This window comes from Streptomyces sp. NPDC051987, from assembly GCF_040680735.1.
In the GTDB taxonomy this organism is placed as follows: Bacteria; Actinomycetota; Actinomycetes; order Streptomycetales; family Streptomycetaceae; genus Streptomyces.
Genome location: NZ_JBFAXI010000001.1, coordinates 1 through 163561 on the forward strand (window position 1 = coordinate 1; position 163561 = coordinate 163561).

Annotated in this window: 141 protein-coding genes, 2 tRNA genes and 1 riboswitch; of the genes, 49 read left to right on the forward strand and 94 right to left on the reverse strand. The window is 72.4% G+C overall.

Annotated elements, in window-relative coordinates; translation table 11 throughout:
* On the reverse strand, nucleotides 1-1155 hold a 1155-nt coding region (gene xylA, locus AB0M11_RS00005), incomplete at its 3' end, for a xylose isomerase (protein ID WP_365699553.1).
* A 226-nt stretch (nucleotides 1156-1381) separates the two neighbouring features.
* On the opposite strand from xylA, the gene xylB reads away from it, so the two are divergent.
* The 6 genes from xylB (at nucleotide 1382) to AB0M11_RS00035 (ending at nucleotide 11353) form a co-directional block, all read left to right on the forward strand.
* Nucleotides 1382-2827 carry a xylulokinase gene (gene xylB / locus AB0M11_RS00010; protein ID WP_365699555.1) on the forward strand — a complete coding sequence of 482 codons (1446 nt, stop codon included), beginning with the start codon at nucleotides 1382-1384 and terminating at the stop codon, nucleotides 2825-2827.
* A gap of 36 nt (nucleotides 2828-2863) precedes the next feature.
* On the forward strand, nucleotides 2864-4072 hold the full coding sequence (locus tag AB0M11_RS00015; protein ID WP_365699557.1) for an ROK family transcriptional regulator: 1209 nt from the start codon (nucleotides 2864-2866) through the stop codon (nucleotides 4070-4072).
* A 252-nt stretch (nucleotides 4073-4324) separates the two neighbouring features.
* Complete coding sequence (locus tag AB0M11_RS00020) at nucleotides 4325-4993, forward strand: peptidoglycan recognition family protein (protein ID WP_365699559.1); 669 nt, start codon at nucleotides 4325-4327, stop codon at nucleotides 4991-4993.
* A gap of 36 nt (nucleotides 4994-5029) precedes the next feature.
* On the forward strand, nucleotides 5030-6286 hold the full coding sequence (locus tag AB0M11_RS00025) for a GAF domain-containing protein (RefSeq protein WP_365699561.1): 1257 nt from the start codon (nucleotides 5030-5032) through the stop codon (nucleotides 6284-6286).
* A gap of 96 nt (nucleotides 6287-6382) precedes the next feature.
* Nucleotides 6383-7906 carry an aldehyde dehydrogenase family protein gene (locus tag AB0M11_RS00030; protein ID WP_365699563.1) on the forward strand — a complete coding sequence of 508 codons (1524 nt, stop codon included), beginning with the start codon at nucleotides 6383-6385 and terminating at the stop codon, nucleotides 7904-7906.
* A 348-nt stretch (nucleotides 7907-8254) separates the two neighbouring features.
* A complete protein-coding gene (locus AB0M11_RS00035; RefSeq protein WP_365699565.1) occupies nucleotides 8255-11353 on the forward strand; it encodes an AAA family ATPase in 3099 nt (1032 codons plus the stop codon).
* 298 nt (nucleotides 11354-11651) lie between these two features.
* Here the strand turns inward: AB0M11_RS00035 and AB0M11_RS00040 are convergent, their stop codons facing one another.
* Nucleotides 11652-12578, reverse strand: a complete 927-nt coding sequence (locus AB0M11_RS00040; protein ID WP_365699567.1) for a DUF3592 domain-containing protein — start codon at nucleotides 12576-12578, stop codon at nucleotides 11652-11654.
* A gap of 903 nt (nucleotides 12579-13481) precedes the next feature.
* Between AB0M11_RS00040 and AB0M11_RS00045 the strand changes: the two genes are divergently transcribed.
* The 3 genes from AB0M11_RS00045 to AB0M11_RS00055 all read left to right on the forward strand — a co-directional run bounded on the left by AB0M11_RS00045 (nucleotide 13482) and on the right by AB0M11_RS00055 (nucleotide 15524).
* Entirely contained in the window at nucleotides 13482-14078 is a 597-nt protein-coding gene (locus AB0M11_RS00045) for a helix-turn-helix domain-containing protein (protein ID WP_365699569.1), read from the forward strand.
* On the forward strand, nucleotides 14078-14275 hold the full coding sequence (locus AB0M11_RS00050) for a hypothetical protein (RefSeq protein ID WP_365699571.1): 198 nt from the start codon (nucleotides 14078-14080) through the stop codon (nucleotides 14273-14275). Before AB0M11_RS00045 ends, AB0M11_RS00050 begins: the two co-directional genes overlap by 1 nt.
* A 271-nt stretch (nucleotides 14276-14546) precedes the next feature.
* On the forward strand, nucleotides 14547-15524 hold the full coding sequence (locus AB0M11_RS00055; protein WP_365699573.1) for an L-threonylcarbamoyladenylate synthase: 978 nt from the start codon (nucleotides 14547-14549) through the stop codon (nucleotides 15522-15524).
* A 310-nt stretch (nucleotides 15525-15834) separates the two neighbouring features.
* Here AB0M11_RS00055 and AB0M11_RS00060 read toward each other — a convergent pair whose 3' ends face one another.
* The 4 genes from AB0M11_RS00060 to AB0M11_RS00075 form a co-directional block, all read right to left on the reverse strand.
* Nucleotides 15835-16476, reverse strand: coding sequence for a carbonic anhydrase (locus AB0M11_RS00060; protein WP_365699575.1), 642 nt, complete (start codon nucleotides 16474-16476; stop codon nucleotides 15835-15837).
* A 406-nt stretch (nucleotides 16477-16882) separates the two neighbouring features.
* On the reverse strand, nucleotides 16883-17824 hold the full coding sequence (locus AB0M11_RS00065) for a universal stress protein (protein ID WP_365699577.1): 942 nt from the start codon (nucleotides 17822-17824) through the stop codon (nucleotides 16883-16885).
* A 552-nt stretch (nucleotides 17825-18376) separates the two neighbouring features.
* Nucleotides 18377-19864, reverse strand: coding sequence for an APC family permease (locus AB0M11_RS00070; protein WP_365699579.1), 1488 nt, complete (start codon nucleotides 19862-19864; stop codon nucleotides 18377-18379).
* Between the two features lie 83 nt (nucleotides 19865-19947).
* Nucleotides 19948-20445, reverse strand: a complete 498-nt coding sequence (locus tag AB0M11_RS00075) for an amidohydrolase family protein (RefSeq protein ID WP_365699581.1) — start codon at nucleotides 20443-20445, stop codon at nucleotides 19948-19950.
* 186 nt (nucleotides 20446-20631) lie between these two features.
* Between AB0M11_RS00075 and AB0M11_RS00080 the strand changes: the two genes are divergently transcribed.
* On the forward strand, nucleotides 20632-21243 hold the full coding sequence (locus AB0M11_RS00080) for a TetR/AcrR family transcriptional regulator C-terminal domain-containing protein (RefSeq protein ID WP_365699583.1): 612 nt from the start codon (nucleotides 20632-20634) through the stop codon (nucleotides 21241-21243).
* Here the strand turns inward: AB0M11_RS00080 and AB0M11_RS00085 are convergent.
* Complete coding sequence (locus AB0M11_RS00085; protein WP_365699585.1) at nucleotides 21212-21682, reverse strand: RidA family protein; 471 nt, start codon at nucleotides 21680-21682, stop codon at nucleotides 21212-21214. The two genes, AB0M11_RS00080 and AB0M11_RS00085, sit on opposite strands and share 32 nt — an antisense overlap.
* Nucleotides 21683-21959: 277 nt before the next feature.
* Here AB0M11_RS00085 and AB0M11_RS00090 point away from each other — a divergent pair, with 277 nt between their 5' ends.
* The 7 genes from AB0M11_RS00090 to AB0M11_RS00120 all read left to right on the forward strand — a co-directional run bounded on the left by AB0M11_RS00090 (nucleotide 21960) and on the right by AB0M11_RS00120 (nucleotide 30904).
* On the forward strand, nucleotides 21960-22475 hold the full coding sequence (locus AB0M11_RS00090; RefSeq protein WP_365699587.1) for a cupin: 516 nt from the start codon (nucleotides 21960-21962) through the stop codon (nucleotides 22473-22475).
* A complete protein-coding gene (locus AB0M11_RS00095; RefSeq protein WP_365699589.1) occupies nucleotides 22475-23410 on the forward strand; it encodes an acyl-CoA thioesterase domain-containing protein in 936 nt (311 codons plus the stop codon). Before AB0M11_RS00090 ends, AB0M11_RS00095 begins: the two co-directional genes overlap by 1 nt.
* Nucleotides 23407-25056: an AMP-binding protein gene (locus tag AB0M11_RS00100; protein ID WP_365699591.1), complete on the forward strand. Its 1650-nt coding sequence runs from the start codon at nucleotides 23407-23409 to the stop codon at nucleotides 25054-25056. Before AB0M11_RS00095 ends, AB0M11_RS00100 begins: the two co-directional genes overlap by 4 nt.
* On the forward strand, nucleotides 25053-27428 hold the full coding sequence (locus tag AB0M11_RS00105) for a bifunctional salicylyl-CoA 5-hydroxylase/oxidoreductase (RefSeq protein ID WP_365699593.1): 2376 nt from the start codon (nucleotides 25053-25055) through the stop codon (nucleotides 27426-27428). Before AB0M11_RS00100 ends, AB0M11_RS00105 begins: the two co-directional genes overlap by 4 nt.
* 88 nt (nucleotides 27429-27516) lie before the next feature.
* On the forward strand, nucleotides 27517-28365 hold the full coding sequence (locus AB0M11_RS00110) for a PaaX family transcriptional regulator C-terminal domain-containing protein (protein ID WP_365699595.1): 849 nt from the start codon (nucleotides 27517-27519) through the stop codon (nucleotides 28363-28365).
* 163 nt (nucleotides 28366-28528) lie between these two features.
* Nucleotides 28529-29875 (forward strand): D-alanyl-D-alanine carboxypeptidase/D-alanyl-D-alanine-endopeptidase, encoded by a 1347-nt coding sequence (gene dacB, locus AB0M11_RS00115; protein WP_365699597.1) that lies wholly within the window; start codon nucleotides 28529-28531, stop codon nucleotides 29873-29875.
* A 369-nt stretch (nucleotides 29876-30244) separates the two neighbouring features.
* Nucleotides 30245-30904, forward strand: a complete 660-nt coding sequence (locus tag AB0M11_RS00120) for a phosphatase PAP2 family protein (protein WP_365699599.1) — start codon at nucleotides 30245-30247, stop codon at nucleotides 30902-30904.
* 36 nt (nucleotides 30905-30940) lie between these two features.
* On the opposite strand, the gene AB0M11_RS00125 is transcribed toward AB0M11_RS00120, so the two are convergent.
* From AB0M11_RS00125 to AB0M11_RS00225, 21 genes are all read right to left on the reverse strand, one after another.
* Complete coding sequence (locus AB0M11_RS00125) at nucleotides 30941-32275, reverse strand: glutamate-1-semialdehyde 2,1-aminomutase (protein ID WP_365699602.1); 1335 nt, start codon at nucleotides 32273-32275, stop codon at nucleotides 30941-30943.
* A gap of 7 nt (nucleotides 32276-32282) precedes the next feature.
* Nucleotides 32283-32834: a dTDP-4-dehydrorhamnose 3,5-epimerase gene (gene rfbC / locus AB0M11_RS00130; RefSeq protein ID WP_365699604.1), complete on the reverse strand. Its 552-nt coding sequence runs from the start codon at nucleotides 32832-32834 to the stop codon at nucleotides 32283-32285.
* Nucleotides 32831-34063, reverse strand: a complete 1233-nt coding sequence (locus tag AB0M11_RS00135; protein ID WP_365699606.1) for a polysaccharide pyruvyl transferase family protein — start codon at nucleotides 34061-34063, stop codon at nucleotides 32831-32833. The genes rfbC and AB0M11_RS00135 overlap by 4 nt, the downstream gene beginning before the upstream one ends.
* On the reverse strand, nucleotides 34060-35010 hold the full coding sequence (locus tag AB0M11_RS00140; protein ID WP_365699608.1) for a glycosyltransferase family 2 protein: 951 nt from the start codon (nucleotides 35008-35010) through the stop codon (nucleotides 34060-34062). The genes AB0M11_RS00135 and AB0M11_RS00140 overlap by 4 nt, the downstream gene beginning before the upstream one ends.
* On the reverse strand, nucleotides 35007-36305 hold the full coding sequence (locus AB0M11_RS00145; RefSeq protein WP_365699610.1) for a hypothetical protein: 1299 nt from the start codon (nucleotides 36303-36305) through the stop codon (nucleotides 35007-35009). The genes AB0M11_RS00140 and AB0M11_RS00145 overlap by 4 nt, the downstream gene beginning before the upstream one ends.
* Nucleotides 36302-37585, reverse strand: a complete 1284-nt coding sequence (locus AB0M11_RS00150) for a DUF4910 domain-containing protein (protein ID WP_365699613.1) — start codon at nucleotides 37583-37585, stop codon at nucleotides 36302-36304. Before AB0M11_RS00150 ends, AB0M11_RS00145 begins: the two co-directional genes overlap by 4 nt.
* Entirely contained in the window at nucleotides 37573-38598 is a 1026-nt protein-coding gene (locus AB0M11_RS00155) for an NAD-dependent epimerase/dehydratase family protein (protein ID WP_365699615.1), read from the reverse strand. Before AB0M11_RS00155 ends, AB0M11_RS00150 begins: the two co-directional genes overlap by 13 nt.
* Before the next feature lie 3 nt (nucleotides 38599-38601).
* A complete protein-coding gene (locus tag AB0M11_RS00160) occupies nucleotides 38602-39249 on the reverse strand; it encodes a PIG-L deacetylase family protein (RefSeq protein ID WP_365699617.1) in 648 nt (215 codons plus the stop codon).
* Complete coding sequence (locus AB0M11_RS00165) at nucleotides 39246-40058, reverse strand: sugar phosphate nucleotidyltransferase (protein WP_365699619.1); 813 nt, start codon at nucleotides 40056-40058, stop codon at nucleotides 39246-39248. Before AB0M11_RS00165 ends, AB0M11_RS00160 begins: the two co-directional genes overlap by 4 nt.
* Nucleotides 40055-41305 carry a class I SAM-dependent methyltransferase gene (locus AB0M11_RS00170; RefSeq protein WP_365699622.1) on the reverse strand — a complete coding sequence of 417 codons (1251 nt, stop codon included), beginning with the start codon at nucleotides 41303-41305 and terminating at the stop codon, nucleotides 40055-40057. The genes AB0M11_RS00165 and AB0M11_RS00170 overlap by 4 nt, the downstream gene beginning before the upstream one ends.
* Complete coding sequence (locus AB0M11_RS00175) at nucleotides 41302-42543, reverse strand: glycosyltransferase (protein WP_365699624.1); 1242 nt, start codon at nucleotides 42541-42543, stop codon at nucleotides 41302-41304. Before AB0M11_RS00175 ends, AB0M11_RS00170 begins: the two co-directional genes overlap by 4 nt.
* A 2-nt stretch (nucleotides 42544-42545) precedes the next feature.
* Entirely contained in the window at nucleotides 42546-43787 is a 1242-nt protein-coding gene (locus AB0M11_RS00180) for an O-antigen ligase domain-containing protein (protein ID WP_365699626.1), read from the reverse strand.
* A gap of 13 nt (nucleotides 43788-43800) precedes the next feature.
* Nucleotides 43801-45342: a right-handed parallel beta-helix repeat-containing protein gene (locus AB0M11_RS00185; protein WP_365699628.1), complete on the reverse strand. Its 1542-nt coding sequence runs from the start codon at nucleotides 45340-45342 to the stop codon at nucleotides 43801-43803.
* An 8-nt stretch (nucleotides 45343-45350) separates the two neighbouring features.
* Nucleotides 45351-47300 (reverse strand): alginate lyase family protein, encoded by a 1950-nt coding sequence (locus AB0M11_RS00190; RefSeq protein ID WP_365699630.1) that lies wholly within the window; start codon nucleotides 47298-47300, stop codon nucleotides 45351-45353.
* The gene (locus AB0M11_RS00195) at nucleotides 47297-49492 is read right to left on the reverse strand and encodes a bi-domain-containing oxidoreductase (protein WP_365699632.1); all 2196 of its coding nucleotides are present in this window, start codon (nucleotides 49490-49492) and stop codon (nucleotides 47297-47299) included. Before AB0M11_RS00195 ends, AB0M11_RS00190 begins: the two co-directional genes overlap by 4 nt.
* A 17-nt stretch (nucleotides 49493-49509) precedes the next feature.
* Entirely contained in the window at nucleotides 49510-51444 is a 1935-nt protein-coding gene (asnB, locus tag AB0M11_RS00200; RefSeq protein WP_365699634.1) for an asparagine synthase (glutamine-hydrolyzing), read from the reverse strand.
* Nucleotides 51445-51447: 3 nt separating this feature from the next.
* Nucleotides 51448-53004: a Wzz/FepE/Etk N-terminal domain-containing protein gene (locus tag AB0M11_RS00205; RefSeq protein ID WP_365699636.1), complete on the reverse strand. Its 1557-nt coding sequence runs from the start codon at nucleotides 53002-53004 to the stop codon at nucleotides 51448-51450.
* Nucleotides 53001-54371: a Wzz/FepE/Etk N-terminal domain-containing protein gene (locus tag AB0M11_RS00210; RefSeq protein ID WP_365699638.1), complete on the reverse strand. Its 1371-nt coding sequence runs from the start codon at nucleotides 54369-54371 to the stop codon at nucleotides 53001-53003. The genes AB0M11_RS00205 and AB0M11_RS00210 overlap by 4 nt, the downstream gene beginning before the upstream one ends.
* Nucleotides 54368-55633 (reverse strand): glycosyltransferase family 4 protein, encoded by a 1266-nt coding sequence (locus AB0M11_RS00215; RefSeq protein WP_365699641.1) that lies wholly within the window; start codon nucleotides 55631-55633, stop codon nucleotides 54368-54370. Before AB0M11_RS00215 ends, AB0M11_RS00210 begins: the two co-directional genes overlap by 4 nt.
* Complete coding sequence (locus AB0M11_RS00220; protein WP_365699643.1) at nucleotides 55623-56939, reverse strand: nucleotide sugar dehydrogenase; 1317 nt, start codon at nucleotides 56937-56939, stop codon at nucleotides 55623-55625. Before AB0M11_RS00220 ends, AB0M11_RS00215 begins: the two co-directional genes overlap by 11 nt.
* 73 nt (nucleotides 56940-57012) lie before the next feature.
* The gene (locus AB0M11_RS00225) at nucleotides 57013-58491 is read right to left on the reverse strand and encodes a sugar transferase (protein ID WP_365699645.1); all 1479 of its coding nucleotides are present in this window, start codon (nucleotides 58489-58491) and stop codon (nucleotides 57013-57015) included.
* Nucleotides 58492-59407: 916 nt separating this feature from the next.
* On the opposite strand from AB0M11_RS00225, the gene AB0M11_RS00230 reads away from it, so the two are divergent.
* Complete coding sequence (locus AB0M11_RS00230) at nucleotides 59408-60157, forward strand: IclR family transcriptional regulator C-terminal domain-containing protein (RefSeq protein WP_365699647.1); 750 nt, start codon at nucleotides 59408-59410, stop codon at nucleotides 60155-60157.
* 190 nt (nucleotides 60158-60347) lie between these two features.
* Here AB0M11_RS00230 and AB0M11_RS00235 read toward each other — a convergent pair whose 3' ends face one another.
* Entirely contained in the window at nucleotides 60348-61118 is a 771-nt protein-coding gene (locus tag AB0M11_RS00235) for an IclR family transcriptional regulator (protein ID WP_365699649.1), read from the reverse strand.
* Nucleotides 61119-61288: 170 nt separating this feature from the next.
* On the opposite strand from AB0M11_RS00235, the gene AB0M11_RS00240 reads away from it, so the two are divergent.
* From AB0M11_RS00240 to AB0M11_RS00260, 5 genes are all read left to right on the forward strand, one after another.
* Complete coding sequence (locus AB0M11_RS00240) at nucleotides 61289-62197, forward strand: ABC transporter substrate-binding protein (RefSeq protein WP_365699651.1); 909 nt, start codon at nucleotides 61289-61291, stop codon at nucleotides 62195-62197.
* Nucleotides 62194-63024, forward strand: coding sequence for an amino acid ABC transporter permease (locus tag AB0M11_RS00245; protein WP_365699653.1), 831 nt, complete (start codon nucleotides 62194-62196; stop codon nucleotides 63022-63024). Before AB0M11_RS00240 ends, AB0M11_RS00245 begins: the two co-directional genes overlap by 4 nt.
* A complete protein-coding gene (locus AB0M11_RS00250; protein ID WP_365699946.1) occupies nucleotides 63024-63773 on the forward strand; it encodes an amino acid ABC transporter ATP-binding protein in 750 nt (249 codons plus the stop codon). The genes AB0M11_RS00245 and AB0M11_RS00250 overlap by 1 nt, the downstream gene beginning before the upstream one ends.
* A complete protein-coding gene (gene mmuM, locus AB0M11_RS00255) occupies nucleotides 63770-64693 on the forward strand; it encodes a homocysteine S-methyltransferase (protein WP_365699655.1) in 924 nt (307 codons plus the stop codon). The genes AB0M11_RS00250 and mmuM overlap by 4 nt, the downstream gene beginning before the upstream one ends.
* Before the next feature lie 197 nt (nucleotides 64694-64890).
* Nucleotides 64891-65874 carry a 2-oxoglutarate and iron-dependent oxygenase domain-containing protein gene (locus AB0M11_RS00260; RefSeq protein WP_365699657.1) on the forward strand — a complete coding sequence of 328 codons (984 nt, stop codon included), beginning with the start codon at nucleotides 64891-64893 and terminating at the stop codon, nucleotides 65872-65874.
* A 55-nt stretch (nucleotides 65875-65929) separates the two neighbouring features.
* Here the strand turns inward: AB0M11_RS00260 and AB0M11_RS00265 are convergent, their stop codons facing one another.
* Nucleotides 65930-68113 (reverse strand): tetratricopeptide repeat protein, encoded by a 2184-nt coding sequence (locus AB0M11_RS00265; RefSeq protein ID WP_365699659.1) that lies wholly within the window; start codon nucleotides 68111-68113, stop codon nucleotides 65930-65932.
* 210 nt (nucleotides 68114-68323) lie between these two features.
* Nucleotides 68324-68836 carry a hypothetical protein gene (locus tag AB0M11_RS00270; protein WP_365699661.1) on the reverse strand — a complete coding sequence of 171 codons (513 nt, stop codon included), beginning with the start codon at nucleotides 68834-68836 and terminating at the stop codon, nucleotides 68324-68326.
* A gap of 129 nt (nucleotides 68837-68965) precedes the next feature.
* Between AB0M11_RS00270 and AB0M11_RS00275 the strand changes: the two genes are divergently transcribed.
* On the forward strand, nucleotides 68966-69313 hold the full coding sequence (locus tag AB0M11_RS00275) for a cupin domain-containing protein (protein ID WP_365699663.1): 348 nt from the start codon (nucleotides 68966-68968) through the stop codon (nucleotides 69311-69313).
* 54 nt (nucleotides 69314-69367) lie between these two features.
* Here AB0M11_RS00275 and AB0M11_RS00280 read toward each other — a convergent pair whose 3' ends face one another.
* Nucleotides 69368-70399: a LacI family DNA-binding transcriptional regulator gene (locus tag AB0M11_RS00280; RefSeq protein WP_365699665.1), complete on the reverse strand. Its 1032-nt coding sequence runs from the start codon at nucleotides 70397-70399 to the stop codon at nucleotides 69368-69370.
* 122 nt (nucleotides 70400-70521) lie between these two features.
* Here AB0M11_RS00280 and AB0M11_RS00285 point away from each other — a divergent pair, with 122 nt between their 5' ends.
* Both AB0M11_RS00285 and AB0M11_RS00290 read left to right on the forward strand, forming a co-directional pair.
* Nucleotides 70522-71688 (forward strand): phytanoyl-CoA dioxygenase family protein, encoded by a 1167-nt coding sequence (locus AB0M11_RS00285; protein ID WP_365699667.1) that lies wholly within the window; start codon nucleotides 70522-70524, stop codon nucleotides 71686-71688.
* Between the two features lie 126 nt (nucleotides 71689-71814).
* Nucleotides 71815-72819 (forward strand): Gfo/Idh/MocA family oxidoreductase, encoded by a 1005-nt coding sequence (locus AB0M11_RS00290; RefSeq protein WP_365699669.1) that lies wholly within the window; start codon nucleotides 71815-71817, stop codon nucleotides 72817-72819.
* A gap of 367 nt (nucleotides 72820-73186) precedes the next feature.
* Here AB0M11_RS00290 and AB0M11_RS00295 read toward each other — a convergent pair whose 3' ends face one another.
* The 5 genes from AB0M11_RS00295 to AB0M11_RS00315 form a co-directional block, all read right to left on the reverse strand.
* Nucleotides 73187-73357, reverse strand: a complete 171-nt coding sequence (locus AB0M11_RS00295; protein WP_365699671.1) for a hypothetical protein — start codon at nucleotides 73355-73357, stop codon at nucleotides 73187-73189.
* 135 nt (nucleotides 73358-73492) lie between these two features.
* Complete coding sequence (locus tag AB0M11_RS00300; RefSeq protein WP_365699673.1) at nucleotides 73493-74392, reverse strand: sugar phosphate isomerase/epimerase; 900 nt, start codon at nucleotides 74390-74392, stop codon at nucleotides 73493-73495.
* A gap of 5 nt (nucleotides 74393-74397) precedes the next feature.
* The gene (locus AB0M11_RS00305) at nucleotides 74398-75309 is read right to left on the reverse strand and encodes an ATP-binding cassette domain-containing protein (protein WP_365699675.1); all 912 of its coding nucleotides are present in this window, start codon (nucleotides 75307-75309) and stop codon (nucleotides 74398-74400) included.
* A 5-nt stretch (nucleotides 75310-75314) separates the two neighbouring features.
* Nucleotides 75315-76391 carry an ABC transporter permease gene (locus AB0M11_RS00310; protein ID WP_365699948.1) on the reverse strand — a complete coding sequence of 359 codons (1077 nt, stop codon included), beginning with the start codon at nucleotides 76389-76391 and terminating at the stop codon, nucleotides 75315-75317.
* Entirely contained in the window at nucleotides 76391-77410 is a 1020-nt protein-coding gene (locus tag AB0M11_RS00315) for a sugar ABC transporter substrate-binding protein (protein WP_365699677.1), read from the reverse strand. The genes AB0M11_RS00310 and AB0M11_RS00315 overlap by 1 nt, the downstream gene beginning before the upstream one ends.
* Before the next feature lie 359 nt (nucleotides 77411-77769).
* Between AB0M11_RS00315 and iolD the strand changes: the two genes are divergently transcribed.
* From iolD to AB0M11_RS00350, 7 genes are all read left to right on the forward strand, one after another.
* Nucleotides 77770-79641: a 3D-(3,5/4)-trihydroxycyclohexane-1,2-dione acylhydrolase (decyclizing) gene (gene iolD, locus AB0M11_RS00320; RefSeq protein WP_365699679.1), complete on the forward strand. Its 1872-nt coding sequence runs from the start codon at nucleotides 77770-77772 to the stop codon at nucleotides 79639-79641.
* A 30-nt stretch (nucleotides 79642-79671) separates the two neighbouring features.
* The gene (locus AB0M11_RS00325) at nucleotides 79672-80457 is read left to right on the forward strand and encodes a GntR family transcriptional regulator (RefSeq protein ID WP_365699681.1); all 786 of its coding nucleotides are present in this window, start codon (nucleotides 79672-79674) and stop codon (nucleotides 80455-80457) included.
* A gap of 318 nt (nucleotides 80458-80775) precedes the next feature.
* Nucleotides 80776-82089, forward strand: a complete 1314-nt coding sequence (locus AB0M11_RS00330; RefSeq protein WP_365699683.1) for a carbohydrate ABC transporter substrate-binding protein — start codon at nucleotides 80776-80778, stop codon at nucleotides 82087-82089.
* Between the two features lie 8 nt (nucleotides 82090-82097).
* Nucleotides 82098-83078 carry a sugar ABC transporter permease gene (locus AB0M11_RS00335; RefSeq protein ID WP_365699685.1) on the forward strand — a complete coding sequence of 327 codons (981 nt, stop codon included), beginning with the start codon at nucleotides 82098-82100 and terminating at the stop codon, nucleotides 83076-83078.
* Nucleotides 83075-83962 (forward strand): carbohydrate ABC transporter permease, encoded by an 888-nt coding sequence (locus AB0M11_RS00340; protein ID WP_365699687.1) that lies wholly within the window; start codon nucleotides 83075-83077, stop codon nucleotides 83960-83962. The genes AB0M11_RS00335 and AB0M11_RS00340 overlap by 4 nt, the downstream gene beginning before the upstream one ends.
* Nucleotides 83963-83988: 26 nt before the next feature.
* Complete coding sequence (locus AB0M11_RS00345) at nucleotides 83989-85311, forward strand: glycoside hydrolase family 36 protein (RefSeq protein ID WP_365699689.1); 1323 nt, start codon at nucleotides 83989-83991, stop codon at nucleotides 85309-85311.
* On the forward strand, nucleotides 85308-87317 hold the full coding sequence (locus tag AB0M11_RS00350; RefSeq protein ID WP_365699691.1) for a beta-galactosidase: 2010 nt from the start codon (nucleotides 85308-85310) through the stop codon (nucleotides 87315-87317). Before AB0M11_RS00345 ends, AB0M11_RS00350 begins: the two co-directional genes overlap by 4 nt.
* Before the next feature lie 163 nt (nucleotides 87318-87480).
* Here the strand turns inward: AB0M11_RS00350 and AB0M11_RS00355 are convergent, their stop codons facing one another.
* The 5 genes from AB0M11_RS00355 to AB0M11_RS00375 form a co-directional block, all read right to left on the reverse strand.
* Nucleotides 87481-88149: an NUDIX domain-containing protein gene (locus AB0M11_RS00355; RefSeq protein WP_365699693.1), complete on the reverse strand. Its 669-nt coding sequence runs from the start codon at nucleotides 88147-88149 to the stop codon at nucleotides 87481-87483.
* Between the two features lie 307 nt (nucleotides 88150-88456).
* Entirely contained in the window at nucleotides 88457-90274 is a 1818-nt protein-coding gene (locus tag AB0M11_RS00360) for an ABC transporter ATP-binding protein (protein WP_365699695.1), read from the reverse strand.
* A 234-nt stretch (nucleotides 90275-90508) separates the two neighbouring features.
* Entirely contained in the window at nucleotides 90509-91345 is an 837-nt protein-coding gene (locus AB0M11_RS00365; protein WP_365699697.1) for an alpha/beta hydrolase, read from the reverse strand.
* Nucleotides 91346-91874: 529 nt separating this feature from the next.
* Nucleotides 91875-92549 (reverse strand): hypothetical protein, encoded by a 675-nt coding sequence (locus AB0M11_RS00370; protein ID WP_365699699.1) that lies wholly within the window; start codon nucleotides 92547-92549, stop codon nucleotides 91875-91877.
* Between the two features lie 624 nt (nucleotides 92550-93173).
* A tRNA-Pro gene (locus tag AB0M11_RS00375) sits at nucleotides 93174-93247 on the reverse strand.
* Nucleotides 93248-93353: 106 nt separating this feature from the next.
* Between AB0M11_RS00375 and AB0M11_RS00380 the strand changes: the two genes are divergently transcribed.
* Together AB0M11_RS00380 and cobF are read left to right on the forward strand one after the other, a co-directional pair.
* On the forward strand, nucleotides 93354-93866 hold the full coding sequence (locus tag AB0M11_RS00380) for a DUF309 domain-containing protein (protein ID WP_365699701.1): 513 nt from the start codon (nucleotides 93354-93356) through the stop codon (nucleotides 93864-93866).
* Nucleotides 93867-93909: 43 nt separating this feature from the next.
* Nucleotides 93910-94692 carry a precorrin-6A synthase (deacetylating) gene (cobF, locus tag AB0M11_RS00385; protein WP_365699703.1) on the forward strand — a complete coding sequence of 261 codons (783 nt, stop codon included), beginning with the start codon at nucleotides 93910-93912 and terminating at the stop codon, nucleotides 94690-94692.
* 4 nt (nucleotides 94693-94696) lie between these two features.
* Here cobF and AB0M11_RS00390 read toward each other — a convergent pair whose 3' ends face one another.
* The 5 genes from AB0M11_RS00390 to AB0M11_RS00410 all read right to left on the reverse strand — a co-directional run bounded on the left by AB0M11_RS00390 (nucleotide 94697) and on the right by AB0M11_RS00410 (nucleotide 97047).
* On the reverse strand, nucleotides 94697-95443 hold the full coding sequence (locus tag AB0M11_RS00390; RefSeq protein WP_365699704.1) for a cobalt-precorrin-6A reductase: 747 nt from the start codon (nucleotides 95441-95443) through the stop codon (nucleotides 94697-94699).
* Between the two features lie 90 nt (nucleotides 95444-95533).
* Nucleotides 95534-95656 (reverse strand): type B 50S ribosomal protein L36, encoded by a 123-nt coding sequence (gene ykgO, locus AB0M11_RS00395; protein WP_046728129.1) that lies wholly within the window; start codon nucleotides 95654-95656, stop codon nucleotides 95534-95536.
* Between the two features lie 35 nt (nucleotides 95657-95691).
* Nucleotides 95692-95952, reverse strand: coding sequence for a type B 50S ribosomal protein L31 (locus AB0M11_RS00400; RefSeq protein ID WP_365699706.1), 261 nt, complete (start codon nucleotides 95950-95952; stop codon nucleotides 95692-95694).
* A gap of 41 nt (nucleotides 95953-95993) precedes the next feature.
* Nucleotides 95994-96158 (reverse strand): 50S ribosomal protein L33, encoded by a 165-nt coding sequence (gene rpmG / locus AB0M11_RS00405; protein WP_181808961.1) that lies wholly within the window; start codon nucleotides 96156-96158, stop codon nucleotides 95994-95996.
* Nucleotides 96159-96273: 115 nt separating this feature from the next.
* Nucleotides 96274-97047: a sulfite exporter TauE/SafE family protein gene (locus tag AB0M11_RS00410; protein ID WP_365699708.1), complete on the reverse strand. Its 774-nt coding sequence runs from the start codon at nucleotides 97045-97047 to the stop codon at nucleotides 96274-96276.
* A 226-nt stretch (nucleotides 97048-97273) separates the two neighbouring features.
* On the opposite strand from AB0M11_RS00410, the gene AB0M11_RS00415 reads away from it, so the two are divergent.
* The 4 genes from AB0M11_RS00415 to AB0M11_RS00430 all read left to right on the forward strand — a co-directional run bounded on the left by AB0M11_RS00415 (nucleotide 97274) and on the right by AB0M11_RS00430 (nucleotide 101391).
* Nucleotides 97274-97744, forward strand: a complete 471-nt coding sequence (locus AB0M11_RS00415) for a DNA starvation/stationary phase protection protein (protein WP_365699710.1) — start codon at nucleotides 97274-97276, stop codon at nucleotides 97742-97744.
* A gap of 501 nt (nucleotides 97745-98245) precedes the next feature.
* Complete coding sequence (locus tag AB0M11_RS00420) at nucleotides 98246-99649, forward strand: glutamine synthetase family protein (RefSeq protein WP_365699712.1); 1404 nt, start codon at nucleotides 98246-98248, stop codon at nucleotides 99647-99649.
* Nucleotides 99649-100821, forward strand: coding sequence for an amidohydrolase family protein (locus tag AB0M11_RS00425; RefSeq protein ID WP_365699714.1), 1173 nt, complete (start codon nucleotides 99649-99651; stop codon nucleotides 100819-100821). The genes AB0M11_RS00420 and AB0M11_RS00425 overlap by 1 nt, the downstream gene beginning before the upstream one ends.
* A 42-nt stretch (nucleotides 100822-100863) precedes the next feature.
* The gene (locus AB0M11_RS00430; RefSeq protein WP_181808617.1) at nucleotides 100864-101391 is read left to right on the forward strand and encodes an NUDIX hydrolase family protein; all 528 of its coding nucleotides are present in this window, start codon (nucleotides 100864-100866) and stop codon (nucleotides 101389-101391) included.
* Between the two features lie 51 nt (nucleotides 101392-101442).
* Here the strand turns inward: AB0M11_RS00430 and AB0M11_RS00435 are convergent, their stop codons facing one another.
* Nucleotides 101443-102351, reverse strand: a complete 909-nt coding sequence (locus AB0M11_RS00435; RefSeq protein ID WP_365699716.1) for a TIGR01777 family oxidoreductase — start codon at nucleotides 102349-102351, stop codon at nucleotides 101443-101445.
* A gap of 157 nt (nucleotides 102352-102508) precedes the next feature.
* On the opposite strand from AB0M11_RS00435, the gene AB0M11_RS00440 reads away from it, so the two are divergent.
* A complete protein-coding gene (locus AB0M11_RS00440; protein ID WP_365699718.1) occupies nucleotides 102509-105880 on the forward strand; it encodes an ABC transporter permease in 3372 nt (1123 codons plus the stop codon).
* Complete coding sequence (locus tag AB0M11_RS00445; protein WP_365699720.1) at nucleotides 105877-108780, forward strand: hypothetical protein; 2904 nt, start codon at nucleotides 105877-105879, stop codon at nucleotides 108778-108780. The genes AB0M11_RS00440 and AB0M11_RS00445 overlap by 4 nt, the downstream gene beginning before the upstream one ends.
* Nucleotides 108781-108823: 43 nt before the next feature.
* On the opposite strand, the gene AB0M11_RS00450 is transcribed toward AB0M11_RS00445, so the two are convergent.
* The 7 genes from AB0M11_RS00450 to AB0M11_RS00480 all read right to left on the reverse strand — a co-directional run bounded on the left by AB0M11_RS00450 (nucleotide 108824) and on the right by AB0M11_RS00480 (nucleotide 115783).
* Nucleotides 108824-109828, reverse strand: a complete 1005-nt coding sequence (locus tag AB0M11_RS00450) for an ABC transporter ATP-binding protein (RefSeq protein ID WP_365699950.1) — start codon at nucleotides 109826-109828, stop codon at nucleotides 108824-108826.
* Nucleotides 109829-109932: 104 nt separating this feature from the next.
* A complete protein-coding gene (locus tag AB0M11_RS00455) occupies nucleotides 109933-110604 on the reverse strand; it encodes an ABC transporter ATP-binding protein (RefSeq protein WP_365699952.1) in 672 nt (223 codons plus the stop codon).
* Between the two features lie 376 nt (nucleotides 110605-110980).
* Complete coding sequence (locus tag AB0M11_RS00460; RefSeq protein WP_365699722.1) at nucleotides 110981-112054, reverse strand: maleylacetate reductase; 1074 nt, start codon at nucleotides 112052-112054, stop codon at nucleotides 110981-110983.
* On the reverse strand, nucleotides 112054-112932 hold the full coding sequence (locus tag AB0M11_RS00465) for a dioxygenase (RefSeq protein ID WP_365699724.1): 879 nt from the start codon (nucleotides 112930-112932) through the stop codon (nucleotides 112054-112056). Before AB0M11_RS00465 ends, AB0M11_RS00460 begins: the two co-directional genes overlap by 1 nt.
* A gap of 312 nt (nucleotides 112933-113244) precedes the next feature.
* Nucleotides 113245-113889 carry a 3-oxoacid CoA-transferase subunit B gene (locus AB0M11_RS00470; protein WP_365699727.1) on the reverse strand — a complete coding sequence of 215 codons (645 nt, stop codon included), beginning with the start codon at nucleotides 113887-113889 and terminating at the stop codon, nucleotides 113245-113247.
* Nucleotides 113886-114581, reverse strand: coding sequence for a 3-oxoacid CoA-transferase subunit A (locus tag AB0M11_RS00475; protein ID WP_365699728.1), 696 nt, complete (start codon nucleotides 114579-114581; stop codon nucleotides 113886-113888). Before AB0M11_RS00475 ends, AB0M11_RS00470 begins: the two co-directional genes overlap by 4 nt.
* The gene (locus AB0M11_RS00480) at nucleotides 114578-115783 is read right to left on the reverse strand and encodes a thiolase family protein (RefSeq protein ID WP_365699730.1); all 1206 of its coding nucleotides are present in this window, start codon (nucleotides 115781-115783) and stop codon (nucleotides 114578-114580) included. Before AB0M11_RS00480 ends, AB0M11_RS00475 begins: the two co-directional genes overlap by 4 nt.
* A 71-nt stretch (nucleotides 115784-115854) precedes the next feature.
* On the opposite strand from AB0M11_RS00480, the gene AB0M11_RS00485 reads away from it, so the two are divergent.
* A complete protein-coding gene (locus AB0M11_RS00485; RefSeq protein ID WP_365699732.1) occupies nucleotides 115855-116736 on the forward strand; it encodes a LysR substrate-binding domain-containing protein in 882 nt (293 codons plus the stop codon).
* A gap of 81 nt (nucleotides 116737-116817) precedes the next feature.
* Here the strand turns inward: AB0M11_RS00485 and AB0M11_RS00490 are convergent.
* The 8 genes from AB0M11_RS00490 to AB0M11_RS00525 all read right to left on the reverse strand — a co-directional run bounded on the left by AB0M11_RS00490 (nucleotide 116818) and on the right by AB0M11_RS00525 (nucleotide 123205).
* A tRNA-Pro gene (locus AB0M11_RS00490) sits at nucleotides 116818-116891 on the reverse strand.
* A 131-nt stretch (nucleotides 116892-117022) separates the two neighbouring features.
* Entirely contained in the window at nucleotides 117023-117382 is a 360-nt protein-coding gene (locus tag AB0M11_RS00495; RefSeq protein WP_365699734.1) for an MmcQ/YjbR family DNA-binding protein, read from the reverse strand.
* Between the two features lie 149 nt (nucleotides 117383-117531).
* Nucleotides 117532-118434, reverse strand: a complete 903-nt coding sequence (locus tag AB0M11_RS00500; RefSeq protein ID WP_365699736.1) for a LysR family transcriptional regulator — start codon at nucleotides 118432-118434, stop codon at nucleotides 117532-117534.
* A 189-nt stretch (nucleotides 118435-118623) separates the two neighbouring features.
* Entirely contained in the window at nucleotides 118624-119817 is a 1194-nt protein-coding gene (locus tag AB0M11_RS00505) for a glycine C-acetyltransferase (protein WP_365699738.1), read from the reverse strand.
* 19 nt (nucleotides 119818-119836) lie between these two features.
* Nucleotides 119837-120865 carry an L-threonine 3-dehydrogenase gene (tdh, locus tag AB0M11_RS00510; protein ID WP_365699740.1) on the reverse strand — a complete coding sequence of 343 codons (1029 nt, stop codon included), beginning with the start codon at nucleotides 120863-120865 and terminating at the stop codon, nucleotides 119837-119839.
* Between the two features lie 178 nt (nucleotides 120866-121043).
* A complete protein-coding gene (locus tag AB0M11_RS00515) occupies nucleotides 121044-121415 on the reverse strand; it encodes a hypothetical protein (protein WP_365699742.1) in 372 nt (123 codons plus the stop codon).
* A gap of 11 nt (nucleotides 121416-121426) precedes the next feature.
* On the reverse strand, nucleotides 121427-122140 hold the full coding sequence (locus AB0M11_RS00520) for an SDR family oxidoreductase (protein ID WP_365699744.1): 714 nt from the start codon (nucleotides 122138-122140) through the stop codon (nucleotides 121427-121429).
* Between the two features lie 135 nt (nucleotides 122141-122275).
* Nucleotides 122276-123205: a LysR family transcriptional regulator gene (locus tag AB0M11_RS00525; protein WP_365699746.1), complete on the reverse strand. Its 930-nt coding sequence runs from the start codon at nucleotides 123203-123205 to the stop codon at nucleotides 122276-122278.
* A 107-nt stretch (nucleotides 123206-123312) separates the two neighbouring features.
* Here AB0M11_RS00525 and AB0M11_RS00530 point away from each other — a divergent pair, with 107 nt between their 5' ends.
* Nucleotides 123313-123615: a muconolactone Delta-isomerase family protein gene (locus AB0M11_RS00530; protein WP_365699748.1), complete on the forward strand. Its 303-nt coding sequence runs from the start codon at nucleotides 123313-123315 to the stop codon at nucleotides 123613-123615.
* 83 nt (nucleotides 123616-123698) lie between these two features.
* Here the strand turns inward: AB0M11_RS00530 and AB0M11_RS00535 are convergent, their stop codons facing one another.
* From AB0M11_RS00535 to AB0M11_RS00565, 7 genes are all read right to left on the reverse strand, one after another.
* A complete protein-coding gene (locus AB0M11_RS00535; RefSeq protein ID WP_365699750.1) occupies nucleotides 123699-124343 on the reverse strand; it encodes a TetR/AcrR family transcriptional regulator in 645 nt (214 codons plus the stop codon).
* 57 nt (nucleotides 124344-124400) lie between these two features.
* On the reverse strand, nucleotides 124401-124982 hold the full coding sequence (locus tag AB0M11_RS00540; RefSeq protein WP_365699752.1) for a GAF domain-containing protein: 582 nt from the start codon (nucleotides 124980-124982) through the stop codon (nucleotides 124401-124403).
* 61 nt (nucleotides 124983-125043) lie between these two features.
* Complete coding sequence (locus AB0M11_RS00545) at nucleotides 125044-125643, reverse strand: ATP/GTP-binding protein (protein WP_365699754.1); 600 nt, start codon at nucleotides 125641-125643, stop codon at nucleotides 125044-125046.
* Complete coding sequence (locus tag AB0M11_RS00550) at nucleotides 125621-125992, reverse strand: DUF742 domain-containing protein (protein WP_365699756.1); 372 nt, start codon at nucleotides 125990-125992, stop codon at nucleotides 125621-125623. The genes AB0M11_RS00545 and AB0M11_RS00550 overlap by 23 nt, the downstream gene beginning before the upstream one ends.
* A 2-nt stretch (nucleotides 125993-125994) precedes the next feature.
* The gene (locus tag AB0M11_RS00555; RefSeq protein ID WP_365699758.1) at nucleotides 125995-126429 is read right to left on the reverse strand and encodes a roadblock/LC7 domain-containing protein; all 435 of its coding nucleotides are present in this window, start codon (nucleotides 126427-126429) and stop codon (nucleotides 125995-125997) included.
* Between the two features lie 80 nt (nucleotides 126430-126509).
* Entirely contained in the window at nucleotides 126510-128981 is a 2472-nt protein-coding gene (locus AB0M11_RS00560) for an ATP-binding protein (RefSeq protein ID WP_365699760.1), read from the reverse strand.
* Between the two features lie 641 nt (nucleotides 128982-129622).
* Nucleotides 129623-130810: an MBL fold metallo-hydrolase gene (locus AB0M11_RS00565; RefSeq protein WP_365699762.1), complete on the reverse strand. Its 1188-nt coding sequence runs from the start codon at nucleotides 130808-130810 to the stop codon at nucleotides 129623-129625.
* Nucleotides 130811-130949: 139 nt separating this feature from the next.
* Here AB0M11_RS00565 and AB0M11_RS00570 point away from each other — a divergent pair, with 139 nt between their 5' ends.
* Nucleotides 130950-132128 (forward strand): Glu/Leu/Phe/Val dehydrogenase dimerization domain-containing protein, encoded by a 1179-nt coding sequence (locus AB0M11_RS00570; protein WP_365699764.1) that lies wholly within the window; start codon nucleotides 130950-130952, stop codon nucleotides 132126-132128.
* A 113-nt stretch (nucleotides 132129-132241) separates the two neighbouring features.
* The gene (locus tag AB0M11_RS00575; protein WP_365699766.1) at nucleotides 132242-132844 is read left to right on the forward strand and encodes a TetR family transcriptional regulator C-terminal domain-containing protein; all 603 of its coding nucleotides are present in this window, start codon (nucleotides 132242-132244) and stop codon (nucleotides 132842-132844) included.
* Nucleotides 132845-132920: 76 nt separating this feature from the next.
* On the opposite strand, the gene AB0M11_RS00580 is transcribed toward AB0M11_RS00575, so the two are convergent.
* The 3 genes from AB0M11_RS00580 to AB0M11_RS00590 form a co-directional block, all read right to left on the reverse strand.
* Nucleotides 132921-133706 carry an SGNH/GDSL hydrolase family protein gene (locus AB0M11_RS00580; protein ID WP_365699954.1) on the reverse strand — a complete coding sequence of 262 codons (786 nt, stop codon included), beginning with the start codon at nucleotides 133704-133706 and terminating at the stop codon, nucleotides 132921-132923.
* 198 nt (nucleotides 133707-133904) lie between these two features.
* On the reverse strand, nucleotides 133905-134906 hold the full coding sequence (locus tag AB0M11_RS00585; protein WP_365699768.1) for a LysM peptidoglycan-binding domain-containing M23 family metallopeptidase: 1002 nt from the start codon (nucleotides 134904-134906) through the stop codon (nucleotides 133905-133907).
* Between the two features lie 4 nt (nucleotides 134907-134910).
* A riboswitch (cyclic di-AMP (ydaO/yuaA leader) is annotated at nucleotides 134911-135071 on the reverse strand.
* A gap of 305 nt (nucleotides 135072-135376) precedes the next feature.
* Nucleotides 135377-137449 (reverse strand): alpha-galactosidase, encoded by a 2073-nt coding sequence (locus tag AB0M11_RS00590; protein WP_365699956.1) that lies wholly within the window; start codon nucleotides 137447-137449, stop codon nucleotides 135377-135379.
* Between the two features lie 220 nt (nucleotides 137450-137669).
* On the opposite strand from AB0M11_RS00590, the gene AB0M11_RS00595 reads away from it, so the two are divergent.
* Nucleotides 137670-138467 (forward strand): tyrosine-protein phosphatase, encoded by a 798-nt coding sequence (locus AB0M11_RS00595; protein ID WP_365699770.1) that lies wholly within the window; start codon nucleotides 137670-137672, stop codon nucleotides 138465-138467.
* Between the two features lie 22 nt (nucleotides 138468-138489).
* Here the strand turns inward: AB0M11_RS00595 and AB0M11_RS00600 are convergent, their stop codons facing one another.
* From AB0M11_RS00600 to AB0M11_RS00695, 20 genes are all read right to left on the reverse strand, one after another.
* Entirely contained in the window at nucleotides 138490-138612 is a 123-nt protein-coding gene (locus AB0M11_RS00600) for a DUF6126 family protein (RefSeq protein ID WP_365699772.1), read from the reverse strand.
* Entirely contained in the window at nucleotides 138609-139232 is a 624-nt protein-coding gene (locus AB0M11_RS00605; protein ID WP_365699774.1) for an XRE family transcriptional regulator, read from the reverse strand. The genes AB0M11_RS00600 and AB0M11_RS00605 overlap by 4 nt, the downstream gene beginning before the upstream one ends.
* Before the next feature lie 70 nt (nucleotides 139233-139302).
* Nucleotides 139303-140688, reverse strand: coding sequence for an aspartate aminotransferase family protein (locus AB0M11_RS00610; RefSeq protein ID WP_365699776.1), 1386 nt, complete (start codon nucleotides 140686-140688; stop codon nucleotides 139303-139305).
* Entirely contained in the window at nucleotides 140685-142682 is a 1998-nt protein-coding gene (gene dxs / locus AB0M11_RS00615; RefSeq protein WP_365699778.1) for a 1-deoxy-D-xylulose-5-phosphate synthase, read from the reverse strand. The genes AB0M11_RS00610 and dxs overlap by 4 nt, the downstream gene beginning before the upstream one ends.
* 27 nt (nucleotides 142683-142709) lie before the next feature.
* Entirely contained in the window at nucleotides 142710-143867 is a 1158-nt protein-coding gene (ispG, locus tag AB0M11_RS00620) for a flavodoxin-dependent (E)-4-hydroxy-3-methylbut-2-enyl-diphosphate synthase (RefSeq protein ID WP_365699780.1), read from the reverse strand.
* Nucleotides 143868-143871: 4 nt separating this feature from the next.
* Complete coding sequence (gene hpnH / locus AB0M11_RS00625; protein WP_365699782.1) at nucleotides 143872-144894, reverse strand: adenosyl-hopene transferase HpnH; 1023 nt, start codon at nucleotides 144892-144894, stop codon at nucleotides 143872-143874.
* Between the two features lie 5 nt (nucleotides 144895-144899).
* Nucleotides 144900-145541: a 1-hydroxy-2-methyl-2-butenyl 4-diphosphate reductase gene (locus AB0M11_RS00630; RefSeq protein WP_365699786.1), complete on the reverse strand. Its 642-nt coding sequence runs from the start codon at nucleotides 145539-145541 to the stop codon at nucleotides 144900-144902.
* Entirely contained in the window at nucleotides 145541-147532 is a 1992-nt protein-coding gene (gene shc / locus AB0M11_RS00635; RefSeq protein WP_365699788.1) for a squalene--hopene cyclase, read from the reverse strand. Before shc ends, AB0M11_RS00630 begins: the two co-directional genes overlap by 1 nt.
* A gap of 117 nt (nucleotides 147533-147649) precedes the next feature.
* Nucleotides 147650-148780, reverse strand: coding sequence for a polyprenyl synthetase family protein (locus AB0M11_RS00640; RefSeq protein WP_365699790.1), 1131 nt, complete (start codon nucleotides 148778-148780; stop codon nucleotides 147650-147652).
* The gene (gene hpnE, locus AB0M11_RS00645) at nucleotides 148777-150198 is read right to left on the reverse strand and encodes a hydroxysqualene dehydroxylase HpnE (protein WP_365699793.1); all 1422 of its coding nucleotides are present in this window, start codon (nucleotides 150196-150198) and stop codon (nucleotides 148777-148779) included. Before hpnE ends, AB0M11_RS00640 begins: the two co-directional genes overlap by 4 nt.
* Entirely contained in the window at nucleotides 150195-150335 is a 141-nt protein-coding gene (locus AB0M11_RS00650; RefSeq protein WP_365699795.1) for a DUF6380 family protein, read from the reverse strand. The genes hpnE and AB0M11_RS00650 overlap by 4 nt, the downstream gene beginning before the upstream one ends.
* Nucleotides 150335-151288: a presqualene diphosphate synthase HpnD gene (gene hpnD, locus AB0M11_RS00655; protein ID WP_365699797.1), complete on the reverse strand. Its 954-nt coding sequence runs from the start codon at nucleotides 151286-151288 to the stop codon at nucleotides 150335-150337. The genes AB0M11_RS00650 and hpnD overlap by 1 nt, the downstream gene beginning before the upstream one ends.
* Nucleotides 151285-152187, reverse strand: a complete 903-nt coding sequence (gene hpnC, locus AB0M11_RS00660; protein WP_365699799.1) for a squalene synthase HpnC — start codon at nucleotides 152185-152187, stop codon at nucleotides 151285-151287. The genes hpnD and hpnC overlap by 4 nt, the downstream gene beginning before the upstream one ends.
* Nucleotides 152188-152546: 359 nt before the next feature.
* Nucleotides 152547-153338: an ABC transporter ATP-binding protein gene (locus tag AB0M11_RS00665; RefSeq protein WP_365699801.1), complete on the reverse strand. Its 792-nt coding sequence runs from the start codon at nucleotides 153336-153338 to the stop codon at nucleotides 152547-152549.
* A complete protein-coding gene (locus tag AB0M11_RS00670; protein ID WP_365699803.1) occupies nucleotides 153331-154260 on the reverse strand; it encodes an ABC transporter permease in 930 nt (309 codons plus the stop codon). The genes AB0M11_RS00665 and AB0M11_RS00670 overlap by 8 nt, the downstream gene beginning before the upstream one ends.
* Nucleotides 154261-154469: 209 nt before the next feature.
* Nucleotides 154470-155354 (reverse strand): glycosyltransferase, encoded by an 885-nt coding sequence (locus tag AB0M11_RS00675; protein ID WP_365699805.1) that lies wholly within the window; start codon nucleotides 155352-155354, stop codon nucleotides 154470-154472.
* A complete protein-coding gene (locus AB0M11_RS00680; RefSeq protein WP_365699807.1) occupies nucleotides 155351-156094 on the reverse strand; it encodes a CDP-alcohol phosphatidyltransferase family protein in 744 nt (247 codons plus the stop codon). Before AB0M11_RS00680 ends, AB0M11_RS00675 begins: the two co-directional genes overlap by 4 nt.
* A 13-nt stretch (nucleotides 156095-156107) precedes the next feature.
* Entirely contained in the window at nucleotides 156108-157169 is a 1062-nt protein-coding gene (locus tag AB0M11_RS00685) for an iron-containing alcohol dehydrogenase family protein (protein WP_365699809.1), read from the reverse strand.
* Nucleotides 157157-157918 carry a phosphocholine cytidylyltransferase family protein gene (locus AB0M11_RS00690; RefSeq protein ID WP_365699811.1) on the reverse strand — a complete coding sequence of 254 codons (762 nt, stop codon included), beginning with the start codon at nucleotides 157916-157918 and terminating at the stop codon, nucleotides 157157-157159. Before AB0M11_RS00690 ends, AB0M11_RS00685 begins: the two co-directional genes overlap by 13 nt.
* Nucleotides 157915-159690, reverse strand: coding sequence for a DUF5941 domain-containing protein (locus AB0M11_RS00695; RefSeq protein ID WP_365699813.1), 1776 nt, complete (start codon nucleotides 159688-159690; stop codon nucleotides 157915-157917). Before AB0M11_RS00695 ends, AB0M11_RS00690 begins: the two co-directional genes overlap by 4 nt.
* Before the next feature lie 435 nt (nucleotides 159691-160125).
* Here AB0M11_RS00695 and AB0M11_RS00700 point away from each other — a divergent pair, with 435 nt between their 5' ends.
* Both AB0M11_RS00700 and idi read left to right on the forward strand, forming a co-directional pair.
* Entirely contained in the window at nucleotides 160126-161067 is a 942-nt protein-coding gene (locus AB0M11_RS00700; protein ID WP_365699815.1) for a cation diffusion facilitator family transporter, read from the forward strand.
* A gap of 183 nt (nucleotides 161068-161250) precedes the next feature.
* Nucleotides 161251-161844: an isopentenyl-diphosphate Delta-isomerase gene (gene idi / locus AB0M11_RS00705; protein ID WP_365699817.1), complete on the forward strand. Its 594-nt coding sequence runs from the start codon at nucleotides 161251-161253 to the stop codon at nucleotides 161842-161844.
* A 6-nt stretch (nucleotides 161845-161850) separates the two neighbouring features.
* Here the strand turns inward: idi and AB0M11_RS00710 are convergent, their stop codons facing one another.
* Nucleotides 161851-162345: an ATP-binding protein gene (locus tag AB0M11_RS00710; RefSeq protein ID WP_365699958.1), complete on the reverse strand. Its 495-nt coding sequence runs from the start codon at nucleotides 162343-162345 to the stop codon at nucleotides 161851-161853.
* 279 nt (nucleotides 162346-162624) lie between these two features.
* On the opposite strand from AB0M11_RS00710, the gene AB0M11_RS00715 reads away from it, so the two are divergent.
* Complete coding sequence (locus tag AB0M11_RS00715; RefSeq protein ID WP_365699819.1) at nucleotides 162625-163380, forward strand: enoyl-CoA hydratase-related protein; 756 nt, start codon at nucleotides 162625-162627, stop codon at nucleotides 163378-163380.
* Nucleotides 163381-163561: the final 181 nt, after the last annotated feature.

Below are 163561 nucleotides of genomic sequence, written 5' to 3' on the forward strand. Positions count from 1 at the left end.
GACCAGCTGGCGATGGACCACCTGCTGGTCGAGGCGCTCGAAGGCCATCCCGCGCGCGGCGGTCGCCTCCACGTCGAACTCCTCGAAGGCCGTACGGTCGGCCAGGAGCGCCTGGAGGCCGTCCGCTGCGGTCGGCTGGGCCAACTGGTCCAGGCGGGAGGCGCGCAGGGCCTCCTGGACCTCCGGGTCCGCGCGGAAGGCGGCCGCGCGCTCCTTGAGGATCAGGTAGTTGCGCATGCAGCCGGCGGCCGACGCCCACACGCCGTCGAGGTCCTCGGTCCGCGGCGGCTTGAAGTCGAAGTGCTTCGGCCCCGCGTAACCGGCGCTCTCCAGGAGGTCGACCAGCCAGAAGGCGGCGCGCAGGTCGCCGGCGCCGAAGCGCAGGTCCTGGTCGTACTTGATGCCGGACTGGCCGTTGAGGTCGATGTGGAAGAGCTTGCCCGCCCACAGGGCCTGCGCGATGCCGTGCGGGAAGTTCAGGCCGGCCATCTGCTCGTGGCCCACCTCGGGGTTGACGCCGTACAGCTCGGGGCGCTCCAGGCGCTCGATGAACGCGAGGGCGTGGCCGACGGTGGGGAGGAGGATGTCGCCGCGCGGCTCGTTCGGCTTGGGCTCGATGGCGAAGCGCAGGTCGTAGCCCTGGGAGGTGACGTACTCGCCGAGGAGGTCGAAGGCCTCCTTCATGCGGTCGAGGGCGACCCGGACGTCCTTGGCGGCGCCGGACTCGGCGCCCTCGCGGCCGCCCCAGGCGACGTACGTCTCGGCGCCCAGCTCGACGGCCAGGTCGATGTTGCGGATGGTCTTGCGCAGGGCGTACCGCCGCACCTCACGGTCGTTCGCGGTGAAGGCGCCGTCCTTGAAGACCGGGTGGGTGAAGAGGTTGGTGGTGGCCATCGGCACCTTCATGCCGGTGGCGTCCAGGGCCTGCCGGAAGCGCTTGATGTGCGACTCGCGTTCGGTGTCCGAGGACCCGAAGGGGATCAGGTCGTCGTCGTGGAACGTCACTCCGTGGGCGCCCAGTTCGGACAGGCGCTGGACCGTCTCGACGGGGTCGAGGGCGCGGCGGGTGGCGTCGCCGAACGGATCCCTTCCCTGCCAGCCGACGGTCCACAGGCCGAAGGTGAACCTGTCCTCGGGGGTGGGCTGGAAGCTCATGCCGCGGCTCCTTGCTCGGGGGCTGTACTCGATGACTGCGGTGGATGGCGGGCGGGCGACTGTCGTGCCGCCTATTTCGTCATCGCGGTTTACAAATTAGTATGCCAACGCGTCCCTGGGAAGGGTCACCCTGTCCCGGAAGGGCGAAAACCGGGTCGCGACACCCCGACGAACCGGAAAATCCGCAGGTCAGTCAGGCGCGAGCCGCGCAAAAAGGGAGAGCCCGATGTCAGCAGCCGAGGGTCCGCTCGTCGTCGGAGTGGACACGTCCACCCAGTCCACCAAGGCACTGGTCGTCGACGCCGCCACCGGCGAGGTCGTGGCGAGCGGCCAGGCACCGCACACCGTGACCACCGGGGCGGGCCGCGAGAGCGATCCCCGCCAGTGGTGGGACGCGCTGCGCGAGGCGCTGCGCCAGTGCGGGGACGCGGCGCACGAGGCGGCGGCCGTGTCGATCGGCGGCCAGCAGCACGGCCTGGTCACGCTGGACGAGCGCGGTGAGCCGGTGCGTCCGGCGCTGCTCTGGAACGACGTGCGGTCGGCGCCGCAGGCCCAGCGGCTGGTCGAGGAGCTGGGCGGGCCCAAGGCCTGGGCGGAGCGCACGGGCAGTGTGCCGGGCGCGTCGTTCACGGTCACCAAGTGGGCCTGGCTGGCGGAGCACGAGCCGGAGTCGGTCCGCGCCACCAGGGCCGTACGGCTCCCGCACGACTACCTCACCGAGCGCCTGACCGGGCAGGGCACCACCGACCGCGGCGACGCCTCCGGCACCGGCTGGTGGGCGTCGGCGACCGAGGCGTACGACGCGGAGACCCTCGCGCACGTGGGTCTCGACCCGGCGTTCCTGCCCCGGGTGGTCCGGCCCGGCGAGGTCGCCGGCACCGTGCGCGACAGCCACGACCTGCCGTTCTCCAAGGGCACCCTGGTGGCGCCGGGCACCGGCGACAACGCGGCGGCCGCGCTGGGACTCGGACTGCGCCCCGGCACCCCCGTGCTGAGCCTGGGCACCTCGGGCACGGTCTACGCCGTCTCCCGGCACCGCCCCGCCGACCCCACGGGCACGGTGGCGGGCTTCGCCGACGCGCACGGCGACTGGCTGCCGCTGGCCTGCACCCTGAACTGCACGCTCGCGGTCGACCGGGTCGCGGCCCTGCTCGGCCTGGACCGGGAGGCCGTCGAGCCCGGCGGCTCGGTCACCCTGCTGCCGTACCTGGACGGCGAGCGCACCCCGAACCTGCCGCACGCCTCGGGAGTGCTGCACGGCCTGCGCCACGACACCACGGCGGGCCAGCTCCTCCAGGCCGCCTACGACGGCGCCGTGCACGCCCTGCTGGGCGCCCTGGACCTGGTGCTCGACGAGGACGCGGACCGGACCACCCCGCTGCTGCTGATCGGCGGCGGCGCCCGCGGCCGGGCCTGGCAGGAGACGGTACGCCGGCTGTCGGGGCGACCGGTGCAGGTGCCCGAGGCGAAGGAGCTGGTCGCCCTCGGCGCCGCCGCGCAGGCGGCCGGGCTGCTGACCGGCGAGGACCCGGCCGCGGTGGCCAGGCGCTGGAACACCGCCGCGGGGCCCGTGCTGGACGCGGTGGAGCGGGACTCGGCGGCGCTGGCGAGGATCTCCGGGGTACTCTCCGACGCGGCCCCGTTGCTGGAGCGGGCGCCGGAGAACCGCTGATCAGCGCAGAGGACCGGCCAGAGGGTTGATGGAGGCATGACCGCACCGCTGCACGAGGCCCGCCCGACGGCGACCGGCCGTGCCCTGCCGGACACCCAGCAGGGCATGCGCCGGCGCAACCTCGCGCGCGTGATGCACGCGGTCAGCGCGGAGGGCTCGCTGTCCCGGGCCGCGGTCGCCTCCCGCATCGGTCTCACCAGAGCTGCCGTGTCGACCCTCGTCGACGAGCTGGTCCGCTGGGAACTGCTGGAGGAACTGGGGCCCGAGCGGCCCAGCCGGGTCGGGCGTCCCGGTTCCGCGCTCGCGGTGAGCGGGCACGGACCGGCCGGGGTGGGGGCGGAGGTCGGCGTCGACCACCTCGCCGTGTGCGTGGTGGACCTGCGCGGAGAGGTACGCGCGCGTGCCGTGCGGCACGGGCCGAACCGGGGCCGGGATCCGCGTCCGGTGCTGAGGGAGCTGACCGGGCTGGTGCGGCAGGTCGTGGCGGACGCGGAGCACGACGGCCTGTGGCCGGCCGGCCTCGCGGTCGCCGTCCCCGGCCTGGTGGCCCGCGACGCGCGCACGGTCGTCCACGCCCCCAACCTCGACTGGCGCGACACCGACCTGGGCGAGCTGCTGCCCGCAGACCTTGCGCTGACGGTCGACAACGAGGCCAACTTCGGCGCCCTGGCCGAACTGTGGCTCGGGGACTCCACACCGCGCGACTTCCTGCACGTGTCCGCGGAGATCGGCATCGGCGCCGCCGTCGTCGTGGACGGACAACTGCTGCGCGGCAAGCGCGGTTTCGCGGGCGAGCTGGGCCATGTGCCGGTCCGCCCCGACGGGCCGCGGTGCGCCTGCGGCGGCCGCGGCTGCCTGGAGCAGTACGCCGGTGAGGAGGCGGTGCTGCGCGCGGCCGGCCTCGCCTCCCGGCAGGACGCGGCGGGCCTGCTGGCGGAGCGGGCGGGCGCGGACGACGAGGGCGTACGACGCGCCCTGCACGACGCCGGGACCGCGCTGGGGATCGCCCTGACCGGCGCCGTCAACCTCCTCGACCCGGAGTCGGTGGTGCTGGGCGGTGCCCTGGCCGGGTTCGCCCCCTGGCTGCTGCCCGCACTTCAGGCCGAGCTGGCCGACCGCACCACGGGCCCCGCCTGCCCGGTCTCGGTCTCCCGCCTGGGCCCCGAGGGCCCCCTTCTGGGCGCGGCCCACTCGGTGATCCGGGCCGTCCTGGACGACCCGGCGACGGTGGCGGAGCGGGTCTGACGGAGGCGGCCCCCTCGGCACACGGGCACGTCGGCGCGTACCCGTACGCGTCCCGGGCGGTGAGGGCGCCGTCGGCCGACGGGTGCACACCGACGACACGAGTGCGGCCAGGCTCCGCACGGAGCGGCCGCTCGCGCGCGAGACTTGCCGCGCACTGCATGCGCGACCGCGCGCGACGGCGGCACCCCCGTGCCGCCGACCGCCCCTCGGCTCCCCCGTGCCGCGAGCACGCCGGCGAAAGGCACCCCTCCCATGGACCGGGCACGACCGCTCCCCAGCAGGCGACGGCTCCTGAAGAGCGCCGCCATCGCCGCGGTCCCGTACGCGCTGCTCCCCGCGGGCCGGGCCGACGCGCTCACCGGGGCCGTCGACTACCCGACGGCCGAGTGGCAGGCGGCGAGCGGCGACAACCGGACCGCGGCCCAGCGGCCCGACGAGTACCCGATCGACCGGGTGATCGTCCACGTCACGCAGCAGTCGTACGCCGGCACGCTGGCCACCTTCCAGAACCCGAGGGCGCGGGTGTCCGCGCACTACCTGGTGCGCTCGGCCGACGGGCATGTCGCGCAGTGCGTGCGGGAGACCGACATCGCCTGGCACGCGGGGAACTGGGACTTCAACACGCGGAGCATCGGCATCGAGCACGAGGGCTGGGTGGACAGGCCGGAGTACTTCACCGACGCCCTGTACACGGAGTCGGCGCGGCTGACGGCGTCGATCTGCGACCGCTACGGCATCCCGAAGGACCGGGACCACGTCATCGGCCACGTCGAGGTGCCGGGAACCGACCACACCGATCCGGGCAGGCACTGGGACTGGGTCCGCTACCTCAGACTGGTCGGTGCCTCCTCGCCGTGCGACGCACCGGTGGTTCGCGACGAGGCCGGTCGAAACGGTTGTCGGCGCGAACACCCCGCGTGACGATGTCCCCAGCCGCATCGCCGTCGGGAGGCCGAGTTGACCGATCCCTGGGTGGCCCTGGAGCCGGGGACCGACCCTGCCGAGCGCGTCCGGGCGCTGCGCCGGGCGCACGAGATGTTCACCACGGCGGGCACCGTGCCGCGCCCGGTGCGGTCCGTGGTGGCCGAGTCGTGGCGGCGTTCCGCGCGGGCCGGGGTGGGACCCGACTGCGCGGCACGCGTGGAGCTGACCGACGGCGACCTCGGGGCGTACCGGGCGGAGCATCCGCTGTCCCGGGTGATGCCGCTGTTCCGGGAGCTGATGGGCACGTTCGCGGCGGACGGCGAGCATCTGCTGGCGGTGTGCGACGCGGACGGCAGGCTGCTGTGGGTCGAGGGACATCCGGCGACCCGGCGCCGGGCGGACCGGATGAACTTCGTGCCGGGCGCGCGCTGGTCGGAGGCCGCGGTCGGGACCAACGCGCCGGGGACGGCGGTGGCCGTGGACCGGCCGGTGCAGGTGTTCGCCGCGGAGCACTTCGTCCGCCGGGTGCAGCCGTGGACGTGCGCGGCGGCGCCGGTGCACGACCCGCGCACCGGGCGGGTGCTGGGTGCTGTCGACATCACCGGCGGCGACCGGCTGGCGCATCCGCACAGCCTGGGCTTCGTGCAGGCGGTGGCGCGGGCCGCCGAGTCGCAGCTGGCGCTGCTCGATCCGCCGGTGCCCGCCGGCGAGGCGCCCACGCTGACGGCGCTCGGCCGGGACGAGGCCGAGCTGCGGCTGGCGGGCCGCCGGATCCGGCTGGGCCGCCGGCACAGCGAGCTGCTGGTGCTGCTGTCCCGCCACCCGGAGGGACTGACCGGCGACGAGCTGCTGTGCGCGCTGTACGAGGACGAGTCGGTGACGCCGGTGACGCTGCGGGCGGAACTGGTCCGGCTGCGCCGGCTGCTCGGGCCGGGACTGCTCGCCTCCCGGCCGTACCGGCTGACCGCGCCGGTCGAGTCGGACGTGACCGTGGTGGAGCGGCGGCTGGAGGCGGGGGCGGTCGCGGCGGCCGCGGGTGCGTACACCGGGCCCCTGCTGCCGGGCTCGCAGGCGCCCGCGGTGGTACGGCTCAGGCAGCGGCTGGCGGACGGGCTGCGGGCCGCGCTGATCGCGGGCCACGACCCGGACCTGCTGGCCCACTGGGCGCACGCGCCGTGGGGCGAGGACGACGTCGAGGTGTGGCGGGCGCTGGCGGCGGTGCGGCCGACCGCGATCGTACGGTCCCGGCTGGCGGCCCTGGAGGCGGAGTTCGCGATACCGGCGGGCTGAGCTGCGGCGCAACGTGGACGCAACGTCCGCCCGCCTAGCCTCCGCGCCGGGAGCTGCCCGACGGCGGGCAGCGCTTCTGCGAGGAGGCAGGCCACCATGACCCGTTACGCGGCGCCCGGCACCGAGGGCGCGATCGTCTCCTACCAGGCGCGCTACGACCACTTCATCGGGGGCGAGTACGTGCCGCCGGCCCGGGGGCAGTACTTCGAGAACCCGTCGCCGGTGAACGGGCTGCCGTTCACCGAGGTGGCGCGGGGCACCGCGGAGGACGTGGAGCGGGCGCTGGATGCGGCGCACGCGGCGGCGCCGGGCTGGGGGCGGACCTCGGTGACGGAGCGGTCCGACATCCTGCTGAAGATCGCCGATCGGATGGAGGCCTACCTCGAACCCCTCGCGGTCGCCGAGAGCTGGGAGAACGGCAAGCCGGTGCGCGAGACGCTGGCCGCCGACATCCCCCTGGCGATCGACCACTTCCGGTACTTCGCGGGGGCGATCCGCGCGCAGGAGGGGTCGCTGGGCGAGGTCGACGACGACACGGTGGCCTACCACTTCCACGAGCCGCTCGGTGTGGTCGCGCAGATCATCCCGTGGAACTTCCCCATCCTGATGGCCACCTGGAAGCTCGCCCCGGCCCTCGCCGCCGGCAACGCGGTGGTGATCAAGCCGGCCGAGCAGACCCCGGCCTCCATCCACTACTGGATGAGCCTGATCGCGGACCTGCTGCCGCCGGGTGTGGTGAACATCGTCAACGGGTTCGGGGTGGAGGCGGGCAAGCCGCTCGCGTCCAGCCCGCGGGTGGCGAAGGTGGCCTTCACCGGCGAGACCACCACGGGGCGGCTGATCATGCAGTACGCCTCGGAGAACATCAAGCCGGTCACGCTCGAACTGGGCGGCAAGTCCCCGAACATCTTCTTCGACGACGTCTGGGCGCATGACGACGACTTCCGTGACAAGGCCCTGGAGGGCTTCACGATGTTCGCGCTCAACCAGGGCGAGGTCTGCACCTGCCCGTCCCGGGCGCTCGTCCAGCGCGGCCAGTACGCGGAGTTCGTGGAGGCGGCGGTGGCCCGCACCCGTCTGATCAAGCCGGGTCACCCGCTCGACACCGACACGATGATCGGCGCCCAGGCCTCCAACGACCAGCTGGAGAAGATCCTCTCCTACCTGGACATCGGCCGGCAGGAGGGTGCGAAGATCCTCACCGGCGGCGAACGCATCGACTACGACGGGGAGTTGAAGGGCGGCTACTACGTCCAGCCGACCATCTTCGAGGGCGACAACCGGATGCGGATCTTCCAGGAGGAGATCTTCGGGCCGGTGGTCTCGGTGACGTCCTTCGACGACTTCGACGACGCGATCAAGATGGCCAACGACACCCTCTACGGTCTCGGCGCGGGTGTCTGGACCCGCGACATCAACACCGCGTACCGCGCGGGCCGGTCGATCCAGGCGGGCCGGGTGTGGACCAACTGCTACCACGCGTACCCGGCGCATGCCGCCTTCGGCGGCTACAAGCAGTCGGGAATCGGCCGCGAGACCCACAAGATGATGCTGGAGCACTACCAGCAGACGAAGAATCTCCTGGTGTCGTACTCGCCGAAGAGGCTGGGCTTCTTCTAGACACCTGCGAAAAGGCGCCTGACCCGCGTTTTCACCCGTCAGGCGCCTTGCGCGCCAACTCCCCGTTCCTCCCACGGCTGCACCCCTCCTGACCAGTGCTTCCGAACCAGTCACGGACCAAACCGCCGGTCTGGCCTGGCCTGGCCTGGCCTGCGAGAGCAACTGGCATACAGGGAGGGAAAGTTCACCGACCACCTCTAATGGATCCGGCACACCGGACGTCGTGCTCGCAGGCCTCGTGCTCCCCAGGTAGGGTTCTGCCCGGACGTTGATGATCTCATTGGCACGACGACATACCGTCACGTCTTCTCGGTGGTCGGCGTTCTGGGCTGGCTGTGGGGGCGTGTGATGACGTTCGGTGAGAAGTTGCGGGATCTGCGCCGGGCTTCAGGGCTGACACAGGAGGAGCTCGCCCAGGCCACCGGGCTGGCGGCCAGGTCGATCCGGGATCTGGAGCGGGGCCGCCGGAAGCGGCCGCAGCGCCGCACGCTGGAGCTGCTGGTGACGGCGCTGGGGCTGACCGACACCGACGCCGTCGCGCTGCTTGCCGCCGACCGTCCTGGTCGGCAGGGCGGTCCTCCGGCCGATGACGGCGCGACCGAATCAGGTCTGCTCGATCGTCGCCGTCAACTGGCGGTGCTTGACCGCGCGGCCGGTGAGGCCCGGGCCGGTCGGGGCGCGGTGGTGCTGGTACGGGCGGCCGCGGGGATGGGAAAGACATCCCTGGTGAACGCTTGGGCGGAGGCCGAGCAGCCGCGGGGGTTCAGGGTGGTGCGGGGCAGCGGGGCAGAGCTGGAACAGGACTTCGCCTTCGCGGTACTACGGCAGTTGGCCGAGCCGTTGCTGGCTCGAGCCGGTCGGGCCGGGCGGGAGCGGCTGCTCTCGGGTCCGGCGGAGTCGGCGTCGCACGCCCTGCGTGTGGCTGGACTCGGTGACGCCGGAGGCCTCTCGTCGGAGGCGTCTCAGGGCCTGCTGCACAGCCTGTACTGGCTGATGGTGCATGTCACGGACGACGGACCGATCGCTCTGGTGGTCGACGACGCGCACTGGGCGGACGGCCCGTCCGTACGGTGGCTGGAGTACCTGGCGCGACGTCTGCGCGGTCTGCCGTTGCTGTTGGTGCTGACGGCACGGCCGGACAGCGGGACCGGGGCCGAGCCGCTGCTGGAGCGGATCGCCGCCCAGCCGCACTGCATGCGGGTCGGGTTGCCGGCGCTGGGCGTCGACAGCGTGGCCTGGCTGGTGCGGGCGAGTCTGGGCCAGGACGCCGAACCTCGGTTCGTCGCTGCCTGCGCCGAGGCGACCCAGGGCAACCCCCTGCTGCTGCGCGAGCTGCTCCGCGCCCTTGCCGACAAGGGTGTCAGGCCTGTCGACGACCGAGCACGGCTGGTCGAGGAGTTCCGTGGCCGGATCCTGGCGGACACCGTGGTCAAGCGGCTGACCGGCGAGCCGGAGCCGACCCGGCGTCTGGCCGAGGCCCTGGTGGTGCTGGGAGACGGAACTGACTGGCATCTGGCAGCCGAACTGTCGGAGTTGGGCGAGGCACAGGCCCGTGAGCACGGGCGCCGGCTGCGGCGGATCGGTGTGCTGGCACCTGGTGAGCCGGCGCGGTTCGATCATCCCCTGGTCCGTGCTGCGATCGCCGAGACCGTCGGACCGGTGGAGCTGGCCACCGGACACGCGCGGGCGGCCGAACTGCTGCGGCGCGAGGGGGCGGCCGGTGATCTGGTGGCCGCCCACCTGCTGCTGGCTGAACCGAGCGGTGAGCCCTGGCGGGTCGACGTCCTGCGGCAGGCGGCACGGGCCACGCGTGGCCGAGGCGCCCCTGAGGTCACCGCGGCCTATCTGCGCCGTGCCCTGCGGGAGCCGATGTCCGGCAAAGAACGCGGCCCGCTGCTGCTGGAGTTGGGCGGCGACGAGTTGCAGCTCGATGTCGGTGCCGCGCGGCACCACCTGACGCAGGCGTCCGCGGTGTTGACGGACCCGTACTCCCGCGCTCAGGCGGCCTATCTGCTCGCCAACGCGCTGTTCCTCGGGCATGAGCACGCGGATGCCGTCGAGGTGCTCGCCCGCGCGGTGGAGGACCTGCGGCAGACCGACGACGGCACCGGGGCGGCCCGTGAGGTGTCATGGTTTCTGCAGGCCCAGATGCTCCTGATCGGCTATGACCAGCTGTCCACTCTCCCCGCGGCCCGGCAACTCGCAAGCCGGCTGCGGGGGCACAAGCTGGCCGGTGACACCCCGGGTGAGTGCGCGGTCCTGGCTGCGTTGGCCGCCTCGGCCGTCGCCGGGGACGCCAGCGCCGAGGTCGCCGACAGCCTTCTGGACCGGGCTCTGCGCGGCGGGTTGGCAGCCGTGGACCAGTCGCAGATGCTCGTGAGTCTGGCCGGGACGGTCTTCCTGACCACGGACCGCCTCGACGACGCGGCCGCCCGGTTCGAGCAGATCGCCGACGTCGGTGCACGGTGGGGCGTCTTCCTCATGGTGTCGACGGCGATGATATGGCAGCTCAGGGTCCACGCGCGCCGGGGCCGACAGCTGGGGCTCACGGCGGACTTCGGACATCCCGCCGTCACGGGCAGCGAGGGCCTGGAGCCGCGGGCACGGCTGGCGCTGATGGCCCAGGTGGGCGAATCGCTGATCGAGCGGGGCGACCTGGCCTCGGCCGCACGGCTGCTGGTGCCGGACGCCGACACCGACCGGGGCGGCTGGGTGTGGCAGGGACCGATGCTCCTCGCACGCAGCCGCGTGTACGCCGCGCGGGGCAATCGGGCCGCCGCCCTCACGGTCCTGCTGGAGTACGGTGCGCAGGAGAAGCGGACGCGGGTCACGAACCTGACCGGGGCGCCCTGGCGGTCGCGGGCGGCGCTGCTGCACCTGGCGCTGGGACAGCGGACCGACGCGCTTCAACTGGCCACCGAGGAACTGGAGCTGGCTCACCGCTGGGGCACCGAGCGGGTGATCGGCCTGGCGTCACGCTGCCTGGGAGTCGTCATGGGCGGCCCCGAAGGGGAGTCCCTCCTGCGCGATGCCGTCGCGGTACTGGAGCGGTCTCCGGCCCGCCTGGAACTGGCCCGGGCCCGGTACGAGCTGGGCGTCGCGCTGTCGCGCAGAGGAGAAACCCACCAGAGCGGCCAGGTTCTCACCCAGGCGATGGACCTCGCCGACGCCTGCGGCAGTCTCCTCCTGTCCGGCCGGATACGCCGGGCGCTGACCGAACTGGGCGTGCGCCCGAGAGCCGCACCGGCAGTCGCCCCGAGTCTGTCGCTGACCGAGCACCGGGTGCTGGAGCTGGTAGGCGCCGACTACAGCGATCGTCAGGTCGCCCAGGCCCTGCTGCTGACTCCGCAGGACGTCACCGGCCTGGTGGAGCGAGTGGGCCGCAAGCTGGGGGTGACCAGCCGGTCGGAACTGGTACGCCTGGCGGGAGCCGGCCACGCCCGGTAGGTACCGCGGGGCTCGAGAGCGGGCTTCCCGCCACACCCCCAGCCGGCGTGCCCAGGACCTGGATGTGACGGTCGCCGGGAAGCCTGGAACCGCATCCGCACGGCCGTGGACCGCATCCTGCTCGTGTACCGAGTGACCGATGCGTGAGCTGGACCAGATCAACCGTGACGGCGTCGACCATCCACGCCCGGGACCAGGACAGTTGAGATCGTCGGAGCCCAGGCCGGCTGCGCCGAGCCGGCATCCGGTGCACCAGACCTCCTTTCTCGCCCGGTGCCTCGGACTGCTGGACATACGTTCAATCCGAGTGATGTGGCAGCGGAACTCCCCTGACGGTGATCGAGCCGTTCAGTGACAGATCTTGGGAGAAGACATGGGACCACGCGACCATCAGGCTCCGCGCCGATGCCGGGACGGCCTGGTCCAGCGTCAGCGTGTTGGAGACGGTGCCGCCGGCCGGCACGTTGATCGGTGCGAGCGGGTGTGCCGTGTAGGAGTTGCCTTGACCATCGGTCGCGGTGAAGTTGGAAAAGATCGGCAGGGTCACCGATGCGGCGGCGCCGTCGTGCGCGCTGAACGTCAGACTGACGTTCCCGCCGGCGTTGACGACCTTGACGACGGTCACGGTCAGGGCGCCGTCGGCGGCGGACCACGCGCCGGTGGCCGTCGCGGCGGGGAGCGGTGTGGGGGCCGTCGTCCGGCTTCCGGTCCCGGAATCGGCCGGCTGGCCGAGCCCCTGGGCGATGGGCAGTGGTGTAGGCGGCTGGTCGTCGCTCTGCAACTCCCCGGCGATGCGCCCGCCCACGGAGGCGAAGCCGATCAGGAAGATGTTCAAGAAGACCAGGCCCGCCAGCATGGGCACGGTGCCCTGCTTGGCGCCGCGTTGGTCCACCACGCAGCGCATCGGGTTCCCCGCGCTGTAGCGGATCTTGACCGGATCGCCGGGGATCAGGAGTTTGTCGACCGCGCTGCGCATCGGTGAGGCGGTGATCAGCTCACCGGTCTGCGTGGTGAAGCGCACCACCGGGCGAATCGCGGTGGAGGTGGAGCTCAACCGCGTCGCCGTGTCGACGTGCTGGGTCACCGTGATGTTGATCCGCACGACCTCGCCGGTCGTGGGCACGCCGCTGTTCAGCAGCTGATTCCGGCGTGCCCACCACAAGAAGGCGCCGATATCGACGGCCAGCAGGCCGGCCAGCGGCAATAGCACGAATAGCAACCACATAACTAACTGCCCCTCAACGTCAATCCCTCGAATCGTCAGGAGTCTTACCCCGCGCCGAATCCCGGCGTCAAATTCGACCCTTCAGCCGTGGTCACCCATTGCTTTGCGCGTTCCGACCGAATTATGCACAAGGATCCGCAGTCTGATCGCGGTCGGTGGCGCGTGACCAGGAGCATGGGGTCCGCTCTCTCGGTTTGTTCCGGTAAAACTTCCGGTATTCCGTCCGGTTCTTCTTCCTGGTGTCCCTGGCCGGATCGATGTTTTGCTGTACGCGGTGACTCTGCTGCGTAATTCCGAGACTCCTCCGCCGCAAGGACCGCGACCTCGATGCCGAGGCGATCATTACGGTCTCCCCAGCCGGATTCTGCTGCACGGCCGATTTGAGTAGCAGAGTCGACGCCGGAGCCAAACCCCCTCACGCCCCCGCCGTAAACACCGATGGCCCCAGCCCGGATTGCCAAACGGGTCCCGAACCGCCGCCAAAGCGACACGCAGAACTTGACACTGAGGACGCCTGCGTCCAGTTCGACGCTTTCACCGCACAGCACCCGAATCAGAACCTGGCCACCCGGCCCGTCTGGGCCGGTACGCCGGCAGCTCCGGCGGTCACGGCCGACCGACCCGTCAGCCGTTCAAACGCCGATCATCGGCCCACACGAACGGGGCAACATGGCGCGGGATCGCCGGTTGGCCGGCGTCCGGGCTCAGCTTCGGGTTCTCGGGGATGTGACCCAGCCAGTGCTCCGACCCGACAAGTTCGCCGGTCCGGCGGGGTGTTGTGTCCGTGCCCGGATGTGACGTCGCTCCTCCGTCCTGATCTGAAGGCTGCAGTCCACTACATGCAAAGGGTTCGATGCAAAGAAATAGTTGCATCGCCTTCTTTGCAAGCCTATCTTTGTACGCATGGACGAGCCACAGGATCCGCAGGACCACAGCCTCGACGCGCGCTCGCTGCGCGGACTCGCACATCCACTCCGTATGCAGCTGCTGAGCGCCCTTCGGCGCGGCGGCCCTGCCACTGCCTCCCAACTGGCCGAAAAACTCGGCGAGTCCAGCGGCGCCACCAGTTACCACCTGCGTCAGCTCGCCGCGCACGGCTTCGTCGAGGACGTACCGGAGCAGGGCAAGGGGCGGGAGCGCTGGTGGAAGGCGGCCCACACGGGCGTGCGTTTCGACGAGGCACTGCTCAGGGACCGCAACCCCGAGGTGCGAGGGGCCGCGGACCTGTTCCTGCACGAGGTTGCGAACCAGCACACCAGGGATCTGGCGACCTGGCTCGGCACCCGAGAAGACTGGTCCGAGGCGTGGAACCGCTCGTCGGACATGAGCGACTGGACCCTGAGCCTGACGCCCGAGCTCGCCTTGGAACTGGTCGAAAAGATGCACGCCCTCGTGGAGAGCTACCGCGCAGTGGCCCCCGAAGCCGGCACCCCGGACACCGAGCAGGTGCGCATCCACACGCACGTCCTCCCTATCCGCACGGACCGAGAGGCCAACTGATGCACCCCGAGGCCCAGCTTGCCCTGCACCACGCCCGCGCCGCCGAACTCCGCGCCGAGGCTGACGCGTACCGTCTCGCTGCCGTGGCCCGGCACCACCGGGACCTTCGGGCCCGTTTGGGCTGGGTCCTCGTGGAGGTCGGCCTGCGGCTGACCGCCGCCACGAAGACGGCACCTGCTGTTCCCTCTATGCGGTGAAGCAGCGGACCCAGAGGTTTCAGGCGGCGGCGAAGGAGCGTCCACCCCAGCGGAGGCCCTGCTCACTGCGCCATCGGGCCGGAACGTCGGCTCAGCCTCACCGTGGCCGTCACGATGCCCGGCCCGCGCTCCGCACCCGACGCGGAGACGTTCGAGTCGGCGGTCCGTCCGGCCGGGCGGCATCATGAGGGCCGTAGGCCGTGGTCCGACCTCATGCGACGACGAGACCATGGAAGGTGAAGGGAAGCAGAACAGTGAGAGGGCGACGAGGGTGACGGCGACAACCAGCGACATCGACAAGGCGGCCGGGGTGCTGCGCGCCGGCGGCCTGGTGGCCCTGCCCACCGAGACCGTCTACGGTCTGGGCGCCAACGCCGAGGATCCCGCCGCCGTCTCGCGCATCTTCCAGGCCAAGGGGCGTCCGCCCTCCCACCCCCTGATCGTCCACATCGGCGGTGCGGAGCACCTGGACGACTGGGTCCAGGACGTCCCCGCGACGGCCCGCCTGCTGGCCGAGCACTTCTGGCCGGGGCCGCTCACGCTGGTCCTGCGGCGCGGTCCCCGGGTGCCCCTCGAAGCGACCGGTGGCCTTGAGACGGTGGCCGTGCGCGTGCCCGACCACCCGGTCGCACTCGCTCTGCTGGCAGCCTTCGGCGGCGGCGTCACGGCCCCGTCCGCCAACCGCTTCGGCTCGGTGAGCCCCACGACCGCGGACGACGTCCGTGCCGAGCTCGGTGACGCCGTCGACTTCGTGCTGGACGGCGGCCCCTGCGAGGTCGGCGTCGAGTCCACCATCGTCGACGCCACCAGCGACCTCCCGACCGTCCTGCGGCCCGGCGGTGTGACACGCGAGGACCTCGAAGCGGTGCTGGGGCACCCGCTCGCTGTCCCCGCGACCAGCACGGTCCGGGTGCCGGGCCAGCATCCGTCCCACTACGCGCCGCGCGCGCGGGTCGTCCTGGTCGAGCCCGAGAAGCTCGTCATCGAAGCGGAGGCGGCGCAGAAGCTGGGGCAGCAGGTCGGCGTCCTCCTTTCCCCGCCCTTCGCCGGCACCCCGGTGAAGGCGCACGCCGTGGTGGAGGTCCCCGCGTCCCTGGCCGGCTACGCGCGCGGGCTGTACGGGTTCCTGCGCGCACTCGACCAGCGGGGCTGCGACCTCATCGTGGCCTCCTTGCCGGTGGAGGAGGGGCTGGGACTGGCGATCGCCAACCGGCTGCGCCGCGCCGCGGGGCCCCGGTCCATCGTGTGACCAGCACCGACGGCGGACCTCCGCGTCACCGGACGTGATTGCTCCGCTCCTGTGGGCACAACGCCCTCGTGCGGCTGCTTCACATGCCCTGCCCCGCCCACCTCGTTCCGGACGCCACCGGCACGACGCCTACGCGAGCCCGATGTTCTTCATGACGCACGGCGTGCGGAGCGAAGACCGAGCCCGCGAAGCAGCGGCAGCGCTCCACGCCGTCCTGTACGGAGACCCGGGGCTCCTGACCTGTGCCGTGCCTGCCGTCTCTTGACCGCCGACCGCCGCAGGTCACGCCGAGGGGCCGCGACCGCGGCGGTCAGGACGCCCTGGGCACAGCCGCGTCCAGCCCGTGAGAGGCGACGAGTTGCGCACTGCCGTCGGCCAGGCGGTAGCGCAGGCCCACCACGGCGCTCTGGCCGGCGGCGACCTTGTCGGCGAGCACCCGGGAGCGGTCCAGCAGCAGGTCGGCGGTGTGCCTTATGTGCTCGGCGAGGATCTCCTCCGGCTCCACCCGCCCGGCGGCCCGGGCGGCCAGCACGCTGGGGGTCACCCGCTCGACGACGTCCCGGACGTACCCGGTCGGCCTCATGCCGTCCTCCAGCGCGGCGCACGCCGCGCCGACCGCGCCGCACGAGTCGTGCCCGAGGATCACGACCAACGGGCAGCCCAGCACCTCCACGCCGAACTCGATGCTGCCCAGCACTTCCGGGCCCACGACGTGGCCCGCGGTGCGCACCACGAACAGGTCGCCCAGACCCCGGTCGAAGATGATCTCGGCGGCCAGCCGGGAGTCGGAGCACCCGAACAGCACGGCGAAAGGCTGCTGGGACGGCGCGATCTCGGCGCGGCGAGTGGCGTCCTGGTTCGGGTGCTCGGGGATGCCGGCGACGAAGCGCTGGTTACCGGCCAGCAGCAGCTCGAAGGCGTCGCGGGGCGTCGGAGTCTCGATCTCGCTCATGGGCCGCAGCCTAGAACCCTGCAGCAGTCGTCGCACGGCCTGGTCCCGTCGGCGCTCACCGGATCGGGCCACTCCGACGGCTTGGGCAGTACCCCGAGGCGCCCGGCAAGGACGGTCTCGATGCGGAACCTCAGCCCGCGGCGCAGCTGCCCCGCCCCGTACGGCCACCGGTCCACAACACTCCGCTCGTCGTCCATACCAGCCCAACGAGCGGGGCGCTGCCCGCGCTGTCGGCCGAACGAGGGCGGACCGCCCGCGATCACTTGCCGTCCCCTGCGTTCCGGCCCTGCGCCGGCAGCTGGGTCACGACGTCCTTCGTCCCGTTCCTGGGTCTGGCTCAGCGAGCGCGTCGGCCGTCTCCTCGCTCGCGCGGTCGAGGGTGCCGGGGCCGGGCACCGGTACGCGCTCACCCCCGCGGGACGACAGCCACCGGGCAGTGCGCGTGCTGCAGAACGGCGTGCGTGACCGGGCCCAGGGAACGGCCAAGGTGGTGCCGGGGCCTGCGTGCGCCCAGTACGACGAGATCCGCGTTCAGGGACGCCTCGACCAGTGCACCGGCCGTCGAGGGGACTTTCACGACCTCTTCGGTCACCTCAAGGTCCGGGAACTCGGCCTGGACGGAGCCGAGCACGCGTGTGCTCGCCGCGGCCTTCGCCTCCACGTCACCCCGCACCGTGTCGGCCGTGGGCGCCTCGCTCCCGGCGTACCGGATGCGGGTCCACGCACTCAGCAGACGCAAGGACGCCTTCCGCCGCCTGGCCGTCTCCCCGGCGAAGCGCACCGCTCCGCGGTCCCCCTCGTCCCGTACTCCCACCACGACCGCTCCGCTCGACGGCCGTTCCGTGCCACGCACGACGACCACCGGGCATCTCGCCGGGCCGGCCCGCGTCAGCGCGACCGAGCCCAGCAGCATCGCGGAGAGACCACCCATTCCCTGTGAACCGACGACGATCGTCACTGCGGTATCCGTGTCATGCGGCACTGCCGATGCGGCCTGCAGCAGGCTGTCCACCACGGGTTCCCGGCCGACCTCCGTGGTGACCGTCAGGCCGGTCGCGCGCTCGGAGGCCGCGGCCTCCGCCTCGGCCAGCAGGGAGTGGGCCGCCTCGCGGACCCGCCGGGCGGTTTCGTCGGACAGGTGTTCCGCCAGATCGAGGTCGACGGCGCACAGGATGTGCAGGGGCTGATGCCGGAGAGCGGCCTCCTGTGCTGCCCACAGCACGGCACGTGCGGCTCCGGCCGAGCCGTCCGCCCCCACCACCACCGGTCCCTCAGCCAGACCCGGCCGGTCCTTCCCGGCACCGAGCAGCACCCGCAGCAGCCCCGGCCGGGCGAGCGGAGGCGTCACAGCGGCAGGCCCGGGTCGGTGTACCGCAGCAGCGCCCCTGTCCCGTTCTCCAGCCGCGACTCCTCCCGTGGCACGACCTCCCGCTTCCGCCGGGCCGCAGGACCACTCCGGTGTCGCCGCGTTTCCGGTGCGCCCCCACTGCTCGGCCACCTCTGCAGTTCCGCCAGGGCCAGATGGCCGTGGCTCGCGAAGACGGCCCTGATCGCCGCCTCCGGATCGCGGACGTCACGCGAGGTGTCCGGACAGGCGCAGGCACGGGGGCCTGGTCGTGCGTACACCGGATCGAGAAAGGTCAGTTCCACGGTCGCTCCTCGTCACGGTGACCGGCCGAGCCATCCCGAACCGCCGTCCTTGCCCAGCCCCCGCCACCACGTGGGTGACACCCGCACACCCGCCTCCGCTACTTCCAGTAGACCCCCCGGCCACCGGCTTCGCGCGCCGGACGGTGCACCGCCGACTCGCAGGTAGCAGAGCATGCGGAGCGCGGATCGAATGCGCAGGGCACTGCGCGGGGCAGCCGGCCCGGGATGCCGTGCGTCGTACCGGGACCGGTCAGTCGATATCGGTGGTGGCGAGCTTGGCGTAGACGTCAGGCCTGATGCGGCGGACGCGGAGGGCGTAGAGCGCACCGGCCAGGAACAGGACAGGGGTGAGCGCGGCGAGCGTCCAGTTCACGACCGGCCCGGCGCCGGTGAACAGGTCCAGACGCTTGCAGACCAGCCCCGTGGTCACGGTGAGGAGAACGCCCGCGGCGACGGGTGCGACCAGGGTGCGCAGGACTCCCTCGCCCCGTGTGGCCGGGTTACGGCGGAAGAAGGCAACCACGGCGAAGGCCGCGAGGGCCTGCAGGACCAGGATGCCGACCACGCCGGGGGTGTTCACCCAGAGGAAGAACTGGTTGTAGGGGTGGACGCCGATCCCGGCGAAGACAGCGACGACCACGACGGCCAGGGCACTCTGGACGATGCCGGCGATCCACGGCGAGCCGTGGCGCGGGTGGACCCGGCCCAGGGCGGCGGGGGCGACCCGTTCGACGGACAGCGCGTAGGCGTAGCGGGTGATGGCGTTGTGGAAGGAGAGCAGCGCGGCCAGCAGACTGGTGACGATCAGGACACGCTGGATGTCGGTGGCCCAGCCGCCGACGTAGCGGGTCATCGCCGTGAAGAACATCTCGGCCGGGTTCTGCGCCGCTGCCGCCACGACCTGGTCGCTGCCGAAGGCCTGGACGATCACCCAGGCGACGAAGGTGTAGAAGAGGCCGAGGAAGCCCACGGCCAGGTAGGTCGCGCGGGGCACGGTCCGGTCGGGGTCGCGCGCTTCCTCGCGGTAGATGGCGGTGGCCTCGAAACCGATGAAGGCGGCGACGGCCAGACCCAGCGGACCGCTCATCTTCGAGGTGAAGACGTTCGAGGGGGCGAAGGAGTCCACGGCCAGCCCGCTCGCCCCGCCCTTGATCAGGACGGCGCAGGCGAGCAGGAGCAGGATCGCGGTCTCGGCGATGAGGAGGGCGGCCAGGACCTTGGCGCCGAAGTTGATCGAGCGGAAGCCGAGGAACCACACGACCGCGATCCCCGCGAAGGCGTACACCGGCCAGGGCAGGTCGACGCCGAGGAGGTCGTTCATGGTGGCGGCGGAGAAGAACCCGAAGGCTCCGAACACGCCGATCTGCAGGGCGTTGTAGGAGAACAGAGCGACCAGCGCCGCGCCGAGCCCGGCCGGGCGGCCGAGGCCACGGGCGATGTACGAGTAGAACGCTCCCGCGTTGCGGATGTACGGCGTCATCGCGGTGAAACCGACCGCGAACAAGCACAGCAGCACGCCGACGCCCACATAGGCGGCCGGGGCGCCGATGCCGCCGAAGAGGATGGCGAGGGGGGCGACGCCCGCCATCACGGTGAGCGGGGCGGCCGCGGCGGCGACGAAGAAGACGATGTCGGCGACACCGAGGGTGCCCCGCTGGAGATGAGGGCTGTTCTCCGGCCCCGCGGGCTGCGGGGACGGGGGTTGCTCGGCTGCGGTGGGGACGGTGGGCTCGGTCATGGAGGTCTCCGCGTGATGCGTGTGATCGAGGGAGGGAGCGTGGTGTCCCGGACACGCGGGCCGGTCGTGGCGACGACGGACGTCTACCGTCTCCCGGCCGGAACGTGTGCGGAAGCGTCGGCTTCGTGGGTACGCCGACCGGCGAGCCAGGTGCCCGGGACGGGCAGGCCCGCGAGAGCAGCGGGTGCGGTCTCGACCGGGTCGGCGGCGAGATGCACCAGGTCGGCGCGCATGCCGGGGCGCAGGACGCCCCATTTCTTCTCCTCGAACGCCTGGTGGGCGCATCCCGCGGAGTAGGCGGTCAGAGCGTCGGCGACGTCCTCGACGTTTCCGCGGTCCCGGACCGGGACCCCGTGCAGCGCCGGTCCGCCCGTCACCGGACGGACATGGCTGTCACCGAACGCCGGGAGCAGTGCGCCGCCCGCCAGGTCGACAACGGTGGTGAGGGGACCGCGAGCGGCCAGGGCAGCCGTCCCCAGGGCACTGATCCGGCCGCCCGCGACAGCGAGGGCGTCGTGCACAGGAGCGCCGGTGAGCGCCGTCCGGACGGTCCCACCGGTGAAGAGGATGTCGGCATGCATGGAGGTGACGGTGCCCTTCTCGCATCCGGCCGCCTAACTGAAAGGCATTCGGTTTCGGGTAATATAGGCGCCGACCGGGCCGACCGGAAGAGTTTTACTGAATGCCATTCTGTTACGTCTCGGTTACGGCGCCGCGCTGAACACTCCTGCGGGCCCGGCGCCTCGACACCACGGCAAGGAGTCACATTGGGACGGCCACGCACCCCTCTGCTCGATCGTCGGCGCATCGGTGCCGCGGCACTGAGACTGGCCGACGAGCAGGGCACGCTGACCATCCCCGCGCTGGCCAGGTCGCTGGGCGTAGCACCCTCCGCGCTCTACCACCACGTGTCCGGCCGGGACGAGATCATCTCCCTCATGCGCGAGGAACTCGTGCTGGCGACCGGCGGCGACAAGGACTGGCAGCAGCCATGGGAGCAGGGCCTGGAGGACTGGGCCCGCACCTACCTGTCCGCCTTCGCCGCCCACCCCGGAGCGGTCCCCCTTCTCGCCACCGCGCCGCTCGGCGAACCCTTCATGCACACGATGTACGAGAAGGTCGCCGAACTCCTCGTCACAGGCGGCTTCGCCACGGACCAGGTCCTGCCGGTGATCACCGCCCTGGAGAGTTTCGTCCTGGGCTCAGCACTCGACCTGGTGGCGCCTTCCGTGATGCTCTCGGCCGTCGCCCGCGACAGCGCCCCCCACCTCAGCGCCGCCCTGGACCACACGCCCGCCGACACCAGCCGAGCTGCGCAGGCCTTCGACATCGGCCTGCGCGCCCTGCTCACCGGCTTCCGTGACCTTCTCGACCACTGATCCGCGTTCCGCGCCCTGCCCGGACGAGGCGTTCGTCGGGGATGACCGCTACTCCGAGGATCTCGATCAGGGCCTCGGGCTGCCACAGGCCCGTGGTGCCGATGCCGGCCATCGCGGGATAGACCGGCCCCGCGAGCTCGCGCCACACCTCCCCGATCTCCCGGCCGTGCGCCTGGTAGTCGGGGATGTCGGTCAGATAGAGCGTGATGCTCACCAGGTCATGCGGGACGCCACCGGCCTCCTTCAGCGTGGCGAGGACGTTGCCGAACGCCTGCCTGAACTGCTCGACGATGCCACCAGGGACGATCTTCATGTTCTTGTCGAGAGCGGTCTGGCCGCCGAGGTAGAGCGTGTTGCCGCTGAGCGTTCCGTGCGAGTAGCCGCTGGGCCGGGGAAGAGACGCTGGATTGACCGGTACGGGGGCCGAGTTGGGCGCCATGGAGAGCTCCTGCGGGGGCGTGGCCGGGGGCTGTGCCGGGGCTGTGCTGTCTGGCGCCACACCGTAGCATCCATTGACAGAGATCTGACGGTCGCAGGAATAATGAAATATACGAGGGGTGCGCGGCGCCGAGGAGAGGGAGGAAGCCATGCGTCTTTCGACCGTCGGCCACGCCGCCTGCGACCTCGTGGAGTCCGGGATCCCCGGTACCGGCACGCCGCGCGACACCGTGCGCCGTACCGGCTGACACCCCGCCCACCACCGACGAGGAGCCCTGATGAACCCCGATCCCAGTCAGTACGTGCCTGGTCGGCCGGTCCCCGGTCAGTACGTCCTCGACGGCGACAACTCGCGGTACGCCACGGAGAGCGGCCTGGTGGTCCCGGTCGTCACCCGTGCGGGTTCGGAGCCCGGTGACACGGGGCAGTCCGCCGGCGCCACCCGGATCTCGGGCGTGAGCATCCAGCACACCCCGGCCACCAGGATCTGGTTCGGCAAGGTCCACAACGACGGCGGCTACCGCTCGGTGCCCCACCACCACGGCGAGGCCGAGACCGGCGGCTACGTGCTCTCCGGCCGGGCGCGGATCTACTTCGGCGCGAGGTTCGAGGACTACGTCGACATGGCGGAGGGCGACTGGGTGTTCGTCCCGCCGTTCCTGCCCCACGTCGAGTGCAACCTCGACCGCAACCATCCGCTGACCTGGATGACGACCCGCACCCCGGAGAACATCGTGGTCAACCTCCCCCAGGTCGCCGACGCCGACCTGCGCGACTGGACGGACCGACCCTGATGGCCGACACCACCTCCGAGGTCTTCACCGCCGCAGTCACCCTCACCCCCGCCGAGGCCGAGCGCTTCGACCTCGCCTTCACGGCGGTCACCCAGCCCTGCCCCTGGCCCAAGGCGTACGGCGGCGACCTGGTCGCCCAGGCCGCCGCGGCGGCGATGAGGTCCGTCGACGACGGCAAGACGCTGCACTCCATGCACTCGTACTTCATGCGCCCCGCCGACATCGGCGCGGAGGTCCGCTACGAGGTGGAGCTGCTGCGCGACGGCCGGGGCTACGCGACCCGGCAGGTGCGCGGCTACCAGAACGGCAAGCCGCTCTACGTGTGCCTGGCCAACTTCGCCGCCGGCGAGCCCGGCGGGACCTACGCCGAGGGCCTGCCCGGGTGGCTGGCGGTCTCGGGTGTGCCCGATCCCGAGGAACTGCCCGGTGCCGCGGAGTGTCTCGCCGGGCGGACCGGCGGCACGATGACCGAGGTCTCCAAGGACTACTGGTGCGGCGGTCGCGGCTTCGACATGCGCCATGTGCCCGGCCCGGTCTACCTCGCCGTCGAGGGCGGCCATCAGCCCCACCAGGCGGTCTGGGTCCGGCCGTTCGACGCCCTGCGCCCGGTCGACGGGCTCACCGACGCGCAGCGGGACACCGCCGCCCTCGCCTACGTCTGCGACTACACGATCCTGGAGCCGGTGCTCCGCGTCCTGGACCTGCCCTGGGCACGGGACGGGCTGGTCACCGCGAGCCTCGACCACGCGATGTGGTTCCACCGGGCGCCGCAGGCGGGTGTGGTCGACGGCTGGCTGCTCTACGCCCAGGAGGCGGTCGCGGCCGACGACGGCAGGGGGCTCGCCGCGGGGCGTTTCTTCACCCGGGACGGCGCCCACCTGGCCACGGTCGTCCAGGAGGGCATGATCCGCGCCGGCGCCGGAGGTCACCGATGACCCTGTCGCCCTCCGGGCACACCGACACCTTCGCCCGCGACCACCTCCCGCCGGCCGGGCAGTGGCCGGTGCTGGAGTTCACCACCGAGGAGCTCCGCTACCCGGAACGCCTCAACGCCGCCGTCGAGCTGATCGACGCGCCGGTGGCGGCCTTCGGCCCCGACCGGCCCGCGCTGCGCACCCCCGCCGGCGAGGTCTGGTCCTACGGCGAGCTCCGGCGGCGGACCGACCAGATCGCCCAGGTGCTCACCGAGGACCTGGGTCTGGTGCCCGGCAACCGGGTGCTGCTGCGCTCCCCCAACACCCCCTGGACCGTGGCCGCGTGGCTGGGCGTGGTCAAGGCCGGCGGGATAGCCGTCACCACCATGGCCGTACTGCGGGCCGGCGAGCTGGCGCCCGTCGTGGCGAAGACCCGGCCCACCGTAGCCCTGGTCGACCACCGCTTCCTCGACGACGTGTTCGCGGTGCGGGAGTCGGTCGCGCCGGACCTGGTCGTCGTGCCGTGCGGCGGCGGCACCGCGGACGACCTGGGCAACCGGGCCGGGACGAAGGCGGGCCGGTTCACCGCGGCCGACACCGCCGCGGACGACGTCGCGCTGTTCGGGCCGACGTCGGGCACCACGGGCGTCCCGAAGATCACCACCCACTTCCACCGCGACATCCTGTCGATCGACAACACCTTCGGGAAGCACACGCTGAGGCTGCTCCCCGACGACCTGGTGGCGTGCACCGCCCCGCTCGCCTTCACCTTCGGCCTCGGGCTGCTGGTCGTCTTCGCCCTGCGGGCGGGCGCCTGCGCCTTCCTGACCGAGTCGGTGCCGCCGGCGGACCTCGCCGACCTCGTCGCCGAGCACGGGGTGACCGTCCTGGCCACCGCGCCGACCGCGTACCAGCAGATCCTCAGGTCCGGGAGGGCGGACCGACTCACCGGGCTGCGCCGCGCGGTCAGCGCGGGCGAGCACATCCCGCAGGGCCTGTGGGAGGAACTGCGCGACCGGACCGGCCTCAGGGTCATCGACGGCATCGGCGCCACCGAGATGCTGCACATCTTCATCTCGGCCGAGGGCGACGAGATCCGTCCCGGGGCGACCGGCAAGCCCGTGCCCGGGTACCGCGCCACGATCCTGGCACCGGACGGCACGGAACTCGGGCCCGGCACCGAGGGCCTGCTCGGCGTGATCGGCCCGGTCGGCTGCCGCTACCTCGACGACGAGCGGCAGGCCGCCTACGTCCTGGACGGCTGGAACGTCACCGGTGACACCTTCCTCCGCGACGAGGACGGCTACTTCTGGTACCGGGCGCGCAACGACGGCCTGATCGTGTCGTCCGGTTACAACATCGCCGGTCCCGAGGTGGAGGCCGCCGTCCTCACCCACCCGGACGTCGTGGAGACGGCCGTCGTCGCGGCGCCGGACGCCGAACGCGGCTCGGTCGTCTGCGCGTTCGTCGTGCTGCGCGAGGGCGTGGCCGGTGACGCGGCGACGGTCCGGAGCATCCAGGACCACGTCAAGGCGCGGATCGCGCCGTACAAGTACCCGCGCGACGTGCGCTTCACCGACGCGCTGCCGCGCAACCCCAGCGGCAAGCTCCAGCACTTCAAGCTCCGTCAGCTCCTGACGGAGCAGATCGTGGAAGGTCAGCCATGAGGATCGCCATCGCGGGCGGCGGCCCCGGCGGGCTGTACTTCGCCGCCCTGATGAAGCAGCTGGACCCGGCGCACGAGGTCACCGTGTGGGAGCGCAACGCCCCCGACGACACCTTCGGGTTCGGCGTCGTCTTCTCCGACGAGACCCTCGGCGGCATCGGCAACGCCGACGACGTCGTGCACGCGGCGATGGAGAGCCGGTTCGCGCGCTGGACGGACATCGACATCGAGGTCGACGGCGAGCGGTTCACCGTCGGCGGCCAGGGTTTCGCGGCGATGAGCCGCAAGGAGCTGCTGCAGATCCTCCAGCGGCGGGCCGCCGACCTCGGCGTCACCGTCCACTACCGCGCCGAGGCGCCCGGCGTGGACGAACTGCGCGCCACACACGACCTGGTGCTGGCCGCCGACGGCCTCAACTCCGCAGTCCGCACCACGTACGCGGACGTGTTCGGGCCGTCGCTGGACCGGCGGCACAACAAGTACATCTGGCTCGGCACCGACCTGGTCTTCGAGGCGTTCCAGTTCTACGTCAAGCGGACGCAGTGGGGCACCATGCAGATCCACGGCTACCCCTACTCGGACACCGGCTCGACCTTCATCGTCGAGATGCACGAGGACGTCTGGCGGCGGGCCGGGTTCGACCGCACCGAGGACAGGGTGTTCCCGCCGGGCGCCTCCGACGAGTACGCCGTGGCCCGGATCGCGGAGATCTTCGCCGACGAGCTGCAGGGCCACCGGATCCTCACCAACAACTCGAAGTGGCTGAACTTCACGACCGTCCGCAACGAGCGCTGGTCCGACGGCAACGTGGTGCTGCTCGGCGACGCCGCCCACACCGCCCACTTCTCGATCGGCTCGGGCACCAAGCTCGCCATGGAGGACGCCCTCGCCCTGGCGGCCTGCCTGCACGAGCAGCCGACGGTGGCCGAGGCGCTGGCCGCCTACGAGGCCGAGCGCAGGCCGGTCGTCGAGTCGACCCAGCGGGCCGCGCAGGCGTCGCTGGAGTGGTTCGAGAACATCGGCATGTACGCGGGCCAGGACCCGGCACAGTTCGTCTTCAACCTGCTCACCCGCTCGCGGCGCATCACCTTCGAGAACCTCAAGGAGCGCGACGCCGAGTTCGCCGGGCGGCTGGAGGCGGAGTTCGCCCGGCGCCAGCAGGCGTCCGAGGTGGCCCCGGCGATGTTCCAGCCGGTCCGGATCGGCCCGCTCGAACTGAGGAACCGCGTCGTCGTCTCCCCGATGGACATGTACTCCGCGGATGACGGTGTCCCCGGCGACTTCCACCTGGTGCACCTGGGCTCCAAGGCGCTGGGCGGCGCGGGCCTGGTGATGAGCGAGATGGTCTGCGTCTCACCCGAGGGCCGGATCACGCCGGGCTGCCCGGGGCTGTGGACCGACGAACAGCGCGACGCCTGGCGCCGGATCACGGACTTCGTCCACGACCGTACGACGGCGAAGATCGGCCTCCAGCTCGGCCACTCCGGCCGCAAGGGCTCGACCAGGCTCATGTGGGACGGCATGGACGAGCCGCTCGACGAGGGCAACTGGGAGGTCATCGCGCCCTCGGCGGTCCCGTACGGCGCCGGCTGCCACGTGCCCCGGGAGGCCACCCGCGCGGACCTGGACAAGGTGGTCGCCGACTTCACCGCCGCCGCCGAGCGCGCGGTGGCGGCCGGTTTCGACCTCGTCGAGGTGCACGCCGCCCACGGCTATCTGCTCTCCTCCTTCCTCTCCCCCGTCGCCAACCGGCGCACCGACGCGTACGGCGGCTGTCCGGAGAACCGGCTGCGGTTCCCGCTGGAGGTCTTCGACGCCGTACGCCAGGCCGTCCCGCCCGGCATCCCGGTCACCGTCCGCATCTCGGCGACCGACTGGATGCCGGGCGGCACCACCGCGGACGACGCCGTCGACGTCGCCCGCGCCTTCATCGAGCACGGGGCGGCCGCCATCGACGTCTCCTCCGGCCAGGTCGCCAAGGACGAGAAGCCCACGTTCGGCCGCTCCTACCAGACCCCCTTCGCCGACCGGATCCGCCACCGGGTGGCCGGGCCCGCGGGGGTGCCGGTGATCGCGGTCGGGGCCATCTCCTCGTACGACGACGTGAACTCGATCCTGCTCGCCGGGCGGGCCGACCTGTGCGCCCTGGGCCGCACCCACCTCTACGACCCGCAGTGGACCCTGCACGCCGCGGCGGAGCAGGAGTACCGCGGGGCAGGTGCCGAGTGGCCGGTGCAGTGGACGGCGGGCCGGCGCAGGCCGCCCACCTCCCGTACCGACAAGGTGCCGCCGCGGCTGTCGCTGCTGCGCGAGGGCGCCGGGGGCACCGTGCACCTGCGCTGGACCCCGGCCGCACGCACGGTGCCGGCATGACCGCCGCGCCCGCGTCTGCGCTGACCGGGCCCGTTCGGTCGACCGGACCGGTCCGATCATGTGAAGCCGGTCCGGCATACTCACTGGAATGAGCGAGACGAAGGGCGACCGGCCCACCACGGCGGCGCGTCGGTCCCGGACCGTACTCGTGAGTTTCCTCGGCGCGATCGTGCGCAAGATGGGCAACTGGATGCCCATCGCCGGGACGGTCGAGCTGCTGACCGCGTCGGGTCTGGACGCCGCCAGCGTCCGGACGGCGGTCTTCCGGCTCAAGAAGCGCGGCTGGCTGGAGTCGGAGAGCCGCGCGGGCATGCGCGGCTACGTGCTGACGCCGGCCGCGCTGGAGGCGCTGGCCGCCGGTGACGAGGTCATCTGGCACGCCCGGCAGCCGGCCGAACTCGGCGACGGCTGGTGCTTCGTGAACTTCTCCGTGCCCGAGTCGGCCCGCGCGCTGCGCCACCGGTTGACCGCCCACCTGACCTCGCTGGGCTTCGGCAACATCGGCTCCGCGGTGTGGATCGCGCCCGCCCGGATGCTCCCGGCCGCGCAGCGGGCCATCGCCGAACTCGACCTCACCGCGCAGTGCGCGGTCTTCGTCGGCGACTACGTCGCCGGGCAGCCGCTGGCGGCCATGGTGCGGGGCGGCTGGGACCTCGACGAGATCGACCTGCGCTACCGGGAGTTCATCAGCGCCTACGCGGGCGAGGCGGACCGGCTCGCCGAGGCCGCGGTCATCGACGGCCGGGACGCCTACGTCACCTATCTCGCCGTGATCGACCACTGGCGCAAGCTTCCGTTCCGCGACCCCGGGCTGCCCCGCGAGGTGCTGCCCGAGAACTGGTCCGGCCCCGCCGCCGTGCATCTCTTCGAACGCATGGTCACGATCCTGGAGGGCCGGGCGCTGGCCCATGCGGCCGCGTACTGGTCCACGTCCTGACCGCGCTGCGGCTTTCCGGCCCACTCCGGTCTTCCCGGATCCGTGGGGCCGGATGCAGGAAACCGGGCGGGGAGAACAGGACCACGCCTGTAGCTTTCCTCTTGGGAACCCAAGATCTTCCTCCCAACTCCCGTTGTCCCACGAGTACTTCGACGAGGCCTGCATGACCAACCCCCCATCCTCCGTCCGTACCACCGCTCGGCACCGCAAGGCGAGAACCGTCCACCCGGCCCTCCGCCGGGTCGCCGTCGTCGCCGTCACCGCCCCCATCGCGGGAACGATCCTCTTCGGCACGAGCGCCTTCGCCGCCGACAAGACCGCGGACAAGACCGGCGGCAAGCCCGCGGCCACGAAACTCGATCCCGCCGAGCAGAAGATCGCGGCCAATCTGAACACGCGCGTCCAGGACACCCGCCTCGGCTCCACGCTGAGCGGCGTCGTCATCGACGCCGCGTCCGACAAGGCCGTCTGGGGCCACGACGCGACCACCGCGCTGATGCCCGCGTCCAACACCAAACTCGGCACCGCCACCGCCGCGTTGACGGTGCTCGGCCCCGGCCACCGCTTCACCACCCGGGCCGTCTACGGCAACGGCACGCTCACTCTCGTGGGCGGCGGTGACCGCACCCTGACCAGCGCCGACCTCCAGGCGATGGCGAAGACCGCCGTCGCGGGACTCAAGGCCGCCGGTCTCACCTCGGTCAAGGTCCAGGTCGACGACAGCCTCTTCCCCGAGCCCACGCTCGCGACCGGCTGGAACGACGGCTACTACCCGGACTCCGTCGCACCGGTGCGGGCACTGGTGGTCGACGGCCACCAGGTCACGGACACGTCGCTGGACGCGGGCCAGGTCTTCGCCGGGTTCCTCGCCCAGCAGGGCGTCACGGTCACGGGCGACGTCACCCACGGCAAGGCCTCGACGGGCGACGTGCCGGTCGCCCGGCACCAGTCCGGCACACTGTCCGCCATCGTGGAGCACATGCTCAAGGTGAGCGACAACGACATCGCCGAGACCCTGCTGCGGATGACCGCGATCGGCGACGGCCGGCGGCCGACCTTCGAGGACGGCACGGCGGTCGTACGCGAGGTGCTCCGCGGGTACGGCGTCTCGCTGGTCAACTACCAGATCCACGACGGCAGCGGGCTGTCCCGCGCCAACCGCATCCCGGCCCGGAGCATCGCCGACATCCTCGACGTCGCCGACGACGTGCGCAACGCCAAGACCCTCAGGTACATCATCGACGGTCTGCCCGTCGCCGGAGAGGCCGGCTCCACCCTGGGTCCCGAATGGGGCCGCTTCGACACCGCGGACTCGCAGTGCGCCGTCGGCAAGGTGCAGGCGAAGACGGGCACGCTCACCGGTGCGATCGCGCTGAGCGGGCTGACCAAGGCCGCGGACGGGCGCTGGAAGATCTTCTCCTTCATCGAGAACAACTCCACCGCCGACCCCGCCGCCACCAAGGACGCCCTCGACGGCCTGGCGGCCACGGTCAACGGCTGCTGGGCATAGGCCACCCGGTCTGCGCCCCTCCGGAAGCCACCACGTGCCTGAGTGGAGGCCGCCCCCAGGGAGTGGGGGGACGGAGGCGCGCAGACTGCCCGGTCCCGGCGCCGCGTGGGTGCCGCCCGGTGCCGGACCGGCCCGGCCGGCGGCGCCCCGCCGGGTCCTCGGCGGCGCGCTCGGCCGGTCGGCACCTCATCCGCTTCCCGCCGCCACCCTGACGGGCCTGGACTGTGACGTCCGCCCCGTCCGGCCACCCGGCCGAGGCGGGGCGGCTATGGTCGCTGGAGGGGGAGCGGACACGACGGGGGGCTCACGTTGGATCGCCTGGCAGGAGCGGACGCGGAAGTCGGGCCGGCCCGCTCCGCGGGCCGAACGGTGTTGCCCGCGCCACTGCGCCGGTGGCTCGGGCCGCTCGCGGTGCTCGCCGCGCTGGTGGTCGTCGTCCTCGGGGTCCGGTACGCGGGACACAGTGAGCCCGGCCGGGTGGACCGGTGGATCGTCCGGCCGACGGCGGACAGTGTGCGGCCGCCGTGGCGGCACGTCGCCCTGGCGCTGGACTTCCTGGGAGAACCCACGGGATCGACGATGGTGATCGTGGTCTGCGTGGCCGGCTGCCTGCTGCTCCGGCGGCCTCGCGCGGCGGTGCTCGTCGCCGTCGGCAGCGGCCTGACCGTGGGGACGACCACGCTGCTCAAGCACCTGGTGGGACGCACCATCCACGGCCCGGGGAACCTGTCCTACCCGAGCGGGCACACCGCGTTCTTCACCGCTCTCGCTCTCATGGCCGCGCTGCTCGCGACCGGCCGGCTCGGCCTCGGCACGGCGGCCGGCACGTCCCTCGTGCTCGCCGCCTCGCTGGCCGCCGGCGCCGCCATGGGGTGGGCGGAGGTCCGCCTGGGCGCGCACTACCCGACCGATGCCCTCGGCGGCTGGTGCACCGCGCTGGCGGTGATACCGGCGACCGCGTGGCTGGTCGACCGCACGGCCGACCGCACGGCTGCCGCCCTGGCCGGCCGGCCGGGGGCGGACGGCTGACACCGGCCCGGGGGGCGCTGCTGACGTCACGTCAGGTCACACCAGGCGGCGGAACACGGGTTTCACCGCCCGGCCCTCCAGCCAGGGGGTGGGGTCGGCGGCGTCCAGTGCCTTCCGGTACACCGCGCACGCCTCGGCCACCACGTCGACGGTGCGGTCGATGTCCGCGTCGTCGAGTGCGCTGCTCACCACGAAGGACGGGGCGAGCACCCCGTCCGCGAGAAGCCGGCGCAGGAACAGGGTGCGGTAGGGCTGCGAGGGCCGCAGGTTCTCGTCGAGCGTGGCGAAGACCAGGTTGCTGGCCCGGCCCCGGACGACGACGTGCTCGCCGACGCCCGCGGCGGCCGCGGCGGCGCGGACACCGGCGGCCAGCCGCTCGCCGAGGGCGTGCAGCCGCGCGGTGACGCCCTCCTCGGCGTAGACCGTCTGCACGGCCATCGCCGCCGCCAGGGAGTGCGTCTCCGCGCCGTGCGTGGTGGACAGCAGGAACACCCGGTCACCGGAAGCGCGCAGTCCGCCCCGTTCCATCAGGTCGCGTCGCCCGGCCAGCGCGGAGACGGCGAACCCGTTGCCCAGCGCCTTGCCGAACGTGGAGAGGTCGGGGACGACGCCGTACAGGCCCTGGGCGCCCGCCTCGGACCAGCGGAAGCCGGTGATCATCTCGTCGAAGACCAGCACGCAGCCGTGCCGGTCGGCCAGGTCGCGCAGGCCGGCGAGGTAGCCGGGCGGCGGCTCGGAGTGGGTGGCGGGTTCCAGGATCAGACAGGCGATCTCGTCCTGGTACCGGGTGAGCAGCTCCTCCGTGGCGGCCAGGTCGCCGTAGGGGAAGGACACGGTGAGTTCGGTGGTCGCCGCCGGGATGCCGGCGCTCATCGGCGTGGTGCCGATGAACCAGTCGTCGACGGAGAAGAACGGGTGGTCGGCGCAGAGGGCCACCCGCGGGCGTCCCGTGACGGCGCGGGCGAGGCGGACCGCGGCGGTGGTGGCGTCGGAGCCGTTCTTGGCGAACTTCACCATGTCGGCGGTCGGCACCGTGGCCAGGAAGCGTTCGGCGGCCTCGACCTCGACGATGGACGGCCGGACGAAGTTGCTGCCGCGGTCGAGTTCCCGTCGTACCGCCTCGGTCACCCGGGGGTGGGCGTGGCCGAGGCTGACCGACCGCAGGCCGGAGCCGTACTCGATGTACCGGTTGCCGTCGACGTCCCACACGTGGGCGCCGCGGCCGTGGCTGATGACGGGGGCCAGGTTCTCGGGGTACTGGTCGTCCCCCTTGGCATAGGTGTGCGCGCCTCCGGGGATCAGAGCGTGCAGCCGCTCGTTGGCCTGCCGGGAGCGGGGCAGGAGGAACCCCTCGGTGTCTTGGGTGTGCACGCCGACCTCAACTTTCTCGGTGCTTCAGGACCTCGGCGAGGCTCGGCGCCGCCCGGTCCCGCTGGGACATCGACGTGACCGGCAGGGGCCAGGGAATGGCGAGTTCCGGGTCGTCGAAGGCGATCGTCACGTCCTCGGACGGATCATGCTGACGATCGATACGGTAAGAGGTGTCCGCGATTTCGGTAAGAGCCTGGAAGCCGTGCGCGCATCCCGCCGGGATGTACACGGTCTTCTGCGTCTCGCCGGACAGCTCGAAGAAGGCCCGGCCCAGGTACGTCGGAGAGTCCGGCCGCAGGTCCACCACGACGTCGAAGATCCGCCCGTACGAGCACCGCACCAGTTTGGCCTCGCCGGCGCCGGAGCGCAGGTGCAGGCCGCGCAGCACACCGCGGACCGAGCGGGACACGCTGTCCTGGACGAAGGCGGCCGGGTCGAGGCCCGCCGAGCGGACCACGTCGGCGTCGAAGGTGCGGCAGAAGAAGCCGCGTTCGTCGGTGTGGGGCGTCGGCTCGAAGAGGAACGCGCCCGCGATCTGGGGGACTTCTGTCGCTTTCATGCGGCCTTCCGTGGGGCGTGGGCGTGGTCGCCCGCCGGGAACAGGGTCGTGGTCAAGGCGGCGAACTGCCGGTCCAGTTGCCGTGCGGCGACCCGGTTGCGCTCGGCCAGGGTCCGCCGCAGCTCCGCCGCGTGCTTCTCCAGGTCCCGGAACTGTTCCAGGAGCCGGTCGGCGTCGACCTGGCGGGCCGGGTGGCAGTACGCGCCCAGGCCCATCCGGTCCATGAGCGCGTCGCTCTTCGCCGCGTAGCAGAGGGCGAGCACGGGCGTTCCGGTCTTCAGCGCGCAGATCAGGTTGTGGTAGCGGACGGCCACCACGGTGTCGGCGGCCGCCATCTCGTGCATCAGGTCGGCCAGGGAGGCCGGTTCGGCCGCGGTGACCAGCGGGGAGTCGACCGCGTCCAGGATGGCCGCGACCACCGCCAGGTCGCACTGGTCGCCGGTGAGGAGCCGCACGGGCCTGCCCTCCGCGACCAGCGTGCGGACGAACCTGATCGTCCCCTCCAGGTAGCGCCGGTGGATCTCCTCGGCCCGGTCGCGGTCGTCGTTGCCGCCGTGGAAGTCCATGACGCCGAGGCAGACGCGGCCCGGTGTGCCGGTGGCCGCGCCCGCCTGTGGTGTCGGGAGGGAGAACGCCAGGTCGGGGTAGACCTCGTCGCGTGCGGTGTCCACTCCCATGGCGCGCATCGCGTCCCGGGACTGGGTGTCCCGGTACGACCGGTACGCGGCCAGCCGCGCCGACCAGCGCACCAGGGCACGGGTGGGCCGGTTGCGGATCTCTGCGGCGCCGACGCTGACCAGCGCGACCCGGGTGCCGAGCAGCCGGCCGCTCGCGCAGAGCAGGAACAGCGCGTACGGGAAGCCCCACGGCCGCAGCGGCAGGGTGGCCTCCAGGACGCCCATGCCCGGCACGATCACCACGTCGTGCCGGCGCACCCAGGCCGCGGTGCGGAAGACGTCGACGAGTTTGCCGACCCCCTTGGCCGCGATCGCGCCCGCGCGTGAGGCGGTCCGGTACTCGGCGCGGTTCCAGTGCAGGCGCGTGGCGGGGATCCGGAACCGTGCCGTCACGGCCTCGGGACCGCCGCACAGCGCGTCCACGACCGCCTCCGGGTGCTCGGCGCGCAGGTAGCGGAGGACGGCTTCGAGCGATCCGTCGTTGCCGAAGTTGCCGGAGCCGAGCAGGCCGAACACGCCGACGCGCACCACAGTTCCGTCCGCGGACGTCATGCCTTGCCCCTCCCCTCGCGGCCGGCGACGAGGGCGTCGACGGAGACCGTGAGCTGGGTCGGGTCGACCGGGGCGCGGTCCTCGACCCGCTCGCCGGCGCCCGGCCGGACCCGGCTGGTCAGCCACGCGGCCAGGTGCCGGTAGCACGCGCGCCGGTCGGTCGCGGACAGGGGCGCCCGCCGGATCGCCGAGGCGAAGCCCCAGACGTACTCGGCGAGCAGCCGGGGCGTCGGGTGCAGCAGGCCGGCCCGGCGCGGGTCCAGGTTGACGCACCGGGAGCGCTTGGACGGGTTCGCCCGCTCGGCGCGGGTGGGGTGGTCACGGCGGAAGTACAGCAGCTCGGGCACCTGGTGGAAGGGCCCGTGCAGGGTGATCTCGGCGACGAAGGTGCGGTCCGCGTGGTGGTAGCTGTCCATCGGCTTCACCCGGCGCAGCACGTCCGCCCGCATCACCCCGTAGAAGTCGTCGCCGCCCGGCTCGAACAGCAGGCTGCGGAAGCGCTCCGGCGCGTGCGGCGAGTCGGTGGCGAGCGTGTACTCGTAGGGGACCGTCACCTGGCCGTCGCCGTCGATGACCGCCTGGCCGGTGTGCGCGAGGATCACGTCCGGCCGCTCGTCCAGCGCCTCCACGCAGCGCCGCAGCAGGTCGCGGCCGTAGAGGTCGTCGTGCGAGGCCCACTTGAACAGCTCGCCGCGGGACTCGGCGAACACGCGGTTGTGGTTGGGCGTGGCGCCGATGTTCCGGGACAGCCGGAGGTAGCGGATGCGGGAGTCCTGCGCGGCGTACTTGCGGCAGATGTCCTCGGTCCCGTCGGTCGAGGCGTTGTCGGAGACGACCAGTTCGAAGTCCTCGTAGGTCTGGCCGAGCAGGGCGTCGAACGACTCGGCCAGGTACTCCTCGCCGTTGTACACGGGCAGGCCGATGCTCAGCCTGGGTCGGTCGGTCATGCGGTCCTCACTTCGGGGATGGGATGGCGGTGGCGCTCGCGCAGGGCGGACCTCAGGTGCAGCCACCACACGGCCGAGCCGCTGAGGGTGGCGGCGGCGACGCCCCAGGCCGAGCCGGCCGTACCGGCGGCGGCCGCCCCACCGAGCCCGCCGCCGACGTAGCAGGCGGAGGCGAACAGCTGGCAGCGCAGGCTGCGCCGGGCCGCGCCGAGGGCGCGCAGTCCGGCCGCCGCGCCGGTGCCGAGGCCCGCTCCCGCCACGCTCAGGGTGATCTGCACAACGAGGTGCGAGGAGGAGTGCCAGACGTCGCCGAGCGCCAGGTCGCCGAGCCGGTCCGGCATCAGCAGCAGCGCCGAGCCCCAGAACAGCGCGCCGACGGCCTGTCCCCCGCCCAGCAGGAGGCAGAACCTGCCCAGTTGGTGCGGGGCCCGGCGCAGCACCCGGGCCGCCTCCGGGACGGTGACCAGCGAGAGTCCCATCAGGACCGCGAGGAACGGGCCCATCAGGAGCTCCGCGCCCCGGATGGCGCCCACGGCGCCGACTCCGACGATCACGCCGACCCCGTACGCCCGCACCTGGCTGGCGCCGCTGAGGCTGACGTTCTCCACCAGGTAGCGGTAGCCGAGGTCGCGCTGCTCACGCAGCCAGCCGCGGGCCTCGGCGACCCGGGGCCGGATGCCGGACTGGAAGCAGCCGTAGCCCGCCGCGACGGTGGCGGACGCGCCCCAGGCGAGCACGAACGCGGCCACGGTGTCCACGTGGGCCGCCACCACCATGGCCGGGACCAGCGCGACGCCCCACACGACGTCGTTGACGAACGCCTTCCGCCCGGTGCCGGCGGCGAAGAACGCGAACCGCCAGGCGTCCTGGAGCAGCAGCCCCGGCAGCGTGACGGCGAGGGCGACGAAGGCGGGCCCGACCCGGCCGCCGAGCCCGGCCCCGGCCGCCAGGCACAGCACGCCGATGGCCGTGCCGACTCCGAGTGCCGTACCCGTGGAGCGAGCCACCGCCCCGCGCCAGGACGCGTCCGGCACGCCGCTGAAGCGCACCACGAGCGGGTCGGTGGCCAGGCCGCGGGAGACGTTGAGCACCACGCCGTAGGTCACCCAGGCCAGGCTGAACACGCCGAAGGCGGTCACCCCGAGCGAGCGGGCCACGTAGATGCCCACGGCGAAGTTGCTGATGCTGGAGGCCGCCTGGTCGGCCAGTCCCCAGGACAGCCGGCCGACGAGGGCCCGTCTGGCGGACCCGGCCGGTGCGGTCGTCTTCTCCCCCCGGGTGGTCATGGGCGTCATTCCTTGACCAGGTCGGCGCCGCGCAGGGCGTCGGCCGCGGCGGCCACGGTGTCGAAGGGCAGCCCGGAGCGCTCGGCGACGTCCAGCAGACTGTGCTCGCCGTCGGACAGGTTGAGCACCCAGAGCATGGCCATCTGGGCCTGCTTGGTGTCGCTGCGGCCGCCGAGCGCGTCGTACAGCCCGCGCCGGCCCAGCTGCGGTTCGCCGTAGGGGCTGAGGTTGACGTACCGCCGGTTGCGGTCGAGGACGGCGAACGCCTCGCGGCAGACGGCGAGGGTGTCGGCCATCGCCGCCGGGGAGACGAAGTCCAGGTCGTCCGCGGAGGTGTGGTACTCGGGGTAGCCGGCGTACGGGGTCCGGGTGAGCGAGCCCACGCCCAGGTTGAAGCCGGGCGAGCAGAACTGCCGCTCGTCGTAGCCGTAGGGAGTGAATTCGGTGACGCGGTGCGGGCGGCCGGAGGCGGCCAGGACGTGCCGCAGCACCCGGTCGATCTCCGCGTCACCGCGCCTGCTCTGCTTGTACGTCAGGTGGCCGGGGTCCCCGGCGCAGGCCAGCACCAGGCCGTGCCTGACCCGGTCCACCCGCTCCGCGTTGCGGGCCAGCCAGGTGATCGCCCCGATGGTGCCGGGCGCGAACAGGAACCGGTAGGTGTAGTACGTCGGCTGCTCGGCGAGCGAGCGGGCCAGGTACGTCGCCACCGCGATGCCGGCCAGGTTGTCGTTGGCCAGCGACGGGTGGCAGACGTGGCAGGAGACGATCACCTCGTCGGCGACCTGCCCGGGGACCACGTACTCGGCGTAGGTGAGGTGGCCGTCGGCGAGCGTGGAGTCCACGCACACCTCGTAGTCGCCGTCCGGCAGCGCGTCCAGGGTCGCCTGGGCGAGGCAGAAGCCCCAGTCCGGCTTGTAGTAGCTGGTGCGGTACGGCACCCAGGACGGGTGGTCCGGCAGGGTGTGCAGGTGCGCGCGCAGTTCGGACAGGGGCATGGTCGCCGACACCGGCACGCTGTAGCCGAGCACGTGCAGGCTGGACGCGGCGAAGTCGACGACCCGCCGGCCCGTGCTGTCGGCGATGTACGCGTCGCGGATGTTCCACTCCTGCGGCACCGTCCAGTCGAGCACCTGCGTGCCGGTCGGCACCTCGTGCACCTGCAGCGGGATGTACTCCCCGACGATGTCCAGGGTGGCGCGCACGCCGTCGCCGGTGATGCTCCGGCAGAGCGGGTACATCCGCTCCACCAGCGCGTACATCTCCTCGCTCACGTCGGTCACCGGCGCCACCTGAGGGTGTCGTCGACGGTGCCGGCGCCGGAGGCCGCGCGCAGCACGGCGAGCCGGGTGTAGCGCTGCTCGAAGTCCTCCCGGGTGAGCCCGAAGTCGCGGTAGGCGTCGGCGAGTTCGAGCGCGCCCTGCTTGACCGTCCACGCGCAGTCGAAGCCGGGGATCGCGGTGCGGAACCGGGAGAAGTCGACCCGGTAGGACCGCGGGTCGGCGCCGGTCTCCCCGGTGATCACCACCTTGGAGCCGTCCACCGCCTCGGCGACCTGCGCGGCGATCTCGGCGACCGTGACGTTGTTGATCTCGCTGCCGATGTTGAACGCGCGGTCGTGCACCGCCTCGCGCGGCGCGGTCAGCGCGGCCGTGAAGGCCCGCGCGATGTCGGCGGCGTGCACCAGCGGGCGCCAGGGGGTGCCGTCGGAGAGCACCAGGACCTCGCCGGAGAGGAGGGCGTGGCCCACCAGGTTGTTCAGCACGATGTCGGCGCGCAGCCGGGGCGAGAAGCCGAAGGCGGTGGCGTTGCGCATGAACACCGGGGTGAAGTCGCCGTCGGCCAGCGCGTGCAGGTCGTCCTCCACCCGCACCTTGGACTCCGCGTACGGCGTCACCGGGCGCAGCGGGGCGTCCTCGGTCACCAGCTCGTCGCCGCCGGCGGCGCCGTAGACGGAGCAGGTCGACGCGTACAGGAAGCGCCGTACTCCGGCGTCGCGGGCCAGCCGGGCGAGGCGGACGGACGCGTGGTGGTTGATGTCGTAGGTGAGTTCCGGCGCCAGCGAGCCGAGCGGGTCGTTGGACAGGGCGGCCAGGTGGATCACGGCGTCCACCCCGGCCACGTGCTCGGCCGTGACGTCGCGCAGGTCCACCCGCTGCCCGGGCGGGTCCTCGGGCCGCGGGCCGAGGACGCAGTCGGCGAACAGGCCGGAGTCGAGGCCGACGACGTCGTGCCCGGCGGCCCCGAGGACCGGGGCCATCACGGTGCCCAGGTAGCCCTGGTGTCCGGTCAGTAGTACGCGCAAGGTTCAACCCCCCAGGTTGAGCGTGAGTTTGGTGACGGCGAACGCCTCGGCGTAGCGCGCGTGGCATTCGATGCCGCGGATCCGGGCGAGGCCGAGGAAGGCCTCCCGGTCGTACCAGGGCCGGTGCCGCTGCGAGGGGTAGTGCTCCTGCAGCAGCCGCACCTTCTCCTCGGCGGTCCCGGCGGACAGCGGCTGGTACGCCGCCATGCGGCCGAGGTCGCCGTCCCACTTGACGATCTCGTAGCCGAGCACGAGGTGGTCGCGGAACGCGGTGGTCATCAGCTGCGCCAGGCCGCGGTGGTCCTGGTGGGCGTCGTCGGTGCGCGGTGCCAGGACCAGGTCCGGGTCGGTCCGCTCGCGCAGTTCCTCGACGGCGGACTTGGCCTCCTCCCAGTGGGCGGGGAACCGCCCGTCCGGCAGCTTGTGCACGGTCAGCCGCAGGTCGGCGCCCGGGCAGAAGGCGGCGAGCGCGGCCTGCTCCTCCTGCTCGCGCTCGCTGCCGCCGCCGGTGAGCACCAGCGCGTCGACCCGGATGCCGGACCGCGCCCGGCACAGGGTCAGCAGGGTGCCGCCGGCGCCGATGGCGATGTCGTCGCAGTGCGCGCCCACGGCGACGATCCGGTGCAGGGGCCCGGTCCCGAGCCCGATCACGCTCCGGCTCCGGCTCCGGCTCCGGCTCCGGCGGTGGCCCGCTCCCACACGGCCCACGGGCGGTCGCCCCTCGTGTAGGCGGCGTCGAGTGCGGCCCGTTCCTTCACGGTGTCGGTCGGCTTCCAGAAGCCGCGGTGCTGGTGCGCCACCAGCCGTCCCCGCTTGGCCAGTTGGGCGCATCCGTCGGCGACCAGGTCGCCGTTCTCGGGGATGTGGTCGAAGACCTCCTGGCGGAGCACGAAGTAGCCGCCGTTCTCCCACAGCGGCAGTTCGCTGACCGCGGTGATGCCTCCCACCAGGCCGTCCTCGCCCAGTTCCACGCAGTGGAACGACGACTGCGGCGGCACCACCATCATCGACGCCCCGGCGTCGCGCCGGGCGAACCGGTCGATCATCTCCGGCAGCGGGGCGTCGGTGAGCACGTCGGCGTAGTTGGCGAGGAACATCTCGTCGCCGTCGAGGTGGTGCCGCACCCGGCGCAGCCGCTCCCCGATCGGTGACTCGATGCCGGTCTGCGCGAACGTGATCGTCCAGTCGGCGATGTCGGTGGAGAGCAGCTCGGTCTTTCCGCCGCGCAGGACGAAGTCGTTGGACGTCGTCTCCTCGTAGTTGAGGAAGAAGTCCTTGATGTGGTGGGCCCCGTAGCCGAGGCAGAGGATGAACTCCTTGTGCCCGAAGTAGGCGTAGTACCGCATGACGTGCCAGATCAGCGGCCGCGGGCCGACCATCGCCATCGGCTTGGGCACGTCGTCGGAGGTGCCGTTGCGCATCCGCATCCCGTAACCGCCGCAGAACAGGACGACCTTCATGCTGTGACCTCCTTCGACGCGCCCTCGACGACGCTCAGCTCCGGGATGGGAAAGACGAGCCGGCCGCCCCACTCGTGCACGAAGGCCAGCTGCTCGGCCAGTTCGGCCCGCAGGTTCCACGGGAGGACGAGGACGTAGTCCGGCTTGTCGGCGGCTATCCGCTCGGGCGGCAGGATCGGGACGCGGGTCCCCGGCGTGAACCTGCCGTGCTTGTAGGGGTTGCGGTCGACGGTGTACGGGAGCAGGTCGGGGCGGATGCCGCAGTGGTTGAGCAGGGTGTTGCCCTTGCCGGGCGCGCCGTAGCCGACGACCGTCTCACCGCGCTCGGCGGCCTCGATGAGGAACCGCAGCAGGTCGCGGCGCACCTTGGCCACCCGGGCGGAGAACTCGGTGTACCCGGACAGATCCTGCAGCCCGGCGGCCTTCTCCCGGGCCAGTACGTCGGCCACCCGCTGCGTCGGCTCGCCGCCCGCCTCGGCCGGCCGGGCCCACAGCCGGATGGAGCCGCCGTGGGTCGGCAGCAGCTCGACGTCCACGAGCGTGAGTCCGCCGCCGGCCAGCGCCCGCGCCGCGGACGCGACCGTGTAGTACTGGAAGTGCTCGTGGTAGATCGTGTCGTACTGGTTCTCCTCGATCAGGGTCAGCAGGTGCTGCACCTCGATGGAGACCCAGCCGTCGTCGGCGACCAGCGCGCGCAGCCCCTGGGTGAAGCCGACCACGTCGGGGATGTGCGCGTACACGTTGTTGGCGACGACCAGGTCCGCCGGGCCGTGCTCGGCGCGGACGGCCGCGCCGGTGTCCGGGCTCAGGAACTCCGTGAGCGTGGGCACACCCGCGTCCCGGGCCGCCGCGCCGACGTTCACCGACGGCTCGATGCCGAGGCAGCGGATCCCGCGGTCCACCACATGCCTCAGCAGATAGCCGTCGTTGCTCGCGACCTCCACCACGAAGGCGTCGGCGCCGAGACCGAGGCGCTCCACCGCGCCGGCGACGAACGTCCGCGCGTGCTCCACCCAGGACGTGGAGTAGGAGGAGAAGTACGCGTACTCCTTGAACGTCTCCTCCGGCGTGATCAGCGGCGGGAGCTGCGCGAGCCAGCACTCGGTGCACACCCGCAGGTGCAGCGGGTACGCCGGCTCCGGATCGTCCAGTTGGTCCGCGGCGAGAAAGCTCTCACACGGCGGCGTCGCCCCGAGGTCGACGACGCTCGCCATCGCTTCCGAGCCGCAGAGTCGGCATCGTGTCATCTGCTGTCCCCATCCCCCCTGCCCGCGCGGGTGTCCCCGTCGCGAGCCGGTACTGACCGACCCGCGATCGCGGTGCGGTACTCCTCTTCCAGGCGCGCCAGGCCTACGGCCGGGCTGAAGCCCTGCTCGTAGCGGCGGCGGGCCGCCCGGCCCAGCTCCCGGCCCAGCACCGGGTCGGCCGCGATCCGGCGGATGCCGGCGGCGAGCGAGGCGGACTCGCCCGGCCGGTGCAGCAGCCCGGTCGCCCCGTCCTCGACGAGTTCCACGAAGGCGCCGTGGCCGGCCGCGACGGTCGGCACCCCGGCCGCCATCGCCTCCACGACCACCAGGCCGAACGCCTCCAGCCAGGTCGAGGGGGCCACCACGGCGACCGACCGCGCGACGGCCTTCCGGCACTCCGCCGTGTCCAGCAGGCCGACGTACCGGACGTCGTCCCGGTCCGCCGCCCAGGCGGCCACCTGACGCTCCAGCGGCCCCGTGCCGGCGATCACCAGCGGGACGCCCACCCCGCCGCTCGCCGCGAGCTCGTCCCACGCGGCCATGAGCAGCGTGACACCCTTGGCCTCGGCGAGCCGGCCGAGGTAGAGCACGTGCTCGCCCGCGCCCTCCCGCCGAACGCCGAGGTCGGGCACGAAGTTGTGCTTCACCGCCAGCCGCTCGGCGGGCATCCCGGACCGCACCAGGACCTCGCGCTGGGCCGCGGAGATGCACAGGAACCGCTCCACGCCGGACCACCACCGCCGCCGGTTGGCGGCCAGGCTGACCGCGAGCGGCACCGTGGCGAGGCGGGAGCCCCGGTAGCAGCCGTGCCGGACGGCGGGCAGCGGGGTGGCGCCCACGCACTCGGTGCACGGCCGGCCGTCCCGTTGCAGCGTGCCGGGCGGGCAGACCTGGGTGTAGTTGTGCAGCGTGGCGACGGCGGGCACCCCCGCGTCGGCGCACGCGGCGAGGACCGCGGGCGACAGGAGCGGGAAGACGTTGTGGACGTGGACCACGTCCGGCCGTTCGGCGCGCAGCCGGGCGGCGAGTTCGGCACGGACCGCCGGGTTCCACGGCACCCGCAGGGGCACCGCGACCTTGGCGAGAAGGGACATGGCGCCGATGTCGTCGCTGCGCCGCTCGAACACCCCGACCCGGTGGCCTGCCGCGCGCAGCAGTTCCGCCTCCTGGTCGACGACCTTGTTCTCCCCGCTCGGCTGCGCGGAGCCGTAGCGGTTGTGCACCACGAGCACGTGCATGGTCAGCTCACCTCCGGCCCCGGGGTCTTCGGCCGGGGGAGTTCGGGCGCCGCCAGCAGCGAGGCGGCCAGGGCCAGGTGCAGCAGGTACGGCGAGGCGTCGCCGAGCCCGGCCTCGGTGTACGAGGCGATCGCGCAGTAGCTGATCAGGAAGACCGCGCAGGCCCGCTGCAGCGACGGCGGCCGCAGCAGCGCGACGCCGCCCAGCACGACGATGATCACCGCGACCAGGCCGACGCCGATGAGACCCTGCTCGTTGTAGACGGCCAGCCAGCTGTTGTCGATCGGCAGCCCGCCGAACGACTTGTCGCCCAGGCCCACTCCGAGGAACTTCTCCGAGGTCGTCCGGGGCGCGGCGAGCAGGGCGTCCCAGACCTTGGCCCGGCCGGTGAGGCTGGAGAAGTTCTCCTTGCTCTGACCGCGCAGGAACCAGGTCTGCAGGGCGGACGCGAACCCCACCGCGGCCACCGCGCCGCACAGCACCGCCCAGGTGAAGAACCGGCGGGCGGCCGCGCTGGTCAGCAGCAGCGAGCCGATCGCCAGCGCGAGCCCGAGGAGCAGGCCGAGCGTGGCGGTCCGGGTGTGGGTCAGGGCGAGCAGCACGAAGGACGGCACGATGACCACCGCGGCGCTGGTCCGGTCGGTCCGGCGGCCCAGCAGGAGCAGCACGGTGAGCCCGATGATCACCGCCGCGTACTGCCCGATCTGCGGCGGGGTGAGCGGCCACAGCGCGCCGACCAGGCGGCCGCCGTAGAGATCGGGCAGGGCCGCGCCCGGGGAGACCACCAGTCCGGCGGCGACCGAGCCGAGCACCGCGAAGTAGGCCCGGATGTGGTGGCGGACGAAGGTCAGGCTGCCGTCCCACCAGCGGCTGAGCAGCCAGAGGGTGCAGATGAACAGCATGAGCCGGAAGCAGCGGAACAGCGCGCCGAACCCGGACTCCAGGTTGGCGCTGGAGATCACGCTGGTCACCAGCAGCAGGGTGAGCAGGAGCAGGTAGGAGCTGGGCCGGATGCGCAGCCGGATGTTGACCGTGAGGGCCAGCGCGAACGCGGCGACCAGGGCGCCCATGGTGACCATCTGGATGAGGGAGCGGGGCAGCGGGACGATGGTCTTCGCCCCGGCGGAGCCGAGCGTGTTGAGGACCAGCAGCCCCCAGACGATCCCGACGATCCGCGGGGTGCCGGCGGGGCCCGGTGCGGCGCCGGACCGCGGGTCCCGCTGCCTCTCCGTCTCTGCGTCCATCTGCGTGTCCATCTCAGTCACCGGCCCCAGGGGCGAGGGTGCTGCCCGTGTCCTGCCGGTAGTCCATGCCCTGCCACTCGTCGAAGTCGAGCACCTGGCTCGGGTCGTGGGCGACGAACTGCCACGGTCCGAGGTAGACGTTGTCGTGCCAGTGGTTGCCCTGCCGACGGGTGATCGCCTCGGCCACCTTCTCGCCCTTGTACGGCGACCAGTCCGGGTAGGTTCCGTAGTTCGACAGCACCGCCATGCGGTCGCACAGGTCCGTGCACTGGACCACGGACTTGTCGAGCACGAAGCGGTTGTCGTGGATGTCCACCCGCTGGGTCTTCCACCGGCAGTCGGAGTAGAGCGGTGCCTTGTCGATCGCCGGTTCCGCGCAGCGGCCGGTGGTCTTCACCAGCAGCGTGCAGTCACCGGACGACGTGTTGGCCGGGCTGTTGCAGAACCGGTCGGCGTTCTCCCACAGGGTGATGCCGGACCAGTTGTTCTCCAGCACGTTCCGGTAGATGTCGATCTTGTCGGTGCGGGCCCGGACCCGTGGTTCGCCGCCGGACTCGGACACGTAGACGGCCGCGTACGGGAAGTTGTCGCCGCGGTCGGCGTACCTGCGGCCCTCGACCCAGTTGTTCCGCCGGATCGTGTTGTTCCGGACGACCGCGTTGTAGCTGGTCTCGTAGATCAGCGCGGGACCGTCGTTGGCGTCGAGCACGTTGTTCTCGATGAGGAAGTCGTTGTTGTCGGTGTCCGCCCACAGGCCTGCTCCGCGGTTGTCGTGCACCCAGTTGCCGCGGACGTCCGCGCCGTCGACGGCCCAGAACTTGACGCCTCCGGTGCAGCCGCAGCCCTGCTGCCGGCGCTCCCAGCCGTCGGTGTTGTTGCCCACGATCTCGTTGTCCTCGACCACCAGGTCCGTGATGCCGCCGCCGCCCTTGTACGCGTTCATCCCGTACTGCCCGTTGTCGCGCAGGCAGCTGGCGCGGACCCGCTGGTGGGCGCCGGCCATCAGCCCCGCGCCGGAGTTGTCCTGGATCGTCGTGTGCTCGATCACCCATCCGTCGGCGGAGTCGTGGTTGACCACGCCCTCGTTCTGCGGTGCGACGAAGTGCTGCACGGTCAGGTAGCGGATGGTGACGTCGCGGGCGGTGCCCGTGAACGCGTACTGGTTCTTCTTCCCGCCGTCGAGCACGGCGCCGGGCGCGCCGAGGTAGCGGTCCCCCTCCTTGGGGACGATCTGGGCGAAGCGGTCCGGGACGAGCCGGTGCTTGCCGGGCCGGAGCCAGAAGGTGGTGTGGGCGGGGCTGCTCTTGGTCTTCGCGGCCAGGTCGCCGACGACCGCCGGGTCGACCGTCACCGCGCCCGCCGGTGCCTTGGCCGGTCCGGTACCGGGGTTGGCGCACACCCGGGCCACGGACCGGGCCGCGGACGTGGACGTGGACGGCGCGGCGGTCGGCTCCGCGGCCGGTGCGTCCGGCGTGCCGTCGCAGCCGGCCACCGTCAGCAGGGCCAGCGTCAGCGGTGCCGCCGCCCACGCCCAGTGCCACCTCTTGTTCCCCACGTCCCCCCCTAGCCGCCGAACCTGAGCACGGTGGTGAACCCGTCCGCACCGTCGGCGGGGCTGGTGCCCGTGCCGATCAGCGTCGTGGCGGGCTCCTTGCGCCCGAATCCGGCGGAGTACCAGCCCAGCGGCGGGTCGGTCTCCCCGCGGTGGGCCTGCCAGGACAGCTGCCCCGGCAGGTCGAGCACGGCGGAGCGTCCCTCGCCGTCCCGGCTCCAGCTGAGCACCGCCCGGTTGCCCACCAGATCGGCGGTGATCGCCGGGCCGAGGTGGAAGGCCAGCCGCACGCTCCGGCGCGGGCCGCGCACCTCGTCGACGACCCTCAGCTCCCGGCTCGCGGCCGTCAGTTCCACCCGGCGGCGGTGCACGCAACCCTGGTACCCGTCGTGCTCCGCGCACCAGCGGGCCACGTCCTCGCCGGACGGGTCCGCCGCCAGCACGCGGGTGCGGGCCTGCCGGGTCCACAGGAACGGGCCGCCGGAGACGGACTGGTCGGCGCCGTCCAGTTGCAGCGTGTTGTGGCCGAGGGTCGAGCGGAAGTACTGCCGCCACAGCGGCTGCCCGTGGTAGCAGAAGGTCCCCGGGTCGGCGAGCACGTCGACCCCGTCGTGCCGGACCTCCACGGACAGCGCGTCCGCGTGGGCGTGCGCGGCGATGGACAGGAAGCCGTGCGGACCGCCGTCGCAGCGGCACCAGATCCCGCCGGGACCGCGCAGGATGGTCAGGCCCGCGTCGGCGAAGTGCGCCGGCCGGTCGGCCGGGCGGGTCACGGACGCTCCGGTGGGCTTGACGAGCGCGGCCAGCAGCGGGGTGCGCACATCGGTGCCGGTCACCTCGGGCCACCAGGGGAGCCGGCCGAACACGGCGTCTCCGGTGGCCAGCAGCGAGGCCCAGCGGTCGGTGCCCGCGCCGTCCACGACCAGACCGTGCCCGTCGTCGGCGTCCCCCTGGCGGGGCGGCCGCAACCGGTCGTCCACGACGGCCGCGAGCGCGTCGGTCATCCGCAGCAGCACCAGCCGGACGGACGCGGGGACCGGCACGCCCGCGGCGTCCGCCTCGGCCAGCGCGGCCAGCCCGAGTTCCAGCACGAGTCCGTGGTACTCGGTGGCCAGCTCGCGGTTGAGGCCGGAGGCGAAGGTGTTGGAGCGCAGGTGCCTCTCCAGCGACCGCAGCGCGTCGGCCCGCCAGCGCGCCGAGGCGGGGAACCAGCCGAACGCGCAGGCCGCCGCGAACTGTCCGGCGGCCTCGGCGATCACGTGGTTGTTCGCCGAGGAGCCCCGGCTGGGGAAGGCGGCCAGCCAGCGCTGGTGGTGCCAGATCTGGTGCAGCGCCACCGGGTTGTCCTCGAACAGCCCGGCCGCGCCCGGCCAGTCGTCGAGCAGCCGGCGGATCCACACCCAGGACAGCAGCCGGATGCCCAGCTCGATGCCGCTGATCCAGTGCACGCCCCGCAGCGGCGGGTTGGCCGTCCACCACGACCGCAGGTGCTCGGCGACGCGCTCGGCGTACCGCTCGTCGCCGGTGACCGCGTAGGCGGCGGCGAGCACGGTGAGGTACTGGTGCCGGGACAGCTCCCAGATCTGCTTGATGTCCCCGACCGCGTCCTCGTCGCGGTAGGGCACGTCGAAGGCGTAGCCCCAGGGAGCGCGGCGCCCGGTCTTCGGGTCGCACCACCAGTCCGGGTCGGTGAGGTCGTCGCGGACCACCCCGAAGTACTCGACGTGCCTGTACATCAGCCGGTCCGCCTCGGCGACGAGGCGTTTCGCGGCGTCCGGGGGCACCGCGGCGAGCGCCCCGGCGGGCAGGACCGCGGTGAACCGGGCGCCGGTCACGCTCGGGCCGTCCGGCCGGGCGGACCGCCACCGCCGTCTGCGCACCGTGTCGCCGACCCGGCCCGCGACCTCCGCCGGCCCCATGGCGGACAGCCGCCGCAGGTACCAGCCCGCACTCATGGTCATCGGGCCCGCTCCAGCGTCACCGGCGCGCCGGAGGCCAGGGAGCTGCGCACCGCGATGGTGGCCGCGGTGGTCGCGACCAGCGACTCCAGCGGCACCGGCATCGGCCCGCCGGTCCGCACGGCCTTGACGAACGCGGCCAGTTCGGCGTTCTGCCCCTTGTCCCGGGCCTTGGGCAGCCGCGAACTGACCCACCGTTTGCGGCTGTACACCGAGGCACGGACGAAGTCGTCGAGCCTGAGCACCTTGCCGTCCGCGACCAGGTCCAGCGTCTCCTTGGGGAAGCCGGGCGCGCCGGTGGTGACGTAGCTGATGGTGGCGGTGGACCCGTCCGGGTAGCGCAGGACGACCTGGAGGTCGTCGTTGCCGGACGTGGCGACGGCGTAGACCGAGACCGGGTCGGCGTCGAGCAGCCAGCTCGCCGTGTCGACGAAGTGGCCGCCCTCGCCGGCGAACCGCGAGCCCTCGGTGCCCTGTTGGAGGTACCAGCTGCCCTGCTGCAGCCGGCCCGCGTTGACCAGGTAGCGCAGGCTCGCCGGACCGGTCCGGGCACCGAAACGCTCCCTGGCCTCGGTCAGCAGCGGCGCGAACCGGCGGTTGAAGCCCACCTGCAGCCGGTCGTTGCCGGACTCCTCCACCGCCGCGAGCACACCGGCCAGTTCGTCCTCGGTGAGGGCCAGCGGCTTCTCCACGAACACGGTCTTGCCGGCCAGCAGCGCCCTGCGGGTCAGGTCGGCGTGCGAGCTGTGCCGGGTGACCACGAACACCGCGTCGATCGACGTGTCGCCGAGCACGGCGTCGAGGTCGGTGGTCGCCTCGGCGAAGCCGAACTTGCGCTGTGCGTTGGCCGCGGAGAGCGCCGTGGTGGTGACGACGGTCGACAGCTCCACGCCCTCGCGCCCGGCCAGGTGCGGCAGCAGCATCGACGTCGCGTAGTTCCCCGCGCCCGCGAAGGCGAGGCGCACCGGTGAGGCGGCGGCCCGGACCGGGGCGGCCGCTCCCCTGCCGCGGTGCACCGCGGGCACGGTCACCGCCGGGGCCCGCACCTCCCCCTCGGCCGTCCGCGCCGGCTGTCCGGGGTAGCGGAACAGCACGGCCACGGCCTTCAGGTCGCCGTCCTTCAGGCTCCGGTACGTCTCCACCGCGTCGTCGAAGTCGGCGACGTGGGAGACCAGGGGCTCCACGTCGACGCGGCCGCGGGCGACCAGGTCGAGGAAGCAGGCGAGGTTGCGGCGCTCGGTCCAGCGCACGTAGCCGATCGGGTAGTCGCGTCCCTCCAGCTCGTACTCCGGGTCGTAGCGCCCGGGGCCGTACGAGCGCGAGAACCGTACGTCGAGTTCCTTCTCGTAGTACGCGTTCCACGGCAGGTCCAGGCGGCACTTGCCGATGTCGACGACCCGGCCGCGGTCCCGGCAGAGCCGGGCGGCCAGCTCGACGGGCTGGTTGCTGCCGCCGCCGGCGGCCAGGTACACCTGGTCCACGCCGTGTCCGTCGGTGAGTTCGGCGACGGCGGCCTCCACGGCCGCGGACGCGGGGTCGCCGCAGGCCGCGGCGCCCAGCCGCTCGGCGAGTGCGCAGCGGGTGGGGTCGGGGTCGACGCCGACGACGCGGACTCCCGAGGCGCCCAGGAGCTGGACCACCAGCTGCCCGATCAGGCCGAGGCCGATGACCAGGGCCACCTCGCCGAGCTGCGGTTCGCCCTGGCGGACGCCCTGCATCGCGATCGAGCCGACGGTGCCGAAGGCGGCGTGGCGCGGTGCGAGACCGTCCGGCACCGGGGTGTAGAGGTTCTTCGGCACCCAGTTCAACTCGGCGTGCAGCGCGTGCTCGTTGCCGGCGCAGGCCACGAGGTCGCCGGCCTTCACGTCGTCGACGCCGTCACCGACCTGTTCGACCACCCCGCACAGCGAGTAGCCCAGCGGCGTGTAGGAGTCCAGCTTGCCCATCACCTTGCGGTAGGTGGCGGGCACCCCGTTGGTGGCCACGCTCTGCATGACCTTGGCCACCTGGTCCGGCCGGGAGCGGGCCTTGCCCAGCATCGACATGCCGGCCTCGGACACCTTCATGAGCTCGGTGCCGGTGGAGATCAGCGAGAAGGCACTGCGGACCAGCACACCGCCCGGCTTGCACCCCGGCACCGGAACGTCGAGCACCGCCAGCTCGCCGCTCTTGTAGTTCTGTACTACCTGTTTCACCGGAACTCCCCTGATTCCTAAGCCGTTTGCCGAGTGCGCTGGCCGGACCCAGAGGTCGCGTCGCGATACCAGTACTCGAGGGTCAGTACGTGCCACAGATGCTTGGAGAAGTCCTGCTGCCCGGCGGCGTCCGCGGCGGCCATCCGGGCCAGCGCGTCGCGGCGCAGGAAACCGGACCGGACGAGCTCGCCGTCGTTGACCACCTCGCGCACCAGCGGGGCCAGATCCCGGCTCATCCAGGCCCGCAGCGGGGCGCTGAACAACCCCTTGGGCCGGTAGACGATCTCCCGGGGCAGGATCGAGGTGGCCGCCTCCTTGAGGACCGCCTTGCCCTGCCGTCCGACGATCTTGCGGTCGCCGGGCACGGCGAACGCCGCCCTGACCACCTCGACGTCCACGTACGGCACGCGCACCTCGGTCGAGGCGGCCATGCTGGAGCGGTCCGTGTACGTGAGGTTCAGGCCCGGCAGGAACAGCCGGGCGTCAGCGAGGCACATGCGGTTGACGAAGTCGTCGAGGTCGTTGTCCCGGTAGACGTCCGCGTGCTCGGTGAGGACGTCCTCGACCGTCCCGGCCAGGTCCGGGTCGACCAGGGCTAGCAGCTCGTCCTGGCCGTACATGGTGTAGCTGCGCCGGAAGGCGGTCTCCTCCGGCAGGCCGGCGAAGGAGAGGAACCGCTTCGCGAAGCGCACCGACCGGTAGCCCCGGCGGCTGGTCGCGACCGGCAGCCGGTCCACCGTCCCGGACACCGCGCGCCGCACGGGCCCCGGGACGCGCTGGTAGCGCAGCGCGATCAGGTTGGCCAGGTGCTTGCGGTAGCCGGCGAACAGTTCGTCCGCGCCCATCCCCGAGAGCATCACCTTCACCCCGGCCTCCCGTGCGGCCGAGCAGATCAGGTACGTGTTGATCGCGGCGGGGTCGCCGATCGGCTCGTCCAGGTGGTACGTCATCCGCGGCAGCAGGTCGAGCACGTCCGGCGCGATCTCGATCTCGTGCAGGTCGACGCCGAACCGTTCGGCGACCTGCCGGGCGTAGCGCAGGTCGTCCGGCATCGCCTCGAACCTGGCGTCCTCGGCGCGGAAGCCGATCGTGTAGGCGGAGATCCCCGGCTGGTGGCGGGCCGCGAGCGCGGTCAGGTAGCTGGAGTCGAGCCCGCCGGAGAGGAAGGTCGCCACGGGAACGTCGGAGAGCAGGTGGCGCCGGGTCGACTCCTCGACGACGGCTGCCAGGTCCGGCCGCTCGCCGGACCGGGCCCGCTCCCGGCCCTCGGCGGCCACGTCCCTCAGGTTCCAGAACCGGCCGCGCTCCACCCCTCCGTCGGCCCGGCACTTCAGCCAGCTGCCCGGCGGCAGCTTCTCCGCCTCGCGGAAGGCGCACCGGGAGTCCGGCACCCAGTAGTACAGAAGCGAGGCCACCAGGGCCGCGTCGTCCACCTCCAGCTTCCGGCCGGTCGCGACGGCGAGCGCCTTGAGCTCGGAGGCGAAGACCAGGCCCGCGCCGCGCCGGAGCAGGAACAGGGGCTTGACGCCGAGCTGGTCCCGGGCGAGCACCAGGTCACCGGTGCGCTCGTCGAAGATCCCGAACGCGAACATGCCGCGCAGCCGGGGCAGGCAGTCGGTGCCCCAGCGCCGCCAGGCCTCCAGGAGCACCTCGGTGTCGGAGGTGCCGCGGAAGCGCACCCCGCCGGCCGCCAGTTCGGCGCGCAGCTCGGGCGCGTTGTACAGCTCGCCGTTGTAGGTGAGGACGAGGCCGTCGGAGGCCATCGGCTGGGCGCCGGTCTCGGACAGGTCGATGATGGCCAGCCGGCGGTGCCCCAGGTGCACTTCGCCGTCGCCCACTGGGTGGCTGTAGCGGCCCGCCCCGTCCGGGCCGCGGTGGGCGAGGGTGTCGGTGAGCCGGTCGGTCACGGCCTTTCCGTCCGGCCACCGGTAGGTACCTGCGATGCCACACATGTGCTACCGCGCCTCCTGGTCGTTGTCCGGGCCCCGGACGGCCCACACCGGCAGCCGCTCCGCCCGCCGCTGGCCGTCCCCCGCTGCCGGCACGGCGTGGGGGGAGGCACCCCCGCCGGGCTGCCTGGACGGCCGCTCGCTGCGGCCGCGCAGCGCGGTGTGCAGCCCGTCCCACAAGGTGCCGTCGGTCCGGTCCCGCGGATCGGGGTCGATCAGCACCACGCCGATCACCGGGATGCGCTGGTCCGCCAGCTGCCGCGCCACGGTGTGCAGCCAGGCGGCGCTGCCGTGTCCGGCGCGGACCACGAGCACGGTCTGGGTGCCGAGGTACCGGAGGTCGGTCCACGCCGTGCCCGGCGCCACCGAGCCGACGCCGATCCGCAGCTCCTGGGGCGGCACGGTCGCGGCCCGCTCGGCGCCGACGACGGTCGGGTCTCCCGGCCTGGGGCGGCGGCCCGCCAGGTACGGGCGGGGCAGCGCGTCGACGACGGTCACCGGCCCGTCCGCGGCCAGGGTCCGCGCGAGGTCCAGAGCGATCACGCTCGCGCCGCGCGCGCAGCCCAGTTCCAGCAGCGACACCGGTTCCGTGGAGCCGCGCAGGGTACGGGCCAGGGACGCGGCAAGCCGTTCGCGGGTCAGCCGGGTCCGTCGGCGCTGCCAGGGACGGCCCGGCCGGCGGGGCAGCTCCGCGATGACCGAGGCGCCCAGGTTCGCCGCGATGTCCCGGCGCAGCACGGGGCGGTCCGCCACCACCGCGCCGACCGCGGCCCCCGCGAGCCCGAGGAAGAGCCCGAGGACGAGGCCGATCCCGGAGTCGGTGGCGACTGCCTTGGGCAGGGAGTGGCGCAGTGCGCGCGGGGTGTCCACGATCTGCGTGCCGGCGGCCACCTGGGGTGCGCCGGTCCGCGCGTCCGCGGCCCGCTCGTCGAAGTCGGAGATGCGGGAGTTGAGTTCGGCGCGGCGGGCGAAGAGCGACTCAAGGGTGGCCGAGGCCTTCGGGTCGCTGCCCGCCGACTGGTTCCCGATCTCCTTGTTGACCTGGGCGAGTTCGTCCCGCATGCGGTCACGCTGGTCGAGCAGGGCCTGGGCCTCGGCCTGGGCGGTGCGCTGCATCCGCTGCACGTGGTCGGCGACGAACGCGTCGGCCAGCGCCTTGGCGCGGGCCACCGCCTGGGCGTCGGTGGCGCCGGTGACGGTGATCTGCAGCAGGTTGTTGGTCAGGCCGGCCCCCTTGTACTCCTGCAGGAAGTCCTCGGGCCTCTCCGCGGATCTGAGGGACCGCAGGGCCTTGTCGGCGATCTGCGTGGTCTGGAGCAGCTGGACGTCGGTGCGGATCAGGGTCCCGGTGTCGTTCGGCTGGTCCGCTTCGTGCGTGACCAGCACTTCGGTCACCGCGGTCGGCGCGGGCGGCATCGCGACCGCCAGCCCCGAGCCCGCGACCAGGCCGAGGAGCGCCGTGGCGTACCAGAGGCGACGGCGCCTGCGCACCGCCACCACCAGGGCCTGGAGGTCGATGAGCGGAGCGGCGGCCGACGGCTCCGCGGTCGTGCTGGTCGTCACGCTGAACCTCCTGTGGCCGGGCCGCGGACCGCGAGTGCGAGAGTGGCGTCGTCGGGCGGGTGGCCGGCCGGCCGTGTCTCACGGGCGCGGACCGGGTCGGCGACGACGAAGCCGAGCACCTCGTGGCGGCCGTCCGCACACGCCTCGGCGATGCCGGCGAGTTCCTCCGTGGTCCAGCTGCCCGCGCTGAGCACGACCAGGGCACCGGCCTCGGTGTCGCGGTCGGGCACGACCGGCCGGTCCACCGAGACCTCCACCACCCGCAGCTGCGGGTCGCCCTTGGCCTCGGCGGCGAGCTGTCCGGCGGCCCGGCGGGCGATCCCGTCGCCGTCCGGTACGACCACCAGCAGCCGCCGTGGGGCGGGCAGTTGGTTCCGCAGGCGGGTGCACACGCGCCGGTAGCGGATGCGCCGGGCGGCCTCGTCGTCGGACCTGGGCGGGGTCGGCAGGTCCCAGCGGGTGTCGACGCCGAGAAGCCGACGGATCCAGGACCCTCGGCCGCCGTCCTTCGCCCGCTGCGCGCCGCGCCGTCCGGCGGCCACCTCGACGGTGCCCAGCAGCGCCGAGCCCAGCGCCGCGGTGATCTCCGGTTCGGAGCGCAGCCGGCGGTTCGTCCGGGCGGCGGCGAGATGGCCGACGACCGCGAGCACGAAGAACAGCAGCGCTCCGGCGCCGATGAACTGCGTCGGCGTCGGCGGCGCCTGGCCGGTCGGCCGGGCCGCCGGTCCCATGACGACCATGCCGGCCTTGTTGGACGCCGGGTCGGCCTCGTCCAGCTTCGTCATGGCCTCCTCCAGCGACGTGCTGAGCTTCTCCAGCTCGGTCCGGGCCTGCACCCCCTCCACGGTCTGGCCGGGATCGGAGGCGTCGGCCAGCTCGGTGATACGCCGGTTGGTCTCCTCGACCTGCTTGCGCAGCGCCTCGGCCTCCGCGGCGGCTCCGGAGTCGGTGCCGCCTCCCACGACCCGCGCGGCGAACCTGACGAACTGCTGCGCCACCTGGTCGGCGAGCTGCTGCGCGCGCTGCGGGGTGTCGGCCGTCCCCGAGATCTTGATGATGTTCCCGTCGGCGGCCGAGGCGGTCACCTGCTTGTGCAGCGCGGCGGCGCTGACGTCCCGCCAGGCGAGCGCGGAGGCCGCGCGGTCGACCACCGTCGAACTGGTCGCGATGTCGACCTGGGTCAGCAGCTCACGCTCTTCCCACTGCCCCGGCAGCAGGACCGACGCCGACGTCGTGTACCGCGGCGGGAACACCACCGAGGCGCCGTACCCGACGAGCGCGCCCACGACGGCGAAGACGGCGAGCAGCCGCCAGCGCCGACGGAATATCCGGCCTATGGTGACCAGACGTATCGATTCCTCGCTCAACTGCGCTGCCTCTTCCCTGTTCGTGCATGGTCGACCGCCGACACCGGGGGGTGGTCACGGCAGGCGGCGGCGTAGGCGGCGAGCAGCGACTCCTGCGAGTTCCGCCAGGAGAGCGGCCCGCTGACCCGCTCCTGGCCGATCTTGCCCATCCGGGCCCGCCGGTCCGGGTCGTCGAGGAGCTGCGCGACCAGCGCGGCGAACTCGCTCTCGTCGTCGTCGGCCGCGTAGACGGCGGCCTCGCCGGCGGAGACGCGCGCCTCCTTCAGGTCGAAGGAGACGATCGGCCGTCCCATCGCCATGTACTCCAGGACCTTGTTCATCGTCGAGACGTCGTTGAGCGGGTTGCACGGGTCCGGGGAGAGGCAGACGTCCGCGGTGGACAGGTAGCGGACCAGGTCGGCGTCCGGAACGCGGCCGGTGAACTGCACCTGCTCGTCCAGCCCGAGCCGCCGGGACAGCTCCACCATCGCGTCGAAGGCGTCGCCGGAGCCGACGAACACCGCGTGCCAGTCGGTCCGGCCGAGTTCGTCACGCAGCTTCGCGAGGGCCCGCAGGGCGTAGTCGACGCCGTCCTGCGGACCCATGACGCCCAGGTAGCACAGCAGATGGGGTTTGCCACGCTTCAACTGCGGTTCGGGCGGCACCGGTTGGAACCGCTCGACGGCGGGTGCGCTGCGCACCACGAAGACGTCCTCGGGCCGCCGGCCGCCGCGGCGCAGCGCGACGTCCCGGTAGCTCTCGTTGGTGGCCAGCACGACGTCCGCGGCCCGGTAGGTCCGCCGTTCCAGCGCGCACACGGCCCGGTAGAGCAGGTCCTCGCCGCGGCCGAACCGGGAGAGGTACAGCTCGGGTACCAGGTCGTGCTGGTCGAAGACGAACCGCGCGCCGCGCCGCTTCAGCCAGAGGGCCGGCAGGAACAGCAGGTCGGGCGGGTTGCAGGCGTGGACGACGTCGACCGGGCCGACCTTGCGGGCCAGCCGGGCCGTGTGCCACAGCGCCGATCCGTACTCCTTCAGGTAGCCGGCCGGCCCTCCGGTGGCCGCGCGCAACGGGTAGCGGTGGATCCGCACCCCGTCGATCTCCGTCTCCGGCTCGGTGTCGCGCTTGCTGCCCTGCGGACAGATGACGTGCACCGTCCAGCCGGCGTCGCGCAGCGTCGTGCACTCCTGCCACACCCGCCGGTCGAAGGGCACCGACAGGTTCTCCACCAGGATCAGCGCGCGCCGGCCGGAGCCGGCGCCGCCGGTTGTGTCACCAAGCAAGGCCCATGTACCCCGGTTCGGTCCGGCGCGTCTCGGCGTCGGGAAGGCGGACGAGGTCGACGATCAGCGGCCCCTGACCATGGGGCAGGGCCGACAGCACGGCCGGCTCCCGGGTCCCGACCAGGCACACCTCGGCGTGGTCGAGCACCTCTTCGACGGAGTCCGCGAGCAGCTGCGCGAGGTGCGGCAGCCGGGTCTCGATGTACTCGCGGTTCGCGCCGATCAGCCGGGAGAGGCTCACGTTGGCGTCGTAGATGCGCAGGTCGTAGCCCTTGCCGAAGAGCCGCTCGGCCAGCTCGACCAGCGGGCTCTCGCGGAGGTCGTCGGTGCCGGGTTTGAAGGACAGCCCGAACATCCCCACCCGGCGCCTGCCGGTCCGCTCGACCAGATCCACCGCGCGTTGCAGGTGGTCGGAGTTGGAGGTGAGCACGTGGGCGAGGATGGGTACCGAGACGTCGGCCCGCTGGGCCGCGTGGACCAGGCTGCGCAGGTCCTTGGGCAGGCACGAGCCGCCGAAGGCGAAGCCGGGCCGCAGGTAGGCGGGGCTGATGTTCAGCTTGTGGTCGGCCAGGAACACGTCCATCACCTGGTGCGAGTCGACCCCGAGCGCCTGGCAGACCGCGCCCAGCTCATTCGCGAAGCCGATCTTGAGGCCGTGGAACGCGTTGTCCGCGTACTTGATCGCCTCGGCCGTCGGCACCGGCACCCGGAACACCTCGCCGGGCAGGCCGTCGTACAGCGCCGCCACCGCGTCGCCGCTCGCCGCGTCGAGTTCGCCGATGACGGTCTTGGGCGGGTCGAAGAAGTCGCGCACGCTCGTGCCCTCGCGCAGGAACTCCGGGTTGACCGCGACCCCGAAGTCCACCCCGGCGGTGCCGCCGGTGTGCTTCTCCAGGATCGGCACCAGCAGGTTCAGGCAGGTGCCCGGGAGCATGGTGCTGCGGAACACGACGGTCTGCCGCCCGCCCCGCTCGGCGAGCGCGGCACCGATCTCCTCGGTGACCCGCTCCAGATAGGTGGTGCACAGGCTGCCGTTGGGCTCCGACGGCGTGCCCACGCAGACCAGCGACACGTCGCTGCCCGCGATCGCCTCGCGGACGTCGCCGGTGGCACGCAGGGCTCCGGTGCGCACGACCTCGGCGAGGAGTTCGCCGATACGTTCCTCCACCACCGGAGCCTTGCCGTCGTTGACCAGGTCGACCTTGACCTGGTTGACGTCCACCCCGATCACCTGGTGCCCCATGCTGGCCAGGCACGCCGCCGACACGCAGCCCACGTAGCCGAGCCCGAAAACGCTGACTCTCATGACCCGTCCCTCCCCCGGGGCAGGCCCTTGTGGCCTGCGCTCCGCGCGTCGGCCCGCCGACGCCCCCCGCGCATCAGTAGGCCCCCTGCCCGTGGAGCACCGCGCGCATCGTCTTCCACAAGATCACCGTGTCGAGGGCGAGCGACCAGTCCTCCACGTACCGAAGGTCGAGGCGGACCGCCTCCTCCCACGGCAGGTCGCTGCGTCCGCTGATCTGCCACAGGCCGGTGAGACCGGGCTTGACCAGCAGCCGCCGCCGGATGTCCGGGTCGTACGCGGCGCACTCCTCCGGCAGCGGAGGCCGCGGGCCGACGAGTGACATCGCTCCGGTGAGCACGTTGAGGAGCTGCGGGAGCTCGTCGACCGAGTACCGGCGCAGCACCGTTCCCACCCGGGTCACCCGCGGATCCCGGCGGACCTTGAACAGCAGTCCGGCACCCTCGTCGCGGTCGGCGAGCTCGGCACGGGCCCGGTGGGCGCCGACGACCATGGTGCGGAACTTGAGCATCGTGAACTCCCGGCCGTCCTTGCCGACCCTGCGCTGCCGGTAGAAGGCGCCGCCCCGGCTGTCCACCACCACGAGCAGCGCGACCACCACCATCAGCGGGGCGAACAGCAGCAGCAGGACCGCCGCGCCCACCCGGTCGACGACCGCCTTGATCGCCCGGCGGCCTCCGGTGAAGGTCGGCAGGCTGACCCGGAGCAGCGGGATCCCGAGCACCGCGTCGACGTGCAGCCGTGGGCCGGCCACCTCCATCAGCACCGGGGCCACCACCATCTCGGCGTCGCTGCCCTCCAGGTTCCAGGCCAGCCGCTGGAGCCGGTCCGGCGTCCAGTGCGGGTCCGGGGTGACCGCGACGACCCGGTAACCGTCGTGGCGGACGTGCTTGGCGACGTCCGTCAGCCGGCCGACGACCGGCACTCCGTGCAGCTCGTCACCGTCGAGCCCGCGACCGTCGGTCGTGCACACCGCCGTCACCCGCCAGCCGATGTGCGGGAACTTGCGGGTCCGCGTGATCAGGTCGGCCACGGTGGCCGGGCTCCCGGCGGCGAGCACCGGTCTCAGACACCGCCCTTCCTTTCGGCGTCTGTGCAGCGAGAGGCGGAGCAGGTACCGCGCGGACATGGTGACGAGCCCGATCGCGGGGATCGCCACGAAGATCCAGAGCTTGATGTTGCGCGAGGTGAGGGCGATTCCGCCGAGTGCGAGGACGACGGTCGCCGCGAACAGCGAGCGTCCGAGCCGGCGGAACTCCTCGGCCCCCTGGCCGAGCACGGCCGGAGCCCACGACCGGCCCACCGCCAGCGCCGACAGCACCAGCAGCTCGGTGCCGAACGCGAGAATCCCCCATTTCTCGTGCCAGTTGGCCGCGTCCCGGGCGCCGAAGAACTCTCCGATCCCCGTCACCACCAAGGCGGTGGCCACGGTGTCGCTGATGATCACGGTACGTCGGTACCGCTGCTCCCACTCGATCGCCGGACTGCTGCTCGCCTTGTCCGCCAGGCGCCCGCGCGCCGGCGGAAAAGGGTTGACTAGTCCCCCCTGCCGCACAGAAACCCCCCGGTCCCCAGTGGTTCGACATGGTGCACTGACACGGTTCCTCGCCCGGGAGGCCCCCCGGCTCCCCGCGCCCTGTTCCTCCGCGGTGCTCCCGCCCCCGCGGAAGACATCCCGGCTGTTTCAGCGCCACTTGGGCGAACCCGCCGTGCCGCGGCGGATCCGCACGCCCTGCCTGGCTCTCCAGGTGTCCCAGGAATCCGTCGGGACCTCGGGTGCTCCCCGCACCCCGAAGCCCCTCCCGCCCCCAGGAGTTGATCACCCCCACGTCCGACGCCAAAGACGTGGCTATCGGTCGTCCGTATCGAGCGACCAATAGATCATCATTTGTCGCCTCGTGTCCCAGCATGTGCGAAGCACGGTCAATCTAGACCATCGAGAGCCGCCTGAAGAGAGGGTTGTGTGGAATTCGTGGTCTTGATTTGAAGACGGGTCAACGGGCAGACGGTTGCCGGTGGGGGCCCCGGCGACCCGGGACACCCCGTGTGACCTGTAATGACGCGAGCACTGAGGGCTACGGTCGCAGGCTCGCGTCAGACGCCTCGCAGCAGCATCAATCAGGCTGCAATCACGGCATGTTCGGCGGTTTTCTTCCATCGGACACGTGGCGGCGACCGCGGGCCGGAGGGTTCCCTGGCACAGGGCGGCGGATCCCCACGGCGCCGCTCGCGCGAGCAAACCCGAGAACGCCCCGTCCGGGCCGACCGCCGTCACCGACGCCGACGCGAGTGTGGGTGCCACGGCGCGGGGTGCGGGCAGGCGGCGGCGACAGCGCCCCTCTCCTTCGCCGGGATGTCCGCGGGATCCTCCCGGCGCGGTCCGGGCCGGGCAGGCCGGAGAACGACGGCGGCCGAGCGGTCCGGCGCGCGCTCCGGGACGCCCGGTCATCGCCGGAGGTAGCATCCCGCGCATGGACGTGGCGACGGGCGCTCTGCCCAGAGGGCTCGGGTTGGTGGAGCGGGTGGTCCGCGGCGAGCTCGACAGCCGCGGAGGCCCCGGGGTGGTCCGGCTGGCGGAGGAGAGCGGGCTGGACAAGGGGCAGGCGTCGCGGCTGCTGCGTGATCTGGTCGGCACCGGGACGCTCGCCCGGGACGGCCACGAGTTCCGGGCCGGGCCGGATCTGCTGGCCGTCGCGGCCGAAGCCGGCCCGTGGGGCGTGCAGAGCCGGGCGCTGCTGCGGGAGTTGGTGGTCCGGTTCGGGGCGTGCGCGTACGTGGACGTGCTCTGCGGGGCGATGGTGCTCTCGGTACGGGCCGAGCTGGCGGCCTGGGCCGAGTTCTCCTGGGCGCGGGCGGGGCGGCTGACGCCGGTCTGGTGCACCGGGGCGGGGCGCGCGCTGCTCTTCGACCACGCGCGCCAGGAGGTCGCCGGCCTCCTCGGCGGCGAGGACTTCATCGGCGCGGGCGGCCCCTACGCGCCGCGGACCCTGGACGACCTGCTGGCGCGGGTCGCCGCGGACGCGGGGCGCGGGGTGGCGGTCTGCGAGAGCGAGTACGACGAGGACGTGCTGGAGGTGGCCGCGCCGGTGCGGGACGCACGGGGGGACGTGGTGGCGGCGGTCAGCGCGGTGGTGCCGCACGCCGCGGCCAGGGACGACCGGGACGAGATCGTCGCCGCGATCCGTGCCGCGGCGACCCGCCTGGCCGCACTTCCGCGCTGAGCCGGGCCGGAGACGGACCCGAACGGGGCCAGGCCTGAACCCGAACCGGGCCAGGACCGGACCCGAGCCGAACCGGAACCGGTCCAGGGCAGAACCCGCATCCGAACCGGACCCGAGACGAACCCGAACTGGGCCCGATCCAGGCCTGAGTTGGAGCCGAACTGGGCCCGATCCGGGCCGGGCCGGGCGCTCAGGCCTGGGCCGCCGAGCGCAGGGCGGCGGTCAGCCAGGCGCTCCAGCGCAGCACTGAGTCCGCGCAGGCCGCGGTCGCCGGCTCCAGTCGGCGGCGCGGGCCGACGACCTGCACGGCGGCGACGATCTCCCCGCGGAAGTCCCTGACCGGAGCGGCGAGCGAGTACAGGCCGGGTTCGGCCTCCTGGTCGACGACCGAGTAGCCCCGCTCGCGGGCCGCGTGCAGCCGGGCCAGGAAGTCGTCCAGGTCGGCTGGGGTGTTGGGGCCGTGCCGGACGAAGGCGGTACGGGCGAGGACGGCGGCGACCTCGGTGTCGTCGGCGTCGAACAGCAGGGCCTGTCCGGCGTCGCTGCAGTAGGCGGGATAGGCGCGGCCCACCCAGGAGACGAACGAGGACAGCGCCGGCGGCATCGACTCCAGGATCGTCACCGAGCTGGCGCCGCGCAGGACTCCCAGATAGGCGCACTCCCCCGTGTCGGAGGCGACGCCCTCCAGCGCGGTGCGGCCGTCCCGGCGCAGGCGCGCCTCGGTGATCTGCTGGGCGCGCGCGTACAGCTCCCAGGCGACGGAGTAGCGCAGTGACACGGGGTCCCGGCGCAGGAAACGGGCCGTCTCCAGGCTCCGCAGGATGCGGGAGACCTGGCTCCGTTCACGGCCCAGCAGCGCGGCGACCTCGGCGGCGGTGTGGCCGCGCGGGTCCTGCGGCGGGTGCTGGGCGAAGAGTCGCAGGACGGCCAGGCCGCGTTTGAGGCTGCTGTCGATGGTCATCGCGGGCCGAGCATAGCGCCGGGCCGCCGTGGCGCCCGACGGCCATCATTGCGCGCGTATTGCAGGTTCATTGCAAGGTGCGTGCACGATGAGCAACTGGACTTGTCTATTTCGCATCCGGAGATAGTCTCCAGGCATCCCTCGCTTGTCAGGCTCAACAGGAGTTCGCCTTGTCCGCTCTGCGCCCGCTAGTACTGCTCGGTTCCGCGACGCTGCTCCTGGCGGGCTGCGCCGACCCCGCCGAGCCGGCCGGGACCACGTCCGGGACGTCGTCCGCGGCCTCCTCCTCCGCCGCCGCCCCGGCGATCGCCGAGAACGCCGCGCTCGCCGCCAAGGTCCCGGCCGCGGTGCGGGCGAGCGGGATCACCGTCGCCAGCGACGTCAGCTACCCCCCGATGGACTTCTTCGCATCCGACAACAAGACGGTCGTCGGCGCCGAGGCCGACCTGGACAAGGCCCTCGGCACCGTCCTCGGCGTCAAGGTGAAGATCGTGAACGTGCCCTTCGACTCGATCCTGCCGGGCCTGCAGTCGGGCAAGTACCAGCTCGGCGTCTCGTCCTTCACGGACACCGCCGAGCGGGAGAAGGTCGTCGACTTCGTCACCTACTTCGACGCGGGCACCTCGCTGCTGGTCCCGGCCGGGAACCCCAAGGCGCTCAAGCCCGGGGGCGAGTCGTTGTGCGGCCGAACCGTCGCCGTGGCGAAGGGGTCCACGCAGGCGCTGGTGGACCTGCCGGCCCGCGCCAAGACCTGCAAGACCCCGATCAAGGTCAGCACCTTCCCGGACGGCACCGGGGTGAACCTCGCCGTCACCAGCGGCCGCGCCGACGCCGCCCTGGCCGACTCCCCGGTCGCCGCCTACGCCGCGAAGCAGTCCGGCGGCAAGCTGGAGGTCACCGGGGAGTCCTACGGCAACGCGCCCTTCGGCATCGCCGTGCCGAAGCACAGCGAGCTGACCGGGCTGCTCAAGTCGGCGCTGCAGGACCTCAAGGCGAGCGGGGGCTACCGGCAGATCCTCGCCAAGTGGGGCCTGGAGTCCGGCGCGCTGGACACGTTCGAGATCAACGCGGCCTCATGACGGAGGAGTTGCCGGTTCACCGCCGACGCAGGCCGGGCCAGTGGGTGCTGACCCTCGTGGTCGTGCTGCTGGCCGCGAGCCTGGTCCAGTCGCTGATCACCAACCCGCGCTTCGGCTGGGGCACGGTGGGCGTCTGGCTGTTCAGCCGGACGGTGATGACGGGCCTGCTCACCACCCTGGAGCTCACCGCCGCCGCCATGGCGATCGGGCTCGTGCTCGGGGTCGCGCTGGCGCTCATGCGGCTGTCGGACAACTCCGTCGCGCGGGCCGTCAGCTGGGCGTACATCTGGCTCTTCCGGGGCACCCCGCTCCTGGTCCAGCTGCTGTTCTGGGGCTTCATATCCGCGCTGTACCCGACGCTGTCGCTGCACCTACCCCTCCTCCCGGCGATCGGCGGCGTGCCCGCGAACTCCGTCATCACGACCTTCGCCGCGGCCCTGCTCGGGCTGGGTCTCAACGAGGCCGCCTATCTCGCCGAGATCATCCGGGCCGGGATCGTCTCGGTCGACCCCGGGCAGCTGGAGGCGGCGGACGCGCTGGGCCTGTCCCGGGCCAGGACACTGCGCCGGATCGTGCTGCCGCAGGCCATGCGCGTGATCATCCCGCCGGTCGGCAACGAGACCATCTCCATGCTCAAGACGACATCCCTGGTGAGCGTGCTGGCCTACGCGGAACTGCTGTACTCCGTGCAGATCGTGTACGCCCGCACCTACCAGACGATCCCGCTGCTGATCGTCGCCAGCATCTGGTACCTGGCCGTCACGACCCTGCTCAACATCGGCCAGCACTACCTGGAACGGCACTTCGCGAAGGGCGCCAGCCGATGATGATCGAGGCCACCGGTGTCCGCAAGTCCTTCGCCGGGCGGGAGGTGCTGCGCGGGGTCGACCTGTCCGTGCCGCGCGGGACGGTCACGTGCGTGATCGGGCCCTCCGGGTCGGGGAAGTCCACCTTCCTGCGGTGCGTGAACCGTCTGGAGCGGCCCGACGCCGGCCGGATCCTGGTGGACGGCGCCCCGATCGGCTACGAGCCGTACCGGGACGGGCTGCGCGAGCTGCGCCGCCGTGACCTGGCCCGGCAGCGCCGCGACATCGGCATGGTCTTCCAGCGCTTCCACCTCTTCCCGCACCTGACGGCCCTCGCCAACGTCGCCGAGGGACCGCTCGGCGCGGGCCGCCCCCGTGCCGAGGCCACCGGCGAGGCGCTGGCGCTCCTCGACCGGGTCGGACTCGCCGACCGGCGCGACGCCTACCCCGCCCAGCTCTCCGGCGGCCAGCAGCAACGGGTCGCCATCGCCCGCGCCCTGGCCATGCGGCCGAAGCTCATGCTGTTCGACGAGCCGACCTCCGCCCTCGACCCCGAGCTGGTCGGCGAGGTGCTGGACGTCATGCGCGGCCTCGCCGCCGACGGCATGACGATGCTCGTCGTCACCCACGAGCTGGGCTTCGCCCGCGAGGTCGCCGACGAGGTCGTCTTCTTCGACGACGGCCGGATCCTGGAGTCCGGACCGCCCGCCCGCGTCCTGACCGCCCCCGAACACCCCCGTACCCGCGACTTCGTGACGAGAGTGCTGTGACGACCTTCCGCGACGCCCTGGCCGCCGGTCCCCTGGTCCTGGACGGCGGCATGTCCAACGAACTGGCGGCCCAGGGCCACGACCTGGGCGGCGCCCTCTGGTCCGCCCGGCTGCTGCGCGACGCCCCCGACGCGATCGCGGCCGTCCACCGCGCCTACTTCGCGGCGGGCGCGCAGGTCGCCATCACGGCCTCCTACCAGGCCACCTACGAGGGCTTCGGCCGGCTGGGCATCTCCCGCGGCGAGACCACAGCCCTGCTGCGACGCAGCGTGACCCTGGCCCGCGAGGCAGCCGAAGCCGCCGAGGCCGCCGAAGGCGGGAGCGCCGGGAAGCGCTGGGTCGCGGCGTCCGTGGGCCCGTACGGCGCCATGCTGGCCGACGGCTCGGAGTACCGCGGCGACTACGGCCTCACCGTGGCCGAGCTGACCCGTTTCCACCGCCCCCGGCTGGAGGCCCTGGCCGAGGCCGCCCCCGACGTCCTCGCCGTCGAGACCATCCCCGACCTGCGGGAGGCCGAGGCCGTGCTGAACGCCCTGGACGGCCTGGGCGTCCCGGCCTGGCTGTCGTACAGCATCCGCGGGGCGACGACCACCAGCGCGGGTCAGCCGTTGACCGAGGCCTTCGCCCTGGCCCGCGGCAGCGACGCCGTCGTCGCCACGGGGGTGAACTGCGCCCCCGCCGCCGACGCGACCGCCGCACTGGCCCTGGTCCGCGGGCTGCCCGGCGTCGTCTATCCGAACGGTGGCGGCGTCTGGGACGCCCGCACCCGCGGCTGGCTGGGCGCCCAGGACGAGATCGCGGCCCTGGCACCCACCTGGCTCGGCGCCGGCGCGGCACTCGTCGGCGGCTGCTGCCGGGTCGGCCCCGCCGAGATCGAGGAGCTGGCCGCCCGCCTCCGCCCCTCGACGGCCGACCGCTGAGCGACGCACCGGCGCCCCGCGCGAACCCCCGCCCCCACACGCCCGCACGGCGGTACGTCGATACGTCGATACGTCGATAAGGCGCCGTACCACCGTACGTGCCGGGTCTGCCGCGTGCCCGGGCCGGTGCGCCGAGAACCAGCGGTTCCCCGCCCGCCTCCCCCTCGTACCCTCACCCCTCGCAAGGAACGCCCGCCATGTCCCAGCCCGACTCCCTCCCGGTCATCGACCTCTCCGCCCCCGACCGTGAAGCGCTCCACCGGGCCGCCCGCGACGTCGGCTTCTTCCAGCTGGTCGGGCACGGCGTCACCGCCGCCGAACAGGCCCGGCTGCTCGCCACCGCCCGTGCCTTCTTCGCCCTGCCCGAGGCCGACCGGCACGCCGTCGACAACCTCAACTCGCCCCACTTCCGCGGCTACACGCGGATCGGCAACGAGCACACCCAGGGCCGTCGCGACTGGCGCGACCAGCTCGACATCAGCAACGAGCTGCCCGCCCACGTGCCGGCCCCGGGCGAGCCTCCCTACTGGTGGCTGGAGGGGCCGAACCAGTGGCCCGCGGCCCTGCCCGCGCTGCGGGAGGTCTCGCTGGAGTGGATGGCCCGGCTCGGCGCGGTCGCCCACCGGCTGCTGCACGAACTGCTCGCGGCCGTCGGCGGCCCCGCGGACTTCTACGACGACGCCTTCTCCGGCCACCCGCGCACCCACCTCAAACTGGTCCGCTACCCGGGGCGGGCCCCCGAGGGGGACGACCAGGGGGTGGGCGTGCACAAGGACTACGGGTTCCTGACCCTGCTGCTCACCGACGAGGTGCCGGGGCTGCAGGTGGAGACGCCGCACGGCCAGGGTTTCATCGACGTGCCGCACCTCCCGGGAGCGTTCGTGGTGAACCTGGGCGAGCTGCTGGAGGTCGCGACGAACGGCTACCTGAAGGCGACCAACCACCGTGTGGTCTCGCCGCCGGGATCACGCGAGCGGTTCTCCGCGCCGTTCTTCTACAATCCCCGGCTCGACGCCCGGATCGCCCCGCTCCCCTTCCCCGGCGCGGCGGACGCGCGGGGTGTCACGCAGGACCCGGACAACCCGCTGTTCGCGGAGTTCGGCTGGAACGAGCTCAAGGGCTGGGTCCGCGCCCACCCGGCGGTGGTGCGCAGGCACCATCCGGAGCTGACCGTCGCGTGACCCCGGACCGCCGCCGGCCCGGACGGACCCGGTTCGACGGGCCCGGCCCCGGCGGCTACGGCCGCCGCGCGGAGGCGACATCGTCGTTCAACTCGCCTTCCAGCACCTGGTCGTTGGTCTCCTCGGCGATCTCCCTGGCCTGCGCGAACCGGCGCAGCGCCGAGGCGGTCGCGCCGAGGGCGCTCTCCACCCGGCCGAGTCCCTGCAGTGCGCGCGCCTCGCCCCGGCGGTCATGCAGGTCCCGGGTCAGTTCCAGGCTTCTGCCGAACGCGGTCGCCGCCGCGGCCGGCTCGCCGTTGTCGAGCTCGGCCTGGGCGAGACCACGCCAGGCGAACGCCTCGGCCCGCCGGTCCCCGAGTGCGTGGAAATCGGCCCTCGCCCGCTGGAACAACGCCGTCGCCTCGTCGAGACGCCCCTGGCCACAGCGGACGACCGCGAGGCTGCGCAGGGCCTGAGCGGCGAGCCGTCGGTCCCCGGCGGCCGCCAGCTGCTCGGCCGCGCCGGTCAGCCGCTGCGCGGCCGCGTCCCACTCGCGGCGATTGCGATGGGCGATGCCCAGCCCCAGCAGGACGGCCGCCACGCCGTGCCGGTCGCCGCACGCCTCGTATCCGGCCAGCGCCTCCTCGTAGGCGGCCAGTGCCTCGTCGGGCCGGCCCAGGTAGCGCAGGAGCGCCGCCGAGTCGAAGAGCGTGACCGACTCCGCCCGGCGGTTCTCCGAGCGCCGGGCCGCGTCCAGAGCCAGGTGCAACGCCGTGTCCCAGTCGTCCCAGGCGGCGAGCATCTCGAAGAAGGGGGCAGCCGTGTGGGCGAGTTCCCATGCCGCGTCCCAGAGCTGCCGCTCGTGTGCGAACCGCACGCACGGCACGATGTTGTGCCGCTCGGCGATGAACCAGGCGACCGGATCGAGCAGCAGCCGTTCGCGGTACTCGGCGTGCGTCTCGTGGCGCGGGTGGGCACCGGTCTTGCGCAGCTCGCCCGGCTGGAACCGGTCCTCCGCCTCGGCGGCGAGCGCGAGGTACGCGCCCAGCAGCCGGCCGGCCGCCTGGTCGGCGTCGGGTTCGGGCTGTTCGCCGGCGAGTGCGCGCAGCAGGTCGTGGAACCGGTAGCGGGGCGTTCCGGTCCCGTCCGGGCGGATCGGATCGAGCAGTTGCGCGGCCACCAGCGCGTCCAGGTGGCGCTCGGCCTCGCGCGGCGTGACGCCCATGAGCGCGGCGAGTGACCACGCCGCGAAGTCCGGTCCGGGAAAGCGGCCGAGCAGCCGGAACGCCCGCTGCTGTTCGTCCGGGAGGCCCCGATAGCTGATCATGAACGTGGAACGGACATCGAGATCGCCGATCTCCAGGTGATCAAGCCGGTGACGCTCGTCGGCCAGGCGTTCCGCCAGGGCGGCCAGGCCGAGGTCCGGGCGCTCGGCGAGGCGCGCCCCCGCGATGCGCACGGCCAGCGGCAGGTGCCCGCACAGCGCCACCAGCCGCTCCGCGGCCTGCGGGTCGTCGGCCACCAGGTCCACACCGGCGACCCGGCCGAGCAGCTCGACCGCCTCGCCGGGCTGCAGCCGGCCGAGGACGACCGGGTGCGCCCCCTCGATGCTGTTGAGCGGGACCCGGCTGGTGACGACCACCGCGCAGTCCGCTCCGCCGGGCAGCAACGGCCGTACCTGGCCGGGACCGCCCGCGTTGTCGAGGACGATGAGCAGGCGGCGCTCCGCGGTCAGCGTGCGCAGCAGGTGCTCGCGGTCCTGCTGGGCGTCGGGAATCGCGTGCGGGTCGGTCCCCAGCGACCGCAGGAAGCTGCCCAGCACCTCGGCCGGTTCGGCGGGCGTGGTGTCGTAGCCGCGCAGGTTCGTGAAGAGCTGACCGTCGGGGAAGTCGGCTGCCACGCGCTGCGCGGCCCGTACCGCGAGCGTCGTCTTGCCCAGTCCGCCCCGGCCCGAGATCGCGACGAGCGGCCCGGTCGACCGGTCTCGCGTACGCAACAGGGCGTCCAACTCGGCCAGTTCCGGCCCGCGGCCGGTGAAGTCCGCTATGTCGCGGGGAAGTTCCCGGGGCACCGGACGCGAGGGCGGCGACGGGCGCTCGGCGCCCTCGGCCTGGAACCAGGTGAGTGCTCCGCCGATCAGCGCGGACGCCCCGGCGAACGCGAACTGCTCCGGCCCCACGTCACCGAGCACCTGCCAGCCGGCGGCGACCGCCGCGAACGCCCCGGCGGCGCCCGCCACTGCCCAAAGTCGCCGCGCCACCCGTGGATTCACATCGCGCATGGTAGCCGAGCAGGCCTCGGCCGACCCGGCGAAAGAGCTGGTGGGCACCTCCGGGCCGACCCGACCGAGCCCGGCTCGCGCGGCCGGGGACCGTCCGGCGACCCGCAGGCTGTGGACGGCGTCCGCGGACCGTCTGCCGTTCGACCGCGGTCACACACCTCGGGCGTCCCTCGCGTCCGCTCGTCTCGGCTACTTGATGAGCGCGTTGGCCACCACCACGATCACCCCGAGCAGCGCGTCCACCATCCCGGTCACCAGGGCGGCCGGCCAGCGCCGGGCCGACCAGCGGGCGGTGAACAGGCCGAGGCCGAACAGGATCACGATGTTGAGAACGAAGGCGGGGTGTTCGACGCCCTTGGGCGGCCACCAGCCCCAGCCGGAGCCCGCGAGCAGGAAGACCGTCGGGAGGACGGCCGCGACCAGCGGCCACTCGTCGGCCAGGGTGTGCAGCGCGTCCCACCGCCGGTGCGGCGACCGCTCGGCGATGTAGTGGGCGTAGCCGTGCGCCAGGGCCGAGGCGAAGGCGGTGACCAGGAGCCAGAGGGCGTCGTAGCGGCGGCTGGCCGCCGAGGTGTGGCCGTACTGGGTGAGCGCGGCCACCATCGAGCAGGCCAGCACGGCGCCGTAGACCCCGCCGAACAGGACGGCCTCGCGGGTGTCGTGCGCGCGCGGCTCCCGGGTGGCCGCCGTGGAGTCAGCCATGTCCTCCACGATCACCCGGTCCGAGCCCGGCCGCCACCGGACACGCCCGACGAAGTGTCCTCCCACCAGGCCGGATGCCGCACATCCTGTCCACCGCCGGGGCATCGGCGGGCTGGCTAGGGTCGCCCTATGACGACGCACAGCTTCGCCCTGCACATCCCGGACGCCGCCCTCGAACCCGACCCGCTCGACCCGGCACGGATCGTCTCCGGCACGCCCGAGGTCACCGGGAAGGTGGTCTGGGAGTCGGCCGACGGCAAGCAGCTCCGCGGCATCTGGCAGATCACCCCGGGCGTGGTCACCGACACCGAGGCGGACGAGCTGTTCGTGGTGGTCAGCGGCTCGGCGACGATCGAGGTCGAGGGCGGTCCGACGTTCACCGTGGGCCCGGGGGACATGGCCGTACTGCGCGCGGGCGACCGTACGACCTGGACGGTGCACGAGACGCTGCGCAAGGCATACGCGATCAGTCTGTGAGCGAGCGCCCAGCGGCGCGTGGGCACGGCGAGCGGGCGCGGCGCGTGGGCGCGGTCAGTGGTTCGTGGGCGCGGGCATGTTGTAGGGCGTGACCACCTGGATCGCCGACGGCAGGGTGGGGCCCGCCGGGGGCAGCGCGCCCTGGGCCCGCATCACCAGGTGGCAGGCCTCGCGCATGTCCTGGCGCAGATCGTGGTGGAGGACGGCGGACAGCCGGTGCTCGCGCAGCAGCCGGGTGTTGTCGTGGTCGAGGTCGTGGGCGATGAACACGGCGCACTCGCGGTCCAGGTCGGCGAAGGCGCGCAGGGTGGCGATGTTGCCGCCGCCGATGGAGTAGACGGCGCGGATCTCCGGGTCGCGCTCCAGGGCGGCGCGGACCAGCTCGTACTGGGTGGCGTCCAGCCCCTGCCCCTCGGCGATCTCCACCAGGGTGCGGTCGGGATGCCGGGCCCGCATGGCGCTGCGGAAGCCCATCTCGCGCTCCTCCTCGTTGCGGAAGAAGCCGCTGCTCAGGCTCGTGAGGACATTGCCGGGCCGGTCGCCGAGCCACTGGCCCATCAGGTAGGCGGCGGTGGCGCCGGCGGCCCGGTTGTCGCTGCCGACGTAGGCCAGCCGGCCGCTGGCGGGCAGGTCGGTGACGAGGGTGACGACCGGGATCTCCGCCGATCTCAGGCGCCCGACGGCGGCGGTGATCTCGGGGACGTCCGGCGCCTTGAGGATCACGCCCTGCGAGCCGCGGCGGGCTATCCGGTCCAGCGTCCGCACCAGTTCCTCCACCGGCCCGGTCTCCCGGAAATGGAACCGGGAGCGCACCACCGCCGGGTGCAGTGCCGGCAGCTCGGCCTCCAGCGCGCCGCGCACCGCCGTGGTGAACCGCTCGGGCGCCTGCATCACGATGTCGACCATGAAGGTGCGGCCCACGAGCCGGACCTGGGTGCGCTGCCGGTCCAGATCGGCGATGGCCCGCTCCACCTCACGGGCGGTGCTCTCCCGGACGCCGCCCCTGCCGTTCAGCACCCGGTCCACGGTGGCCTCGCTGAGCCCTGCCTGACGGGCGATCTCACGGATGGGGAAGGGGTGCCCCACGGCCTGCCTCCTTGAGGGGTTTTTGACGGGGTGCTGCTGGTTGTTCGACGGGTTTGTGCTGACAAGAATGGCAGAGCCCCGCCGTGGCCGTGACCGCGGCCGTGACCGAAAGCAGGACATCGATGTCCCTCGCCGCCGAACAGGGCCGCGCCTGGCTCTCGCCGCAGGACTGCGACCTCGACACCTTCCGTGCCCTGGTCGAGCGGACCACGGACCCGGCCGGCTACCCGTACGCCGCCGCCGTCGAGGACAACGTCCTCGTCTACGACAGTGAGCGGCTGCGCACCGCCGGCGCGGCCCACGGCGTGCGGACCGAACTCGTCCGGGCCCTGACCGACGGTCCCGGCGTCGTCGTCTTCAAGGGCGCGTTCCCCGACCCGGAGGTGGTCGACCGGGCGACCGCGGTGTTCGAGGCGCTCATCTCGGAGCAGCACGAGTCCGGCGCGGGGGCCGGTGACCACTTCGCGGCGCCCGGGACCAACGAGCGGGTGTGGAACGCCCTGGAGAAGGCGGCCCTGTACGACCCGGAGGTGTTCGCCGACTACTACGCCAACGACATCGTGGCCCTGGTCTCGCGGGCCTGGCTGGGTCCCGGCTACCAGATCACCTCGCAGATCAACGTGGTCAACCCGGGCGGCGCGGCGCAGACCGCGCACCGCGACTACCACCTCGGTTTCCTCTCCGACGAGCAGGCCGCGGCCTATCCGGCCCACGTGCACCGGCTCTCCCCCGTGCTGACCCTCCAGGGCGCGGTCGCGCACTGCGACATGCCGGTGGAGTCGGGGCCCACGATGTACCTGCCCTACTCGCAGACCTACGAGCCCGGCTACCTGGCCTGGCGGCGGCCTGAGTTCCAGGAGTACTTCAGGGCCCGCCACGTGCAGCTGCCCCTCGGCAAGGGCGACGCGGTGTTCTTCAACCCGGCGGTGTTCCACGCGGCGGGCACCAACCGGACCCTCGACGTGCGCCGGATGGCCAACCTGCTCCAGGTGTCCTCGGCGTTCGGGCGGGCCATGGAGACCGTGGACCGGGAGGCGGTGACCAACGCGGTCTACCCGGTGCTGCGCCGGCGCCGGTCGGAGGGGGCGGGCGAGGCGTGGCTGGAGCACGTCATCGCCGCGAGCGCCGAGGGTTACCCGTTCCCCACCAACCTCGACAGCGATCCGCCGGTCGACGGCATGGCACCGCCCTCCCAGGCGGACCTCGTGCGGCGGGCGCTGCGGGAGGACTGGGTGCCGAGGGTGCTGCGGGAGCGGCTGCGGCACGCCGCGGCACGACGGGAGAGCTGACGCCGACGGGCCGTGGGCCGGTCGTCCGCGGCCCGTCGTGACCGGTCACGCCCGTGCGGCGGCAGCCGCATCCAGATACCGCCCCGCGCCCCCGCGGGCGGGTCCCAGACAAGGAGTCACCAGCACATGCGTATCGGAATCCTCGGCCTCGGCCGTATCGGCGCTTTTCACGCCGAGACCCTCTCCGGGCTCGACGCCGTCGAGTCGCTCGTCCTCACCGACCCGTTCGCGGACGCGGCCAAGGCCGCCGCGGAGAAGTTCGGCGCCGAGGTCGTGGACTCGCCCGAGGCGCTGCTCGCCGCCGGGGTGGACGGCATCGTGGTGGCCGCCGCCACCGACGCCCACCCCGCGCTGATCCGGGCCGGTGTCGAGGCCGGTGTGCCGGTCTTCTGCGAGAAGCCGGTCGCCAGGACGATGGCCGAGGGCGTCGAGGTCCTCAAGGCCGTCCAGGGCAGTGGCGTACCGATCCAGATCGGCTACAACCGCCGCTTCGACGCGGGCTTCGTCGCCGCCAGGGCCGCTGTGCGCTCGGGCGAGCTGGGCAAGCTGCACACGGTGCGCTCCACCACCCTGGACCCGGCGCCGCCGCCGGCCGCTTACATCGCCGCGTCCGGCGGGATCTTCCGGGACTGCTCCGTGCACGACTTCGACATCATCCGCTGGGTGACCGGCCGTGAGGTCACCGAGGTGTACGCGGTCGGCGGCAACCGGGGCGCCGACTACATCCGGGAGGCCGGCGACGCCGACACCACCGGCGCGATCCTCACCCTGGACGACGGCACCATCGCGGTGGTCTCCAACTCCCGGCACAACGCCCGGGGGTACGACGTCCGGATGGAGCTGCACGGCTTCGCGGACTCCATCGCCGTCGGCCTGGAGGACAAGCTTCCGCTGCGCTCGGTCGAGCCCGGCGTGACCTTCCCCGCGGGCACCCCGCACGACTTCTTCATGGACCGCTTCACGGCCGCCTACCGCGCCGAACTCGCCGCGTTCACCGAGGTCGTGGCCGGTACCCGGCCCTCCCCCTGCACGATCGAGGACGCCCTGGAGGCCGGCTGGATCGCCGATGCCTGCACCCTGTCCCTGCACGAGCACCGTCCGGTGACCATCGCGGAGGTACGCGCGGCCTGACACCGCGTACACCGGCGGGGCGGGTCACGGGAGCCGAACACGCGGCCCCGGGGACCCGCCCCGTCGGCATGTCCTCCGGTCGGTCGGACGGCCCGCGGCCCGCTCCCCGCCTCCCGCGCCGCGGGAGGCCCCCGGCGCGGGACCGACAGCACCGGGCCGACGCGACCGGCCACTGCGCCGGGAAGACGGCCCGGCTACCGTGCCGACAAGGCCCACCCCGGCAGCACACGGCGCCGAGCATGCCGAAAGCCCGTTCGCCCGCGACACGGCCCCGGCCGATGCCGACAGCCAGGCCCACCCCGGCGCCACAAGGAACCCGACCCGGCGGGGGTCTGTTCGCCCCCGGCGCGGTCCGGGCGCCGGGCGTTCAGAGGCCGTAGCGCACCGCGAACTCGTCCGGGTCGTAGGCGTCGCGGTCCGGGTCGTGGAGGACCGCCGGCCTGGTCTCCACCATGTCCTCCGGGCGTACCCGCTCGGGCAGCGCGCCGAACCGCTCCCGGCGTGTCACGGCCTCGGCCGCGGTCTCCTCGTGGCTCATGCTCGTCCTCCACGTCTTCGTGCCGGGCGGCACCCGGCATGGGGGCAAACGCGCGCGCCCCGGCGGGTGTTCCCGAACCCGCCGGGGCGCGCGGGACCGCGCGGATCTCTCCGCGCGGTCCCCGGGAAGCGGCTGTCAGGCGCCGCAGGACCGCAGGAACTTCCGGGTGCGCACCGCGATGGGCAGCGGCTTGTCCGGCTCGCAGGGGTACATGTCCTGCTCGACGATCGCGAACAGGTCGACACCCAGCCGCTGCGCCGCCGTCAGCACCGGGCCCAGCTCCGGCACGCCGGCCGGCGGCTCGCACATCACGCCCTGGGCCACGGCCGGCCCGAACGGGGTGCCCTTGGCCCGGACGTCGGCCAGGACAGCCGGATCCACCTGCTTGAGGTGGAGGTAACCGATCCGCTCGCCGTAGGTCTCGATCAGCTTGACGCTGTCGCCGCCGCAGTAGGCGTAGTGACCGGTGTCCAGGCAGAGGTTGACCAGCTCCGTGTCGGTCGAGTCGAGGAAGCGCTCGACGTGCTCCTCGGTGTCGATGTGGGTGTCGGCGTGCGGGTGGACGACGATGTCCAGGCCGTACGCCTCCTTCACCTCGTGGCCGAGCCGTTCCATGCCCTTGGTGAGGTGGGCCCACTGCTCGAAGCTCAGCTCCGGCGGCTCCAGGATCTCGGCGGTCTTGTCGTCCCGCCAGAAGGACGGGATGACCACCAGGTGCGTCGCGCCCGTCGCCCGGCTGAGCGCGGCGACCTGGCTGACGTGCTCCCAGGTCGACTCCCAGACGGCCGGGCCGCGGTGCAGTCCGGTGAAGACCGTGCCGGCCGAGACCTTCAGGTCCCGCTCGGCGAGCTCGTCGGCGAGGCGGGCGGGGTCGGTGGGGAGGTAGCCGTAGGGGCCGAGTTCGATCCAGGAGTAGCCGGCCTCGGCGACCTCGTCGAGGAAGCGTTCCCAGGGGACCTGGCGCGGGTCGTCCGCGAACCACACGCCCCAGGAGTCGGGGGCCGAGCCGACCCTGATGCGGTCGAGGGCGCCCATGGCGGTCAGGACGTCCCTTCCGGGCCGGTCGCGACGGGTGCGGTGAGGTCGTCCTCTTCGGGCAGCTCCTCGGTGTCGACGCCGCGGACCTGGGACAGCTCGTGCTTGAGGGCCGCGAGCTCGGCGCCGCCGGCCATGTGGTTGGTGAGTTCCTCCAGGGTGATGGCGCGGCGCTCGGCGGAGAGTTCGAGGGTGCCGAGGCGCAGGACGCTGAAGTGGTCGCCGACCATGTAGGCGTGGTGCGGGTTGTGGGTGATGAAGATGACGCCGAGGCCGCGTTCGCGGGCGGCGGCGATGTACTTCAGGACCACACCGGACTGCTTGACGCCGAGGGCGGCGGTCGGCTCGTCCAGGATGAGGACGCGGGCGCCGAAGTAGACGGCGCGGGCGATGGCCACGCACTGGCGCTGACCGCCGGAGAGGGTGCCGATGGGCTGCTCCAGGTCGTCCAGGACGATACCCATGTTGCGCAGCTCGCGGTCGGCGGTCTCCTTCATCCTCGCGATGTCGAGGCGGCGCACGGGCCAGGGGCCCTTGGTCATCTCGGAGCCGAGGAAGAAGTTCCGCCAGACCGGCATCAGCGGGACGGTGGCGAGGTCCTGGTAGACGGTGGCGATGCCCTTGTCCAGGGCCTCGCGCGGGGTGGAGAAGCGAACCGGGGCGCCGTCGACGAGGAAGTCGCCCTCGGTGTGCTGGTGCAGCCCCGAGATGATCTTGATGAGGGTGGACTTGCCGGCGCCGTTGTCGCCGAGGACGCAGGTCACCTGGTTCGAGAAGACCTTGAGGTCGACGCCGTGCAGGGCGCGGACGTTGCCGTAGGACTTCCCCGCGCCGCGCAGTTCGACGATCGGGCCGCCGTCGGCGGGCGCGTCGTCCTGGAGGACGGCCCCGTGGGTTCCGGTGGTGTTGTCTGTCATCGGGGTCACCTCCTGGTCGCGGTCCGCTGGACCCACAGATTGATCATCACGGCGCCGAGGAGCATCACGCCGAGGAAGGCCTTGAACCAGTCGGGGTTCCAGCCCGCGTAGACGATGCCCTGCTGGACCATGCCGAACATGAAGGCGCCGAAGACCGGGCCGATCGCCGAACCGGCGCCGCCGGTCAGCAGGCAGCCGCCGATGACCGCGGCGGAGATGTAGATCAGCTCCTGGCCCACGCCCTCGCCGGACTGCACGGTGTTGAAGGAGAACAGCTGGTGCATCCCGACGAACCAGGCGCCGAAGCCGACCAGCATGAACAGCGAGATCTTGGTGAAGTTCACCGGGACACCGACCGCGCGGGCACTCTCCTTGTTGCCGCCGACCGCGAAGATCCAGTTGCCGTACCTGGTGCGCAGCAGCACCCAGGTGGCGATGGCGGCGAAGAACAGCCACCAGAAGATGGTGATCTTCACCTGGACGCCGCCGATGTCGAAGGAGGAGGCGAAGACGGCCTTGACCTGGTCGAAGCCGTCCATGTTGCTGATGTCGTCGGTGGCGACGTTGCCGGTGACCAGCTTGGTCACGGCGAGGTTCACGCCCTGGAGGATCAGGAAGCTGCCCAGGGTGATGAGGAAGCTGGGCAGTCCGGTCCTGACCACCAGCCAGCCGTTGAGGAATCCGATGCCCAGCGACACGACGAGCGCGACGATCACGCCGGCCCACACGTTGAGGGTCAGCTGGTAGCTGAGCATGGCCGCGGTGAGCGCCGAGCTGACCACGGCGACACCGGCGGAGAGGTCGAACTCGCCGCCGATCATCAGCAGGGCGACCGGCAGGGCCATGATGCCGATGGTCGACGACTGGTAGAGGATGTTCGCCATCGAGCTGGCCTCGCGCACCGGCGGCGCGGCGACCAGGAAGAAGACGTACACGGCGACGGCGCCGAGGAAGACGCCGACGTCCGGGCGGGCCAGGATCCGCAGCACCAGGGGGCGCTGTGCGGTCCGCCCGTCCCTCTCCTTCGGGCCGGAGGCCGGCGGTGTCGCCACCGCCGGCTGTGCCTGCTGACTCATGTCGATCACCGGGTGCCCTTCGCGGCGAACTCGGCGACCTTGTCGACGTTGGACTTGTCGACAAAGGCCGGGCCCGTCAGGACCGGCTGCTCGCCGCCGCCGCTGTAGTTGCCGTTGTTCTTGTAGAGCCACAGCGAGTCGATCGCCAGGTAGCCCTGGAGGTAGGGCTGCTGGTCCACCGCGAACTCGATGGTTCCCTTGCTGATGGCGGTGGTCAGGTCCTTGTTGAGGTCGAAGGTGGCGACCTTCGCCTTGCTCCCCGCGTCGGACACCGACTGGACGGCGATCAGCGCGATGGGAGCACCCAGGGTGACCACGTGGTCGATGGCCTTGTCCTGCGAGAGCTTGGCGGTGATCGTCGACTTGACCGCGGTCGGGGAGGTGCCGTCGACGTAGAGGGTCTCCGTCGTGCCCGAGAACGTCTTCTTCACTCCGTCGCAGCGCTGGGTGAGGCCGACGTTGCCCTGCTCCTGGATGACGCAGACGGCCTTCTTCGCCCCCTCGGAGTTCAGCCGGTTGCCGAGCGCCTCGCCCGCGACCGTCTCGTCCTGGCCGAAGAACTCCAGCAGACCGAGCTTCTTCCAGTCGCTGAGACCGGAGTTGAGGCCGACGATCGGGATCTTCGCGGCGTCGGCCTTGCCGACGACGTCCTTCATTGCGTCCGGCTTGGCGAGGGTGACGGCGATCCCGTCGACCTTCTGGTCGATCGCGTTCTGCACCAGGTTGGCCTGGTTGCCCGCGTTCGGGTCGGCGGAGTAGACGAGCTTGATGTTGTCCTTGTCGGCGGCGGCCTGGGCGCCCTTGCGGACGATGTCCCAGAACGTGTCGCCCGGCGACTGGTGGGTGACCAGCGCGACCGTCATGCGGGGGGTGGACGCCTTGCCCGCGGAGGCCGCCGCTCCTCCCTCTTCGGACTTCTTTCCTCCGGAGCTGCTGGAACAACCGGCGAGGGTCAGGGCTGCCACCGCGGCGACGGCCACCACCGGGACCAGACGGCGCGAACGGGAGTGGGAAGAACGGTCCATCTTTCCGGCACCTCACTGTGCTGCGGGGGAAGGAAGGGATCACGACGATCCGTGGACCCGGGCCGACGGAGGTGGCCCGGGTCACTGCTGTGCGTTGGGACGGGATACAAGTCCCTGGGCGGCCCGCTGTCAATACTTTGTTAAGACATCATTTCACGAACAGGTCCGAATGTAAGTACAAACCATTGACAGCGTGACCTGCTCCGATCTACACCTGAGGGGCGTCCGTGCGCCCACGTCCTACCCGCTCCCACCGCCCGTATCCCTGGCCCCGCGAGTCGACGCCCGCCCGCCCCGCCACACCGGCCCCGTATCCGACCCGCCCCGTCCCGCCAGGCCCCGCCCGAATGAGGTCCCACATGAGCCAGCCGACCACCCGTCTGACCGTCGCCCAGGCGCTGGTGCGGTTCCTGTCCGCCCAGTACACCGAGCGCGACGGCGTCCGGCACCGGCTGATCGCCGGCACCTGGGGCATCTTCGGTCACGGCAACGTGGCGGGGATCGGCCAGGCGCTCCTCGAGTACGGCGACGTCATGCCGTACCACCAGGGCCGCAACGAGCAGGCCATGGTGCACGCGGCGGTCGGCCACGCCCGCCAGCTGGACCGGCTCTCGGCGCAGGCGGTGACCACCTCCATCGGCCCCGGCGCCACCAACCTGGTGACCGGCGCCGCCCTGGCCACGATCAACCGGCTGCCGGTCCTGCTGCTGCCCGGCGACTACTTCGCGAGCCACGCCCCCGACCCGCTGCTGCAGCAGCTGGAGCACCCGGCCGGGTTCGACGTGTCGGTGAACGACACCCTGCGCCCGGTCTCCCGCTACTTCGACCGGATCACCCGGCCCGAGGCGCTGATCCCCTCCGCCCTGAACGCCATGCGGGTCCTCGCCGACCCGGCCGAGACGGGCGCGGTCACCCTGGCCCTCCCCCAGGACGTCCAGGCGGAGGCGTACGACTGGCCGGCGGAGTTCTTCGCCGAGCGCGTCTGGCGGGTCCGCCGGCCGGCTCCCGACCCGGTCGAACTGGCGGAGGCTGCGCGGGCCGTACGGGCCGCTGAGCGGCCGTTGATCGTCGCGGGCGGCGGAGTCCACCACAGCCGCGCGGAAGGCGCTCTGAAGGCCCTCGTGGAGGCCACGGGCATCCCTGTCGCCTCGACCCAGGCGGGCAAGGGCTCCCTGCGCCACGACCACCCGGCCGACCTGGGCGGGATCGGGCACACCGGGACGGCCGTCGCCGACGACCTGGCCCGCACCGCCGACCTGGTGATCGGCGTCGGCACCCGGTACACGGACTTCACCACGGCCTCCGGCACCCTCTTCCAGAACCCGGACGTGCGCTTCCTGAACCTGAACATCACCGGCTTCGACGCCCACAAGCTGGCCGCGCGGACGGTCGTGGCGGACGCCCGGACCGCCCTGGAGGCGCTGACGGAGGCACTCGCCGGGCACCGCGTGGCGGCGGCCTACGAGGCGGAGTACCGGGCGGGCAAGGAGCGCTGGGACGCCGTCGTCGACGCGGCCTACCGCGCGGACGACGAGGACGCCGTGCCCACCCAGACCCAGGTGCTCGGCGCACTCGACGCGGTCGTCGGTGATGACGACGTTGTCATCAACGCGGCCGGTTCGCTCCCGGGCGACCTGCACAAGCTGTGGCGGGCCCGCTCGCCGCGCCAGTACCACCTGGAATACGGCTACTCCTGCATGGGCTACGAGATCCCGGCCGGCATCGGCGTGCAGCAGGCGGCGCCGGACACGGTGGTCTGGTCGCTGGTCGGCGACGGCACCTACCTGATGATGCCGACCGAGATCGTCACCGCCGTCCAGGAGGGCCTGCCGGTCAACCTGGTCCTCATCCAGAACCACGGGTACGCCTCCATCGGCGGCCTCTCCGAGACGGTGGGCGGCGAGCGGTTCGGCACCGCGTACCGCTTCCGCTCGGCCGACGGCACCTTCGGCGGCGCCCCGCTGCCGGTGGACCTCGCCGCCAACGCAGCCAGCCTCGGCATGGAGGTGCTGCGCGCCAAGACCGTGCGGGAGCTGCGGGAGGCGCTGGCCGCGGCCCGCGCCGGCGACCGGCCCACGTGCGTGTACGTGGAGACGGACCCGGCGGCCACCGCGCCCGGGGCCGAGGCGTGGTGGGACGTGCCGGTCGCCGAGACCGCCGCCCGCGAGGCCGCCGTACGGGCCCGCGAGGCGTACGACCGGCAGGTCGCCGACCGCCGCCGGCACCTGTGATACCCCCGAACCCCGGAAGGAGGTGTCCCGTTGGCCCGTACCCGTGGTTCCGCCCGCACCACGACCGCCTCGGCACTGGACGCCCTGGACTTCGCCCTGGACCGCGGCAGTCCGGTTCCCCTCTACTACCAGCTCGCACGGCAGCTGGAGGAGGCGATCGAGCACGGCGTCCTCGCCCCGGGCAACCTCCTGGGCAACGAGATCGACCTGTCGGTACGGCTCGGCCTGTCCCGGCCCACGGTCCGCCAGGCCATCCAGTCGCTGGTCGACAAGGGCCTGCTGGTGCGGCGCAGGGGCGTGGGCACCCAGGTGGTGCACAGCCAGGTCAAGCGGCCGCTGGAGCTGAGCAGTCTCTACGACGACCTGGAGTCCGCCGGGCAGGGCCCGAGCACCCGGGTGCTGCGCAACGAGCGGATCCCGGCGACCGCCGAGGTGGCCGCGGCGCTCGGGATCGCGGAGGGCGCGGAGGTGGTCGTCCTGGAGCGGCTGCGCTGTACGCACGGCCAGCCGGTGGCGTTCCTGTGCAACTACCTGCCCGCCACCCTGCTCGAACTCGACACCGGGCGCCTGGAGTCCACCGGCCTGTACCGGATGCTGCGCACGGCCGGCGTCACCCTGCACAGCGCCCGGCAGACGGTGGGCGCCCGCAGCGCCACCGCCGAGGAGGCCGGCCGCCTCGACGAGCGGGAGGGCGCCGCCCTGCTCACCATGCAGCGCACGGCGTACGACGACACCGGGCGCCCGGTGGAGTACGGCAGCCACGTGTACCGTGCGTCCCGGTACGCGTTCGACTTCCAGCTGCTGGCACGGCCGTAGAACGGGTCGCAGGGGCGGTTTCGGCGGGTTTAACCGCTGGTCCCGCCGCCCGAAACCAACACGCCCGCACACGAGCCCCCACGGAGTTTGCCCCGTGGGGGCTCCTTCGTCCCGGTCCGTTCAACAAACCGGCAGGCAACCATGTCGATTACGTTTCGGGCAAGAGACGGGCGAGAGAGACGAAGCCTATTGACGCATGACCGGACAAGCGGCTGTTATTGCGCCCACGATGTTCGGCCGAGTTGGTTTCTGATCGGTTTCGGGACCTTTCGAAGATCAACTCTTCCCCTTGCCGAACCCTGTTACTCAGGAGCCGCCATGCGCATCTCCCCGTCCGGTCTTCACGTGCCGGGTCCGAGCCGCCGTAACGTCCTGCGCGGTGCCGGTTCGGCCGCCCTTCTGGCCGGTGCCGGCATACCGCTGCTCTCCGCCTGCGGCAGCAGCGGGTCCTCCTCCGACCCGAAGACCGTCAGCCTCGGCTCCAACTCGTCGGACGCGGTGCCGAAGAAGGCCTTCGCGGAGATCTACGCCGCCTTCACCAAGCAGTCCGGCATCAAGGTCGACGTGAACACGAAGGACCACAACACCTTCCAGGAGCAGATCAACTCCTACCTCCAGGGCACGCCGGACGACGTGTTCACCTGGTTCGCCGGCTACCGCATGCAGTTCTTCGCGGCCAAGAACCTGGCCTCGCCGATCGACGACGTGTGGGCGAAGATCGGGGACAACTTCCCCGACGCGATGAAGCAGCTCAGCAAGGGCGAGGACGGCAAGTACTACTTCGTCCCGCTGTACACGTACCCCTGGGCAATCTTCTACCGCAAGAGCGTCTTCCAGGCCAAGGGCTACGAGGTCCCCACCACGTGGGAGGCGTTCGTCGCGCTGTGCAAGAAGATGAAGAGCGACGGCCTGGTCCCGATCGCCTTCGGCGACAAGGACGCCTGGCCGGCGATGGGCACCTTCGACCAGATCAACTTCCGCCTCAACGGCTACGACTTCCACAAGTCGCTGATGGCGGGCAAGGAGGCGTGGACCGACCCCAAGGTCAAGGCCGTCTTCGACCACTGGGCCGAGATCCTCCCCTACCACCAGGACGGCTTCATGGGCCGCACCTGGCAGGACGCCGCCCAGACGCTGGTCTCCAAGAAGGCCGGCATGTACGTCCTCGGCTCCTTCGTGGCCCAGCAGTTCACCAACAAGGCCGACTTGGACGACCTCGACTTCTTCGCCTTCCCGGAGATCAACTCGGCGTACGGCCAGGACACCGTCGAGGCGCCCACCGACGGCTTCATGGTCAGCAAGTCGCCCAAGAACCACGACGGCGTCGTCAAGCTCATGGAGTACCTGGGCACCCCGGAGGCGGAGCAGATCTACCTCAAGGCCGACTCCAGCGTGGTGGCCGCCTCCAGCAAGGCCGACACCTCGTCGTACACCGCGCTGCAGAAGAAGGCGTACACGATGATCAGCGGCGCCAAGAACCTCACCCAGTTCATGGACCGCGACTCCCGCCCGGACTTCACCTCCACCGTGATGCAGCCCGGTCTGCAGAAGTTCCTGCAGAACCCGAAGGGGATCGACAGCCTGCTCTCGTCCATCGAGCGCCAGAAGAAGACGATCTTCGCGTCCCAGTGAGCTCCCGGATGACGACTGACACCCCCACGAAGTCCCAGGAGGCGGCCGCCGTGCCGCCTCCTGGGCGCGCGTCCAAGAACAAGCGGGTGCAGCAGGGCCACAGGCGCCTGCTGACCCGCCGCGACCGGATCACGCTCGCCTTCATGGCGGGCGTGCCGACGATCCTCCATGTACTCCTGGTCTGGGTGACCGCCCTGGCCTCGATCCTCCTCGCCTTCACCTCATGGGACGGCATCGGCTTCGACTCCATCAAGTGGGTCGGGCTCGACAACTTCAAGCAACTCTTCACCGACAACCCGCAGTTCTGGCCGGCCGTCGAGCACAACGTCATCTGGTTCGTGGTGCTCATCCTGATCCCGACCCCGTTCGGCCTGTTCCTGGCCGTGCAGCTGGACAAGAAGATCAGGTTCAGCCGGGTCTACCAGACGGCCTTCTTCCTCCCGGTCGTCATCTCCCTGGCCTGTATCGGGTTCGTCTGGCAGCTGATCTACAACCCGGACACGGGCCTGATCAACAGCATCATCGGCGCCAACAAGCCGGGCCACTACATCGACTGGATCGGTGACCCGAACCTCAACCTGTGGGCGGTCCTGGTCGCCGCGTCCTGGCGGCACACCGGCTACATGATGATCCTGTACCTGGCCGGCCTCAAGAGCGTCGACCCCTCGCTGCGGGAGGCCTCGGCCCTCGACGGCGCGAACGAGTGGCAGACGTTCAAGAGCGTCATCTTCCCGACGCTGCGGCCGACCAACACCATCGTCCTGGTCGTGACCATCATCGAGGCGCTGCGCGCCTTCGACCTGGTCTTCGTCTTCAACAAGGGCGCCCAGGGCACCGAGTTGCTCTCCATCCTGGTGACCAACAACATCATCGGCGAGTCCAGCCGCATCGGTTACGGCTCGGCGATCGCGGTGGTGCTGCTGTTCATCTCCCTGATCGTGATCATTCCCTACCTGATCGCGACCTTCCGGAAGGAGCGGCGCGCATGAGCACCGTGAGCGCGCTGGCCAAGCAGCGCAACCCGATCCGTCCGGCCCGCGTCCTGCTGCACACGTTCCTGGCCCTGACGGCCCTGGCCTGGCTCGCCCCGCTGCTGTGGGCGATCTTCTCGGCCATGCGCCCGTACAGCGAGACCAGCGCACGCGGCTACGTGTCCTGGCCGCACACGCTGAACTTCGACAACTTCAAGAACGCGTTCACGCAGTCGGACATGACCCACTACTTCACGAACACGCTGGTCATCGCGGTCCCGGCCGTGCTGCTCACGCTGTTCCTGTCGTCGATGGTCGCGTTCTACGTGGCCCGCTTCGACTTCCGGGTCAACCTGTTCCTGCTGCTGGTCTTCACGGCCGGCAACCTGCTCCCGCAGCAGGTCATCATCACCCCGCTGTACCGGATGTACCTGCTGACGAACCTGCCGGGCATCACCGCGAGCGGCAAACTGTACGACTCGGCACTCGGCCTGGTCCTGATCCACGTGGCGTTCCAGTCCGGGTTCTGCGCGTTCGTGCTGTCGAACTACATGCGCTCGCTCCCGCACGAACTGACCGAGGCCGCCCTGGTGGACGGCGCCTCGGTGTGGCGGCTGTACTGGCAGATCACCCTGCCGCTGTGCCGTCCCGCGATGGCGGCCCTGGCAACCCTGCTGTCGATCTGGATCTACAACGACTTCTTCTGGGCGCTGGTGCTGATCTCGACCGGTGAGAACATGCCGATCACCTCGGCGCTGAACAACCTCTCCGGCCAGTACTTCACCGACCCGAACCTGGTCGCCGCCGGATCCCTGCTCACCGCGATCCCGACCCTGGTCGTGTACTTCGCGCTGCAGAAGCAGTTCGTCAGCGGTCTCACCCTGGGCTCCGCCAAGGGCTGACCCGGCCCCGTCCGAAAGAGAACCTCGTGCACAACCCGTTCACCCCGGTCGCCTCCGTGGCCGTGGACACGCGAACCGCCCGTGTCCACGAGGAGGGCTGGCAGTCCTGGTCGCCCAGTGGCGCCTACGCCCTCGGCACGGCCCCGTACCGCCCGACGAACGCCAACTGGGCGACCGTGTGCTACCGCCCCGGCCGCGCCGTGCCCGCCGGGGCCTTCCAGGGCGAGGGCCTGCTGGCGCTCGACCCCGGCGACGGCTCCCCGGTCCGGCTCTGGGCGGCGGCCGACCCGCTGCACGAGGTGCCGTCGATCCGGCTGACCGTCGCGGGCGGGGTCGCGGAGGTCGAGGCCGACGGCCCGGTCAAGGAGTGGACCGGGCCGGGCATCCAGTCCGTGCTGGCCGACTGGGCCGGCGCCCTGGCCGTGCCGGCACCTCGCCCCGCGCCCACCGTCTGGTGCTCCTGGTACGAGTACTTCACGGCCGTCACCCAGGACGACATCCACGAGAACCTGCGGGCGATGGACACCCTCGACCTGCCGATCGACGTGGTCCAGATCGACGACGGCTACCAGAGCGCCCTGGGCGACTGGCTGACCCTCTCCGGCCGCTTCCGCTCCCGGCGGGGCATCGCGGACGCCATCCGCGCCCGCGGCCGCCGGGCCGGCATCTGGACGGCGCCCTTCCTGGTCGACCCGGCGAGCGCGCTCGCCGAGACGTACCCGGACTGGCTGGTCCGCGACGGCGACGGCAACCCGCTGCACGCGGGCCGCAACTGGGGTCACGGCCTGTACGTCCTGGACACCACCCACCCCACCGCCGCGGCCTACCTCACCGACGTCTTCGCGACGCTGCGCGCGGAGGGCTACGACTACTTCAAGGTCGACTTCCTCTACGCGGGCGCCCTGGACGGCGTACGCCACTCCGGCGCGGACGCTCTCACCGCGTACCGGCTGGGCATCGCCCTGATCCGGGAGGCCATCGGCGCGGACGCCTACCTCCTCGGCTGCGGCGCGCCCATGCTGCCCTCCATCGGCCTGTTCGACGCGATGCGGGTCAGCCCCGACACGGCCCCGCACCGCCGCCCCGAGGCCGGCGACTACAGCCAGCCCGGCCAGGACCCGGCCGAGTTCACCGGCGCCGGCCGCCAGTGGCAGCACGAGCGCCTCTGGGTCAACGACCCGGACTGCCTGATGGCCCGCCCCGCCGTGGAGACCCGTGCGCGCTGGGCGGCGCACGTGGAGGCCGTCGGCGGCCTGGTCGCCTCCAGCGACCGGCTGCTCTCCCTCGACCCGTGGGGCGTGGAGACGACCCGCCGCCTTCTCACCGGAGCCAACGGAGCCAACCGATGACCGACCGCACCCTCTCCGTCCCCGGCATCGCCTACGGCGGCGACTACAACCCCGAACAGTGGCCCGAGGAGGTGTGGGCCGAGGACGTCCGCCTGATGCGCGAGGCGGGCGTGAACATGGTCAGCGTCGGCATCTTCTCGTGGGCGCTGCTGGAACCGTCCGAGGGCGTCTACAACTTCTCCCGGATGGACCGGATCCTCGACCTGCTGCACGAGAACGGCATCGCCGCCGACCTCGCCACCCCGACGGCCGCCCCGCCCGCCTGGTTCTTCCGCGCCCACCCCGAGGCGCTCCCGGTGGACCACGACGGCCGCACCCTGTCCTACGGCAGCCGCCAGACGTTCTGCCCGAGCAGCCCCGCCTACCGCGCGGCCGCGCTGCGCATCGCGGGCGCGATCGCCGACCGGTACGCGAGCCACCCGGCCGTGAAGATGTGGCACGTCCACAACGAGTACGGCTGCCACAACGCGGCCTGCTACTGCGACACCAGCGCGGTCTCCTTCCGCCGCTGGCTGCGCGCGAGGTACGCCGACGACCTGGCCGCCCTCAACCACGCCTGGGGCACCACCTTCTGGAGCCAGTGGTACTACGACTGGGAGGAGGTCCTGCCGCCCCGCGCGACCGGCGCCGTCCCCAACCCGACGCACCAGCTGGACTGGCGGCGGTTCTGCTCCGACGAACTGCTGTCGCTGTACACGGCGGAGCGGGACGTCCTGCGGGCGGCGGCCCCGGCCGTTCCCGCCACCACCAACTTCATGGTGATGCACAACTTCGACGCCCTCGACTACTGGCGGTGGGCGCCGGAGCTGGACGTGGTGGCCAACGACCACTACCTGATGTCCGCCGACCCCGAGTCGCAGATCGACGTCGCGCTCAGCGGCGATGTGATGCGGTCGCTGGCCGGCGGCCCGTGGCTGCTGATGGAGCACTCCACGGGCGCGGTCAACTGGCAGCCCGTCAACCGCGCGAAGACCGCAGGTGAACTGCGCCGCAACGCGCTCGCGCACGTGGCGCACGGCGCGGACGGCATCTGCTACTTCCAGTGGCGGGCGGCGAAGGCGGGTGCCGAGCAGTGGCACTCGGCGATGCTGCCGCACGCCGGGACCGACAGCCAGATCTGGCGGGACGTCGTCCGGCTGGGCGCCGATCTGCGGGCCCTCGCCGAGGTGCGCGGCAGCACCGGCACCGCCGAGGTGGCCGTCGTCTGGGACTGGGACGCCCGCTGGGCCGTGGAGCTGCCCTCGCAGCCGAGCGGTGAGCTGCGCTACCTGGACCTCGTCCGCGCCTGGTACGAGCCGCTGTGGCGGGCCGGCGTGGCGGTGGACTTCGTCCGCCCGGACGGGGACCTGTCGGCGTACAAGGTGGTCCTGGCGCCGAGCCTGTACCTGGTGGACGACGCGGGCGCGGCGAACCTGACGGCCTTCGCGGAGGCCGGCGGCACCCTCGCCATCGGCTTCCACAGCGGCGCAGTGGACGAGAACTGCCATGTGCGGCTGGGCGGTTACCCGGGGGCCTTCCGGGACCTGCTGGGCGTGTCCACGGACGAGCTGTTCCCGCTGCTGCCGGACGAGCGCGTGAGCCTCAGCGAGGGCGGCACCGGCTCGCTCTGGTCGGAGCGGGTACGGCTCGCGGGCGCGGAGGCGGTGACGTCCTACGCCGACGGCCCGCTGGCCGGGGTACCGGCGGTGACCCGGCACGGTTACGGCTCGGGCACCGCCTGGTACGTGGCGACCCTGCCCGACGAGCAGACCCTCGCGGGGCTGCTCGGCCGGATCCGTGCCGAGGCGGGCGTGGCCGCGGGCCGCACCGTCCCGGCGGGCGTGGAGGTCGCGGTGCGGCGCGGTGCGGACGCGGACTACGTGTTCGTGATCGACCACACCGGTGAGGGCGCCGAAGTCCCCGTCGCCCCCGGCTCGGTGGAGCTGCTGTCCGGCAAGCCCGCCGACGGCACGGTCACCGTGGCACCGGGCGAGGTCGCCGTCGTACGGGAGCCGCGCGGTCAGTGAGCGGCGCGGTCAGTGAGCGGCGTCCAGGCGAGCGCCCCGGCCGGGCGTGAGCTCCAGATCCACGGCGGCGAGGTTGTCCGTCGGCGGGGCCACGCACGGCACCCCGGCCGAAGACCGCCCCCGGTGCACGGGGGCGGGTCTTCGGCCCGGAGCCCGCTTGACGTCAACTGCGGGGCGCGAACGGCCCGTTCAGGGCTGCCCACTGCAGCAGCATGATCGTCTTGGCGTCGGCGATCTCGCCGGTGCGGATCATCTCCAGGGCGCGCCGGAAGGGGAGTTCGAGGATCTCGATGTCCTCGCCCTCCTCGTCCAGGCCGCCGCCCTCGTGGGTGCGGGTGGAGGGACCGTAGGCGGCCGCGTAGAAGGAGATCCGCTCGGTGACCGAGCCGGGGCTCATGTAGACGTCGAAGACGTGCTCGACCTCGCCGACGGTGTGCCCGGTCTCCTCGACGACCTCGCGGCGGACCGCGTGCTCGGGGTGCTCGGCCTCGTCGTCCAGCAGGCCCGCCGGCGTCTCGATCAGCATGCCGTCGGGGTGGCCGTTGACGTACACCGGGAAGCGGAACTGGCGGGTGAGCAGGACGGTTTCGCGTTCGGCGTCGTAGAGGAGAAGGGTGGCGCCGTTGCCCCGGTCGTGCGTCTCGCGTTCCTCGGTACGCCAGGTGCCGTCGGCGTGCCGGTAGTCGAAGGTGGTGGCCCGCTCGACGTACCAGTGGCTGGACAGGAGTTTCACCTCCCGGACCTTCACACGCGGGTTGCCGGTCAGCTCCAGACCGGTGCGGTCGAGTCCGGTACGCCCCCGGCGGTCGGGAGTGTCGATCCCGGCGCTCACCGCAGACCCGCCGGTCGCCCGATGACAGAAAGATCACTCATGATCACCTGTCTACCACCACCCCGCCCCCAAACGCGCCCCCGAAGGGGCGCGGGGAACCGCGCGACCAGCCCCCACGACACCGCACCCAACGGACCACGCACACCCCCGCAAGGGGCGCGGGGAACTGCGCGACCAGCCACCGCGATGCCGCACCCAACGGACCCACGCACGCCCCCACACCCAAGGGGCGCGGGGAACTGCGCGACCAGCCACCGCGATGCCGCGGCCAACCGACGACGCGCCCCCGGCCCCTCCAGCGCAGCGCCTAGTGCACCTCGGCAGGCCGCGGCCCCTCGTCCAGGAACCCACCCGACTGGTGCTGCCACAGCTTGGCGTAGGCGCCCTCCGCGGCGAGCAGTTCGTGGTGCGTGCCCTGCTCGATGATCCGGCCACGGTCGAGCACCACCAGCCGGTCCATGGAGGCGACCGTGCTGAGCCGGTGCGCCACCACCAGCGCCGTACGCCCCTCCATGAGCCGCCACAGCGCCTCCTGGACGAGGATCTCGCTCTCGGAGTCCAGCGCGCTGGTCGCCTCGTCCAGGAGCAGGATCGGGGCGTCCCTGAGAATCGCCCGGGCCAGGGCGACCCGCTGGCGCTGGCCGCCGGAGAGCTTGACGCCGCGCTCCCCCACCATCGTCTCGAACCCGTCCGGCAGCGCGTCCGCGAACTCCGTGACGTGCGCGGCCTCGGCGGCCAGCCGGATCTCGGCGTCGGTGGCGTCGGGCCGGGCGAAGGCGATGTTCTCCCGCAGGGTGCGGTGGAACATCGCCGGGTCCTGCGGGACGTAGGCGATCTGGCTGCGCAGGTCGGCCTGGCGCAGCCGGCTGATGTCCTGGCCGCCGATCGTGATCCGGCCTGCGTCGATGTCGGTCATCCGCAACAGCAGCCGGGTCAGCGTGGTCTTGCCGCCGCCCGACCGCCCGACGAACCCGAACTTCGACCCGCTGGGCACGTCCAGATCCAGCCCCTCGAACAGCGGTTTGGCGCCCGCGTGGGTGAAGGAGACCTTCTCGAAGCGGACGTCGGCGGCCCGGGGCGCGAGCGGCTCGGGGGCCGGCGGGTCGACGACGGTCGGCGGTTCGAGGAGCAGTTCGGTGAACTGGGCCGCCTCCGTCATGGAGCTCTCCATGCGCCGGTAGATCTGGTTGAACTCGAACATGATCCGAGTCGCGTTGGAGTAGTAGGTGAAGGCGACCACGACCGCCTCCACGCTGTGCCCGCCGCGCGCCAGTGTCACCGCGAGCAGCAGGCCCACCGCGTTGGTGGCCACGGACATCGGCGCGACGAACGTGTCGATGCGCAGGTTGCCGTAGTCCCAGGAGCGCAGGGTGCGCCGCCGTGACTCGGCGACCCGCGACCGGTGCTCGGCGGCCTCCCGCCGCTCGGCGGCGAACGCCCGCACCGTGTCCATGTTCATCAGGCTGTCGGCGACATGTCCCGAGACCCGGGCGATCGCCTCCTCCCGCTGGGCGACCAGCCGCTGCCGGCGGCGGATCAGCGGGAACACGCACACCGCCGTCACGGCGATCATGGTGAGCAGCGCGACGACGAGCAGCGGCTGGTAGCGCCAGAGCACCACCGAGCCGAACGCCAGGGGCACGAAGCTGCCGACGATGTTGAAGGTCAGCGTGTCGCCGAACTCCTCGAAGCGGGTGGCGAAGCTCAGCACCCGCTTGGTGAGGGATCCCGCGAAGTTGTCATGGAAGAACGCGGCGTCCTTGGCGAACAGTTCGTCCATGCCGAGGACGTACAGGTGCTCGATGCCGAGGGCGTCCACCCGGTTCAGGCAGTGCAGACCGACCCGCCAGAACGTCTCGGCCAGCAGCAGGACACCGGCGAAACCGAGGACGTACGGCAGTGTGGCGCGCAGGCCCAGGCCGTGGCCGTCGGCGATCCGCCCGACCAGCTTGGCCACCACCAGCGGGGCAAGGTAGTTGATTCCGATGTTGCCGAGCGCCGGCAGCAGCATCCCGGGCAGCGTGAGCCACTTGAGCCGGGCCAGCTCCCGTCCGTAGTAACGCAGTGCGAGCAGCACCGCACCCTTGCGCGGTCCCGTCGCCGGTAAATCGACAGAGGATGTCATCTCAACCCTGAGTAGTCGTCGCGCGGCATGCCGAGCCGACCGCCGCATGGTCCGCGGCGGCCTGGAATCGGCAGGTCAGGAAAGGGAAGTGTCCCGCGACGACGGTCACTCGGTCCACGTGTTTTTTCGTCGGCGACTACGGAGCGAACACACGGTCGACCGGCAGGGGATCCGTGAGCCCTGGGAGACGCGGGAGCCGGGCCACCCCTCGCGGGCGGCCCGGCTCCCGTCCGGTCACTTCGCCAGGAAGGCGAGCAGCGCCGCGTTGACCTCCTCGGCGTGGGTCCACAGCAGGCCGTGCGGGGCGCCCTCGATCTCGACGTAGTCGGCGGCCGGCAGCGCCTTGTGGAACGGCCGTGCGGTGCCCTCGACGGGCAGGATGCGGTCGCCGGTGCCGTGCAGGATCAGGGCCGGCACGTCGATGGCCGGGATGTCGGCGCGGAAGTCGGTGTACCAGGTCGACGGCGCGGCGGCCGCGGCGAAGAAGCCGCCGCTCGCGGCGACGTCCCAGCTGTGACGGACGGCTTCCTCGCTGATCCGGCTGCCCAGGTTCTCGTCCAGGTTGTAGAAGTCCTGGTAGAAGGCGGTGTAGTAGGCGTAGCGGTCCGCCTTGACGGCCGCGACGACGCCGTCGAAGAACTCCTTCGGGGCGACGCCGTCCGGGTTGTCGTCGCTCTTGAGCAGGCAGGGCTCCAGCGAGGCCAGGAACGCGACCTTGGCGACCCGGGCCGTGCCGTAGGCGGACACGTAGCGGGCGACCTCACCGGTGCCCATGGAGAACCCGACCAGGACGGCGTCGCGCAGGTCGAGGGTCTCCAGCACGGTGTTCAGGTCGGCCGCGAAGGTGTCGTAGTCGTAGCCGGTCGTCGGCTGGCTGGACTGTCCGAAACCGCGGCGGTCGTAGGTGATCACGCGGTAGCCGGCGTCGAGCAGCACGGCGCTCTGCCGCTCCCAGGAGTGGCCGTCGAGCGGGAAGCCGTGGATGAGGACGACCGGCTGCCCGGTTCCGTGGTCCTCGTAGTAGAGGTCGACGGCGGTCGAGTTCTCCTGGCCCACGGTGATGTATGGCATGGGTGTGCTACCTCGTTTCGGAAACGGCTGACACGCGGGGCGTGCGAGCGGGACGCCGTTCACGCTAGGGCGGGACACCGTGGCCCTCTTGTCCCCCAGCGCACTGGTCGTGGCCTGACAGCGCAGCCCGCGAGGCACCGGACCGGTCGTGGAAGACAGTCCGTGAAAGCAGATCGGTGTACCGACCGCCGCCCCGGCCGCCACCGTGACGCTGCCCCATGCGCTAGTGGATGGCGATCACCGGGTGCTGGGCCGGGTCGATCCAGCGGATGATCCCGGTCATCACCGAGGCGGGCAGGGCGACGCATCCTGCTGTGGGTCCGGCCTGCGGGCCGGTGTGGTCTCTGTGCCCTGCTTGCGCGTGGCGCCGTCGGTCACCCCGTTCGCTCCGGAGTTCAACGGCTCCGTATCGAAGGTGACGACACCGCGGCGCCGCAGTTCGTCCAGAAACGGCACGCCGTGGGGTTCGCGGTCCGCACCGAGCCACAGGTGCCCGTTCGGCGGGCCGGCTGCTGTCGGGGCGTTCGGATCACCCTGCCTGGGGTTCGCCCAACGCAAGCCCGGAGTCGCGCAGCCACGCCGCGCCGGCCGGGGCCCCGGAGACGCGAGCACCGAGGGAGACCCAGATACCGAACTCACCTGGGACCGGCTCGGCGTGCTGCTCGGTCCAGACGCTGTTCAGACAGAGCCGGACGCCGCAGCCCTTGAAATCGGCCAGGCCCCGCCAGCCGCAGTTCCAACTGACGCTCATGTTCAGTGGCCCGAGGACAGAGACCATCCGGTCCAGTTCCTCCTCGGTGCAGTCATCCTCGGGCTCGCTGTCCGGGCCGCCGAACGGCGCAGTCGCGCCCAGAGTGACAGCCAGCCCGTCGGGCAGCGGCCACAGGTCGGCCAGGTCCGGGCGGAGCCGCATGTCCTCGAAGAACCAGCCGCTCACCTCCTCGCGATCGCCCGCGACACCGCGGCGCTGCAGTTCGTCCAGGAAGGATTCGACGGCAGGCAGATCCCGTTGTTCCCAGACGATTCGCACGGCGCCGAAAGTGCCAACTGCGTGCACATACTGCTCAGCCGTGGTGACGAGTTCCAGTTGGGGCCAGGGGGTGGTCTGCCAGTCGGACTGCTCGCGCATGATCGCCCGCGCCCGGGACAGCGCGCTCACCGCGTCGGGGAAGGGTTCGCGTACTCGGTAGAGCGTCGAGGACAAGGAACGTGCCTTTCGGACAGGAGGAGTACCCGTTCGGGGAATAGTAGGTATGCCCCTCGACATGGCCTTCATCGGCGTTGTTGCCGAGGTCGAAGTCGCCCAGACTGCTGCCGCTTTCAACTACGGGCTGACAGCCAGTCAGATAACCGCCCTGTACCAGGACATCCCCTGAACCTGACGGTCTGACAACACCGACGGGGCGGTGTCGTTGCCGAAGCCTCCATACCCGTTCCCGACACTCATGGCGGCGACCGGGCCCGCTACGGCTCGCCGACAGGGCCAGTAGCCGGCGGCGGACGTCTCGCAAGTCGTCCGCAGCGGCGAGGAACCGCGGGTCGCGGTGGCACGGCCGGGTGCTCTGGTCTCCGGGAGCCCCGCGAGCAGGCAGCCGATCGCCGACTCAGCGCAGAGTGCAGGGCCGACCCGGGCGCTCACATCGAGCCCCGACCCGCCCGGAGCCTGTGCTTCCCGCCCTCCCCGGCACCTCCCGGGGCACGCCGACTGGAACCTGGCGGATGAGGACTGGATGCGGTGCGTCCCTGCTGGACAGACGGCTGGCCGGGAACATGCGGGGCCGTTTCAGATCTTCCCCTGAAACGGCCCCTGACCGCCGACTTTCACAAGTCGGGACGACAGGATTTGAACCTGCGACCCCTTGACCCCCAGTCAAGTGCGCTACCAAGCTGCGCCACGTCCCGGTGCGCTCCGACGCGGTGACCCGCGTGATCGCGCGGACAGCACTTTACCCCACCTCCCCGGGCGGGCTGAAAGAGGGTGGGGCGGCGGGGAGGGAGAATCGGTCGCATGGAAGACGCCGCGGGGACAGGAGCACGGGACCGGGACGCCGAGGGGCGGGCGCGCAACGCGCGGCCGCGGGACGGTCTGGGGCGCCCGCTGCCGTACGGCGCGCCGGGCGTCGAGCGGCAGCCCGAGGGGGTGGTGCGGACCCCGGAGGAGACGGTCACCGAGGCGCAGGCCCTGCTGGACGCGGGGAAGCCGTTCCACGCGCACGAGGTGTTCGAGGACGCCTGGAAGTCGGGGCCCGAGGCCGAGCGGACCCTGTGGCGGGGGCTGGCCCAGCTCGCGGTGGGGCTCACGCACGCGGCCCGCGGGAACGTGACCGGCGGGGCGCGGTTGCTGCGGCGCGGCGCGAGCGCGGTCGAGGAGTGGGCGGCCGGGGGCGGGGTGCCACGGCCGCACGGGATCGATGTCGCCGGGCTCGCGCGGTGGGCGTGGGAGCTGGCCGGACGGGTGGAGAGCGGCGCCGGCAGCGTCGACGCGGGAGACGAGGCGCCCCGGCTGCGCGGCACCCGGTGACCGGAGTGACCCGAGGTCAGAGCCATGCGGCAGACTCGGGGGCGTGCGAGAGATTCATGTCATCGGTATAGGTGCGGGCGACCCCGACCAGCTCACCCTCCAGGCGGTCCGGGCGCTGCGGAGCACGGACGTGTTCTTCCTGCTCGACAAGGGCGAGGTCAAGAGCGACCTGACCCGGCTGCGCCGGGAGATGCTCGACACGCACCTGCCGGACGGCGGCTACCGGCTGGTCGAGGCCCGGGACCCGGAGCGCGACCGGTCCGCGGGCGGCGGTGCGTACTCGCCGGCCGTCGGCGACTGGCGCAGCGCACGCGCGGACATCTACGAGCGGCTGATCCGGGAGGAGTTGACCGCCGACCAGACCGGCGCCTTCCTGGTGTGGGGCGATCCGGCGCTCTACGACAGCACGTTGGCGATCCTGGAGGAGGTGCTGGCCCGGGGCACGGTGGCGTTCGGGTACGACGTGGTGCCCGGCATCAGCAGTGTCTCGGCGCTGGCGGCCCGGCACCGCACGGGGCTGAACCGGGTGGCCCGGCCGGTGCAGATCACCACCGGGCGGCGGCTCGCCGAGGGGCTGCCGGACGGGGTGGACGACGTGGTGGTGATGCTCGACGCCCACCAGGCCTTCCGCCGGTACGCGGACCAGGACATCGACATCTACTGGGGCGCGTATCTCGGCACGCCGGACGAACTGCTGGTCTCCGGTCCGATCGCCGAGGCGGGCCCGCGCATCGAGCGGCTGCGGGCCGAGGCCCGCGAGCGCAAGGGCTGGATCATGGACACGTATCTGCTGCGCCGCCATCCGGAGGTCCCGGAGGAGGGCTGAGCGCTCACGCGGTGCCGAACCCGAGCCGTTCCAGTACGCCGGCGACGTCCGGCACGGCCGTCACGCCGTCCGGCAGCGGAGGCCGCCGTACGACGACCACGGGCAGCCCCAGCTCCCGTGCGGCGGTGAGTTTGGCGGCGGTGGCCGCTCCTCCGCTGTCCTTCGTGACCAGGACGTCGATCAGGTTCCCCTGGAGCAGCGCGGTCTCGTCCGCCACGGTGAACGGTCCACGCGCCAGCAGCACTTCGGTGTGCCGGGGCAGCGGAGGCTCGGGAGGCTCCACGGACCGTACGACGAAGTGCCGGTCGGTCAGGTGGGCGAAGGCGGACAGGCCCAGGCGGCCGGTGGTCAGGAAGACCCGGGGGCCGAAGCGGGGCAGGGCGGCGGCGGCCGCGGGCAGCGACGGGACGGGGTGCCAGTCGTCACCGGGACGCGGCTGCCAGCCGGGGCGGCGCAGGACGACGGAGGTGACCCCGGTGGCGCGGGCCGCGTGTGCAGCGTTCGCGGTGATCGTCTCGGCGAAGGGGTGGGTGGCGTCCACCAGGGCGTCCACGCGGTGGGCACGGATCCAGTCGCTCAGCCCGGCCACCCCGCCGAACCCGCCGATGCGCACCTCCCCGGCCAACGAGCCCGGCCGCGCGACCCGCCCCGCGAGCGAGGTCGTCACCCGCACCCCGCCACGCACCGACAACTCACCAGCCAGCCGACGAGCCTCGGCGGTCCCACCGAGGACGAGCACATGCGGGGACATGGGGGGAGCGTACGGGGTCGGCAGCGGGCGGTGTGACGCGGGACGGCCGCCCGGTGTGCCGGGCGGCCGTCGTGGGTGCCGGGGCCTTCGTCAGCCCTGGCGGGCCTTGAAGCGGGGGTCCTTCTTGTTGATCACGTAGACCACGCCCCGTCGGCGGACCACCTGGGCGCCGGGCTTGGCCTTCAGTGAGCGCAGGGACTTGCGCACCTTCATGGTTCTGTTCTCCTCGGGTCGGTCACCGGGCCGGGTCAGCCGCGGGCAGCGGCGGTACGGCCGTAGCGACGCTCGAAGCGCTCCACGCGGCCGGCGCTGTCCAGCACCCGCGCCCTGCCGGTGTAGAAGGGGTGCGACGCGGACGAGATCTCCACGTCGATCAGGGGGTAGGTGTTGCCGTCCTCCCACTCGATCGTCCGGGACGAGTCCGCGGTGGAGCGGGTCAGGAACGCCGTGTCCGCGGCGCGGTCGCGGAAGACCACGGGGCGGGACGCGGGATGAATGCGGGCCTTCATGGGGTTTCCTCTCTGGGCTGACGGTGCGCTTCTGCTCGGCTTCAGCGCTCTTCGCGGAAGTCGACGTGCGCGCCGGCCACCGGGTCGTACTTGCGCAGGACCAGCCGGTCGGGGTTGTTCCGGCGGTTCTTGCGGGTCACGTAGGTGACGCCGGTCCCTGCCGTCGACTTCAGCTTGACGACGGGACGCGCGGTGCTGCGTGCCATGAGGTCCTCCTTTCGCCCACACCCGGGATCTTTGATCCGAGCATGTCATTCACGACCTCTGCAACAACGCCTCCCCTCTCCGCATTCCCGGGCCGGGCGACCCGGCCCGGGACGGTCAGCGCAGGAGGAGCTGCAGGCCGCCCACGACGGTCGCCGCGATGACGAGCTGCTCGAACAGCCGCTGGTTGATGCGGTGCACCGCCCATCTGCCGATGAGCGCGCCGGGGACGACGAACACCACGAGCGCGGCGTCGAGGAGCAGCGAGCGGCCGTCGATCAGGCCCAGACCGGCGCTGAAGGGGACCTTGGAGACGTTCACGATCAGGAAGAAGAACGCCGAGGTGCCCAGGAAGCCGAGTTTCCGGAAGCCGGCCGACAGCAGGTACATCGACATCACCGGGCCGCCCGCGTTGGCGACCATCGTGGTGAAGCCGCCGAGCACGCCGTACGAACCGGCCTTCACCCGGCCCGCGCGGGTGGTGACCGCGTCCGGCTCGTCGGGGCGGTCGGCCGTGCGGCGGCGCCACACGGTGACCCCGGCCATCAGCAGCAGGATCGCGCCGATCGAGGTCCGTACGACGCCGTCGTCGGCCCAGACCAGGAACACCGTGCCGATCACCACGCCGGCCGCGACCGCCGGGAACAGCCGCCACAGGGTGGGCCAGTGGGCGTGCCTTCGGTAGGTCGCCACGGCCAGTACGTCGCCCGCGATGAGCAGCGGGAGCAGCACGCCGGTCGAGGCGCGGGCCGGGAGGACCGCGGCGAAGATGGCGAGGCTGACGGTGTTGGCCCCGCTGACGGCGGTCTTGGAGAAGCCGACGAGCAGCGCGGCGAGTGCCAGGGCGGCGAACCCCCGGCCGGATATGTGCCAGAGCGTCATGATGTCCATGCGGGGACCGATGTTATGTCCGGACAACCCGATGGTGTAAGTACCGTCTCGCCGATCGGTCCCGGCACGGACCGGGGCGCCCGCGGACGGGCTGCGCAGAGGGCCGCACCGCCCTTCGTCCCGGCGGAGCCGGCCCGGTCCCCGCCAAGGTCACGGGCGTTTGCCGGAGTGACCTCGGGGCACCCGCGCAGCGAAGACGGCACAGCTCAGAAGGGAGACGCGCACCATGTCCGTGGTGAAGAGCACACTGCCCGACGAGGCGCTCCGGATCACCGGGAACGCCCTCCAGGAGACCCTGGTGGACCTGCTCGGACTGTCCCTGATCGGGAAGCAGGCGCACTGGAACATCGTCGGACCGCGATTCCGCTCGATCCACCTGCAGCTCGACGAGGTCGTCGCCACCGCGCGCACCTACGCCGACACCGTCGCGGAGCGCGCCGCCGCCCTGGGCGTGCCGCCGGACGGCCGTCCGGAGACGATCGCCGCGGCCTTCTCGCTGCCCGGCGCCAAGGACGGCTGGCTGCGTGACGACGAGGTCGTGGAGCTGATGGTGCGGACCCTGGAGGCGGCGATCGGCCGACTGCGCGAGCGCGTCGCCGCGACCGACGAACCGGACCCGGTCACCCAGGACCTGCTGATCTCCCTCACCGCCGACCTGGAGAAGCAGCGCTGGATGTTCGTCGCCGAGAACAGCTGAGGCGAGAACGGCACGTCCCCAGCGGCAGCCGGAGCATCCGCACCGTCCAGCCGCCCGCCGCCCTCGACAGCGCGCCCAGCGTGCCGCCGGGGGCGGCGTCGCGTTCCACGCGGCGACCGGACCGATGCCGGCCCACGGCGACCGACCGCCGAAGCCGCCCCCTACGCCCGTACGCCCTGTCCGACCGTCGACCCGGTCCGAGCGGCTCCCGTGACACGACGATCACCGGACGCCGCGACGGCGGCCGGCCACAGCGTGGCCGGGGCGGGGCGGGCGGTCGCCGAGTGCGGCGGGCGGCCACCGGGCACGGCACGCCGCCACCGGGCACGGCACGCGGCCACCGGGCACGGGGCAGGCGGCCACCGGGTACGGCACGCCGCCACCGGGTGCGGGGGGCGGTCGCCGGGGCCGACTCCCCGGCGTCGGTAGCGCAGTTCGGCGCGCTCGCCGTGCAACCCTGACCGGGACGCGTGCATCCGAGCCCGTCGAGGAGGACGTCGTATGCCACCCCTGGCCGCCCCCGTCACCGGCGGGAGTCCCGGCGAGCTCGCCCGGGCCCACGCCCTCGCCCACGAACTGTCCGCGCAGGGCGTACGCGGGATCGTGCTGGCGTTCGTGGACACCGCCGGGGTGTGCAGGGTGAAGACGGTGCCCTGGCAGGGGCTGCAGCCGGCGGTGGCCTGGGGTGTCGGCATGTCCCCGGTGTTCGACACCTTCCTGGCGAACGACGCGATCGTGCGTACCGACGTGCTCGGCTCGCCCGACGGCGATCTGCGCCTCCACCCGGACCTGGACCGGCTGGTGGTGCTGGCCGCGCAGCCCGGCTGGGCCTGGGCGCCCGTCGACCGGATCACCCAGGAGGGTGAACGGCACCCCGGGTGTGCCCGCACCTTCCTGCGCCGGGTCGTCGCCGACGCCGAGGACCGGCACGGCATCACCTTCAGGGCGGGCATCGAGATCGAGTGGGTGCTCGGCCGGGCCGCCGCGCCGGCCGACGAGTTCGTGCCGGCCACCTCGGGCCCGGCGTACGGCGCGGCCCGGCAGATCGAGCTGAGCGACTACACCGCCGACCTGCTCGCGGCCTTCGAGAAGCAGGAGGTGCCGGTCGCCCAGCTGCACCCCGAGTACGCGCCGGGCCAGTTCGAGCTCTCCACCACCGCCCTGGACCCGGTGGCGGCGGCCGACCAGAGCGTGCTGGTCCGGCAGACCATCCGCGCCGTCTCGCAGAAGCACGGCCTGCGGCCCTCCTTCTCCCCGGCCGTCGTCGAGCGGGGCGTCGGCAACGGCGGCCACCTCCACCTCTCCCTGTGGCGCCAGGGCGTCAACCTGCACGCCGGAGGCGAGAGCCGGTACGGCATGACGGCAGCGGTCGAGTCCTTCGTCGCCGGGCTGCTGACGCACCTGCCCGCGCTGACGGCGGTGACCGCGCCGAGCCCGGCCAGCTACCTGCGGCTCAGGCCCTCCCAGTGGGCGGGCGTGTTCACGGCCTGGGGCCGGGAGACCCGGGAGACCGGGGTCCGGGTCGTCACCGGCGCGACCGGTCACCAGGGCCAGGAGGCCAACCTGGAGATCAAACCGGTCGACCTGGCCGCCAACCCGTACCTGGCACTCGGCTGCGCCATCGCCGCCGGACTCGACGGACTGGCCTCGGCCGCGGCGCTGCCCGAGGAAGTCCACGGCGACCCGGCCCGGCTGGTCCCGGACGAGGCGGTGGCCCGGGGCGTGCGGCGGCTGCCGACCTCGCTCCCCCAGGCCGTCGAGGAGTTCCGCGAGGACGAGGTGCTGCGCACCGCGCTCGGCCCCGTCCTCGCGGACGCGGTGATCGCGGTGCGCGAGGGCGAGGCGGCGGCCGTGGCCGGCCTGGACGACGCCGGGGTGGCGGCGGCCTACCGCTGGAAGTACTGATGCCGGGACCGATCCGGGAAGCCCTCGACGCGCTGCCCCTCGTCGACCACCACTGCCACGGCGCGGTCACCGCCGACCTCACCGGACCGGAGTTCGAGTCGCTGCTGACCGAGGGCGAGGCCTGGCCGGGCGTCTCGCCGTTCGACAGCCCGGCCGGCATCGCCGTACGGCGGCACTGCGCGCCCCTGCTCGGCCTGGACCGCCACGCGCCGGCCGCCGAGTACCTGGCGCGCCGGGCCGAACTGGGCTGGCGGGAGGTCAACCGCCGGTTCCTGGTGGCCGCGCGCACCGAGACGTTCTGCGTGGACACCGGCTACGCCCCGCACCCGCTCACCTCCCCCGCCGACCTCGCGGCGGCGGCCGGTGCGCGCGCCTGCGAGGTGGTACGGCTGGAGAGCGTCGCCGAGGAGGTGGCCGGCCGGGGCATCGCGGCGGCCGGGTACGCGGCCGCCTTCCGGGCGGCGGCCGAGGAGGCGGTACGGCGGCCCGGTGTGGTCGCGGTCAAGTCGGTGGCCGCCTACCGCACCGGCTTCGCACTGGACCCGGCGCGGCCGACGTCCGCGGAGGTGACCCGCGCGGCCGCGCTGTGGTTCTCCCGGGGCGGCGGACTGACGGACCCGGTGCTGATGCGCCATCTGCTGTGGACCGCCGTCGGACTGGGGCTGCCCCTGCAGCTCCACGCCGGTTTCGGGGACTCGGACCTGCGGCTGCACCACGCGGACCCGGCCCTGCTCACCGACTGGCTGCGGCTGACCACCGGCACCGTCCCGGTGCTCCTGCTGCACTGCTGGCCCTACCAGCGCCAAGCCGCCTATCTGGCCGCGGTGTTCGAGCACGTCCACCTGGACGTCGGGCTCACCCTGCACCACGTGGGCCCGGCACGGGCCGCGGCGGTGCTGGCGGAGGCGATGGAGATCACCCCGTTCCGCAAACTGCTGTACAGCTCGGACGCCTATGGTGTGGCCGAGTTCCACCACCTGGGCGCGCTGTCCTTCCGGCAGGGGCTGGCCGGACTGCTCCAGGAGCGGGTGGACGCCGACGAACTGAGCCTCGCCGACGCGGTACGGATCGCCGCCTGGACGGGACGCGACAACGCCCGTCGCCTGTACGGACTTCCCGCACCCGACCCCGGCCGCGACCGACCGCGCGCACCCGACCCCGGCCGCGACTGACCGCGCGCCCCGTCCGGAAAGTATGATCAAGCAATGTCTGACATGACCGAAACCACGCCCGGTTGGCTGTCCTCCGACGAGCTGGAGATGGCTCGCGCCCGCATGCCGATCCTGTACGTGGAGGCCGTGCCCGTGCGCGTCGACGACAGCGGCGAAGTCACCAGCATCGGGCTGCTGCTCCGCATCGGCCCGGACGGCACGGTCAGCCGGACCCTCGTCTCCGGCCGGGTCCTGCACCACGAGCGGGTCCGCGACGCCCTGCTGCGCCATCTGGAGAAGGACCTGGGCCCGGTGGCGCTGCCCCGGGTGCCGGCCTCGCTGCAGCCGTTCACGGTGGCCGAGTACTTCCCGACTCTGGGCGTCACCCCGTACCACGACCCCCGTCAGCACGCGGTGTCGCTGGCCTACATCGTGCCGGTCACCGGTGACTGCCGGCCCCGGCAGGACGCTCTGGACCTGGTGTGGTTCAGTCCGCAGGAGGCGATGCTGGAGGCCGTGCAGAGCGAGATGCCCGGCGGTCACGGCGTGCTGCTGAAGCAGGCCCTGGCCCATGTGGGGTTCGTGAGCTAGGCAGCCGGCCGGGGGCCCGGTCCCCGGCCGGTGTGCCGCGTGCCGGGCGCCTCAGCGCCGGGACAGCGCGGCACGCAACGCCTCGTCGATGCCGGGCTGCCGGAAGGTGAACCCGGCCTTCAGCAGACCGGCCGGGACGGCTCGGCAGCTGCCGGTGATGCCGTCGGAGAACTCGCCGAGGACGGTCCGCAGCGCGAAGGCGGGGACGGCGGCGAGGGTGGGCCGGTGCAGGATCCGGCCCATCGCGCGGGTGATCTCACGGTTCGTCAGCGGTTCGGGGGCCGTGAAGTTGAGGGGACCGGCGATGTCGTCGCTGTCGATGACGTGGCGCAGGGCGGCGATGTGGTCGGGCAGCGCGATGAACGGCCAGTACTGGTCACCGGAGCCGAGCCGGCCGCCGAGGCCGAACCGGAAGAGCGGGAAGAGCTTGCCCCAGGCGCCGCCGTCGGCAGAGACCACGAGGCCGGTGCGCGGGTGCACGACCCGGACGCCGGCCCGCTCGGCCGGAGCGGCCGCGGCTTCCCAGTCGGCGCAGACCGAGGCCAGGAAGTCATCTCCGGCCGGGTCGGACTCCGTGACGACACGGTCGCCGGTGTCACCGTAGTAACCGGTGGCCGAGGCCGAGACGAGCACGCGGGGCGGCACGGCCGCCTCGGCACAGGCCTGGGCGACGGTCCTGGTGCCCTCGATGCGGCTGCGCCTGATCTCGTCCTTGTACGCCGAGGTCCAGCGCCGGTCGCCGATTCCCGCTCCGGCCAGGTGCACCACTGCGTCCACACCGGCCAGGACGGCCGGGTCCAGCCGGGCGCCGGGTTCCCAGAGCGCGGATTCGCTGCCGTCCGCCGCGCGGGCCGCGGTCCGGCCGCGGGTCAGCCGCAGGACGCGGTGTCCGTCGGCGAGGAGGGAACGGGTGAGGGTGGATCCGATGAGCCCGGTGGACCCGGTGATGGCGACGCGCATGACGTACTCCGATGAGCGAATGTTTGATAATTCAAACCTCGCTGCCCAGAGTACTGCGGGGATCGGTGATCGCGGGGATCAGTGCGACCGCGGAGACCGGTGTTCTTGTGTGGTCGGGGTTACTCCTGGTAGGACTGTGACGCACCGTCACCGTCACATGGTCGATACTGCGGGGGTTCGTGTGGTCGCCACGGCCTCGACGTCTTCGTCGCGGCGCCACCCGGAGGCTCCGCGCCGGGCCCCGCAGCGGCTTCCCGTCGTCGTCCGGCGGGCCGTGCGGCACGGACTGGTCCTGTCCTCCGTCGCGGTGACCGTGCTGCTGTGCGCGACGGCGCTGGCCGCCCTCGCGGCGCTCGCGGGCAACTCGGTGCAGGCGGGCGCCGTACGGCGGCTGGCCGCGGACCCCGACGCTCAGGTCGGCGTCAGCGCGTCCTTCCGGGCGGGGGGAATGGCCGCCGCCGACCGCGCTGTGCGGGCCGCCGCGGCGCGGGTCTTCGCCGGGGTGCCGCAGCGGACCTCTGTGGGGCTGCTGGGCACGTCACCGGTCTCGGTGACCGGGATCGACGGGGTCATGGGTCCGCCGCGCGGTCCCGGGGGCAGCGGGCTGCACCCGGTCGCGGTGCAGGACGGGGGCAGGTTCGGCCGTCTGGTCGCCGGGCGGTGGCCGGCCGGCGCCGCCGACGCCCCGGCCGCCGCATTCACCTCGCTTCCCGACGTCCGGGTCGCCACCGGCTCCACCGCCCCGGTCGACGCGGCGGTGCCCGACGCGCTCGCCAGACGTCTGGGCATCGCAGCCGGTGCCCGCCTTCAGGTGAAGGACGCCTTCGGGCGCGCCATGACCCTGCGGATCACCGGTGTCTTCCGGGCCACCGGTGCCGTCGGGTTCTGGCCCGCGATGGCCGGCGACCTGACCCAGGGGGAGACCGCCGACCAGCACCTGCTGGTGGTGTCGGCGCCGGCGCTCAACGGCAGCGCCGTACTGAACGGCCAGCTGACGGCCCACTGGAGTGTGCAGCCCGACTTCTCCCGTGTCGACGCGGGCAGCCTGGCCTCCCTGCACGACCGGGCGCGCGCCTTCTCCGGCAGCCAGAGCCGCGTGTCGGTGTTCCGCGGGCGGCAGCCGTCGCTGGCCGACCTGACCGTGGTCTCCGGACTGCCGGGCGCGATCGACGACCTGACGGTGCCGATGGTGGCGGCCCGCTCCTCGCTGTACCTGCCGGGCGTGATGCTGGCCGCCCTCGCCCTGGCCACGCTGGTGCTGGCCGCCCGCCAGTTGACCGTGAGCCGACGCGACGAGCTGGCTCTCCAGCGGGCCAGGGGCGCCGGCACCCCGCGGTTGCTGCGTGGCGCGGCGGCGGAGTGGGCGCTCACCGGCGTCCCGGCCGCCGTCGCCGCGCCCTTCCTGGCCGGGCTGCTGCACCCCGGCGGCCGGGGCACCGGCGCGTGGGCGGCGGTGGGCCTGGCCCTGCTGGTGCACGCCGCGGCGGTGCTGCTGCCCGTGCTGCCGTCGTCGCGGGCGCGGCCGGCCCGCGGCGCACGGGCCGCCGCCGCGCAGCGACTGGGCGCCGACCTGGCGCTGGCGGCCGTCGCCGCCCTGGGTTTTCTGGAACTGCGGCGGCACCGCTCGCTCCTCGCCGGCCTGGGCACCGGCGGCGCGTCCGCGGACCCGGTGCTGGTCCTGGTGCCGGCCCTGGTGGCCGGCGCCGCCGCACTCCTGCTGCTCCGGCTGCTGCCGCTGACCTCCCGCCTGCTGGACACGCTCGGCCGTCGCGGCCGGGGCCTCGTCCTCGCGCTGGCCGGCTGGCAGGTGAGCCGGCGGGCCGGGCGCAACGCGGGCCCGGTGGTGCTGATGTGCCTGGCCGTGTCGGTGAGCGCCTTCGCGACGACCGCGCTGGCCTGTCTGAACGGCCTGGCGTCCGAGGAGGCCGCGTTCGCCGTCGGCGCGGACGTGCGGATCTCCCCCGCCGCCCAGGACAGTTACCCCGCCGCCGTGCTGGGCGCCGCCTATCGGGCCCTGCCGGGGGTGACCTCCGTGACCCCGGTGACGCAGTCGACGGTGAACCTGCCCGGCGGCGCCACCGAGCAACTGGTGGGCACGATCGGCGGTCCCGCTCCCCGCACCCCGTCCCCGGCCGTCGCGGGGGTACGGCTGCCCGGGCGGCCCGCCGCGCTGCTGCTGGACGAGCGGCTGCGCAGCGACGGCAGCCGGGCGGCGCCGAGCCTCGGCCTGACCGTGCAGGACGCGTCGGGCGTCGTGAGCGCCGTGACCGTCCGGCTGCCCGCCGCCGACGGAGCCAGGCACACCCTCGTGGTCCCGCTGGACGTGGCACTGGGCGGCGGCCGGCCGCGGGAGTACCCGCTGACGGTGACCGCCGTCAGCGTGCTGCCGCAGCCGGGCGTGCCACCCGCGCGGCTGGACCTGGACCTGTTCCGGGTCGGGGCGCGCGACACCGCGGACACCTGGGTCACCCGGCTGCCCGCCGGGCAGGTCTGGACCGACGCCACGGACCACGCCTACGCGTCCGCCGCGGGGGCGTGCCGGGGAAAGCCGACCGGCGACTACGGTCCCGGCACCCCCGGGGTGTGCTCGGTCGAGCACAGTGGCTCCGGGATCCTCCGGACCACCGTCAGCACCGGCATCCGGCCCTCCCAGGCGAGCGAGGACGCGTTCGGTGTCCTGGCCGGCAGCGACTACGCGACCCGGCCGGGCAGCCGACTGCGACTGGTGGCGGTCCCGGCCGGCCGGCCCGCGCCGCTGCCGGTGCGCGCCGACGACTCGGCGCTGCGCGACGGACGCCTGCGCGTGGGCGGCACCACCACGCTGGACCTGGGCGGTGCCCAGGTCACCGCCCAGGTGGTGGGCCGGGTCGGCGCGCTGCCCGGACTGGGCCGCGGCCAGGGCCATCTGGTCTCCGACCAGCGCCGGCTGGCCACCGCGCTGACCCGGGCAGGTGCCGACCAGGAGGATCCCGCGTTCTGGTGGCTCGGCAGCACCGACAGCGCGCGCACGGCGGCGGCCGCCGAGGCGCAGCCCGCGCTGGGCCGCGTCACCACCACGGCCCGCACCGCCGCGTCCCTGCGGGCCGACCCGTTCCGCAGCGGGCTGCGCCGGGTGCTGGAACTGGTCCGGTATCTGGCCCCTGGTTTCGCGGTCATCGCCTTCACGGTGCACGCGGTGGTCTCCGCCCGCCGGCGCCGCACGGAATTCGCCCTGCTGCGGGCGATCGGCGTCCGGGCCCGCGGCCTGTCCGCGCTGCTGGGCGCCGAGCAACTGGGACTGGCGCTGTTCGCGGTGGTACCCGGGGCGCTGACGGGCACGGCCCTGGCCTCGGCGGCGCTGCCCCTGGTCACCGTGGACGACGACGGGCAGGCCCCGTACCCGCCGCTGCCGCTGGTCCTCCCCTGGGGCACCGTGGCGCTCACCGGAGTGGTGACCGCCGTGGCCGTCAGCGCCGTCGTGCTGGCGCTGGCCCGGCTGCTGGCCCGGGTCGAACTGGTGCGGGTGCTACGAGCCGGGGAGGACCGTTGAGCCGGGCGGCCGGGGACGACCGGAAGGGACCGCCGCCGACACGGGCCGCCGGGACGGGCCGGGCGGTGACGCGGGCCACCGGCATGAGCGGGGCGGTGACGCGGCGCCTGATACGCCGGGAGAGCCGCGGCGACCTGCCGCTGCTGGCCTGCCTGGCGGTGGTGGTCCTGGTGCTGACGGCGCTGTGCGCCTGGGGACCCGCCTTCGCGGGCGGTCAGGAGGACCGGGCACTGCGGCAGCGGGTCCAGGCCGCCCAGGAGCAGGGGCCGCTGATCAGCCTGAGCACCACTCCGGAGGTCTTCGACACCGTGCCGCCGGCCGTGGACATGGCCAGTCTGCTCGGTGCCGGCCGTAGCCTCACCGAGCAGCTCAGCGGCCCCGCCGCCCGGCACCTGACCCTCACCGGCGGCAGCTACGACTACGACCAGGCGTCCCTGGTCTCACCGCGGCCGCCGGGTCCGGCCGACGCCGGCACCGAGCTGACGGTCAGCCATCTGCCGTCCGCGCGGGCCCACCTGCGCTACGTCAGCGGCCACCCGCCGGCCGACCACACACCGCTGGGCACCCCGCCCCAGATCGGGCTGTCGCAGGCCACCGCGCGGGCGCTGGGCGTCCGGGTCGGCAGCCGGCTGACCCTCGAGTTCGCCAAGACGCTCGGGGTGCAGAGCGCACCGCCCCGCGCGGTGCTGCTGGTGAGCGGGGTCTACCGCACCACGGCCGGGACCGACGGCTTCTGGTCGGGCCAGGAGACGCTGGACCAGCCGTCACGCTACCCGGCCGAGCACTCCTCGGGCACGGTCCTCGCCGTCCGCGGCCTCGTCGGCGTCGATGCCGCCGACCTGCTGGCCGGCGCCGGGGTGGGCGGCCCGCGGGTGACCTGGCAGCTCCGTGCCGACCTGTCCGGGGCGGCGCTGGACCGGGCCCGCTCGCTGACCGGGCCGCTCTCCCACTACAGCGCGGACCTGAGCGCCGCGCTGTGCCAGGGGGCCGACCCGATCACCGGCGACCTCGGCTGCCTCGTCGAGGGCCAGGCGACCGGGCCCCTGCTGGTGACCGACTCGCTGACGCCGTTGCTCGACTCCTTCACCGCGCAGGACCGGCAGGCCAGGGAGCTGGCGACGTTCGCCGTCGACGCGGTGGCCGCGGTCGCGCTGGCCACCGTCACCGTCGCGGTACGGCTCCTGCTGCGCCGGAGGGAGGCGCACCTGCGCCTGCAGCGTGCCCGGGGCGCGTCCACCACGCGGCTCGTGCTGCTGCGCTCCGCCGTCGCCTGGCCGGTGGTGGTGGCCTCCGCGCTGATCGGCTGGGCGGCCGGAGAGGCCCTCGCGCCCACCGGCACGTCCGGGTCACCGCGACCGCTGCCCGCCGTCCTCGCCGCCGCGGTGGTGGCGCTGACCGTGCCGCTGCTGACGTGGCTCGCGGTCCGCGAGCCGCGCACGCCCGGCCGGCTGCGCCGCTCCCGCCGGAACCTCGCCGTCGGCCGGCGCGTGGTGCTGGAGCTGACGGTGCTGGTCGCGACGGCGGCGGGCGTGGTCGCGCTGCGCTCGCAGGGTCCCGACGGGATCCTGGGCGCGGTGCCGGTGCTGGTGGCGCTCTCCGTCGTCCTCCTGCTGCTGCGGCTCTACCCCCTCCTCATGCGACCGGTGCTGCGGCACACCCGACGCCGCCGGGGAGCGGTGGGTTTCCTCGGTGCGGCCCGTGCCGCTCACGACGCCCCGGCGACCGGGCTGGCCCTGTTCGTCCTCGTGCTGACCCTGGGCACGGCCGTGTTCGGCGGCCTCGTGCACCGGACGATCGACGAGGGGCTGGACGCCGGCGCCGCGTGGACCGCCGGCGCCGACGCGAGCGCGACCACCGCGGGGACCGTGGCCCCCGCGCCAGGTGCCGGCACCACCGGTACCCGCACCGCCCTCCAGCATCTGTACACCCTCGACCTGGCGGGACAGGCCGACGGCGCGGTGATCCCGTCGGCCGCCGTGATCACCGTGGATCCCCGGCAGCTGGCCGCCGTCGCTCCCCGGTCGCCGCTGGCCGCCGCCCTGCTCTCCCGGCTGGCCGGTCCGGCGGGGACCCGTGCCGGCGTGCACGCCCCGCTGCCGTCCCTCCTCTCGCCGGGCCTGCGGGAGCGTGAGCGCACGGGCGGCTTCACCGCCACGATCGAGGCCGACGGGCAGCGCCCGGTGGACGTGGCCTTCGAGCCGGTCGGCACCCTCACCGCCGCGGACCTGCGCGACCCCCTTCTCGGGCCGGTCACCGCGCAGTTCGCCGCGGGGACGCCGATGCTGATCACGACCCACACCGCCGAGCGGTGGCTGCCCGAGCAGCCCTCCGGAAGCACCGTGCTGCTGCTCAAGGGCGAGAGTCCCGCCGCCGGCGCACCCGCCGCACTGCGGTCGGCGGCGGCCAGGGCGCTCGGGTCGTCGGCCCGGATCCGCGTCCGCTCCGAGACCCTGAGCGCGCTGCGCGCGGACGGCCTGACGCGAGGGCTCGGCACGATCTACACCGCCGGCTCGATCCTGGCGGCCCTGTCGGGCCTGCTCGCGCTCGTCCTGGAACTGACCCTCACCTCCCACGAGCGCAGCCGCACCACCTCGTTCCTGCGCACGCTCGGGCTCGGCGGCAAGGAGGCCGGGGCGCTGCACGTCCTGCAGCTGCTTCCCCTGGCGGTGGCCTCGGCGGTCGGCGGCACCCTGCTCGGCCTGCTCGAACCCCGGCTCGTGGCGCGGACGCTGGACCTGCGGCAGTTCACCGGCGGCCCCGGCCAGCCGGCGCTGCGCACCGACTACTCGCTGACCGTCGCCCTGGTCGCGGGCGTGGCGGTGCTGATCCTGGCCGCCGCGGTCACCGAGACCGTCATGGCCCGCCGACGCGGACTGGGCGCCGTACTGCGCCTCGTCTGAGGGGCAGGTGCCCGGTCCCGCCCACGGCTCACCCGCGGGAGGCTCAGCGCTCTTCGGGCTCTCCGGTCTTTCCGCGGCCTCGGTGCTCGGGGCCGCCGTTCGCCGCTTCCTGCGCGTCGGCCCTCGCCCGCCGCGCGGCCTCGTCGGGCCACACCCCGACGTGGTCGCTCTCCAGGACCAGCCGCACCCGCTTGCGCAGGTGCAGGCGCTCGGTGAACTCACCCGGCAGTTGCAGCCGACCGCTGGCGTCGAGTACCGCGTACTCCTCGGCGGTGAGCACCTCGACACCGTCCTCGCCGGCGGCGACCCGGCGCAGCACCTCGGTCGAGGTACGGCCGTCGCGTATCCGTACGGTGCGCTGGACCTGCTCGGACACCAGCGCGTCGTGGGTGACCACGACCACGGTGACGCCCAGCTCCTCGTTGGCCCGGCGCAGCGCCGCGAAGACGTCGTCGCTGGTGGCGGTGTCGAGTTCGCCGGTGGGTTCGTCGGCGAGCAGCACCCGCGGCTCGTTGGCGCTCGCGACGGCGATGGCGACCCGCTGCTGCTCGCCGCCGGAGAGCGTGTCGGGGGTGCGGTCCCGGCAGTGCCCGACGGACAGCAGGTCGAGCAGTTCCTCCGCACGGGCCCGGCGCCTGGAACGCCTGGTTGCGGTGTACGTCATCGGAAGCATCACGTTCTCCGCCGCCGAGAGGTAGGGCAGCAGGTTGCGGGAGGTCTGCTGCCAGACGAAGCCCACCGTGCGGCGGCGGTAGCCGAGCCGCTCGCGGCGCTTCATCGCCAGCAGGTCGTGTCCGGCGACCTCGGCGGCGCCCGCGGTGGGCACGTCCTGGCCGGAGAGTATGTTCAGCAGGGTGGACTTGCCGGAGCCGGACGCCCCGACCACCGCGATCATCTCGCCCTCGGCCACCGTCAGGTCGAGGCCCTGCAGCGCCTGTACCTCGACGCCCTCGGTCTGGTAGATCCGCACCAGGTTCTCGCAGACGACCAGCCCCGCCTCGCGGCGCGGCGCGGCGGCGGCCGCGGCCCGTCGGCGCAGCTCGGCCAAGTCCGGTGCCCCGACCGGCTGTTCGTGAACTGGCACAAGGTCCCCCGAGGAGGTGAGGTCTTCGGACAACGCTGTCGGACAGCGGTCAGGATAGTGCCGTGCCGTCAGGTGTCCGCCACGATGCGGCCGTCGCGGAGTTCTAGCACGCGGTCGGCGAGTTCGAGGAGCTGCGTGTCGTGGGTGGCGACCAGCGCGGTGACGGATTCGCTGCGGACGCGGGGGCGCTTCTTGTTCATCTGGGTGTGTCGGGTGTCGGCGTCGCGGGGGGGGGTGGGTTCGGCGGCGTTCAGCCGCGCGGGGTTGTTGCCGCGCGCCCGGGCGACCGCGACCCGCTGCTGCTGGCCGCCGGACAGCTCGCCGGGGCGCTGGTCGGCGTGGCCGGAGAGGCCGACGAGGGAGAGCAGCAGAGCGACGCGGGCTTCGCGGTCCCGGGCCGGCACCTTTCGCAGGCGCAACGGAACCCCGACGTTCTCGGCCGCGGTCAGCACGGGGATGAGGCCGAAGGACTGGAAGACGAAGCCGATGCGGTCGCAGCGCAGTGCCAGCAGCTCGTCGGCGCCGAGGCCGACCACGTCGGTGCCGTCCACGGTGATGCGGCCGCCGTCCGGGGTGTCCAGACCGCCGACCAGGTTGAGCACGGTGGTCTTGCCGGAGCCGGAACGGCCTCTGAGGGCGACCAGTTCACCGCGCGGCACGGTGAAGGAGACACCGCGCAGGGCATGGACGGCGGTGTCACCGCTGCCGTAGGTGCGGCGCAGGTCCTCGACCACCACCATGGCGCCGGCCGGCGTCGCGCGGTCCGCCACGGCGCGACCACTGGTCTGCTTGCTCACGCTTCCTCCCGCCCCGACCGCCCCGACCGGAGCGGCTCCGCCTCCGCACCGTAGGGCATGCCGTACCTCCGCCGGAAGATCGGCACGGTGGCCGAGCGCGGGCCGCCGCGGACGTCCTGGCCCGCAACGCCCTGCGACACCCGCGGCGCCCCCCGGCTGCGCCGGCATCACGAACACGGACGGAAACGCGCCCTGCCGACCCTGCCCGTGAACCGGCACCCCGCCGGGAGACCGGACAGCACGGCGAGCAGCGTGGTGACGTCGAACGATCGTGGCGACGACCTCGCCCGGAGCGCGAGCCGCGGTACCCCGGTCGCTCTCAGGAGTGCGGGGACTGTCCGGACCAGGCGGCGCGCAGGAGCCTGCCGAGGCCCTCCGCGGTCACCTCGCGCGGGTTGGCGTAGGGGTTGGCCAGCGCCACCTGGACGATCCGGTCGATGTCGCTCTCGGCCATGCCGAGTTCCCGCAGCGATCGGGGGGCGCCGAGCCGGCCGGCGAGGTGCCACAGGGCCGTGGCCGGGTCGGCGGTGGTGCCCAGGGCGCGGCCCAGTGCGGCGGCCGCCTTGGGTGCCGCGTCCTGGTTGTAGGCGAGGGCGTGCGGGAGGACCACGGTGTGGGTGGGGGCGTGCGGCAGGTCGAGGGTGCCGCCGAGGGCGTGGCAGAGCTTGTGGTGCAGCGACATGGTGGTGGCACCGAGACAGGCGCCGCACAGCCAGGCGCCGTACTGGGCACGGGCGCGGGCCGCCAGGTCGGTGCCGTCGGCGGCGACGTCCGGGAGGGCGGCGGCCAGCGCCCGTACGCCTTCCTCGGCCATCAGGTCGACGACCGGGGAGGCGTCCGGTGCGTAGAGGGCCTCGACCGCGTGCGCGATCGCGTTCATGCCGCTGGTGACGGAGACGGCCGTCGGCAGGGCGAGGGTGAGCGCGGGGTCGTAGAGCACCGAGACGGGCAGGACGCGCGGATCCCGGCCGGTGCGTTTGACGCCGTTCTCCGTGAGCCCCCAGACCGGTGTCATCTCGGACCCGGAGTACGTCGTCGGTACGGCGATGACCGGCAGGCCGTACTTCAGGGCGACGATCTTCCCGAGACCGATCGCCGAGCCACCGCCGATGGCGACGCAGCCGTCCGCGTTCACCTCGTGCGCGCGTCGTTGGGCCTCGGCCGCCGCCTCGGCGGGCACGTGCATACGGGCGTGCGGGTGGATGTCCGCCGCTCGGGCCCCGATCAGGCCGGCGGCCGTCTCGGCGAGCTGCCGCTGTCCCGGCGTGCACAGCACCATGACCCGCTTCAGGCCGGCGCGGTCGATCTCCTCGGCGAGCCGGGCGAGGGCGCCGGTGCCCATCACCACGCGCATCGGCAGCGCCTGGTAGGTGAAGTCGAGCGGGGTGTTCATCAGGCGTCCTCACTCGTGGCGGGTTCGACGGTGATGTCGAACTCGGCGACGCGGAACGGCGCGGCGACCTGGTACGCGCGCGCCCTCTGCTCGTCGTCGACCTCGGTGAAGTCGACGACGAGGCCTTCCTTGACGGCGAAGACGGCGTCCGAGTCCAGGTAGGGGCCGTCGGCGACGAAGATGTGCGTCGTCAGGGACCGGTGGCCGTCGGCCTCCACGATGAAGTGGATGTGCGCCGGGCGGTACGGGTGACGCGCGGTGGCGCCGAGCAGGACTCCCACCGGGCCGTCGGTCGGAATGGGGTAGTGGCTCGGCACCACGGTGCGGAACCACAGCCGGCCTTCGTCGTCGGTCCTGAACAGACCGCGTCCGTTGCCCGGCGGCTGGACGTCGGGCTGCTGCACGTCGTAGAAGCCGTCCTCGGTGCACTGCCAGACATCGACGCTCGCCCCGGCCAGCGGGCTGCCGTCCGCCGACCTGACGCGCAGGGACACCACGCAGGGTGTTCCGGTGCCCATCAGGTCGATGGTGTCCCCGATCTCGCGCCGGGGGGACGCGACGACGTGGAACGGCCCCAGGACGGTGCTCTCGGTGCCGCCGCCCTGCTCGTTCACCGTCTCGACCAGCATGGAGACCCCCAGCACGTCGGAGAGCAGGATGAACTCCTGGCGGGTGGGATCGCATGTCTGCCCGACCGCGGTGAGGTAGTCCACGGCGTACTCCCACTCCTGGATCGTGGGACGCAGCTCACGGACGTAACCGTGCAGATGGCGGACGAGTCCTTGGAGCAGCTCACGCAACCGCGGGTCCGGTGTGTCGCGGAAGCTGTCGACGACCGCGGTGGTGACGGCTTCGGCGGCTTCGTCGGTGCCGGGCATGAGCAACCTCCAGTGGTGGCGTGCGGGCCACGGCTGGGGCCGTGGCTGAGGAGACGCTACGCAGACGCGCCCCGGGGCGACAGCCGCGGAGCACGGCCGGCAGCCGAATCGCCGCGACGGGTTCCGACAGACTGGTCCGCGGTCCGCCGGGAGCCGGCACCTGCGCAGCGCCTTCGTCGCCCGTTGTTGATCGAGTGCTGCGAGGACAAGAATGGCGCATGGCCCGCCCCCCTTCGGCCGCGCCGAGCGGCTGCCGGGCCGGCGGACGACGGCCTCACGGCGGCCCGGCGAGCTCACGGCGGCCCGGCGGCCTCACGGCCTGATGCCGAGCCGCTCCGCGAGTTCGCGGGCGTCGACGCCGTACGTCTCCCTGATCCGCGCGCCGTCGGGGCCGACGTCGAAGACGCCGTGGTCCGTGTACACACGGCTGACGCAGCCGACACCGGTGAGCGGGTAGGTGCACCGCGGCACGAGCTTGGGCTCTCCGGAGCGGGTGAAGAGCGTCATCATGACGTAGACGTCCTTGGCGCCGATGGCGAGGTCCATCGCGCCGCCGACGGCGGGGATGTCGTCGGGCCTGCCGGTGTGCCAGTTCGCCAGGTCGCCGTCGAAGGCGACCTGGTACGCGCCGAGGACGCAGACGTCGAGGTGACCGCCGCGCATCATCGCGAAGGAGTCGGCGTGGTGGAAGTACGCCGCCCCGGGCAGCTCGGTCACCGGGACCTTGCCGGCGTTGGTCAGGTCGGGGTCGACCGCGTCGCCCTCGGCCTTCGGCCCCATGTTGAGCATGCCGTTCTCGGTGTGCAGCACCACCCCGGAGCCGGCCGGCAGATGGTCGGCGATCTTGGTGGGCTGGCCGATGCCGAGGTTGACGAAAGCGCCGGCCGGGATGTCGCGTGCAATGACGGCGGCCAGCTCGTCCATCGAGAGTCGGTGATCGCTGGACACGGTGGTCATCGTGCCCCCTGCACGGTGTAGTGCCGGGCCGCCACCTGGACGATCCGGTCGACGTAGATGGACGGGGTGACGACGGCCTCGGGGTCGAGCTCGCCCGGCTCGACGATCCGGTCGACCTGGACGATGGTGGTGGTCGCCGCCGTGGCCATGACGGGCCCGAAGTTGCGCGCCGTCCTGCGGTACACGAGGTTGCCCATGGTGTCCGCGACGTGCGCTCCGATCAGCGCGTAGTCGCCCTTGATGGGGTACTCCAGCAGGTAGGTACGGCCGTCGATCTCCCGCACCTCCTTGCCCTCGGCCAGCGGTGTGCCCACCGCCGTCGGGCAGTAGAACGCGCCGATGCCGGCACCGGCGGCGCGCATCCGCTCGGCGAGGTTGCCCTGCGGCACGACCTCCAGGTCGATCTTCCCCGCGCGGTAGAGGTCGTCGAAGACCCACGAGTCGGCCTGGCGCGGGAAGGAACAGAGCACCTTGCGCACCCGTCCGGCGGCCAGCAGCGCGGCCAGGCCGACGTCGCCGTTGCCGGCGTTGTTGGACACGATCGTGAGGTCTTCGGCACCCTGCCGGATGAGCGCCTCGATCAGGTCGAACGGCATCCCGGCCAGGCCGAAGCCGCCGACCAGGACGGTGGAGCCGTCCTCGATCCCGGCGACCGCGGCGTCGGCGCTCTCGACCACCTGCGCCCGGCTCACCGGTCCGCCCCCGCGACGTCGCAGTTCTCCAGGACGACGGCCAGGCCCTGGCCGACTCCGATGCAGATCGCGGCGACGCCGTAGCGCTGCCTGGTCTCGCGCAGCACCTTGGCCAGCGTGGCCAGGATGCGGCCGCCCGAGGCGCCCAGGGGGTGCCCGATCGCGATGGCCCCGCCCTTCTGGTTGACGATGGCGGGGTCGATCTTCCACGCGTCGACGCAGGCGAGCGACTGCACGGCGAAGGCCTCGTTGAGCTCGACCGCGCCCACTTGGTCCCAGCCGATCCCGGCCCGTGCCAGTGCCCGGTTCGCGGCCTCGACCGGGGCGTAGCCGAAGGCCTGCGGCTCCAGCGCCATCACGCCGCGGCCGGCGATGCGGGCGATCGGATCGGCCCCGATCGTGGCCGCCGCCCGCTCGCTGCCCAGCAGCACCGCGGAGGCGCCGTCGTTGAGCGGGCTGGAGTTGCCCGCGGTGATGGTGCCGCCCTGCTCCGGCGTCCGGAAGGCCGGCTTGAGTCCCGCCAGCACCTGAAGCGTGGATCCGGGCCGGATGCCCTCGTCGCGGGTCAGATCGGCACCCTCGACCGGCGTCACCAGGTCGTCGTAGAAGCCCGACTCCCAGGCCTGGTTGGCGAGTTGGTGGGAGCGGACGGCGAACTCGTCCTGCCGCTCACGGGAGATCCCGAAGCGGTCGTGGAGCTGCTCGTTGGCCTCGCCGAGGCTGACCGTCCACTCCTTCGGCATGCGTGGGTTGACCAGCCGCCAGCCGAGCGTGGTGGACACGGCGGTGACGTCGCCGGCCGGGAACGGTTTCGCCGGCTTCGGCAGCACCCACGGCGCACGCGTCATCGACTCCACGCCGCCGGTCAGCACCACCTCGGCGTCGCCGGACTCGATGGTCCGGCTGGCGGTCATCGCCGCGTCGAGGCTCGATCCGCACAACCGGTTGACCGTGGTGCCGGGCACGCTCACCGGAAGTCCGGCGAGCAGCGCCGCCATGCGGCCGACGTTGCGGTTCTCCTCGCCGGCGCCGTTGGCGTTGCCCCAGACCACGTCGTCGATCGCGGCACGGTCGAGGTCTGGCACCGCGGCGAGCGTCGAGGTGATCGCGGCAGCGGCGAGGTCGTCGGGGCGGATCCCGGCCAGCGCCCCGTTGAAGCGGCCGAACGGGGTCCGGGTGGCAGCATAGATGAAAGCGCTCATGACTCAGACGCTAGTCGCGGGATGCGATATTCTGAAGTACGTATATAACCGCCGATTGATATGGACGACATATGGATCTGCGGCACCTCCGGTACTTCGTGGCGGTGGCCGAGGAGCGTCACTTCGGCCGGGCCGCCGAGCGGCTCCACATGGCCCAGCCGCCGCTCTCCCAGCAGATCCGCCGGCTGGAGACCGAGCTCGGCGTGGAACTGCTCCAGCGCACCACCCGCCGCGTCGACCTCACCGAGGCGGGCCGCGCCTACCTGCAGCGGGCGCGCGCGATCCTCGCCGACGTCGACAAGGCCGGCCACCACGCGCGGCTCGTGGCCGCCGGTTCGGTGGGCCGTCTGGCGATCGGGTGCGTGGGCTCGGCGACGTACAGCCTGCTGCCCACGCTCTCGCGCCGGCTCACGGCGGAGCTTCCCGGCGTCGACTTCTCCTTCCGCGGCGAGATGCTGGCACCCGACCAGGTGGAGGCGCTGCGCACCGGCGCGATCGACGTGGCGCTGCTGCGCCCGGTGGCGGCGGACCCCTCCCTGACCGTGCACACCCTGCGCCGGGACCGGCTCGTCGTCGCCGTACCGGTCGACCACCCTCTCGCCCGCCGGAAACGGCTGCGCGTCGCGGACCTCGCCGGTGCCGACATGATCGTGCACTCGGCCGACCGCCGGTCCGTGATGCACGACGTGGTGCTGGGTCTCCTGCGGGACGCCGGGGTCGAGCCGCACATCCGCCACGAGGTCGGCGAGACCTCGACACTGATCACCCTCGTGGCCGGCGGGCTCGGCGTCGCGGTCGTACCGGAGCCCGTGACCGCACTGCCGCTCGACGGTGTCGCCTACCTGCCGCTGGCCGGGTCCGACGCACGCGTGGAACTGGCGGTGGCCCACCGCGCCGACCGCACCGAACCCCATCTGGCCCGGACCGTCAGGATCATCCGGGCGGCACTGTGAACGCGTCGCCTCCAGAAGGCCGAAGACCGGACGCAGAAAAGGGCCCTCACAGACTCTCGCCTGCGAAGACCCTTCGCACCGTCGGGACGACAGGATTTGAACCTGCGACCCCTTGACCCCCAGTCAAGTGCGCTACCAAGCTGCGCCACGTCCCGGTGCCGTTTGACCTGGGATTTCCCCCGGCGAAACGCGCAAGGAAACAATACCGCACTCGGCTCGGTGATCGCGCCCGCCTTTCTCCCGGCCGACCCCTTCCTCCCGGCCGGCCGAGGCGATGCCGGGGGGATCAGCTTCCGGTCGGCAGGCCCAGCTCCGGGTGGGCCTCCAGGAGTCGGGGCGGGGCCGCCTGCCGCCAGGAGTCGGCGAGGATGTCGCGCAGCTCGCCCTCGTCCTCCAGGGCGGCGAGCCGGACCCTGACCCAGGCGAACTGGGCCTCGTGACCGGCGATCCAGAACTTGCCCGGCTCGGCGAGCACGAGCTCGTCGCGCTCCTCCTTGGGGCAGCGCACGGCGATGGAGGTCTCGTCCTCGGGCAGCGTGGCGAACATCTTCCCGGCGACCCGGAAGGTGGGCATGCTCCAGGCGGTCTTCTCGCTGGTGTCCGGCAGGGACAGGGCGACACGGCGTACGTCTTCGGCGTCCGGCATGCTCGAAACCGTAGCCGCTGCCACTGACAGTCACCCGGCCGGAGCGTCAACGTGCCGGCAGGAGCGGGTCCTCGGCCGCGGCACGCCGGACCATCAGTTGCACGGGGCGACATCTCCGGCGTGAACCGCCCAGGTCACGGGGGTGCGGCTCAGAGCCGGGCGGCCTCGCCCAGGGCCGTGAGCACCGGGCGGATCAGCGGATGGCCCTCGGCCCCTTGCCGTACGGCCGCGAAGACGCGGCGGGTCGGGGCGACGCCGTCGACGGGGCGTACGACGACTCCGGTCAGGTCCATGCCGCGCAGCGCCGAGCGCGGCACGAGAGCCACGCCCGCGTCGGCCGAGGCCAGGGCCACCACGGCACGGAAGTCGTCGGAGGAGTGTTCGAGTCGGGGCTGGAAGCCGGCGCTCTCGCAGGCCAGCACGACCACGTCGTGGCAGGGGTTGCCGGGGTACGGGCCGATCCAGGAGTCCTTGGCGAGGTCGGCGAGCGGGACCTCGGGTGCGTCGGCGAGGCGGTGGTGGAGCGGGACGACGGCGTCGAAGGGCTCCGCGTACAGGGGTACGTGGGTGAGCCGGGGGTCGTCGGCGGGCGGCGCCCCCCGGTACTCGACCGCGACCGCGACGTCGACCTGCCGGTCCAGGACCATGGGGAGGCTGGCGTCGCCCTCGGCGTCCTGGACTCGGATGCGGATGCCGGGGGCGGTGCGGGCGAGCCGGGCCACGGCGGGGGCGACCACCTGGGCGATGCCGGTGGCGAAGGCGGCGACGGTGACCGTGCCGGCCTCGCCGGAGCCGTACGCGGCGAGTTCGGCCTCGGCCCGCTCCAGCTGGGCGAGGACGGCGTTGGTGTGGGTGAGCAGGATCTCGCCGGCCGGGGTCAGCCGTACGCCCTTGGCCCCGCGCTCGACCAGGCGGTGGCCGGTCTCCTGCTCCAGGGCCGCCAGCTGCTGGGAGACGGCCGAGGGTGTCAGGTACAGCGCGGCGGCAGCCGCCGTCACCGTGCGGTGGTCGGCCACCGCACGGAGGATGTGGAGCCGCCGCGCTTCGATCATGGCTTGATTATCGCAACATGCCGGGACCGCTCGGCCCGCGGGCGCTGCTGGGCCGGCAGGCCCTGCTCGGCCCGCCGGCCCAGCTCAGCGGGCCTGTTCCGCTCAGCCGACCTGACACTCTCGGTCGGCCTGTCGCTCTCGGTCCGCCGCCGCGCTCGACCCGCCGCCCCGCTCGACCCGCCGCCCCGGTCAGCCCGCCAGCTCGGCGCGGGCCGCCACGAAGGCGTCCACGGCGCGGTTGACGTCGTCCGTCGAGTGGGCCGCCGACAACTGGACGCGGATCCGGGCCTGACCCTGCGGGACGACCGGGTACGAGAAGCCGATCACGTACACGCCCCGCTCAAGGAGCAGCTCGGCCATCCGGCCGGCCTCGGCCGCGTCGCCGATCATCACGGGGGCGATGGCGTGGTCACCGGGGAGGATGTCGAAGCCCTCCTCGGTCATCCGGCGCCGGAACAGGGCGGTGTTCTCGGCGAGGCGCACCCGCAGGTCGTCCGCCGCCTCCAGCAGGTCGAGGACCTTCAGCGAGGCCGCCGCGATCACCGGGGCGAGGGTGTTGGAGAAGAGGTACGGGCGGGACCGCTGGCGGAGCAGGGCGACGATCTCCGCGCGGGCCGCCACATAGCCGCCGGAGGCGCCGCCGAGGGCCTTGCCGAGGGTGCCGGTGACGATGTCGACGCGGTCTCGCACGCCGTGCAGCTCGGGGGTGCCGCGGCCGGAGGGGCCGACGAAACCGACGGCGTGCGAGTCGTCGACCATGACCATCGCGTCGTAGCGGTCGGCGAGGTCGCAGATCTCGCGCAGCGGCGCCACGTAGCCGTCCATCGAGAACACGCCGTCGGTGACCACGAGCCTCCGGCGTGCCCCGGCCGCCTCCTTCAACTGCCTTTCCAGGTCGTCGAGATCGCGGTTGGCGTAGCGCAGGCGGCGGGCCTTGGAGAGGCGGATGCCGTCGATGATCGAGGCGTGGTTGAGGGCGTCGGAGATCACCGCGTCCTCCTCGCCGAGGAGGGTCTCGAAGACACCGCCGTTGGCGTCGAAGCAGGAGGAGTAGAGGATCGTGTCCTCCTGGCCGAGGAACGCCGACAGGCGCGCCTCCAGCTCCTTGTGGACCTCCTGGGTGCCGCAGATGAAGCGGACGGAGGCCATGCCGTAGCCCCAGCGGTCCAGGGCCTGGTGGGCGGCGGCGATCACCTCGGGGTGGTCGGCGAGGCCGAGGTAGTTGTTGGCGCAGAAGTTGAGGACCTCGCCGGGGCGGCCGCCGGAGGTCACGTCCACGGTCGCGGACTGGGGGCCGCCGATGACCCGTTCGGGCTTGTGCAGGCCGGCGGCGCTGATCTCGTCGAGGGTGGCGCGCAGGTCGTCGCGCACGGAGTCGAACATTCCAGAAGCTCCTAGTGTCTTACGCGGTCCAGTCGAGGATGACCTTGCCGCCGCGGCCGCTCGCCGCGTCGGCGAAGGCCGCCTCGAAGTCGCGGTACCCGTAGCGGCCGGTGATCACGGGAGCGAGGTCGAGTCCGCCCTCCAGCAGGACCGACATCGCGTACCAGGTCTCGAACATCTCTCGGCCGTAGATGCCCTTGATGGTGATCATCGAGGTGACGATCCGGGCCCAGTCCACCGGGAACTCCTGGGCGGGCAGGCCGAGCACGGCGATCCGGCCGCCGTGCGTCATGTTGGCGATCATGTCGCGCATGGCCTCGGGCCGCCCGGACATCTCCAGGCCGACGTCGAAGCCCTCGCGCAGCCCCAGTTCCCGCTGTCCGTCGGCGATCTCGGCCCGCGACACGTCCAGGGCGAGGCTGACGCCGATCTTGCGGGCGAGTTCGAGCCGTTCCTCGCTGACGTCGGTGATCACGACGTGCCGGGCACCGGCGTGCCGGGCCACGGCGGCGGCCATGAGACCGATCGGCCCCGCCCCGGTGATCAGGACGTCCTCGCCGACCAGCGGGAAGGAGAGCGCGGTGTGCACGGCGTTGCCGAACGGGTCGAAGATCGCGGCCACGTCCAGGTCGACGGGGACCCGGTGCACCCAGACGTTGCCGGCGGGCAGCGCGACGTACTCGGCGAACGCGCCGTCCCGGCCGACGCCGAGGCCGACCGTGGCGCGGCACAGATGACGCCGTCCGGCCTGGCAGTTGCGGCACTTGCCGCAGACCAGGTGCCCCTCGCCGCTGACCCGGTCGCCCGCCTTGACGTCGGTGACGTCCCGGCCGGTCGCCACGACCTCGCCGACGAACTCGTGCCCGACCACGAGCGGGGTGGTGATCGCCTTGCGGGCCCAGCCGTCCCACGCCCGGATGTGCAGGTCGGTGCCGCAGATGCCGGTCCGCAGGACCTTGATGAGCACGTCACCGGGTCCGACCGCGGGCTCCGGGACGTCCGTGAGCCACAGGCCGGGCTCCGCCTTCTCCTTGACCAGCGCCTTCAACGCTACGGCTCCTGTGCGTGAGGTCCCGGCCGCGGGAACGCCGAAGCGGTCCGCGGCCGGGGAGGGGGGTGGAATCTCCCAGCAATCTGCCGCACCCCGGCGCGTCGGTCCATCGAGGATTTCTTAAGCGCCGCCACAGCTCCGCTTCACACCCCCCGCAACACCCGTCAGGACACGGTCAGTCGAGGCGGGAGACCTGGTAGTGGGCGATGTGCCAGTCCTGGCCCGTCCGGGTGACGAGGACGGAGAGCTTCACCTCCAGCGGGGGCCGATCCGTGAACGAGAACTCCACGGCCAGGTAGCCGAGGACGACCCCGTCGGCGGGGCGCCGGGTCTCCAGGACGCGGTACGCCGCCGTCATCCCGAGGGGCTGGGAGTCGTAGTACGCGGCGACACCCTGCCGTCCGACGCTGTAAGGGTGCAGTCCCTGGAAGACGGCGTCCTCGGTGAACTGGGCGGCGACCCGTTCGGGTCGGTGCGCGTCGACGCCTGCTTTCCAGCGGTCGAGCACCCCGGTCAGGATCGCTGTGTCCTCCGTCGTGCCGGTCATGTCCGCTCCTTTCAGTGTCCGGCGCTCATGCCGCCGTCGACGTGCAGGATCTCGCCTGTGACGAACGGCGCGGTCTCCAGAAAGAGGACCGCGTCGACGATGTCGCTCACTTCGCCCATCCGGCCGACCGGGTGCAGGGCGGCGAGGAACTCGTGGGTCTCGGCCGGGTGCATCGGGGTCTTGATGGTGCCGGGCGACACCGCGTTGACGCGGATCCCGCGCGTGGCGTACTCGATCGCCAGGGACTTCGTCGCGGACTGCAGGCCGCCCTTGGTCAGCGAGGCCAGGACGGAGGGGACCCGGGCGTCGGGGTTGTCGACCAGGCTGGTGGTGACGCTGACGATGTGCCCGCCGCCCTGGGCGAGCAGGTGCGGAACGGCCTGCTGGGTGAGGTGGAAGAAACCGGCGACGTTGATGCCGGTCACGGCGGCGTAGTCCGCGGCCGTGTAGTCGGTGAACGGCTTCGCGACGAAGACGCCGGCGTTGTTGACCACGGTGTCGACCCGGCCGAACCGCTCGACGGCCGCGGCCACGACCCGCTCGGCCGTCGCCGGGTCGGCGATGTCGCCCTGGACCGCCAGGACGCCGGCGTCGTCGGCGGGGGCGATGGTGCGCGAGGTGGCGACGACCGCGAAGCCGAGCTTGCGGTAGCCCTCGACGAGGGCGGCGCCGATGCCCTGCGAGGCACCGCTGACGATCGCGACCTTCTGCTGCTGCGTGCTCATGGTGACCTTTTCGTCTCGGTTGGTGGCTGACCGGTCACTAGCCGACCGGTCGACTATACGGAAGCTAGGCGGGTCACGGCCGGGACGCCAGGATCGGTTTCCTCCCGGCTGGGAGGCTGCTCCTCCCAGCGCAGCTCAGGCCGGGAGCGCGTGCGGGTCGTCGGCGGGGAGCCAGGTCTCCGGGGCGTGGATCCCGAGGTCGCCGACGCCGCCGCACAGGGCGTCGACGACGGCCAGGACGCCGGCCCGGTCCTCGCTCGCCCGCCAGACCAGGGACCAGGTCCAGTACACCTTCGGCGCGACGATCTCGCGACGGACCAGGTCGGGCGGTATCGGGGCGGTCTGGCCCTTGGGCGAGTTGAGGACGGGCCGGGTGCAGCGCCGGACGTGGTCGAAGTAGGCGGGGCCGGTGACGGCGCCGTCGGAGATGCGCACCGCGCGGGCGCCGACGGCCCGGGTGAGCTCCTCGGCGTACGCGTTCCAGGAGGCCCAGGAGGTGATGTCGTCGTCGATCAGGATGTCGGCGTCCCGGGCCGGCAGGTCGCTCGCGTCGGTGCCCTTCGCGACGGCGTAGAGCCGGTCGGCGCCGACCAGCCGGGCCCGCAGCCCGAGCCGTGCGAGGTCCTGGGTGCGCACCCAGCAGACGGCGAGGTCCAGGCTGCCGTCGGCCACCCGGGCGGCCTGGGTGTGCGAGGGGGCGACCCAGGCGTCCACGTGGACCCGGGCCGCGGCGGCCGTCCGCGCCGTCAGGTCCGGCGGCAGCCAGTTGACGTAGCCCAGGCGTACCGACTGCGAACCGGAGAGCCGGCCGGCCCGGCGTTCGAGATCGTCGGCCCGCTCCAGCAGGGCGCGGGTGTGCGGCAGCAGGTCGGCGCCGGCCGGGGTGAGCGAGACCGAGCGGCGGTCGCGGTCGAACAGCTTGACGCCCAGGTCCCGTTCGAGCGCCTTGATCTGCTGGGAGAGCGAGGGGCCCGCGATGAGCAGCCGCTCGGCCGCCCGGCCGAAGTGCAGCTCCTCGGCGACCGCGACGAAGTACCGCAGCTGACGCAGTTCCACGCGCGCCATGCTACGCGGGCTGGGAGGCTGCGCCTCTCAACAGCGAGGCGGCCGGTCGTGGCGTGGGCACGGGCGTCGGCGGAGGATGGAGTGACCTACGCCGTGAGGAGCGCACCATGCGAGAGTTCCTGGTCGAGATAACCACCGCGATCCCCGAGGGCACGGGCCAGGACGAGGTGGACAGGCGGCGCGCCGCGGAGGCCGTACGGGCCCGGGAACTGGCCGCGACCGGCCATCTGGCCCGGCTGTGGCGGCCGGTGGGCGAGTTGCGCAGCATCGGGGTCTGGCGGGCGGCCGACGAGGAGGAACTCCACGAGAAGGTCCTCGGCACCTTGCCGCTGCGTCCGTGGATGACGCTCACCGTCACCCCCCTGGAGTCCCATCCCAACGACCCGGGCCGGCCCGACACCACCCGATGACCCGCGACTCCCCCGCGGCCGCCTCCGCCTGGACCCAGTGGTCCCATGGGTGAGACGACGGCAACCGGCGGCGGCCGCCCGTTCTAGCCCACCTGCTGCTGGACCACCTGCTCCTGGGCCACCCGCTCCTGGTCGGCGGTCACGGCGAGCAGGGCACGGCAGTTCTGCCAGAGCGGGCTCAGTCGCCCGGCGCTGTTGTACAGCTTGGCGAACATCACCTGCCCCTCCAGCTGGGCCACCACCGCCCGCGCCGCCTCGCGGGTGTCGGTCACCCCCACGTCGCCGCGCTCCCGGGCCTCGGCGACGACGGACTCGACCATGGCGACCTGGGCGTCGAAGATCTCCTGCAGCCGCTCGCGGACCGCCTCGGTCTGGTTGCTCAGCTCAAGGGCGAGGTTCCCGAACAGGCAGCCCGCCACCGTCCCGCACCCCTGCTGACCCGCCAGCTGACCGGCCTCGGTCTCCTCGAACAGCCGCCGCAGCCGGTGCAGCGGCTCCGCGTCGCCGGTCAGGGCCCGGGTCCAGTCGCGTTTCTGGGCCGCCCAGTGCTCGTCGACGACCGCGAGCGCGAGGGCCTCCTTGGACTCGAAGAAGTAGTAGAAGCTGCCCTTCGGCACCCCGGCCGCCTTGCAGATCTCGGCCACGCCGAGCGCGGAGTAGCCGCGCCCTTCGATCAGCGAGCGGGCGGCGTCGAGGATCTTCCGCCTGGCGTCACTGGTGCGTCCCATGCCACCAGGGTACGAAAGTATTCGACCGGTCGGCTAGTGAGGAGGCTGTCTCCGCCGTCACAGCAGCGGCAGTCCGTCTGCCTCACGGCGTTCGATGCGGGCCACCAGCTCCGCCGCGGACGACTTGATGGTCTCCAGGCCGGGCAGGCCCCAGGGCCGCGGCGCCACGTCGACCACACACACCGTGCCGAGCACCGTCCCCGTACTGTCGATCAGCGGAGCGCCCAGATAGGAACGGATCCCGAACTCGTCGACGACCGGATTGCCCGCGAACCGTGGGTAGTCGCAGACGTCCTCCAGGACCAGCGCCTTGCGCCGGACCACCACATGGGGGCAGAACCCGTGGTCGCGGGGCAGTTCACGGCCGAGGACCGGGATGCTGCCGTCGGGCCGCACCACGGGCGGCGCCACGTCCGGCAGATGCAGACCCGCGAAGAACTGACGGTTCAGGTCGATGAAGTTGACCATCGCGTACGGCGCCCGGGTGAGCTCGGCCAGCCGGTCCGCGTAGGCGTCGAGGGCGGGGTCCGGGTGGGCTCCCAGGTGCAGTTGGCCGAGGCGCCGGGTGCGCTCGGGTGCCTCCTTGTCCTCGGGCGTGAGCAGCAGCCGGCCGACCGGGCGCGGCGGGTCGTACCTCATGCGCGGGCTCCGTCGCGGTGGAGGTTCGTCATGTACGGGCTCCGTGAGGGGTGTAGGCGGTTCACATGTGGGCGCCGTGGCTCGGCGCGGAGACCGGAGCGTGCGCGATGAGATGCCGGACGAGGGTGAGCAGGGTCTGGACGCCGGAGCTGGAGATCCGGGCGTCGCAGCGGACCACCGGGATCTCCGGGTCGAGGTCGATGGCGGCGCGCACCTCCTCCGGGTCGTAGCGGTAGGAGCCGTCGAACTCGTTGATGGCGACGATGAAGCCGAGGCCGCGCTCCTCGAAGAAGTCGACGGCCGCGAAGCAGTCCTCCAGGCGGCGGGTGTCGGCGAGGATGACCGCGCCGAGCGCGCCCTCGGACAGCTCGTCCCACATGAACCAGAACCGCTCCTGTCCGGGCGTGCCGAACAGGTAGAGCACGTGTTCCGGGTCCAGAGTGATGCGGCCGAAGTCCATGGCCACCGTCGTCTCGACCTTGTTCTCGATCCCTTCGAGACTGTCGGTCGCCGCACTGACCGTGGTGAGGAGTTCCTCCGTGGACAGCGGCGCGATCTCGCTGACCGCGCCCACGAAGGTCGTCTTGCCGACCCCGAACCCACCGGCCACCAGGATTTTCAGCGCGGTGGGGAAGGGGTCAGAGCTGTCGTCGTAGTCCATCGAGCACTGCCTCCAGGAGGGACCGGTCAGTCGGGTTGTGGTGGAACGCGGGGGGCTTGGCGGTCAGCGCCCCGCAGTCGACGAGGTCGGAGAGCAGCACCTTGGTGACCACGGCGGGCAGTTTGAGGTGCGCGGCGACCTCGGCGACCGGGACGGGGGCACGACACAGGGCCAGCACCTGCGCGTGCTCGGGGCCGAGGTAGCCGAGGGGCGTGGACCCGGTCGCCATCACCTGGGACATGAGGTCGAGGGCGATGCTCGGCTCGGTGCGGCCGTTGCTGACCGTGAACGGGCGCACGAGGCGTCCGGCCGCGTCGTCGAGCCAGGGCCCGTCGCCGGCTGCGGCCACCCTCAAGGCCTCAGCGCCGTGGAGTCGACGGCGTGCTGCCGGGGCGCGGTGACGAGGTACGGGCGGACGCTCTTGACCAGCATGGCCATCTCGTAGCCGAGAACGGCGGCGTCGGCCTCGCGGCCGGCCAGCACGGCGAGGCAGGTGCCGGAGCCGGCGGTGGTGACGAAGAGCAGCGTCGAGTCGAGTTCGACGACGACCTGGCGGACGTCCCCGCCGTCGCCGAACCGGACGCCCGCGCTGCGGCCCAGTGAGTACAGGCCGGAGGCGAGCGCCGCCATGTGGTCGGCGCTGTCCGGGTCCAGGCCGTGGACGGACTTCACCAGCCCGTCGCAGGACAGGAGCACCGCGCTGGTGGTGTGCGGTACGCGCTGCACTAGGCCGCTCATCAGCCAGTCGAGGTCGGATACCTGGGCGGTCGGCGCATCGCTCGCCATGGTGGATCGACTCCTTGGGGTACGAAGGTCTGCGGGAGCTGTGGGGGCGGGGGTTGGGGTGGGGGTGGAGGCGGTGCTGGTCATCCGGCCGGTGCGCTCCCGTCGGGCCGGGTGGTGTGGTCGGAGGTGTGCACCGGCCGCAGGGCCTGGGAGTACGACTGGGGCCGGGACGCTGACTGGGCGTCGGCGGGGCCCAGGAAGGGCTGGCTCAGCGGGGTGGGGGTGGGGGCAGGAGCCGGGGTGGCGGCCGGGTGGTCCGTGGCCAGGTGGTCGTGGGCCGGGTGTTCCGGGACCGGGTGGGCTGCGGCCATGTGGTCGGAGGCCATGGGGCCTGAAACCAGAGGGGTGAGCGCTAGGGAGTCCGGCGCCGTGGGGTCGGGCGCCATGTGGTTCCTGACCATGTGGTCGCGAGCTGTGTGGGTCGCAGTTGTGTGGGTCGCAGTTGTGTGGGCCGGGGCTGTGTGGTCCGGAGCCGTGTTCTGCGGAGTCGACTGTCCGGCCTCTCTGTGTGCCGCTTCCCCATGTGCCGCGCCCACGTGTGCCCCCTCCATGTGCGTGGCATCCAGGTGCGTCGCATGGGAGGTGTTGGCCGGTCGGTCGCCGCCGGACGCGTCGCCGCTCGCCACGTCGGCGAACCCCATGCCGACGAACCCCATGCCGGTGCGGCCGTCCTGGAGGGCCGCCCCCGGTGTCCCGCCCCTGGGCTCGGCCGTGGGCGGCTGCTCCCCCTGGGTGGCCTCCAGGTGCTGCTGGGCCTCGGCGAGGCCGATGCCGCGCTGGAAGGCGGCCATCAGACCGGGGTCGTGTCCGGCCGGTGACTCGTTGTCCTGGCGGGGTGCCGGGCCACCGCGGAGCTGCGGGACGATGTGCTCCTGGGCGCGGCGGCGCGGCAGTTGGGGTTTGCCCATGGTGCCGCGGACGGCGCCGACGCGCGGTACGGGCACGCTGCCCGCGTGCCCGGCGACCGCGGGCCGGTCCTCGGGCCGGATGCCGGGCACCGCCTCGGCGGGGTTCGGGCGCGTCTCCTGAGCGCCGCGCACCGGCAGCGGCGCGGGCGTGCCCCCCGGTTGCGCGTGCCGAGGCCGACCACCGGCGCCGGCCGTGCCGGAGCCCGGCTGCCGCCCCTGGCCCCCGCCGGGCGGCGGACCACCCGCGGCGGCCCGGTGGCCGGCCCGCGCGTCCGGCCGACCGGGGGCGCCGCCGCGGGCCCCTTCCAGCGCCCCGGCGCCGGTGGACGGCCCTGCCGCCCCGATGCCGGGCGCGCCGCCCGGCACCCCCGGCGCACCACCCCCGACGGCCGTGTCGCGCGGCTGCGGTACTGCTCCGGGTACCCCGGGCGCGCCCGATGCCGTGCCCAACAGGCTTTGCGGGACGACGAGCACGGCCTGGACGCCGCCGTAGATGTTGGACTGCAGGCGGACGTGGATGCCATGCCGACGGGCGAGCTGGGAGACGACGAAGAGGCCGATGCGGCCGTCGGCCAGCAGGCTGGCGACGTTGACCTGGTCGGGGTCGGCGAGCAGGGCGTTCATCTTGGACTGCTCGCCGACCGGCATGCCGAGTCCGCGGTCCTCGACCTCGACGGCGAGGCCGGAGGTGACGAGGTTGGCGCGGAGCAGTACCTGGGTGTGCGGGGCGGAGAACACCGTGGCGTTCTCGACGAGTTCGGCGAGCAGGTGGATGACGTCGGCGACGGCGTGTCCGCGCAGTTCCCCATCGATCGGCGGGACGAGTTTGACCCTGGAGTACTGCTCCACCTCGGCGATGGCGGAGCGCAGCACCTCGGTCATGGAGACGGGGTTGCTCCACTGCCGCCGCGACACGGCGCCGCCGAGGACGGCGAGGTTCTCGGCGTGCCGTCGGATGCGGGTGGCGAGGTGGTCGACGTGGAAGAGGCCCTTGAGGAGGTCCGGGTCCTCGATCTCGTTCTCCAGGTCGTCGAGAATCGAGATCTCCCGGTGCACGAGGGACTGGAGGCGCCGCGCCAGGTTGACGAAGACCTCCAGCTTCTGTTCGCTGCCGGCCTGGCTGGAGAGCTGGGCCGCCTGCACGACGGCGGTGACGGCGCCGTCGTGCGCGCGGGACAGGTCGGCGGCGAGCAGCTCGAAGTCGTCCGCGTCCGCGGGCGGTCCGCCGCGCTGCTTGCGCTGGGGCGGGGTCTCGCCGCGGCGCAGCGCCTCGACGAGGGCGAGCAGATCGGCCTCGCCGCGGGCGGCGTTGCGGCGCAGGTCGCCGATGCGGTCGCTGACCGAGCGGGCGGCGCGGCCCGCGGCCACGGCGGCGATGACGATGCCCGCGGCCGTCACGGAGACCGCTCCGGTGAGCACCGCGAGCAGGGTGAGGGTGGGCCGGGCGCCGGTGGAGCGGACGGTGAACAGGACGGCCGCGCAGCCGCTGAGCGCCACCGCGACCGGCGGCAGGACGGCCAGGCGCATGAGCTGAGGCCGTATGTGGGTCTCGGGCAGCGCGGGAACGGGTCGGGCGACCGGTCGTCCGTGCCGGCCGCCCTCACGGCGGTCGGCACGGGCGGCCGGTGCACGGAGGTGAGACATCTGCGTCCTCGTACTGGTCCGTCGGGCCTGGTCTCTCGCGCGGGTCGCGCGAGACGGGCATGCGCCATCGCGGTGCCGGCCGAGGGGACCGCAAAAGAATTCGGCCCCGCGTCGCCCGACGGACACTCACAGTAGTCGCCAAGGCATCATGTGCGGTGGGCAGTTGACAAAGTCCCCCGGAGATGGTCCCGCTCTGGTATGAGCCGTCGTACGAAAGACCGATAACCCCCTCGGCGATCCGCCCTGGACCAGTCAGCGAATGATCCGACCTGCTCAGAAACGGTCAGCCGAGCAACGGGCGGAGGACGTCGGCCGGATCTCCCGGCACTCCACGGCACTCCGCTTTCACTCACCAAGCCCCGGCCCGCACGCCTTCGGCAGACTCTCCGGGCGCACCGGTCACACCTTCCCCACCCCCTCGACCACCCCGCAGAGCGTCACCCACAGTGACTTCCCTGGCCGGCGTGTCCGAGATACCCGCACATGACGATGCCCCCACCCAGGACGGGCGGGGGCATGCGGGCCAGGGTCGCGTCAGCGCCGCAACGGTGGTGGCGAGGTCACCGGTCCTGTGGCACCGGTCCTGTGGCACCGGTCCTGTGTCACGCGTCCCTCACGTCGTCCGGTCACCGGTCCGTCTGTCACCGCTCGCCCGCGAGGTCGAGGTCCCCCTGCCCGGGGGAGCCCTCCGCTCGCTTCTCCTGGTGCCACGGCCGGGCGATGGGCGCCGAGACCGTACGCCACCACGGGTCGGCGGGCAGCTTCCCGGACGGCTCGAACGGCTCGCCGGGACGGGGCAGCGCGACCGCCTGGCCCGCTTCCGCGCCCGCGTCCTTCGTCCACTCGCCCGGCTCGGCCCAGGCGTGCGGAGCGAGGTTGAAGGTGCCCCAGTGGATGGGCAGCAGCACGCCGTGCGGCTGGCCGCCCTGGAGGTCCAGGTGCGCGCGCATGCCCTCCTGCGGCGTCATGTGTATGTCGACCCAGAACTCGCTGTACGCGCCGATCTGAATCATCGTCAGGTCGAAGGGCCCGTGGTCGGCGCCGATGTCCTTGAAGCCGTCGAAGTAGCCGGTGTCACCGCTGTGGTAGATCCGGTGCTGCTCGCCGGTGACGACCCAGGACGCCCACAGGGTGTGCTGGGTGTTGCGCAGCCCGCGGCCGCAGAAGTGGCGTGCGGGGGTGGCCGTCAGGGTGAGTCCGCCGACCTTGGTCTCCTCGTGCCAGTCCAGCTCGCGCAGCCGGTCGGCGGGGACGCCCCAGTGTTCGAGGTGGGCGCCGACGCCGAGCGGCACGGCGAACACGGTGTCCGTGCCGGCCAGCGCCTTGATGGTGGGCAGGTCGAGGTGGTCGTAGTGGTCGTGCGAGATGACCACCACGTCGACCTGGCCGAGCGCGGCGAGCGGCAGCGGCACCGGGTGCAGCCGCCTGGGTCCGGCGAACGGGAACGGGGAGCACCGCTCCCCCCAGACGGGGTCGAACAGGACGCGGTGTCCGTCGATCTCGGCGAGCACGCTGGAGTGGCCGATCCACGTCACCCGCAGGCCGGTGGCGGCGGGCCGGGCGAGGTCGGCGACGGTGGTCGGGTGCACCGGCACGGTGCCCTGGGGTGCTCTGCGGGCGCGCTGTTCCTTCTCGAAGTAGGTCCTGGCGAACTCCAGCATCGAACCCGAAGGGCGCATCCGGGTGGTGCCACCGGGGTTCTGGAAGACTCCGTCCTTGAAGTGCGGGGAGCGTCGGATGCGGGCCAGGCGCTCGCCGCCGGGGTCCGCGCCGAAGGCAGCGGGCCGCAGCACGCGGAGCCCGGAGCTCAGGGAACGCAAGCCGGTCACGGTACCTCCAGAGGTGTCGCCGAGGCCCCCATTATGGTCGGCCCCTGCGGCGGTCGGCGTTGACACCGCGCCACCCGCCTCCCGATACTGACCCACTGTTCAGTAACACCGTTTCTTCACACAGCTCCGAGGAGCCCCCGTGACCGCTCCCCTGATGTCCCTGGTCTGGACCGACCACGTCACCGGCCGCCAGGGCTTCCTGGTCGTCGACCGGCTGGTGCGGGGCGTGGCCAGCGGCGGTCTGCGGATGCGGCCGGGCTGCACCCTGGAGGAGGTGACCGGGCTCGCACGCGGCATGACGATGAAGGAGGCCCTGCACTACAACCCCGAGGGCCGCTACGTTCCGCTGGGCGGCGCCAAGGGCGGCATCGACTGCGATCCGCAGGACCCCGGCGCGTATGCCCTCCTGGTCCGCTACCTGCGAGCCATGCGGCCGTACGTGGAGAGTCTCTGGACCACCGGCGAGGACCTGGGGCTCACCCAGGACCTGGTGGACCGGGCGGCGGCCGAGGCGGGGCTGGTCTCCTCGATCCAGGCCGTGTACCCGCTGCTGGACGACGAGGCGGCGGCCCGCCGGCGACTGGCGGACGCCTTCGCCGTCGAGGTGGACGGGATCGGCCTGGACGAGCTGGTCGGCGGCTGCGGGGTCGCCGAGTCGGCGCTGACGGCCCTGGACCGGGCCGGGGTGCCGTACCGGGGGACGCGGGTGGCCGTACAGGGGCTCGGCACGATGGGCGGGGCCACGGCGCGGTTCCTCGCCCGCGCGGGGCTCACCGTCGTGGCGGTCGCCGACGTCAAGGGCACGATCCACAACCCGGCGGGACTGGACGTCGAGGCGCTGCTGCGCGCGCGGGACGCGTACGGCACCGTCGACCGCGCGGTGCTGCGCCCCGGCGACGCGGACCTGCCGGGTGACGCCTGGCTGTCCGCCGACGTGGAGGTGCTGGTGCCGGCGGCGGTGTCGTACGTCGTCGACGCGGCCAACGAGCACCTGGTCACCGCCCGCTGGATCGTGGAGGCGGCCAACATGCCGGTGCTGCCGGAGGCGGAGGAGCGGCTCACCGCGCGCGGGGTGACCGTGCTGCCGGACGTGGTGGTGAACTCGGGTACCAACGCCTGGTGGTGGTGGACCCTGTTCGGAGACATCGGGCCCGACGCCGACGAGGCGTTCGCCCACACCCGCCGCTCGATGCGGGCCCTGGTGGAGCTGATGCTGGACCGCGCGGAGGGCGACGGCACGACCCCGCGCGCCGCCGCGCACGCCCTGGTGTCCGACCGGCTGCCGGTGATCGCGGAGCGGTTCGGCTGGTACCGGTGAGGCACGGCGGAGTCCGCGGGCGGCGGCACGCGGCGACGCGGCCGGCGCTCACGCGACTGCCGCCGGCCCCGGACCGCACCGCGGGCGGTGGGACGACCGATTAGGGTGACCGCGTGGCGAGAGTGCGGTTGAGCGTGGCCGAGCGGCGGGAGGAGCTGCTGCGGGCCGCCATCGAGCAGATCGAGGCGCGGGGCGTGGCGGCGGTGCGGATCGCCGACGTGGCCTCGGCCCTCGGGGTGAGCAACGCACTGGTGCTGTACCACTTCTCGACGAAGGAGAAGCTGGTCGCCGCCGCCTTCACCTACGCCGCCGAGGGCGACCTGGCGCACCTGCGCAAGCTGCTGGGCCGCCGTACGTCGGCGGCGCGCCGGTTGCGTGCGGCGGTGCGCTGGTACGCGCCCACGGGACAGGCGAAGGGCTGGCGGCTGTGGATCGAGGGCTGGGCGGTGGCGTTGCGGGAACCCGCGCTGCGGGACGTCACCAAGGCCCTGGACCGGCAGTGGAAGGCGGCGATCGCCGAGGTCATCGCCGAAGGGGTGGCGGCGGGTGAGTTCCGGTGCCCCGATCCCGCCGCGGCGGCGCTGCGGCTGACGGCGCTGCTCGACGGTCTCGCCGTCCAGCTGACCTCGTATCCGGGTGCCGTGCCCCGCGCCCGGGCGCAGGAGTGGGTGGACGAGGCGCTGGAGCGCGAACTGGGGTTGCGCGAGCAGCAGTAGCAGCAGTGGCAGTGCCGGCAGCAAGGGACGGCCCGCAGGGAGGCCGCCCCTTGCTCACTCCCCCGCCCGTACCGCCTCAGGCCACGGAAGCGATCCGCATCTTGATGTCGTCCGGGGAGAGCGCTCCCTTGGCCGTCACGTGGTCGCCGGACGACTCGCCGCGCAGCCGGCGCCCGATCCACGGGACCAGGTACTCCCGCGCCCAGTGCACGTCGTCGCGGCGGACCTCCAGGGTGCCGCGGGGCGGCAGCGGCGGCCACGGCTGGTCCGGGTCGGCGGGCACCTCGACGCCGAGCACCTGGCCGGCGCGCAGCGCCACGCGCGTGTGCCCCTCGGGCGAGAGGTGCAGGCGGTCGCCGTCCCAGGCCCGGCGGTCCTGCACGGACTTCAGGGACCACAGGTCCAGGACGGGACAGCCGTACCGGTCGGCGATGGCCCGGACATGCCCGTTGTACGTGGCGATCTTGCCGCGCAGATGCTTGAGGACGGGCACGCCCCGGGTGTCGAACCCGGTGGTCACCAGCACCGTGCCGACGGCCGCGGTCAACTGGGCCACGGCGCGCTCGAACCGCTCGGCCACCTCGTCGGGGTCGGTGCCGGGGCGGATGATGTCGTTGCCGCCCGCGCAGAAGGAGACCAGGTCCGGGGCGAGTGCCAGGGCCTGCGGCACCTGGTCCGCCACGATCTGGTCGAGCAGTTTCCCGCGTACGGCGAGGTTGGTGTACTCGAAGTCGCCCTCGGGCCGCCGGTCCGACAGCAGTACCGCGAACCGGTCCGCCCAGCCGACGAACGCCCCGTCGGGGCCGGGGTCGCCCACGCCCTCGGTGAAGCTGTCCCCCACCGCCACGTACGACCCGATCACTGATGCCTTGTCACTCTTCGAATCGTCTGCCACGTCGGACCATGATTCACCTTCGGTTGTGACCTACGCGACCGTAATAAGGGGTTGACGTGCGGTGAGATAAGACACTTCCCAATACTGTGCCAAGCCTGGAATAAGGCTCTGATCAGCTGTGTTGACGTGTCGATCGCCTGTCCGTGGCGAGAAGGAGACACCCGGTCAGCCGACGGCGAGGCCCTTCGCGCGGAGGTAGGCGACCGGGTCCACGTCCGAGCCGTAGTCCGGGGTGGTGCGGATCTCGAAGTGGAGGTGCGGTCCGGTGACGTTGCCGGTCGCCCCGGAGAGGCCGACCTGCCGGCCGGCGGTCACGGTCTGGCCGACCGAGACGGAGAGAGCGGAGAGGTGGCCGAACTGCGCGTAGTAGCCGTCGGTGAGCCGGATGACGACCTGGTTGCCGTAGGCGCCGCCCCAGCCCGCCGAGACCACCGTGCCCGCGCCGACGGCCTTGACCGGGGTACCCGTCGGGACGACGAAGTCGACACCCGTGTGGTGGCCGCTGGACCACATGCCGCCCGCGACGTGGTAGCCGGTGCCGACGGAGGCACCGGTCACCGGGAGGGTGAAGCCGGAGACGGCCGTCACCGACCCGCCGGATGCCGAGGCCGAAGACGCGGACGAGGACGCGGACGGGGACGTGGAGGAGAAGGAGGGCGAGGAGGTGGACGACAGTGAGGGGGACGACTGCGCGTCCGGCCGCGCCGACGACCGCTCGTCCGGCCGCGGCTCGGCACGGGAGCCGGAGTCCGCGGTGTCCGGCGCCGCGACGTGCCGGCCGCCGAGCGTGAGCCTGAGGCCGGGGTGGATCAGCGAGGGGTCGTCGCCGACGGCCTGCCGGTTGTCGGCGTAGAGCCGGTGCCAGCCGCCGCGGAGATGCTGCTCCTCGGCGATCTTCGAGAGGTAGTCACCGGGCACCACCGTGTAGACGCGGTGCGCGGAGTCCTTCGCGGCCGTCGCTCGCGCCGCGGCCTGTTCGATCGCGGGACGCGACGGTGCGGCCTGTGCGGAGACAGCCTGTGCGGAGACGGCCTGTTCGGGGGCCCCGTGGGCGCCGGTGGCTCCCATGAGCGGCAGCGCCAGTGCGGCGCCACCGGTTCCGGCGACGGCCATCGAGCGGGTGAGACGCGGGGACGTGGGGCGTCGGTGCTTACCCTTCGCGGGCATGGCGCGTTCCTCTCCGGCGCCTGCGAGGTGAGCTGTCGGGTTCGGGCTGGAGCTGCCCGGCCACGCGTCGCCACGCGGCTGCACCCCTGGCCGTCCCGGGAACCGGAACAGGCCGTCGTACCTGGTGGGTCCCCCGCTCCTGCCGGGTACGGGTGAGTGTGTGGGGCTCCGGGCGGCGGCAGGATTCGGCGTTCCGCCCGGATGTGTGGCGAACGTAAGGGAATAGGACGGACGCGGACAAGCAACCGGTTCCGCCGGTCCGTGCCCCATATGATCCGTTGCCGGAATTCCCGGTCACCCTCCGTGAATTCGACCTATTTCGCTTTTCCAATCTCCGCGAAGAACAACGGGAATTACGTGCACATGACGCGCGACGGACAGTCACGAATATGACGCTCCTCACGCACGTCATGCCACCCCTCCTCATTAGATGACGAGTCACAACCAATGCTCCAATTCGGGCAGACAGATCAGACCCGGCGGAGTCGGATGACCGTCGCGTCCAGGTCGCCCTTGAGCCCGGTGTGCAGCCCGTGGTGCAGCAGGACGGCGCCCCGGTGCACTTCGCCCGTGTCACGGTTTTCGTAGGACGCCGTCGGGTCCAGGCTCTGCAACCGGAGCGCCGGCGCCGGCTCGCCGTAGCTCTGGGCCTGGAGCCAGGCGAGGACGACGGCCTCGTCCCCGAGCGTGTACTGCACGGCGCTGAGCCCGCCGGCCGGCGGCCGCAGCCGGAACTGGTCGCCGCGCTGCACCAGCGGCCGGATCTCCTTGTAGAGCTCCACCCAGTGGCCGGCCTCGGCGAGTTCCTCCTCGGTCCACTTCGACAGGTCGCCGCCGACGCCGAGCGCCCCGGCCATGGAGCTGACGAAACGGAAACGCAGACTGCTGACCCGGCCGTTGAGCTGGTGGTTCGGGCTGTCGGTGACCCAGGCGGACATCACCCGGGCGGGGTGAATCTGGCTGAAGCCGTGCTGGATGGCGAGCCGGTCCAGCGGGTCGGTGTTGTCGGAGGTCCACACCTCGTCGGTACGGCTCATGATGCCGAGGTCGATCCGCCCGCCGCCGCCCGAGCAGGACTCGATGGCCACGTTCGGGTGAGCCGCGCGGATCCGGTCGAGCAGCGCGTACAGCCCGCGCACGTGGTCGACCCACAGGCGCTGCGGGTAGGGCTCGCCGGGCCAGCCCGCGTCCGTGAAGCAGCGGTTGAAGTCCCACTTGACGTAGTCGATCGGGGCGCTGGACAACAGCGCGTCGAGCTGCTCCCAGAGGTACTCCTGGACGTCCTCGCGGGCGAGGTTGAGAACCAGCTGGTTGCGGAGCTCGGTGCGCTTCCGGCCCTGCTGGTACTGCACCCAGTCGGGATGGGCGCGGTACAGGTCGCTGTCCGGGTTCACCATTTCGGGCTCGACCCAGATGCCGAACTGCATGCCGAGGGCGTGCACGTAGTCGGCGAGGGGCCCCAGGCCCTTGGGAAAGCGGTCGGGGTTGGGCGTCCAGTCGCCGAGGCCGGCGCGGTCGCTGGTGCGGGCGCCGAACCAGCCGTCGTCCACCACGAACAGCTCGACACCGATCGCGGCGGCCCGGCGGGCGAGGGTGGCCTGCTGGTCCTCCGAGATGTCGAAGTTGGTGGCCTCCCAGGAGTTGAACAGCACCGGCCGGTCCTGGTCGGCGTTCGGGATGATGTACGCCCGCTGGTAGGCGTGCCAGGCACGGCTCGCCCCGCCGAAGCCCGCGTCGGTCCACAGGCCCGCGAAGACCGGGCTGGTGTACGACTCCCCCTCGGCCAGCATCAGCAGGCCCGAGTCGTCGTAGCCGGCGCCGCCGGTGATCTGCACGCGCGCGTCGGGGAGCTGGGCGACGGCGATGCGCCAGGAGCCGGACCAGCCGAGGGCGCAGCCCCAGACCTCACCGCGCTCCTCGGTGGCATCGGTGTCCAGGGCGACCCAGGGCAGGTGCTGGTGGCCGGTGTGGCCGCGGCGGCTGCCGATGACCTTCTCCCCGTAGCTGAGCGGGCCGCGGGTCAGCCGGGACTCCGCGGCCCAGCGGCCGTGCAGCTGGGAGAGCCGCCAGCCCTCGCGGTCGGGCAGGGTCCAGGTGGCGGGGTCGGCGCGCAGCAGTTCCACGGGCGCGTGCCCCTCGTTGCCGACGGTGACCCAGCGCTCGACGACGTCGCCGCGCATCCGGTAGTGCAGGGTGATGACGATGCCGTCGTCCGTGAAGCGCAACCGGAGTTCGTCGGCGTCGGCCTCGTACGACGCGAAGGTCCACTCGGTGCCGCGGCGCTCCTCCGTGCGCACGGACAGCGCCGGGCGGACGAAGCGGGGACCGCCCTCGACGGGATACTCCTCCCGGCCGTCCAGCGGGGTCTCGAAGGGCCAGTAGCCGGGCAGTGCCCGGGTGCTGAGCTCCTCGGCGTCGGCGAGCTCGATTCTGGCGCCCCAGTGCAGGTGGAGCAGCTCGTCGGCCTCCGTCAGATGCAGCGCGTAGCTGCTGCCGGGGCCGGACAGGAGCCAGGTACGACCGTTTTCGGCGATGTCCAGCATCGAGAACCTCACACAGGTGCCAACAGATCCGCTCAAGCCCCAACATCATCATGGGCCGCGGGCTCCGGAGGCAAGAGCTGCCGGGTGCTGGAAGCGAGGGGTGTCGGAGCGGGCGGCGGTGCCCTGTGGACAACTCCTGGCCCGCGCAGACCGATGTCGTATGGTCGAGCCAGTGCCCGTCGACGAGCCGCGCCGACGGGGCCCACCGGGAGGAGCCCCCGTGACGCAGCAGGTCCCGTCGACCGAGCCGGAGCTGGCCGGGGTGCGCAACTTCCGTGACGTGGGCGGCCTGCCGACCGTGGACGGGCGGCGGGTGCGGTCGGGTGTGCTGTTCCGCAGCGGCCATCTGGCGCACGCGACCGAGCAGGACGCCGAGTTCCTCGCCTCGCTCGGCCTGCACACCGTCTTCGACTTCCGTAACGCGGCCGACCAGAAGTTGGAGGGCCCGGACGTCGAGCTGCCCGGCGTGCGGAACGTCAACCTGCCGCTGACCGACCCCGCGCACGGGGCCGACTTCTGGAAGATGGTCCGCGAGGGTGACATCGAGCAGCTGCGCGGGCTCCTGGGCGAGGGCAAAGCCGCGGCCCGGATGGTGAGCTCGTACCGCACGATCGTCAAGGACCGCACCGACGAACACTCGCACGTGCTGCACGCGATCGCCGAGGACAGCGTCCCGGCGCTGATGCACTGCGCGGCCGGCAAGGACCGGGCGGGCGTCTCCATAGCCGTGACACTCCTCGCGGTGGGCGTTCAGCGGGACGCGATCCTCGCCGACTATCTGGAGTCCAACGCCAAGCACCGCCGCTACCGGGTGCGGCGCAGCGGTGGCGGGGACAGCGCGTACAGCCCCGAGGTGATGGACCTGCTCAGCCCGCTGTTCGACGCCCGCGCGGAGTACCTGACGGCCGCCTTCGAGAGCATCGAGGAGACCTGGGGCGACGTCGACACGTACCTGGGGCAGGGCCTGAAGCTGGCGCCGCGGACCCGGGAGCGGCTGCGCGAGCGCCTGCTCGACTGAGGTCGGCTCTTCCCGAGCGAGGTCAGCTCTTCGCGCCGAGGGAGAACAGCAGGAAGAGGAACGCGGCCAGGACGTGCCCGGCGGCGATGTAGATGATCAGCCGGACCCACAGGGCCCGCGGGAACTTCTCCTCTATGTTGCTCATGGCAGCTCTCCAGTGATCGGTCCCAGGCACAGGGCGGTCGTGGGACTCTGCAGCAGGGTGTGGACGAACAGGAGCTCGATCCCGTCGTGGTCCTCGGCGGCGAGCCGGTGCGGGGTCAGCGAGTCGAAGTGCGCGCTGTCGCCGGGCGCGAGCACGTGGACGGCGTCGCCGAGGCGCAGCCGGAGCCGTCCGCGCAGCACGTACAGCCACTCCTCGCCGGGATGCACCCGCACGATGTCGCCCTGGGAGCCGTGGGGCACGTGGACGCGCAGCGCCTGCATGCCCCGGCCCGGGGCACCGGCCTGCCAGTAGGTCCAGCCGCCCGCCCGGGTCGGATCCATGTCGGCGGCACGTACGATCGCGTCCCGGTCGGCGACACTCTCGCCGAGCAGGTCGGAGACCGTCGTACCGTAGACACGCGCGAGCGCGAGCAGCATCGGCAGCGAGGGCTGCCGCTGCCCGGTCTCCAGCCGGGACAGATGGGCGGGCGAGAGCCCGGCGTCCCGGGCCGCGGCCTCCAGGGTGAGGCCGGCCCGGCGGCGCAGGGAGCGCAGCTGCGGGGCGACGGCGGGCAGGTCCTCGACCGGCCCGCCCGGGTGCTCGTCGGCGGAGGAGCTCATGCCTCCATTGAGCCGCAGTTTTGTCTCTGCGGCAATTTTCTTGCCTCAGAGACAAATCCCGGGAGTCGATCTAGCGGTTGGCCACCGCCTGCTTGATGAGGGTCTTGCCGAAGTCCCACATCAGGCCGCCGCCGCTGTGCGCGTCGTCCATCACGTCGGTGAAGGCGTCCACGAAACGGTCGGCGTCGGCCTCGTCGAGGATCAGCGGCGGGATGAGCTTGATCACCTCCAGGTGATCGCCGGAGACCTGGGTGAGAATCCGGTGCCGTTGCAGCAGCGGTACGACCACCATCTGGGCGAACAGCCCCTTGCGGGCCGCCTGGAGCACGGTCCAGCGGCTGCGCAGCTTCAGCGAGGCGGGCCGGCCGAACTCGATGCCGATCATCAGGCCCCGCCCGCGCACGTCGGCGAGCAGCTCGTACTTGTCGGTCAGCGCGGCGAGCCGGGACTTGAGCTGCTCCCCCACGGCCCGGGAGTTGGCGACGATCTGCTCGTTCTCCATGACCGAGAGGACGGCCAGGCCGGCCGCCATGGCCTGGGCGTTGGCCCCGAAGCTCGCCGAGTGGACCAGGACCCGGTCCATGGAGGAGTAGACCTTCTTGAAGATCCAGTCCTTGCCGAGGGTGGCGCCGACCGGGACGTACCCGCCGGACAGCGCCTTCGCCACGCACACCAGGTCCGGCTCGACGCCCTCCTCGTGCTGGTAGGCGTAGAAGTCGCCGGTGCGGCCCAGGCCGGTCTGCACCTCGTCGGTGATGAGCAGCGCCTTGTGACGGTGCAGCAGCTCCTGGGCGGCGCGCAGGTAGCCCGGCGGCGCCTCGTGCACGCCCTTGCCCTGGATCGGCTCGACGATCAGGGCGGCGACATCGCCCTTCTTCAGCTCGCGGGCGAGCGCGTCCAGGTCACCCAGCGGTACGGCGGTGTCGGGCAGCAGCGGGGCGAAGCCGTCCCGGAAGCCGCTCTCGCCGTTGACCGACAGCGAGCCGGTGGTCAGGCCGTGGAAGGCGTGGTCGCAGTAGAGGACGCGGGGTCTGCCGGTGGCGAAGCGGGCGAACTTCAGGGCCGTCTCGACCGACTCGGTTCCGCTGTTGCCGAAGAACACCCGGTCCAGATGCGGGCTGTGCGCCAGGAGCCGCTCGGCGAGCAGTCCGGGCAGCGGCTGGCAGTCGAAGCGGGTGAGGTCGGCCAGCTGGGCGTCCAGGACGTCGTGCAGCGCCTTGCGGACGACGGGGTGGTGGCGGCCCAGGCCCATCACCCCGAACCCGGCGAGCATGTCCAGGTAGTCGTTGCCGTCAGCGTCCCAGAAGTGGGCGCCCTCGGCCCGCTCGTAGACCTTGTCGAAGCCGATGGTGTGCAGCATCCGGGGCAGCTGGTGGTTCAGGTACTTCCCGTGCAGCTCGTACCGCTCACCACCGCGCTCGGCGAGCAGCGCCCCGAGGTCGAACTCCGTGGTCATTGCCTCTCCTTGTCAACGCCCTCGGCATCAGCGCCCCTCAGGGGCGCGGGGAACTGCGCGACCAGCCCGGACGGCGCCGCGCCCGACACCCGACCCCCCGCGGCACCCCCGTGGTCACCGTCGGCCCCCCGCGCCGCGAGACTCGCCCCGATCCGCCCCGCGATCTCCACCGGCGTCAGCCCGATGTCGGCCAGCACCTCCCCCCGCTTGGCGTGCGCGAGGAACTGCTCGGGAATCCCGAACCGCCGCACCGGCACGTCCACGTCCGCGTCACCGAGCGCGAGCGCGACCGCCGCGCCGACGCCGGCCGCCCTGCTGTTGTCCTCGACGACCGCCACGAGCTCGTGGTCCGCCGCCAGCGCCGGCAGCGCCGGATCCACGGGCTTCACCCAACGCGGGTCCACGACCGTGCAGGTGATCCCCCGAGCAGCCAGCAGGTCCGCGGCCTGGAGGCACACCGGCGCCATCACTCCGACGGCGACCAGCAGCACCCGCGCGTCCGGGTCGCGACGGAGCACATCCACCCCGCCGACCCGGTCGACCGCCGGAAGTTGCGGGCCCACCGACTCCTTCGGGAACCGCACCAGCGTGGGCGCGTCGTCCACGGCGACGGCCTCGCGCAACTGGAGCCGGAGCTGTTCGGCGTCGCGCGGGGCGGCGATCCTGAGGCCGGGGACGACCTGGAGGATCGACATGTCCCACATGCCGTTGTGGGAGGCGCCGTCGACCCCTGTGACGCCCGCCCGGTCCAGCACGAACGTCACCCCGCAGCGGTGCAGCGCCACGTCCATCAGCAGCTGGTCGAACGCGCGGTTGAGGAACGTGGCGTACACGGCGACGACGGGATGCAGCCCCCCGGTCGCCAGCCCCGCCGCGGACACCGCCGCGTGCTGCTCGGCGATGCCGACGTCCCAGACCCGGTCCGGGAAGCGCTCGGCGAACTTGCCGAGGCCGACGGGGTGCAGCATGGCCGCGGTGATCGCCACGACGTCGTCCCGCTCCTCCCCGATCCGGACGATCTCGTCGCCGAACACCGAGGTCCAGGAAGGCCCGCTGGACGGTGCGAGCGGCTCGCAGGTGAGCGGGTCCATGACGCCGACGGTGTGGAAACGGTCCTCCTCGTGGGCGAGAGCGGGCTCGTAGCCGCGGCCCTTCTCCGTGAGGCAGTGCACCAGAACCGGACCGTGAAAGCGCTTCGCGCGCCGCAGCGCCGACTCGACGGCCCTGATGTCGTGACCGTCGATCGGGCCGACGTACTTGAGCCCCAGGTCCTCGAACATGCCCTGGGGGGCGAAGGCGTCCTTGAAGCCCTTCTTGGCACCGTGCAGGGACTCGTAGATGGTGCCGCCGACGACCGGGGTGCGCAGGAGCACCTCCTTGCCCCACGCCAGCATCTTCTCGTAGCCGTCGGTGGTGCGCAGTGTGGCCAGGTGGTTGGCGAGGCCGCCGATGGTGGGCGCGTACGACCGCTCGTTGTCGTTGACGACGATGATCAGCGGCCGGTCCTTCGCCGCCGCGATGTTGTTGAGCGCCTCCCAGGCCATCCCGCCGGTCAGCGCGCCGTCGCCGATCACCGCGACGACATGGCCTTTCTCCCCCTGCACCTGGCGGGCCTTGGCGAGGCCGTCGGCCCACCCGAGCGCGGTGGAGGCGTGACTGTTCTCGATGACGTCGTGCTCGGACTCCTCGCGGGAGGGGTATCCGGACAGGCCGCCCTTGCCGCGCAGCTTGGAGAAGTCCTGACGGCCGGTCAGCAGCTTGTGCACGTAGCTCTGGTGGCCGGTGTCCCAGAGGATGCGGTCGGCCGGGGACTCGAAGACCCGGTGCAGCGCGACGGTCAGCTCCACGACGCCCAGGTTGGGCCCGAGGTGGCCGCCGGTCCTGGCGACCGCGTGCACCAGGAACTCGCGTATTTCTTCGGACAGTTCACCGAGTTCCGCCTCGGACAGCGCCTTCAGGTCGCGTGGTCCCCGGATGGTCTCCAGAATCGTCACGCTCGGCCCCCTCTCGGTCCGTGCTGGTCAGCTCACCGTGACGGCGGGTGCTCCGGACCCGGCGCCGTCCTGCTCCATCTGCTCGGCGATCTTCATCGCTTCCTCGATGAGGGTCTCCACGATCTTCGACTCGGGCACCGTCTTGATGACCTCGCCCTTGACGAAGATCTGCCCCTTGCCGTTGCCCGAGGCGACGCCGAGGTCGGCCTCCCGCGCCTCACCGGGGCCGTTGACCACGCACCCCATGACCGCGACACGCAAGGGGACCTCCATGCCCGTGAGACCCGCGGTGACCTCCTCGGCCAGCTTGTAGACGTCGACCTGGGCCCGCCCGCAGGACGGACAGGAGACGATCTCCAGACCCCGCTGCCGAAGGTTCAGCGACTCCAGGATCTGGTTGCCGACCTTCACCTCCTCGACCGGAGGCGCGGAGAGCGAGACGCGGATCGTGTCGCCGATCCCCTGCGAGAGCAACGCCCCGAACGCCACGGCCGACTTGATCGTGCCCTGGAAGGCCGGCCCCGCCTCGGTGACCCCCAGGTGCAGCGGGTACTCACACTGCGCGGCCAGCTGCCGGTACGCCTCGATCATCACGACCGGGTCGTTGTGCTTGACGGAGATCTTGATGTCCCGGAAGTCGTGCTCCTCGAAGAGGGACGCCTCCCACAGCGCCGACTCCACCAGCGCCTCGGGCGTCGCCTTGCCGTACTTCTGCAGCAGACGCCGGTCCAGCGAACCCGCGTTGACCCCGATCCGGATCGGCGTGCCGTGGTCCCTGGCGGCCCGCGCGATCTCCTTCACCTTGTCGTCGAACTGCTTGATGTTGCCCGGGTTCACCCGCACCGCCGCACAGCCCGCCTCGATCGCGGCGAAGACGTACTTCGGCTGGAAGTGGATGTCCGCGATCACCGGGATCTGGGACTTGCGCGCGATCGTCGCCAGGGCGTCCGCGTCGTCCTGCGTGGGGCAGGCGACCCGGACGATCTGGCAGCCGGACGCCGTCAGCTCGGCGATCTGCTGCAGGGTCGCGCCGACGTCCGAAGTGCGGGTGGTGGTCATCGACTGCACCGACACCGGGGCGCCGCCGCCCACGGCGACCGGCCCGACGTGGATCTGCCGTGAGACCCGCCGTTCGGCGACCGGCCGCGCCGGGACCTCGGGGAGGCCCAGGGGGATTGCGGTCATGCCGTCACTCCCGGTTTCCGGAGACCGTCTCGCGCATGGCGCGCAGCGACTCCTTGAGCGACCCCATGGTGGCGAGGACGGCGGTGGGCTCGTAGCCGCAGTGCGCCATGCAGTTGGCGCAGCGTGGGTCCTTGCCGCGGCCGTACTTGTCCCAGTCGGTCTTCTCGATGAGTTCCCGGTACGTCGGCACGTAGCCGTCGCTCATCAGGTAGCAGGGGCGCTGCCAGCCGAAGAGCGAGTAGTTCGGGATCGCCCAGGCCGTGCACGGGAAGTCGACCTTGCCCTCCAGGAAGTCCAGGAAGAGCGGGGAGTGGTTGAGCCGCCACTTCCTGCGGTTGCCGCCCGCGAAGGCCTTCTTGAAGAGCTCGCGGGTCTGCTCGACGCCGAGGAAGTGCTCCTGGTCGGGGGCCTTCTCGTAGGCGTAGGCGGGCGAGATCATCATCTCGTCGACCTTGAGGTCGTCGTTGAGGAAGTTGAGCACCTCGATGATGGTCTGCGGGGTGTCCGTGTTGAAGAAGGTCGAGTTGGTGGTCACCCGGAAGCCGCGCCGCTTGGCCTCCTTGATGGCCTCCACCGCCTCGTCGAACACGCCCTCCTTGGCAACGGACTCGTCGTGCCGCTCGCGCAGCCCGTCGATGTGCACCGCGAAGGCGAAGTAGGGCGACGGGGTGAACTTGTCCATCTTCTTGCGCAGCAGCATGGCGTTGGTGCACAGGAAGACGTACTTCCGCTTCGCCACCAACTGCCGCACGATCTCGTCGATCTGGGGATGCATCAGGGGCTCGCCGCCCGCGATGGACACCATCGGGGCACCGGACTCCAGCACCGCCCCGACCGCCTGCGCGACCGGCATGCGCTGCTTCAACACCCCGGCGGGATGCTGGATCTTGCCGCAGCCCTCACATTTCAGGTTGCACGCGAAGAGCGGTTCCAGCTCCACGATCAGCGGGAACTTGTCCCGCTTGCGGAGCTTCTGTTCGGCCAAGTAGGTAGCGACCTTGATGGATTGACGCAGCGGCATGGCCATCTGGCTCACCTCCGGGGGAGCAGCAAAGAACGGTGCCATTCGAAGAAAGCGGGCAGAACGGATCGAAGAACACGGAAAGCTGATATTCCTCCGCGCACCGTGCCGATCCGGACGAGTTCATGTTCAGGAGCGTCCACGACCACCCTGACGGCCGCAACCGGGCGCTCGCCCGCCCGCACGGCGCTCAGAAGCGTGGCCGCCGACTCCATGTCGACCGCGATCGCGCCGGTCGCGAGCAGATCCGAGCGCTCGTGACCACGGACGACGTGATCGGAGCCGGTGACGGGGCCGGTGTGGACGGTGCGGCCGGGCAGGGTCCGGACGAGCTCCTTCACCAGGAGTTCGGTGCCGACACACCCGACGCTGCCCCGCGGGTCCCGGGTCTCCTCGGCGACCACGAGGTCGCCGGGGTGCATCCCGGGTGCGAGTCCCGCGCAGAAACCCGTCGCCAGGACCGCGGCGGCGGTGAGCGCGGGATCGGCCAGGACCCGGGTGACGGACCGTTCCGCCGCCCTGGGACCCATGCCGGTGCGCAGCACGGTGACGGGTCCGCCCGCGCCCCCGCGCTCGCCGGCGCGCAGGGCGAGGTGCTCGATGCCGAGAGCGCAGGCGATCAGCAGCGGGGCCGGCGCGGGCGAGGTGTTCATCAGTCCCCCTCGGCCTCGGGGGTGGGCTCGCCGTGGAGGTAACGGCCGAGCGCGGTGAGCGGGAAGACCTGCCGGTAGAGGTGGTAGTTGATGGAGAAGTCCCAGGGGAAGCCGGTGCCGGTGAAGTACGGCTCGTCCCAGGAACCGTCCTCGTTCTGCGTCTCGGCGAGCCACCGGACCCCGCGTTCGACGGCCTTGCTGTCCTTCTCCCCCGCCGCGAGCAGCGCCATCAGCGCCCACGCCGTCTGGGATGCGGTGGAGGCACCGCGCCCGCTCCATTCGCCCGCGTACTTGTAGGAGCGCAGGTCCTCACCCCAGCCGCCGTCCTCGTTCTGGACCTTCTCCAGCCAGGTCACCGCACGCCGGATCGCCGGGTGCGAGGCGGGCAGTCCGGCGGCCGTGAGCGCAGGTACCACGGATCCGGTGCCGTAGACGTAGTTGACGCCCCAGCGGCCGAACCACGAACCGTCGGGCTCCTGTTCGGCGAGCAGCCACTCGATGCCGCGTCGGGTGCGCGGGTCGTGGGACATGCCCTCGAAGGCGAGCATCTCCACGACGTGCGCGGTGACGTCGGCCGACGGCGGGTCGATGACCTCGCCGAAGTCGCAGAACGGCAGCCGGTTGGGGAACGGGCTGGTGTTGTCGACGTCGAAGGCCCCCCAGGCCCCGTTCTTCGACTGCATGCCGAGGTTCCAGCGCACCCCGCGCCCGATCGCCTTCTCCATCCGCTCGGGGTCGTGGTGCCGGACCCGGCGCAGCGCGAGGACGACCTCGGCGGTGTCGTCGATGTCGGGGTAGTTGTCGTTGTGGAACTCGAACGCCCAGCCGCCCGGCGGGAGCTGGGGCCGCTTCACCGCCCAGTCGCCGGGGCGGACCACCTGCTCGCCGAGCATCCAGTCGGCGGCCTTGACGAGTTGCGGATGGTCGGCGGGCAGTCCCGCGTCGGCGAGCGCGATCGTCGCGAGGCAGGTGTCCCACACCGGCGACTGACAGGCCTCGATCATCCGGGCGCCGTCCTCGCGCCACACGGCGTAACGATCCAGCGACTCAAGTCCCGCGCGCATCACGGGGTGTTCGAGGTCGTAGCCGAGCAGGTGCAGGGCGATCACCGAGTACACGGCCGGGGGCTGGATGCCGCCCCACGCGCCGTCGTTCTCCTGGCGCTCGACGATCCAGCGGGCGGCGGAGTTCAGCGCGGAGCCGCGCAGCCGGCGCAGCGCGACCTTGCGGTAGCCGCGGACGACCTTGTCGAGCCGCTGGAAGACGCCCTCCCAGCTCGCCACCGGGGCGAGGGGCTGGTGCGGGTTGGGGTCGGCCGGGTCGGTGTGCAGCTCGTCCAGCGGGAAGGGGGCCGGGCGCACCGGGCGCTTGGCCGAGACCACGGTGAGCGGCACGATGGTCTGCCGGGCCCACTGGCCGAAGTTGTAGATGCTGAGCGGGAACCACTTGGGGAAGTACAGGAGCTCCGGCGGGAGTTCGGGCAGATCCTCCCACTTCCACCAGCCGAACAGGGCCAGCCAGATCCGGGTGAAGACCCGGGCGGCGGCGATCCCGCCCCGCTCGCGGATCCAGGCCGACGCCTTCGCCATGTGGGGCGCGTCCGGCGCGTCCCCGGCCAGTCGCAGGGCGACGTACGCCTCGATGGTGGTGGAGAGTTCACCGGGGCCGCCGTAGAAGGTGGCCCAGGTGCCGTCAGCGCGCTGCTCGCCGCGGATGAACAGCGCGGCGGCGGCGGTCGTGGCCTCGTCGCGGATGCCCAGGAACTGACGGAGCAGCAGGTCCTCGGCGTCCATGGTGACGTTGGTCTCCAGGTCGCCCTTCCACCAGCCCTCCGCGTCCTGCCGAGCCAGCAGATGGTCGGTGGCGCGCCGGACCGCGCGTTCCGCGGCTTCGTGTACCCCGGCCGCCGCGGGGGTGGTGAGCTGGGTGCTGGCCGAGTCGGCCCGGGGCGGCAGGGTGGCCCCGGTGCTTCCGTCGGTCGTCGCTGTCATGGCTTCCCCTTCGTGCAGTCGTGCGAAATCGTTCTGCTGTGGGTCCGCCGTCGGCCGGTGCTGGCTGCGCGCTCGCACCGGCCGGCGACTACGCGAGGGCTATGCGACCGATAATGATCATCTCTTCCGTACGACGACGAAGTCGGCCAGCGCCGTGAACCGGGCCCGGACCGGGTCGGGCATGTCGACGGCGTGCAGGGCCTCGATGGCGATGGTGTGCTGACGGCGCGCCTCTTCGGCGGTCCACTCGCGGCCGCCGGCCTCCTCGATGAGGGCGGCGCGGGCGGCGAACTCCTCCTCGGAGAAGTTCTCGAAGTCGCTGCTCTTGGCGTCGGCGGCGAGCATCTCGCCCAGCCGCTCGGAGGCGGGCCCGCCGGCCGCGAGCGCGGCGACGACCGGCAGGGACTTCTTGCGCTGGCGCAGGTCGCTCCAGGTCTGCTTGCCGGTGGACTCCGGGTCGCCCCAGATGCCGAGCAGGTCGTCGACGGCCTGGAAGGCGAGGCCGAGGTGGTAGCCGTACTTCTCCAGGGTGTCGGCGGTACGGTCGTCGGCGCCGCCGAGCACCGCGCCGATGGAGCTGGAGGCGGCGAGCAGGGCGCCGGTCTTGTTGCCCTCCATCTCCAGGCACTCCTCGACGCTGACCCGGTCGCGGTGCTCGTAGGAGATGTCCTGGGCCTGGCCGTCGATGAGGGCGCGGGTGGCGGTGGTGAGCCGGCGGGTGGCGCGGCCGGCCTCGACGGTGCCGAGTTCGAGGAGGACCTCGTTGGCAAGGGCGAACAGGGCGTCGCCGACCAGGATGGCCTGGGCGGGGCCGTGCACCTTCCAGACGGTGTCACGGTGGCGGCGCTGCTCGTCGCCGTCCATCAGGTCGTCGTGCAGCAGGGAGAAGTTGTGGACGAGTTCGACGGCGACGGCACCGGGGATGCCGACCTCGGGGGCGGCGCCGGTGACCTCGGCGGAGAGCACCGCGAGCGCGGGGCGTACGGCCTTGCCGCCGTCCCCGTCCGCGGGGTTGCCCTCGGCGTCGATCCAGCCGAAGTGGTAGGCGGCAACGGTGTCCATGGGAGGTGCCAGGCGGTCCACGGCCGCCCGCAGTACCGGTGTGGCAAGGGTCCGGCCGCGCTCCAGGAGCGCGGTCACGTCCACCGCGTCGGCAGCCGTCTCGGCCGGGGGCACAGTGGGCACAGTTTCTCCTCTAGTTGCGGTACCGGGGGTGCGGGGGCCTGTCGCCTGCCGATCGAGTCTCACGCCGCCTCCTCGAACTCGAAGAGGTGACGGGGGCGGGGCCGGCCCAGAGTGCGCAACGCGGCGTCGGCCGCACTGACACCGCTGCGGACCGCACTCTCCATGGTCGCGGGCCACCCGGTGGCGGTCCACGCTCCGGCCAGGTAGAGGCCGGGTGCCTTGGTGCGGGCGCCGGGCCGCAGCCGCCCGACGCCGGGGGTGGGGGCGAACGTCGCGGTGCGCTCCCGGGTCACGAAGAAGTCCCGCACCCCGGCGCCGCGCGCGCCCGGCAACAGCCGTTCCAGCTCGGGAAGATAGCGCTCGCGCAGGTCGGCGACGGGGGTGTCGATCTCGTCCTGGGCGGCCGACTGGGACAGCGCGAGGTACTGGCCCTCGCGCAGACCCGAGGCGTGGGTGCGGTCGAACACCCACTGCACGGGGGTGCCCAGGGCTGCGAAGAACGGTTTCGCGAGCACCTTGCGGTCGTAGACCACGTGCACGTTGAGGATCGGCGCGGTGTCGATCCGCAGCAGGTTCTCCGGGGCGTCGAGGGCCCCTGCCGGGAGCAGGTCGTGCGCCTCGCGCTGGGCCACGGCGAGCACCACGGCGTCGGCCGTGAGCCTCTCGCCGGGAACCTGAACGCTCCAGGTCCCGTTCTCGTTGTTGGAGACGGAGGTGACGCGTGTACGGACCTCGGTACGCACGCCCGCGGAGTCGAGCGCCTTGCGGGCCAGCCGGTCGTGCAGTTCGCCCAGCGGCACATGGGCCCAGCCGATGTCGGCCGCGCCCGGGTCGGACAGCAGACCGGTCTTGAACACCATCGCGGCGAGCCCCAGCGAGGCGTCGCCCGCGACCGCGTTGAGGGTGGCGACCCCGACCAGGTCCCACAGGGCCTCGACGGCACGCGCCGACTGGCCGTGGGTGGCCAGCCAGCTGCCGAAGTCCTGTGCGTCCAGGCTCGGATCGGTGAGGTCCAGCCCCTTGAGCGCGAGCGCGGCACGCCCCACCCCGGCCCGCTCGGCGAGCGAGAGGTGCGGATAGGCGGCCAGGCTGCGCCCCAGGTGCAGGGGGACGGGCAGCGGGTCGCGGCGAAGCCTGCCCAGGCGCCGTCCCTCCGGCTTGGCGAGGTCGACGACGGGCACGTCGAGGCGGTCCTGCAGCGGTGCCAGCGCCGTGCCCTCGATGCGGTCGAGGAACCAGCGGTAGGCCGTGCAGCAACGCAGGTACACGTGCTGGCCGTTGTCCACGGTCAGGTCGCCGCGCTGGAAGGAGAAGGCGAGCCCGCCCAGGCGCGGCCTGCCTTCGAGCAGCGTCACGCGGACGCCCGCGTCGGCGAGCGCGAGCGCGGCCGTGATGCCGGCGAGGCCGCCGCCGATCACGACGGCGGTGCGCCCGGACGGTGGGTCGTCGTGCGTCCGTTCGGATCGCGTGCCGTCGGTCATCCTGTCGCCTTTCCTGCCTGGCCGCCGTGCCGGTGGAACAGGGCAGGTCGGGCCGTCGCAGTCAGGGACGCCAGGTCGTGCCGGAGGGTTGCCTGCCGTTTTCCTCCGATGGCGTCACCGTGGCCCACTGTGTCCATCAGGCGCGCCTCCTGACGGCCAGCCGGGAGGTGTGACGCCGGGTGTCGAGCCCGGACAGGCCGCGCACCGCGACGTACGCCTTCTCGCGTCCGGGCAGCGAGACCCGGCCGCGCAGCACCGCCGCCGGCTCCCGCTCGATGCGGTCGAGCAGCCGGCGGTAGATGCCCGCCATGGCGGCGACACAGGCGCCGCTGCGCCGGTCCAGCATCGGCAGCAGCCGGTACCCCTCGGTGAAAAGGGCACGGGCGCGGCGTACTTCGAAGTGCACGAGGCCGGCGAAGTCGGAGCCCTCGGGTGGGTTCGGACCGTGGAACCCGGCCGAGCAGCCGAACTTGGCGAGGTCGTCGGAGGGCAGATAGGTACGGCCGTTGCCGGCGTCCTCGCGGACGTCTCGGAGGATGTTGGTGAGCTGGAGCGCGAGCCCGAGCGTGTCGGCGTACTCCGGCGCGCGCTCGGCGCCGCGCGCCCCCGGTTCGGTGCCGAACACGCCGAGCGAGAGGCGGCCGATGGCACCCGCCACACAGCGGCAGTAGACCTTGAGGTCCTCCCAGGTCTCGTAGGTCTCGCCGCGGACGTCCATCAGGACGCCGTCGATGAGCTCGTCCAGACCGCCCAGCGGGATCGGGAACGCCTGGGCGGCGTGCGCCAGGGCGACCGCGACCGGGTCGGTGTCGTCCTCGGCGACCGCGCCGTCCTGGACCCGGGCGAGCAGCGCCCGGGTGTCCTCCAGGCGGGCCACCTTCACCTCGTCGGCCAGCTCGCCGTCGCCGATGTCGTCGACGCGCCGGGAGAAGGCGTAGAGCGCCGACACCGCGCGCCGCTTTGGCGCCGGCAACAGCCTGATGCCGTAGGCGAAGTTCCGTGCCTGCTGTCCGGTGACCGTCTCGCAGTAGCTGTAGGCGGCGAGTACCGGCGCGGACACGTGTGTGGGAGAGTCCACGGTCCGGATCACCCCTCTCCTCGCAGAGTCACGCCCACCTCACGCAGCAACCGGCCCTTGCCGGGCTTGGGCGGGCCGGGTAGTACGTCGTATTCGGCGGCGGCGATCGCGTGGACCGCCGCCCTTCCCCCCGCCACGAACCCCGCGAGCAGCAGCTTCAACCTGCCGTGGACGCTACCCACAAGGGGGGCGCCTTCATTCAGGAGATCGCGGGCGCGTTGTGCTTCGTATGCAACCAGTGCGCGCACCGATGCGCCTGCGGTTTTCCTGGCGAGGTCCGCCTCCGAGACGTGAAAGCGCTTCATGTCCGCGGCGGGCAGATAGATCCGGTCGCGGCCGAGGTCCTCGGTCACGTCCTGAAGGTGTTCGACGATCTGGAGTGCGGTGCAGATCGAGTCGGAGAGCCGGATCCGCTCGGCGGTCGAGGTGCCGGTGACGGCGAGGACCAGACGGCCGACGGGATTGGCGGACAGCTCGCAGTAGGCGAGGAGGTCGTCGTAGGTCTCGTACCGCTTGACGAGCTGGTCCTGGCGGTTGGCGGCGATCAGCCCGAGGAACGGCTCGGGGGTGAGGGAGCACTGGCGGACCGTGGGCTGCAGGCGGCGCAGCAGAGGGTGGCGCGGGGTGGCGTCGAAGACGCGGCGCAGGTCGGTCTCGAAGGCGTCGAGCAGGACCAGGCGGTCCTCGGCCTGGGCCGGGGAGACCCCCAGCAGACGGGCGTCGGCCCCTCCGGGGGCCAGGTCGCCGTCGCCGATGTCGTCGACGAGGCGGGCGAAGCCATACACCGCCATCAGGTCGTCGCGCCAGGCTTTCGGCAGGAAGAAGGGGGCCACGGGGAAGTTCTCGTCCGCGGCCTTGTCCAGGGTGCCGCGCTCCAGGTCCCCGGTGCGCGCCGACGCGCTCGCCGTCACCGTTCGCTGCCCGGGGCGGGGACGGCGCGGCCTGCGTTGAGCTGGGGAGTTTCCGTAGCCATTGCCGTCACATCTCCCGTTCTACACTGCCGACCCAATACACACTATTTCGGACACGCCGCCCAGCGGCCCGCGGGGCGGCCCGGCCGAGGGTGTCGCGCATTATCGCCCCACTTGCCGCTTTCCGGGACCGGTACAGCTTACGTTGTACAACGCATCGAGGTTCGTCTGGGTGTCCCGCAGATCACAACAACACACCGATTGGCGTCAAGATTCCTAAGGCGAGCGCGAGTTGACGTTTCCTTTGCAGACGCCGGGCCCCACCGGAAAGGTTCCGGCGGGGCCATGGGCGTGGCGGGCTACTTGCCCGTGAACTTCTCGTACTCCCTGAGCACCTCTTCGGTGGGGCCGTCCATGCGCAGCTCACCGCGCTCCAGCCACAGGACGCGGTCGCAGGTGTCGCGGATGGACTTGTTGTTGTGGCTGACCAGGAAGACGGTGCCGGCGTGCTCGCGCAGTTCACGGATGCGGTCCTCGGAGCGCTTGCGGAAGGCCGCGTCGCCGGTGGCCAGCGCCTCGTCGATCATGAGGACGTCGTGGTCCTTGGCGGCGGCGATGGAGAACCGCAGCCGGGCCGCCATGCCGGAGGAGTAGGTGCGCATCGGCAGGGTGATGAAGTCGCCCTTGTCGTTGATGCCCGAGAACTCCACGATCTCCTGGTAGCGCGCCTTTATCTCCTCCCGGGACATCCCCATGGCCAGGCCGCCCAGGATGACGTTGCGCTCGCCCGTCAGGTCGTTCATCAGGGCCGCGTTGACGCCGAGCAGCGAGGGCTGGCCGTTGGTGTAGACCCTGCCCTTCTCGGCGGGCAGCAGACCGGCGATGGCGCGCAGCAGGGTGGACTTGCCGGAGCCGTTGGAGCCGATCAGGCCGATGGCCTCGCCGCGGTAGGCGACGAAGGAGACGCCGCGGACCGCGTGCACCTTGCGCACGCCCCGCTCGTCGCCGCGCTTGAAGATGCGGCTGAGGGCGGCCGTCGCGCTGCCCTTGCCGGTCTTGGCGCCGTTGACCCGGTAGACGATGTGCACGTCCTCCGCGATGACGGTGGGGATCCGCTCCCCGGGGTTCTGCTCCACGTCGTAGTCAGCCACGGCCGTACCGCTCCTCCGCCTTCCAGAAGTACACGAAACCGCCGGCGAACAGGACCACGGCCCAGGACAGGGCGACGGCCCAGACGTGCGGCGGGAGGTTCGAGGCGCCGTAGCCGTCGATGAGGGCGAAGCGCATCAGGTCCATGTAGACGGTGGCGGGGTTCAGCTGGAGGAGCGTGCGCGCCCACTCCGGCCTGCCCTCCATCATCTTGGTGATCGAGAACATCACACCGGACATGTACATCCAGGTGCGCAGGACGAACGGCAGCAACTGGGCGAGGTCCGGAGTCTTGGCGCCCATCCGGGCCACGATCAGGGCCAGGCCGGTGTTGAACAGGAACAGCAGGAACAGGATCGGCACGACCAGCGCCCAGGACAGGCCGGGCCGGCTGCCGAACCCGACCACCACCGCGACCATGACGATCATCGAGAACAGCAGCTGCTGGAGCTGCTGGAGCGCGAAGGAGATCGGCAGCGAGGCGCGCGGGAAGTGCAGCGCGCGCACCAGACCGAGGTTGCCGGAGATCGCGCGCACACCCGTCATGATCGAACTCTGCGTGAACGTGAAGGTGAACACGCCGGTGACCAGGAACGGAATGTAGACGTCCTGCGACATGCCGCGGCTGGCGTGCAGGATGACGCCGAAGATGAAGTAGTACACGGCCGCGTTGAGCAGCGGCGTGGCCACCTGCCAGAGCTGGCCGAGCTTGGCCTGGCTGTACTGGGCCGTGAGCTTCGCCTGCGAGAAGGCCAGGATGAAGTGGCGCCGACCCCAGAGCTGGCGTACGTACTCGGGCAGTGAGGGGCGTGCGCCGCTCACCGCGAGCCCGTACCGGGCGGCGAGCTGCGCCGCCGTGAGGCCCTCGTCGGGCGACGGCACCGCGCTCACCGCGATACCGCCGTCATGCGTTGTCTCACTCAAGGGTGCAAGCCTTCGTCCTCGGATCCGGCCGCCGATGCGTCTTCGGCGTCGCCGTCGGATGCGTCTTACGTTCGTCTTACGGAATTGTGCTACCGGGCGCGACACCTCTCCGCCATCGGACACCGTTCTGGGGGCGTTCGCGCGCCACGCGCGACGGTTCTGCGGGGTGTCCGCACGCCGTCGCGCGCGGACACGCGCCTTCGAGCTTGTCAGATCACCGGGGGACGGCCCAACCGCGTGAGTTTCCACACAGTCCGCCAGCGCATCGGGCGGCGGGGTCCGCACGGGGTGGTCCAGCCCTCCCGGAAACCGGCGAACCAGGCGTGCAGGGCCGGGCGGGACGGGCGGCGCACCAGGGTCAGCAGCATCCAGACGCCGAGGTAGACCGGGACCAGGAGGGCCGGCAGGTTGCGGCGGGCCAGCCAGACGCGGTTGCGGGCGACCATCCGGTGGTAGACCGCGTGCCGGGAGGGCGCGGTGGTGGGGTGGTACAGCACCATGTCGGAGCGGTAGTCGATCATCCAGCCGGCGTCCAGGGCCCGCCAGGCCAGGTCGGTCTCCTCATGGGCGTAGAAGAACTCGTCGGGCAGGCCGCCGACCTCGGCCAGGACCTGGGTGCGGACGGCGTTGGCGCCGCCGAGGAAGGTGGTGACCCGGGAGGAGCGCATCGGGTCGGAGGCCCGCAGCCGCGGCACGTGGCGGCGCTGGGTCCGCCCGGTCTCCGGGTCGGCGATGCGGAAGCTGATGATGCCGAGCTTCGGGTCGGCGGTGAAGGCCTCCCGGCACAGCTCGGCGGTGTCGTGCTCGGCGAGCAGGCCGTCGTCGTCCAGGAAGAGCAATATGTCGACATCGCGGCCGCTCGGGCCGAAGGCCTCTATGCCGACGTTGCGCCCGCCGGGAATCCCGAGGTTCTCCGGCAGCTCCAGGGTGCGGACGCCGTCGGGCACCTCCGGGACCGGCGATCCGTTGCCGACGACGACCACCTCGACCGGGTCGCCGTGCTGCTTGGCGACCGAGTCTAGGAGGGCACGCAGTTCGTCGGGGCGGTTGCCCATGGTGATGACGACCGCGCCGACCTTCGGCCCGGCGCTCACCGCAGCCTGCTCGACGCGAGGACCGAGACCAGGTGCAGCAGGGTCTGCAGCAGCGCGATGCCGGCGAGCACGGCGGTGCCGAGCCGGGTCCAGAAGAGGTCGCCGTGGAAGTGGTCGGCGACGGCGAGCAGCAGGATCAGCAGGGAGGCCTCGATGCCGAGGATCAGCCGGTGGAACTTGAACGCGGCGGCGGCCCTGCGGGCCAGCGCCATGCCGGAGGAGCGCATCTCGGCGGCGGCCTCCTTGACCACCGGAAGCCCGGCCTGGTGGCGGGCGACACCGACCAGGTCGGTCTCGGCCTTGATCAGAACGGCGCCGAGCGCGGCCAGGGTGCCGAGGAAGGCCCACAGCCAGTCGATACGACCGCTGCCGAACAGGTCGGCGGCGCGCAGCCCCAGCCCGACCAGGACGGCCGCGTCGGTCAGATACGCGCCGACCCGGTCGAGGTAGACCCCGCCCAGCGAGTACTGCTGCTTCCAGCGGGCGACCTCGCCGTCCACGCAGTCCAGCAGCAGGTACATCTGGACGCACACCACGCCGAGGACGGCGCCCGTGATCCCCGGCACCAGCAGGGCCGGGGCCGCGAGCACGCCGAAGACGGTCATCAGATACGTGAGCTGGTTGGGCGTGACCCTGGTGTTCACCAGGTAGCGGTCCACCCGCAGGGACACCTCACGCATGTAGAGGCGTCCCATCCAGTGCTCACCGCTGCGCCGGTCCTTGACCCCAGCGGGGTGCACGACCGGACGGAGTTCAGCTACCGATGGCCTTGACATAGTCGACGTAGAAGTCCTTGATCTGGTGGGTCTTGAGGTCGAGGTGTTCGAGGATGGTGTAGCGGCCGGGTCTGGTCTCCGGAGCGAACTCCACGACCCGGACGAACTCGTCCGCGGTGAAGCCGATCTCCTCCGGCAGCACGGGCAGGCCGTGCCGGCGCAGCACGTCGGCCATGTACACGGACTGCTCGTGGGCTCCGCGCAGGTACATCGCGAAGGCCGCGCCGAGCCCGCACTGCTCGCCGTGGCTGGCGGCGCGCCTCGGGTAGAGCAGGTCGAAAGCGTGGTTGATCTCGTGGCAGGCGCCGGAGGACGGGCGGGAGTCGCCCGACACCGACATGGCGATACCGCTGAGCACCAGGGCCTCGGCGAGGACCTGGAGGAAGTCGTTCTCGCCGATGCCGCCGGGGTGGCGCAGCACCGCCTCGCCGGCCTGCCGGGCCATGGCGGCCGCCAGACCGTCGATCTTCTCGCCGTTGACGCGGTGGGACAGCTCCCAGTCCGCGATCGCCGAGATGTTGGAGACGGCGTCACCGATGCCGGAGCGCACGAAGCGCGCCGGCGCCTCGCGGATGACGTCGAGGTCGATGACGACGGCGATCGGGTTCGGCACGCCGTAGGAGCCGCGGCCCGCGTCGTTGTCGAGGGTGGCGACCGGCGAGCACAGGCCGTCGTGGGCGAGGTTCGTCGGCACGGCGACCAGCGGAAGCCCGACCCGGGCGGCCGCGAACTTGGCGCAGTCGATGATCTTGCCGCCGCCGAGCCCGACGACCGCGTCGTAGTGGCCGGCCTTGATGTCGCCGGCCAGCCGGATCGCGTCGTCGAGGGTGCCGCCGCCGACCTCGTACCAGGTGGCGCCGGGCAGGCTCGGTGCGACGCGCTCGCGCAGCTTCGAGCCGGAGCCGCCGCTGACCGCGACGGCGAGCCGCCCCGAGTGCGAGATGCGCTCGTCGGCGAGCACGCCCGCGAGGTCGTCGAGGGCACCCGGGCGGATGTCCACGACGACCGGCGACGGGATCAGCCGGGTCAGTACTGGCACGCGATCTCCCGTCCCCTGGCGAGATCGTCGTGGTTGTCGATCTCCACCCACCGGACGTCGCCGATGGGCGCCACGTCGATCCGGAAGCCGCGGTTGACCAGTTCCTGGTAGCCGTGCTCGTAGAACTGCTGCGGGTCGCTCTCCCAGACCGTCTTCAGCGCGTCGGCCAGTTCGGGGGCCGCGTCGCCCTCGATGAGGGTGACGCCGATGTACTCGCCGGTGGCCTCGGCGGGGTCCATCAGCTTGGTGATCCTCGTCATGCCGCGGTCGGGGTCGACGACGACCTTCATCTCCTCGTCGGCGAGGGACTTCACGGTGTCGAGCGCGAGGATGATCTTCTTGCCGTCACCGCGGGCGGCGAGCAGCGTCTTCTCGACCGAGACCGGGTGCACGGTGTCGCCGTTGGCGAGGATCACGCCGTCCTTGAGGGCGTCCCGGCCGCACCACAGGGAGTAGGCGTTGTTCCACTCCTCGGCCTTGTCGTTGTCGATGAGGGTGAGCGTGAGGCCGTACTTCCGCTCCAGGGCCGCCTTGCGCTCGTAGACGGCCTCCTTGCGGTAGCCGACGATGATCGCGACCTCGGTCAGGCCGATCTCGGCGAAGTTGCCGAGAGTCAGGTCGAGCACCGTGATCGAGTCCCCTATGTCCGTCGGCCCAGCGGTTCGCACCGGCACCAGCGCCTTGGGCAGGCTGTCGGTGTAGGGGCGCAGACGCCGTCCGGCGCCGGCCGCCAGCACGAGGCCGATCATGCGGGTTCTCCTTCATCGTGTACGGCGGGTGCCCCTGCGGACACCCAGAAGCGGATGCTCTCGACGAGCACCAGCCCGGCCACGGCCACGGCGAGCACCGTGAGCGCGACCTTGAACTGCGCGGCGGTGAGCACCGCGGCCAGGACGGTGACGAGCAGCGTCCGTCCCTCCTGCCCCCCGATGGCGCGGACAAGCCAGGCCGGCGGTGCTCCGGCGTCGCCGCGGATGCGGTACACCGTGTCGTAGTGATGGTAGGCGACGGCGGCCACCAGGCCGAAAGCCGCAGGAAGGGCTCCGTTTACCCCGGCTTTACTTGCGAGGACGAGCACGGTGCCGTACTCGGCGGCACGGAAGAGGGGCGGGACCAGCCAGTCGAGGGCGCCCTTGAGGGGGCCGGCCAGGGCCCGGCCGGAGGCGGCGGCGTAGACGAGGGCGCCCGCGACCGGGGCCCAGGTGGGACCGGCGAGGAGGGAGCCGGTGAGAACCGCCACGCCGGCGAGGGCCAGGACGAGCGGATGGCCGAGCGGGGTGCGCCCGCCGACGCGGGACACGGATCCGGCGAGGGGGCCGTTGTCGGCCAGGTCGGCCAGCGCCCTCGCCGCCCGGTCGGTTCTCCTCGCCTTCCGGGTCAGCGACCGCAGCACCCGCCCGGCCGTGGTGTAGGTGGCGGCGAAGGCGCAGCCGGCCAGCAGCACGCAGAAGGTGATCCGCGGGGTGGTGGCCGCCGTGAGGACGGCTATCAGTGCCCATCGTTCGCCGATGGGCAGGACTATCATCCGGCGCACCCAGACCGTCCAGCCGACGCTGTCGAGCCTGCCGGAGAGGGCGGCGGTGGGGCTGGTGTTGGCGGTGGCGTCGTGGTTGGCCTCGTTGAAGGAGAAGTCGACCACGTGCCGGCAGGTCTGCAGGATCATCGCGCCGAGCGCGAGGGCCCATACGTCGTCGTGGCCGCCGCCGCGCGCGGCGCCCAGGGCGAGACCCGCGTAGTAGGCGTACTCCTTGGCCCGGTCGAAGGTGGCGTCCAGCCAGGCGCCGAGCGTGGAGTACTGCAGGGAGTAGCGGGCGAGCTGCCCGTCGGTGCAGTCCAGGACGAACGAGCAGATCAGCAGGGCGCCGGCGGCGACGAAGCCGATCCGGGTGCCGGTGGCCGCGCAGCTCGCCGCGATCAGGGCGGTCAGCAGGGAGGCGGTGGTGACCTGGTTGGGGGTCAGTCCGCGCCGGGCGCACCAGCGGGCGAGGTACCGGGAGTAGGGGCTGATGAAGAAGGTGGTGAAGAAGCCGTCCCGGGACTTCACGGCCGACTTCAGGCGTACGGCCTCGTCGTCGACGGCGGCCACGGCCTGCCGCGCCTCGTTGCGGGCCTGGGGGTCGGCGGGGACGGCGGCGACCAGACTGCCCAGCTCGGGGCGGTGGACGTCGGCGTCCAGGGCGGTGACGAGGTGGTCGACGGCCAGGTCGGTGCTGCCGCCCGCGGCGGCCTCCCGGGCCAGCGCCCGGCTCAGGGCCGGACGGCCGGCGGGCTGGGCGGTGACGGCGCCGGGGATCGCGGCGAGCGGGAAGCGGGGGTCGGTGAGGCCGAGCCGCAGGGCGTGCACATGGCCGACGAAGCGGGCGTCGACGACAGCGACGCGCCGGTCGGCGGGTACGGCCGCGAGCAGCGCCTCGGTCCCGGCGGTGTCCGACGCCGCCCGCACCTCGAAGCCGAGCGCCCGCAGATCGCTCTCCAGTGACGATCCGGGCACCGGCGGACCGGTGACGATGGCGGTCGACAACCGAACTCACTCCCTGGGTGCCGGCGTACGCGCGCCGGTCTGCTGCGTGGTGGGGCGGGGCGTGCCTGGCGGCCCCCTGACGGCATTCGGCAGAGGTTAGCGGATGGTGAGGACCGCTTGTTCACCGGCCGTTCACGGCACGGTCGGCCCGCTCTGCCCCGGCCGTTGCCGCGATCATCATCCGTGATCCGGGCCCCGGCCCACAAACCGCGCCCGCAGAACGGACATCGAGGACAGGGATCCATGACGCCCCTTCCCGGCACGGACGGCCGCCGCTGCCGCGCAGCCGGTCCCGCAAGGCAACTGAGGCTGCCCTGACCTGGGGTTCGTTTCCGCAGGTCAGGGCAGATGACAACGGTGTTCAGTGCCGCGTTGCCGGATACCCCCCACCCGTAGTTCACTGTGAGCTCGGGCAGGACACAGGAGGCGCATCCCATGGGGGCAGGACACGACCACGGGCACGGGCACGGCCACGCGCCGCCCACCGGCACGGCCGCGGCGGCGTACCGCGGGCGGCTGCGGGTGGCGCTCGCCATCACCCTCGGGGTGATGGTGGTCGAGATCGCCGGCGGCCTGCTGGCCGACTCGCTCGCGCTGATCGCGGACGCGGCCCACATGGCGACCGACGGGCTGGGCCTCGGCATGGCCCTGCTGGCGATCCACTTCGCCAACCGGCCGCCGAGCACCCATCGCACCTTCGGCCTGGCCCGCGCCGAGATCCTCGCCGCCCTGGCGAACTGCCTGCTGCTGCTCGTGGTCGGCGGCTATGTGCTGTACGAGGCGGTCCAGCGGTTCGTCACGCCCGCGGACACCCACGGCGGCCAGATGATCGTGTTCGGTCTGATCGGCCTGGTCGCCAACATGATCTCGCTCACGCTGCTGGTCCGCGGCCAGCAGGACAGCCTGAACGTGCGCGCCGCCTTCCTGGAGGTGGCGGCCGACGCGCTGGGCTCGCTGGCGGTGCTGATCTCGGCCGTGGTGATCCTGACCACCGGCTGGCAGGCGGCCGACCCGGTCGCCTCGCTCGTCATCGGCCTGATGATCGTGCCGAGGACGCTGAAACTGCTGCGCGAGACCCTGGACGTCCTGCTGGAGGCAGCGCCGCGGAACGTCGACATGGCGGAGGTGCGGGCGCACATCCTGGCGCTGGACGGAGTGGAGGACGTGCACGACCTGCACGCCTGGACGATCACCTCGGGGATGCCGGTGCTCTCCGCGCACGTGGTGGTCCGCTCGGACGTGCTCAGCGCCATCGGGCACGAGAAGATGCTGCACGAACTCCAGGGCTGTCTGGGCCACCACTTCGACGTGGAGCACTGCACCTTCCAGCTGGAGCCGGGCGGGCACGCGGAGCACGAGGCCCGGCTCTGCCACTGACGCCGGCGAGCGCTTCCCCTCCCCCGGCGTCCTGGTGTTCGAGGCCCCCGGACGGTTCCCTCGCGGACCCGTAGGGCACGATCAACTACCGGGTCCCTCTTCCGGCGTGCCCGCGCCGGGAAGTGCCGGGAGTGTCGGATTCGTACGGCAGACTTGGTGCGAGGACCGAGGCGAAGGATGGGTATGCCGATCACACCTGCCAGCGCGACGCAGAGCACGTCGGAAGGGACCGCAGACGCGATTTTCCTTGAACTCGTCGACGAGAAGGGTGTGACCATCGGCACCGCGGAGAAGCTGGCCGCGCATCAGCCCCCCGGGCAGTTGCACCGGGCGTTCTCCGTCTTCCTCTTCGACGAGCACGGCAGGCTGCTGCTCCAGCAGCGGGCGCTGGGCAAGTACCACTCCCCCGGTGTGTGGTCGAACACCTGCTGCGGCCACCCCTACCCCGGCGAGGCGCCCTTCGCGGCGGCGGCCCGGCGGACCTACGAGGAGCTGGGCGTCTCCCCCTCGCTGCTCGCCGAGGCGGGCACGGTCCGCTACAACCACCCGGATCCGGCCTCCGGCCTGGTCGAGCAGGAGTTCAACCACCTCTTCGTGGGCATGGTCCAGGCGCCGCTCGCGCCGGACACCACGGAGGTCGAGGCCACCGTCTTCGTGACGGCCGCCGATCTGGCCGAGCGGCACGCCCAGGAGCCGTTCTCGGCGTGGTTCATGACGGTGCTGGACGCGGCCCGCCCCGCCATCCGGGAGCTGACGGGCCCGTCCGCCGGCTGGTGAGCCCCCTCAGAGCAGCGTCGCGGGTTTGAGCGGCAGGGCGGCCCAGATCACCTTGCCGCCGCTCGACGTGTGCTCCACGTCCACGACCCCGCCCGCCTCCCGGGCCACCTCCCGCACCAGCAGCAGTCCCCGGCCGCCGGTCTGCCCGTGGTCGGCCTCCAGGGCGGTCGGGCGGTAGGGGTGGTTGTCCTCCACCGACACCCGCACCCACTCGGCACCGACGGCCACCTCGACGGCGAGCACCGGCGACAGCAGCGCCGCGTGCTTGACCGCGTTGGTGACCAGCTCGGAGACGATCAGCAGCAGCCCGTGCACCAGGTCCTCCGAAACCGGGACGCCCTGGCGCTGGAGCAGGTCCCGTACGGCACGCCGCGCCTGCGGGACCGAGGCGTCCACGGCGGCGGCGGTGAACCGCCACACTCCTTCGTACGGCAGCGGATCCGGCGGCGTAGCGCCGCCCGGCTCTGGACGCGGGTCGTGCCCGCGCCCGTGGTTCTCCATCGTCCGGTCGCCACCCTCGCGCTCGATTGTCACCACACGTCGAGTGTTGGTAACGACCCGCTCCGCACCCAAGGACTGAACACAAGTCAGCAACTATCGAACGGATCTGACCGTTGGGGTATGACAAGGTCAGTTGTGGGGCGACTCTTGCCCTCCTCGATGCCGACTTCGCGAACTATTCGGGTTGTACGGGTATGAGAACTTTCCGGGCGGGGGAGCGACGGCTCCCCTGACGCCTGCGGAATCCCGCCTCATTCGGCGCGGATACCATCCCGCACCATGGAGCCCCGCCTCGACCACCGGGTCAGCAACGCCGTCGCCACCGTAGTCATCGGCAACGCGGCCAAACGGAACGCCATGACCGCGCAGATGTGGCGCGCCCTTCCGCCCCTCCTCGACGGCCTCGCCGCCGACCCCGCCGTACGCGTGCTCGTCCTCACCGGCGAGGGCGGCACCTTCTGCGCCGGTGCCGACATCTCCACGCTCCGGGACTCCCCCGCCGAGGCCCAGGCTCTCGCCGTCGCCGCCGAGGAGGCCCTTGCGGCGTTCCCCAAGCCGACCCTCGCCGCGGTGCGGGGCCACTGCGTCGGGGGCGGTTCCCAGCTGGCCGCCGCCTGCGACCTGCGGTTCGCCGAGGAGGGCGCGCTCTTCGGGGTGACACCGGCGAAACTCGGCATCGTCTACCCGGCCACCTCCACCCGCCGCCTGGTGTCCCTCGTCGGCCCGGCCACCACCAAGTACCTGCTCTTCTCCGGCGAGTTGATCGACGCGCAGCGGGCGCTGCGCACCGGTCTGGTCGACGAGGTGCTGCCGGAGGGCGAACTGGACAAGCGGGTAGCCGAGTTCACCCGGATCCTGACCGAACGCTCGCAGCTGACGCAGGCCGCCGCGAAGGAGTTCGCAGGCGGCCGCACGGACCGGGACGCGTACTGGGCGGAGCAGGCGCGCGACGGCGACGACACAGCGGAGGGCGTCGCCGCGTTCCTGGAGCGGCGCCGGCCGCGGTTCACGTGGACCGTTCCCGGCCACGGGTGAACCGGCAGCCCGGACGGAACGGACCGACGGCACCGACGGCACCGGCTCGGCGGCGCGCCCTGCTCCTGCACGGCACCGTCGGTGCGTGGGCCGCCACCCGCTTGTTCCGGCCGCATCGGCCGCATCGGCGCATCGGCCGCGGCGGCGCGTAGGCCTCATCGGCGCATCGGCCGCATCGGCA

Coding starts and splice junctions, on each gene's coding strand:
- AB0M11_RS00700 (WP_365699815.1), top strand. CDS start 160,126: ATGGGGGCAGGACACGACCACGGGCACGGGCACGGCCACGCGCCGCCC.
- AB0M11_RS00335 (WP_365699685.1), top strand. CDS start 82,098: ATGACGACTGACACCCCCACGAAGTCCCAGGAGGCGGCCGCCGTGCCG.
- AB0M11_RS00015 (WP_365699557.1), top strand. CDS start 2,864: ATGACCGCACCGCTGCACGAGGCCCGCCCGACGGCGACCGGCCGTGCC.
- AB0M11_RS00540 (WP_365699752.1), bottom strand. CDS start 124,982: ATGAGGTACGACCCGCCGCGCCCGGTCGGCCGGCTGCTGCTCACGCCC.
- AB0M11_RS00190 (WP_365699630.1), bottom strand. CDS start 47,300: ATGACCATGAGTGCGGGCTGGTACCTGCGGCGGCTGTCCGCCATGGGG.
- rpmG (WP_181808961.1), bottom strand. CDS start 96,158: ATGGCACGCAGCACCGCGCGTCCCGTCGTCAAGCTGAAGTCGACGGCA.
- AB0M11_RS00525 (WP_365699746.1), bottom strand. CDS start 123,205: ATGGCGCGCGTGGAACTGCGTCAGCTGCGGTACTTCGTCGCGGTCGCC.
- AB0M11_RS00030 (WP_365699563.1), top strand. CDS start 6,383: ATGACCCGTTACGCGGCGCCCGGCACCGAGGGCGCGATCGTCTCCTAC.
- AB0M11_RS00060 (WP_365699575.1), bottom strand. CDS start 16,476: ATGAGCGAGATCGAGACTCCGACGCCCCGCGACGCCTTCGAGCTGCTG.
- hpnH (WP_365699782.1), bottom strand. CDS start 144,894: ATGGCCATGCCGCTGCGTCAATCCATCAAGGTCGCTACCTACTTGGCC.
- AB0M11_RS00505 (WP_365699738.1), bottom strand. CDS start 119,817: ATGTTCGACTCCGTGCGCGACGACCTGCGCGCCACCCTCGACGAGATC.
- AB0M11_RS00110 (WP_365699595.1), top strand. CDS start 27,517: ATGAGCGAGACGAAGGGCGACCGGCCCACCACGGCGGCGCGTCGGTCC.
- AB0M11_RS00050 (WP_365699571.1), top strand. CDS start 14,078: ATGCACCCCGAGGCCCAGCTTGCCCTGCACCACGCCCGCGCCGCCGAA.
- AB0M11_RS00400 (WP_365699706.1), bottom strand. CDS start 95,952: ATGAAGGCCCGCATTCATCCCGCGTCCCGCCCCGTGGTCTTCCGCGAC.
- iolD (WP_365699679.1), top strand. CDS start 77,770: ATGAGCCAGCCGACCACCCGTCTGACCGTCGCCCAGGCGCTGGTGCGG.
- shc (WP_365699788.1), bottom strand. CDS start 147,532: ATGACAGCGACGACCGACGGAAGCACCGGGGCCACCCTGCCGCCCCGG.
- AB0M11_RS00135 (WP_365699606.1), bottom strand. CDS start 34,063: ATGACGTCCGCGGACGGAACTGTGGTGCGCGTCGGCGTGTTCGGCCTG.
- AB0M11_RS00460 (WP_365699722.1), bottom strand. CDS start 112,054: ATGAACACCCCGCTCGACTTCACCTACCAGGCGCTGCCGATGCGCGTG.
- AB0M11_RS00165 (WP_365699619.1), bottom strand. CDS start 40,058: ATGAAGGTCGTCCTGTTCTGCGGCGGTTACGGGATGCGGATGCGCAAC.
- AB0M11_RS00295 (WP_365699671.1), bottom strand. CDS start 73,357: ATGAGCCACGAGGAGACCGCGGCCGAGGCCGTGACACGCCGGGAGCGG.
- AB0M11_RS00605 (WP_365699774.1), bottom strand. CDS start 139,232: ATGAGCTCCTCCGCCGACGAGCACCCGGGCGGGCCGGTCGAGGACCTG.
- AB0M11_RS00245 (WP_365699653.1), top strand. CDS start 62,194: ATGACGGAGGAGTTGCCGGTTCACCGCCGACGCAGGCCGGGCCAGTGG.
- AB0M11_RS00105 (WP_365699593.1), top strand. CDS start 25,053: ATGAGGATCGCCATCGCGGGCGGCGGCCCCGGCGGGCTGTACTTCGCC.
- AB0M11_RS00545 (WP_365699754.1), bottom strand. CDS start 125,643: ATGGACTACGACGACAGCTCTGACCCCTTCCCCACCGCGCTGAAAATC.
- AB0M11_RS00560 (WP_365699760.1), bottom strand. CDS start 128,981: ATGTCTCACCTCCGTGCACCGGCCGCCCGTGCCGACCGCCGTGAGGGC.
- AB0M11_RS00020 (WP_365699559.1), top strand. CDS start 4,325: ATGGACCGGGCACGACCGCTCCCCAGCAGGCGACGGCTCCTGAAGAGC.
- AB0M11_RS00090 (WP_365699587.1), top strand. CDS start 21,960: ATGAACCCCGATCCCAGTCAGTACGTGCCTGGTCGGCCGGTCCCCGGT.
- AB0M11_RS00425 (WP_365699714.1), top strand. CDS start 99,649: ATGCCGGGACCGATCCGGGAAGCCCTCGACGCGCTGCCCCTCGTCGAC.
- AB0M11_RS00260 (WP_365699657.1), top strand. CDS start 64,891: ATGTCCCAGCCCGACTCCCTCCCGGTCATCGACCTCTCCGCCCCCGAC.
- AB0M11_RS00180 (WP_365699626.1), bottom strand. CDS start 43,787: ATGGACGCAGAGACGGAGAGGCAGCGGGACCCGCGGTCCGGCGCCGCA.
- AB0M11_RS00095 (WP_365699589.1), top strand. CDS start 22,475: ATGGCCGACACCACCTCCGAGGTCTTCACCGCCGCAGTCACCCTCACC.
- AB0M11_RS00100 (WP_365699591.1), top strand. CDS start 23,407: ATGACCCTGTCGCCCTCCGGGCACACCGACACCTTCGCCCGCGACCAC.
- AB0M11_RS00275 (WP_365699663.1), top strand. CDS start 68,966: ATGACGACGCACAGCTTCGCCCTGCACATCCCGGACGCCGCCCTCGAA.
- AB0M11_RS00235 (WP_365699649.1), bottom strand. CDS start 61,118: ATGACCATCGACAGCAGCCTCAAACGCGGCCTGGCCGTCCTGCGACTC.
- AB0M11_RS00690 (WP_365699811.1), bottom strand. CDS start 157,918: ATGATCGGCCTCGTGCTGGCGGCCGGCGCCGGACGGCGTCTGCGCCCC.
- AB0M11_RS00535 (WP_365699750.1), bottom strand. CDS start 124,343: ATGGGACGCACCAGTGACGCCAGGCGGAAGATCCTCGACGCCGCCCGC.
- AB0M11_RS00140 (WP_365699608.1), bottom strand. CDS start 35,010: ATGACCGACCGACCCAGGCTGAGCATCGGCCTGCCCGTGTACAACGGC.
- AB0M11_RS00430 (WP_181808617.1), top strand. CDS start 100,864: ATGACCGAAACCACGCCCGGTTGGCTGTCCTCCGACGAGCTGGAGATG.
- AB0M11_RS00600 (WP_365699772.1), bottom strand. CDS start 138,612: ATGAGCAACATAGAGGAGAAGTTCCCGCGGGCCCTGTGGGTCCGGCTG.
- AB0M11_RS00040 (WP_365699567.1), bottom strand. CDS start 12,578: ATGTGGTTGCTATTCGTGCTATTGCCGCTGGCCGGCCTGCTGGCCGTC.
- hpnE (WP_365699793.1), bottom strand. CDS start 150,198: ATGACCGACGGCACGCGATCCGAACGGACGCACGACGACCCACCGTCC.
- AB0M11_RS00350 (WP_365699691.1), top strand. CDS start 85,308: ATGACCGACCGCACCCTCTCCGTCCCCGGCATCGCCTACGGCGGCGAC.
- AB0M11_RS00500 (WP_365699736.1), bottom strand. CDS start 118,434: ATGATCGAAGCGCGGCGGCTCCACATCCTCCGTGCGGTGGCCGACCAC.
- AB0M11_RS00630 (WP_365699786.1), bottom strand. CDS start 145,541: ATGAACACCTCGCCCGCGCCGGCCCCGCTGCTGATCGCCTGCGCTCTC.
- xylB (WP_365699555.1), top strand. CDS start 1,382: ATGTCAGCAGCCGAGGGTCCGCTCGTCGTCGGAGTGGACACGTCCACC.
- AB0M11_RS00075 (WP_365699581.1), bottom strand. CDS start 20,445: ATGCATGCCGACATCCTCTTCACCGGTGGGACCGTCCGGACGGCGCTC.
- AB0M11_RS00285 (WP_365699667.1), top strand. CDS start 70,522: ATGTCCCTCGCCGCCGAACAGGGCCGCGCCTGGCTCTCGCCGCAGGAC.
- AB0M11_RS00340 (WP_365699687.1), top strand. CDS start 83,075: ATGAGCACCGTGAGCGCGCTGGCCAAGCAGCGCAACCCGATCCGTCCG.
- AB0M11_RS00420 (WP_365699712.1), top strand. CDS start 98,246: ATGCCACCCCTGGCCGCCCCCGTCACCGGCGGGAGTCCCGGCGAGCTC.
- ispG (WP_365699780.1), bottom strand. CDS start 143,867: ATGACCGCAATCCCCCTGGGCCTCCCCGAGGTCCCGGCGCGGCCGGTC.
- AB0M11_RS00175 (WP_365699624.1), bottom strand. CDS start 42,543: ATGCACGTGCTCGTGGTGCACAACCGCTACGGCTCCGCGCAGCCGAGC.
- AB0M11_RS00230 (WP_365699647.1), top strand. CDS start 59,408: ATGGACGTGGCGACGGGCGCTCTGCCCAGAGGGCTCGGGTTGGTGGAG.
- AB0M11_RS00495 (WP_365699734.1), bottom strand. CDS start 117,382: ATGCCGGACGCCGAAGACGTACGCCGTGTCGCCCTGTCCCTGCCGGAC.
- AB0M11_RS00585 (WP_365699768.1), bottom strand. CDS start 134,906: ATGCCCGCGAAGGGTAAGCACCGACGCCCCACGTCCCCGCGTCTCACC.
- AB0M11_RS00045 (WP_365699569.1), top strand. CDS start 13,482: ATGGACGAGCCACAGGATCCGCAGGACCACAGCCTCGACGCGCGCTCG.
- AB0M11_RS00715 (WP_365699819.1), top strand. CDS start 162,625: ATGGAGCCCCGCCTCGACCACCGGGTCAGCAACGCCGTCGCCACCGTA.
- AB0M11_RS00315 (WP_365699677.1), bottom strand. CDS start 77,410: ATGGACCGTTCTTCCCACTCCCGTTCGCGCCGTCTGGTCCCGGTGGTG.
- ykgO (WP_046728129.1), bottom strand. CDS start 95,656: ATGAAGGTGCGCAAGTCCCTGCGCTCACTGAAGGCCAAGCCCGGCGCC.
- AB0M11_RS00035 (WP_365699565.1), top strand. CDS start 8,255: ATGACGTTCGGTGAGAAGTTGCGGGATCTGCGCCGGGCTTCAGGGCTG.
- AB0M11_RS00435 (WP_365699716.1), bottom strand. CDS start 102,351: ATGCGCGTCGCCATCACCGGGTCCACCGGGCTCATCGGATCCACCCTC.
- AB0M11_RS00520 (WP_365699744.1), bottom strand. CDS start 122,140: ATGAGCACGCAGCAGCAGAAGGTCGCGATCGTCAGCGGTGCCTCGCAG.
- AB0M11_RS00710 (WP_365699958.1), bottom strand. CDS start 162,345: ATGGAGAACCACGGGCGCGGGCACGACCCGCGTCCAGAGCCGGGCGGC.
- AB0M11_RS00415 (WP_365699710.1), top strand. CDS start 97,274: ATGTCCGTGGTGAAGAGCACACTGCCCGACGAGGCGCTCCGGATCACC.
- AB0M11_RS00170 (WP_365699622.1), bottom strand. CDS start 41,305: ATGACACGATGCCGACTCTGCGGCTCGGAAGCGATGGCGAGCGTCGTC.
- AB0M11_RS00485 (WP_365699732.1), top strand. CDS start 115,855: ATGGATCTGCGGCACCTCCGGTACTTCGTGGCGGTGGCCGAGGAGCGT.
- AB0M11_RS00470 (WP_365699727.1), bottom strand. CDS start 113,889: ATGACCACCGTGTCCAGCGATCACCGACTCTCGATGGACGAGCTGGCC.
- idi (WP_365699817.1), top strand. CDS start 161,251: ATGCCGATCACACCTGCCAGCGCGACGCAGAGCACGTCGGAAGGGACC.
- AB0M11_RS00530 (WP_365699748.1), top strand. CDS start 123,313: ATGCGAGAGTTCCTGGTCGAGATAACCACCGCGATCCCCGAGGGCACG.
- AB0M11_RS00220 (WP_365699643.1), bottom strand. CDS start 56,939: ATGAGAGTCAGCGTTTTCGGGCTCGGCTACGTGGGCTGCGTGTCGGCG.
- AB0M11_RS00380 (WP_365699701.1), top strand. CDS start 93,354: ATGGAAGACGCCGCGGGGACAGGAGCACGGGACCGGGACGCCGAGGGG.
- AB0M11_RS00360 (WP_365699695.1), bottom strand. CDS start 90,274: ATGACATCCTCTGTCGATTTACCGGCGACGGGACCGCGCAAGGGTGCG.
- asnB (WP_365699634.1), bottom strand. CDS start 51,444: ATGTGTGGCATCGCAGGTACCTACCGGTGGCCGGACGGAAAGGCCGTG.
- AB0M11_RS00085 (WP_365699585.1), bottom strand. CDS start 21,682: ATGGCGCCCAACTCGGCCCCCGTACCGGTCAATCCAGCGTCTCTTCCC.
- AB0M11_RS00070 (WP_365699579.1), bottom strand. CDS start 19,864: ATGACCGAGCCCACCGTCCCCACCGCAGCCGAGCAACCCCCGTCCCCG.
- AB0M11_RS00455 (WP_365699952.1), bottom strand. CDS start 110,604: ATGGTGGTGGTCGAGGACCTGCGCCGCACCTACGGCAGCGGTGACACC.
- AB0M11_RS00300 (WP_365699673.1), bottom strand. CDS start 74,392: ATGGGCGCCCTCGACCGCATCAGGGTCGGCTCGGCCCCCGACTCCTGG.
- AB0M11_RS00480 (WP_365699730.1), bottom strand. CDS start 115,783: ATGAGCGCTTTCATCTATGCTGCCACCCGGACCCCGTTCGGCCGCTTC.
- AB0M11_RS00365 (WP_365699697.1), bottom strand. CDS start 91,345: ATGCCATACATCACCGTGGGCCAGGAGAACTCGACCGCCGTCGACCTC.
- AB0M11_RS00250 (WP_365699946.1), top strand. CDS start 63,024: ATGATCGAGGCCACCGGTGTCCGCAAGTCCTTCGCCGGGCGGGAGGTG.
- AB0M11_RS00590 (WP_365699956.1), bottom strand. CDS start 137,449: ATGCTGGACATCGCCGAAAACGGTCGTACCTGGCTCCTGTCCGGCCCC.
- AB0M11_RS00290 (WP_365699669.1), top strand. CDS start 71,815: ATGCGTATCGGAATCCTCGGCCTCGGCCGTATCGGCGCTTTTCACGCC.
- AB0M11_RS00555 (WP_365699758.1), bottom strand. CDS start 126,429: ATGGCGAGCGATGCGCCGACCGCCCAGGTATCCGACCTCGACTGGCTG.
- rfbC (WP_365699604.1), bottom strand. CDS start 32,834: ATGAAAGCGACAGAAGTCCCCCAGATCGCGGGCGCGTTCCTCTTCGAG.
- AB0M11_RS00305 (WP_365699675.1), bottom strand. CDS start 75,309: ATGACAGACAACACCACCGGAACCCACGGGGCCGTCCTCCAGGACGAC.
- AB0M11_RS00440 (WP_365699718.1), top strand. CDS start 102,509: ATGGTCGATACTGCGGGGGTTCGTGTGGTCGCCACGGCCTCGACGTCT.
- AB0M11_RS00145 (WP_365699610.1), bottom strand. CDS start 36,305: ATGACGCCCATGACCACCCGGGGGGAGAAGACGACCGCACCGGCCGGG.
- AB0M11_RS00270 (WP_365699661.1), bottom strand. CDS start 68,836: ATGGCTGACTCCACGGCGGCCACCCGGGAGCCGCGCGCGCACGACACC.
- AB0M11_RS00515 (WP_365699742.1), bottom strand. CDS start 121,415: ATGACCGGCACGACGGAGGACACAGCGATCCTGACCGGGGTGCTCGAC.
- AB0M11_RS00650 (WP_365699795.1), bottom strand. CDS start 150,335: ATGGACACAGTGGGCCACGGTGACGCCATCGGAGGAAAACGGCAGGCA.
- AB0M11_RS00410 (WP_365699708.1), bottom strand. CDS start 97,047: ATGGACATCATGACGCTCTGGCACATATCCGGCCGGGGGTTCGCCGCC.
- dacB (WP_365699597.1), top strand. CDS start 28,529: ATGACCAACCCCCCATCCTCCGTCCGTACCACCGCTCGGCACCGCAAG.
- AB0M11_RS00330 (WP_365699683.1), top strand. CDS start 80,776: ATGCGCATCTCCCCGTCCGGTCTTCACGTGCCGGGTCCGAGCCGCCGT.
- AB0M11_RS00465 (WP_365699724.1), bottom strand. CDS start 112,932: ATGCCCGGCACCGACGAAGCCGCCGAAGCCGTCACCACCGCGGTCGTC.
- AB0M11_RS00390 (WP_365699704.1), bottom strand. CDS start 95,443: ATGTCCCCGCATGTGCTCGTCCTCGGTGGGACCGCCGAGGCTCGTCGG.
- AB0M11_RS00610 (WP_365699776.1), bottom strand. CDS start 140,688: ATGACCACGGAGTTCGACCTCGGGGCGCTGCTCGCCGAGCGCGGTGGT.